The sequence below is a fragment of the Gordonia insulae genome (assembly GCF_003855095.1).
Taxonomy (GTDB): Bacteria; Actinomycetota; Actinomycetes; order Mycobacteriales; family Mycobacteriaceae; genus Gordonia; species Gordonia insulae.
Window position 1 is genome coordinate 3101177 of sequence record NZ_CP033972.1, and the last position, 230686, is coordinate 3331862.

The 230686-nt window shown below is 68.6% G+C and carries 185 protein-coding genes and 4 pseudogenes (2 of these 189 cut by a window edge); 86 read left to right on the forward strand and 103 right to left on the reverse strand.

Translation table 11 applies throughout. From position 1 onward, the window contains the following. The 4 genes in view from D7316_RS27455 to D7316_RS14190 are tightly spaced (each overlapping or abutting the next) and all read right to left on the reverse strand, a layout consistent with a single transcriptional unit that may run on beyond the window. A protein-coding gene (locus D7316_RS27455; RefSeq protein WP_232017185.1) for a beta-ketoacyl reductase crosses the window boundary here: on the reverse strand, positions 1 to 354 show its 5' portion. Its footprint begins 1125 nt before the window's first position; the window shows 354 of its 1479 coding nt (coding positions 1-354); its start codon is at positions 352 to 354; its stop codon lies off the left edge, out of view. Then, entirely contained in the window at positions 240 to 2057 is a 1818-nt protein-coding gene (locus tag D7316_RS27460; RefSeq protein WP_232016914.1) for an acyltransferase domain-containing protein, read from the reverse strand. Before D7316_RS27460 ends, D7316_RS27455 begins: the two co-directional genes overlap by 115 nt. Beyond that, positions 2050 to 3417 carry a beta-ketoacyl [acyl carrier protein] synthase domain-containing protein gene (locus D7316_RS14185; RefSeq protein ID WP_124708816.1) on the reverse strand — a complete coding sequence of 456 codons (1368 nt, stop codon included), beginning with the start codon at positions 3415 to 3417 and terminating at the stop codon, positions 2050 to 2052. Before D7316_RS14185 ends, D7316_RS27460 begins: the two co-directional genes overlap by 8 nt. Further along, positions 3414 to 4208, reverse strand: coding sequence for a thioesterase II family protein (locus tag D7316_RS14190; protein WP_124708817.1), 795 nt, complete (start codon positions 4206 to 4208; stop codon positions 3414 to 3416). Before D7316_RS14190 ends, D7316_RS14185 begins: the two co-directional genes overlap by 4 nt. Positions 4209 to 4317: 109 nt before the next feature. Between D7316_RS14190 and D7316_RS14195 the strand changes: the two genes are divergently transcribed. Beyond that, on the forward strand, positions 4318 to 4956 hold the full coding sequence (locus tag D7316_RS14195; RefSeq protein WP_124711343.1) for a GNAT family N-acetyltransferase: 639 nt from the start codon (positions 4318 to 4320) through the stop codon (positions 4954 to 4956). A 7-nt stretch (positions 4957 to 4963) separates the two neighbouring features. Here D7316_RS14195 and D7316_RS14200 read toward each other — a convergent pair whose 3' ends face one another. The 3 genes from D7316_RS14200 to D7316_RS14210 are packed head-to-tail and all read right to left on the reverse strand — an operon-like array spanning position 4964 to position 11369. Further along, complete coding sequence (locus D7316_RS14200) at positions 4964 to 6337, reverse strand: SidA/IucD/PvdA family monooxygenase (RefSeq protein WP_124708818.1); 1374 nt, start codon at positions 6335 to 6337, stop codon at positions 4964 to 4966. Next, complete coding sequence (locus tag D7316_RS14205; protein WP_124708819.1) at positions 6334 to 9954, reverse strand: non-ribosomal peptide synthetase; 3621 nt, start codon at positions 9952 to 9954, stop codon at positions 6334 to 6336. Before D7316_RS14205 ends, D7316_RS14200 begins: the two co-directional genes overlap by 4 nt. After that, a complete protein-coding gene (locus tag D7316_RS14210; RefSeq protein WP_124708820.1) occupies positions 9951 to 11369 on the reverse strand; it encodes a salicylate synthase in 1419 nt (472 codons plus the stop codon). The genes D7316_RS14205 and D7316_RS14210 overlap by 4 nt, the downstream gene beginning before the upstream one ends. 99 nt (positions 11370 to 11468) lie before the next feature. Between D7316_RS14210 and D7316_RS14215 the strand changes: the two genes are divergently transcribed. Next, on the forward strand, positions 11469 to 13142 hold the full coding sequence (locus D7316_RS14215) for a (2,3-dihydroxybenzoyl)adenylate synthase (RefSeq protein WP_232016915.1): 1674 nt from the start codon (positions 11469 to 11471) through the stop codon (positions 13140 to 13142). A 48-nt stretch (positions 13143 to 13190) separates the two neighbouring features. On the opposite strand, the gene D7316_RS14220 is transcribed toward D7316_RS14215, so the two are convergent. Continuing rightward, complete coding sequence (locus D7316_RS14220; protein ID WP_124708821.1) at positions 13191 to 14126, reverse strand: methionyl-tRNA formyltransferase; 936 nt, start codon at positions 14124 to 14126, stop codon at positions 13191 to 13193. 175 nt (positions 14127 to 14301) lie between these two features. Between D7316_RS14220 and D7316_RS14225 the strand changes: the two are divergent. From D7316_RS14225 to D7316_RS14250, 6 genes and pseudogenes are all read left to right on the forward strand, one after another. Next, positions 14302 to 16761 (forward strand): annotated as a pseudogene (locus tag D7316_RS14225) (AMP-binding protein); the annotation flags it as partial. Positions 16762 to 16907: 146 nt separating this feature from the next. Continuing rightward, positions 16908 to 23012 carry an amino acid adenylation domain-containing protein gene (locus D7316_RS27465; RefSeq protein WP_124708823.1) on the forward strand — a complete coding sequence of 2035 codons (6105 nt, stop codon included), beginning with the start codon at positions 16908 to 16910 and terminating at the stop codon, positions 23010 to 23012. Next, complete coding sequence (locus tag D7316_RS14235; protein WP_124708824.1) at positions 23009 to 24598, forward strand: ABC transporter transmembrane domain-containing protein; 1590 nt, start codon at positions 23009 to 23011, stop codon at positions 24596 to 24598. Before D7316_RS27465 ends, D7316_RS14235 begins: the two co-directional genes overlap by 4 nt. Beyond that, positions 24595 to 26397 carry an ABC transporter ATP-binding protein gene (locus D7316_RS14240; protein WP_124708825.1) on the forward strand — a complete coding sequence of 601 codons (1803 nt, stop codon included), beginning with the start codon at positions 24595 to 24597 and terminating at the stop codon, positions 26395 to 26397. The genes D7316_RS14235 and D7316_RS14240 overlap by 4 nt, the downstream gene beginning before the upstream one ends. After that, on the forward strand, positions 26394 to 27692 hold the full coding sequence (locus D7316_RS14245) for a lysine N(6)-hydroxylase/L-ornithine N(5)-oxygenase family protein (RefSeq protein ID WP_124708826.1): 1299 nt from the start codon (positions 26394 to 26396) through the stop codon (positions 27690 to 27692). Before D7316_RS14240 ends, D7316_RS14245 begins: the two co-directional genes overlap by 4 nt. A 144-nt stretch (positions 27693 to 27836) precedes the next feature. Next, on the forward strand, positions 27837 to 28520 hold the full coding sequence (locus D7316_RS14250) for a metal-dependent transcriptional regulator (RefSeq protein ID WP_124708827.1): 684 nt from the start codon (positions 27837 to 27839) through the stop codon (positions 28518 to 28520). Between the two features lie 47 nt (positions 28521 to 28567). On the opposite strand, the gene D7316_RS14255 is transcribed toward D7316_RS14250, so the two are convergent. Both D7316_RS14255 and D7316_RS14260 read right to left on the reverse strand, forming a co-directional pair. Beyond that, positions 28568 to 29329, reverse strand: coding sequence for a siderophore-interacting protein (locus D7316_RS14255; RefSeq protein WP_124708828.1), 762 nt, complete (start codon positions 29327 to 29329; stop codon positions 28568 to 28570). Positions 29330 to 29409: 80 nt separating this feature from the next. Continuing rightward, the gene (locus D7316_RS14260) at positions 29410 to 29757 is read right to left on the reverse strand and encodes a GNAT family N-acetyltransferase (RefSeq protein ID WP_124711345.1); all 348 of its coding nucleotides are present in this window, start codon (positions 29755 to 29757) and stop codon (positions 29410 to 29412) included. 327 nt (positions 29758 to 30084) lie between these two features. On the opposite strand from D7316_RS14260, the gene thiC reads away from it, so the two are divergent. The 3 genes from thiC (at position 30085) to D7316_RS14275 (ending at position 33509) form a co-directional block, all read left to right on the forward strand. Next, a complete protein-coding gene (gene thiC / locus D7316_RS14265; protein ID WP_124708829.1) occupies positions 30085 to 31755 on the forward strand; it encodes a phosphomethylpyrimidine synthase ThiC in 1671 nt (556 codons plus the stop codon). Next, a complete protein-coding gene (thiD, locus tag D7316_RS14270; RefSeq protein WP_124708830.1) occupies positions 31752 to 32603 on the forward strand; it encodes a bifunctional hydroxymethylpyrimidine kinase/phosphomethylpyrimidine kinase in 852 nt (283 codons plus the stop codon). Before thiC ends, thiD begins: the two co-directional genes overlap by 4 nt. A 246-nt stretch (positions 32604 to 32849) precedes the next feature. Continuing rightward, positions 32850 to 33509: a hypothetical protein gene (locus D7316_RS14275; protein ID WP_232016916.1), complete on the forward strand. Its 660-nt coding sequence runs from the start codon at positions 32850 to 32852 to the stop codon at positions 33507 to 33509. A gap of 19 nt (positions 33510 to 33528) precedes the next feature. Here D7316_RS14275 and D7316_RS14280 read toward each other — a convergent pair whose 3' ends face one another. Genes D7316_RS14280 through D7316_RS14295 form a run of 4 tightly spaced genes read right to left on the reverse strand, consistent with a single transcriptional unit; the run spans position 33529 to position 39276 of the window. Continuing rightward, a complete protein-coding gene (locus tag D7316_RS14280; protein ID WP_124708831.1) occupies positions 33529 to 35178 on the reverse strand; it encodes an ABC transporter family substrate-binding protein in 1650 nt (549 codons plus the stop codon). Then, a complete protein-coding gene (locus D7316_RS14285; RefSeq protein WP_124708832.1) occupies positions 35175 to 37274 on the reverse strand; it encodes an ABC transporter ATP-binding protein in 2100 nt (699 codons plus the stop codon). Before D7316_RS14285 ends, D7316_RS14280 begins: the two co-directional genes overlap by 4 nt. Next, on the reverse strand, positions 37271 to 38278 hold the full coding sequence (locus D7316_RS14290; RefSeq protein WP_124708833.1) for an ABC transporter permease: 1008 nt from the start codon (positions 38276 to 38278) through the stop codon (positions 37271 to 37273). The genes D7316_RS14285 and D7316_RS14290 overlap by 4 nt, the downstream gene beginning before the upstream one ends. 20 nt (positions 38279 to 38298) lie before the next feature. Further along, positions 38299 to 39276 carry an ABC transporter permease gene (locus D7316_RS14295; protein ID WP_124708834.1) on the reverse strand — a complete coding sequence of 326 codons (978 nt, stop codon included), beginning with the start codon at positions 39274 to 39276 and terminating at the stop codon, positions 38299 to 38301. A 145-nt stretch (positions 39277 to 39421) separates the two neighbouring features. Between D7316_RS14295 and D7316_RS14300 the strand changes: the two genes are divergently transcribed. After that, the gene (locus D7316_RS14300; RefSeq protein WP_124708835.1) at positions 39422 to 40225 is read left to right on the forward strand and encodes an HAD-IIA family hydrolase; all 804 of its coding nucleotides are present in this window, start codon (positions 39422 to 39424) and stop codon (positions 40223 to 40225) included. Positions 40226 to 40319: 94 nt separating this feature from the next. On the opposite strand, the gene D7316_RS14305 is transcribed toward D7316_RS14300, so the two are convergent. After that, positions 40320 to 40700 (reverse strand): SHOCT domain-containing protein, encoded by a 381-nt coding sequence (locus D7316_RS14305; RefSeq protein WP_124708836.1) that lies wholly within the window; start codon positions 40698 to 40700, stop codon positions 40320 to 40322. Between the two features lie 105 nt (positions 40701 to 40805). Between D7316_RS14305 and D7316_RS14310 the strand changes: the two genes are divergently transcribed. Continuing rightward, positions 40806 to 41834 (forward strand): LLM class flavin-dependent oxidoreductase, encoded by a 1029-nt coding sequence (locus tag D7316_RS14310; protein WP_124708837.1) that lies wholly within the window; start codon positions 40806 to 40808, stop codon positions 41832 to 41834. 3 nt (positions 41835 to 41837) lie between these two features. Here D7316_RS14310 and egtD read toward each other — a convergent pair whose 3' ends face one another. Further along, positions 41838 to 42806 (reverse strand): L-histidine N(alpha)-methyltransferase, encoded by a 969-nt coding sequence (egtD, locus tag D7316_RS14315; protein ID WP_124708838.1) that lies wholly within the window; start codon positions 42804 to 42806, stop codon positions 41838 to 41840. Next, the gene (gene egtB, locus D7316_RS14320; protein ID WP_124708839.1) at positions 42803 to 44092 is read right to left on the reverse strand and encodes an ergothioneine biosynthesis protein EgtB; all 1290 of its coding nucleotides are present in this window, start codon (positions 44090 to 44092) and stop codon (positions 42803 to 42805) included. The genes egtD and egtB overlap by 4 nt, the downstream gene beginning before the upstream one ends. Before the next feature lie 230 nt (positions 44093 to 44322). On the opposite strand from egtB, the gene D7316_RS14325 reads away from it, so the two are divergent. Beyond that, complete coding sequence (locus D7316_RS14325; RefSeq protein ID WP_124708840.1) at positions 44323 to 45057, forward strand: Clp protease N-terminal domain-containing protein; 735 nt, start codon at positions 44323 to 44325, stop codon at positions 45055 to 45057. 40 nt (positions 45058 to 45097) lie between these two features. Here the strand turns inward: D7316_RS14325 and D7316_RS14330 are convergent, their stop codons facing one another. Beyond that, complete coding sequence (locus tag D7316_RS14330; RefSeq protein WP_124708841.1) at positions 45098 to 45616, reverse strand: DUF5709 domain-containing protein; 519 nt, start codon at positions 45614 to 45616, stop codon at positions 45098 to 45100. A 147-nt stretch (positions 45617 to 45763) separates the two neighbouring features. Here D7316_RS14330 and D7316_RS14335 point away from each other — a divergent pair, with 147 nt between their 5' ends. Beyond that, positions 45764 to 46810, forward strand: a complete 1047-nt coding sequence (locus tag D7316_RS14335) for a DUF2189 domain-containing protein (RefSeq protein WP_124708842.1) — start codon at positions 45764 to 45766, stop codon at positions 46808 to 46810. 118 nt (positions 46811 to 46928) lie between these two features. Then, positions 46929 to 47507, forward strand: coding sequence for a hypothetical protein (locus D7316_RS14340; protein WP_124708843.1), 579 nt, complete (start codon positions 46929 to 46931; stop codon positions 47505 to 47507). 31 nt (positions 47508 to 47538) lie between these two features. Here the strand turns inward: D7316_RS14340 and D7316_RS14345 are convergent, their stop codons facing one another. Further along, positions 47539 to 48111, reverse strand: a complete 573-nt coding sequence (locus D7316_RS14345) for an HdeD family acid-resistance protein (protein ID WP_124708844.1) — start codon at positions 48109 to 48111, stop codon at positions 47539 to 47541. Positions 48112 to 48177: 66 nt separating this feature from the next. Here D7316_RS14345 and D7316_RS14350 point away from each other — a divergent pair, with 66 nt between their 5' ends. Continuing rightward, a complete protein-coding gene (locus D7316_RS14350) occupies positions 48178 to 49062 on the forward strand; it encodes an acyl-CoA thioesterase domain-containing protein (protein WP_124708845.1) in 885 nt (294 codons plus the stop codon). Positions 49063 to 49113: 51 nt separating this feature from the next. Then, entirely contained in the window at positions 49114 to 50187 is a 1074-nt protein-coding gene (locus D7316_RS14355) for a DUF4185 domain-containing protein (protein WP_124708846.1), read from the forward strand. 99 nt (positions 50188 to 50286) lie between these two features. Here the strand turns inward: D7316_RS14355 and D7316_RS14360 are convergent, their stop codons facing one another. The 3 genes from D7316_RS14360 to D7316_RS14370 form a co-directional block, all read right to left on the reverse strand. After that, positions 50287 to 50907, reverse strand: coding sequence for a DUF305 domain-containing protein (locus D7316_RS14360; protein ID WP_124708847.1), 621 nt, complete (start codon positions 50905 to 50907; stop codon positions 50287 to 50289). Between the two features lie 111 nt (positions 50908 to 51018). Then, positions 51019 to 51453 (reverse strand): hypothetical protein, encoded by a 435-nt coding sequence (locus tag D7316_RS14365; RefSeq protein ID WP_124708848.1) that lies wholly within the window; start codon positions 51451 to 51453, stop codon positions 51019 to 51021. A gap of 9 nt (positions 51454 to 51462) precedes the next feature. Continuing rightward, positions 51463 to 52752: a phosphatase PAP2 family protein gene (locus D7316_RS14370; protein ID WP_124708849.1), complete on the reverse strand. Its 1290-nt coding sequence runs from the start codon at positions 52750 to 52752 to the stop codon at positions 51463 to 51465. Between the two features lie 196 nt (positions 52753 to 52948). Here D7316_RS14370 and D7316_RS14375 point away from each other — a divergent pair, with 196 nt between their 5' ends. From D7316_RS14375 to D7316_RS14385, 3 genes are all read left to right on the forward strand, one after another. After that, on the forward strand, positions 52949 to 53164 hold the full coding sequence (locus tag D7316_RS14375; protein ID WP_124708850.1) for a hypothetical protein: 216 nt from the start codon (positions 52949 to 52951) through the stop codon (positions 53162 to 53164). A gap of 22 nt (positions 53165 to 53186) precedes the next feature. Next, a complete protein-coding gene (locus D7316_RS14380; protein WP_124708851.1) occupies positions 53187 to 53957 on the forward strand; it encodes a deoxyribonuclease IV in 771 nt (256 codons plus the stop codon). A 223-nt stretch (positions 53958 to 54180) separates the two neighbouring features. Continuing rightward, positions 54181 to 56016, forward strand: coding sequence for an acyl-CoA dehydrogenase (locus D7316_RS14385; RefSeq protein WP_124708852.1), 1836 nt, complete (start codon positions 54181 to 54183; stop codon positions 56014 to 56016). 78 nt (positions 56017 to 56094) lie between these two features. On the opposite strand, the gene D7316_RS14390 is transcribed toward D7316_RS14385, so the two are convergent. Together D7316_RS14390 and D7316_RS14395 are read right to left on the reverse strand one after the other, a co-directional pair. Beyond that, positions 56095 to 56490 carry a type II toxin-antitoxin system VapC family toxin gene (locus D7316_RS14390; RefSeq protein WP_197718241.1) on the reverse strand — a complete coding sequence of 132 codons (396 nt, stop codon included), beginning with the start codon at positions 56488 to 56490 and terminating at the stop codon, positions 56095 to 56097. Between the two features lie 25 nt (positions 56491 to 56515). Then, a complete protein-coding gene (locus D7316_RS14395) occupies positions 56516 to 56749 on the reverse strand; it encodes an AbrB/MazE/SpoVT family DNA-binding domain-containing protein (RefSeq protein WP_124708854.1) in 234 nt (77 codons plus the stop codon). A 61-nt stretch (positions 56750 to 56810) separates the two neighbouring features. On the opposite strand from D7316_RS14395, the gene D7316_RS14400 reads away from it, so the two are divergent. Further along, a complete protein-coding gene (locus tag D7316_RS14400; RefSeq protein ID WP_124708855.1) occupies positions 56811 to 57491 on the forward strand; it encodes a GAF and ANTAR domain-containing protein in 681 nt (226 codons plus the stop codon). Positions 57492 to 57601: 110 nt separating this feature from the next. On the opposite strand, the gene D7316_RS14405 is transcribed toward D7316_RS14400, so the two are convergent. The 3 genes from D7316_RS14405 to D7316_RS14415 all read right to left on the reverse strand — a co-directional run bounded on the left by D7316_RS14405 (position 57602) and on the right by D7316_RS14415 (position 61704). Further along, on the reverse strand, positions 57602 to 58378 hold the full coding sequence (locus tag D7316_RS14405) for an SDR family NAD(P)-dependent oxidoreductase (RefSeq protein ID WP_124708856.1): 777 nt from the start codon (positions 58376 to 58378) through the stop codon (positions 57602 to 57604). Between the two features lie 50 nt (positions 58379 to 58428). Further along, a complete protein-coding gene (locus D7316_RS14410) occupies positions 58429 to 60129 on the reverse strand; it encodes a VanW family protein (protein ID WP_197718242.1) in 1701 nt (566 codons plus the stop codon). 279 nt (positions 60130 to 60408) lie between these two features. After that, positions 60409 to 61704: an acetyl-CoA C-acetyltransferase gene (locus D7316_RS14415; protein ID WP_124711347.1), complete on the reverse strand. Its 1296-nt coding sequence runs from the start codon at positions 61702 to 61704 to the stop codon at positions 60409 to 60411. A gap of 145 nt (positions 61705 to 61849) precedes the next feature. Between D7316_RS14415 and D7316_RS14420 the strand changes: the two genes are divergently transcribed. After that, positions 61850 to 63205, forward strand: a complete 1356-nt coding sequence (locus tag D7316_RS14420) for a 3-oxoacyl-ACP reductase (RefSeq protein WP_124708857.1) — start codon at positions 61850 to 61852, stop codon at positions 63203 to 63205. Next, a complete protein-coding gene (locus D7316_RS14425; RefSeq protein WP_124708858.1) occupies positions 63205 to 64092 on the forward strand; it encodes a MaoC/PaaZ C-terminal domain-containing protein in 888 nt (295 codons plus the stop codon). The genes D7316_RS14420 and D7316_RS14425 overlap by 1 nt, the downstream gene beginning before the upstream one ends. Before the next feature lie 3 nt (positions 64093 to 64095). Here D7316_RS14425 and D7316_RS14430 read toward each other — a convergent pair whose 3' ends face one another. The 7 genes from D7316_RS14430 to D7316_RS14455 all read right to left on the reverse strand — a co-directional run bounded on the left by D7316_RS14430 (position 64096) and on the right by D7316_RS14455 (position 72667). Continuing rightward, positions 64096 to 64710, reverse strand: coding sequence for a DedA family protein (locus tag D7316_RS14430; RefSeq protein ID WP_124708859.1), 615 nt, complete (start codon positions 64708 to 64710; stop codon positions 64096 to 64098). A gap of 67 nt (positions 64711 to 64777) precedes the next feature. Beyond that, positions 64778 to 65422, reverse strand: coding sequence for an HNH endonuclease (locus tag D7316_RS27675; RefSeq protein ID WP_331852571.1), 645 nt, complete (start codon positions 65420 to 65422; stop codon positions 64778 to 64780). Between the two features lie 5 nt (positions 65423 to 65427). Then, the gene (locus D7316_RS27680; RefSeq protein WP_331852572.1) at positions 65428 to 66123 is read right to left on the reverse strand and encodes a DUF222 domain-containing protein; all 696 of its coding nucleotides are present in this window, start codon (positions 66121 to 66123) and stop codon (positions 65428 to 65430) included. Between the two features lie 117 nt (positions 66124 to 66240). After that, positions 66241 to 66855 carry a TetR/AcrR family transcriptional regulator gene (locus tag D7316_RS14440; protein ID WP_124708860.1) on the reverse strand — a complete coding sequence of 205 codons (615 nt, stop codon included), beginning with the start codon at positions 66853 to 66855 and terminating at the stop codon, positions 66241 to 66243. A gap of 120 nt (positions 66856 to 66975) precedes the next feature. After that, on the reverse strand, positions 66976 to 68706 hold the full coding sequence (locus D7316_RS14445) for an Hsp70 family protein (protein ID WP_124708861.1): 1731 nt from the start codon (positions 68704 to 68706) through the stop codon (positions 66976 to 66978). Between the two features lie 92 nt (positions 68707 to 68798). Further along, positions 68799 to 70946, reverse strand: coding sequence for a helix-turn-helix transcriptional regulator (locus tag D7316_RS14450; RefSeq protein ID WP_124708862.1), 2148 nt, complete (start codon positions 70944 to 70946; stop codon positions 68799 to 68801). Beyond that, positions 70943 to 72667 (reverse strand): Hsp70 family protein, encoded by a 1725-nt coding sequence (locus tag D7316_RS14455; RefSeq protein WP_124708863.1) that lies wholly within the window; start codon positions 72665 to 72667, stop codon positions 70943 to 70945. Before D7316_RS14455 ends, D7316_RS14450 begins: the two co-directional genes overlap by 4 nt. 302 nt (positions 72668 to 72969) lie before the next feature. Between D7316_RS14455 and D7316_RS14460 the strand changes: the two genes are divergently transcribed. Genes D7316_RS14460 through D7316_RS14470 form a run of 3 tightly spaced genes read left to right on the forward strand, consistent with a single transcriptional unit; the run spans position 72970 to position 79165 of the window. After that, a complete protein-coding gene (locus D7316_RS14460; RefSeq protein WP_124708864.1) occupies positions 72970 to 75786 on the forward strand; it encodes an IniB N-terminal domain-containing protein in 2817 nt (938 codons plus the stop codon). A gap of 53 nt (positions 75787 to 75839) precedes the next feature. After that, positions 75840 to 77699: a dynamin family protein gene (locus D7316_RS14465; protein ID WP_124708865.1), complete on the forward strand. Its 1860-nt coding sequence runs from the start codon at positions 75840 to 75842 to the stop codon at positions 77697 to 77699. After that, complete coding sequence (locus D7316_RS14470) at positions 77699 to 79165, forward strand: dynamin family protein (RefSeq protein WP_124708866.1); 1467 nt, start codon at positions 77699 to 77701, stop codon at positions 79163 to 79165. The genes D7316_RS14465 and D7316_RS14470 overlap by 1 nt, the downstream gene beginning before the upstream one ends. 27 nt (positions 79166 to 79192) lie before the next feature. On the opposite strand, the gene D7316_RS14475 is transcribed toward D7316_RS14470, so the two are convergent. After that, complete coding sequence (locus D7316_RS14475) at positions 79193 to 79726, reverse strand: hypothetical protein (protein ID WP_124708867.1); 534 nt, start codon at positions 79724 to 79726, stop codon at positions 79193 to 79195. Further along, on the reverse strand, positions 79720 to 80874 hold the full coding sequence (locus tag D7316_RS14480; protein ID WP_197718365.1) for a glycoside hydrolase family 3 N-terminal domain-containing protein: 1155 nt from the start codon (positions 80872 to 80874) through the stop codon (positions 79720 to 79722). Before D7316_RS14480 ends, D7316_RS14475 begins: the two co-directional genes overlap by 7 nt. A gap of 89 nt (positions 80875 to 80963) precedes the next feature. Between D7316_RS14480 and D7316_RS14485 the strand changes: the two are divergent. From D7316_RS14485 to D7316_RS27770, 3 genes and pseudogenes are all read left to right on the forward strand, one after another. Beyond that, positions 80964 to 81544 (forward strand): annotated as a pseudogene (locus D7316_RS14485) (universal stress protein). Between the two features lie 36 nt (positions 81545 to 81580). Continuing rightward, the gene (locus tag D7316_RS14490) at positions 81581 to 81781 is read left to right on the forward strand and encodes a DUF2613 family protein (protein ID WP_124708869.1); all 201 of its coding nucleotides are present in this window, start codon (positions 81581 to 81583) and stop codon (positions 81779 to 81781) included. 19 nt (positions 81782 to 81800) lie between these two features. Next, positions 81801 to 85244, forward strand: a pseudogene (locus tag D7316_RS27770) (alpha-(1->3)-arabinofuranosyltransferase); the annotation flags it as partial. Positions 85245 to 86110: 866 nt separating this feature from the next. Here the strand turns inward: D7316_RS27770 and D7316_RS14500 are convergent. Next, positions 86111 to 87373, reverse strand: a complete 1263-nt coding sequence (locus tag D7316_RS14500; RefSeq protein ID WP_124708870.1) for an acyltransferase family protein — start codon at positions 87371 to 87373, stop codon at positions 86111 to 86113. 58 nt (positions 87374 to 87431) lie between these two features. Between D7316_RS14500 and D7316_RS14505 the strand changes: the two genes are divergently transcribed. Further along, complete coding sequence (locus D7316_RS14505) at positions 87432 to 88622, forward strand: DUF3068 domain-containing protein (protein WP_124708871.1); 1191 nt, start codon at positions 87432 to 87434, stop codon at positions 88620 to 88622. On the opposite strand, the gene D7316_RS14510 is transcribed toward D7316_RS14505, so the two are convergent. Beyond that, complete coding sequence (locus tag D7316_RS14510) at positions 88549 to 89721, reverse strand: polysaccharide biosynthesis protein (protein WP_124711348.1); 1173 nt, start codon at positions 89719 to 89721, stop codon at positions 88549 to 88551. The two genes, D7316_RS14505 and D7316_RS14510, sit on opposite strands and share 74 nt — an antisense overlap. Positions 89722 to 89956: 235 nt before the next feature. On the opposite strand from D7316_RS14510, the gene D7316_RS14515 reads away from it, so the two are divergent. After that, the gene (locus tag D7316_RS14515) at positions 89957 to 90874 is read left to right on the forward strand and encodes an HpcH/HpaI aldolase/citrate lyase family protein (RefSeq protein ID WP_124708872.1); all 918 of its coding nucleotides are present in this window, start codon (positions 89957 to 89959) and stop codon (positions 90872 to 90874) included. An 11-nt stretch (positions 90875 to 90885) separates the two neighbouring features. Continuing rightward, positions 90886 to 92577, forward strand: a complete 1692-nt coding sequence (locus D7316_RS14520) for a hypothetical protein (RefSeq protein WP_232016917.1) — start codon at positions 90886 to 90888, stop codon at positions 92575 to 92577. Here the strand turns inward: D7316_RS14520 and D7316_RS14525 are convergent. Next, positions 92492 to 93688, reverse strand: coding sequence for a glycosyltransferase family 4 protein (locus D7316_RS14525; protein ID WP_124708874.1), 1197 nt, complete (start codon positions 93686 to 93688; stop codon positions 92492 to 92494). The two genes, D7316_RS14520 and D7316_RS14525, sit on opposite strands and share 86 nt — an antisense overlap. Before the next feature lie 174 nt (positions 93689 to 93862). Between D7316_RS14525 and D7316_RS14530 the strand changes: the two genes are divergently transcribed. From D7316_RS14530 to D7316_RS14540, 3 genes are all read left to right on the forward strand, one after another. Further along, positions 93863 to 94624, forward strand: coding sequence for a TetR/AcrR family transcriptional regulator (locus D7316_RS14530; RefSeq protein WP_124708875.1), 762 nt, complete (start codon positions 93863 to 93865; stop codon positions 94622 to 94624). A 55-nt stretch (positions 94625 to 94679) separates the two neighbouring features. Then, positions 94680 to 95435 (forward strand): class I SAM-dependent methyltransferase, encoded by a 756-nt coding sequence (locus D7316_RS14535; RefSeq protein ID WP_124708876.1) that lies wholly within the window; start codon positions 94680 to 94682, stop codon positions 95433 to 95435. An 85-nt stretch (positions 95436 to 95520) separates the two neighbouring features. Next, entirely contained in the window at positions 95521 to 97176 is a 1656-nt protein-coding gene (locus D7316_RS14540) for an acyl-CoA synthetase (RefSeq protein ID WP_124708877.1), read from the forward strand. A gap of 33 nt (positions 97177 to 97209) precedes the next feature. On the opposite strand, the gene D7316_RS14545 is transcribed toward D7316_RS14540, so the two are convergent. Together D7316_RS14545 and D7316_RS14550 are read right to left on the reverse strand one after the other, a co-directional pair. Then, positions 97210 to 97971 carry a hypothetical protein gene (locus D7316_RS14545; protein ID WP_124708878.1) on the reverse strand — a complete coding sequence of 254 codons (762 nt, stop codon included), beginning with the start codon at positions 97969 to 97971 and terminating at the stop codon, positions 97210 to 97212. Next, on the reverse strand, positions 97968 to 98633 hold the full coding sequence (locus D7316_RS14550; protein ID WP_124708879.1) for a TetR/AcrR family transcriptional regulator: 666 nt from the start codon (positions 98631 to 98633) through the stop codon (positions 97968 to 97970). Before D7316_RS14550 ends, D7316_RS14545 begins: the two co-directional genes overlap by 4 nt. Positions 98634 to 98691: 58 nt before the next feature. On the opposite strand from D7316_RS14550, the gene D7316_RS14555 reads away from it, so the two are divergent. Then, the gene (locus D7316_RS14555) at positions 98692 to 100308 is read left to right on the forward strand and encodes an MFS transporter (RefSeq protein WP_124708880.1); all 1617 of its coding nucleotides are present in this window, start codon (positions 98692 to 98694) and stop codon (positions 100306 to 100308) included. Positions 100309 to 100332: 24 nt separating this feature from the next. Here the strand turns inward: D7316_RS14555 and D7316_RS14560 are convergent, their stop codons facing one another. From D7316_RS14560 to D7316_RS14590, 7 genes are all read right to left on the reverse strand, one after another. Beyond that, entirely contained in the window at positions 100333 to 102891 is a 2559-nt protein-coding gene (locus D7316_RS14560) for an ABC transporter permease (protein ID WP_124708881.1), read from the reverse strand. Between the two features lie 4 nt (positions 102892 to 102895). After that, on the reverse strand, positions 102896 to 103792 hold the full coding sequence (locus D7316_RS14565) for an ABC transporter ATP-binding protein (protein WP_124708882.1): 897 nt from the start codon (positions 103790 to 103792) through the stop codon (positions 102896 to 102898). A gap of 74 nt (positions 103793 to 103866) precedes the next feature. Next, complete coding sequence (locus tag D7316_RS14570) at positions 103867 to 104874, reverse strand: esterase-like activity of phytase family protein (protein ID WP_124708883.1); 1008 nt, start codon at positions 104872 to 104874, stop codon at positions 103867 to 103869. Between the two features lie 63 nt (positions 104875 to 104937). Beyond that, positions 104938 to 106767 carry a phosphoenolpyruvate carboxykinase (GTP) gene (locus D7316_RS14575; protein ID WP_124708884.1) on the reverse strand — a complete coding sequence of 610 codons (1830 nt, stop codon included), beginning with the start codon at positions 106765 to 106767 and terminating at the stop codon, positions 104938 to 104940. A 179-nt stretch (positions 106768 to 106946) separates the two neighbouring features. After that, on the reverse strand, positions 106947 to 107351 hold the full coding sequence (locus tag D7316_RS14580; RefSeq protein WP_124708885.1) for a DUF6802 family protein: 405 nt from the start codon (positions 107349 to 107351) through the stop codon (positions 106947 to 106949). Positions 107352 to 107482: 131 nt separating this feature from the next. After that, positions 107483 to 108994, reverse strand: coding sequence for a hypothetical protein (locus D7316_RS14585; RefSeq protein WP_124708886.1), 1512 nt, complete (start codon positions 108992 to 108994; stop codon positions 107483 to 107485). Beyond that, positions 108994 to 109884 (reverse strand): hypothetical protein, encoded by an 891-nt coding sequence (locus tag D7316_RS14590; protein WP_124708887.1) that lies wholly within the window; start codon positions 109882 to 109884, stop codon positions 108994 to 108996. Before D7316_RS14590 ends, D7316_RS14585 begins: the two co-directional genes overlap by 1 nt. An 82-nt stretch (positions 109885 to 109966) precedes the next feature. Between D7316_RS14590 and trmB the strand changes: the two genes are divergently transcribed. The 3 genes from trmB (at position 109967) to D7316_RS14605 (ending at position 114843) form a co-directional block, all read left to right on the forward strand. Beyond that, a complete protein-coding gene (gene trmB / locus D7316_RS14595) occupies positions 109967 to 110773 on the forward strand; it encodes a tRNA (guanosine(46)-N7)-methyltransferase TrmB (protein ID WP_124711349.1) in 807 nt (268 codons plus the stop codon). Beyond that, the gene (locus D7316_RS14600; RefSeq protein ID WP_232016918.1) at positions 110770 to 111480 is read left to right on the forward strand and encodes an NYN domain-containing protein; all 711 of its coding nucleotides are present in this window, start codon (positions 110770 to 110772) and stop codon (positions 111478 to 111480) included. Before trmB ends, D7316_RS14600 begins: the two co-directional genes overlap by 4 nt. Before the next feature lie 150 nt (positions 111481 to 111630). Then, positions 111631 to 114843 carry an MMPL family transporter gene (locus D7316_RS14605; protein WP_124708888.1) on the forward strand — a complete coding sequence of 1071 codons (3213 nt, stop codon included), beginning with the start codon at positions 111631 to 111633 and terminating at the stop codon, positions 114841 to 114843. A gap of 105 nt (positions 114844 to 114948) precedes the next feature. Here D7316_RS14605 and D7316_RS14610 read toward each other — a convergent pair whose 3' ends face one another. Genes D7316_RS14610 through D7316_RS14620 form a run of 3 tightly spaced genes read right to left on the reverse strand, consistent with a single transcriptional unit; the run spans position 114949 to position 118140 of the window. Next, entirely contained in the window at positions 114949 to 115638 is a 690-nt protein-coding gene (locus tag D7316_RS14610) for a response regulator (RefSeq protein ID WP_124711351.1), read from the reverse strand. Next, positions 115638 to 116828, reverse strand: a complete 1191-nt coding sequence (gene macS, locus D7316_RS14615) for a MacS family sensor histidine kinase (protein ID WP_124708889.1) — start codon at positions 116826 to 116828, stop codon at positions 115638 to 115640. The genes D7316_RS14610 and macS overlap by 1 nt, the downstream gene beginning before the upstream one ends. Then, positions 116821 to 118140, reverse strand: coding sequence for an AI-2E family transporter (locus D7316_RS14620; RefSeq protein ID WP_124708890.1), 1320 nt, complete (start codon positions 118138 to 118140; stop codon positions 116821 to 116823). The genes macS and D7316_RS14620 overlap by 8 nt, the downstream gene beginning before the upstream one ends. 34 nt (positions 118141 to 118174) lie before the next feature. Between D7316_RS14620 and D7316_RS14625 the strand changes: the two genes are divergently transcribed. Further along, entirely contained in the window at positions 118175 to 119344 is a 1170-nt protein-coding gene (locus tag D7316_RS14625) for a lysylphosphatidylglycerol synthase transmembrane domain-containing protein (protein WP_124708891.1), read from the forward strand. A gap of 5 nt (positions 119345 to 119349) precedes the next feature. Then, positions 119350 to 119805, forward strand: coding sequence for a DUF3054 domain-containing protein (locus D7316_RS14630; protein ID WP_124708892.1), 456 nt, complete (start codon positions 119350 to 119352; stop codon positions 119803 to 119805). Positions 119806 to 119809: 4 nt separating this feature from the next. Here the strand turns inward: D7316_RS14630 and D7316_RS14635 are convergent, their stop codons facing one another. Then, positions 119810 to 121447 carry an NTF2-like N-terminal transpeptidase domain-containing protein gene (locus D7316_RS14635; protein WP_124708893.1) on the reverse strand — a complete coding sequence of 546 codons (1638 nt, stop codon included), beginning with the start codon at positions 121445 to 121447 and terminating at the stop codon, positions 119810 to 119812. A 147-nt stretch (positions 121448 to 121594) separates the two neighbouring features. On the opposite strand from D7316_RS14635, the gene D7316_RS14640 reads away from it, so the two are divergent. Next, positions 121595 to 122341: a pirin family protein gene (locus D7316_RS14640; RefSeq protein ID WP_124708894.1), complete on the forward strand. Its 747-nt coding sequence runs from the start codon at positions 121595 to 121597 to the stop codon at positions 122339 to 122341. A gap of 14 nt (positions 122342 to 122355) precedes the next feature. Here D7316_RS14640 and D7316_RS27150 read toward each other — a convergent pair whose 3' ends face one another. The 3 genes from D7316_RS27150 to D7316_RS14650 all read right to left on the reverse strand — a co-directional run bounded on the left by D7316_RS27150 (position 122356) and on the right by D7316_RS14650 (position 125537). Beyond that, positions 122356 to 123039 (reverse strand): sterol desaturase family protein, encoded by a 684-nt coding sequence (locus D7316_RS27150; RefSeq protein WP_164473797.1) that lies wholly within the window; start codon positions 123037 to 123039, stop codon positions 122356 to 122358. 12 nt (positions 123040 to 123051) lie between these two features. Beyond that, positions 123052 to 123792 carry a FadR/GntR family transcriptional regulator gene (locus D7316_RS27155; RefSeq protein WP_164473798.1) on the reverse strand — a complete coding sequence of 247 codons (741 nt, stop codon included), beginning with the start codon at positions 123790 to 123792 and terminating at the stop codon, positions 123052 to 123054. Positions 123793 to 124040: 248 nt separating this feature from the next. Further along, positions 124041 to 125537, reverse strand: a complete 1497-nt coding sequence (locus tag D7316_RS14650; RefSeq protein WP_124708895.1) for a dihydrolipoyl dehydrogenase family protein — start codon at positions 125535 to 125537, stop codon at positions 124041 to 124043. A 54-nt stretch (positions 125538 to 125591) separates the two neighbouring features. Here D7316_RS14650 and D7316_RS14655 point away from each other — a divergent pair, with 54 nt between their 5' ends. The 3 genes from D7316_RS14655 to D7316_RS14665 are packed head-to-tail and all read left to right on the forward strand — an operon-like array spanning position 125592 to position 129203. Beyond that, complete coding sequence (locus D7316_RS14655) at positions 125592 to 127601, forward strand: M13 family metallopeptidase (RefSeq protein ID WP_124708896.1); 2010 nt, start codon at positions 125592 to 125594, stop codon at positions 127599 to 127601. Beyond that, positions 127598 to 128155 carry a potassium channel family protein gene (locus D7316_RS14660; RefSeq protein ID WP_124708897.1) on the forward strand — a complete coding sequence of 186 codons (558 nt, stop codon included), beginning with the start codon at positions 127598 to 127600 and terminating at the stop codon, positions 128153 to 128155. Before D7316_RS14655 ends, D7316_RS14660 begins: the two co-directional genes overlap by 4 nt. Positions 128156 to 128210: 55 nt before the next feature. Continuing rightward, entirely contained in the window at positions 128211 to 129203 is a 993-nt protein-coding gene (locus tag D7316_RS14665; RefSeq protein ID WP_124711352.1) for a cytochrome c oxidase assembly protein, read from the forward strand. A gap of 34 nt (positions 129204 to 129237) precedes the next feature. On the opposite strand, the gene D7316_RS14670 is transcribed toward D7316_RS14665, so the two are convergent. Then, on the reverse strand, positions 129238 to 130365 hold the full coding sequence (locus D7316_RS14670; protein ID WP_124708898.1) for an NDMA-dependent alcohol dehydrogenase: 1128 nt from the start codon (positions 130363 to 130365) through the stop codon (positions 129238 to 129240). A 186-nt stretch (positions 130366 to 130551) separates the two neighbouring features. Here D7316_RS14670 and D7316_RS14675 point away from each other — a divergent pair, with 186 nt between their 5' ends. The 4 genes from D7316_RS14675 to D7316_RS14690 all read left to right on the forward strand — a co-directional run bounded on the left by D7316_RS14675 (position 130552) and on the right by D7316_RS14690 (position 135751). Continuing rightward, positions 130552 to 132606, forward strand: coding sequence for an MMPL family transporter (locus D7316_RS14675; protein ID WP_124708899.1), 2055 nt, complete (start codon positions 130552 to 130554; stop codon positions 132604 to 132606). A gap of 164 nt (positions 132607 to 132770) precedes the next feature. Further along, a complete protein-coding gene (locus D7316_RS14680; RefSeq protein ID WP_124708900.1) occupies positions 132771 to 133727 on the forward strand; it encodes a R2-like ligand-binding oxidase in 957 nt (318 codons plus the stop codon). A gap of 69 nt (positions 133728 to 133796) precedes the next feature. Beyond that, positions 133797 to 134654, forward strand: coding sequence for an alpha/beta fold hydrolase (locus D7316_RS14685; protein WP_124708901.1), 858 nt, complete (start codon positions 133797 to 133799; stop codon positions 134652 to 134654). Between the two features lie 143 nt (positions 134655 to 134797). After that, positions 134798 to 135751, forward strand: a complete 954-nt coding sequence (locus D7316_RS14690) for a hypothetical protein (protein ID WP_124708902.1) — start codon at positions 134798 to 134800, stop codon at positions 135749 to 135751. Between the two features lie 149 nt (positions 135752 to 135900). Here D7316_RS14690 and D7316_RS14695 read toward each other — a convergent pair whose 3' ends face one another. Further along, on the reverse strand, positions 135901 to 138072 hold the full coding sequence (locus tag D7316_RS14695; RefSeq protein ID WP_124708903.1) for a 3-hydroxyacyl-CoA dehydrogenase NAD-binding domain-containing protein: 2172 nt from the start codon (positions 138070 to 138072) through the stop codon (positions 135901 to 135903). Positions 138073 to 138106: 34 nt separating this feature from the next. Continuing rightward, a complete protein-coding gene (locus D7316_RS14700; protein WP_124708904.1) occupies positions 138107 to 139318 on the reverse strand; it encodes an acetyl-CoA C-acetyltransferase in 1212 nt (403 codons plus the stop codon). Positions 139319 to 139447: 129 nt separating this feature from the next. On the opposite strand from D7316_RS14700, the gene D7316_RS14705 reads away from it, so the two are divergent. After that, positions 139448 to 140620, forward strand: a complete 1173-nt coding sequence (locus D7316_RS14705; protein WP_124708905.1) for a TetR/AcrR family transcriptional regulator — start codon at positions 139448 to 139450, stop codon at positions 140618 to 140620. A gap of 117 nt (positions 140621 to 140737) precedes the next feature. After that, on the forward strand, positions 140738 to 141703 hold the full coding sequence (locus tag D7316_RS14710; RefSeq protein ID WP_124708906.1) for an adenylate/guanylate cyclase domain-containing protein: 966 nt from the start codon (positions 140738 to 140740) through the stop codon (positions 141701 to 141703). Here the strand turns inward: D7316_RS14710 and D7316_RS14715 are convergent. From D7316_RS14715 to D7316_RS14730, 4 genes are read right to left on the reverse strand one after another with little or no spacing between them, the layout of a single operon-like run. Beyond that, the gene (locus tag D7316_RS14715; protein ID WP_124711353.1) at positions 141697 to 142755 is read right to left on the reverse strand and encodes a sulfate/molybdate ABC transporter ATP-binding protein; all 1059 of its coding nucleotides are present in this window, start codon (positions 142753 to 142755) and stop codon (positions 141697 to 141699) included. The genes D7316_RS14710 and D7316_RS14715 overlap by 7 nt on opposite strands. Before the next feature lie 8 nt (positions 142756 to 142763). Then, positions 142764 to 143573 (reverse strand): ABC transporter permease, encoded by an 810-nt coding sequence (locus D7316_RS14720; RefSeq protein ID WP_124708907.1) that lies wholly within the window; start codon positions 143571 to 143573, stop codon positions 142764 to 142766. Further along, positions 143570 to 144319, reverse strand: coding sequence for a molybdate ABC transporter substrate-binding protein (gene modA, locus D7316_RS14725; RefSeq protein WP_124711354.1), 750 nt, complete (start codon positions 144317 to 144319; stop codon positions 143570 to 143572). Before modA ends, D7316_RS14720 begins: the two co-directional genes overlap by 4 nt. 38 nt (positions 144320 to 144357) lie before the next feature. Then, positions 144358 to 144762 (reverse strand): TOBE domain-containing protein, encoded by a 405-nt coding sequence (locus tag D7316_RS14730; RefSeq protein WP_124708908.1) that lies wholly within the window; start codon positions 144760 to 144762, stop codon positions 144358 to 144360. A 260-nt stretch (positions 144763 to 145022) separates the two neighbouring features. On the opposite strand from D7316_RS14730, the gene D7316_RS14735 reads away from it, so the two are divergent. Both D7316_RS14735 and D7316_RS14740 read left to right on the forward strand, forming a co-directional pair. Continuing rightward, positions 145023 to 146042 (forward strand): ATP-binding cassette domain-containing protein, encoded by a 1020-nt coding sequence (locus D7316_RS14735; RefSeq protein ID WP_124708909.1) that lies wholly within the window; start codon positions 145023 to 145025, stop codon positions 146040 to 146042. Beyond that, entirely contained in the window at positions 146039 to 146887 is an 849-nt protein-coding gene (locus D7316_RS14740) for an ABC transporter permease (protein WP_124708910.1), read from the forward strand. The genes D7316_RS14735 and D7316_RS14740 overlap by 4 nt, the downstream gene beginning before the upstream one ends. Before the next feature lie 69 nt (positions 146888 to 146956). Here the strand turns inward: D7316_RS14740 and D7316_RS14745 are convergent, their stop codons facing one another. Beyond that, on the reverse strand, positions 146957 to 148255 hold the full coding sequence (locus D7316_RS14745; protein ID WP_124708911.1) for an ROK family transcriptional regulator: 1299 nt from the start codon (positions 148253 to 148255) through the stop codon (positions 146957 to 146959). A 462-nt stretch (positions 148256 to 148717) separates the two neighbouring features. Between D7316_RS14745 and D7316_RS14750 the strand changes: the two genes are divergently transcribed. After that, positions 148718 to 149764 carry a sigma-70 family RNA polymerase sigma factor gene (locus D7316_RS14750; RefSeq protein ID WP_124708912.1) on the forward strand — a complete coding sequence of 349 codons (1047 nt, stop codon included), beginning with the start codon at positions 148718 to 148720 and terminating at the stop codon, positions 149762 to 149764. 32 nt (positions 149765 to 149796) lie between these two features. On the opposite strand, the gene D7316_RS14755 is transcribed toward D7316_RS14750, so the two are convergent. Next, positions 149797 to 150222, reverse strand: a complete 426-nt coding sequence (locus D7316_RS14755) for a VOC family protein (protein ID WP_124711355.1) — start codon at positions 150220 to 150222, stop codon at positions 149797 to 149799. A 108-nt stretch (positions 150223 to 150330) separates the two neighbouring features. Here D7316_RS14755 and D7316_RS14760 point away from each other — a divergent pair, with 108 nt between their 5' ends. After that, the gene (locus tag D7316_RS14760; RefSeq protein ID WP_124708913.1) at positions 150331 to 151020 is read left to right on the forward strand and encodes a histidine phosphatase family protein; all 690 of its coding nucleotides are present in this window, start codon (positions 150331 to 150333) and stop codon (positions 151018 to 151020) included. A gap of 247 nt (positions 151021 to 151267) precedes the next feature. Here the strand turns inward: D7316_RS14760 and D7316_RS14765 are convergent, their stop codons facing one another. From D7316_RS14765 to D7316_RS14785, 5 genes are all read right to left on the reverse strand, one after another. Beyond that, positions 151268 to 152005 (reverse strand): SDR family NAD(P)-dependent oxidoreductase, encoded by a 738-nt coding sequence (locus D7316_RS14765; RefSeq protein ID WP_124708914.1) that lies wholly within the window; start codon positions 152003 to 152005, stop codon positions 151268 to 151270. Further along, the gene (locus tag D7316_RS14770; protein ID WP_124708915.1) at positions 151995 to 153023 is read right to left on the reverse strand and encodes a phosphotransferase family protein; all 1029 of its coding nucleotides are present in this window, start codon (positions 153021 to 153023) and stop codon (positions 151995 to 151997) included. Before D7316_RS14770 ends, D7316_RS14765 begins: the two co-directional genes overlap by 11 nt. Next, positions 153020 to 154240, reverse strand: coding sequence for an acyl-CoA dehydrogenase family protein (locus D7316_RS14775; RefSeq protein WP_124708916.1), 1221 nt, complete (start codon positions 154238 to 154240; stop codon positions 153020 to 153022). The genes D7316_RS14770 and D7316_RS14775 overlap by 4 nt, the downstream gene beginning before the upstream one ends. Positions 154241 to 154341: 101 nt before the next feature. Further along, positions 154342 to 155010, reverse strand: a complete 669-nt coding sequence (locus D7316_RS14780; protein ID WP_124708917.1) for a TetR/AcrR family transcriptional regulator — start codon at positions 155008 to 155010, stop codon at positions 154342 to 154344. Positions 155011 to 155068: 58 nt separating this feature from the next. Next, entirely contained in the window at positions 155069 to 155737 is a 669-nt protein-coding gene (locus D7316_RS14785) for a TetR/AcrR family transcriptional regulator (protein WP_124708918.1), read from the reverse strand. A 185-nt stretch (positions 155738 to 155922) separates the two neighbouring features. On the opposite strand from D7316_RS14785, the gene D7316_RS14790 reads away from it, so the two are divergent. Further along, positions 155923 to 156744 (forward strand): oxygenase MpaB family protein, encoded by an 822-nt coding sequence (locus D7316_RS14790; protein WP_124711356.1) that lies wholly within the window; start codon positions 155923 to 155925, stop codon positions 156742 to 156744. 183 nt (positions 156745 to 156927) lie between these two features. Here the strand turns inward: D7316_RS14790 and D7316_RS14795 are convergent, their stop codons facing one another. Beyond that, the gene (locus tag D7316_RS14795) at positions 156928 to 158247 is read right to left on the reverse strand and encodes an alpha-hydroxy-acid oxidizing protein (RefSeq protein WP_124708919.1); all 1320 of its coding nucleotides are present in this window, start codon (positions 158245 to 158247) and stop codon (positions 156928 to 156930) included. A 133-nt stretch (positions 158248 to 158380) separates the two neighbouring features. Between D7316_RS14795 and D7316_RS14800 the strand changes: the two genes are divergently transcribed. After that, entirely contained in the window at positions 158381 to 160621 is a 2241-nt protein-coding gene (locus tag D7316_RS14800) for an MMPL family transporter (protein ID WP_124708920.1), read from the forward strand. On the opposite strand, the gene D7316_RS14805 is transcribed toward D7316_RS14800, so the two are convergent. Beyond that, positions 160622 to 161242, reverse strand: coding sequence for a LysE/ArgO family amino acid transporter (locus D7316_RS14805; RefSeq protein WP_124708921.1), 621 nt, complete (start codon positions 161240 to 161242; stop codon positions 160622 to 160624). It abuts the gene before it with no gap. Positions 161243 to 161322: 80 nt separating this feature from the next. Here D7316_RS14805 and D7316_RS14810 point away from each other — a divergent pair, with 80 nt between their 5' ends. Continuing rightward, on the forward strand, positions 161323 to 162273 hold the full coding sequence (locus tag D7316_RS14810; RefSeq protein WP_124708922.1) for a LysR family transcriptional regulator ArgP: 951 nt from the start codon (positions 161323 to 161325) through the stop codon (positions 162271 to 162273). Here the strand turns inward: D7316_RS14810 and D7316_RS14815 are convergent. Next, positions 162257 to 163576, reverse strand: a complete 1320-nt coding sequence (locus D7316_RS14815; RefSeq protein WP_124708923.1) for an MFS transporter — start codon at positions 163574 to 163576, stop codon at positions 162257 to 162259. The genes D7316_RS14810 and D7316_RS14815 overlap by 17 nt on opposite strands. A 58-nt stretch (positions 163577 to 163634) precedes the next feature. Beyond that, entirely contained in the window at positions 163635 to 164567 is a 933-nt protein-coding gene (gene ku / locus D7316_RS14820) for a non-homologous end joining protein Ku (protein WP_456298021.1), read from the reverse strand. Positions 164568 to 164627: 60 nt separating this feature from the next. Between ku and D7316_RS14825 the strand changes: the two genes are divergently transcribed. From D7316_RS14825 to D7316_RS14835, 3 genes are all read left to right on the forward strand, one after another. Next, positions 164628 to 167024 carry an ATP-dependent DNA ligase gene (locus D7316_RS14825; protein WP_124708925.1) on the forward strand — a complete coding sequence of 799 codons (2397 nt, stop codon included), beginning with the start codon at positions 164628 to 164630 and terminating at the stop codon, positions 167022 to 167024. Positions 167025 to 167066: 42 nt separating this feature from the next. Then, the gene (locus D7316_RS14830) at positions 167067 to 167819 is read left to right on the forward strand and encodes a dienelactone hydrolase family protein (protein ID WP_232016919.1); all 753 of its coding nucleotides are present in this window, start codon (positions 167067 to 167069) and stop codon (positions 167817 to 167819) included. Between the two features lie 91 nt (positions 167820 to 167910). Then, the gene (locus D7316_RS14835; protein ID WP_124708926.1) at positions 167911 to 168429 is read left to right on the forward strand and encodes a hypothetical protein; all 519 of its coding nucleotides are present in this window, start codon (positions 167911 to 167913) and stop codon (positions 168427 to 168429) included. A 43-nt stretch (positions 168430 to 168472) separates the two neighbouring features. Here D7316_RS14835 and D7316_RS14840 read toward each other — a convergent pair whose 3' ends face one another. Then, the gene (locus D7316_RS14840; protein ID WP_124708927.1) at positions 168473 to 169330 is read right to left on the reverse strand and encodes an SDR family NAD(P)-dependent oxidoreductase; all 858 of its coding nucleotides are present in this window, start codon (positions 169328 to 169330) and stop codon (positions 168473 to 168475) included. Positions 169331 to 169474: 144 nt separating this feature from the next. On the opposite strand from D7316_RS14840, the gene D7316_RS14845 reads away from it, so the two are divergent. Continuing rightward, complete coding sequence (locus tag D7316_RS14845) at positions 169475 to 170233, forward strand: metallophosphoesterase (protein ID WP_124708928.1); 759 nt, start codon at positions 169475 to 169477, stop codon at positions 170231 to 170233. Between the two features lie 33 nt (positions 170234 to 170266). On the opposite strand, the gene D7316_RS14850 is transcribed toward D7316_RS14845, so the two are convergent. From D7316_RS14850 to D7316_RS14870, 5 genes are read right to left on the reverse strand one after another with little or no spacing between them, the layout of a single operon-like run. Beyond that, entirely contained in the window at positions 170267 to 171247 is a 981-nt protein-coding gene (locus D7316_RS14850; protein WP_124708929.1) for an ornithine cyclodeaminase family protein, read from the reverse strand. A gap of 24 nt (positions 171248 to 171271) precedes the next feature. Further along, positions 171272 to 172198: an ABC transporter permease gene (locus D7316_RS14855; protein WP_124708930.1), complete on the reverse strand. Its 927-nt coding sequence runs from the start codon at positions 172196 to 172198 to the stop codon at positions 171272 to 171274. Continuing rightward, complete coding sequence (locus D7316_RS14860) at positions 172195 to 173352, reverse strand: ABC transporter permease (RefSeq protein ID WP_124708931.1); 1158 nt, start codon at positions 173350 to 173352, stop codon at positions 172195 to 172197. The genes D7316_RS14855 and D7316_RS14860 overlap by 4 nt, the downstream gene beginning before the upstream one ends. Further along, the gene (locus tag D7316_RS14865; RefSeq protein ID WP_232016920.1) at positions 173349 to 174908 is read right to left on the reverse strand and encodes an ABC transporter ATP-binding protein; all 1560 of its coding nucleotides are present in this window, start codon (positions 174906 to 174908) and stop codon (positions 173349 to 173351) included. The genes D7316_RS14860 and D7316_RS14865 overlap by 4 nt, the downstream gene beginning before the upstream one ends. Before the next feature lie 12 nt (positions 174909 to 174920). Next, a complete protein-coding gene (locus tag D7316_RS14870) occupies positions 174921 to 175904 on the reverse strand; it encodes a BMP family protein (RefSeq protein ID WP_124708932.1) in 984 nt (327 codons plus the stop codon). A gap of 171 nt (positions 175905 to 176075) precedes the next feature. Between D7316_RS14870 and D7316_RS14875 the strand changes: the two genes are divergently transcribed. Then, the gene (locus D7316_RS14875) at positions 176076 to 176783 is read left to right on the forward strand and encodes a GntR family transcriptional regulator (RefSeq protein ID WP_232016921.1); all 708 of its coding nucleotides are present in this window, start codon (positions 176076 to 176078) and stop codon (positions 176781 to 176783) included. 33 nt (positions 176784 to 176816) lie between these two features. Here the strand turns inward: D7316_RS14875 and D7316_RS14880 are convergent, their stop codons facing one another. The 18 genes and pseudogenes from D7316_RS14880 to D7316_RS14960 form a co-directional block, all read right to left on the reverse strand. Next, positions 176817 to 179051, reverse strand: a complete 2235-nt coding sequence (locus tag D7316_RS14880) for a SulP family inorganic anion transporter (protein WP_164473799.1) — start codon at positions 179049 to 179051, stop codon at positions 176817 to 176819. Between the two features lie 167 nt (positions 179052 to 179218). Next, positions 179219 to 180205, reverse strand: a complete 987-nt coding sequence (locus tag D7316_RS14885; protein WP_124711360.1) for a YdcF family protein — start codon at positions 180203 to 180205, stop codon at positions 179219 to 179221. Positions 180206 to 180399: 194 nt separating this feature from the next. After that, entirely contained in the window at positions 180400 to 180825 is a 426-nt protein-coding gene (locus tag D7316_RS14890; RefSeq protein WP_124708934.1) for a DoxX family protein, read from the reverse strand. A gap of 89 nt (positions 180826 to 180914) precedes the next feature. Continuing rightward, positions 180915 to 182411 (reverse strand): NAD(P)(+) transhydrogenase (Re/Si-specific) subunit beta, encoded by a 1497-nt coding sequence (locus D7316_RS14895; protein WP_124711361.1) that lies wholly within the window; start codon positions 182409 to 182411, stop codon positions 180915 to 180917. 26 nt (positions 182412 to 182437) lie between these two features. Then, positions 182438 to 182743, reverse strand: a complete 306-nt coding sequence (locus D7316_RS14900) for an NAD(P) transhydrogenase subunit alpha (RefSeq protein WP_124708935.1) — start codon at positions 182741 to 182743, stop codon at positions 182438 to 182440. Continuing rightward, a complete protein-coding gene (locus D7316_RS14905) occupies positions 182743 to 183825 on the reverse strand; it encodes a Re/Si-specific NAD(P)(+) transhydrogenase subunit alpha (protein WP_124708936.1) in 1083 nt (360 codons plus the stop codon). The genes D7316_RS14900 and D7316_RS14905 overlap by 1 nt, the downstream gene beginning before the upstream one ends. Before the next feature lie 240 nt (positions 183826 to 184065). After that, a complete protein-coding gene (locus D7316_RS14910) occupies positions 184066 to 185484 on the reverse strand; it encodes a cutinase family protein (RefSeq protein WP_124708937.1) in 1419 nt (472 codons plus the stop codon). 149 nt (positions 185485 to 185633) lie between these two features. Beyond that, the gene (locus D7316_RS14915; RefSeq protein ID WP_232016922.1) at positions 185634 to 187226 is read right to left on the reverse strand and encodes a molybdopterin-dependent oxidoreductase; all 1593 of its coding nucleotides are present in this window, start codon (positions 187224 to 187226) and stop codon (positions 185634 to 185636) included. Positions 187227 to 187326: 100 nt separating this feature from the next. Next, the gene (locus D7316_RS14920) at positions 187327 to 188802 is read right to left on the reverse strand and encodes an FAD-binding protein (RefSeq protein WP_124708938.1); all 1476 of its coding nucleotides are present in this window, start codon (positions 188800 to 188802) and stop codon (positions 187327 to 187329) included. A gap of 46 nt (positions 188803 to 188848) precedes the next feature. Next, entirely contained in the window at positions 188849 to 191104 is a 2256-nt protein-coding gene (locus D7316_RS14925; RefSeq protein ID WP_124708939.1) for a heavy metal translocating P-type ATPase, read from the reverse strand. A 7-nt stretch (positions 191105 to 191111) separates the two neighbouring features. Next, positions 191112 to 191270, reverse strand: coding sequence for a hypothetical protein (locus tag D7316_RS27160; RefSeq protein ID WP_164473800.1), 159 nt, complete (start codon positions 191268 to 191270; stop codon positions 191112 to 191114). Further along, complete coding sequence (locus D7316_RS14930) at positions 191267 to 191470, reverse strand: heavy-metal-associated domain-containing protein (RefSeq protein WP_124708940.1); 204 nt, start codon at positions 191468 to 191470, stop codon at positions 191267 to 191269. The genes D7316_RS27160 and D7316_RS14930 overlap by 4 nt, the downstream gene beginning before the upstream one ends. 60 nt (positions 191471 to 191530) lie before the next feature. Further along, positions 191531 to 191824 (reverse strand): metal-sensitive transcriptional regulator, encoded by a 294-nt coding sequence (locus D7316_RS14935; RefSeq protein WP_124708941.1) that lies wholly within the window; start codon positions 191822 to 191824, stop codon positions 191531 to 191533. Between the two features lie 129 nt (positions 191825 to 191953). Then, positions 191954 to 192922 carry a hypothetical protein gene (locus D7316_RS14940; protein WP_124708942.1) on the reverse strand — a complete coding sequence of 323 codons (969 nt, stop codon included), beginning with the start codon at positions 192920 to 192922 and terminating at the stop codon, positions 191954 to 191956. Between the two features lie 207 nt (positions 192923 to 193129). Continuing rightward, positions 193130 to 193999 carry an alpha/beta fold hydrolase gene (locus D7316_RS14945; RefSeq protein ID WP_124711363.1) on the reverse strand — a complete coding sequence of 290 codons (870 nt, stop codon included), beginning with the start codon at positions 193997 to 193999 and terminating at the stop codon, positions 193130 to 193132. Positions 194000 to 194101: 102 nt separating this feature from the next. Then, positions 194102 to 194953, reverse strand: a pseudogene (locus D7316_RS14950) (alpha/beta fold hydrolase); the annotation flags it as partial. A 57-nt stretch (positions 194954 to 195010) separates the two neighbouring features. Then, positions 195011 to 196666, reverse strand: a complete 1656-nt coding sequence (gene nadB, locus D7316_RS14955) for an L-aspartate oxidase (RefSeq protein WP_124708943.1) — start codon at positions 196664 to 196666, stop codon at positions 195011 to 195013. A 136-nt stretch (positions 196667 to 196802) separates the two neighbouring features. After that, on the reverse strand, positions 196803 to 198893 hold the full coding sequence (locus D7316_RS14960; RefSeq protein ID WP_124708944.1) for a copper-translocating P-type ATPase: 2091 nt from the start codon (positions 198891 to 198893) through the stop codon (positions 196803 to 196805). An 89-nt stretch (positions 198894 to 198982) separates the two neighbouring features. Here D7316_RS14960 and D7316_RS14965 point away from each other — a divergent pair, with 89 nt between their 5' ends. Further along, positions 198983 to 199519 (forward strand): hypothetical protein, encoded by a 537-nt coding sequence (locus tag D7316_RS14965; RefSeq protein ID WP_124708945.1) that lies wholly within the window; start codon positions 198983 to 198985, stop codon positions 199517 to 199519. On the opposite strand, the gene D7316_RS14970 is transcribed toward D7316_RS14965, so the two are convergent. Both D7316_RS14970 and D7316_RS14975 read right to left on the reverse strand, forming a co-directional pair. Next, a complete protein-coding gene (locus D7316_RS14970; protein ID WP_124708946.1) occupies positions 199500 to 200300 on the reverse strand; it encodes an alpha/beta fold hydrolase in 801 nt (266 codons plus the stop codon). The genes D7316_RS14965 and D7316_RS14970 overlap by 20 nt on opposite strands. A 32-nt stretch (positions 200301 to 200332) precedes the next feature. Continuing rightward, complete coding sequence (locus D7316_RS14975) at positions 200333 to 201376, reverse strand: NAD(P)-dependent alcohol dehydrogenase (protein WP_124708947.1); 1044 nt, start codon at positions 201374 to 201376, stop codon at positions 200333 to 200335. Positions 201377 to 201570: 194 nt separating this feature from the next. On the opposite strand from D7316_RS14975, the gene D7316_RS14980 reads away from it, so the two are divergent. Both D7316_RS14980 and D7316_RS14985 read left to right on the forward strand, forming a co-directional pair. Beyond that, on the forward strand, positions 201571 to 202842 hold the full coding sequence (locus D7316_RS14980) for an MFS transporter (protein WP_232016923.1): 1272 nt from the start codon (positions 201571 to 201573) through the stop codon (positions 202840 to 202842). Positions 202843 to 202886: 44 nt separating this feature from the next. Further along, complete coding sequence (locus tag D7316_RS14985; protein ID WP_124708949.1) at positions 202887 to 203252, forward strand: ArsR/SmtB family transcription factor; 366 nt, start codon at positions 202887 to 202889, stop codon at positions 203250 to 203252. A 145-nt stretch (positions 203253 to 203397) separates the two neighbouring features. On the opposite strand, the gene D7316_RS14990 is transcribed toward D7316_RS14985, so the two are convergent. Continuing rightward, on the reverse strand, positions 203398 to 204393 hold the full coding sequence (locus D7316_RS14990; protein ID WP_124708950.1) for a hypothetical protein: 996 nt from the start codon (positions 204391 to 204393) through the stop codon (positions 203398 to 203400). A gap of 121 nt (positions 204394 to 204514) precedes the next feature. Between D7316_RS14990 and D7316_RS14995 the strand changes: the two genes are divergently transcribed. The 5 genes from D7316_RS14995 to D7316_RS15015 all read left to right on the forward strand — a co-directional run bounded on the left by D7316_RS14995 (position 204515) and on the right by D7316_RS15015 (position 210172). Beyond that, positions 204515 to 205456, forward strand: a complete 942-nt coding sequence (locus D7316_RS14995; RefSeq protein ID WP_124708951.1) for a metal ABC transporter substrate-binding protein — start codon at positions 204515 to 204517, stop codon at positions 205454 to 205456. Beyond that, complete coding sequence (locus tag D7316_RS15000; protein WP_124708952.1) at positions 205443 to 206291, forward strand: metal ABC transporter ATP-binding protein; 849 nt, start codon at positions 205443 to 205445, stop codon at positions 206289 to 206291. Before D7316_RS14995 ends, D7316_RS15000 begins: the two co-directional genes overlap by 14 nt. Beyond that, positions 206291 to 207151: a metal ABC transporter permease gene (locus tag D7316_RS15005; protein ID WP_124711364.1), complete on the forward strand. Its 861-nt coding sequence runs from the start codon at positions 206291 to 206293 to the stop codon at positions 207149 to 207151. The genes D7316_RS15000 and D7316_RS15005 overlap by 1 nt, the downstream gene beginning before the upstream one ends. A gap of 50 nt (positions 207152 to 207201) precedes the next feature. After that, positions 207202 to 208593 (forward strand): ABC1 kinase family protein, encoded by a 1392-nt coding sequence (locus D7316_RS15010; protein WP_408610011.1) that lies wholly within the window; start codon positions 207202 to 207204, stop codon positions 208591 to 208593. A gap of 136 nt (positions 208594 to 208729) precedes the next feature. Next, entirely contained in the window at positions 208730 to 210172 is a 1443-nt protein-coding gene (locus tag D7316_RS15015) for a DUF3068 domain-containing protein (RefSeq protein WP_124708954.1), read from the forward strand. Positions 210173 to 210401: 229 nt separating this feature from the next. Here the strand turns inward: D7316_RS15015 and D7316_RS15020 are convergent, their stop codons facing one another. Beyond that, positions 210402 to 211358 carry an alpha/beta hydrolase gene (locus tag D7316_RS15020; protein ID WP_124708955.1) on the reverse strand — a complete coding sequence of 319 codons (957 nt, stop codon included), beginning with the start codon at positions 211356 to 211358 and terminating at the stop codon, positions 210402 to 210404. 393 nt (positions 211359 to 211751) lie between these two features. On the opposite strand from D7316_RS15020, the gene pnuC reads away from it, so the two are divergent. The 13 genes from pnuC (at position 211752) to D7316_RS15085 (ending at position 228573) form a co-directional block, all read left to right on the forward strand. After that, the gene (gene pnuC, locus D7316_RS15025; protein ID WP_124708956.1) at positions 211752 to 212366 is read left to right on the forward strand and encodes a nicotinamide riboside transporter PnuC; all 615 of its coding nucleotides are present in this window, start codon (positions 211752 to 211754) and stop codon (positions 212364 to 212366) included. Further along, positions 212359 to 213456 (forward strand): AAA family ATPase, encoded by a 1098-nt coding sequence (locus D7316_RS15030; RefSeq protein WP_124708957.1) that lies wholly within the window; start codon positions 212359 to 212361, stop codon positions 213454 to 213456. The genes pnuC and D7316_RS15030 overlap by 8 nt, the downstream gene beginning before the upstream one ends. Further along, positions 213443 to 215026, forward strand: a complete 1584-nt coding sequence (locus D7316_RS15035; protein WP_124708958.1) for a MoxR family ATPase — start codon at positions 213443 to 213445, stop codon at positions 215024 to 215026. Before D7316_RS15030 ends, D7316_RS15035 begins: the two co-directional genes overlap by 14 nt. Further along, entirely contained in the window at positions 215023 to 215700 is a 678-nt protein-coding gene (locus tag D7316_RS15040; RefSeq protein WP_124708959.1) for a hypothetical protein, read from the forward strand. Before D7316_RS15035 ends, D7316_RS15040 begins: the two co-directional genes overlap by 4 nt. Beyond that, positions 215697 to 217541 carry a VWA domain-containing protein gene (locus D7316_RS15045; RefSeq protein WP_124708960.1) on the forward strand — a complete coding sequence of 615 codons (1845 nt, stop codon included), beginning with the start codon at positions 215697 to 215699 and terminating at the stop codon, positions 217539 to 217541. Before D7316_RS15040 ends, D7316_RS15045 begins: the two co-directional genes overlap by 4 nt. Then, on the forward strand, positions 217531 to 218202 hold the full coding sequence (locus D7316_RS15050; RefSeq protein ID WP_124708961.1) for a phosphohydrolase: 672 nt from the start codon (positions 217531 to 217533) through the stop codon (positions 218200 to 218202). Before D7316_RS15045 ends, D7316_RS15050 begins: the two co-directional genes overlap by 11 nt. Before the next feature lie 16 nt (positions 218203 to 218218). Then, positions 218219 to 219625 carry a phenylacetate--CoA ligase family protein gene (locus D7316_RS15055; protein ID WP_197718243.1) on the forward strand — a complete coding sequence of 469 codons (1407 nt, stop codon included), beginning with the start codon at positions 218219 to 218221 and terminating at the stop codon, positions 219623 to 219625. A 26-nt stretch (positions 219626 to 219651) separates the two neighbouring features. Continuing rightward, the gene (locus D7316_RS15060; protein ID WP_124708962.1) at positions 219652 to 221139 is read left to right on the forward strand and encodes an amidase; all 1488 of its coding nucleotides are present in this window, start codon (positions 219652 to 219654) and stop codon (positions 221137 to 221139) included. A gap of 50 nt (positions 221140 to 221189) precedes the next feature. Then, positions 221190 to 222851 carry an FAD-binding dehydrogenase gene (locus D7316_RS15065; protein WP_124708963.1) on the forward strand — a complete coding sequence of 554 codons (1662 nt, stop codon included), beginning with the start codon at positions 221190 to 221192 and terminating at the stop codon, positions 222849 to 222851. Between the two features lie 98 nt (positions 222852 to 222949). Next, complete coding sequence (locus D7316_RS15070; RefSeq protein ID WP_124708964.1) at positions 222950 to 223972, forward strand: Dyp-type peroxidase; 1023 nt, start codon at positions 222950 to 222952, stop codon at positions 223970 to 223972. A 42-nt stretch (positions 223973 to 224014) separates the two neighbouring features. Further along, a complete protein-coding gene (locus D7316_RS15075; RefSeq protein ID WP_124708965.1) occupies positions 224015 to 224824 on the forward strand; it encodes a family 1 encapsulin nanocompartment shell protein in 810 nt (269 codons plus the stop codon). Between the two features lie 72 nt (positions 224825 to 224896). Then, positions 224897 to 226630, forward strand: a complete 1734-nt coding sequence (locus D7316_RS15080; protein WP_124708966.1) for an ABC transporter ATP-binding protein — start codon at positions 224897 to 224899, stop codon at positions 226628 to 226630. Further along, positions 226627 to 228573 (forward strand): ABC transporter ATP-binding protein, encoded by a 1947-nt coding sequence (locus D7316_RS15085; RefSeq protein WP_124708967.1) that lies wholly within the window; start codon positions 226627 to 226629, stop codon positions 228571 to 228573. The genes D7316_RS15080 and D7316_RS15085 overlap by 4 nt, the downstream gene beginning before the upstream one ends. Positions 228574 to 229189: 616 nt before the next feature. Here D7316_RS15085 and D7316_RS15090 read toward each other — a convergent pair. Then, positions 229190 to 229858, reverse strand: a complete 669-nt coding sequence (locus D7316_RS15090; RefSeq protein WP_408610013.1) for a hypothetical protein — start codon at positions 229856 to 229858, stop codon at positions 229190 to 229192. A 45-nt stretch (positions 229859 to 229903) separates the two neighbouring features. Between D7316_RS15090 and D7316_RS15095 the strand changes: the two genes are divergently transcribed. Next, positions 229904 to 230473: a YdeI/OmpD-associated family protein gene (locus tag D7316_RS15095; protein ID WP_124708968.1), complete on the forward strand. Its 570-nt coding sequence runs from the start codon at positions 229904 to 229906 to the stop codon at positions 230471 to 230473. A 14-nt stretch (positions 230474 to 230487) separates the two neighbouring features. On the opposite strand, the gene D7316_RS15100 is transcribed toward D7316_RS15095, so the two are convergent. Continuing rightward, positions 230488 to 230686, reverse strand: partial view of an SDR family oxidoreductase gene (locus tag D7316_RS15100; RefSeq protein ID WP_124708969.1) — the end only. 593 nt of this gene lie beyond the right edge of the window; the window shows 199 of its 792 coding nt (coding positions 594-792); its start codon lies off the right edge, out of view — the gene reads right to left on this strand; it ends in the stop codon at positions 230488 to 230490.

A 230686-nucleotide genomic window follows, 5' to 3' on the forward strand; every position in this document is an offset into this window, starting at 1 on the left:
CTGCTCGAGTCGCTTGACGTACAGCGAGCCGTCGCGCACCGCGAGCTCGGCCTCGTCGGCGACGTGTACGGCGGCGACCACATCGGCGCCGGGGTCGCCCTCGGACACGGGGTCCAGGTCGAGGTGCCGGAACCGCACGGACGGGTGATCGGCGGCCGCACAGCGCAGCGCCGAGGTGAGCGCGGCGTGCACGAGGTCGGGCGTCGGGTCGGCATCGACGACGCGCTCGCCGCCGACGGTCACCCACCAGAACTGCTCGGGCACCGGATCGAGTCCGCCACGCCACCGACCGTCGACCAGGATGTCGGCCAGATGATCCAGCGCACCATCGGGTTTCGTCCCCGCAGGCCCCACCAGCAGAACCGCGGCGTCGGCCTCCACGGGCTCACCGCCCGCGCCGACGACGACTGCCGAGGCCCCCTGCTGCTGTGCGGCGGCCTCGATCGCACGCGCGAGGTCGGCACACTGTCCGGACGGGTCGAGGACCGCGATCCGTCTCGGCGGCAACAGACTCCGGCGCTTGCACAGTCGCCACGTCTCGACCAGCCGATGCACCGCATTGCCGGCCTGCCGCGCGGCCCAGCCCGGGCTGTTGACCTCGTCGTCGCGACCCGCCTCACGATCGGCCCACAGGTGGACCCGACGCATGACGGTGTTCGGGAACCCGCCCAGCGGCGGTTCGGGGTGCTGATCGCGGTGTCGGCGGGTTGTAGTGCTTCCCAACGGAATCCGCTGTCGGTGACGGCCACGGCGGCGACGTTGCGGGTGAACTCCTCGAGCCCCACGGCGTCGCGTCGGGACGTGCCGATCACCGGGCGCGCGGCGAGGCCTGCCTCGTCGACGTCGGAGAGGGTCTCCCCCATGGCCAGCAGCAGCGTCGGATGTTCCGACATCTCGATGAAGAAGTCGGCGCGGTGGCCGACGGCGGCGTCGGTCATCGCCTTGTCGAAGCGCACCCGGTTGCGCAGATTCCAGAACCAGTAGTCGCCCAACGACATCGTCTCGTCGACGGCGCCGCCCAGGGTGGCGCCGATGCACGGCATCGTCCCGGCGAGCATCGACTCGTTCTCCAGGTAGGTGCCCAGCGCGTCGAGGAACGCCGGCTGGTACTCGCTGACGATACTGGTGTGGGCCGGGTACTCGACGCGGATCTCCTTGGCGAACTTGCCCTGTGCACTCAGCGTGTCCACCATGCCGAGGACGGCCTCGCGCTTGCCGGAGATGCACAGGATGTGGGCCGAGTTCACCACCGACAGCTGCGCCCATCCCGAGTTCCGCGCGAGCATGTCCTCGCACTCGTCGACGTCGATCCCGACGACGGCCATCGTGTGCCCGCGCGGCGACAACTCGTGGACGAGGCGCGCGCGGATGGTCACGATGGTCAGCGCGTCGGACAGGGTCATCGCGCCGCTGCGGTAGGCGGCCGCGATCTCGCCCTGCGAATGGCCCACGGTCAGTGCGGGAGTGGCACCCGCCGCGTCCCACATCGCGGTGAGACCCGCCATCTGCATGAACAGTGCCGGCTGGATGGTCCGGACGTCGGTCGCGGACGGGTCGTCGGCATCGAGTTCGCCGAGGACGTAGTCGCGGGGGGACGAGCCGAACAGCCGCATGGACTGCTCGTGACACGTGTCGACCTCGCGCCGATAGTGTTCGGACAACCGGTAATACGAGGTTCCCATCCCGGGACGCTGACTGCCCTGGCCCGGATAAGTGTACGCGATCCGGCGGGGTGCGGCCGCGCCGGCCCCCCGCACGACGTCGGGGTGGACGCGACCCGCAGCGAGGGCGTCGAGCGCGTCGACGAGCCGGCTGTGGTCGACCGCGATGACGAGCGCGCGGTGGCGCCGGGCCGGGCGGGTCCGCAGCAGGTGCGCACCGACACGCGCCGGGTCGACGTCGGGGTGCGCGCGCACCCAGTCCCGGATCGCGGCCGCTTCCTCGACGACGAGTTCGGCGGTGTCCGAGGAGATCAGGATCGGGACACGTCCGTCGGGAAGACGGGGCCCGGACGTCGCAGCGGCGGCGTCGGTGATGGTGCCGGCGTGGTCAGACATGAGCGACCTCACTCCCTGAGCTACTGTCGCTGTCTACCGCGCTGTCACTGCCCGCTACGCCGTCGACGGGCATGCCGATGATGGCGTGGGCGTTGGTCCCCGACACCCCGAAACTCGACACCGCCGCGTACCGGTGCGTTCCCCGCGGAGTCCACTCGCGACGCTCGGTGGACAGGCGCAGCGCACCACGGTCCCAGTCGAGTCGGTCGGTCGGGTCGTCGGCGAACAGGCTCGGCACCGTCACCCCGTTCGCCCCGCAGAGCAGGACCTTGATCAGGCCCATGATCCCGGCGGCCGCCTGGGCATGTCCCGCATTGGATTTCACCGATCCGAGCAGAACCGGGTCATCGGCGGGCCGCGACGCCCCGTAGGTGTTCTGCAGTGCCTCGAGCTCCATCGGGTCGCCGAGCGGGGTGCCGGTCCCGTGTCCCTCGACGACATCGACATCCGCCGGGCAGATCCCGGCGGCGGCGATGGTGCGTTCCACGAGTCGCTGCTGGGCCGCCGCGCTGGGCACGACGATCGGAGCGCCCCGCCCGTTGTGGTTGACGCGGCTGGCGAGCACGGTTCCGAGGATGCGGTGGCCGAGTCGCCGGGCCCGACCCTCGGGTTCGACGACGACCACGCCCGCGCCCTCACCCCAGAGGGTGCCCGTCGCCGACGCGCTGTAGGACCGCAGGTGGCCGTCGGTGGCGAGTCCGTTGTTCTTGGCGAACTCGACGAAGGCGGCCGGCGATCCCATCACGCAGACCCCACCGGCCAGCGCCCATTCGCAGTCGCCGGACCGGATGGCGGCCGCGGCGAGATGCAGTGCGGTCAGCGATGATGCGCATGCGGTGTCCACGGTCATCGACGGCCCGATCAGACCCAGTGAGTGCGAGATCCGTCCGGCGACAGCCCCCAGGGCGGTACCGGCGATCCGATGCCCGGAGTACTCGTTGACGGCGGCCGCGCGCGGACCGTATTCGGCGATCGATGCGCCCATGTACACGCCGACCTCCTCGTCGCCGAGGGACGCGGGATTGATGCCCGCGTTCTCCAGCGCACGCCAGGCCACCCGCATCGCGACCCGCTGCTGCGGATCCATCGCGACCGCCTCGCGCGGACTGATCCCGAAGAACAACGGGTCGAATTCGGCGGCACCGCGCAGGAATCCGCCCGCATCCGGAACCGACCCCCAGCCCTCGAGGGCACCGAGCGCGAGCACCTGGTCGACCGCCCAATCACGGTCGCGGGGAAAGGGTTCGATCAGTTCCACGCCGTCGGCGAGGGCGGCGAAGTAGTCCTCCGGGGTCTCGATGCCGCCGGGTGCCTCCACGGCCATCCCGGCGATCACCACGGGCTCGACACCGGGAGTCATCGGCGCACCTGATCCGAGCGCCCGGCATCGCGTGCCTCGGTGAGCACCTCGAGGATCTCCGGTCCGCTCTCGTGCAGGTAGAAGTGTCCGCCGTCGAACACGCTCACCGTGACGTCGTCGGCGTGTGCCGACCAGGTGTGCAGATCGTGCGGTTTGATGACCGGGTCGTCGGCGCCGCCGATGACCGTGATGGGCGTGGCGATCCGCACGTCCGGCGCACAGCGGTAGCCGTCGAACGCCTGGTAGTCGGCACGCAACACCGGCAGCGCCATCCGCATCACCGCCTCACTGCCCATCACACCCGTACCGGTCCCGTCGAGGACCGAGAGGTGGGCCATCAAGCCTTCGTCGTCGGTCGGATGCGGTGGTAGATCGGCGACGCGGCTCGGTGCGGTCGCGGCGGAGACGACGAGCCCGGTGAGGGGCACCGACCGGTCCTCGGCCCGTCGGACGAACTCGAAGCCGACGAGTGCGCCGAGGCTGTGGCCGAACACCGTGAGCGGTGCGGTCATGGCGTCCGGTCGGGTCACGTAGTGGCGCACGGCCTCGTCGGCGAGGTCCCCCAGGTTGTCGGCGGCCGCCTCACGCATCCGGTCCTGGCGTCCCGGGTACTGCATGATCAGCACGGTGAACTGCCTGCTGAACACCTCCGACAGTGCGCGGTAGGCCGAGGCACCGCTGCCCGCATGCGGGAAGATCAGCAGCGGAGGAAGGTCCGGTCGCAACGGCTGGTGGAACTGTCGGAGCGCACCGAGTGCGGGCCGGGTCGGGGTGTTCTGCGTGTCTGTCATCTCGTCATTTCCGGTAGTGGGCTGAACGTGGGCTAGCCTGAGGTGGACCGCACCTCCAGACCGAACGGAGTCGCCGCAGATGAAGTCGCCGCAGCAGGAATCTGCCCAGATGGGTTCCGCCGACACCGAATCCGGCGCGCCGTATTCGATCGGGCGCGAGATCACCGATGTCACTGCGGAAGTCATCGCCGCAGGTCCTCCGGTGGTGCCCGCACCGACCGGCCGATTCAGCCTTCGCCCGGTCGACCCGGACGCCGACCCGGCTCTCCTGGTGACGTGGTTCGCACGGCCGCATCTCGTCGCCACCTGGGAGCAGGAATGGTCGGCCGAGCGCTGGCACGCCGATTCCGCCCACCGCCTCGCCGGCGACTACTCGCGGCCGATGATCGTGGCGCTCGACGGCACCGAGATCGGCTACATCGAGCTGTATCGGCCGGCCCGCGACGAGATCGCGCGACTCTACCCGGCCGACCCTCACGACATGGGCCTGCACATCGCCACCGCCGACCCCGATCTGACCGGCCGCGGCGTGATGTCGGCGTGGATGGCCGAACTCGCGCAATCCCTGTTCGACGCCGATCCCCGTTGCCGCCGAGTAGTTCTCGAACCCGACGCACGCAACACGCGGATGCGTCGCGCGCTGACCAAGAACGGCTGGGTGGATCTCGGCGAGTTCGACGTCCGCCCGGACCGCAGGATCGCGTTGCACGTCCTCGGCCGTACGGCCGACGACGTCCCGCAACTCTGACGTCATCTCAACGAACCTCGTCGGTCATTTTTCCCGTCGCTTCGCTCGCCCCGGTCCGCGCGGCGCGCGCGCCCCGCCCCGGACGTGTGGCGACCCGCAGAATGCGATTCGACAGCTCGCCGAGGCAGCTGAGGTTCGGGAACCCGGGTCCCTGAGCGAACCCGGCGAGGTTGGGCAGGAACAGTTTCGGTGACAGTCCGGCGATCGCGAGATCATGGCCCACTGCCGATTCGATCCGCTCCAACGTCGGCGTCCGGCCGAGCGTCAGCTCTAGCAGATCAGCGGCATCGTCGGTGAAGAGGTCGAGGAACCACAGCGGCTGGCCCCCGGTCGCATCCACCACGAGATCGAACGAATGCGTCTGGGCCGGGCGCCCCGGATTGTGCAGGGTGAGAGCGATCAGGTCGTCACTGCGTCGCGCCGTGACCACGCGGCCCTGGAGATGATGGATTCTGTTGTCCCCGAGCAGGTTCTCCTGCACACTCACGGAGAAGACCCCACGGTCGGTGCGGCGGATGACATCTCGCCGCTCCTCGACCGAGAGGTTCGGCCAGCTCGTGGGATCGCTGAACATGGCGTTCTCGAAGTAACTTTCGCCACGGGTGTAGATGGTCGCCCCGGGCGAGATGACCGAGACGGTCATCACCTCGTGCCGGACGAGTTCGTCGAGCGCGGATCCAGCCGTCTCACCCCCGCCGATCACCGCCGCCCGAGAGGCGACCGGCAGTCCACGACGACCCACCAGATCCCAGAACGCGGAGACCGACAGCACCCGTTCGTCGTCGAGCATCGCGCTGTCACTCGATCCGGGCCCGGTGATCATGAGCGCATCGCCCACGACCTCGGCCGATCTCCCGTCGGCGTCCACGACGTCGAGCGCCCACCGTTCCTCGTCGGCGGAGATCGCACGCACGGTGCCGATCGTGACGTCGAGTTCGATCCGCGTCGCCACCCACTGCAGGTACCGCGCCCACACGTGGTGATGGGGGTTCGGTCGCCCCCGATCCACCCACTCGGCATAGGTCTGGTGTTCGACCAGGAACGACATCCAGCTGTAATCGAGCATCCGCCTGCTGATCTCGGCGTTGAGTGCGCCGGCACCACGGGCGGCGACCGCCGAACGGTACGGAAAGCCGATGTCCTTCTCCGGGCTGGTGCCGAGCCGGTGCCGGCCATCCGTCCATCCGCCGATCGACTGCCAGTTGGCACCGACGGCATGGGCCTCCACGACCCGCACATCCGGCGCGGGCAGGTCCAGATCGCGCATGACCTTCGCCTTGGCCGCGACGGCGAGCGCCTTCGGACCCGCACCGATGATCAGCAGCGTCTCGGGTGGCGCCGGGGGCGAATCCGGCGACGGGGATGGGGACCGGGCATTCATCGACGGACCTCGCTCAGCGCGTCGTCGAGACCGGCCTCACCGACCGATGCGTCGCCCATCGCGGCCTCGTCCATTGCGGCCACCTCCAGGTAGAGGGCCGCGACCTGCTCGAGCCGGCCCGGCCGCTCATCGGACGCATCGATACGACCCGCGAGCTCACGCGCGGTCCGGGCGGCGAAGATGTCGATGACCCCGACATGCGGGGCATCGAGCCATTCCCGCACCCTGGCGACGACGGTGGTGGCGAGCACCGAGTCCCCGCCGATGGCGAAGAAGTCGTCGGTGGCGCCGATCCGGTCGACGTCGACCGCGAGCACCTCCGCGGTGATGGCGAGCAAAGCACGCTCCAGATCTGTTGCGGGCGAAACCCTCTCGACGGACATCTGACCGCCCGCCAGGAGGGCGTCGATCGCCGCGCGATCGAGTTTGCCGTTCCCGGTGAGCGGGAACGCGTCGAGGATCTCGATGGTCGACGGGATCATGTAGCCCGGCAGCAGATCTCGCAACGCGTCCCTGATCGATTCCGCGGTCGGGGTGGCGTCGTCGGCGACCACCGCAGCGGCCAGCCCCCGGGTACCGGACGAGGCGGTCGCCACCGTCGCCACCGCGTGCCGGACTCCCTCGACGGCCCGCAGCGCGCCCTCGACCTCACCGAGTTCCACCCGGAAACCGCGGATCTTGACCTGATGATCGGCGCGCCCGAGGAATTCGATGGTGCCATCCGGCCAGTAGCGGGCCAGGTCTCCGGTGCGGTACCACCGCTGCCCCTCGCGCTCGATGAAGCGCTCGGCCGTCCGCGCGGGATCGTTGCGGTACCCCCGCGCGACGCCCGCGCCGCCGACCCACAGCTCGCCGGTGACCCAGTCCGGGCAATCGCGGTCCGAGGAGTCGACCACCCGGCATTCGACGTTGGACAACGGGGTGCCGAACGGCACCGACGTCCAGTGTTCCGGCGGGTCGGTCACCTCACAGACCGTGCCGTGCACGGCGATCTCGGTGGCACCGCCGAGACCGGCGAACCGGGCCGCGGGTGCCAGCGCGTGCAGGCGGCGTGGCAGGTCCACGCCCACCCAGTCGCCACCGAGCAGCGCGGCCCGCAGCGAGTCACCGAGTCCCGACGCATCGGACTCGGCAGCGGTCAACAGCATGTCGAGTGCGCTGGGCACGCAGGTGAGGATCGACGCCCGATGTGTCCGGATGAGATCGAGCCAGGCCGCGGGGTCCTTCGCCGAGGCGGCATCGACGACGACCACCGCGCCGCCGCCGCTGAAGAGCCCGAAGATGTCGTACACCGAGATGTCGAACTCCAGCGCCGCGATCGTCACGGACCTGTCGTCCGGCCCGACCTCGAATCGGCCGTTGATGTCGTCGATGGTGTTCATCGCCGCACGATGCGGCACCTCGACACCCTTCGGCGTCCCGGTCGATCCCGACGTGAACAAGATGTAGGCCACCGACTCGCGGTCGGGCAGGATGGCCTCGGCGAACGGGGTGCGATGGTTGCGGGCGGCATCCAGATCGAGCGTGACGACGTCGTCGGGCACGTCCTCGAGCGACGAGTCGCTGCCCACCAGGACGCCGATCCCGCCGGTCTCCAGGATCACCGCGCGCCTCGCCGCCGGCTGGTCGTGACCGATCGGCACCCAGATGGCGCCGGCGGCAAGGACACCCAGCGTCGCGATGACCTGCCCCGGGCCTTTCGGCAGCGCCACACCGACGGCGTCCCCGGGCAGCACGCCTGCTCCCCGGAGGGCACCGGCGACCGCCAACGCCTCCCGGGCGAGTTCCCCATACGACAGAGTGCCCTCGCGCCAGACCAGCGCGGTGTGATCGGGCCGGTGGACCGCCCTGCGGAAGAACTCCTCGTGCAGCACCCGACCGCTGGTCGGTGCCGCGGTCCGGTTGACCCGCTCCCGGACCGCGCGTTGTGCGGCGGGAAGCGGCGGCGCCGACGTCGCGAGCCAGCCCGCATCGCCGTCACCGAGTCTGTCGATCGCGGCCGTGTAGTGCGCGAACATCGCGTCGATCACGCCCGGCGGGAACGCCGATTCGCGCACATCCCAGTTGAGGAGCAGTCCGCCGCGCAACTCGGTCACCTGTGCGTCCAGCATCACCTGAGGCCCCTGGGACACGATCCACGACGGTTCGCCCAACCGTTCCAGGACATCGTCGGAGAACAGTTCGCCGAGCCCGAGCGCGCTCGTGTAGACGACCGGCGCGAGCACCTGCTCGCCACGCGCCCGACCGAGATCCCGCAAGACGTCGAGCGCACCGTATGCGGCGTGGGCTCCGTTGGCGTGCATGGTCTTCTGCATGGCGCGGGTGAGGTCGAGGATGGACCGGGTGTGTCGCACATCCACGTCGAGCAGGATGGACGAACTGAAGTCACCGGACACCCGGTCGATGTCGGGATGTGTCGACTCCCGATGGAACAGCGGGACGTTCAGCAGGAAGCGATCGTCGCTCGACCACGCGCCGATCGTCGCGGCGAACACCGCGGCCAGGGCGACCGCAGGCGTCACCCCCCGCTCGTGGGCTGCGGCGAGGAGTGTCTCCTTCGCTGCCGCGTCGACCCAATGATGGTGCCGCACAACGCGTCGGTCGTCCCGGTGGTCGCCCGTACCGTCGACGCGGGTCGGGAGCGCCGGTCCGGCGGGCAGATCGTCGAGCCGGTCGGCCCACCAGTCCCGGTCGGCCGACCGCGCCGGATCGGGATGATCCGCCCGGTGCTGGAGATAGTCGCGGTACGTGGTGGTCGGCGCCGCAGGTGTACCGCCGTCGTACAGGGCGACCAGGTCGGCGAGCAGGACGCGATAACTCATGGCGTCGGCGGCCAGCATGTCGATGTCGACGTGGACGCGATGGCGGCCGTCGGGCAGCAGAGTCAACGTGAGGTCGATGACCTGACCGGCGGCGACGTCCAGCATCTGATGGCTCTTGGTGTCGCGGGTCATGGCCAGCCCGACCTCGACCGCCGCGTCACTCGCGGATCGGAGGTCGATGACCCGCACCGGCTCATGCGACAGTTCCGGCACGATCTGCTGCGTCCCGTCCGGCAGGAACCGGGCGCGGAGCATCGGGTGGACCGCGACGAGTGCGTGCATCGCCGTCCGCAGCCGATCTGGATCGAGACCGGCCCCGTCGAACTCGACATACAGGTGGGCCGCCACGCCGCCGAGCTCGGCGGCCTCGGTCCGGCCGATCCAGTAGGCGTGCTGCATCGGCGCCAGCGCGAACTGTTCACCCTGTGCAGCAATGACTTCCGCGTCATCCTCGACGGTCGCGCCGGCGACTGTTCCCGGCTCGGCTGCCTCTGCCGGCAGTACTGCGGTCGACTTCCCGGCGGTCGACTTGCCGCCGGTCGACCTGCCGGCGGTCGGATCCTCGGTGGCCGGCGCGGACGCCGCAAGGATCGCCGCCCACGCATCGACGGTCGGCTCCGCCGCCAGCTGGGCGAAGTTCAGTCGGTGACCTCGCTTGCGCCAGCCGCCCGCGATCTTCATCATCCGGATCGAGTCCAGGCCCAGCCCGATCAGATCCGTGTCGTGGTCGATCTCGTCCGGCGCGATCCCCAAGGCCGCGGCGATGGCGCCGCGCACCTCGTCGTGGGTACTCATCTCGCGCGGCTCCTCTCTGCATTCTCACGCTCGGCATCCTCACGTGCGGCACCGTCCCGCTCGGCATCGTCACGGCGGTCGGCATCCTCGCTGCGGACCACGAACGGGGCGACGCTGGCGAGCTTCTCGCACGTCTCCTCGAACTCACGGTCGGGGTTGGACTGTCCGACGATGCCGGCGCCCGCCCTCAGCCACGCTCGGCCGTCGACGGCGAAGATACTCCGCAGGGTCAAGGTCGCTTCCAGGTCTCCGGCCGACGACGCCGTGATCACGGCGCCCGAGTAGAGGCCACGGCCTTCCGGCTCCAGGCGATAGATGGCGTCGAGGGCCTGTGTCTTGGGGATGCCGGAGGCGGTGATGGACGGGAACAGGACCGCGAGTGCGCGCCATGGCCCCGCCTCGGGCGAAAGCTCCCCGCGGACCGTGGAGGCCAGGTGCTGCACGCTGCCGCGCTCCCGCACCACCATGAACTCGCTGACGACGGTGGTACCGGGCAGCGAGACGGACGCGATCTCCTCGAAGCAGGCCTGCACCGACATCGCGTGCTCGGCGATCTCCTTCACGTCCGCGCGGAGGTCGGCGCGCGCGGCGGCGTCGAGTTCGGCGGAACGGCCGAACGCTCGGGTCCCGGCCAGCGGTTCGGTGATGACGTGGCCGTCCGTGTCGGTCGCCACCACCAACTCCGGGCTGAAGCCCGCCGCGGACATCGACCCCAGGCGCAGGAGATACGAGCGCGCGGGATTGTTGCCGGCGCGACCGAGTGCGTAGGTCGCGGGGATGTCCACGGCGAACGGGACGTCGACCCGACGCGACAGGATGACCTTCTGATACTTGCCCTGGTCGATCTCGTCGACCGCCCGTGCCACCCGTGTCCGATAACCGTCGGTGTCGGCCCCGACCTCGATCGGGGTCGCCTGTGGGAGGGCCCCGACCGAATCTGCGAGTTCCCGCAGGCGCGCGGCGGTGGCCACGTCCGCACCTGCGGTGTCGATCCCGGTCGCGTCGATGACCGCCTCGAAGACCGGGACCATCAGGTGCGCCAGCACGGCTCCGTCGGACACCCGATCGGCCAGATCGTGGTGTGGTGCGCAGAAGTCGAATCCGACCCAGCCGTAGACCCGCCAATCGGGGGTCGCCAGCGACGCCAGCGCCGCGGCGAGTGCCTCCGACGGGTCGCCGCGCCACGGCGCGCTCACCCGGTGCGATCCCTCGGTGACGACGACGTCGTCCTTCGTGAGGACGATCCGAACCGCCACCCCCGCCGCGAAGACCCACCGGCCATCCCGCTCGTAGACGACGTGCTCGCCGAACTCTCCCGAGGCCGCCCATGCTGCGCACACACGTGCGGCGAGTTCCGGGGACACCCATGCGTCACCCGATGCGGTCGCGGTGTGCGAGTCGACGGTCAGCGACATGCGACTTCCTAACGATTCGAATGAAGGACAAATGCGCTTAGGTCAGCCTAAACTATGCGCCCCACACCCCGACTTCGGATAAGGGTAACCTAAATCACCGTGCATCGATCCATTCCTGACGCAGACGGTTCCGACCTCACCGACGGATTCGCGCCGCACCCGCCGGACGCCGCCGAACGGTATCGGGAGTCCCGGATCTTCACCGAACGGCCGCTGTGGCATCTGCTCGAACGTGCCGCCGCCGACCGTGCCGGTGCGGACGCCGTCACCGATGCGTCGCTCGACGGACCGCGCACCTTCACCTACGCCGAACTGCACACCGCGGCCCTTCGCCGGGCCGCGGGTTTCGCCGAAGCGGGATTGCGCCCCGGTGACCGGGTGATCCTGCAGCAGCACAACTCGGCCGCGTTCGTGGTCACCCTTTTCGGCCTGTTGCGCGCCGGTGTGGTCCCGGTGATGACGTTGCCGGCGCACCGCAGCGCGGAGATCGTCCACCTCGCGGCCGGGTCGGGCGCCGTCGCCTATGCCACCGAGGACGGTCGCCGCGGTTACGACCACCGAGAACTGGCAGCCGAACTGTGCGCGCGGGTCGACACGGTGCACACGGTTTTCGTCGACGGCGACCCCGGCCCGTTCACGGCACTCCCCGACGCCGATCCCGCGGAGGTGGCACTCCCGGACCCGTCCGAGATCGACCCCGACGGTCCGGCCCTGTTCCTCATCTCCGGCGGGACGACCGGACTGCCCAAACTCATCGCACGCACTCACAACGACTACGCCTACAACGCGCGGCGATCGGCCGAGGTGGCCGAACTCTCCGCGGCCGACACCTATCTCGTCGCACTGCCGGGCGCACACAACTTTCCGCTCTGCTGTCCCGGGATCCTCGGGATGATGACGGTCGGCGGACACGTCGTGTTCACCGACGATCCCAGTCCGGACAACACCTTTGATCTCATCGAGCGATACGGGGTCACCGTCACCGCGTTGGTGCCGGCCCTCGCCCAGGTCTGGTGTGCGGCCACCGAGTGGGAGCCTGCCGACATCAGTTCGCTGCGACTCCTGCAGGTCGGTGGCGCCAAGTTGGCCGAACCGGATGCGGTGGCCCTCGACGCCGCACTCGGCGACGTCGTGCAACAGGTGTTCGGGATGGCCGAGGGACTGATCTGCTACACCCGCCTCGACGACCCGCGCGAGCTGGTCCACACCGTGCAGGGCGCCCCGATGTCCCGGTATGACGAGATCCGGGTCGTCGACGAGGACGGCCACGACGTCCCCGATGGCACCGAGGGCGAACTGCTGGTGCGCGGCCCGTACACGATCCGCGGCTACTACCGGGCCGACGAGCACAACCTCCGGTCCTTCACCGACGACGGCTACTACCGATCCGGAGACAAGGTCCGCCGTCTGCCGTCGGGCCATCTGGCCGTGACCGGGCGGATCAAGGACACCGTGGTACGCGCGGGTGAGAACGTGGCGGCCGACGACGTGGAAGAGAATCTGCTGGCGCACAGATCGATTCGGCAGGCGGCGGTGATCGGGTTGCCCGACGAATCGCTCGGCGAAAAGATCTGCGCCGTCGTGGTGTTGAGCCACGAGCACCCGTGCGGGCAGACGCTGGACCTGCGCGCGGTCCGCGACTTCCTCACCGACCGCGGTCTCGCGTCGTTCAAGCTGCCGGACATGATCACCGTCGCGAGCAGTCTGCCGGTCACCGCGGTCGGCAAGATCGACAAGGCGGCACTGAGGGAGTCCCTGACAAAGAGCTCCTGACGCCACGTCGAGCTCGATCAGCGCCCACGCCGGCGTGGGCGGCCACCCTCACCCGAGGTAGCCGCCACCCTGCGGGAAGAACTCCTTGCCCGCGTGCTCGACGCCGTCGTCGGTGCGGAGCCGTTCGATCACGACGCCGCGATTGCGCCCCAGATGAGCGTCCGCCCCGGCGACGATCACCATTCCGTCGCCCTCGTGGATGAACACCCGGCCCGGCGTGCCGCCGTAGACACACTCCGACACCGAGGCCTTGGTGATCCTCAATCGCCGACCCCGAAAGTGGGTGTACGCGTTGGGGTACGGATCGGACTGGGCGCGTACCAGCCGCTCGATCTGGTCGGCGGGCCAGTTCCAGTCGATCTGCGAGTCGATCTCGGACCGTTTGTGGAAGAAGGTCCGATCCTCCAGCCGCTGCGGCGTCCACACCGCTGTACCCGCCTCGATCTGGTCGAGCGCGTCGATCAGCACACCCGGGATCAGGTCGATCGTCGCCTGGACGAGTTCGGTCGCGGTCGACGTCGGCGTGATCGGGACCGAGCGCTGCAGCACGATGTCCCCGGTGTCGAGACCGTCGTCCATGCGGTGTGCGGTGAGCCCGACCTCGGACTGCCCGCTGATGACGGCCCAGATGACCGGCGAGAAGCCGGTGAACTTCGGCAGCAGCGAATCGTGCAGGTTCAGCGTGCCGTGCCGCGGCAGGTCGAACAGTTCGCGCGGCAGCCAGGTGCGCCAGTTGTTCGCCACGATGATGTCGGGCTCGAGTTGTTTGACCCGATCGATCAGCTCGTTGTCGGGCCGCTGGGCGAGATGAACCGGGATACCGTGCTCCCGGGCCAGCTCTTCGACGGAGTCCGACCAGATCATCTCGTAGGCGTGTTCGCTCGGCGGGTGGGTCACCGCGAGCACGACGTCGTGGCTCGAGTCGATCAATGACCGCAGGGTGCGATGACCCCACGTCTGATAGCCGAACGTCACGATCCGCATGTCGAACCTCCTCGGGCACCGCCGGGTGTCACCGCATCCATCTGAGTCACCGCATCCATTCGTGTCGTCGAGCCCACCGACGTGGCCAGAGTTTGACAGCGTGCGGACGGTTCATTTCAATAACTGAGGCAAGCGTAACCTCATGACCCAGGGTTCGTTCAAGCGACCAATTGACATGTCCGTGAGGTTCTCCTTGAACAGTCGAACAACCGATGATCCGCTCCACATCGGACACCAGCCGTCCGACGGGGCGGGCGCCGCCACCGTCCCGCCCGGCACCACCCTGCCGCTCACCACCGCGCAGCGCGGCCTCTGGTTCGCGCAGCAACTCATCCCGGACACCCCGATCGTCATCGCCACGTTCGTGGAACTCCACGGCGACCTCGACATCGACCTCCTCGACCGCGTCTGCCGCCGCGGACTCACCGAGGTCGAATGCCTGGTCCGCATCATCGAGATCGATGGTGTCCCGCACCAGGTGGTGGACCGTTCCGCCGATGACGTCTTCCCGGTCGTCGACGTGAGCGATCGCGAGGATCCCGCCGCGGCCGCACTCGACTGGATGACGGCCGACTACACCGCCGGCTTCGACCTGCTGTCGGATCGACTCATTCGCGGCGCCGTGCTCCGCCTCGGCGAGCGGCACTACTACTGGTACTCCTGCATTCACCACCTCGTCGTCGACGGATACGGTGCGATCCGCTTCATGAATCGCGCCGCCGAGCTGTACAGCGCGGAGCTCGCCGGCAGTGCCGGCGCCGACAGCTACGTGGCGTCGCGTCTCGACGAACTCGTCACCGCCGAGAACGACTACCGGGACTCCAAACGCTTCCGCACCGACCGTGAGTACTGGATGGGCAAGGCTGCCGACCTGCCGGCACCACTGTCTCCGGCCGGCGTGGCGGGCCCGCCCGACGTGACCCCGCTGCGTGGGGGCGGGTCCCTGCCGCGCGAGCTGTCCCGCAGGCTCACCGCCGCGGCCGAAAGCTACGGCAGCATCGACGCCGCCGTGACCATCGCCGCGGTGGCCGCATATTTCGCCATCGCGACCGACACCTCCGACGTGGTGTTGAGCCTGCCGGTGACCGGCCGGACCAACGCGGTGCTCCGCAAGGCCGCGGGCATGGTGTCCAACGTGGTGCCCATCCGGATGCAGGTCGGGCCCGACACCACGATCGGCGAGCTGGTGACGGCAACCGGGCTCGAGCTGACCGGCGCCCTCCGTCACCAGCGCTACCGCAGCGAGGACCTCCGGGCCGACCTCGCCGCCGCGGACCCGACCCACGCGACCACCGGCGTCGAGCTCGGCGGCCTCTACGGTCCGACCATCAACGTGATGAACTTTCCCACCGATCTCGAGTTGGGCTCCGTTGCAGGACATTTCAATGTGCTGACCTCCGGACCGATCGCCGACATGATGGTCAACCTGTACCCCGGCGCCGACGGCACCCGCATCGACATCCTGGCGAACCACCATCTCTACGACGCCGACACGCTCGGCCGGCATCACGATCGGCTGATCCGCGTCCTCGAGGCCTTCGCCGACGCCGACCCGGCACGTCGCGTGCTCTCGGTCGACACACTCACCGCCGTCGAGCACGCCACCCTCGTCCCCGCTCGCGGACCGGCCGCGCCGTCGCCCCGCACCCTCGCCGAGATCATCGACGACGCGATCGATCGGGCACCCGACCAGATCGCCATCACCTTTCACGACCGGGACGCCGAACGCGGTGCCGTCACGTACCGAGACGCGAGCCGATGGGCCTCGGGCGTCGGCCGCCTGTTGGCCGAACGCGGTGCCGGGCCAGGCCGATTCGTCGCGATCGCGGTCGAACGGTCGCTCGATTCGGTCCGATCGGTGTGGGCGGTCGCGCGGTCCGGCGCCGCGTTCGTCCCGGTGGACCCGGAGTATCCGGCCGAACGGATCCGTCACCTCCTGTCCGACAGCGGGGCTGCGATCGGGATCACCACCCGCGCGCTGCGTGACCGTCTGCCCGACGACGTCGACTGGGTGATCCTCGATGACGTCGCGCACCCGGCCGACGACTCGGACTCCGACGGCGACCACGATGGAACACGGGGGCGGACAGCACATCTCGATGATGCCGCGTACATGATCTACACCTCCGGTTCCACGGGTACCCCCAAGGGCGTCGTGGTGACGCACCGCGGGTTGACCGCACTCGCCGCCGAACGTCGTCGCAACTACCACGTCGGTACCGATTCACGGTTCCTGCACAACACCTCGCCCAGCTTCGACATGGCCGTGGGAGAACAGATCTCCGCGCTGTCGGCGTCGGCGACCCTCGTCGTGTCGGCACCCGGACTGGCCGCGGACGAGCTCACCGACGTCATGGTGCGCGCCGGGGTGACGCATGCTCTGCTCACACCGACCGTCCTCTCGACGATGGACCCCGAACGGTTCACCGCGCTGGAACTGCTGGGCGTCGGCGGCGAGGCGGTCACCGCCGAACTCGTCCGCCGGTGGGCACCCGGCCGCGCCATGCGTAACGGGTACGGCCCCACCGAGGCCACCGACATCGCCACCGTGTCCGCGCTGACCACCGACGGACCGATCACGATCGGCGGCCCTGTCCACGATTTCGCGGTCGTCGTGCTCGACTCCCGCCTCCGTCCCGTTCCCTGCGGCGTGCGCGGCGAGCTCTACCTCGCCGGACCCGGACTCGCGCGGGGTACCACGGACTGCGCGGCCTCACCGCGGCGCGCTTCGTCGCCGACCCGTTCCGGCCCGGCGGCCGGATGTACCGCACGGGTGACGTGGTGTCCTGGCGGCCCGGCGAGCCCGACGCACCAGTGCTCGAGTACCACGGCCGCTCGGACAACCAGGTCAAGATCCGCGGCCGCCGTATCGAACTCGGCGAGGTCGAAGCCGTCGTCGTGTCCGGCCCGGACGTGCGGCATGTCGTCGCCGCCGTGCGTGACACCCCGGCCGGCCCGCGGTTGGTCGCCTACCTCGTCGCCGACCCGGGGACCGCGATCGACACCGAGGCCGTGCGCACCTGGTGCGACCAACGCCTGCCCGCCGGACTCGTACCGGACGCCTTCGTCGTCCTGGAGGATCTGCCGGTGACACCCAACGGCAAGCTCGACGCATCGCGGCTTCCGGAGCCCGTGTTCGCCGCCGAGAAGCCCTACCGCGCACCCATCACATCCGAGGAGCGCACTCTCGCAGCAGTTTTCGAGGAGGTTCTGGGCGCCGGCCGGGTGGGCGCCGACGACTCGTTCTTCATGCTCGGCGGCGACAGCATCGGTGCGATCGGACTCGTGTCGCGAGCCCGATCGCGTGGCCTGCACCTCACACCGCGCGACGTGTTCGAGCGGAAGACGGTCGCGGCGCTCGCCCGCGTCGCGGTGTCGCACGACGCGGTCCCGACGCTGGACGAACTGCCGGGCGGCGGAACCGGGCGGATGCCGTTGACCCCGATCATGCGCTGGCTCGTCGAGCGACCGGGCCGGATCGACCGCTATGCGCAGCATCTCGTCCTTCGCCTGCCCGCCGGGATCGACCATGACGGCATCGTCGCGACACTCGCGGCGGTCGTCGGACACCACGATGCGCTCCGCGCCCGACTCGTCGATCGTGACTCGATGCTCAGTGTCGAGCCCGAGACCGCGGTTCCGGTCGATTCGCTGATCAGTCGGGTCGACGTCACGCCGGGCGCCGACCTCGGCGAGGTCGCTCGCACGTCGCTCGACGACGCACTGGGCCGCCTGGATCCCCGTGCCGGGATCATGGCCCGATTCGTCTGGCTCCATCGGGAATCCGACGCAGACCTGCTGATCATGGTCGTCCATCACCTGGCCGTCGACGGTGTCTCGTGGCGCATCCTGATCCCCGATCTGATCACCGCCTGGACCGCCGTCGGCGCGGGCACGTCCCCGGCCCTGGAGCCCGTGGGCACCTCGCTGCGCCGCTGGGCACACGGACTCGCCGAGCACGCCACCGATCTCGCCCGGACCGACATCGAGTACTGGACGACGACACTCGGTGACGTCGAGCCGGATCCGGCGTGGCAGATCGATCCCTTGCTGGACACCGCCCGGGGCCTCGTCCGGCGCGACTTCCGGCTGGAGCCCGAACTCACCCGGGCAGTGGTCGATTCGATTCCCAACGCTTTCCGCGCCAACGCCGAGGATGTCCTCGCCGCGACGCTCGCGATGGCCCTGGCGGCCACGCCGCGCGCCACCCCGGATGCCATGGTGATCCAGCTCGAGGGCCACGGACGCGAGGAGTCGCTGGTACCCGGCGCCGACCTCGCGCGCACGGTCGGGTGGTTCACCACCGCCTTCCCGGTTCCCGTCGACCGGCACCGACTCGGGGTGGAGCCGGGCACCGTCCCGGATGGCGCCACGGTGGCCGACGCGGTCAAGTACGTGAAGGAGCTGATCCGCGGGTTACCCTCGCGTGGAGCGGGTTACGGGATCATCCGATACCTCACCAACGATCCGGGGGCCAACGATCCGGGGGCCAACGATCGCGCCGAAGGCGTAGGCATCGGTGACGTCGCGCCGACGGTGAGCCTCAACTACCTCGGCCGGATCTCCGCGGACGCCGTGCCCGCCGAGTTCGCCGGCCTCGGGTGGCTGCCCACCGATGAGGTCGGTCGGGTCCCGGTGACGCCGGACGTCGACATGCCGGCCGGCTCGCCGCTGGACATCAACGCCATCGTGACCGGTTCGGTCCCGGCCGATCTCCGACTCACTGCCACCGTCGACCACGTCGCGCGCATCATCGACGAGCCGACTGTCACAGCGGTGCTCGCACGTTGGGAGCAGATCCTGACCGTGCTCGCCGACGCGGTTCGTCAGGGCGCCCACGGCTGGACACCGTCGGATGTCGCGCCCGCCGTCGTCAGCCAGCAGGATCTGGATCGATGGGCGGTGCATTACCCGAACCTGACCGACGTCTGGCCCAGTGCCCCGCTGCAGCAGGGCTTCGCCTTCCACGCCGCCCTGTCCACCGGACCAGACGCGGGACTGGCCGCGTCGGACGTCTACGTCTCGCAGGCGACCATCACCCTCGACGGGCCGCTCGACACCGTGCGCCTGCACACCGCGGCGCGCGCCGTCGTCGCCCGGCACCCGGCGCTTCGCAGCGCTTTCACGACCACGGAGAGCGGCGACCTGGTCGCGCTGCTGACCGGCGGCGCCGATCCGGGCTGGTATACGGAGGACCTCACCGGCGCCGATCCGGACCGACGCGCCGAGTTGCTCGACGAGATCCGGAAACGTCAACGCGCCCAGCCCTTCACCCTGGATCGCGCACCGCTCCTGCGATTCGGGCTGGTGCGGACGGAGTCCGAATCGTTCGCGTTGATCGTCACGGTGCATCACATCGTCGTCGACGGCTGGTCCATGCCGCTGCTGCTCCGAGACCTCCTCACCCTCTACGCCACGCACGGCCTGGACGCGGTGCTACCCGCCGCCCCGAGTTACCGCGACTTCTTGGTCTGGCTCGCCGACCGTGACCGCGACGCCGCGCGATCGGCATGGGCTGACGAGTTCGCCGACCGGACCCAACCGACGCTGATCGCGCCGGACGCGGCGGGCGCCGGGACCCCCGAACGCGTCGGACTCGACCTCGGCACCGAGCGCTGGGAGCAGGTGACGCGGCTCGCCACCGAGCACGGTGTCACCGCGAACATCGTCGTCCAGGCACTGTGGGCGATGCTCGTCGGCCGCCTGACACCGGCCGACGAGGCGCAGCACGGCGGCATCGACGTCACATTCGGCGCGACCGTGTCCGGCCGACCCGCCGACCTCGATGATGCGGGCGAGACGGTGGGACTGTTCATCAACACCGTGCCGATCCGGGTGCGGGCACAGGCAGGCGACCCGGTTTCCGCTGTCTGGCAACGGCTCCAGGACCGGCAGGCGTCCCTCCTCGACCACCACCACCTCGGTCTCGCGGAGATCACCGACGCCGCCGGACCGGGCGCCGGGTTCGACACCCTGGTCGTCTTCGAGTCCTATCCCGTCGACACCGAGGCCCTGGCCGCAGCCAATGACGTCGACGGCGTCCGGGTCACCGACGTGACAATCACGGAGGCGACCCACTATCCGCTCACGCTGACCGTCGAGATGCAGCCTCATCCGCGGCTCGTCGTCACCTCGCAACCGCGCGCGGTGGATGCCGCAAACCTCGCCGCCGTCACCGAACGCCTCGATGCGATGCTCCGCACGGTATGCGCCGATCCGTCCGTCACGGTCGGGGCGCTGCCGATCCTGACCGCCTCCGAGCGGGCGCGGACGGTGCCGCTGCGCGGGCTGCCCGCCGAACCCGAACTGACCCTGCGACAGATCATCCGGCAGGCCGTCGACGCTCGCCCGGACGGTGTCGCCCTGCGCTGGTCGGGTCGCTCGATCACCTACGCCGAGGCCGACCGGTGGTCGGACCGGGTGGCCACGGCATTGTCGGCAGTCGGCGCCCGGGCCGAGGAGTTCGTGGCCATCGCGCTGTCCCGCTCGGCCGACTCCGTCCGATCGGTGTGGGCGGTGGCCAAGACCGGTGCCGCCTTCGTCCCCGTCGACCCCGCCTATCCGGATGACCGGATCACCCTGTTGCTCGATGACTCCGGAGCACGTGTGGGAATCACCGACCGGGCAACGCGTCCGCACCTACCCGACACGGTCGACTGGCTGGTGCTCGACGAGATCGTCGGCGAGGAGGCCGCGGCGCCTTCGGACGGCACGCGACCCACCGAGGTCGCCGAGAACCTCGATCATCCGGCGTACATGATCTACACCTCGGGCTCCACCGGGCGCCCGAAGGGCGTCGTGGTGACCCATCGTGGCCTCGCCAACCTCGTCGGCGAACGGCGGAACACCTATCTCGTCGACCATGATTCGCGGTTCCTGCACAACACCTCGCCGAGCTTCGACATGTCGGTGGGTGAGCAGCTCGCCGCGCTGTCGGCCTCCGCGACGTTGGTCATCAGTGACCCGGCCGCCGGGCCAACGCAACTCGCCGAACTGGCCCGGCAGGAGGATGTTTCGCATGCCCTCCTCACGCCGACTGCCTTGTCCGCCGTCGACCCCGACGGCCTGCCGGGACTTCGAGTACTCGGTGTCGGCGGCGAGGCCATCGGACGAGAGCTGGTGTCCCGCTGGGCAACCGGGCGCACCATGCGCAACGGTTACGGACCCACCGAGGCCACCGACATCGCGACCGTCGCGGCGCTCGACCCGCAGATGCTGCAGCCGGGCGCCCCTGTGCCGATCGGTCGGCCCGTTCGGGGTTTCGACGCAATCGTCCTCGACTCCGCGCTGCGACCGGTCGCGCGCGGGGTGGCCGGCGAGCTCTACCTGGGTGGACCCGGGCTGGCGCGCGGCTATCACGGACAGCCCGGGCTGACCGCGGACCGGTTCCTCGCGAACCCGTTCGGGCGGGCGGGCGACCGCATGTACCGGACCGGTGACCTCGTCGCCCTCGCCGACGACGACTCCCTGTTGTACCTGGGCCGCTCGGACCGTCAGGTCAAGATCCGGGGCCATCGCATCGAACTGGGCGAGATCGATGCCGTCCTGCTCCGCCAGCCCGGGGTGCGCCAGGCCGTCACCGCCGGACGGCCGGGCCCGCGGAACCAGACCGTGCTGGTCGGATACGTCGTGGCCGAGGCCACGGCTGATCCGCTGCCGGCAGAGATTCTCGGGTCCGTACGCAGATCCCTTCCCCGGCACATGGTCCCGACCACGATCGTCGTGCTGGACGCGATCCCCACCACGCCGTCGGGGAAGGTCGACGAACGCGCCCTACCGGTCCCCGATCTCACCTCGACGAATGCGTATGAGCCACCGTCGAACCCGACCGAAGAGATCGTCGCCGACGAGTTCGCCCACCAACTGGGTGTCGAGCGCGTGGGCGTCCTCGACGACTTCTTCCTGCTGGGCGGTGACTCGTTGTCTGCGTTCGCGATGGTCGCTCGGCTCCGCGACCGCACAGGTGCCACCGTGCCGATCTCCGCCGTGCTCGACGAGGCCACGCCCCGCGCGCTCGCCCGCCGACTCGACGACCCGGATCCGGTGGCCGACGAAGCCGTGCTCGGTGTGCTGCTGCCGATCCGGCCGTCGGGCACGGGCACGCCGCTGTTCTGTGTCCATCCGGCCATCGGATTGTCCTGGGGCTACGCCGGTCTGCTCCGTCACCTCGATTCCGACCGCCCCCTCTACGGACTGCAGATCCCCGGGATCGCCGATGACGACCCGTTGATCGCCTACTCCACCATCGACGATCTGGCCGACCGCTACCTCCGTGAGATCCGCTCCGTGGTGCCGCACGGTCCCGTACACCTGCTCGGGTGGTCACTGGGCGGGGTCATCGCCCACTCGATCGCGGCGAAGATCGCCGCCGCGGGTGAGACCGTGGCGTCGCTGACCTTGCTCGACAGCGTGACACCGGACGCGCGGGGGGACCGTGACAACGGGCTGCGGTTCACCGATCTGGTCAGTGCACTGGGCCTGGAGGACCATCCGATCGCCGCGCTCGGTGACGGACGGACCGAGGTCACCCGCGCATCCGTCGAGGACCTCCTCGCACATGTCGAGGACATGCCCCCCGGACTGCAACCGGAGACGATCCATCATCTGATCGACGCGGCCACGCACACGGATCATCTCCTGCGCCGGCATGTTCCGCCCGTCTACCACGGGGATGCGCTCTTCGTGACCGCGGACCCGGACGGGACCGCGGGATCGGCGGCCAGATCGAGTTGGACAGCTCATGTCGACGGACGGATCGACGAACTGCGGGTCGCGTGCACGCACTGGGAGATGTGCTCCTACGCGGCGATGACCACCATCGGCCCCGCCGTCGACGCATACCTGCGGTCGCCGGTGGACGCCCCGCGTGGCGGGCAGCCGTCGTGAGCCCAGAAGACCCGACCCCACCGACCCACCCGGGCCGCAGATCAGGCGGCGCGCGGGTCCTGCGGGGCACCATCCGGGACAACCGTCGTGCCCTCACCGCGGCGACCGGTTTGCTCTCCGTGCACCAGCTGTGCGAGGTGGCGGTCCCGGTCCTCATCGGCGTCACCGTGGATCGCGCACTCGCACATGCCGACGGCGCATCGTTGCTGCGCTGGCTGTCGGTGCTGGCGCTGGTCTTCCTCACCTTGACCATCGCCTACCGCTACGGCGCCCGGAAGGCCATGGCCGCGGCACAGGGCGAGGCCCACCGCCTGCGCATGCGGTGCGCACGGGTCATCATCGACGCGACACCGCTCACCCGACCCGGTCTGCGCGACGGCGAGATGCTGAGCATCGCCAACTCGGACGCGGACGAGACCGGCAACCTGCTTCGCTATGTGCCGCAAGCCGGTTCGGCGGTGGTCGCGCTGATCGCCTGCGCGGCCGTGCTGATCGGCATCGACGTCACCCTCGGTGTCATCGTGTTGGTCGCGGTGCCGCTGGTCCTCTCGGTGGTACAGCTGCTCGGACCGTTCACGACTCGCCTCATCGGCGCCCAGCAACATCACATCGGCCGATCGACGGCACTGGCAACCGATCTCGTCGCCGGGATGCGCCCGTTGCGCGGCATCGGCGCCCTCCAGGTCGCGTCCCAACGCTATCGCGAGGTCAATGACCAGACGCGCCTGGCGATGCGCCGTTCCGCCATCGGGCACGGCGCCTTCTTCGGGGCCGCGACCGGCGTCACCGGTCTGATCGCGGTCGGCGTCGCGTCCGTGGCCGGCTGGTTCGCGCTCTCCGATCGGATCGGCGTCGGCGCCCTGATCACGATCCTCGGAGTGGCCCAGTTCCTCACCGAGCCACTCGCGATCACCGCAATGCTGCCGGGTCGCGTCGCGACGGCCCGCGCCTCGGCCGAGCGCATCGCTGCCCTCACCGAGGGGGCGGCGCCGGTCGGCACGGCCTCGGATCCCACCCACGACCACCTGTCGTTCACCCCGCGACCCGGAGAGTGTGTGGCAGTCGTCGCACCGGATTCGTCTGCCGCCCGCGCATTCGCCGCCGGCATGCGCGCCGGACCCGACGTGCTCGTCGAACCCCACGCTGCCGATCTGTTCACCGGCACGATCTGGTCCAACCTGGTCGTCGACCCCGACGGCGCACCACCTCGGGACGACCTCGTCACGCTGCTGGAATCCTTGGGCAGCCTCGACATCCTGGATGGCCTCGGGGCCGGCGGCGATGCACTCGACGCCCCGGTCTCCGACCGTGGGCTGTCCCTCTCGGGCGGTCAACGCCAGCGACTCGCGCTCGCCCGCGCGCTCGTCCGGGATCCGGGTTCGCTTGTCCTGCATGACCCGACGACCGCCGTGGACGCGATGACCGAAAGCGTCATCGCGGAAGCCGTCTACCGCCATCGGCACCACCGCGACACCGGCGCACGCATAGGGCGGTCCACGACGATCATCACCACCAGCCCGGCATGGCTGGCGGTGGCCGATCGGGTCATCGTGCTGCCGACCACATCCGCGGAGGCCGCATCATGAGCGCCCTGCCCGTCGCCGATCGCCGAGAGACCACACGCTGGTTGCGTGCCGCGCTGCGTGCACGGATCGCCACGGTCGTCGCGGTGAGTGCCCTCTGTGTCGTGACAGCGGTGTGCGCGGTGATCCCGGTACTCGCTCTGGGCATCCTGGTGGACCGGGTGACCGACCATGCCACCGCCTCGTCGCTGATCCCGGTCGCCATCGTCGCCGCAGGCGCCGCGGCGATCGGCGGCCTGGCGGCAGGCGCGACGATGTACAGCGTGGCGCGGCTCGGGGCCGACGTGATCGCCGAACTCCGGGCCGACGCCGTGGACACGGCGCTACACCTACCGCGGGCCGTCTTCGAGGCATCCGGGCGCGGCGACCTGCTGTCGCGGGTGAACAACGATGTCACGGTGATCAATCGGGCGGTGACCACGGTGGTCCCGACGGTCGTCACCGCCGCCGCGCTGACCGTGGTCAGCGTGATCGCCATGGCCGGCCTCGACTGGCGTCTGGGCCTGGCCGGCGCCACCGCCATTCCCTTCTACATCCTGGCCCTGCGGTGGTACGTGCCCCGCTCGTCGCCGGTCTACGCTGCCGAGCGCGCGGCCGCCGCCGAACGCGCCCAGGCGATCGTCGAGTCGGTCAGCAGCCGCGACACGGTCGCGGCGTACGGACTGCGCGACCGTGAACTGGCACGCATCGAGTCGACCTCCGCGGGTACCCGCGACCTCGCGGTCTCGGTCTTCACGCTCTTCACCCGGCTGGTGGGACGGGTCAACCGGGCCGAGTTCATCGGCCTCGCGGCCATCCTGTCGGTCGGCTTCCTCCTCGTCTCCGCGGATGCGGTCACGGTCGGCGCGACCACCGCTGCCGCGCTGCTGTTCCATCGTCTGTTCAACCCGATCGGCATGATCCTCTACAGCTCGGCCGAATTGCAGTTGGCGGGCGCGGGATTCACCCGGCTCGTCGGGGTGATCCGCTCCCCGAGGCACGGCCCGGCGGACGCTCCGGGACACCGCGAGCCGGCCGCGCCGATGCACGACACCCTCGGCGTCTCCCTCCGGGACGTGCACTTCGGATACACCCCGGAACGTCCTGTCCTGCGCGGCCTCGACCTCGACATCGTTCGTGGCACACGACTCGCGCTCGTCGGAGCGAGCGGCGCAGGCAAATCCACCGTCGCGGGACTCGTCGACGGGTCGTTGAGGGCCGATCGGGGCTCGATACGGACGCCCGCGGGCGCGCGTGTGTTCACCGTGAGCCAGGAAGTCCATCTCTTCGCGGGCCCCCTCCTCGAAGACCTCCGGCTCGCCGCACCTGACGCCACTCGCGCCCAGGCATTCGAGGCATTGCGCGTGGTCGGTGCGGACGACTGGGTGCGGGCGCTGCCATCGGGCATCGACACCGTCGTCGGCGAAGGCGGCCACCGGCTGGGCGACGCCCGTGCCCAACAGGTGGCTTTGGCGCGCCTGGTCCTCGCCGACCCGGACATCGCGGTCCTCGACGAGGCGACCGCGGAGGCGGACAGCGACCAGGCAGCCGGCCTCGACAGCGCCGCGGAGGCCGCCACCGATGGCCGCACCACCCTCGTCATCGCGCACCGCCTGACGCAGGCGCTCGCCGCGGACACCGTCGCGGTGCTCTCCGCCGGTGTCGTCACCGAATACGGACCTCCGGATGAACTCATCACCGCCGGAGGTGAGTTGGCCCGGCTCTGGCATGCGTCGCGTGCCGAACCGCCAGCACAGAGCGTTCCCCGTTCCCGCCATCAGCCCGAACATCAATTCACGTCCAGCAAGAGGATCCCACGATGACCCAGTCGGCACCGTCCACCGCAGCCACCCCAGATGACATCGTCGACATCGGGGGCATCGGCTTCGGGCCATCCAACCTCGGACTGGCCATCGCGCTCGAGGAACTCAACGAAGGCCTGGCCGAACCACTCACGGCGCGATTCGTCGAGCGTCAAGACCAGTTCGCCTGGCATCCGGGAATGCTGTTGCCGCGCACCACGATGCAGATCTCGTTCCTCAAAGATCTTGCCACTCAGCGCAACGTGCACAGCCGGTTCACCTTCCTCGGCTATCTGGCTCACCGGGGCCGGCTGATCGACTTCATCAACCACCAGACCTTCTTCCCGAGCCGCCACGAGTTCCACGACTATCTGACCTGGGCGGCGCACTCCGTGGAGGCCGACGTCCTGTACGGCACCTCCGCGGTCGACGTCGAGACCGCGCACGATCATTTCGTCGTCCACCTCGACGGCGAGCACACCGGGGTGCTCCGGGCCCGCAACCTGGTGATCTCCACCGGCCTCTCGGCGCGCCTACCCGACGGTGTGGCCGCCTCACGGCGGGTGTTCCACAATCACCGTCTCCTCGATCATCTCGCCGACGCGCCACCGGTCACGCACAACCGCTTCGTGGTGCTGGGCGCCGGACAGAGCGCTGCGGAGACGGTCGAATACCTCCACTCGACGTATCCGGGCGCCGAGGTCCATGCGGTGTTCGCCAAGTACGGCTACAGCCCCGCCGACGACAGTCCGTACGCCAACCGCATCTTCGACCCGAGCGCTGTGGACGACTTCCACACATCGACCCCGGAGTTCCGGCGCCGCCTGTTGGGGTACCACCGCGCGACGAACTATTCCGCCGTCGATCTGCCGCTGATCCAGGAGCTCTACACCCGCGAGTACGAGGAACGAGTCGCCGGGCACCGCAGGCTCTTCATGCACGGGGCATCCGAGGCCACGGAGATCACCGAGGGCACGACCGGTGTCGATGTCACCGTGGCCCACGGTCCGACCGGGCTCACGGAATCACTGACGTGCGATGCGGTCGTCTGCGCCACCGGTTTTCACCAGATGGGTCTGGCGTCGTCGCTCGGTGGCCTCGCCGACAGCGTGATCAGTGACGCGGACGGACCGCGGGTCAGGCGAGACTACCGCGTCGAGACCGATCGCCCGATGCCCGGCGGAATCTACCTGCAGGGTGGGACCGAACACACGCACGGCATCTCGTCGTCGCTGCTCTCCAATGTCGCCGTCCGGACGGGTGAGATCGTGCGCACGGTGTCGCGGGATCGTGCGGCCGCGCTGGCCCGTGACTAGCTGACCTGCACAACGGCTTTCGCCCTGAACAGCGGATTCGCCAGGCTCGTCGGCGCGATCCGGCCCCTGGTCGCCGCCGTTCGGATGAGGCCATCCTGCCCTAAGTAAGGTTGGCAGACACCGGATTTCGCGATACGGTGCGGCGTGAACCGATTGATCGACACTGCGGAGACCTACGTCCGCACGATCTACAACCTCGGCGAAGACGGCGTCATCCCGCGTCGCGCCCGTCTCAGTGAACGACTCGGTCAGGCCGGACCCACGGTCACGCAGACCGTCGCGCGCCTGGAACGCGATGGGCTGATCGACGTCACTGCAGACCACCATCTCGCACTGACCGAACACGGGCGACAGATCGCGGTCGCCGTCACGCGCAAGCACCGCATCGCCGAGCGGATGCTCGCCGACGTCATCGGCCTCCCGACTCGCGAGGTGCACGCGGAGGCGTCGCGGTGGGAGCACGTGATCAGCGACGAAGCCGAGCGAGGAATCGTGGAACTGCTCGACGACCCGTCGACGTCGCCATGGGGCAATCCGATCCCCGGGCTGGACCAACTCGGGGTCGAGGTCGCGCACAGACCGCCGGCCGTCCGACTGGCCGAGCTCGGCCGTCCGCGGTCGCCGCTGCCCGCCACCGTGCGATCGATCTCCGAGGATGCACAGTCGGATGACGCGCTCATGGCGCACCTCGTCGACGCAGGGATCATTCCCGGTGCCCGGATCCGGGTCGAGTACCGCCCCGGGACGTATCTGCTGCGGGGGCTGGACGCGTTCGAGCTGTCCGCAAAACGGGCGCACATCATCCAGTTGGATCCGATCGCGTCCTGATCATCACTCGCCGCGGCCACCGACCCGGCGCCGTCCCGGTTACCAAGTCAGGATTCGGGAGCGTTCGCGCGCCAGTACGCCTGCGCCTTCACCCCGGTCTTGCCGAGCTTGTAGTCGTTCTTGAACGAGCCCGACACCGCGCGGGTCGCCTTCATGTCGAGCGCGACCCAACCGAAGTGACCGGTCGCATCGAACGCCGCGCCCTGCACGGCCTCGATGAGGGCATCGCCGTCGCGGTCCCGCTTCACCCAGTTGATGGTGTCCTGGTCACGCAGCCGCAGCGGTAGGGCCTTGTCGGATTCGTGGGCGTACTCGAACCACACCGTGGCCGGCACGGACGGGTCCGTCGACGCCGAGATCGCGTCGAGCAACGAATTGAGGGCCGGCAGGGCCGCGGCGTCACCGGCGATCAACCAGCCCTTGGGAGCCGGTTCCGGAATCGCGAACTTGGAGCCCATGAACGTCGAAGAGATGGTGTCGCCCGGCTCGGCGGACAGCGCCCATCGGGTCGCCGCGCCGTCGTGGATGGCGAACTCGAGGTAGAACGAATCGTCCGACGGGTCCGGATCGACCAGGGTGTACGCGCGCTGATGCAGCTTGCCGTGCTTGTTCTCGAACCAGATCCGCACCCACATCGTCGGATGAACCGGACGATCCGTGAGCAGACCTCCGCCGGTGAATCCGAGGCGGATGTACTCGTCGGTGACCTTCTCGTTGCTGGTGACGGTCAGCTCGTAATCGTCCGCACCGAGCAGTTTGAGGACGGCGCCCTGCCATCCACGCGACTTGGTCTTCGTCGACTCCACCATGAGAACGGCCTTCCCCTCGAGCGATGATCAACCCCAGGCTAGCCTACGCTAACTACGATGTCGGTCCTGCGGACAGACGATCATGCCGGCGCGAGCGGCACGATGCCCGGATGCGCGTCCAGATAGCTCTTGGTGAACGAACACACCGGACGCAGTCGGGCTCCCTGATTGCGCACATACGCGATGGCGCCCACCATCAGGCGCGTTCCGAGCCCGTGACCGGTGTACTCGTCGTAGATGACCGTGTGCAGGATGGTGATGGTCGGGGCGCCGTCCCGGAACTCGGTGTCGTAGCCGAGCACCCCCACGAGGTCGCCGGCCACCCACAGTTCGAACCGGTCGCGGTCCGGATTGTGGACGACCTGAGAGATCTGCTGCAGGATCGCCTGCGCCGACTGTGGTGGCCGATGTCGATTCTTGCGCTGCACGATCCCCTCCTGTACCTGCACTGATGCCACTGCCGGGACTCCCCTCCGCGGTGTTGGCGTGGACCTTGTGATCCCGGTCACAGGGTACCTTACGATTCCGTAACCACGCGCGGATCGGCGAGAAGTTGTTCGCACGGCGAATGAGAAACGCGCCGCGGGCTCGCGTGGTCCTCGACGGCGGCGGCACGTACGATGCTGGGTGGCCCTTCTGGGTCGTACAACTCCACACACGCGGGGGCTCCCACGATCACCGGGGGCTGAGATGGCGACAGGCGGTCGTCGACCGCCCGAACCTGTCCGGGTAATGCCGGCGTAGGGAGCCACATCATGGGAACACCTGTATCCGAATCCGTGCCGAGCGCTGCCGTCACCACGGGACCGATCGAGGGCAGCCACAAGCACTACCTCGAACTCGATCATCTGCGGATCCCCCAGCGGCGTATCGAACTGACCAATGGCGAACACCTCGACGTCTACGACACCTCCGGGCCGTACACCGATGCGACCGCGGCGGTCGACGTCGAGGGCGGGCTCGCGCCGACGCGCGATAGCTGGCAGCGGCCGGACCCGATAGACGGTGCGGCCACCCAACTGGCGTGGGCCCGGGCCGGCCAGGTCACCGACGAGATGCGATTCATCGCCGCACGCGAGGGCGTCGACGTCGAGCTGGTGCGCAGCGAGGTCGCGATCGGCCGGGCCGTCATCCCGGCGAATCATCGGCACCCCGAGTGCGAACCGATGATCATCGGCAAGAGGTTCGCGGTGAAGGTCAACGCCAACATCGGCAATTCGGCGGTCAGCAGCTCGATCGCCGAGGAGGTGGAGAAGATGGTGTGGGCGACCCGGTGGGGCGCCGACACCATCATGGACCTGTCCACCGGCAAGGACATCCACACGACCCGCGAGTGGATCATGCGGAACTCGCCGGTGCCGGTGGGTACCGTCCCGATCTATCAGGCGCTCGAGAAGGTCAAGGGCGATCCGACCGCGCTCACGTGGGAGATCTACCGCGACACCGTGATCGAGCAGGCCGAGCAGGGCGTCGACTACATGACGGTGCATGCCGGTGTGCTGCTTCGGTATGTCCCGCTGACCGCACGCCGGGTGACCGGCATCGTGTCGCGGGGCGGGTCGATCATGGCCGCGTGGTGCCTGGCGCATCACGAGGAGTCGTTCCTCTACACGCACTTCGCCGAGCTGTGTGAGATCTTCCGGCGTTACGACATCACATTCTCCCTCGGCGACGGATTGCGACCGGGTTCGATCGCCGACGCCAACGACGAGGCGCAGTTCGCGGAGTTGCGGACGCTTGGCGAGCTGACCGGGATCGCGAAGTCCTTTGGCGTGCAGGTGATGATCGAGGGTCCGGGACACGTGCCGATGCACAAGATCGCGGAGAATGTTCGGCTCGAGGAGGAACTGTGCGAGGAGGCGCCCTTCTACACCCTCGGGCCGCTGGCCACCGACATCGCACCCGCCTACGACCACATCACCTCGGCGATCGGCGCCGCCATGATCGCGCAGGCCGGCACCGCGATGCTGTGTTACGTCACCCCGAAAGAGCATCTGGGTCTGCCCAACCGCGACGACGTCAAGGTCGGTGTCATCACCTACAAGATCGCCGCCCATTCGGCCGACCTGGCGAAGGGACACCCCGGCGCGCAGCAGCGTGACGACGCATTGTCGAAGGCCCGCTTCGAATTCCGGTGGACCGACCAGTTCAATCTGGCGCTGGATCCCGACACCGCGCGGGAGTATCACGACGAGACGATGCCCGCCGAACCGGCCAAGACCGCGCATTTCTGCTCGATGTGTGGACCGAAGTTCTGCTCGATGCGTATCTCCGCCGACGTGCGTACGTATGCCGAGGAGAACGGGCTGGTGACCGCCGAGGACATCGACCGCAAGATCGCGCAGGAGATGGCGGCGAAGTCGGCCGAGTTCGCCGAGTCGGGCAACCGCGTCTACCTGCCACTCGAGGCGACCGCCGGTTCATGACAGATCTCGGATTGCCCACCGCCGCACCGGGTGTCACGCCTGTTCGGGTGATGACCATCGCCGGTTCGGACTCGGGCGGCGGTGCGGGAATCCAGGCCGACATGCGCACCTTCGCCCTTCTCGGTCTGCACGCGTGCGTGGCGGTCACTGCGGTGACGGTGCAGAACTCGCTGGGCGTACAGGGTTTTCAGGAGATCGCGCCGGAGACCGTGGCGGCGCAGATGCACAGCGTGGTCTCCGACATCGGGATCGGGGCCGCCAAGACCGGCATGCTCGCCTCGGCGCCGATCATCGAAGCGGTCGGACAGGCGTGCGTCGAGCTCGGGATCGGGCGCGACGGTGCGGTGCCACTCGTCGTCGATCCGGTCTGCGCGTCGATGCACGGCGACCCGCTCCTGGCAACCGAGGCTCTGGAGACGTTGCGGTCCACGCTGATCCCCCTGGCCACGGTGGTGACGCCGAACCTCGACGAGGTTCGGCTCATCACCGGCATCGACGTCGTGGATGGCCAGACCCAACGGGCGGCGGCGTATGCGTTGCACGAGTTGGGCGCGCGCTGGGCGCTGGTGAAGGGCGGACACCTCAGGTCCAGTGACCGTAGTCCCGATCTGTTGTTCGACGGTACCGACTTCCACGAGTTCGATCATCCGCGGATCGACACCCCGCACGACCACGGTGCCGGCGACACCCTTGCCGCCGCCACGGCCGGCGCACTCGCCCACGGGTACACGGTGCCCGACGCAGTCGATTTCGCCAAGCGTTGGGTCACGCGCGGACTGGAGGCCGCATATCCGCTCGGCGCAGGTCACGGTCCGGTCAATCCGCTGTGGCGGGTCTCGGAGAGCTGACTTGGGTCCGGTCTCGTGCCGCATCGACCGCCGACCTCATGAGCGTCACCGCTGACGTAGGGATATCTGGATTATCCAGTTGTCCGGTGCTGGGCGGTGACGCTCATGTCGTGAGTCCCGCAGACCTCCGACGCCGGCACCGGCACCGCGCACTTCACCCGAAACGTATGACACCGGGCCCGCGGTGACCGACGAACCTTCGACTCCGCGGACGCCCCGGAACGCCACGACCTCCAGTACTTCGAGATGGCCGGCAACCGCGGCATCTACTTCAAGGGCTGGAGCGCCGTCACTCGGCACAGCACGCCGTGGCTGCCACACGAGGAACTCCCCGCCCTCGACGACGACGTTTGGGAGCTCTATGACGGCAGCAACGACTGGGCCCAGTCCCGCGACCTCGCCGCCGAGCATCCCGATCGGCTCGCTGCACTGCAGCGCCTGTGGCTGATCGAGGCGGTCAAGTACAACGTCCTACCCATCGACGACCGACGGTTCGAACGCCTCAACGCGACCATCGCCGGTCGGCCGCAACTGATCCGCGGCACGAGTCAGGTCCTGTTCCCCGGCATGAAGCGCCTGTCCGAGCACAGCGTCATCGACGTGAAGAACCGATCCTTCACGGTGACCGCCGCACTCCAGATCCCCGACGACCGTCCCGTCAACGGCGTGATCATTGCGCAGGGCGGCAGATTCGGCGGGTGGGCGGTCTACGTCGTCGACGGGTGTTCGCGGTTCGTCTACAACCTGCTGCATATGCAGGAGTTCACCACCTCGTCGGACGAGCCACTGGCGAGCGGCGCCCACCAGGTGCGCATCGAGGTCGTCCAGATCGACGTCGGAGCCCACGACCACACCCACCTGATCGATCCGGCAGACGTCGCCCGGGTGGCCATCTCCCGGCAGTGAGGCCGGCCGCCGCATCCGGTCACTTCTGCCAGCCGATGTCCTCGACCGGACCGACGTTGAACTGTCCCGCACCGTAGTTGGCGAGGTCTTCTTTCACCGCCACCATCGACGGGCCGTTGAACAGCGGCAGGTCGGAGTACTGGGCGAAGGCCTGCCGCTCGACCTTGTTCCCCGCCGCGATCTGCTGCATCGGATCGGGAATGGCGGCGACGCGGGCGATCTCGGCATCGAGTTCCGGGTAGCCTGCACCCGCCTTGTTCAACTGGGAGCCCTCGCACCACGTCTGACAGAGGTAGGCCATGCCGAACGGATCACTGGACGCGAAGCCCATCAGGAAGAGATCGAACTCCTTGTTGACGACGACCTTCGAGAAGTCCGACGACGGTCGCTGCGCGATGACGACATCGACGCCGATCTTCTTCAGGATCGCCTGGAACGCCCGTGCGAGATTCTGTATCGCCGGGGCGTCGGACAGAATGGGGAGCGTCAGCGCCAGCCGGCGTCCGTCCTTGACCCGGACCCCGTCGTCACCGACCACCCAACCGGCCTCGTCGAGAAGCGCTGCGGCGCGTCCCGCGTCATAGTCGATGACGCCCTTGACGTTGTCCTCGTAGCCCGGCTGGAAGGAGTACATCTGCAGTGACCCCGGCAACGGCTCGGTGTAGTTCAGGCCGGTGAATCGGATGCGCGCCAGGGTTTCCCGATCGACGCCCCGCAGGACGGCCTCGCGGACCCGCCGGTCGGCGAGGATCGGGGTATCGAGATTCACCACGAGAAGCGACTGCTGCGGTGCGGCCGCGGTTCGGATGTCGACACCGCCCATCGTGATCACCTGGGCGCGGGAATCCTTGCTGGCCACTCCGATCGCGTCGATCTCGCCGTTGCGGAACGCATTGATGGCCGCCTGGTCCTCCATCTGCCGGAAGACACGACGGTCCAGTTTGCCGCGATTACCCCACCATTGCGGATTGCGCTTGAACACCACCACGCCCGTGTTCTGGTCGTACGAATCGATGGTGTACGGGCCTGCACCCCATTCGGGGTGAGGATTCTGCAGGTATGCGGTGTTGTAGACATCCGCGGAATTCACCTTCGGGTGCAGGAGGATGTTGAACAACCCGTCGGGCCAGGCCCAGACCCCCTTGAACCGGACGACGGCCTGCCGATCGTCGACGCCGCGGGTGACCGATTCGATCTGGTCGTAGCCGTCGGTGGCACTGACGATGTAATTCGGATCGGTTCCGCTGCTGGTGCGCCAGGTGTTGACGAACGCCCGGTAGTCGATCGGCGTGCCGTCGTTGTAGTGGGCCTTCGGATTCACGGTGTAGGTCACGACGGTCTTGCCGTCCACCAACTCCTTTCGGACGTCGGTCAGGAAGTCGCGATTGAACGAGTAGGTGCCGTCCGGGGCGAAGTAGGCCAATGTCGGGTTGTACCACCGCCACATCAGCAGCGTGTAGGCCGTTCCGTCGGCGTGGAAGGTGTTCCACTGCGGACTCACCTCGGTGATCGCGGTGGTGAGGCTTCCACCGTCACGAAGATTCTCGCGTGACTGCGGATTCAGGTCGGCGCCGGTGGTGGAGATCGCCGAGTCATCGAGTGCCACACCGCACCCCGACAGTCCCAGCAACGCCACCACCACGGCGAGGATCGCCGTCAGTCGCTTCACGACACCTCCCTCGACACCGGCATCCGCTCGCTGAAATGACAGGCGGCCTGCTGGTCCGTGGCCGACGTCCGGAGGTCGGGGACCTCGCCACGACAGCGGCCCTGCTCCGATTCTCCGAGTGTCAGATACAGCGGGCACCGCCCGGCGAACGCGCAACCACTGATCTCGGCGCTGGGGCTCGGCTGCTCGCCGCGCAGCACGATCGGGGTCCGCGCCCGCTCCACCCGCGGATCCGGCACCGGCACCGCCGACAACAGTGCCTGCGTGTACGGATGCGCGGGATCGTCGAACACCGCGGCCGTCGGTCCGGTCTCGACGAATCGGCCCAGATACATCACCGCGACCCGATCCGCCATGTGCCGGACCACCGAGAGATCATGAGCCACCACCAGATACGACACATTGCCGTCGGCCTGCAACCGTCGGATCAGGTTGACGATGTCGGCCTGCACCGAGACGTCGAGTGCCGACAGCGGTTCGTCGAGGATGATGAGCTTCGGATCGGTGGCCAGGGCCCGGGCGATGGCCAGTCGCTGTCGCTGCCCACCGGAGAAGGCGGATGGATAGCGGTCGGCATGTGCCGGATCGAGGCCCACCCGCCGGAGCAGCCCGGTCACCCGCTCCGCCGTGTCGCCCCGGGACAGACCCAATGCACGCAGCGGTTCGGCGACGATGTCGAAGGCGGTGAACCGCGGGTCCAACGCTTCTGACGGATCCTGGAAGACGATCGACAGATCACGACGCAACACCCTGGCCCCGCGACGGGACAACTCGGCCGGGTCGGTGCCCGCGATACGGACGACCCCAGACGGCTGCGCGAAATCCATCACCTCCAGCAGCGTCGTCGACTTCCCGCTGCCGGACTCCCCGACGATTGCCAGCGTCTCCCCCTGCCGGATGTCGAAGGACACGCCGTCGACTGCCCGCACCGTCCCGACGCGGCGCCTGAGAAGTCCGGTGGTGAGAGCGAACTCCTTGCGCAACCCGGTCACCGACAGCACGACGGGCCGCGCCCCCGACCCGACCTCGCCGCGGTCATCCTCCTGTATATCGGGAACACCGAACACCGGTGAGCCGTCGATGGTTCCCTCGACCGAGATCTCCGCCGAACGGATGCAGGCGGCCAGGTGCTCGGGCGTCCCGGGGCGTCCCGGGGGATCGACCGGCTCCAATGCCGGTTCCCCGCTGCGACATCCGTCGACGGCGATGGGGCACCGCGGGGCGAACTGGCAGGCGTCGGCCGGATCGATGAGCATCGGCGGCGTGCCCGGAATCGGCGTCAGCGCGTGCGACACCCGGTCCACCCGCGGCATGGCACCGAGGAGCCCGATCGTGTACGGCATACGTGGGGCCGCGAACAGTGGGTCGACGGCGGCTCGCTCGACGGCCCGGCCGCCGTACATGACCACCACATCGTCGGCGGTGCCGGCCACCACACCGAGGTCATGGGTGATGAGCACCATCGCCGCACCGGTCTCGTCGCGCGCCGTGCGCAGCAGCGAGAGGATCTGCGCCTGGATCGTCACGTCGAGCGCGGTGGTCGGCTCGTCGGCGATGATCACCGCCGGATCGTTGGCGATCGCCATCGCGATCATCACCCGCTGACGCATCCCGCCGGAGAGTTCATGGGGGAACGCGCTCACCCGACGGGCGGGATCGGGGATACCGACGAGGTCGAGCAGTTCCACGGCGCGGGCCGTCGCCGCCTTGCGCGTGATGTCCTGATGCGCCTGCAGCGCCTCGACGATCTGCGCGCCGACGCTGAACACCGGAGTGAGCGACGACAGCGGGTCCTGGAAGATCATCGAGATCTCCCGGCCGCGCACGTCGGACATCGCCTTGTCGCCCAGACCGATGAGTTCTCGGCCGCTCAGCGACACCGACCCCCGCACCACGGCCGTCTCCGGCAACAGCCCGAGCACCGCCAACGCCGACACCGACTTCCCCGAACCGGACTCCCCCACCACCGCCAGCGTGGCGGACGGCGTGACGTCGAAGGACAGTCCCCGTACCGCTTCCACCCGCCCGGCCTCGGACCCGAACGACACGTGCAGGTCCCGCACCGAGAGGACCGGGGACACACCGCCTTCGCTCATGCCCGGGCCCCCGATCCCGACGTGGGGTCGAGCGCGTCGCGCAGTCCGTCGGCGATGAGTGCCATCGACACCGTCAGCAAGGTCAGGACGGCGGCCGGGAAGTAGAACAACCACGGCGACGCGAACAGCGCGCCGGCACCGGACTGCAGCAGGGCGCCGAGCGTGACGTCGGGGACCTTGACGCCGAGCCCGAGGAACGAGAGCCCGGTCTCGGCGAGCACGGTCGCGACCACGCCGAGGGCGAAGTTGATCACCAGCAGCGAGGCGAGGTTCGGCAGGATGTGCCGTGCCACGATGGTCAACGGCGGCTCACCCAGATACTTTGCGGCAGAGACATAGTCACGCTCCCGAATGGACTGGGCCATCGAATGGATGATGCGCGCCAACATCATCCAGCCGGTCAGCGTGAGCACCACGATCAGCCACCGCCAGTCGCCGCCGGTCTTGTTCGAGATCAGCGCGAGGATGAGGAAGGTCGGCACCACGAGCAGCAGGTAGATGATCCCCAGGATCACCCGCTGCACCCAGCCGCCGAAGTAGGCGGCCAGCGCACCGACGAATGCGGCGATCACCGTGGTGCCCAACGAGACCGACAATGCGATGATCAGCGACCGCTGCAGCCCGTGCACCACCTGGGCGTACAGGTCGTTGCCGGCATCGTTGGTGCCTAACCAGTGTCCCGACGACGGCGGGAAACCGATCGCCAGGAAGTCGGTGTCGGTGTAGGACCACGACGTGAACAGCCCACCGAAGAGTGCGAACGCGACCAACAGCACGAAGATGACCAGACCGACCAGCGCGGAACGATTGCGGGCGAACCGCTTCGCGATCAGCGCCACCCGGCCGGTCCTGCGTCGGGCGATCGGCGTCTCGAGGCTGTCCTCGATCGGGCCGACACCGTCGGCGAGCAGTCCGCCCGTCTCGCTCATGATGGGGGCGGTGGCGGTGGGATCGTGACCGCTCGCGCGGTCGGGCCGATTGGGCTCCGGGGGCAATGTCGTCATCGCGGCACCTGCATGTCAGTTCACCCGCACCCGGGATCGAGATAGACCACGGCGAGGTCGGCGAGGATCGCGCCGACCGCGGTGGCCAGGGCACCGAAGGCGGCGACGGCCACCGCGCCGTACACGTCGTTGGTGTTGATGGACGTCACGAAGTACCGCCCCATCCCCTCCCAGCCGAAGATCGTCTCGGTGATCACCGCGCCGGTGAACACGGCGGGGATGGCGAACGCGACGCCGACGGCGACCGGGATGATGGCCGTCCGCAATGCGTGTCGCCGAACCGCGACGCCTCGGGTGAGGCCTTTGGCGCGGGCGGTGCGCACATAGTCGGCGTTGATCGTGTCGAGGAGCAACGAGCGCTGCAGCAGATGCAGACCGGCGTACTGGACGACGACCAGGGTGATCGTCGGCAGTATTAGGTGTTTGAGTCGGTCGAACAACACCGGGAAGAAGCCGTGCACGTCGACGCTCGACGACCCGGCCACACAGACGACGGTGTGCCCGACCTGTTGATTGACCGCGATGCCGAGGAGCACCACGGCGAGACCGGCGACCGCGACCGGGATGTTGATCATCACGATGGAGACGAGTTGCCAAGCGCGGTCGGCCAATCGGTAGTGGCGCAGCGCGGTGTAGACGCCCAGTGCGATCCCGAGCAACGTCGCGAGCACGGTGGCGCCCGCGAGCAACTGCACCGATGACCACAGCCGGAACCCGACCTGGGCGTTCACGCTGGTCCCGACCGGCGTCGAGCCCCAATCCCAGTGCAACAGAATATCGGTCAGCCAGGTCCACCAGCGTTCGAGGATCGGCGTCTTGTCGTTGAGGTTGTAACTCGTCAACGTGTTGTCGACGATCGCCGGTGGCAGTGGGGGCTTGCGCTCGGCGTAGTTGGACCGCGGGTTGAGGAACCAGGACGCCAGGAAGAAGGTCAGGTTGGTGGCCACGAAGACAAGGACCGCCCAGGCGGCGATGCGCTTGCACAGGTAACCGATCACCTATGACCTCTGACTCGTGGCTGGACAACGACTCCGACCATCGCGGGGGCGGTCCGCCGGCCGTGGTCGACTCATTGTGTCAGCGAGAGGGCGGATTCGCCGGGTTCTGCGCGACGCCGGATCAACGCGACGATAATCGGTGGACATGGCCTGGAATTATCTGATGGACATGGACGGTGTACTCGTCAGCGAGGAGCACCTGATACCCGGTGCCGATGCGTTTCTCGCCGAGCTACGCGCCGACGAGACGCCCTTCATCGTGCTGACGAACAACTCGATCCGCACCGCGCGCGATCTACGGGCCCGACTCCGCATCGGTCTCGACGTCCCGGAGGCGTCGATCTGGACGTCGGCGCTGGCCACCGCACGATTCCTGGAATCACAGCGACCGGGCGGATCGGCGTACGTCGTCGGCGAATCCGGCCTCACCACTGCGCTGCACGAGATCGGCTACGTGATCACCGACTCCGATCCCGACTACGTGGTGCTCGGCGAGACGCGTACGTACTCGTTCGAGGCGATCACCACCGCGATCCGCCTCGTGGAACGGGGCGCCCGGTTCATCGCGACCAATCCGGACGCGACCGGGCCGTCGGCGGGCGGGTCGTTGCCCGCGACCGGAGCGGTCGCCGCCCTGATCACCCGGGCCACCGGCCGCGAACCCTACTACGTGGGCAAACCGAATCCGCTCATGATGCGCTCGGCGTTGCGCCAGATCGGCGCGCACTCGGAGAACACGCTGATGATCGGCGACCGCATGGACACCGACGTCATCTCCGGACTCGAAGCCGGGCTCCAGACCATCCTGGTCCTGACGGGGATCTCCACGCCGGCGTCGGTCGAGCTGTATCCCTACCGCCCCACCCGCGTGCTCGATTCCGTCGCCGACCTCGTCGGACACACCCAGGATCCCTTCGGAACCCAGCTCGACCGTGCCCAACAGCTCTGACGGTGCCAACAGAACGCCGACCGCGTCCAGAGCAGAACTCTGAACACGGTCGGCGTGAAGCTGCGCCTGCTCGGCGCGGAAAGGGACGGGCGTACTACCCGAGCGCCTTGGCCTTCAGCGCGTCGAACTCCTGCTGGGTGATGGCACCCGAGTCGAGCAGCGACTTGGCGTCCGAGATCTGCTGCGCGGGCGTCGAACCGGCAACCGACTTGATGTACTGGTCGGAGGCCTGCTTGGCCTCGGAGTAGGCCTCACGCTGACGCTCGGCCATACCGCGACCCTTGGCGAGCAGGTACACGATCGCCGTGATGTACGGAAGGATGACCAGGAAGATCACCCAGATGGCCTTCACCCATCCGGATGCACCCTTGTCACGGAACAGATCAGCGATGATGTGCCACAGGACGATCAGGTACGCGACGAACGCGAAAATGACGACGGTGTACCAGATGAAGTCCCAGAACGAGTCCCACATGGGAATGCTCCTTGCATGTTCGGATAGGCCGACGGTGATCGTCGGCGCGTGAAAAGCTTCTCACAGCACCTACCCCGGGGCATCCGTTGACTACGATTCGCTCTCATGGAACTGGGCCTTGACACCTTCGGCGACATCACGGTGGACGACACCGGGACTCCGCTGACCGCGGCACACACGCTGCGCAATCTTCTCGACCAGGCGGTACTCGCCGACGAGGTGGGCGTGGATTTCCTCGGTGTCGGCGAACACCATCGCGACGACTATTCGGTCTCGGCCCCGGAGGTGGTCCTCGGCGCGATCGCCGCCCGCACCTCCCGGATCCGGCTCGGGTCTGCGGTGACCGTGCTCAGCTCCGACGACCCGATCCGCGTGTTCGAGCGGTTCTCGACGGTGGACGCACTGTCGGCCGGCCGGGCGGAGGTGATCCTCGGCCGCGGGTCGTTCACCGAGTCGTTCCCGCTCTTCGGTTACGACCTCGCCGACTACGAGGACCTGTTCACCGACAAACTGTCGCTGTTCGCGGCGCTCCGCACCGGCGAACCGGTCACCTGGTCCGGCTCGACGCGGACCCCGCTGTCCGGTCAGACCGTGTATCCGCAACTGGCCGGACCGCCGCTGCCGACGTGGATCGCCGTCGGCGGCAGCCCGGAATCGGTGGTTCGCGCAGCCTCCTACGGCCTACCGCTGATGCTCGCGATCATCGGCGGTGAGCCGCTCCGGTTCGCCCCGTACGTCGACCTGTACCGGCGCGCCCTCGCCGAACTCGAGCAGCCCACCGACCTGCCGGTGGGCGTCCACTCGCCCGGACATGTCGCGGAGACCGACGAGCAGGCCCGCGACGAACTGTGGCCGCACTACCGGGTCTACGTCGAGCGCATCGGACGCGAACGCGGATGGCCGCCGCCGACGCGGATCGAGTTCGAACGATCCGCTGGACCGGCGGGCTCGCTCTACGTCGGGTCGCCGGAGACCGTCGCGGCGAAGATCGCGGCGACGTCGAAGGCGTTGGGATTGAGCCGGTTCGATCTCAAGTACTCGCACGGCACGCTGCCCCACGAGAAGCTCATGCGCAGTGTCGAGCTCTACGGCACACAGGTGATTCCTCGGGTCCGAGACCTGCTCGGCGCCTGAACGTCAGCGCCTACTGAGCGTCAGCGAGAAGTCCCCGGCATCGTCGGTCCAGGTCTGCACGACGTCGAGGCCCGCCTCGGCGAGTTCGGCCGCGAGATCGTCGCGGTCGAACTTGGTACTGATCTCCGTCAGTATCTCGGTGCCCGGCGCCAACCGCCAGTGCCGGTCGACCGCCGCGAAGTACACGTCGATCTCGCGGCGGGCCCGCAGCCACATCTCGATGCGGTGCAACGCCGGATTCCAGCGCGCGATGTGGTCGAAATCGTCGACGTAGAGCCCCTGCGCGTCGAGACCCGTACGCAGGACCTCGATCATGTTGCGGTTGAAATCGGCCGTGACCCCGGCCTTGTCGTTGTACGCGGCGACGAGGCGCCCGGTGTCCTTGATGAGGTCGGCGCCGAGCAGGAAGAAATCGCCCGGGTCGAGGGCAGCCGCGAGCCGCCGCAGGAAATCGGCTCGCTCGGCGGGGTCGAAGTTACCGATGGTCCCACCGAGGAACACCGCGACGCGCGGACCGGCCGCCGGTGGTAGTGCGAGGTCCGGGCTGGTGAAGTCGGCGACCACCGGCGCCACCTCGATGCCCGGATAGTCCTGGGCCAGCACCGCAGCCGACGACTCGAGGATCTCGGTGCTCACGTCGAGCGGCACATAGGTGAACGGGCGGCCCGCCCGCTGTGGTCCCGGCGCCGCCCGGTCCGCGAACGCCGTCAACAGCAGCCGGGTCTTCGTCGAGGTACCCGAACCGAATTCGACCATCATCGTCGCGTCCGTGGCGGCGGCGATCTCGGCGCCGCGCGACCGCAGGATCGCCGTCTCCCGGCGGGTCGGGTAGTACTCCGGCAGGCGGGTGATCTCGTCGAACAGCCGGCTGCCACGTTCGTCGTACAGCCACTTCGTGGGCAGTGTCGGCGGGTCCGCCCACAATCCGGCCACGGCGTCCGCGGCGAGCCGATCATCGATGCTGACGGTCATCGCGCCAACCGTAGTCCGGCGAAGGCCCACCGGGCGCTCGCCGGGAAGAAGTTCCGATAGGTGGCCCGCTCGTGCCCGCGTGGCGTCACCGCGCTGGCACCCCGCAGGACATGCTGGTCGCACATGAACTTGCCGTTGTACTCACCGACCGCGCCGTTGGCCGGGACGAAACCCGGGTACGGCAGATAGGCGCTGGCCGTCCACTCCCACACGTCCCCGATCATCGTGGTGCCGGCCCGGCCGGGGTGACAGCGGGTGGGATCGAGCAGCTGACCGCGGGCGACGTCGCCGGTCACCGCCGCCGCCTCCCACTCGAACTCCGTGGGCAGGCGGGCTCCCGCCCAGCGCGCATAGGCGTCGGCCTCGTAGAAGGAGACATGTACGACGGGTTCGTCGAGGACCAGCCTGCGGCGGCCCGACAGCGTGAATGTGGTCCACTCGCCGTCGGTGAACTGCCAGTAACCCGGTGCCTCCCAGCCGGTCTCACGGATGTGTGCCCAACCGTCGGAGAGCCAGAGCTCCGGCCGCCGGTACCCGTCGTCGGCGATGAACGCCAGCCATTCCGCGTTGGTGACCGCACGCTCGGCGATCTCGAAGTCCTCCAGGAACACCCGATGACGCGGACCCTCGTTGTCATAGGCGAAGCCAGTCCCGCTCCCGGCGCCGTTCGATTTCGGCCCGCTCGCTTCGCTCCCGGCGCCGACCTCCGTGATCCCACCCTGGACCGACCGCCAGGTGAGCGGCTCACGTTCACCGGTCTCGTCGGCCTCGCGGTCGACGTAGACCGGCGCGAACGCATGAGTAGAGAACAGGTGTTTGAGATCCATCAGGATCAGTTCCTGGTGCTGCTGCTCGTGATTGCAGCCGAGTTCGACGAGACCGAGCGCGGCGTCATCGAGTGCGCCACGTTCCAGCGCATCGACCATCGCACTGTCCACGTACTCGCGGTAATGGGTGATGTCCGCGACGCCCGGGCGCGTCACCAACCCCCGATCCGGCCGCGGGTGCCGTGCGCCGACCGCCTCGTAGTAGCTGTTGAAGTGATAGCGGTAGGTCTCGTCGTAGACCGTGTACGACGGATCGGTCCGCAGGATGAACTCTTCGAAGAACCAGGTGACATGCGCCCGATGCCATTTCACCGGACTGGCGTCGGTCATCGACTGCGGGGTCTGGTCCTCGGCCGACAGATTCGCCGTCAGGGTGTCCGTCAACTCCCGGACCTCGAGGAATCTGTCGGCATGTGTCGACCCCGACGATGTCGGTGCCACACGATTGGTGATGCTCACTGGTACCTCCCGCGATTCTGTGCGACCCGGCGCGAGGCCGGTACGGACGGGCAACCCTGGCCTCCATCGTTGCGACGGCGGGAACCGCTGTCAACGACGATGCCGGGGTGCACGTCATCGCATCACACGGCACCGACAAGTTCGCCGCACGCGGTCGCGCACGGTCCACCGCCATCGCATCCCGTCAACCAAAGGTTGACGATCGTGTCGCGTCAACCTACAGTTGACGCATGACGAATCCCGTCCCGATGACCACCGTTCGCCTCGACGACCTGATCACCGCGATCCGGAAGGTGCACGACGACCCACTCGACCAACTGTCGGACGCCGTCATCGCCGCCGATCACCTGGGCGAGGTCGCCGACCATCTCATCGGCCACTTCGTCGATCAGGCGCGGCGGGCCGGCGCGTCCTGGACCGAGATCGGGACCAGCATGGGCGTCAGCAAGCAGGCCGCGCAGAAGCGCTTCGTCCCACGCGCCCCGCGGGCCGAGACGTCGCTGAGCGACGAATCGAACCCGTTCGCGAGGTTCACGCCACGCGCCCGAAACGTGGTGGCCGAGGCCAACAACCTCGCCATCGCCGAGTACAGCGCGACCGTCACCCCCGAACATCTCGCACGCGGCTTCGCCGTGGCCCCGGAGTCGGTGGCCGACCTGACCCTGCGCGCGCAGGGCGTGGAACTCGGCGCACTGGTCGCCGCGTGTACGCCTGAGGCCCGCGCCGTCGACGAGACCGACGGCGAGCAGAAATCGCTTGTGCCCTTCGACGATCGATCCAAGTCGGTACTCGAGACCACGGTGACGACGGCACTCGAGATGGGCCACAACTACGTCGGCACCGAGCACATCCTGCTCGCCCTCTACACCGACCCGACCATGGCCGCGACCCTGGAATCACTCGGAGTCCACGCCGAACCCGCGCGGGCATTCATCGTCGAGACACTGGAGCAGCTGTCCCACTGACGCCGGGCCCCGCAGTGGCGCAAGGGCTCTGGGGCCCCGATCAGTCCCGGTTCCCCTCCGCCTCTTCGGATTCCTCGACGGTGTCGACGTCGATGTAGTGCACGGCGGCCTCCTCGGCCGAGGCGCCTGCACCGTCGATGCCGGCGTCGGTGGCGACGGATTCCTGCTCGTCGTCGACGCCCGTGCCCTCGTCGGGTGCGATCAGCCTGCCGGCCCGTCCCCCGCCCGCCTGATCGACGTCGTCGTAGTCGTCGTTGCGATCGGATTCGTGTGAACGCCAGTCCTTTACGATGTCGTCGAGTGGATCCGTCGCGCCGACGTCGGGTTCTTCCTCGGACAGCTTCTCATCGAGGGTCTCGCCTTCGCGTTGCTCCTGAGCGGTGAGCCCGCGACGCGCGCCACTCGGCCGATGGTCGGGCGGCGAGTATCCCTCGTCGAGGACGTCGTCGAGCCCCCGGTCGTCGAGCGTGTCCTCCGGTTGGAGTTGGTCGTCGTCGTCGAGGCTGTACTCGCCGTCGGAGCCTTCTGGGGTGCTGCCGATGTCACTCACACGGTTCACGATGCCAGTCCTGGTGTGATGAGGCCACCCGTCGATGTGACGCGCTTCACCTGAAATGCCGTTCAGGCGGAGAATTCGTCGATCATTGGCGCGACGCGTGCCGAGAAACACTGTTGACCATGGTCGGTGTTCCGTATCCTCCCTGCCATGACCACACCGCCCGATCCTCACAATCCCGGCACGCCGGGCCCCGACCAGGGACCCGGTGCAGACCCCGGGCAGACCCCGGACCCGAACGCCGGCGGCACCCCGCCGCCGTCGTATCCGCCGCCGGGTTCGTATCCGCCGCCGGGCTCCACTCCTCCGCCGCCTCCGCCGCCGGGGGCCGGTTACCCGCCGCCCGGCTCCTATCCGCCTCCGGGCTCGAACCCGCCGCCGGGGGGCTCCTATCCCCCACCACCCCCGCCGCCGGGATACGGCGCTCCGCAGGACGGTGGCTACGGCCAGCAGCCTCCGGGTGGATACGGCCAGCCCGCACCGGGTTACGGCGCTCCGGGTGCCTACGGCACCGCCGCGTTCGGGGCACCGCCGGCCGCACAGTTCTCCGTCGGTGACGCCATCAGCTACGGGTGGAATCGCTACAAGGAGAACGCGCTGACGTGGATCCTGATGGTCCTCATCGCCGGTGTCATCACCGGTGTCCTCAGCGGAATCGGCAACTACAGCGGCAGTCTGTGGGTGTCGATCGTCTTCAGCATCATCTCCGCGATCGTCGGATACGTCTTCCAGGGCGCGTTCGTGCGCGGCGCGCTGGACGAGATCAGCGGCACCAAACCCGATGTCGGCGCCTTCTTCCGACTCAGCTTCGGCCCGGTGATCGTCACCGCCCTGCTGGTGACCATCGGTACCTACATCGGCCTGATCCTGCTGATCATCCCGGGCATCATCTTCGCGTTCCTCAGTTACTGGTCGCTGACCTTCGTCGTCGATCGGGATGTCGATCCGATCACCGGCATCAAGGAGAGCTTCTCGGTCATCAGCAAGAACGTCGGACCGCTGTTCCTGCTCGCCCTGGCCAGCATCGGCCTGAACATCGTCGGCGCCATCCTGTGCCTCGTCGGACTGTTGGTGACCATCCCGGTCACCATCATCGCGAGCACCTACGCGTACCGGTTCTTCACCGGTGGGCAGATCGCCCCGGTCGGCTTCGCCGCACCGACGGCACCGCCGCCCTACCCGCCCCAGCAGTACTGATCTCGGCGCCGACACCGGCGATCGACGGCATCGACTCGGCCGCCACCCATTCGGGTGGCGGCCGAGTCGTTTCGGTCGAAACTGCCCGCATGACCCCGGCGGCGACGACAATCGAGACATGATCGAGGAGATGCAGGACGAGGCCGAGGCACTCCTCTCGGCGGGCGAGTTCACCCACGCGCTGGCCGAGTTCTCGGTGCTGCGCGAGATCCGGTCGCGCCGCGAGGGTCCCTACTCGATCATGTACCTGTCGAACCTGCACGACTGCGTCCGCTGCATGTCCCACCTGCAGCTGTGGGCGGACTCCACCCCGTTGTGCCGTGAGTTGCACGGCAAGTACCTGCGCACCCACGGACCGGCCCAGTCGGACACCGTCGACGTGGCCAAGCACTGGGCCTGGGCACTGCTTCATCTGCACGACTACCCGCCGGCCGTCCGCCTGTACCTCACGACCGCCGACGCCTTGTGGGACGAGGACCCCGACCAGGCCCGTCGCCTGCTCGCGGCGGCCGTCGCGCATCGTGCCGACGCCGACCCCCTGACGATGATCGGGCCGGACGCCACGGTCGTCGAGAGCCGTCGACTGGCCCACGGTCAGGATGTGCTGATCGCGCTGAACGGATTGATCGCCGACTTCGGTGACGACGCCACGAGGGCCAGGGCGTCGATCACCATCGACGGCCTGGCCCTCGCCTGACTCCTCGTCCGCGTCGCGCGGGGCGCGCGTGTCAGAAGGTGGCGGTGTCGTCGACCTTCTTCGGCAGCGTGAACAGCGTGACGACGCTGACCACGATGAGCATGATCGCGGCGACCCAGATGAATGTCGCGAGCGCGAGGCCGGGGATCAGGATCATCACGATGCCGGCGATGATCGCGATGACCCCGGAGAGGACCAGCAGCCACCGCGGTGTGTGCAGTGAACCGGCGACGGCGTGCGAGAGGTCGGCGACGCCCTGGAAGATCCAGCCGACACCGATGAAGATCGCCAGGAAGACGAGTGATTCCTCGGGATTGAACAGCGCGATGATGCCGGCGGCCAGAATCAGCACGCCGATCAATCCGAGCACGAAACGCCAGCCGCCCGACAACAGCGACGACGCAAAGGCCGTGTAGATCCGGAAGAGTCCGGCGACGATCAGGGAGATACCGAAGAGAATGGCGATCACGACGAGGGTGGCTCCCGGCCACACGAGCGCGATGATGCCCAAAACGATTCCGACGATGGAGGTCACGATCATCGTCGAACGAACCATGCCCACCAGTTCATTCGGGATCTGCTTTGCGTAATCTGCAATTGTCATGGACGAAGATTAGTACGTCCCGGAGGGTTCGACACCGGATTGTCCCTCCGAACAGAAGGGAAATTCGTGTCGCAATTCGCTTTCTTCGAACACGAATCCGCAGCACCTGATTCGTCCGCCCCGACGTCCGGGCATCGTTTTGTGCCGACGGTCTTCGCGCAGAGCCTGTGGGCGGAGGGCACGCTGAACGGCCCCGCGGTGTGCGCACTCGCCGCCAGGTCCGCGGAATCGGATTTCCTGATCAGCGGATTCCGCCCTGCCCGATTCACCATCGACCTGTTCAAGGTGGCCCGCGACGTCCCGACCGCCACCCGTGGCCGCCTCGTCCGCGACGGCGGACGGATCAAGGTCGCCGAGGTCGACGTCGTGCAGGGCGACGGCGACGCGGAGGTGCTGGTGGCACGCAGCACGACCGTTTTCGTCAAGGAGAGCGCAAACCCGCCGGGCGAGCGATGGACCCGGACCGACGAGGAGATCGAGTTCCGCCCACCGGTGTCCGACGTCGACCCGGAGAACCATTTCCCCTGGTACGGCGCACCGGACGGGGACGGCGGCATCGCCTGGTCGCAGGACATGAAGAGCCATCAGGACGGACGTCGCAAGTGGCTCTGGACGCGGGCGGTGTCCACGGTCGTCGGCGAGGTGCCGACCCCGTTCCAGCGGGCGGCGATCAGCGGTGAATCGACCAGCCTGGTGTGCAATTGGGGCAGCGCAGGGATCGCGTTCATCAACTGCGATCTCACCGTCGCGCTGACCCGTCTGCCTGTCGGACAGCGCATCGGCGTGGAGGCGGCATCTCACCTCGAGGTCGACGGGATCTCGACGAGCACCACGAATCTCTATGACAGCAACGGCCAGTTCGGGGTCGGAATCGTCACCGGTGTCGACAACTCGGCCGCCACCATCGACTTCACCACCATCGACACCACGCAGAAATACACCGAGGCGTGAGTGGACCACGTCACACCTCGACGACCCTCAGGTCTTGATAAGGTCTCGCCCATGACGCGGCGCACAGCACGGTGGCGAACGGCCCTGGCAGTCTCAGCACTCGCCACGACACTCACCGCCGGGTTGGCGGCAACCCCACATGCCGACGCCTATCCGGTGGCCGCCGCCAACGGATCCATCGTGGCACGTCTCACCGGGCCGGGCTCGATCAACGACACCATCGGCAGATACAACATCGTCGGCACCGACCTCGGGGTCATGTGGGACAACGGCCGCGGCGAGATCATGACCGCCTTCGGCGACACCCAGTCCTTCAACGGATGGTCGTTGCTCTACGGCCAGCTCTGGTACTGGCGCTCCAACGTGCTGCTCCGCAGCACCGACCGCTACCTGGCCGACGGCATGACGTTCACCGGCCACGCGGGCCGGCCCGGACATGCCAAACGCCTCCTCAAGCCGGATCTGCGACGCGAGATCACGATCATCCCGACCGCCGGTGTCGCCGCCAACGGCAAGCAGTACATGAACGTGATGTCGGTGAAGCACTGGGGACAGCCCGGCATCTGGTACACCAACTGGTCCGGGCTGGTCAGCTCCACCGACAACGGGCAGAACTGGAAGGCGCTCAACGCGTTCCGACCCAACGGTGGCGGCAACCACAAGTTCCAGATGAGCGCCTATCTCAAGGTGGGCGACACCGTCTACACCTACGGCACCCCGGACGGGCGTTGGGGCGCTGTCTATCTCGCGCGCGTGAATGCCAAGGACATCGAGCACCTCGGCAAATACGAGTACTTCTCCTGGGGTCGCTGGGCCCGCAACAATCCGGACGCGGCCACCCCGATCATGTCTGCACCGTCGGGTGAGTTGTCGGTCGCCTGGAACGACTACCTCGGCAAATACATCTCGTTGGCGCAGAAGGACACCGGTGTGGTGCTGCGCACCGCCGACAATCCGTGGGGTCCGTGGACCTCCGGGGAGCTCGTCGTCCCGGCCAACAACCCGTACTCCGGCTACGCGCCGTACATCCACCCGTGGTCGAAGGGCAACACGCTCTACTTCACCTATTCCATCTCGGCGGGCTATCAGGTCTACCTGATGCGGCTGCCGCTGCGGCGTTCCTGAGCGCAGCGATACCGAGAACCCGCCCGCCCGGGCCGGGCACCCGGCGGGCGGAGGATTCCGTCGCGCCGAGCACCCGACCACTGATCTACCGGATGGACATCACTTCGCGAGCAGCGCGTTCATCTCGTCGATCTCGGCCTGCTGAGCGGCCTTGATCCGCGCGGCGAGTTCCCGTGACCGGGCGTCGATACCGCGGTCCAGTTCGTCGTCGGCCATCGCCACCGCGCCCTCGTGGTGGCGGATCATCCCCTCGAGCCACAGCGTGTCGAAAGCCGTTCCGCGGGCAGCGGTCAACGCCGACATCTCGTCCTCGGTCATCATGCCCGCCATCGCGTGCCCGCCATGCGGCCCACCGTCGTCCGCCGGCACACCCCACGCGGTGAGACGCGCGGCCATCTCGTCGATCTCGGGTTGCTGGGCGTTCTCGATGCGATCGGCGAGTTCGCGGACCGCCGGTGTGTCGGTCCGTTCGCCGACGAGAGCGGCCATCGCGAGCGCCTGCTCATGATGCGGGATCATCATCTGGTTGAACTTGATGTCGGCGTCATTGTGCGACGCCGACTGCGCTGCCGGTGAACTCGCCGTGGACGCCTGGATGGTCGATGACGAGGCGCTCGCCGAATCGGTCGCCGGCTCATCGCTCGTGGAGCACCCGGTGATCACGGCCGCCGCCACGATCGCCGAACACACGAGGGTCGGACGTTTGATTGCTGGTGTCATTGCTGGAAATTCCTCTGCAGGAGTGCTGAATCCGCCCGGCACCGGATCATGGGTGCGGGCAGGCGGAACTGACGGCGGTCCGGACCCGGGGGGGGGATCCGGTATCGCCCATCAGCAGCGGATCACCTGCAATTGCAGATGCGACGGCATCGCCCAGGGAGGTGGACGGCCTGCGCGGAGGTTCAGGCGGGCGCGCACCGACTGCAACAGTGGTGGAACGGGGAATCCCCACCAGAGAAGCAGGAGCACCGGCACGAAGACGTCGGGCTCGCCGGCCCGGACGAACACGCACGCGTGCTGGTGCGCCCCGCAGTCGCCCGCCGCACCCATCGTCTCGTCGGCGAGCGACTGCGCCGACGAGATCGTCGTTGAATACCCGTGTGATGCCCCAGAATCGTAGTGACCGAGCGCCGCATCGTCGGAGACACAGTGCGCGACCACCGAATGCATCAGCAGGATCGCGAACGCGATGCCCAGCAACAGTCCGGTTCGGGCGGGCCCGCGGGTCAGCCGCTGCGGCGGCAGACGACGGCGGGCATACGACACGATGCGAGCCTACCGGCCGACCTCGACCGCCCCGTCGGCGTCTTCGGTCCGGCCGGTCGCCTCGGAGGACTCCTGTGCCTCCTGCTCCCGGCGTTCGCGACGCGGGATCACCCAGCGCCGGTCGATGACATTCGCGACCACGATGACAAAGGCCGCGAGCGCCCACCCGAGCAGGATGTCGAAGACGTAGTGCTCGGCGGTGTAGACCAGGGTGAAGGCCATCGCGATGGCATAGCCCATGAACAGAGTTCGACCCAGCGCTTTCACCCGTGGCCACATGAACAGCGCGAGCAACATGGTCAGCCCGGCGTGCAGGGAGGGGATGGCGGCGACCAGATTGGCCTTACCCTGCCCGACCTCCACCAGCGTCGACGCGGCATGGATGTTGAGGAAGTTCCAGCCACGGGCGGAGATCCGCTCGACGTACGGAGCGGCGTCGGGGTTGGTGGGCGTGACCTCGCCGAGGATTCCGCCGCCCGGGACCGCACCCTCGTTCTCCATGCACTGCGGTTCGCGGGGGTGGTCGACGACCTGCTCGGCGGTGCACCGGGCGGCCGCCCACGGCGGCGCCGCCGGCACCAGGGTGTAGCCGATCAGGGCGAGGAACGTGGTCGCGACGAAGCACGCCGCGTAGCGCCGCCAGGCGGATCGGTCGCGCAGCCACAGGACCGCCGCCGCAGCATACGGAACGATGAAGTACGACATGTAGATGACGCTGGTGACGACCTCCCACCAGGGCGGCGACGCCTCCTTCAGGTGCTCCTGCAGCCACACCGTCGGATTGACACCGAACATCCAGTCATCGACGTCGACCGCCAGATGCCACTGGGTGGGCATGTCGACGATGCGTGCGACGTCGCGGGTCCAGTCATAGAGCAACAGGATCAACGCGAACGGCAGCCAGTCGATTATCACGCTGATCGCGCGACGACGGCCGATGGTCGCGGCCAACATACCCAGACACAGCAGGACGATCAGTCGGGTGCGGTCGAAGGCGAGGCCGTAGACCACGATCTCGTACACCACGAAGGCCGCCCATGCGGCGATCGCGATGCGCCGGACCATGGTCAGGTCGCGGCGGTTCTCCGGTTCGGGCTCCATCTCGGCGGCGGCGCCGATGTCGTCCAGAAAGGGTTCGACCCCGGCGGGTTCGGTGCCGGCGGGTTCGGTGCCGGTTGAATCGCTGTCCGAGGTCTGTGCGCTCGCGGCGTCGTCGGGAGAGCGCTTCGACTCGGATCTCGCGCGGGAACCGGCAGGTTCGTCCGGCAGTGGCACCTCGACCGCGTCGTCAACGCTCACCCGTGAATCCTGCCAACCCACACCCGCGACGGGGCACCCAGCACGTTTACCTTCCGTCAGCCTAGTGATCATCCGGCGTTCGGGGATCGGTAAACCCCGGCGCGCCCCGTGCCCACACCGATTTCCACCTAGGATGGTGATCGGTATCACAGCGCGTGACGCCCCGGGCGAGCGCGACGAACGTCAGAGGAGTGCCGTGCCCGACCGTTATCTCCGCTACGGCGACCAGCGCTACATCATCACGAAGGAAGCCGAGGCGCGGCTGAACCGCGCACTCGACTCGGTGTACGCCGCGGGTAGCCGGGGCCATGAGTGGCTGAGTCTCTACGGGAGCACCGAGGCGCCGTGCCGCCTGCTCATCGCGACCGGGGTGCCGATCACCATCGAGACGGTGCCGGGCGTCGATGACTGAGTCCGGCCACTATCGTTGACCCATGCGCATCGGAGCACATCTGCGTGAGGACACCGATCCTCTGGCCACCGCGAACGAACTCGGCATCGACGTCTTCCAGATGTTCGTCACCGATCCGCAGGGCTGGAAGAAGCCGGCTCCCCGGCCGGATGCCGAGGCCATCCGCGATTCGCAGTTCGACGTGGTCGTGCACTCGAGCTACCAGATCAATGTCGCGAGCCTGAACAACCGGCTGCGCATGCCGTCGCGCAAAGCCGTCGAACAACAGGCGACCGCGGCCGCCGAGCTCGGCGCCTTCGGCCTGGTCGTGCATGGTGGTCATCTCCGCGACGGCGAGGACGCGAAAGAGGGATTCGCCAACTGGCGCAAGCTCTTCGATCGCCAGGTCGACAAGGGCGGGTTCGGGGTGCCGATCCTGATCGAGAACACCGCGGGCGGTGACCACGCGATGGCCCGCACGCTGGAGGCGATCGACCGGCTCTGGGAATCGGTCGGCGACTTCGAGCAAGCCGGTTTCTGTCTGGACACGTGCCACGCCTGGGCCGGCGGCGAGGATCTCGTCGGCCTGGTCGAACGGGTCAAGGGCATCACCGGGCGCATCGACCTGGTGCACCTCAACAACTCCCGCGACGAGTTCGACTCCGGCCGCGACCGCCACGCGAACCTGGCCGACGGCCACATCGACCCCGCGGTCCTCGCCGAGGTGGCGAAGGCGGCCGACGCCCCGGTGATCCTCGAGACGCCCGCCGACGGGATTCCCGCGGACCTGTCGTATCTCCGCGACGCCCTGTAGTCGGCGGCGCCCTGCAGTGGGGCCGGCACGCTGCTATCGCTCTTGTCCGATTTGCCGGGATCACGCCGGCCGCCACCCTGCTTGCAAGAGTTAGCGCAGATCACAGCACCGTTGAGTTGATGGGCGCGCGGCTTCGGGGTAATCTGGAGGTTACCGGCGAGTAACTTATGCTTCGTGCCGAACGACTCGTAGCCCACACAGACCAGTCAGAGAAGGAACTCCCATGGGCCATTACAAGAGCAACATCCGTGACCTGCACTTCAACCTCTTCGAGATGTACAACCTCGACAAGGTTCTCGAAGAGGGCGACTTCGGCGATCTCGACCACGAGACCGCCGTCGACATGCTCCGCGAGGTCAAGGCCCTTGCCGAGGGACCGATCGCCGAGTCGTTCGCCGACGCCGATCGCAATCCCCCGGTCTTCGATCCGGAGACGCACAGCGTCACCATCCCCGAGGGCTTCACGAAGTCCTACAACGCGCTCGTCGAGGGCGGCTGGGACAAGATCGGCGTGGACGAGGCACTGGGCGGCCTGCCGGCTCCGCGTTCGCTCTACTGGGCGATCGGCGAGATGATCCTGGGCGCCAACCCGCCGGTGTTCATGTACGCCGCGGGCTCGGGCTTCGCCAACATCTTCTTCGACAACGGCACCGACGAGCAGAAGAAGTGGGCCGCCATCTGCTCCGAACGTGGCTGGGGCGCAACGATGGTGCTGACCGAGCCGGACGCCGGCTCCGACGTCGGCGCCGCACGCACCAAGGCCGTCAAGCAGGAGGACGGCACCTGGCACATCGACGGTGTGAAGCGATTCATCACCTCCGCCGACCAGGACATGACCGAGAACATCTTCCACCTGGTGCTCGCCCGCCCCGAGGGCGCGAAGCCGGGCACCAAGGGTCTGTCGCTGTTCTTCGTACCGAAGTTCCACTTCGACCACGAGACCGGCGAATTGGGCGAGCGCAACGGCGTTTTCGTGACCAACGTCGAGCACAAGATGGGCATCAAGGCGTCGGCCACCTGTGAGCTGTCCTTCGGCCAGCACGGCACCCCGGCCGTCGGCTGGCTCGTCGGCGAGGTGCACGACGGCATCGCGCAGATGTTCGACGTCATCGAGCACGCGCGGATGATGGTGGGCACCAAGGCCATCTCGACGTTGTCGACCGGCTACCTCAATGCTCTCGAGTACGCCAAGGAGCGTGTCCAGGGCGCCGATCTGACCCAGATGACCGACAAGGCCGCTCCGCGCGTGACCATCACGCATCACCCGGATGTGCGTCGTTCGCTGATGACCCAGAAGGCCTACGCCGAGGGTCTGCGTGCCATCTACCTCTACACCGCGTCGCACCAGGACGAGGTCGCCGCGAAGATCGTCTCCGGCGCAGATGCCGAACTGGCCCACAAGGTCAACGATCTCCTGCTGCCGATCGTCAAGGGTGTCGGTTCCGAGCGCGCCTACGGCGTCCTCGGCCACGAGTCGCTGCAGACGCTCGGCGGATCCGGCTTCCTGCAGGACTACCCGCTCGAGCAGTACATCCGTGACTCGAAGATCGACTCGCTCTACGAGGGCACCACGGCCATCCAGGCGCAGGACTTCTTCTTCCGCAAGATCATCCGCGACAAGGGACAGGCGCTCGCGCACGTCTCGGGGCAGATCCAGAGCTTCCTCGACTCCGAGGCCGGCAACGGACGCCTCAAGGCCGAACGTCAGCTGCTCAAGACCGCCCTCGAGGACGTGCAGGGCATGGCGGCCACCCTCACCGGCTACCTGATGAACGCCCAGGAGAACCCGTCCGAGCTCTACAAGGTGGGCCTCGGGTCGGTGCGCTTCCTGCTCTCGGTGGGCGACCTGCTCATCGGCTGGCTGCTGCTGCGTCAGGCCGAAGTCGCCCTGGCCGCCCTGGACGCCGGCGCGAGCGCCGACGACAAGGCGTTCTACGAGGGGAAGGTCGCGGTCGCGAGCTTCTTCGCGAAGAACATGCTGCCGCTGCTGACCGCCGTCCGCGGCACCGTCGACAACGTCGACAACGACCTCATGGAGGTCGACGAAGCGGCCTTCTGAGCCACCTTCGCTCAACCAAGAATCACCGCGAACTCCCACTTACACACCATGATTCGGGTGTAAGTGGGAGTTTTCGTGTCAGAGCATCTCCAGCCGCACACCGAGCGCGCGATAGATCGATTCGGCACGACGATCGAGACTGAGCAGTACGAGCCCGGCATCGGCTGCGGCAGCACCGACCAGGCCGTCATAGACGGCACCGCCGGAGATACCCAGGGCTGCGAAGCGCTCGATCGCCCGCCTGCTGCCCTCGGGAGTCAGATGACACTCATGCGGGAAGTTCGCAGAAATGAGTCGAGCGGCGGCGGCAGCCGTCAACCGCTGCGGCGGCGGCAACCGGGTGAGGACCGAGTACATCTCGTATTTCGCGTGTCCGCTGAGCCCCAGACGACGACCCCTCGTCGCTGCGCGCACTTTGTCGTGGCCTTCGTGACCGGGGCGCACGAGGCCGATGGCTGCGCTGGTGTCGAGCACGAGCGCCTCTACGCGGCCAACTGATTCAGCGCTGGTCACCGAGGCGTAGTTCCCGGATGTCGTCGGTGGAGAATTCCGGACCGCCCGCCGGAAGCAGCAGCAGGCCGTCGACCTCATCGAGTTCGTGGCCCGCGATCGGCTCGAGAACCAGCGCGCTCCCCGATACGGTGACCTCCACCTCGCCCGGCACCAAACCGACGCGATCGCGCAATTCCTTGGGCACGACCAGTCGGCCGGAACGATCGATGGTGGTTCGCATGGCACCTAAGATACCATTCTGATGGCACTTCCGTACCCCTGCTGCTGATCGGAGCGGATCCATGGATGTACATCGCGAGATCGCCGAGCTCGCGCGCAAGATGCACGCCATCCCAGAGCGGGACGACAGCGGCATCGACCGGGTGATGGAGACGATCACCTTCGGGTCCGTGGAGCACGTACCGGGCGCGCGCTGGGCCAGTGTGTTGCTGATCGACAAGAAGAAGTCCTTCGACACCGTCGCGCCCACGGACCCGGTTATGGTCACCCTCGATCAACTGCAGAAGCAGACGGGACAGGGGCCGTGTGTGGATGCGGCCTGGGATCAGTCGGTGGTGCACGTCGACGACATCGCCGCCGACCCGCGATGGCCCGAGCTGTCCGCACGCACCATCGCGGAGACGCCGGCACGATCGAGCCTGTCCTTCCAACTGTTCAACCATCGGGGCGCCATGGGCGCCCTCAACCTGTTCTCCGATGAGATCGGCGCGTTCGACTCGGAGTCCGTGGAGATCGGCCTCGTCTTCGCGACACATGCCGCCATCGCGGTGTTCCGGACCCGACAGCAGAGCGACTTCCAGAGCGCTCTGGCGACCCGCGATGTCATCGGTCAGGCCAAGGGCATGATCATGGAGCGCTTCAAGGTCGACGCGGTGCAGTCCTTCGAGATGCTCCGACAGCTGTCGCAGGAGAGCAACACACCGCTCGCCGACGTCGCTCGTCGGATCATCGAGGCGGGGTGAACCCGGGACCCCGCTGACCGCCCGACACAACAGTAACTCCCACAACAGAACTCCCACGCGTCCCCGGTGTACGGGTACGCGTGGGAGTTCGGTGGTCGTCGGGTCGGGTGCTACTTCGGTGGCATCCGGATGCCGCCGTCGACGCGGATGACCTCCGCGTTCATGTACGAGTTGGTGATCAGCTCGACGACCATCGAGGCGAGTTCGTCCGGTGCGCCGAGGCGCTTCGGGAACAGCACGGACTCGCCGAGCTTCGCCTTGAACGCCTCCGAGGCCTCACCTTCGCCGTAGATCGGCGTATCGATGAGGCCGGGCGCGATGGTGTTGACGCGCACGCCGACGGCGGCGAGGTCGCGGGCGACCGGCAGGGTCATGCCGACGACACCACCCTTCGACGACGAGTACGACGCCTGGCCGATCTGGCCGTCGAACGCGGCCACGCTGGCCATGTTCACGATGGCGCCGCGCTCACCCGATGCGAGCGGCTCGTTGCGGCCCATCGCGGTGGCGGCCAGACGCACCGCGTCGAAGGTGCCGATCAGGTTGATCGCGATGACCTTCTTGTACGCGTCGAGATCGTGGGCGGAGGCGAACTCCCCGTCCTTGCCGATGGTGCGCTGCGCCCAGCCGATGCCGGCCGAGTTCACCAGCGCACGCAGCGGGCCGAGTTCGGTCGCCGCGTTGACGGCCGCCTCGATCTGCGCGGTGTCGGTGACGTCGACCGGCACGAAGATGCCGCCGACCTCCTTGGCCAGCTCCTCACCCTTGTCGGCCTGCAGGTCGGCGACGACGACCTTGGCCCCCTTGGCCGCCAGCTGGCGAACCGACGCCGCACCGATACCGGATGCACCGCCCGTGACAATTGCACTTGCTCCATTGATATCCACGTTGCGGAGCCTATCGAGCGTTCTATCGCCCGGTCCAGTACCCCCATGCCTCAGACACAGCTCACCTTGGGCTCCGGGTCGTACTTCACCGTGCGCGTGTGCCGGCGCAGTTCGGCGCCGGTGCGTGAGTCGGTGATCACCCTGGTGTTCGACGTCGTGAAGCCGCGACTGCCGCTCGACGCGATGCAGTTGTCGCCCTTCGGCAACTTCAGCGACGGGGGGTCGGTGTACGCGCTGCGCTCACCGGTGATCGACTCCACCTCGACGGTCTTGGTGCTCCACATCCGCACGGTCACATCCGACGGCGACCAACTCGTCTCGATGTAGACGCCGTGCGAGGTGTTGTTGCGGAACACCAGATCGATGGCGCCCTCGAACACGGTCGCCTCACGCGCCTCCGGATAGCGGGAGATGTAGTAGCTGTGCTCGGTGTGGTCGACGTCCTCGAGGCCGGCGAAGTAGGCGGCGTTGTAGAGGGTCGTCGCGAACTGTGAGATGCCGCCGCCGACCGCCTTGTCGGCGTGACCGTGATCGATGATCGTCGACGTCACGTAACCCTGTGCACTACCGCGCGGGCCGGTGTGGGTGTTGAGCGAGAACGTCTTACCCGGCAGCACCAGCGCGCCGTCGACCTCGGCGGCGGCCAGTCGGATGTTCTCCCCCGATGCGCTGCTGAATCCCGACGTGGTGAACTCGCTGACCACCTCGCGGACGCCGAGTTTGCGCGCGGCCGCCGTGTCGAGCCGCGGCTTGACGGGTGCGTAGGCCACCTCGACGACCCGGGTATCGGACGTGTCGGCCCCGGTGGCGACGGCCGTCGTGGTGGCGAACGTCTTCTCCCAGTCGACGCGGGAGCCCTCGCGGGACGGCACCACCTGCGGGCTGCCGCTGCGCAGCGAGAACGTGGCGTCGACGGGTTTGGTCTCGGTGCGGACCAGGCGCGGACCGAGCACCGCGACGCCGCGCTTGGGATCGATCACGGGCTGCAGCCCGCCGTGCCCGTCCGGGCCGAAGGTGAGCATCGAGCCGAGCTGCGCGGGCTCGACGCGAATCGTGGTGTTGCGCGCGCCGCGCACGGTCAGCGGTCCGGCCACCGCGCGGGTCGCGGCGCCGGACACGGTATGGCGCACAACGTCTTCGGAGACACTCGGCGAGAAGTCCTCGAGCGGGAGGTCGACGGGTTTGGCGTACAGCCATTGTCGGGAGAGGGTGACGGCCGCGTCGTCGCGGGCCACGCGTTCCCCCGCTGCGGGCAGGTCGGCCACCGGCGTCGCCCCGTCGTAGTGGACACCGCCCTCGACGGCGGCCTTCTCCAGGGTCTTGCGCTGTTCGTCGAGCGTGGCGTCGAGGGCCGCGCGGTCGACGCTCACCGCGGGGTCGACCGTGCGGGAGACACCGAGCAGGCCGAGCACGCGGGCAAGGGGATTGCGAGGCTGTTCCATCAGGCGGTCGAGTGTCGCCTCGGCGTCGAAACTCACCCCGGCCGCATCCGGGGGCACGGTCACGGTCCCCGTCTCGGTCCGCAGCGCGACACGTCGGGTCGCGCGGTCGGAGAGTTCGTCGATCACCGCCTGCGCCTCGGCGCGGTCGAGATGCCCGGCAGGGATGCCGGCCACCACGGCGCCGCGGGCCGTCGTGCCCTCGGTGACGATCAGATCGGCCGCGAGCGCGATACCGGCGAGGGCGAACAGTCCGACCAGGACGCGCGCCACCGCACGTGCGGCCGGGAAAGAGTTCACGAGGACAACCATAGGTAAACGGTGGTGGGGATGCGCTGCGGGAGACCGCAGATGAGAGGCGCCCCATAAAAGTAGGCGCCCCGACCGAGCTGCCGGGTCGGGGGTCTGGCAGCTCAGTCGGAGCTACCCATATATCTACGCTATCCGGGCCCGCGTTACATCTTTCCCCGAATATATTTCCGGCGAGTGTGACCCGATCGTTGCGCAACGGGCCCGACCCGAGCAGCGAAAATTGCTCCGCCGCTGCAGGTCAGGCCCGTATTCTGCAGATTTGAGATGCCTAAACGAGGTTTAACCCTCGATGATGGCGGTGACGCCCTGTCCACCGGCCGCGCAGATGGAGATCAGTGCTCGACCCCCACCGTTCTCCCGGATCGTCTTCGCGGCCTGGGCGACGATCCGCCCGCCGGTGGCCGCGAACGGGTGGCCCGCGGCCAACGACGAGCCGTGCACGTTCAGCTTGGCCCGGTCGATGGGCCCGAGTGCGTTGTCGAGGCCGAGACGCTCCTTGCAGTACTCCTCGGACTCCCACGCCGTCAGGGTGGCGAGGACCACCGAGGCGAACGCCTCGTGGATCTCGTAGAAGTCGAAGTCCTGCAGCGTGAGGCCGTTACGTGCGAGCAGGCGCGGCACCGCGTAGGTCGGGGCCATCAGCAGACCGTCGGGGCCGTTCACGTAGTCCACGGCCGCGGTCTCGCTGTCGACGAGGTACGCCTGCACCGGCAGGCCCTTCGCGTCGGCCCACTCGTCGCTGGACAACAGCACCGTGGACGCACCGTCGGTGAGCGGGGTCGAGTTGCCCGCGGTCATGGTGGCGTCGCCGAGCGACACCCCGAAGACCGGCTTGAGCTTGGCCAGCTTCTCCGCCGAGGAGTCGGGGCGCAGGTTCTCGTCGCGGGTCAGTCCGAGGAACGGGGTGATCAGGTCGTCGAAGAAGCCCTCGTCGTAGGCCAATGCCATGTTCTGGTGGCTGGCCGCGGCCAGCGCATCCTGGTCGGCCCGCTTGATGCCGAACTCCTTGGCGGTGATCGCCGCGTGCTCACCCATCGACATGCCGGTGCGTGGCTCACCGTTGCGCGGGATCTCGATGCCGAGTTTCGGGAGCAGCTTGAGGGCCGCGAGAGCCTGGTCTTTGGTGCTGCGGGCCCGGTTGACCTCGAGCATCTGCCTGCGCATCGACTCCGAGACCCCGATCGGGGCGTCGGAGGTGGTGTCCACACCGCCGCCCACCGCGACGTCATAGCGGCCGGACGCGATGCCATCGCTCACGGCGACGATTGCCTGCAGGCCGGTGCCGCAGGCCTGCTGGATGTCGAAGGCCGGGGTGTACGGCGACAGCGCCGATCCGAGCACGCATTCGCGGATGAGATTGAAATCACGCGAATGCTTGAGGACCGCACCGCCCGCGACCATGCCGAGCTGCTCGCCCTGCAGGTTGAAGCGACTCACCAGCCCGTCGAGGGCCGAGGTGAACATCTCTTGGTTGCTGACCTTGGCGTAGGCCTTGTCCTGGCGGGCGAACGGAATTCGGTTGCCGCCGAGGATCGCGACCGGACGCAGACTGCGGGTCTTGGGTGTGTGAGCCACTTCGATCTCCCAGGGGGTGTAGTTCGGTGTCTGTACGCTATTCTTACTCATGAGTAAGTTCGTTGTCGAACGCCGCTCGCGTGAGCGTCGTCGCACAGCACCGCACGTCTGACCGACCTGCCGAAGAAACCTGAGGAGATCTCCCGTGGCAGCCACTGGCCTGTACTCGAATTTCGTCCACTCCGCCCCCGGTTCGTTCATCGCCAAGCAGGCCGGCCTGCCGGTCCCGCCTCCGCTGCGGCGCTTCAAGGCCTCCGAACCCGCGCTGCCCGGCCCCGTTCTGCTCGGCGGCACGGGGAGGGTCGTGGAGCCGCTGCGTGAGATCCTCTCGACGCCCGACTACGACGTCATCCAGAACGCCACCACCGGCCGCAGCGCCGACAAGTACGGCGCCCTGGTCTTCGACGCCACCGGGATCACCTCGCCGGCCGAGCTCAACGGGCTGTTCGAGTTCTTCGGACCCAACATGCGGTCCCTCGCGCCGTGCGCGCGCCTGGTCGTCATCGGCACCACACCCGAGCAGGTGAGCGATCCGAACGAGCACGTCGCGCAGCGCGCCCTGGAAGGCTTCACCCGGTCGGTCGGCAAGGAGTTGCAGAAGGGCGCGACAGTCCAGCTGGTCTACGTCGCACCGGATGCCAAGACCGGCCTCACCGGGCTCGAGTCGACCATCCGCTTCGTCCTGTCCGCGAAGTCGGCGTTCGTCGACGCACAGGTCATCCGGGTCGGCGCCGCCGACGCCGCGGCCCCCGCCGACTGGGACAAGCCGCTGGCCGGCAAGGTCGCCGTGGTGACCGGCGCGGCCCGCGGCATCGGCGCGACCATCGCCGAGGTCCTGGCCCGCGACGGCGCGCACGTGATCGCCGCCGACGTCCCGCAGGCCGGAGAGGCGTTGTCGGAGACCGCAAACAAGATCAAGGGCACCGCGTTCCCCCTCGACGTCACCGCGGCCGATGCCGGCACCAAGCTCGCCGACCACGTCCTCGAACGGCACGGCGGCCTCGACATCATCGTGAACAATGCCGGCATCACCCGCGACAAGTTGCTCGCCAACATGGATGCCGCCCGGTGGGACGCCGTCATCGGGGTCAATCTCCTCGCCCCGCAGCGGCTGGTGAACGACCTGCTCGAGAAGGGCGCGCTGCGCGAGGGCGGGGCCGTCGTCGACGTCTCGTCGATCGCGGGCATCGCCGGTAACCGCGGACAGACCAATTACGGCGCGTCCAAGGCGGGCGTGATCGGCCTGGTCGATGCGTACGCGCCGATCCTCGCGGAGAAGGGCATCACCATCAACGCGGTCGCGCCGGGCTTCATCGAGACCAAGATGACCGCGGCGATCCCGCTGGCCACTCGCGAGGCGGGCCGTCTGATGAGCTCGCTGCAGCAGGGTGGCGAGACGGTCGACGTCGCCGAGACGGTCGCCTACTTCGCCAACCCGGCGTCGAGTGCCATCACCGGCAACGTGGTCCGCGTGTGCGGCCAGGGATTCCTGGGTGCGTGATGGGTAAGACGATCACTCTTCCGGGAGCACCGAGCACCACCGAGGTGTACTCCAAGGCCGTCGGCGCGATGCTGCCGGTCATCGGTAAACCGGCCACCGTACGGGCCGACGCCGTGATCCCCGAGCGGAGCTACCGCCTGGAGAACGTCCGGGTGGATGCCGAGCGGCTGCATGCCTACACCCGGGTCACCGGGCAGCGCTTCGGCTCCACGCTGCCGATCACCTACCCGTTCGTGCTGCAGTTCCCGCTGGCGATGAAGGTCATGACCGACAACGACTTTCCGTTCGGTGCCGTCGGCTCGGTGCATGTGGAGAACAGCATCCACCGACTGCGACCGATCGGCGTCGGCGAGCCGCTGACCATCGACACGCATGCGGAGAACCTGCGCGAGCACCGCAAAGGCCTGCTGGTCGACATGATCTCGCAGATCAGCGTCGGCGCGGAGTTGGTGACCACCCAGGTGGCGACGTTCCTCAAGCAGCAGCGGACCAGCCTGTCCGACGAGCCGCGCGGTCCGGAACCGAAGCAGACCACGCCGCCCCCGCCGGACTCGATTCTGGCCGTCGACCTCGGCCGGATCCGCAGCTACGCCGACGCCTCCGGTGACCGCAATCCGATCCACATGGGCAACCTGCCCGCCAAGGCGTTCGGGTTCCCGAAGGCCATCGCGCACGGGATGTGGAGTGCGGCAGCCGCAGTCGCCAACGTCGAGGCCCAGCTCCCCGACGACGTCACCTACACGGTGCGGTTCGGCAAACCGATCCTGTTGCCCGCCAAGGTGAACCTGTATACCCGGCGGATCGACGGTGCCGGCAATTTCGACATCTCGATCCTCAACCGGCGCAAGGGGTATCCGCACCTGACCGCGACCACCCGGGGCGCCTGAGCCTCACCCGCGCAGCCGCCGCGCCCGCCACCACCGCCACAGGTACCAACCGCCGGCGACCACCACGACCGCGACGCCCGCGTACAGCAGCAACGTCGCGCCCAGCGCTGCGCCGGCGAAGTAGCCGACCAGCAGCACGGTGGTCGCCCAGGTGGTGGCGCCGATGGCATCGGCGATGCCGAACCTCAGTGGCCGCATCCGCGTCATGCCCGCGACCGGCGGCACGAGGGTGCGCACGTAGCCGATCCACCGGCCGGTTGCCACGGCGACCATCCCCTCGCGGTCGATCCGTGCTTCGGCGTGCTGCCAGCGCTGCTCGCCGAAGCGTCGGCCCGCGCGCGATGCCTTCACCCGGTGTCCCGAGCTGCGTCCGATCCAGTACCCCGTGACGTCTCCGGCGACCGCGGACACACAGACCGCGACGACGAGGGCACCGATCGAGGTCGGGCCGACGGCCGCGGCGACACCCGCGGCCAGCAGCACGGCTTCGCTGGGCAGAATGAGCCCCAGGATCAGCGTCGACGTCTCGGCGTAGACGACGGCGCACGCGACGAGGTACACGGCCCAGGACGGCACGGCTTCGACGAGCTCGACGAGCCAGTCAGCGAATGCGTGCACCAGTTGAGGTTACTGGGGTGCCTGCGCGGATCTGTCAGGGCGCCGTTCTCACGTTCTGCGGAACGCGCTACGCCGCCACCGGCTCGGCGTGCTCCGCTTCTTCCTGCGCCTTCCACGTCCACACCGCGTGCAGCACTTCGGTGGTGTAGCCGAGGTCGAGTCGACGGCCTGGGTTGATCGGCAGCACAGCATCGTTGTCGATCCGAATGTCTGGCTGCCAGTCATCGGGCGCACGCATCGGTGGCGCGTCATCGATGATGGATCCATCGGATCGGTGGAAGCTGAATTGCTGATCGCCCATGGCCCGGATCGAGAACTCGCCCCGATGCAGAGCCCGGTGATGGGTGGAGCACAACAAGATCAGATTGTCCGGGTCGGTGGTGCCGCCGTGTGACACGAATCGGACGTGATGCGCGTGCAGATGCCGGGTACGGCCGCACCCGGGAACCCGGCAGGACCGGTCGCGTTCGAAGATTATCCGCATCAGCGCGCGCGTCGGCAACCGACGTTTGCGCCCCCATTTCAGCACCACGCCACGCTTGCCGCGCCGAACCTTGCGTTCGACACCCCCGCAGCGTGCTTCGTCGACGTCGGCGGATTCGAGCGCGGGACCGCCGTCGAGATGCGGCACGTCCGAATCGTCGTGGACGACGACCTCGGCCCCGGGCACGAACTCGGGGACCTCGATCACCGCCTGCACAGTGTCGGCCATGGCGATCACCGCGGGAGCGATGTCGGACGGGACATTTCGCCACAGATCCGGCCCACCGGATTGCGTTGACTCCGCCGCGGATTCGGTACCGGTGGGAGGGGGACGTCGGGGTCGCCGTCAATGCGGGTCCGCTCGTACTCGGCACGCACGGCTCCGGCCAGGAAACGGGCACCGTCCAGCGGGGCCAGACGAAGATTCACAGACAGGCTGCCGTCGTCATTCCAGCGCCAGCTGCCCCGCGAATCGATCTGTCCCCGTTCCTCTTCCTCGGCATGACGGTCGATGTGGCGAAGCTTGCGCACCAGACGTTCGACCTGCGCCGCGGTCGACGACGATGCCACATTGAGCAGTTCCTGTTCACGTTCGGGAGTCGCCACCCGTGTCAGTGCACGGACCTTCGAATATGAGAGACGTCCATGCGAGAACGCCTCGCCGATGAGCGGCAATTCTGGCAGTGCGTGCGCCACCCGCAGGTGATCCTGGGCGGTGCGCATCGACAGCCCAGTCCGCCACGACAACCAGTGCGCGCACGAGAGGATGCCGTCCCCGCCCCATGCGCTGCGATCGTCGAACTCGGCCAACAGATCCAAGAAGCGGGCGGTCATCGCCGCCACTTGGCTCGCGTACCCCACGAGCCGATCGGCGATCTCGTCATCGGAGAGATCCTCTGGACGTGCATCATCGAAAATGCTCGATGACACCGCATTTGCGGGAGCCAACTGAGTAACCGCCACAACGAAACCCCCTGTGCACGATGTAAACCGGTCACCATTGAATCTACCGGCGGCCACCGACAGGATCGGCGTTCCGCGGAACGTCTACTCCGCGACGACGTCGGCCGTGCCCACACCCTTGAGGCCGCGCCAGGTGATGCCCACCAACAGGTCGGTCGCGGTGTCCAGATCGACGTCACCCTCGGTGATGCGGTCGGCGACCGCCTCGCCCGCGCCGACCAGCGCGACGGCGGTGAGTTCGAAGTCGATGTCGCGGGCACCCTCGACGGTGGTGCCCGCGCGGATCAGCTCGGTGACCATCTCGGTGACGCGTTTGCGGCTGTCCGAGACGAAGTGGGAGAAGGTCTGGGTACCGACGGCGACCCGGTAGAGCACCTTCCACGACTGCCGGTGCTCGTCGACGAACCGCAGGAACTCCTTGACGACGGTGCGGGCCTGCTCCCGTTGACGCAGCGACGGGTCGAAGCCGACGCTCATCGCGTCGATGAACCGTCCGGACTCGCGGGCGATGCACGCGCTGAACAATTCGTCCTTGGAGCCGTAATAGAGGTACAGCATCGGCTTGCTGATCTCGGCTTCGGCGGCGATCGCATCCATCGACGCCTCACGAAAGCCGTTTTCCGAGAAGACCTTGACCGCGGCGTCGAGCATCTGCTGTTCCCGCACTGCGCGGGGCAGCCGTTTGGTACCGCCGGCCATTACCACTCCTCCACCGCTCGACAAGACGATCAGATTCCGATCATCTTACCGTGGGGTAAGTTCCTGGGGGCGGATGGTGCGAAAAAGGGCCGTGCCCTCACAGTGCCGAGAGACCGTGCCTCAACGGCACACGAGATCGTCGACCGCGCACGTCGTGCTGGTGTCGATGGTGCCCGATGGCGCCACGGTGCCGCCACCCGAACCGGGCTGACCGGTGTCGACGGGTTCCTCGGGAGTCGTCGTCGCGGGTGGGGTGGGTGCCGGTTCCTCGGCGGGCGGTTCCTCGACGGTGGGTTCACCGCTCGACGGGTTTCCGGTGCTCGGCCCCCCGGTGGTCGGACGTCCCGGTCCCGGATTCTGCGTCGCCCCGGGTGTCGTCGGGCCCGGCGCCGGAGCGGCGGCAGGCCTGGTGGGCACGACCGGGCCGACTCGCGGCGCCCCCGTGCCCGGCGGGCGCGGCCCGGGTGCGGTCTCGGTGCGCTCATCCACCGGGACGGGCAGCGGCGACGGCCCCATCCGGACGAGTGGCCGATCCACGGTGCCGGCCCCGGTGGGTCGAGACGGACCGGGCATCTGGTCGAACTCGGTGGTCGGCGAGGTCGCCGACCGTTGCGCACCCGTCTCGCGGGCCGCCGACTGCGTTCCCCAGTCGGCCGGCCCCATGATGGCGGTCAACAGTCCGGCCGCGCTGATCGCCACGGCGGCCGCCGCGACGATCGCGATCGCGGTTCGGGTGCCGCGGGACAGACGTCGTGTGGTCACGAGTTCTGTGGTCTCGAACTCTGTGGTCTCGAGATCTGCGCGCTCGAGATCTGCGGCGGCGATGGGCTCGGTGGGCGCGCCGCTGCCGAGGGTTCGTGGTGACCGCATCGCCAGCAACGCGGCGCCGGCCGCCGCCGCCGACAACGGCTCCGGATCGACGAGGACCGGCAGTTCCAGCGTCGCGGCCAGCAACTCGGCGAGACCCGGTATCGCGGAGCCACCGCCGGTGGCGACGACACCGATCACCCCGTCTGATCCGATGTCGGCCGCCGCCAACGCCTCTCGGACCATCGCCGCCGCCTCGAGGACGGGGGCGTGCAACAGGCCCGCGAGGTCGTCCCGGTCGAGGCGGGCGTCGGCCTGCTGCGCGCCGATCGTCACGTCGACCACCACATGATCGGCGATTCCCAAGGTTTCCTTGGCATCCCGGCATCGGTCGTGCAGGCGTTCGAGATCGTCGATCACCGCGGGATCGGCCTGGGCGAGCGAGCCGAATGTCTCCGTCACCCCGGACGTTCGCAACACCTCGGCGACGAGCAGCCGGTCGAGTTCCTGACCGCTGATCGCCGACGATGTCAGCGGGTGCGCGACGACCTCGTGGATCTCCCCGACGCGGACAACCGAGACGGACAGCGCCGACGCCCCGAGATCGAAGGCCACCACCGCCGACCCGTCCGGAAACCCGCCGTCGCTGTGTTCGGCCGCGGCCATCGACGCGGCCGCGGTCGGCAGCCACAGCGCATCGGCTGCGGCGATGACGCCGCGCGCGGCCAGCGCATCACGCGCGTCGTCGACCATCGCGGGCGTCCAGGTGTCGGGGTGAGCGATACCGATCAGCGCGCCCGCGATGTCCCCGACCTCGGTCTCGACGGCGTTCAGCAACCGCTCGACGACCAGGGCGAAGAGGTCGGCGGCCGGCTCGGGCGCGCCGTGGTGGGACAGCGCCGCACCGAACAGGACGTCGACGATGTCCTCGCGCCCGGCGATCTCGGCCGTCGGCACCACGATGGTCGATTCCCACGCCGCCTCCGACGCCGCGACCACGACACTGTTCTCGACGCCGATCTTCACACCGATGCTCAGGGTCATCGCCCACACTCCATTCCGACGCACCGGACCCGAACGGTGCGTGTACTGGTTGTGTCGCGGATGACGCCGAGAGTGTTAGCCGGTCGGCAGGTTCATCGGTATCCGGCGGCGCGGATCGCGGCCAGGAGTTCTGATCGTGAGCCGGCGTCCAGTCGGCGCCGGATGCGCGCGACATGGTGCTCGACGGTCTTCGCCGAGATGTAGAGCCGTTCACCGATCTCGCGGTAGGTGTATCCCGCCAGCAGTTCGCGTGCCACTTCGGCCTCGCGATCGGTCAGCGGACCATCGGAATCCGTCACCGTCTCGGTGGTGGTCTGCCCGGTCGTGAGCTGTGTGTAGCGCTGCCAGAGGGGCCGCCAGATCTCCCGATCTCCGACGGCGTCGAGCAGGGCATCGGCGGTCGTGATGTGCCGCTCGATCCGGGCAGTATCGCCGAGGCGAACCGCGGCGAGCCAGAGTTCGCCGACGACGAACAGGTCGAAGAGGGTGACCTCCAGCGTCGCGATCAGGGGCACGGCCTGGTGCCACGCTCGCGCCAACGCCTCCGCGTCATCCGTTCGCCGCGCGATGCCCACCTGCAGGGCGAGTGTGCGCAGCCGATCGGTCGGCGTCGCGGCAGTGGGCAACGACCCCTGCCGCGCGGCCTGGAGGTCGTCGCCGATCAGCGCCACCCACGCCGCACCGGCGCCACCGAGGAAGCAACTCGCCGCGTCGGCGATCGCCCGCGCCGCCACGAGATCGCCGGCGTGCACGGCCAGCGCGAGGGCCGGCCACGCCGCCGCACGCAGGGTGTCGCGGTCACCCCCGGCCGACCACGCGCGCAGCACGGCGTCGACCGCGATCCGGCGGTCAGAGGTCTCCAGAAGGCCCTCGATGACCAGGTCCGCGGCGCGGTGCGCGATCGACGGGGGCCCATCCCCCGCACCGAGATACGACGTCGCGGACGTCCGCTCACCGACCGCGACCAGGGCAGCGACAGCTGAGACACGTTGCTCTCCACAGTGTTCCGGGCCGAGCCAGCAGAACAGTTCGGCCGCGTGGTGATGGCGGCCGCCGGCGGTGGCGATCTCGGCTGCGACCGCCACGGCCTCGGCGGCATCCGCCGACGGGGTCACCCACAGGCCGATCGTGTCGTCGATCAACGCCTCCGCGCCGGCGAGATCACCTGCCGCCCACAATGATCGCGCCCGCAACGGACGGAGCTCCGCCAGCCTGCCGCCGGCGGCCTCGGCTGCGGCGAGCAGCGCGACCGCCCGCGACGGGTCGGTGCGCCCGGCCGCGACGGCCTCAGTGCACAGCGTGTCGACGACGAGCGGTTCGAGGATCCCGGCGTCGACGGCACGCAACGCGTCATCGACCGACAGCGCACCCGAACCCACCAGGACCCCGGCGGCCCGCCGGCGCAGTTCCGTCATTCGCAGCGCACCGATCACCTCGGTGAGAGAGGAAATCGCGGTGGAGTAGAAGACATCCGATCCACCGAGGAACCCGGTGCCACGTGCGCGATCGAGCGCGTCGACGACATCGTCGAGGGGGCAGTCGAGCGTGGCGGCCAACGCGTCCGGGTCCAGCGCGGCACGATCGGCCGCCAGCGCCAGGACGCCGAGTGTCGTCTCGTCCAGCCCGCGCAGCACGCGGTGATGCCGATCTGCGGCCACCCTGGTGGCGATCGCTTCCGGATCCGGATCGTCGTCATCGACGACCGCCGCGAGCACGACATCGACCAGCGCGGACGCACCGATGCACCGCCGGCGGATGTGCGAGGCATCCGTCGCTGTCAGCGTGAGACCTTGTGCTGCAGCACGATCCACGACATCTCCGGTCGACATCGGCCGACACCGCCACTCCGCACCACCGCGTCGGGCGAGACCGATGAGGCCTGCTATGCCGCGATCGCGTTCCCGCGCCTCGGTGCTGCCGACCAGCGCCACCCGGCCCTCGTCGAGCTGCGCGACGAGCCCGTCGATCAGTTCGCGCGGCCACGTATGCAGGTCGTCGGCGACGACGATCGCGCGGCGGGTGTCGTCGGGCGGCACCTCGATCGGTGTGGACGGAAGGCCGAACACGATGCGGGAGCCGTTGTCGCGCAATCGGGCTGTCAGCTCCCCGAGCATGCGGGAGCGACCGCTGCCGGGCGGTCCGACGATGAGCGCGCACTCGAGGGCCGATCCGCGGACCCCGACGTCGCCGACGACACGCGTCGCCCAGTCGGCGTCGAACGCGTGTGGCACGACCGTCATCGGCAGAGGATGCCGGCGACTCCGCACACCGCGTCACCGGTCCCTTCGAGGACGGCTCCCGGCAATTGGCGGACACCGCCGCCGCTGGGGCCGCCACCCCCGGTGGAGCCTCCGCCGGTTCCGCCACCGTTGTTCCCGCCCGACGACTCGTCGGGGAATTCGGGCGGCGGGTTGTTGGTGGTCGGGGCTTCGGGGGCAGGATTCTGGGTGTTCGGGGCGGCCGGACCCGGATTCGTGGCGCCGGGCCGGGTGGGCGCCGTGGTGGTGCCGGTGGGCGCTGCGCCGGTGCGCGTCGTCGGTGCGGAGGTATCGACCTCCTCGGTGGCCGGCGCCCCGTCGCGGGAGGGACCCGGTGCGGGCTGGACCGCAGGGGTCCCCTCTCCGCCCGTCGCGGTGCTGGTGCCGGTCGCCGTCGAGGTGCCGCGCGTGGGGCTCATCGCCGGCTCGGACGTCGCGGCACCCGCCGGCGCGGGCCTGACCGGGTCGGACGACCCGATCAGTCCGGTCCCGACGGACAGTCCGGTCGCGGTGATCACCGCGAGCGTCGCGGTGCCGACCGCGACGAGAAGCCCGCGACGACGCGGCGTCAGCCGCGGAGTGGATTCGGCTACCGGAATGCTCGGGGCCGGGATGATGTCACGGACCGGGGGTTGGGACGGTTCGAGCGCCTGCGTGCGCTCGATCAGGTCATCCGCGACGACGAGCCCGGTCGGCCGTGTGGTCAGCACGCGATGCACCACCAGCGCGGCACCCGCCGCGGCCGCCGAGAGCGGTTCCGGGTCGAGCATCACGGGCGCGCGCAATGTGGTCGACAACAACTCGGTGACCAGCGGGATCGCCGACCCACCACCGGTGGCGATGATGGCGGAGACATCGTCGGGCGCGACATCGGCCGCCAGGACCGCCTCGCGCACCACGGCCGCCGACTCCAGGATCGGGGCCCGCAGCAGGTTCTCGACGTCTTCCCGCACGAGGCGCGCCTCGGTCTGCCGATTCGCGACGACGACATCGACCACGGTGTCGGTGTCGGTCGAGAGTGTTTCCTTGGCCGTGCGACAGGAGGCGCGGAGTCGGACGAGGTCGTCGAGGACCGACGGATCGTCGTGGGCCGGCGCACCGAGTACGTGTGCGGTGTCGGTGACGTCGAGCACCTCGGCGAGCATCAGGCGGTCGAACTCGCGGCCGCAGATCGCCGACGACGTGAGCGGACGTCCGATCACCTCGGGGACGTCGCCGACGCGCACGACGGAGACGGTCAACGCGGACGCGCCCAGGTCGTATACGACGACCGTCGAACCGTCCGACAGCGCACCGTGGGAGTGTTCCACTGCGGCGGCCGCCGCGGCGGCCGCGGGGACCCAGGTGACATCCAGGCCGGTCAGGGCGCTGCGTGCGGCCACGGCCGACCGCACGTCGTCGAGGGCTTCGGCGGACCAGGTGTCGGGATGGACGATCCCGACGTGTGTCGCCGAGTCCTCGGGCAGGTCGTCGATGACCGCGCCGACCATGCGTTCGACCGCGTCCGCATAGAGGTCCGCCGCGCCGATCGCTTCGCCTCCCCCGTCGAGCAGACCGACGGGGTCACCGACACGGTCGATGAAGTCGTCACGGCCGACCAGGTCCACCGTCGCGGAGGTGATGGTGCTCGCCCAGGCATCGTCGGACGCCGCGGTGGCGACGCAGGTATCCGCGCCGATCTTCACACCGATTCCGTAGGTCATCGCCCACTCCTTTGTCTGGCACCGGGACGGTGACGGCGATGGGCTGCATCACTCGTCGCCGGTGATGGCCCCGGTCCCGAACGGTGCGCTCGATGAGTGTGTCGTGTCCCGGTGGTCCGTCGTTAGCCCTTGACTCGAAGACGAGGGTGAATCCCCTATGCGGGACAGAGCTGGACAAGGGGCCCACCGCCCAGGGGGTCGTGGAACCAGGTTTTTCCCCGATGTCGCGACGGCCGATGCTGTCTAGCGTCAGATGTCGACACGGGATCACCACGATCTCGACTGACGAGGAGACGATCCGCATGGCCACGAACGCCGTACTCGACTTCATCCTGGGCCTCCTGCGCGACGAGGAATCCATCACCGCCTACTGCCGTAATCCGCAGGCCACGCTCACCGCCGCAGGACTGCACGGTGTGACGCCCGCGGACATCTCCGCGGCGGCGCCGCTGATCGCCGACGCCGGACTGGTCGCCGCGAGCGCCGGCCTCGGCTCCATCGCGGGTGCCGCGGGCGGCCTCGGCGGTGGTGGTGGCGCCGTCGGCGGTGGCGGTCTCGGCATCGGTGGCGGGGCAATCGGTGGCGGGGCAATCGGTGGCGGGGCCGGCGGGGTCGGTGACGGTCTCGGTGGCGGAGCCGTGGGCGGCGACCTGGGCGGTGCTGTCGGGACCACGACGATCGGCGCCTTCGACTTCGGCGGGATCTCCGTCGGCGACGTCGATTTCGGCAATGCTCTCGGAGGCATCGCGCTCGGCGACGTCGATCTCTCGGGCTTCCGACTGGCCGACCTCGATCTCGGGGGTATCGCCTTCGGCGACCTCGATCTGGCCGGCCAGCTCGCCGTCGCGCTCGGCGCGACACTCGCTGCCGGCATGTCCGCCGGTGGTGACATCGCCGCCGACTTCGGCGCCGCGTTCGGCGCCGCGCTCGACACCCTCGTCGGCGGCGGCTTCGACCTGGGTGCCGGGGCCGGGGCTCAGGTGGCCGCGTCACTGGCCGCGGCCATCGGTGCCGAGGGCGCGCTGGTCGGCCAGTTCGGCGCGGCCCTCGACGCCGCTCTCGCCGCCGGTGGTGACCTGGCCGCCGGTGCGGGCGCCACCCTCTCCGCGGCCCTGTCGGCGGGCCTCGCCGCGGGCGGTGCCGTCGCCGGAACATTCGGCGCGACGTTGGGTGGCGTGCTCGGGGCCGGAATCGGCGCAGGCGCCGGACTCGGCGCGGACCTCGCCACCGCGCTGTCCGCGGGGCTCGGCGCGGGCAGTGCCGTCTCCACGGTGCTCTCCGGTGCGCTGCACATCGACGCCGCCCTCGCCACGGACCTCGCCGCCGCGTTCGACGGAACCCTCGGCGCCGCGGGCGGTGTCGAGGCCGCGCTGTCCGGGCTGCTCGACGCGCAGGCGATCAGCGCCCTGGCCGGGGAGCTGGGCGCCACCTTGTCCGGCGGTCTGAGCACCGGGCTCGGGGCCGGCGGCGCCGTGGCGGCGGAACTCGGTACCGCGATCACCGCGGTGGTCTCCGGCGGGGCGGCCGCAATCGGTGGCATCGCACTGACCGGGGGAGCCGGGCTGGGTGCTGTCATGGGCGGCGCCATCGCGGCGGCCCTCGGCGTGGGAGGAGGCGCGCAGGCCGGGCTCTCCGCGGCGCTCGACGCCGCCCTGGGCACCGGACTCGATGCCGCACTCGCCGCCACCGGGGATCTGCAGACCGCGATCGGTACGACACTCTCCTCCGCCCTCGGCGCAGGCGGCGAGATCGCCGCGAACCTCGGCGGGGCCCTCGGCGGTGCGCTCTCGGTCGCGCTCGGCGGCGACGGCGGTCTCGGGCTCGACCTGGACGGACTCACGGCCGGCGCCACCCTCGATGGCTTGCTCAATGCCGGTGCAGGACTGGATACATCGCTCTCGACGGTGCTCGACAGTGCACTCGGCGGCGGTGTCGGAGCCGATCTCGGCGGCGCCCTCGCCGGTGTACTCGGTGCCGGCGGTGTGATCGGGACCGACCTGTCCGCGCTGCTCGACGGCGGACTCGCGGGCGATCTCGCGGCGTCGTTGGGCGCCGTGGGCGGAGTCGGCGGCGACGTCGCCGCGGCCCTGGGCGGCAGCCTGGGCGGGATGCTGACCGGGGCGGCCGGGGTCGACGGCCTGCTGGGCGCGGCATCCGGGATCAGCGTCGGGCAGTTACTCGCCGCCGATCTGGGCACGGCGCTCGGCGTGGACGGCGCCCTGGTCACCAATTTGGGCGGCGCCCTCGACGGTGCCCTGGGCGGGGATCTTTCCGGTGACGTGTTCACCGGCGCGACAACCGATCTCGGTGGCGCACTCTCGACGGCCCTCGGTGGCGGCGGTGACGTCGGCGCACAGCTCGGCGGGTCGCTCGGCGCCGTGCTCGGGGCCGCCGTATCGGGCGACCTCGGTGGCGACCTCGCCGGCCGGGTGGCCGGCGGCACCGACGTCGGGACCGCCCTGACCTCCACGCTGGGCACCGCGCTCGACCTCGACGCGTCAACTGCCGACGGCATCACCACGACGCTCGATTCGAGCCTGCATTCGGTGGGCGGCCTCGGTTCGATCGTGACCGGCGATCTCGACACCGCCATCGATCCGACGCTGGGTCTCGGCGGCGGTTCCGACCTCACCTCACCCGATCACGGACTCACCCTCGACACCGGCCTCGGCGGCGAGGTCACCGGGGACTCGGGTCTCACCGGCGGGCTCGGGCTCACCGACGGGCTCGGCCTCGCCACGGATCAGACGGCAGCCCTGACCGGGGATCTCACCGGGGATGCGACCGGTACGGGCCACGCGAGCGGCGACCTGCACGGTTCCGCGACCGCGGCCGGGGACGCGACCGCCGGTGCAGGCGTCGATGCCTCGGCGGCCGGCGGCGTCGCCGGGGCCGTCGACAGCACCCTCGACACGACGACCCATGCGGCAGGTGATGTGGCGTCGGACCTGACCGGTGACGTCACCGGCGGCCTGACCAGCGGACTCGACGGCGGACTCACCAGCGGACTCGACGGCGGGCTGAGCGGCGGACTCGGTCTCGGCGGTGACGCGGACACGCACACCGATGCGACGACGACCGACTCGGCCGACCATCACGGTGGTGTGTTCGGCGGCTGAGTCCGCAGGATCTCGACCGGCGATAATCTGAGCACCGTGACAACGAGAGCACCATGACGACGAACAGTTCCGCACCGGCCGCACGACGAGCGGCGGCACCAGGCCAGGCGGCGTCGGACGCCGTTCCGGCATTCCCCGATCTGCTCGACCGGATGAGCATCATCGCCGCGGACGCCGGCCGCGGCGATCTCGTGACCCGACTGTCGGGCGCTCGTGTCCGGATCACCGACCCGCGATTGCGAATCGTCGTGGTCGGCGGGCTGAAGCAGGGCAAGAGCCAGTTCGTCAACGCGCTGCTCGATGCCGAGGTCTGTTCGGTCGGTGACGATGAGACGACGGCGGTACCCACGGTCATCTCGCATTCCGCGGAGCCCACCGCACACCTGGTCGTCGGCGGCCCGGGCGAGGACCGCATCGCGATCCCGCTGTCGGAGATCACCTCGGTGACCCCGACGTCGACCCACGCGCAGGGCCGTGAGGTCGCGCGACTGGAGGTTGCCGCTGCAGGCCCGTTGCTCGCCGACGGTCTCGTGGTGGTCGACACACCGGGCGTCGGCGGGCACGGACACCCTTACGCGGCAGCGACATTGGGCATGGTCGCGACGGCCGACGCAGTGTTGTTCGTGTCGGATGCGAGCCAGGAGTTCACCGCCCCCGAGATGGGTTTTCTCGAGCAGGTCGTCGGACTCTGCCCCACCGTCGCGTGCCTGCTCACCAAGACCGACCTCTACCCACACTGGCGATCGATCGCCGATGCGGATCGGAATCATCTGCGCACCAAGAACATCGACATCCCAATCCTGCCGGTGTCGTCGATGTTGCGCATCCACGCATTGCGACTGCAGGACGAGCAACTCAACGCCGAGGCCGGGTTCGTCGATCTCTACGGCTATCTCCGCGAACAAGTCGTCACCACCGCGCGACAGGCCGCCCGCGCCGCGGTCGCGACGGACCTGCGGGTGGTGTCCGAACATCTGGCCCTCACGCTCGGCAGTGAACTCGCCGCGTTGCGCGATCCGGAGACCGCGGAGCGGGCCGTCGAGGGTCTGCAGCAGGCAAAGATCACGGCGGAGGCCATGCGGCGCCGGTCCGCGCAATGGCAGCAGACCCTTTCCGACGGCATCGGCGATCTCGCCGCCGACATCGATCACGATCTACGCGACCGGTTGCGCGCGGTCACACGCGAGGCCGAACGTGCCATCGACGACGGCGATCCCGGCGCGGATTGGGACCAGTTCGGCGAGTGGCTCGCCGAACAGACGGCCACGGTCGTCGGCGACAACTTCGTTTGGGCGCACGAACGATCCATCTGGCTGGCGCAGCGCGTCGCCGAGCACTTCGCCGAGGCCGGCACCGACGCCCTTCCCGACATCGACATCGCCGATCTCGATGGCGTCTTCGACACGGTCGCCGACCTCGCCGCCCTCGAGGCCCGGAAATCCGGGATCAGCCAGAAGCTGCTGGTCGGTATGCGTGGCTCGTACGGCGGAGTGCTGATGTTCGGCCTCATCTCGACGATGATGGGCATGGCGCTGATCAATCCGGTGTCGGTGGGCGCCGGAATCCTGCTGGGCAGCAAGGCCTACCGCGACGACAAGGAAGCGCGCGTGCTGGAGCGGCGCGGCAAGGCGAAGGTCGCGGTGCGCTCGTTCACCGACGACGTGAGTTTTCAGGTCGGCAAGGAGTCTCGTGACCGTCTGCGGGTGATCCAGCGGGTCCTCCGCGACCATTTCACGTCGGTCGCCGAGGAGACGTCGCGATCGATCGCCGAGTCGCTGACCGCAGCGCAATCGGCTGCCGCCATCGCCGATTCGCAACGGTCGTCGCGCGTCAGCGAGGTTCAGGAGCGGCTCGGTGCGGTCGCCGCGTTGCGGCGGGCCGCCGACCGACTCGACGTCGCGGCCGGGGCGTGATGGCCGATCTCGTCCAGGCCAGGACGCTCCTGGGTGCCGCTCGCAACGCGCTGGCCGACGATCGCCGAGCGGTCGACGCGGTGGACCGATGCGCTCGGCGACTCGACGGACCGATCCGGATCGCGCTGGCCGGCTCGTTGAAGGCGGGCAAGTCGACGCTCCTCAATGCGCTTGTCGGACAAGACATCGCCCCCACCGACGCCACCGAATGCACCCGAGTCGTCACCTGGTACCGCCGTGGACAGACCGCATCGGTGACCGCGCACGTCGATGACGGATCGGCGGCTCCGATCCCCGTCACCCGTACCGACGGCCGTCTGGGCTTCGACTTCGGCGCGCTGACCGCCGACCGCGTCGACCACCTCGACGTCGAATGGCCATCGCGCGCACTGCAGTCGCGCACCATCGTGGACACCCCGGGTACCGCATCGCTGTCGACCGGGCTCTCCGCATCGACCACGCGCCTGCTGACTCCCGACGACGGCGAGTCGGGAGTCGACGCCGTCGTCTATCTGATGCGGGCGCTCACCGCGGCCGACACGTCGATGTTGCGGCGCATATCGTCGGCCATCGGCGGCGGATCCGGTCCCCTCGGTGTGATCGGAGTCGTGTCCCGCGCAGACGAGATCGGCGCCGGCCGGATGGACGCGATGCTCTCCGCACAGCAGGTCGCCGGCAGGTTCGCCGCCGAGCTCGCCCGCACCGGACTGTGCCAGGCGGTGGTGCCGGTGGCCGGCCTCCTCGCACTGGGTGCGCGCACGATGCGTGAGGTGGAGTTCCGGGCACTGGTCGATCTCGCCGCGCTGCCCGGCCCGGAACTCGAGGCGGCCATCCTGACCGTCGACCGCTTTGTCCGTCCTGACGTACTGCCGCACATCGAACCCGCGACGCGCATCGCGCTGGCGAACCGGTTCGGCGTGTTCGGTATCCGACTGGCCGTCACCCTGGTCCGGTTCGGCGTCGACACCTCGGTGAAACTGGCGGCCGAACTCGTCGCACGCAGCGGACTCGACGAACTGATCGGGATCATCGACACGCAATTCGCACAGCGGGCCGATCAGCTGAAGGCGCACACCGCGCTGGTCGCGCTCGACCACGTGTTGTCCGCCACCGAGGCACCCGCGGCCGGCCGGGTGCGTGCGTCGGTGCGACATGCCCTCGCCGACGTCCACGGATTCCGTGAACTCAGACTGCTGAACGTGCTGCGGGCCGGCGGACTGGACCTGCCGGCCGATCAGGTCGCCGAGCTCACCCGGCTCATCGGCGGCCGGGGCGTCGATCCCATCACACGGCTTGATCTCGACCCCGGATCATCGGACCCGACGATCCGGTCGGCCGCGGTGGAGGCCGCGGCGCGCTGGAGGGCGCGCTCGGGTCATCCGCTGGTGGCCGCGTCCGAGGCCGACGCCTGCCGGGTGGCGGCGCGGAGCGCCGAAGGCGTCGTGGCACAGCTGCCGACCGTGTGATTCATTACCCGGGGACGAAGTCCGGAGTCACGTTCTCCGCGACATGCTGCGGTACGCCAACACCGTTGCGATCGCGCCCAGCACACAGGCCACCGCGGGAACGATCCAGTGGAACAGGGGCGGCAGCCCGGCATCGGTGACCGCCGACGCCGACGGACCGATGACGACCGCTCCGCCGACGGTGAGCACGACCGCCGCGAGGACCGCGACGACGAGCCACCCCCGACCCGACCGCCGGCCGTGCCACACACCCAGACATCCGTAGACCGCCGCCACGATCGCGACCGCGGCCAGCACGGCCCCCGCCACCAGCGCGATGTTCACCGCGCGCACCACCTCGTCCGCGCCGGCGGACGGTTCGTCGCGGGCGACGTCGAGCGCCAGCGCCGTCCGGATCTCGGCGAGGTGGACCGCGACCAGGAACACGGTCATCACGAGCAGGATCACCGCCGCCGACCACAACCCCACCACGACCCCGGACAACCGACCGCGGCCCGGGCGCTCGGGCCGCATCGGTGTGATCGACACCCGCGGCCGGGGTGGCGGGGTCGCACTCAGCACTGCAGCACACCCTTCGACCGCAGGATGCGCACCACCGACCGATCGACCCGCGCCACGGTCAGACGCTTCGCCGCGACCTCACGCTCGAGCGAGTCGAGGACCGACGACACGCGGTCGGTGGCCAGCCACAGCGCGATGTCGGCTCCGGCCCGGATCGCCATCGGCGCGGCCTGCTCGATGGGGTACCTCGCGCTGATGGCGGCCATGCCGGACAGATCGTCGGAGAAGACCACGCCGTTGAACGGCGGACCGCCGTAGCCGCGCCCGGTGCGCAGCATCCCGATCGCCCGCGGGCTGATGCTGGCGGGGGTCTCCGGACCGGTCAGGCCCGGCACGATCAGGTGGCCGACCATGACGGCGGCACCTGCCGGATCTCGAAGGAGCGTCCGGTACGGCACGAGATCGCTGTTCTGCAGCGACGACAGCGGCGGGGTCACCACCACTCCCAGATGCGAGTCGCCGGACCCGTGACCGTGTCCCGGAAAGTGTTTGAACACCGGCGTGATCCCGGCTGACTCGAGTCCCGCGGCGTACGCCGACGCGTACTCGGTGACCACCGCCGGGTCGTTGCTGAACGAGCGGTCGCCGATCACCTCGTCATCGGACTCGTTGCTCACGTCGACCACCGGCGCGAAGTCCACGGTGACCCCCAGCTCACGCAGCTGACGCCCGGTCGTCGCGGCGATCGCACGAACCTGCTGCGGCGTCTTGGTCTGCGCGAGTTCCCGCGCCGACGGGCTGTCGATGCCGAGCGCCGACAGCCGCGACACGCGGCCACCCTCCTGGTCGACGGTGACCATCAGCGGGATGCGGCTGCCCTTCGAGATGCGTGTCGCCGCACCACTGGTGAGGATCGATTTGTCGGTCCAACTGCCGACGAAGATGCCGCCGATCTGTTCGCGTTCGACGATGGCCTGCGCATCCGCGGCACCGGTGACACCCACGACGACCAGTTGGGCCAACTTCTGCCGCAGTGTCATCGACTCGAGTTGCCTTGTGCCACAAGCAGTTACCGCAGGAGTGGCCACGAACGACGACGAGGGTGCACTCGATGTCGTGCTGTACAGAGACGTCGAACCGCCCGCACCGTCGGACGTTTCGCTGCCCGCGCACCCCACCCCGACGATCGCCACGGCCGCGACCGTCATCATCACCAGCACGCCCCGGAGCCGACGTCGTTGCGTTTGTCCTCGCCGAGTTGAGCCCATATGACGAGTCTGGCATGTAACCTGGGGCAATGGACGTGGGGTCCAGCCCGGCACCATCTGCTGCAGAGTCCACCACCGCGGCGTCCACCACAGGATCCGGTGGTCGGGTCCAGGGTGTCTCCCACACGCTGATGATCGCCTACGACGGTTCCCCCAACGCCGATCGCGCGATTCGCTACGCCGGACAATTCCTTCGCGCCGAGACCGCCTATGTGGTGACCGCATGGCAACCGGGCGGCATGTCACCGGCGCGTCTGTCCACTCTTTCCGGGGGATGCAGCCGTACGTCGACACCCGACTCGAGGCGGGGGTGGACCGGGCGCTGGAGGAAGAGGCCGAGTCGCTGAACCGCACCGGCGTCGAGCTCGCCAACTCGGTCGGTCTGCGGGCCCGCGGTTCCCTGGTCGAGGTGGAGTCGACGGTCTGGGGCGCCCTGGTCGCCGCCGCCGACGCCCTCGACGTCGATCTGTTGGTCACCGGTACGCGGGGCGCCTCCGGCCTGAAGGCGCTGCTGCATTCGAGTGTCGCCGAACGCGTGCTCAAGCATTGCCACCGGCCGGTCTTCATCGTCCCCGCGAAATGTGAGAAGCAGCCACCGGTCACGTTGTGATCAACCCGGTTGGGACGCGATGGTAGTTTCGTCGCCATGACCAACAACCGCCTCGTCGCCGGAGCCGTGGCCGGGGTCGCCGGAATCGTGGTGGGGCTCGGCGCCGTGTTCCTCGGTGGCTTCCTGTCCACCGAGACGAGCCCGTCGACGGACGTCAACAGCGTCAACCCCAACAGTGGCTTCGTGCAGGGTTCCGTGGACTACGGGACGCGCGGCGATTCCGGGGCCGACAACTGATCGTCGGGCGACACGTGCCGTGACCGTCGAGCGACGCCTGTCGCGACGCGGCGTCACTGTCGCCGTCATCTGTGCGCTGGTCGTCTCGTTCCTGCAGTCACCGGGCCGGATCGCGGCCGACACCAAGCTCGACCTGACCGCGAACCCGATCGGTTTCCTGGCCCGCGCCGCGCACCTGTGGACCCCGAACGCGCCGATGGGTCAGGTGCAGAACCAGGCGTACGGCTACTTCTTCCCGCACGGCGCCTTCTTCGCGCTCGGCGATGTCCTGCACCTGCCCCCGTGGGTGGTCCAGCGATGCTGGTGGGCACTGCTGCTGGTGGTCGGGTTCGTCGGCATCGTGCGGTTGGCCGAGGCGATGCGGATCGGGTCCCCGGCATCCCGCGTCATCGGCGGAGTGATCTTCGTGCTGAGCCCTCGGGTGCTCACGACGATCGGCTCGATCTCGTCGGAGACGCTGCCGATGGTGCTCGCGCCGTGGGTGCTGGTGCCACTCGTGCGCGTGCTGGACCGCACCGATGACGCCGCCCCGATCTGGCGTCCCGCCCTGCAGTCGGCGGCCGCGGTCGCGTTGATGGGTGCGGTCAACGCCGTCGCGACGATGGCTGCGCTCGGCGTCGCGGTGGTGTGGTGGCTGCTGCACGCACCGTTCCTGAGTTCGGTCCCGTCGGCGCGGTGGTGGCGCTTCGGCGCGTGGTGGGCACTGGGTCTGGCGATGGCCTGCGCATGGTGGGTGGTGCCGCTGCTGATCCTGTCCCGGGTCAGTCCCCCGTTCCTCGACTTCATCGAGTCGTCGCGGGTCACCACCGAGTGGACGTCGCTGACCGAGGTGTTGCGCGGCACCAGTTCGTGGACGCCGTTCGTGTCGCCGGAACGGGTTGCGGGTGCCGTGCTGGTGACCCAACCCGCCGCGGTGCTGGCCACCGGCGTGCTCGCCGCGGCCGGCCTGGCCGGGTTGTGCATGCGCCACATGCCGTCCCGCGGTCGACTCGTCACCGTCCTGGTCGTCGGGTTGCTGTTGATGTGCCTCGGTTTCGCCGGGCAGCTTGGTTCGCCGATCGCGGAGTCGGTGCGGATCTTCCTGGATGGAACGGGCGCGCCGCTGCGCAACATCCACAAGTTCGAGCCGTTCATCCGGATTCCGTTGGTGCTCGGCGTCGCACACCTACTGGCCCGGGTTCCGCTGCCGGGGGGTGCCGGGGCGAGCGGAGCGACGGGGGATGCCGGGGCGAGCGGGGATACAACCGTGTCGTTCCGGGAGACGGCGTCCGCGTTCGCACACCCGCAGCGGTCGCGTCCGGTCGCCGCGGCGATCGTGGTCCTGGTCGCCGTGATCGGTGCGGGGTCGCTGATGTGGACAGGTCAGCTCGCACCGACGGGAACCTATCGCGCGATCCCGGACTATTGGCCGACCGCGGCGAAATGGCTGTCTACACATGGCAATTCACCGGACGAGGCACCGAACCGCGCTCTGGTGGTGCCGGGCGCCCCGTTCGCCGATCAGCTGTGGGGGCTCACCCGCGACGAACCGCTGCAACCCCTGGCCGACGATCCGTGGGCGGTGCGCGACGCGATCCCGCTCACCCCACCGGGCGCGATCCGGGCACTCGATTCGGTGCAGCGAGCGATCGCCGACGGCCGAGGATCGCCCGGCCTGGCGCCGACGCTGGCCCAGCAGGGCATCGGATTCGTGGTGCTGCGTGCCGATCTCGATCCGGACACCTCCCGGTCGGCTCGACCCCTGGTCGCGCAGCAGGCCCTCGATTCGTCGCCCGGCCTGACCCGGGTCGCGACGTTCGGCCCCGACGTCGGGCCCGCCAGTGTGCCCGGGGTGGTGCGCGACAACGGACTTCGCCCGGAGCTCCCGGCGATCGCGATCTACGCGGTCCGCAGCGGGAACGGATTCCCCGGCACGGGACCGGTTCTGGTCGACGCCGACTCGGCACCCCGGGTCGCCGGTGGACCGGAGGCTCTCGCCGCGATCCAGGAACAACGCGCACGGGCCGGTCTGTCCCCCATGGGACCGGCGATCCTCGACGCGGACGCCCGCCGCGCCGGCCTGGCTGCCCCGGGTGGGGTGCTGATCACCGACTCCCCCACCGACCGGGAGACCGATTTCGGCCGCGTGGACGACCACAGCTCGGCGATCCGGGCTCCCGGCGACCCTCGTCGCACGCAGAACGCGGTGCCCGACTATCCGGTCGACGGGCAACCCCTCGTCCACGGTGAATGGCTGCTCGACAACCGGCCGGGTCAGGTGCGGGTGTCCGCGTCCGGATCCGCCTCGGATGCCACCCAATTGGGCCAGACGTCGCCGGCCAACTCACCCGCCGCGGCATTCGACGGTGATCCCGACACGGCGTGGGTCAGCAGCGGGCTCGATTCGGCGGTCGGCCAGTGGCTCCGACTCGACTTCACCGAGCCACGCTCGGATCTGGCGTTGTCCGTCACCACGAACAAGGCGCTCGGTTCCGACGTCTCGGGCATCCTGGTGTCCACCGAGGCCGGCAGTTCGGTCACCCAGGGCGTGCGACCGGGGCGGCCGGTCACCGTCACCGCGCCGAGCGGCCCCACCCGCTGGGTGCAGATCCGCGCGATCAGCACCGCGGATGGGCTGCCCGGCAACCAGTTCGCGGTCGGCGAGGTGGCGGTGGCCGATCTCGCGGCGGGCGCACCGTTGACCATCCGGCACCGCGTCACGCTCCCGCGGCCACCCGCCGGGACGCCGGTGTCCGGTTGGCTGCTGACCCAGGAGCTCGGTGGGCGCTCGGCCTGCGTCGCCGACGGCGACGCGGTGCGCTGCGCACCCGGCCTCGGCCTCACACCGGAGACACCCGGGATCTTCACCCGCGCCCTGCAGGTCCCGTCGCCGGTCGTCCTCGCCCCGACGGTCGTGCTGCGGCCGCGGTCCGGGGATGGATTGCGCGCCTTGATCTCCGCACCGGGACAGGTGACCGCCGACGGCCCGACCGGCGTCGACGATCCGCGCGGCAATGCCGGCGCCGCGGTCGACGGTGACGTCGGGACCACCTGGGTGGCCCCTGAGACAGGGGCGAGCGAAGCGACGGGAGATGAAACAGGGGCGAGCGAAGCGACGGGAGATGAAACAGGGGCGAGCGAAGCAACGGGGAGCGCCGGCCCGTCGGAGGACAAGAAGCGCGCCGCGAGACCCGAGCTCGTCATCCGCCTGCCGAAAGCCCAACGGGTGGAACGTCTTCGACTGGTCGCACCGGATCGCTACCCGGCCGCACCCCGCCGGGTGACGGTCGACCTCGGCACCGGAACCCAGGTGCGGAACGTCGGGCGGGACGGGGTGATCGACCTCGATCCCGCGGTCACCGACCGCATCGGCATCACCGTGACCAAGACCGCCGACCTCATCGACGTCAACAGCCTCGGGTTCGCGCGCCCGGCACCGGCGGGGATCAGCGAGGTCGAGATCAGCCCGAAACCTTCCGCACCCACAGCGGCGGCCGACGACGACCGCGTGGTCGAGATCGGTTGCGACGCCGGGATCGGGCTGACGGTCTCGGGGCAGGTGATCGGCCTCTCGGCGCGGACGACGGCGGGGGCGTTGCGCGACGGGCAGCCCGTCGTCGCACACCCGTGCGCACCGGCGCCTGCGGTGCGGCTCGGCGCGGGCGAGCAGGAGTTGTCGGTGAACCCGGGTTCGGCGTTCACCGTCGATCAGGTGTCGCTGCCGGTCATCGGTACCACCGGGCCCGGCACAACCGGCGCGACCGGCCCGCCGCCGAGCGCCCCGAGGATCGGCGACTGGTCGGCGACGCACCGCACCATGTCTCTGAAGAGTTCGGCGCGCGAACAGATCCTGGTGGTTCCGGAGAGCACCAACACCGGCTGGGAGGCGAACGTCGACGGCAGGTCGCTGACACCGGTGGTGGTCAACGGCTGGCAGCAGGGCTGGGTGGTCCCGGCAGGCACCGCCGGCACCGTCACCCTCACCTACCGATTCGACTCGCTCTACCGGTGGTCTCTCGGTCTCGGCCTCGGACTGGTCGCGCTACTGCTGCTCGCCGCCTTCGGTCCCCGACGTCGCGCGGCTGCCGCGCAACCGCAGGAGGCCCGGGCGGAAGACCCGACGCGACCGTGGGTCACTGCGGCCGCCGGGGTCTCGTGGCTCGGCGCATCGTGGCTGTTGACCGGTTGGTGGGGACTGGCCGTGTCGATGATCGTGGGCGGCGTCGCGCTGTGGCTGCGTCCGCGGACCGGGGTCGTCGCGGTCTTCGTCGCGATGCTGCTCGCCACCCTCGGGCTGGCGAGCGGCCCGTGGCATGCGTCCACCGGCTACACCGGATTCGACTGGTGGGTTCAGCTGCCCGCGTTGATAGCGGTGTCGCTGACGGTCTGGCTGGTCACCGTCTCCGACGGCGCCTCGGCGCGTGCACGCCTGCGCTCGTGGCTGCGCTTCTCCCGGGAACGCAACCACCGCCGGGCCGGATCCTCGATGAAGGCGTAACTCGCGGCCGACACTCCGATCGTCAGCGCCAGCGTGATGACCCACACCAGCAGGAAGTCGCCGCCGAACGGCACGATGCCGAACAACGGGAAGACCACCGCCAGGACGGCGAGATGCCAGATGAAGATCCCGTACGACCATCTGCCGAGCGCGAGCATCACCCGCGACGTCAGGAACCGGAACGGGCCGTCGCCGCAGACCAGCGGCGCCAGCAGCGCGTACCCGCAGATCGCGCCGAGCACCATCTTGGTCGCGAATTGGATCGGTGACAGCGCCCCCAGACCGGTCGGGCCGGCGATCGGCGTGCAGGCCAGGACATAGGCGATCAGCAGGACCGCCGCCATCAGCCATCGTCGGGAGCCGATCCGCGTGACGATCCGCAGCCACCGTGCGACGGGCCGATGCTCGTCCAGTTCGATGGCGCCGGCGACCTCGGCGAGGATCAGGCCGGCGATGAACCAGGGCAGATGCCCGAACACCCAGTTCTTGGGTTCGACCCCCGCCGGCACGGGCAGGGCGAGCGCGACCCAGGCCCAGCCGAGACTGAGCGCGCCGAGTGCGATCAGCGCGGGCACCCGCCGGCCAACGCGCACACGGACGAGGGCGAAGCCGATCAGCGGGAGCAGGGCGTAGAACGCGACCTCCACCGACAGACTCCACATCTGGGTCAATCCGGCGGTGAGCGAGAGCGGCACGAAGACCTGGGTGAGGGTGAGATTCGCCAGCCACACGGTGAGGTCGGCGTTCTTGGCGTCCGGCAGCAGCGTCAGGACCAGCACCACGACCACCACATAGGCGGGCCAGATGCGTACGACGCGGTGCGCGAGATAGCGGCGCACCGACGGATGCCGTACCGAGGCGTGTGCGGCCGCCACCCACGGTCGCCACAACAGGAATCCCGACAGCGCGAAGAACAGGGCGACGGCGAGGTCGAGACGCCCGAGGACCGGCCCCACGACGGGGAGTCCGACCGCACGCGTCTGGAACGCGACGTGCGTGGTGAGCACCCCGATGGCGGCCAGCGCCCGCATGCCCTCGAGTTGCGGGAAGAAGCGTCGTGCCTCGTGGACGGCTGCGGCGCTGTGATCGTCGGACGTGCGGGCGGTGGTGGTCATGCTGGTCAACCAGGGTAGCCGTGTGGCGGGGCGATGCCGGGCCAGTACCCTCGCCGATATGTCGACACCCGGGCCGAGTCGTCTCTCGACCACCGATCTCATCGGGCCGGTTCTGATCTTCGTCGGAGGTTTCCTGGTGGCGGCAGCGATCGCACTGCCGACCCTGTTCGTGGACAACCTGCGCACCATCCCGCTGAGCACCGACGTCACCACCACCGCGGTGACCGGGGAGCCGGCCACGATCCTCGACCGGTGTTCACTGGCGACGCCTGCGGCCCGCACGGTCGAGGCCGATCTGACCCGGCAGCAACGGTTCGTCGCGGTCCGGCCCGCCGATGCCGACCGGGTGACGTTGCAGGCCGGGACGTCGGTGCGGGCCGATCATCTGCGGGTCGACGGCCGCGAGGTGGACCCGGAGGCGCCCCGTCCGGGCAGCGACGTCGCCGTCCGGGCCGGCGCCTCGGCGTGCACGGATCCGACGATCACCGCATTCCGCGATCGCGTCACCCTCGACCGCGTCACCGCGCTGCCCGATCTCACCTCCGACGGCACCGGACAACCCGGCAGTTCCGAGATCCAATACGACAACAACGCCGCCCCGATCCGGGTGCCCGATCGGCGCGGCTACACCTATCTACTGCCGTTCGACGTCTCCACGACCGACCACACCTTCTTCGACGTCACCACCCGACGCTCGGTTCCGCTGCGGTTCACCGGCGACACCACTGTCCACGGACGCGACGCCGCGCGGTTCGTCGCCGACGTCCCCGACACCGACCTGCACCAGATCGGCAACGGCAGCGCCCAGAGCACCCCGCCGACGATCATCACGCGTCCGGCCGCCTGGTTCGGCGTCGGCGGCGTCGACCCCGCGCGTCCGCTGACCGCGACGCTGCACCACAGCGGTCGTTGGGACCTCGCCGTGGACACCGCGACCGGCACCATCCTCGACGCCGACATGGTCGTCGAGCAGACCTACCGATTCATCGACACGAGCCTGCCCGACCACCGCGTCACCAATCTGTCGGCGACCTTCGGCTACGACGAGCGGACCCAACGCGACCAGAGCCGTCGCGCGACCGCACTCGCCGCACCCGTTACGGTGTGGGGCCGGGTGATCCCGTTGTTCGCGGCGATCGGCGGCGTCGCCGCGATCCTGGCGGGGCTGGCGATCATCAATCCGGCGTGGCGGCCACGCCGATGGCGTCGTGCATCCGATCCCGGCGCAGACCCACCAGCGTCGTCGTGAGTGCGGCGACGGTCGCGGCGATCGCCGCGGTCGCCGCCAACGCCACGATGCTGTGCACCACCGTCAGGATCACCGCCACCTCCACCCCGACGACCAGCCACGTCACCACCGACACCGCGGTGGCCTGCCGCGCGATCGCCGACAGCAACGCGACCTGCAGGACGGCCAGCGTCGCCCCGGTATAGGCGAACAGCCACAGCATTCCGACGAGCGGTTGGTACTCCGGGCGCACGACGACGGGGACCAGCGGCCCGGCGATGGCGGCACCGACGGTGAGGACGGCACCGATCGCCGCGACCACGGCGATGGCGTGGGTCAAGGCCCGTCGGGAGATCGCGGGGTCGGCCAGCCGGGGGTAGAACACGACACCGACGGCCTGCGGCAGCCAGAACGCCACCTTCGTCGCGATCGCCCCCAGTGCATAGATGCCCGCGTCGTCGGGCGTCAGTACCGTCCGCGACAGCAGCAGGTCGACCGATGCCGCGACGATCAGCACCAGTTGCACCCCGGATGCCCGCACGACGTCGAGCAGTTGCAACGCCGGACCGTCGGCGAGGAAGACCGCGGACCGGGCCCCGCCCGAGGACCGCACCGCCCACGCGACGACCACCGCCGCGGCAGCCGAACCGACCGCACCGGCCGTCAGCGCACCGGCCGGACCTGCGCCGAGGGCGAGCACCCCGATCACCGGCACGGTGCGCAGCAGGCCGACCGCGGCCAGCACCCAGGCGAGGAGACGGAACTGCCCGCGCCCCTGCAGGACCCCCTGCCCGGAGCCGATCGCCGTCAGCATCGGCGCCGCGATCAGCGCCGCGGCGGCGGTGCCCACGCCCATCGACGCCCACCACGCCATCAGCGGCGCCACCACGACCACCAGGGCGGCGACGATGACCACCGACATCACCGTGACCCGCCGGATGCGGCCGGGATCGGTGTGCTGCACCACCGCGCGCGCCACCACCGCCTGCAGTGCGAGGGCGGCGACCCCGAGCACGAGCATCGCCGACAGGCCGACGGCGAACTCGCCGTACTCGGCGGTGTCGAGCCACCAGCGGCTCGCGGTGAGGTGGATCAGGTACGCGCAGACGTTGGCGACCATGGACCCCGCGGCCACCCAGCCGAGGGCGCCGGCGATGCCGCCGCGCCCGGGCCGCCCCCCGGACTCCTGACCCCCAGACTCCTGACCTGTGGTCTGCTGCCCCATGTGGTCAAGTGTGCATGTCGCGGACACCGGAATGCGGGACGGGCCGCTTTGCACGGTGCACCGGCGATAGGCGACGATGGTGAGGATCGATCTGCCTGCGACATCCCTTCCGAGCCGCGAGAAAGCACCGATGTACGACCAGAACACGACTGAGGATGATCCCGACATGCCCGTCGGATTCCGTATCGATCCCGTGCTGGCACGGAGTTGGCTGCTGGTCAACGGGGCCCAGGCCGGACGTTTCGAGGCGGCCTCCCATTCGCGTGCCGACATCGTGGTCTTCGACATCGAGGATGCGGTCGCGCCGAAGGACAAGATCGACGCACGCAATCACGTCGTCGACTGGCTGGCCGCCGGGCACACGGACTGGGTGCGGGTCAACGGGTTCGGGACGCCGTGGTGGGCCGACGATCTCGAGGCACTCGCATCGTCGTCGATCGGCGGGGTCATGCTCGCGATGGTGGAGTCGGTCGATCATGTCACCGAGACCGCCAAGCGACTGCCCGACATCCCGATCGTGGCGCTGGTGGAGACCGCTCGTGGACTCGAACGCATCAGTGAGATCGCCTCGGCGAAAGGTACTTTCCGGCTGGCTTTCGGTATCGGCGATTTCCGCCGTGACACCGGCTTCGGCGACAACCCGGCGACCCTCGCCTACGCGCGGTCCCGGTTCACCATCGCCGCCAAGGCCGCTCACCTGCCGAGTGCGATCGACGGCCCGACGGTCGGTTCCAGCGCCCTCAAGCTGTCGGAGGCCACCGCGGTCAGCGCCGAGTTCGGCATGACCGGCAAGATCTGTCTCACCCCCGATCAGTGCCATCCGGTCAACGAGGGGCTCTCGCCGTCGCAGGACGAGATCAGTTGGGCCAAGGAGTTCTTCGCCGAGTTCGAGCGTGACGGCGGGGAGATCCGCAACGGCTCGGACCTGCCGCGGATCGCGCGGGCCACCAAGATCCTCGATCTGGCACGTGCGTACGGGATCGAGTCGACCCACTACGACGACGACCCGGTGCACGCCCAGGCGCCGTCGGACACGTACCACTATTGAGCCGACTGCCGATGCTCTATGCGGTCGCGGCCGGACTGTCGGCCGCGATCCTCGCTCCCCTGCTCGGCTCCGGTCATCTGCTGTACCGGGATGCGGTGTCGACGCCGCGATCGTTCGTGACCGACGGGGCGCTGGGCCTCGGCGGTGTGGCACCGCGTGCGGTGCCGCAGGACTGGGTCGTCGCGAATCTGTCCCGGGTGCTCGACGGCGGTGTGGTGGTCACCGTGATCACGTTCGCCGCGCTCACCCTCGCCGGTGTGGGCTACGGGCGCATGGCGTCGCGTCTCGTCCCCGCGGCGGGTCGCACCGGGGCGGTGGCCGCGACGCTCGTCTCGATCTGGAATCCGTATGTCGCCGAGCGTCTCCTGCAGGGCCACTGGAGTCTGCTGGTCGCCTACGCGAGCCTGGGCTGGATCGTGGTGGCCGCCGTCGAGATCCTCGATCGCGACCGCACGCCCGGACCGGAGTGGGGGTCCTGGGCGCGGCTCGTCGCGGCCGTCGCGATCGCCGGCCTCACCCCCACCGGCTCGGTCCTCACGGCGATCCTCGTCCTCGCCGTCCTCGGTCTGCCGCTCGCCGTCGCGCGGCAGCGGGCGAGGTTCGGGATCGTCTGGGGCATCCTGATTCTCGGCGCACTGCCGTGGCTGACCGCGAGCATCGCCGGTCAGGCCACGACGACCGGCGGATCGGACGGGTTCACCGTGTTCGGCGCGCGGGCGGAACCCGGCCTGGGCACGCTGGGTACGGTGGCCGGACTGGGCGGGATCTGGAACGCGGACGCCGTCCCGGCGAGTCGGACGATCTGGTGGGCGGCCGCCGCGACCGTCGCGCTGTTGATCGTCGTCGGCGTCGGCGCGGGATGGCTGTGGCGCCACCGGGATGGTGGATCGCGCACGATCGGTGTCCTCGCCGCGGTGGCCGCACTGACGATCGCGGCCGTGACGATCGCGGCGCTCGGGCCCGTCGCCGCGGGGCTGTCGTCGCTCGCCGCCGATGTCGGCGGTCTCGGGCTGTTGCGGGACACCCAGAAGTACGTGGCCCTGGTGGTGCCGTTCTTCGCGCTCGCCGCGGCGGCCGCGGTGGACTGCGTCCGACGTTGGGTTCCGGCGGGTTTCGCGCTCGCCGCCGTCGCGCTGCTCGTCGTCGCACCCCTGCCGGACCTCGCCTGGGGGGTGGGCGGCCAGATCCGGCCGATCACCTATCCGGCCGACTGGACCGCCGTCGCCCGGATCGTCCCGGCGGAACAGGGCGCCGTCGCGGTGTGGCCGGTCGGCGCGGTGCGCCGGTACTCGTTCACCGGTGAGCCGTCACTGAATCCGTTGCCGCGCATGGTGCGTGCGACGGTCACCGACTCCGGGGAACTCACCGTCGACGGGGTGGTGGTCGATCCGGCGGGGGGTCGCGGTGCCGAAGTGGACCGGGTCCTCACGGCCGGCGGGTCGCCGGCGGCGCTCGCGGCGCTCGGTGTCGGCTGGGTGGTGGTCGAGAATGATTCGCCGCCATCACTTCTCGCGCAGGATGCCGCGGTCGTGTTCCGCGGCGCCGACCTCACGCTCTATCGGGTGGAGGGACCGGTCGCCGATCGCGACGCCTCGACGTGGTCCCGCGTCGCGGTGATCACCGCGCATCTGATCTGGTCGGCGTCGATCCTGTTCGCCCTCGCAGTGGTCGCGGTCGCCGCACGTCGTCGAAGACCTCGATGAAACCGTCCGCGGTCGCCGACCACGAGTAGTGGTGCGCCTTGCGTTCGGCGTTGTCGCCGAGGCGCGCGACCTCGTCCGGGTTGTCGATGAGTTTCCTCGTCGCACTGATGAGTTCGTCGACACCGTCGACCAGCAGTCCGGTCTCGTCGTCCTCGATGGACTCGACCAACCCGACCGAGCTGCGATAGCCGATCGTGGGGACGCGGTGCTGCGCGGCCTCCATCACCGCCAGTCCCCAGCCCTCCTTGCGGGACGGCATCAGGTGCACGTGCGCCCGGGCCAGTAGCTCGTGTTTGCGGACCTCCGCCACGTGACCGTGGAACGTCACATGCCGCTCGACGCCCAATTCGGTTGCACACCTGCGCAACTCGTCGGACCACCAGCCACCGCCGATCACGTCGAGGTGGATCTCCGGTCGGATGTGCCGCAGTTCGGCCACCACCGCGAGCGCGTCCTCGACCTGTTTGTGCGGGACGAGCCGGGACAGTACGCACAACCGGATGGCCCGGTCGTCTCGCCGCGGCATGTCGGCCACCGACAGGCCGCCCGGCAACGGGTCGACGCCGTTGCGGATCACGGTGATGCGAGCCCGGTCGACGCCGAGCTCGGCGAGCTCCACCGCCGACGGGCCGGACACGGTGACATACCGATTGCGCCGATGGACACGTGGCGACACACGCGATTCGAGGAACCACCCGAACCGGCCGAGCCCCCGGCCGGCCACCGGCCACTGTTCGCGGTGACAGTGATGCACCAGCACCACGGTCGGGGCGCGGGAGACCAGTGCCGCAAAGAACGGGATGCCGTTCTGGGTGTCCACGATGACGTCGGGGTCGGTCCGGCCGAGACGTCCCCGGCCCAGTCGCGCCGCGAGGATCGTGCCGAGCGCGCGCGGATATACCGACAGTCGGCCGCCGGCACGGAGGATGCGGATACCGTCGCGGGTCTCGTCGGCCGCGGCACCGTCGTGCGCCGCCGTGAGCAGGGTGACGCGCATTCCCCGGTCGACCAACTCGGCGCCGACGCGCTCGAGGTAGCGCTCACTGCCCCCGCCCTGCGGGTGGTCGGTGTCGCGCCAGCAGAGCAGCAGGACGTGGGTGGACTCGGTCATCGCAGATCAGCGTACCGACCGTCACCGGGGTGAAAACGGAGAGAGGCTCCCGAGGCCGTACGTGGCATCCCCTCCACACCGCGTCCGATCTTGGGAACCTCGTCCCGCATAACGGGCAGACATCCGTTGCGGCTACACTGTAGCCGAAAGCCCGCGATACGTCTACAACAGTAGTTGAGATGGTTCCGATGCTCTACCCACTCGGCACCGCCGACCGCCACCCACCTGCAAGGACGATCGCGAGCCGATGACCCGACCACCCCCCGCTCAGGATCCAGCCGATCCCCCGCGCGCGGTCGACCCCCGCTTCCCCCCGAGGAGATCTTCGCCGAGGCGCTCGCCCTGCTGGCCGAAGGCGGCGTGGACGGGCTCGGGATGCGGGCGCTGGCCCGTCGGCTGGGGTCCTCGACGTCGACGCTCTACCGCCAGTTCCCCGGCGGCAAGGACGAACTCTGCGACCGGCTCGCCGAACAGGTGATGGCCCGGATCGTGACCGCGCTCGGTACCCCGGACGACGCCGCGGAGTGGAGCGCGGTGGTCGAGCAGTCTGCCGTCGTCGCCTTCGATGTGCTGCGGGGGCTTCCGCATTCGGCGGAGCTGTTCGCCGGACAGGTGGAGTTCGGGCCGATGGGCTTGGTCCGCTATGAGGCGTCGTTGTCCCTGCTGCTGGCGTGCGGGCTGTCGCCGACCGCCGCGGCGGCCGCCGATCACGCACTGGCCCGGCTCATCGTCGGCTATGCCCTGCAGTCAGCGCGGGACGAGGCCCCCGGCCGGGAGTCGGTCGCCGCGTACTATCGTCGGCTCGACCCCACCCGGTTCCCGTCCGTGGCGTCCGTGCGGGCGGCCCTGCCCGAGGATCTGCGGGCCGAGTTCGTCTTCGCGTTGCAGACCTTCATGGTCGGGCTGCGACAACTCGTCGCCGACGCCCGCGCCTGACACCGGGGCCGGGCGAACGGGGACCGAGCGACACACGAGAGGCTGGATCGCGACGATGCCCCGTCCGACGACCGGATTCGCCCGCCGCGCGACGCTGTCCCGGGCGGCCCGTCTGCTCAACGACTTCCGGTTCGAGCAGACCGACCCCGCCCGGTTCTACGGCGCCATCGCGACCGACACCGCACAGCTCGTCGCGGACTGGCACCCGGGCCGTCTCGACGGTGCGGTGGTGCTCGACGTCGGCGGCGGCCCCGGGTATTTCGCCGAGGCGTTCGACGCCCGGGGCGCCCACTACATCGCCATCGAGCCGGACCCCGCCGAGATGCACTCCGGTGGTCTCGATCATCGCGCCACCGTCCGCGGCGACGGCAGGCAGTTGCCGTTCGCCGATGACTCGATGGACGTCACGATCTCGTCGAATGTCGTCGAGCACACCTCGGCGCCCTGGCAGATGGCCGACGAGATGCTGCGGGTCACCCGGCCCGGCGGCACGGTGATCGTCAGTTACACGCTCTGGTGGGGTCCGTTCGGCGGTCACGAGATGGGCCTCACCCATTACGCGGGAGGGCATCGCGCCGCCCGCTGGTACACCCGACGTCACGGGCATCCGCCGAAGAATCTCTTCGGCACCTCGTTGTTCCCGGTCACGGCCACCGACGGTCTGCGCTGGGCCGACCGCGTGGCCGACCGGGCGCATCGCGTCGCGGCGTTCCCCCGCTACCTGCCGCACTGGCTGTGGTGGGTGATGCGGGTGCCCGGTCTCCGTGAGGTGCTCGGCACCAATCTCGTTCTGGTGCTGCGCAAGCTCTGATCGCGGCACAATGACGTGACGGCGCGGGACGTGACGGGGACCACATCCGTGGATCCGCCCCAACGCCGGGGAAAGGACGGGCCGCATGTCAGGTGCGCTCGACGCAATCAAGGACCGACTCGACGACATCGCCCGCAACATCAAGAGTGCGGCGGTCCTCCAACGGACCGGTGTCCTCGACTTCACCGACCCGAAGGCGATGCTTCGCGGGATCAAGTGGGCCAACACCATGGGGGCGCAGGCGTCACTGATCCTGCGCAACGCGCAGGAGTATCCGGATGCGCCGGCTCTCGCCGACGAGCGCGGGGAGATGACCTACCGCGAGTTGAGCGATGGCGCCAACGCCCTCGCGAACGCCATGCTCACCAGCGGCATCGAACCCGGATCGGTCGTCGGTGTGCTCGCCCGCGATCACCGCGGCCTGTTGTTGTCGATCACCGCCGCCGGACGTGCCGGCTACAAGTTGGCACTGATGAACACGGGTTTCGCCAAACCCCAGTTCGCTGAGGTGGCAGCGCGCGAGAACCTGCGGGCGGTACTGCACGACAGCGAGTTCATCGACCTCCTCGGTGCGCTGCCCGCCGATATCCCGCGCTACCTGACCTGGTCGGACGGCGAACACGGGGATTACGCCGCGCCGATCGTCGACGACGTGATCGCATCCGGCGACACGACCCTGCCGCCCCTGCCCGCGAGCCCGGGCGGTTTCATCATCCTGACGAGTGGCACCACCGGTCTGCCGAAGGGTGCACCGCGCGGAAAGATGAATCCGTTCGCCTCGGCGATGTTCGTCGACCGCATCCCGTTCCCGGAGCGCGGCAGCGTCGTCATCGTGTCCCCGATCTTCCACTCCACCGGGTTCGGCATGTGGGGCGTGTCCACCGCCAAGGCGAACAAAGCCGTGCTGCTGCGCCGCTTCGACGCCGAGAAGACCCTGGCCGCACTCGCCGACCACCGGGCCGAGATGCTGGTCGCGGTACCGACCATGCTGCACCGGATGATCGCCCTGGGACCGGAGACCTTCGGCAACTACGACCTGAGTGCATTGCGGGCCATCGTCATCGCCGGCTCGCCGTTGACGCCCGCGCTCAGCGAGGCGGTACAGGACGCGTTCGGCGATGTCCTCTACAACATGTACGGCTCCACCGAGGTCGCCGTCGCGTCGGTCGCCCAACCGCAGGAACTGCGCCTCGCACCCGGCACGGTCGGACGGTCGACGGTCGCGGGCCGGCTGCGCCTCTACGACGAGGACGACCGGCAGCTCACCGACAACCATCAGAGCGGCCGGCTGTTCGTGCGGAGCTCTGCGCCGTTCGAGGGATACACCGACGGGCGTCACAAGCAGATCATCGACGGCTACATGTCGACCGGCGACATGGCCCACTTCGACGATCACGGTCTGCTGCACATCGACGGGCGCGACGACGACATGATCGTGTCCGGCGGCGAGAACGTCTACCCCGGTGAGGTGGAGAACCTGCTGGCCGAGCACGCAGACATCGACGACGTCGCGGTCGTCGGCGTCGAGGACGACGAGTTCGGCACCCGCCTACGGGCATTCGTCGTCCCGACGCCGGGCGCAGCGCCGACGGAGCAGGACATCCGCGACCACGTCCGGTCGCAACTCGCCCGCTACAAGGTGCCGCGCGACGTCATCTTCCTCGACGAGCTGCCCCGCAATCCCACGGGCAAACTGCTGCGCCGCGAACTCATCGCCCGCGGGGACGACCTCGCGACGTAGCGGGTCGCCGCGACTTTCGTCAGCGGGTGGCGGTCACGACGACGGCACGGTGGCCGCGCAGCGCAGCGGGCCGCCGTTGCTCGTCGACGACGCCAGCAGTTTGTCGCCGTGCAGGATGGTGCACGTCACCGGTCCCCGGATGACGATGGCGGTGATCTCCGCCGACGATCCGCCGACCGTGGTGGCCTGTGACCACGGTGCACCCGCAGCCGCCACCACCGTGGAGCTGTTGCCGCTGACGAAGCGGATGCCGATCACGTCGCCGTTGCCGGTGAGCTGATAGACGACGGCGCCCGGCGCGACGGTCGGCGTCGTCGTGGTGGTCGTGTCCTCGGTGGTCGTGGTGGTCGTCGAGGTGGTGCGGCTCGACTCGGTGCGCACGGCCGACGACGAGCTCGCGCCGGCGGTGGTACCGCCGTCATCGCTGCCGGAGCCACGGGCGATCAGCACCACGACGAGCACGATGACGACCAGCGCGACGAGGACGGCCAACGCCAGCCCGACCGTCCGGCCGGTGTGCTTCTGCGGCGGTGGTGGGGGTGCCCCCGCACCGGCCGCCGGGCCATATCCGGGGCCGTAGCCCGCGCCGGGCTGCTGATAGCCCGCCTCCGTGTAGGCCTGCGGCGACCCGTACGGGTCGTCCTGTGGGCGATACGCGGCGGTCGCGTCCGCGGGTCCGTACGCCGCCGTCTCGTCGGCGGGCCCGTACGCGGACGTCTCGTCGGATGGCTCGAACCGTCGCGTCTCCGGAGATTCGCGATTCGGGTCCCAGCGGTCGTCGGGCGGTTGGGTCATGGCACCGATTGTGGCATTGTCATCGCCGTCGGCGGCGCGCCCGCGCCGCCGACACGGTGACCGGCCGCCTCGATCGACGGCCGCATCCAGACGGACAGGTAGGCCCGCAGCGCGTCCGGTGCCGGGATCTCGTCGTCGGGACGATGGATGTAGGCACCGATCACCAGCAGGCACCACTCGATCAGACCGTCGAACGTGGTGTCGTCGAATCCGAGCTTGCGCCAATCGAACTCGAGCTCATCGAGGATCGATCTGGCCTGGTCGCGGGCGGGGACGCCGGTCATCGAACCCCCCAGCAGCCCGGTGCTGGCACCCGGACCGAGCAGGAACACGAGGACCTTGTCGGTGGTGAGGATCTCGATCGCCGACGCGACCAGTTCCACCACGATCGCGGCCGGATCGGTCATCGCGCGCACCCGGTCGATGATCGTCGGGGCGGCCGTGCGCCCGGAGTCGAGGGCCACGGCCTGGAGCAACTCCTGCACGCCGGCGAAGTACCGGTACACGGTCTGCCGCGTCACCTGGAGTTCCTGCGCGACCAGCGTCACGCTGACGCCGGCGCCCTCGGACTCGATGACCGTCCGCGCCGCGGCCAGGATGCGCGCGACCGCGTCGGCGTCGTCGATCGGGAGTACGCCACCCCAACCCGTGCGTCGTGCCATGACGTCACCCTAACCTCGCCACTGAACATACAACGTTCCACACATGTATGGTCAGAGCATGATCTCGGATGAGAGCGTGGATCAACCCGGCTCGACGACCTCGGGCGACCGGATCGGTGCGCGCGGGATCTGGCTGATGTGCGTCGCCTGCGGAGCCCTGTCGGTGGTGGCGGGCGCGATGACCGCACTCAACGTCGCGCTTCCCGAGATCGGGCCCTCGATCGGCGCGAGTTCCACGCAGATGACGTGGCTCGTCGACGCCTACACCGTCGCGCTGGCCGCGTTGCTGCTGCCGTGCGGGGCGCTGGGCGACCGGTATGGGCGGCGCGGACTGCTCGTCGTCGGACTCGCCGTCTTCGCGGTCGCGTCGCTCCCGCCGCTGTGGGTCGACGATCCGACCGTCGTCATCGCGAGCCGGGCGCTGGCCGGGGTCGCCGCCGCGATGATCATGCCGTCCACGCTGTCCTTGCTGACCTCGGAACTGCCCGAATCCCGCCGCCCGCTCGCCGTGGCGATCTGGGCCGGCGTGGCGGGCGCGGGCAGTATCGGCGGCTTCTTCGTGAGCGGGTTCCTCCTGGAATGGTTCACGTGGCGCTCGATCTTCATCACGTTCGCGGTCGTCACGGCGGTCCTGGCCGTGGCGTCGTGCACCATCGCGACGTCCCGCGACGACGAGCCGAAGCGCTTCGACGTCCCCGGCGCCCTGCTGTCGACGGCGGCCGTGTTCCTGTTCGTGCTCGGCCTGCTCGAATCGCCGAGCCGCGGCTGGGACGACGCACTCGTCATCGGCGCACTGATCGCCGGTGTGGCGCTCGCCGTGCTGTTCGGATTCGTCGAATACCGGCGTGACACACCACTTCTGGACGTTCGCCTGTTCTCGAACCGGGCGTTCTCGGCGGGCGCGTTCACCATCCTGGTGCAGTTCTTCGCGTCGTTGGGACTCTTCTTCGTGGTGCTGCAACGCCTGCAACTCGACTTCGGCATGTCGCCGCTGATGGCCGCCACCGCGATGCTGCCGCTGATCGCGGTCATCATGGTCCTGTCACCGGTCGGCGGATGGCTCGCCGTGCGGTACTCGCTGCGCACCATCCTCGTACTGGGCGTCGGGCTCACCGGGGTCGCGCTGATCCTGATGGGCGTGCTCGACTACTCGAGCTATCTCAGCCTGCTGCCCCTCCTGCTCCTCGGCTCGGCGGGCCAGGGCTTCGCGACGGCACCCCCGACCACGGCGATCATGGCCAACACGCCGTCGGCGAATCAGGGTGTCGGCTCCGCGGTCAACGACACCTTCCGCGAGGTCGGCGCCGCCATCGGCATCGCCCTCGCGGGCAGCATCGTGGCCGCCGGCTACACCCGCAACATCGCACCCATCGCCGACCAGGTGACCGCGACGACCGGATCGGCCGAGTTCGGCGAGCGCATCTCGCGGTCGCTCGCCGAGGCACTCCATGCCCTCGATGCGCTGGTCACCCGGTACCCGGAACAGGCGGGCGCGCTCGGGCACGTCGCCGACCAGGCCAAGGACGCCTTCGTCGCACCGCTGAACACCGCGTGCATCGTGATGGGCGTCGTCATCCTGGTCGGCGCGGTCGTGCTGGTCTTCCTCAGTCCCGACGCGATGACCCCCGCCGGCTCGCCGGCCGCCGAGCCGGAACACGAACCGGCCGCCGGCTGATCGCGGATCGGTCGGCGGCGGGGCTCACGCCTCGGCGATCGCCTCCAACGGCCGGGTCCGCGCGGCACGGACCGCGGGCCACAGTGCGGCGAGGACTCCCACCACCGCGGACGCGACCAGCGTGACAGCGATCAGGCTCCACGGCAGCACGGGCGTGCCCAACCCCCACTTGGCCAGCGTCCGCACCAGCGCCCAGCCGATGACGCTGCCCAGGATGACGCCGAGGATCGCACCGAAGATGGCGATGAGCACCGACTCCAGGTAGATGCTGCGACGCACCTGCGACCGCAGCATGCCGACCGCCCGGAGCATGCCGATCTCCCGTTTGCGCTCCACCACCGACAGCGCCAGGGTGTTCACGATGCCGAGCACGGCGATCAGCAGGGCCAGGCCGAGCATCGCGTACAGCGTGGCGAGCATCTGGTCGATCTGCGTGGAGATCGAGCTCTTGAACTGATCCCGATCCTGCACCTGCACCGTGAGGTACGAGTCGGTGGCGTTCTCCAGGTTCTGCCGGAGCGTGTCCGCGGAGACGCCCGGCTCGGGCGTGACCATCACCATCGCGCTGACCTGTGCGGCCGGTGGCACCAGCTTCGCGTAGACGTCCGGGCCGGCCAGCCACGGCTGCAGCGCCTCGTTGTCGGCGTAGACGCCGGACACCGTCACCGGCACCTCCTCGCCGGTCGGGCCGGTGAAGGTGACCACGTCGCCGCGGTTCCAGCCCTTGTCCTTGCTGGTCCGTTCGCTGACGATCATCCCGTCGGCCGGGAGCTGATCGGGGGCGCCGCCCTGCATGTCCAGGATGGCGACGTCGGCGGGCTGACCGCCGACCGCGGCGTAACCGGCCACGGTGTCGTCGCCGACCTTCGCCTGGATGATGCCGAAGCTCACCGACGAGGCCACCCCGTCGACCTGCTGTACGGCCGTGGCGACAGCACCGGGGATCGGCAGCTGGTTGGCGCCGGCCACGATGAACTCGGCCTTCAGTCCGGTGTCCACGGCGTCGTCGACGGTGCCCTTGAACGAGGTACCGAGCGTGCCGATCACCGCAACGAGCATCAGCCCCAGGGTCAGCGCGAACGCGGTGGCCGCGGTCCGCCGCGGATTGCGGACCGCGTTGGTGCGCGCGAGCCGGCCGATCTTGCCGAACGGCGCACCGATCACGGTGCCGAGACCCCCGACGATCGGCCGCGAGAGGGCGGGACCGGCCAGCACGACGGCGGCGATGGCGCCGGCCGCCCCGGCGCCGACGGCGATCGCGGGCCCGAGTCCGACGCCCATCGCACCGATGACGATAGCGGCCAGGGCCGCCACCCCCACCACGGCGCCGATGATCGTGCGCATGGTGAGCGGGGCCGAGCCCTCGGCCATCCCCGCACGCATCGCCTCCACCGGCGGCACCCGCGACGCACGCGCGGCGGGCACCCAGGCGCTGATCATCGTCACCACCACGCCGACGAAGATCGCCGCCGCGATCGCCGGCACACCGATCTGCAGTGGCGCGTCGGGCAGTCCCGACGCCGATCGGGTCAGCGCCTTCAGCCCCGCGGCGAGCGCGATACCGATACCCAATCCGACTGCGCCACCGATCAATCCGACGATGAACGCCTCGAACAGCACCGACCGCGACACCTGCTTCTGGCTCGCCCCGACCGCGCGTAGCAACGCCAGCTCACGATTTCGCTGGGCGACGATCATCGAGAAGGTGTTGTAGATGATGAAGGTGCCGACGATCAGACCGATCCCGGCGAATGCCAGCAGGATCGCGGTGAAGATGGTCAGGAACTGGTTGACGTCGTCCTTCTGGTCCTGACGAACCTGGTCGCCGGTCCGCACCTTGTAGATGTCCGGGGGCAGCGCGCCGGTGACGCGTTCCTGGAGTTGTTCCGGGCTCACCCCGGCCACGGCCGACATGTCGACCTGCGCGGCATGGGAGCCGTCGGAGAACAGGGCGCGCGCGGTCGCCTGATCGAACTGGACGTTGACGAACCCGCTGGTCGAACCGGGCAGATCGATCAACCCGACGACGGTGACGTCGCGCGGTTCCGCGGACCCCTGACCGAGCACCACCTTGGTCTTCGAGCCGACCTTCAGGTTCGCCTTGTCGGCCGCCGACGAATTCAGCGCGACCTCACCGGCATTCGTCGGCCCCCGGCCGCCGGGCAGGATCTTGCTCGAGTCCGGCGAGAGCGCGACGTCGGCGGGCAGGTAGGCGGTGCCGATACTCGGTGCGCCGCCGGTCTGCAGTGCCTTGCCGTCGGAGTTGGCGATGGTGACCAGGCCCGAGTAGTTCGGCACGATCCGATCGATGCCGAGTTCCTGCTTGCGGGAATCGAGATCGTCGATCACCGACTGCGGCACACCGGGCGATTGATTGTTCTCGGGGGTGATCTCGACGGAGACGCCGGGGGCCGCCGAGTCGAAGATGTCGTTGAACGCCTTCGAGATGGTGGAGGTGAACACGATCGACCCGGCCACGAACGAGGTGCCAAGGACGATGGAGAAAACCGTGAGGAAGAGACGGAGCTTGTGCGCGCGCAGGTTTCGCAACGAGACCCGGCGCATCACCGAGGACGACGCCATGGTCTCAGCGCACCTCGGGGGTGTTGTCGTCGGTGGGGTCGCTGTGGGCGGGGTTGCTGTCGGGTGCCTCGTGCCGGCCGCCCGTGGCGGCGGGCGTGGGCGCCGCGGTGGGCTCGGCCCGCTCGGCCTCGACGGCCGGCTCGTCGAGATTCTTCATCACCTCGAAGACGTCGTCGGCGGACGGCCGCGCGAGTTCCCGCACGATCTGACCGTCGGCGAGGAACACGACCCGGTCGGCGTACGACGCCGCGCGCGGGTCGTGCGTCACGATCACCACCGTCTGACCGAACTCGTCGGTGGCCGCGCGCAGGATGGACAGGACCTCGCCGGACGATCGTGAGTCCAGGTTGCCGGTCGGCTCGTCGCCGAAGATGATGTCCGGCTTGCCCACCAGCGCCCGGGCGCACGCGACGCGCTGCTGCTGACCGCCGGAGAGCTCGCTGGGCAGATGGCTGAGCCGGTCGGTGATGCCGAGCCGGTCCACCACCGCGTCGAACCATTCCTTGTCGACCTCACGGCCGGCGATGTCGACCGGCAAGGTGATGTTCTCCGCCGCGGTGAGCGTCGGGACGAGGTTGAACGACTGGAACACGAAGCCGATGCGGTCCCGCCGCAGCATCGTCATCGCCTTGTCGGACAGACCCGTCAGGTCGACGTCGCCGATGTGCACCCGACCACCCGACGCGACGTCGAGCCCGGCGAGGCAGTGCATCAGCGTGGACTTGCCGGAACCGGAGGGTCCCATGATCGCGGTGAACTCGCCGCTGGCGAACTCCATGGTGACGCCGCGCAACGCCTCCACGACGGTGTCACCCGTACCGTAAACCTTGGTCAGATCCGCCGCTCCGGCGGCGATTGCTCGTGTTCGGTGGTGTGGGCTGTCCGTCTGAGCCGTTGTCATGGCCTCAACGGTGCCAAATCTCGGGCCACTTGGCCATCAGGAATATCCCTGAGACCATCTCGGGGTGCGCGTCGTCACCGCTTGGGCAGGTGGACCTCGAGCGCATGCACTCTGGTCGGCCCGGCGAAAGCGTTGTTGGACACGATGAACAGGGTCCGGGCCCGATACGTCAGCCACGGCCGGTCCGGAATCCAATTGCCCCACCCCAGGCCGGACATGTTCCCGGTGTCCAGACGCGGTAGCGGTGCGGTCGAGAAGATGAGCTTCTTCGGCATCGCCTTCTCCCGCCCGGTCAGCCGTTGCGCCCCGGTCACCGACTGCGCGCCGCGCGTGGTGGTCCAGTAGACGCGGCCGATCCGGCCCTTGCCACGTTCGAGTACCAGGAAGTCGGTGTTGTTGACCGACAACACGTCCGCGGCGACCTTGTCGCCGTCGGTGCGGTACACGTGCTCCGACGTCCCGCGACCGGCCCAGGTGAGCAGGCGCGCCGACGTCGCCGGGTCCTGCTTGAGGCCACCGGCGGTGATCGCGCTGATGCGGCCGCCCGGGCCGACGGCCACGCCGGTGAACCCGCGCTGTCCGTTGAGACCCGTCTTCGCGGTGGGCCGGTAGGCGGACGGCAGACCGAGGTCGCGGATGTAGTTGCCGAACTTGCCGATCTGGCGCACGAACTGGTTCGCCCCGCCACTCGCGACGACGTAGTCGGCCCCGATGCGGCGGATGCCCTCGAACTGTGCCTGCCCGGGCAGCGGCGGCAGGTTGTACGGCCCCAGGATCGGGCCGCCGCCGTTGACCGAACCCGCGCCGAGGAAACCGGTCGTCGACATGAACGGGATCTTCGCGGTGTAGACCCGTGCGGGCCCCTGCCGGCCGACGTCGGTCGAGATCAGTGCGTAGTCACCGTTGTCGGTGCGGTCGATCCCCGAGATGGCACCGAACGTCGGCACCCCGTTGATCACGCTGGAGTCCCGGTACACCGCGTCGGCCCCGGACGGAGCCGCCACGGCCCCACCGGCCGACACGACGGAAAGACCTACGGCACAGACGGACACGAGCGCCGCCCCCCACAAGCGAAGTCTCATAGGGGCAGACCTTACCGCACCGAAACCGATGAGGCCGATGGTGCTCCTGTGCACCCGGGTCGATCAGCCCAGGCGCTGCTTGAGCTGATCGAGCTCGTCCTGGAGCGACGTGGGGAGCTTGTCGCCGACGAACTCGAAGAGTTCCTCGATGAGCGGGATCTCCTGGCGCCATTCGTCGGCGTTGACCGCGAGAGCGGCCTCGATGTCCTCGGCCGGGACGTCCCCGAGGCCGTCGACGTCGATCTCCGCCGGCTTGGCGACGATGCCGATCGGCGTCGAGATGCCCTCGTGCTGCCCCTCGATGCGGCCGACGATCCACTCCAGCACGCGGCTGTTCTCGCCGAATCCGGGCCACAGGAAGCGGCCGTCGTCGCCGCGACGGAACCAGTTGACGTAGAAGATCTTCGGCAGCTTGGTGGCGTCGGCGTTCTTGCCGAGGTCGATCCAGTGCGCGAAGTAGTCGCCGATGTGGTAGCCGAGGAACGGCAGCATCGCCATCGGGTCGCGGCGGACGGTGCCGACCTTGCCCTCGGCGGCCGCGGTCTGCTCGGAGCCGACGGTGGCGCCCATGAAGACGCCGTGCTGCCAGTCGCGGGCCTCGGTGACCAACGGGACGGTGGTCTTGCGGCGTCCGCCGAACAGGATCGCGGAGATCGGGACACCCTTCGGGTCATCCCACTCGGCGGCCAGCGACGGGCACTGGTCCAGCGGGGTGCAGTAGCGCGAGTTCGGGTGCGCGGCCTTGTGGTCGGAGTCCGGCGTCCAGTCGTTGCCCAGCCAGTCGGTGAGGTGCGCCGGCTTCTCGCCGCCGATGCCCTCCCACCAGATGTCGCCGTCGTCGGTGCGCGCGACGTTGGTGTAGAGCGTGTTGCCCGCCTCGATGGTGCGCATCGCGTTCGGGTTGGAGTCGTCGCTGGTCCCGGGGGCCACACCGAAGAATCCGAACTCGGGGTTGATCGCGTAGAGGCGGCCGTCGTCGCCGAACCGCATCCAGGCGATGTCGTCGCCGACGGTCTCGGCGGTCCACCCCGGAATGGTCGGCTGGATCATCGCGAGGTTGGTCTTGCCACACGCGCTCGGGAAGGCGGCCGCGACGTAGTAGACCTTCTTCTCCGGGCTGGTCAGCTTGAGGATCAGCATGTGCTCGGCCAGCCAGCCCTCGTCGTGGGCCAGCACCGAGGCGATACGCAGCGCGTAGCACTTCTTGCCGAGCAGGGCGTTGCCGCCGTAACCCGAACCGAACGACCAGATCTCGCGGTCCTCCGGGAAGTGGGTGATGTACTTCTCCGAGTTGCACGGCCACGGCACGTCGGCCTGGCCCGGCTCCAGCGGTGCGCCCACCGAGTGCAGCGCCTTGACGAAGAAGCCGTCGTCGCCGAGCAACTCGAGGACCTGCGGTCCCACCCGGGTCATGATCTTCATGGACAGGACGACGTATTCGGAGTCGGTGATCTCGACGCCCAGCTTCGGGTCGTCGGAGCCGAGGGGGCCCATGCAGAAGGGGATGACGAACATCGTGCGACCGCGCATGCACCCGCGGTAGAGGCCGGTCATCGTGGCGCGCATCTCCGCCGGATCGACCCAGTTGTTCGTCGGGCCGGCATCGGCCTCGGTCTTGGCACAGATGTAGGTGCGGGACTCCACGCGGGCGACATCGGCGGGGTCGGAGTTGGCGAGGAACGAGTTCGGTTTCTTCTCCTCGTTGAGCTTGACCAGGGTGCCCGCCTCGACGAGCTGCCCGGTCAGCCGATCCCACTCGGCGTCACTGCCGTCCGACCACACGACCCGGTCGGGCTGTGTCAGTTCGGCGACCTCGGCGACCCACGCCAGCAGTCCGGCGTGTTTCGTCGGGGCGGTGTTCGGGTCCAGTCCAGGGATCGTGGCTGAGGTCATGATTGGGTCTCCTCCGAGGTGACGGCCCGATGCACAGCCGTCGGCGATGTCGTCGTCACCACAGGATACGTTCACCGAGCGCCCGCTAGGTACCGGGGTGATGGAGATGCGGTATATCCCACAGTCCGACCGTGCGCAACCCACCCGCGCCGGCGATCGGCGGTGCCCTCGTCGGGGCGTCAGCCCAGGCGTCCCGAATCGGTCGGCGCCCAGGTTCCGCTGGCCGGGTCGAGGGTCCGCGACGAGAACATCCCCTCCGGATCGATCTCGGTGATCTTGTCGACCTGGCCGTCGTGATCGGAGTCGGTGTAGACGGTCATGCCGCCGGCGCCACTGCGCGTGAGTGAGTCACGGATGCCGTCGGCGTCGGTGTCCACGTCGGCCGGCCCGAGGTCCCACACCCGGCCGTCGGTGTGCATGAACAGATGGTCCTCGGGTGACGTCGCGACCTCGAAATCGTCCGTCGGCGCCGTGTACGCGACGTGGTGAGCTGCCGCGGCGCCGTCGGCGTCGACCGACACCCGATCGGCGTCACCGAACGCGTCGTCGCCGAACGGGTCACCGCCGAGAAATGACATGTCCATCCACGTTCTCCCTCCTCAGAGCGGCCTGCCGTGCCTTCGGTCGGCTCGACCTGCCGCACACCACCGTGATGGTTGGACGCACCGCGCCGTCGAACGGTTCCATCCGGCGTCCATGGACTCCCGTGACGGGGTCAGCCCGCCCCATCTTCCTCCCCCACCAGCGCATCGGCGAGCGCGGCGAGTTCGGCATGCACCGCGCGGACCCGGCCGAGCCGGTCCCGACCGTCCTGTGTGGCGGCCCCCGACCGCAGGGCGCGTAGTCGTTCGTCGAGGTCGGCGACCTCGGCGGCCGCCTGGCGGGCCCGCCGCTCGTAGAAGCGGTTCACCTGACTCGCCAGGTGAGGCTCGGCCGCCGCGATCCGCAGACCGACGCGGTGATCGAGCCGGCCACGGGTCTCGCCGAGGGCGTCGTTGGTCCAACCGCGCAGATCGGCGCGCAGGGCCGCGGTCCGTCGGATCCGGATCACCAGGGCGGCCACCACGACGCCCAGCAACAGCGTCAGTGGCATGCTCACCCACTGCAGGGTCTGGACCGACGCCATCGGCGCGACGATCAGCCGTCCGATACCCAGTCCCGTCGACGCCCCGATCAGCACGAGCAGCGCGTCCTCTCCGCCGCCGCGCCGGGCCGGCAGGGCACGGCCGAACGGCGGGTCGACGGCAGCCTCATCGGCGCCATGCACAACAAGGTCGGGATCCGCGGGCGGCGGGGTGTCGGTCGCGGCGACGTCGATACCCGACAGTGTCGCGGCCCGGACCTCCTCGATGCGTTCGTCGGTGGAGGCATCGACACGGCCGCGCAGGGCGACCGTCTCGCCGGTGAGCCACCGCGCATAGTCCTCGACAGAACCCGCGGTCACCGACGACGAACGCGCGGTGGCCGCCGCCGCGATACCGCGCATACCCGCCGCGACCTCTGCCAGCGACTCGCCGCGCGTGCGGGCGAAACCCGCCCGGGCCGCCGCGAGCCGGTCGGCGCGACCGCGGTCACGCGTCTCGAGCAGCGTCCGGCGCCGGCGCGTGAGCTGTTCGATCAGGTCGTTCCCGGCGTCGGGATCGGTCGCCCGGATCAGTCCGTGCTCGGTGTGCTCCAGCGCGCCGAGCGCCGCAGCGACTCGGGCCCGTTCCCGGCGGACATCCGCCGGCGCGGCGAGGTGCTCGCGTACCCAGTCCAGGACGGCAGGCACCCCGGACTCGTCGGCGGCACCGGAGAGCGCCGCGATCGACGAGACCGCGAACACCGGCAGCTCCTCGCGGGGATCGAGCAGCCCGCGGTGGGCCCGCAGGATGCGCGGCCATTCCCAGAAAGCGTCGATCTTGCTGCCGACCAGTGCGACGATGCCGAACCGCGACCGCAATTCGTCGACGCAACGCCTCTCCTCGTCGTCGATCGACGATGTCGGGTCGAGGACCATCAGCGCTATCCCGACCGTCGCGTCGTCGGCTCGACGTCCCCAACGGCCCTCGACGACGGGCGCCGCCGGGTCCACGACGTGGCAGGCCTCGACCAGGCTCGACACCCCGGTGCCGCCGATCCCGAACACCGCGACGAGGGTTCCGGTGCCGGCGACCACCGACGCGTCGAAGCCGGTGAGCCCGTGCGCGCGGGTCACCAGCACCCCTTCCGACGACGTCCCGGTCATCAGAGGTGGTCGTCCTGCAGCAGATGCTCGATGGCGTCGCGGTCGTGACCGCGGGCCGCGGCAACTTCGAGCCGCGACCGCAGTTCGACGAGACGCCAGTGCCGGACGAGCCCGATCCGTTCCCGGATCGGGCCGACGAGACGGTCGACGCCGCTGCGCGCTCGCAGTGCCGCATTCAGTGCGGTGACGTCGGCGCCCGCGGGATCCCCGTCGACGATCAGCCCCAGCGCGAGGTCGATGCCGTGCTGATCGATGCGTCGCAGCAGGCCGGCCCGCAGGGATCGCTCGTTGCCGAGGAACGGCTCGGCGCCCGGCGGCGTGGGCCGCCCCGCCAGCGAACCGGTGAGGAAGTGACCGGCCATCGACGGCATCGTCTCGCCCGCGACGACCAGTCTGTGGAGGAAGTCGAACTCCTCGTCGGACAGATCGGCGCACGCGAGCAGCTGCGACACCGGGACCACGGGTGCACCGATCCGGTCGGCGCACCCGGCCGCGACGGCCTCGGAGATCTCCCGGTCGCCGTGCGTGTCGGCCTTGCCCAGGACGACGATCGTCCGGTCCCGGGGCAGCGTGGACAGCGTCTCGTGATCGCCGCGCCTCGGCGGTCCGGTCAGCACGTGAATCCACAGGTCGGCGTCGTCGACGCCTTCCTCGACCTCCCCCGGACCGATCGCGGTGACCGCGAGCCGCTCGCGCAGCGCGCGGGCGACGGTGTCCCGACCGGTGCCGGGACGGCCGCACACCTGGACCTGCAGCGGACGCGAATAGCGGCGCGCCGCCGATCCGAGTTCGCCGTGCGCCGGCGACGAGGGGGCGACGAGGTCGACCAGCTGACCCGATTCGACCGCCCGGGCCAGCACACCGGTCCCGTCGATCGTCGGGTGTGCCATGGGAGGAAATCTAGCCGCCGGGCGATCCCGGCGCGCCGCTGACCGGCGCAGAAGCCGTGTCGACTGTCCTCGACGGCACCCGATACGCAACGATGGGCAGGTGAACGAGAGTGTCGATCAGTCACGTCGGTATCCGCGGGTGACCAGTTTCCGGTTCCGTCGGGGCTCGTTGACGACGGGCCAGCAGCGCAATTGGGAGACACTGTGGCCGCAGTTGGGCATCGACCTCCTGACCGGGGCCGACCAGGCGCCGCCCGCACCCGGGGAGACGCGCACGGCCCATCCGCCGCTGGATCTGCCCGCATTGTTCGGCCGCGATGCGCCGACCGTGCTGGAGATCGGTAGCGGCACCGGCATCTCCACCGCCGCGATGGCCGAGGCCGAACCGGACGTCGACGTGCTGGCGGTGGAGGTCTACAAACCCGGGTTGGCGCAGCTCGTCGGCCTGGTCGATCGCGGCGGCCTCACCAACATCCGGATGATCCGCGGCGATGCGGTGATGGTGCTGACCGAACTGCTTGGTCCGGAGAGCCTGACCGGAATCCGGGTCTTCTTCCCGGACCCGTGGCCGAAATCACGCCACCACAAACGCCGCCTGGTGCAGAGCGGCACCATCGAACTCATGGCCGACCGCCTCAAGCCCGGCGGTGTCCTGCACATCGCGACCGATCATGCGGACTACGCGGAGTGGATCGCCGAGCATCTCGCGACGCAGCATCGGGACCGCCCGCACGTCGTCTCGCTGACGACGGACCCACCGATCCTGCTGGACCGGCCGACCACGAAATTCGAGGGACGTGCCGAACGCGAGGGCCGCGGGGTCAACGAGTTCGTCTACACCCGGCCGCACCCCGCGACATCCCGACCCACCGAAGGCGGAACGCCATGACCGACAGCGCTGCGACGTCGGAGACTTCCACTGTCCCAACGTCTTCCACCACGGACGTGCCGTTCGCCGAGACCATCTCCGGCCACGGTGGGTCACCACGGGTCCTGCTGGTGTGGGACGCACCGAACATGGACATGGGTCTCGGCGCGATCCTCGGCGGCCGACCCACCGCCGCGTTCCGGCCGCGGTTCGATGCGCTGGGCCGGTGGCTGCTGCAGCGCACCGCCGACGTCTCGCGCGGCCCATCGGGCGCGGGGGTCGAGCCCGAGGCGACCGTGTTCACCAACATCGTGCCGGGCAGCGCCGACGTCGTACGCCCGTGGGTGGACGCCCTGCGCAATGTCGGATATGCGGTCTTCGCGAAGCCCAAACTGTCCGATGACAGCGATGTGGACGCCGACATGCTCGACCACATCGAACTTCGCAGGCACACTGTGGGTCTAGCTGGCCTCATCGTCGCCTCGGCCGACGGACAGGCGTTCCGCGAGCCGTTGCTCGAGGTGGCGGCGGAGGGGATCCCGGTCACCGTGATCGGTTTCCGGGAACACGCCAGCTGGGCATTGACCACCGAAGAGTTGGAGTTCGTCGACCTGGAGGACATTCCGGCCGTGTTCCGGGAGCCGTTGCCGCGTATCGGCCTCGACTCGCTGCCCGACGACGGGGCGTGGCTCACACCGTTCCGCCCCCTGCAGGCCCTGTTGCACTGACATCCTGGTGCTGACACGAGGTCCGCGCGGCCGACGACCAGCACCGCCGACTCAGCGATCACTCAGGACCGGCTGACAGAATCAACCGTCATCCTGACCGACCAACCAGTATCGACCGCATCACCACCGTGACCCAGGAAGGAACCAGGCGTGTTCGGAGCCATCGGCACTTTCGTTTATCGAATGCGCTTCGCCGTCATCGCCGTACTCATCGCGATGATGGCCGGCCTGGGACTCTACGGGCTGGACCTCGGCAAGTACCTCAGCCAGAGCGGCTGGTTCGACCCGACATCGCAGTCGGTCAAGGGTTCGGAGGTCGCCGACACCGCACTCGGCCGCGACCACCGGTCCGACATCATCCTGCTGATCACCCCGCCCGAGGGCACCACCGTCGACGATCCCGAGTTCGGCGCCAAGGTGGAGAACTTCGTCGATGACCTGATCGCCCAGCACGGCGACATCGTCAACCGTGAGGACCCGGGTCTCATCGACCCCTTCTACCTCCGCGATCAGTCGGCGACGTCGAAGGCCGCGCAGGAGACGATCCGCGCCCGCACCTTCACGCAGGACAAGGCGCACGCGTTCATCAGCATCGGCGTCAAGGGCGACGACGACACCACGATCCTGAAGAACTATCAGACGATCGAGCCGTTCTTCGACGACATACCGGAGAGATTCAACCTCGAGGGCACCACCTTCGAGATGGCCGGACTCCAACCCGTCGCGGGCAGTATGGCCGACGGGATGGACAAGGACATCCATCGAGCCGAGGTGATCGCGCTGCCCTTGGTGGCGATCATGCTCTTCTTCATCTTCGGCGGCGTCGTGGCCGCCTGTCTCCCGGTGCTCATCGGTGGTCTGACGATCGCCGGCTCGCTGGGCATCATGAAGATCCTCGCGCAGGTCACCGAGCTGAACATCTTCGCGCAGTCGGTCGTCACCCTGATCGGCCTGGGTATCGCGATCGACTACGGCCTGTTCATCGTCAGCCGGTTCCGAGAAGAACTCGCCGAGGGCTATTCCACCAGGGCCGCGGTCCGAAGAACCGTGATGACCTCCGGTCAGACGGTCGTGTTCTCCGCGACCATCATCGTCGCGGCACTCGCCTGCCTGCTGATCATGCCGCAGGGCTTCCTCAAGTCCGTGGCCTACGGCGCGATCGCCTCGGTGTCGCTGGCCGCGATCCTGTCGATCACCGTGCTCCCCGCGATCCTGGCCATCCTCGGACCCCGGATCGACGCCCTCGGCCTGCCGTTCCTGCGTCGCACCAAGACCAAGGAAGAGATCGAGAACGGCTTTTGGGGCCGGCTGGCCGGCTGGGTGATGCAGCACCCGGTCGCCACCGCCATCCCGACCGTCCTGATCCTGCTCGTGCTGACCATCCCGTTCGGCGGCATCAAGTTCGGCGGCATCAGTGAGGCCTACCTACCGCCGGACAACCCGAATCGTGTCGCGCAGGAGAACTTCGACAAGTTCTTCCCCACCGAGCGCACCGAAGAGATCAAGCTGGTCATCGCCTACGACCCGAACGACAACGACAGTGGCGAGAAGATCAACACGATCGCCACCGAGGCCAACAAGATCCCGGGATTCACCAAGCAGTTCAGCCCGAGTTCCGACGGCGGCGCCCTCACCGGCCAATACGGCGACAACGGGCCACAGATCCTGCAGATGTCGGCCGGCCTGGTGGACCGCAACACCGCCGCCGCGGCGATCAAGGACCTCAGATCCATCGACACGCAGGGGCTCACCATGTGGGTCGCCGGCACGCCGACGCTGACCCAGGACTCGATCGACGCGCTGATGTCGCGACTACCGATCATGGCGATCATGTTGGTCCTGGTGACCGGATTCCTGATGTTCCTGGCCTTCGGCTCGATCGTGCTGCCGATCAAGGCCGCGTTGATGACCGCGCTGGGCCTCGGTGCGACGTTGGGCATCCTCACCTGGATCTTCGTCGACGGCCACGGCGCCGAACTCGCCAACTTCACCCCGGGTCCGCTGTTCGCGGCCATCCTGGTGCTGATCATCGCGATCATCTTCGGCCTGTCCACCGACTACGAGATATTCCTGTTGTCCCGCATGGTCGAGGCCAGACAGAAGGGCGCCTCCACCACCGAGGCGGTCCGCGTCGGCACCGCGTACACGGGACGCATCATCACCGCCGCGGCGGCCATCCTGGTGGTGGTCACCGGCGCGTTCGGACTCTCCGAGATCGTGATGATGAAGTACATCGCGTACGGCATGATCGCGGCGCTGATCCTGGACGCGACGATCATCCGCATGCTGCTGGTGCCGTCGGTGATGAAGCTCCTCGGCGACGACTGCTGGTGGGCGCCGCGCTGGATGCAGACGATGCAGCGCAAGATCGGGCTCGGCGAGACCGTCCTCGACGACGAGCCCGACGAGCTCCGTGATGATGCCCACGCCCGCGCCCGGTCGGCGGGAACCATCGTCGCGGAGGCACCGACCTCCCAGATGGTCGCCGCCCCGCGTGCCGCCACGGCGCGCCCGGCCACGAGTGCCCGCACCTCGGTTCGCACGGCACCCAACCGTGGCGGGCCGGCGCGGCCCGCCGAACGACTGAACCCGGGCGCCCCCGAACGTCCGGCGCCGACGCCGTCCGGACCTCCCGCACCCGCGGGCGCAGCACCGGCCAACGGACCCGCGTCGCGCACCGGAAGGACTGCACCGCAACAGGATTCGAGCCAGCCCGAGCCGACCGACGCACGCCGGGGACCCTCCGCTCCCCCGTCTGGTGGCCAGCCCCGACCGGGCGCCGCACCGACGCCGCGCGGCCGGATCGGCCGTTCCCGTTCCCGCTCCGACGGCCCCGACACCGGCAGTTGGCGCCTCGGCGCGAGCGGTATCCGGCTGGGCGACGAGCCGGCCCGCCCGGCACCGCCCCGGCCGCCGTCGGGTCCGACGCCGCGGCAGTCCGGCCCGCAGCCGGCGGTTCCGCAGCGACCGCAGCCCCGGACTCCGCGCCCCGCGCCGCAGCAGGCCGCACCCGCGCAGCCGCAGCCGCCGCAGCCTGTCCAGCAGCCGACGCGGCGTGACGACTCCCCGCTCGTCCGGCGCCCGTCGTTGGACTCCACGGGCAAGCGCCCGCTGGCGGCATCCCTCGCACCCGAGGGGCAACGTCCCACGCCGCCGACGACACCTCGCCCGGACGGGTCACCGATGGATCGCGGCCTGAGCGAGACCCGGCCGCCGGCCGGTGACCGTCCGGCCGACGAGGACCGTCGCGACACCGACGCCAGGCGACGCGGCACGGACCGGCATGCGCGGTCGGAGGCCGATGGCGACGGTGCGCAGATCAGCGTGCAGGAACTGCTCCGGCGTAGCCGTTCGGACAGCTGACCTCTTTATCAATCAGGGCCCGCGCGGTATCAAACGTGCCCTTGGCATTGCAGAACTCCCGGAAACACCCGAACCATGGTGTGTTTCCGGGAGTTTCGCGTGTCATCAATCATCGAGGCCGTGCTCGATCGCGTACCGCGTCAGCTCCACCCGATTGCCGAGCTGCAACTTGCGCAGGGTCGCCTGGACGTGGTTCTCCACGGTGCGGTGGCTCAGCGACAGCCGACTCGCGATCTGCTTGGCGCTCAGCCCCTTCGCGACGTACCGCAACACCTCGGTCTCGCGGTCGGTCAGGGTCGGACGACTGTGGTCGGGGTCGGGCTGCGCCGACATCCGGCGGTACTCGCCGAGGATCAGCCCGGCGAGGCCGGGCGTGAACACCGCCTGCCCGTCTGCGGTCGCCCGGACCGCGGCGATCAACTCGGTCTTCGACGAGCTCTTCACCAGATATCCACTGGCGCCGGCCTTCACGGCCTCCAGCACGTCATCGCGCTCGTCGGAGGCCGACAGCACCAGGACGCGCGTCGACGGCGACACGTCGAGCACGGCCGCGGTCGCATCGGCGCCGCTGCCGTCGGGCAACTGCATGTCCATCAACACCACGTCGGGGGCCACCGCCGCGGCCCGACGACCCGCGCTGCCGACGCCGTCGGCGGTCGCGACCACCTCGAATCCCTCCTCCTCGAGGTCGCGGGCGACCCCGTCGCGCCACATCGGGTGGTCGTCGACCACCATCACCCGCAGTCGCGTCGTCGCGGTTTCCGCCGCAGCGGTTTCCGCCTTGTGATCCGCCATCATGCCTCCCGTTCCACCGGAATGGTCAGTTCCCATTCTGTGCCCGCGCCGGGTGCGGAATCGAGTGTGGCCGTCCCACCGAGCGATTCGACACGTCCGACGATCGACGTCGAGATACCCATCCGCCCCTGCCGCCGCGCCTCCTCGAGTCGCCCGGGCGCGATGCCCACCCCGTCGTCGCGGACGCTGACGACGACCCGGTCACCGAGATCCTCCAGCAGCACATACGCGCGGGCCCCGCCCCCGGCGTGATGCCCGACGTTGTCGAGCGCGTTGGTCACCACCGCGCGGATCTGCGCCGCGATCGCCGCATCGACCGGCACAGCCGACGCCGGCGCACTCACCGAGACGCGCTCGGCGGCGAAGGCACGCAGGATCGCGCCGAGGTCGGTGGTGGTCCGGTCCACGCCGATGTCGTCGGCAGCGTCGGAGATGAGCCGCCGCAGCGCTCGCTCCTGCTCGCCCGCGAGCTGCGCGAGTTCGGTGGTGGCACCGCCGATCTCGCGCCCCCGCTTGGCGATCAACGTGAGGACCTGCAACACGCCGTCGTGCACCTCACGGGACAGCCGCTCCCGCTCCTCCGTCGCGGCGGCGATCCCGGCCGCCTGCACGAGCACGGCGTGCGCGCGACGGGCGATCACCGCGGCCAGGCCGACGGCCATGCCGGTCGCGACGATGATGATGATCGTCGCGTTGCGGCCGAAGTTGAGGTCGAACGCGCCCTTCACGAAAGCGCTTGTGCCACCGACCAGCAGGCCACCGGCGATGCCCCAGATCGGTCCGGCGAGGAGCGCGACCGCGATGACCGCGTTGACCGCCCACAGCGTGGTGGGCCAGGTCTGGTTGTTGAACGCCCACGACTCGGTGGCCACATACGACGTCGACAGCATCATGCCGCAGGCCACCAGCACGTCGGCGGCGACCCACCAGCGGTTGCGGCCGAAGCCCACGTAGTAGGCGATCCCGCTCGCCAGGGTCCATGCGGTCAGGACGCCGAACAGCGCCCAGGCGAGGTCGTCGCGGAGCAGATCGTCGTTGATGGCGATCTGGAATCCGAGGGCGTAGAGGTAGGAGAGGAAACGGAACAGCTGCGCGGCGCGCCACAGCGGCCCCACCGGATCGGTGTCGGCCGCCTTCGCGAGCTGCGCGGCCCGGCTCGGGATGGTCCGGGCGGGTGCCCCGTCAGCCATCGTCGCGACGGTGCGCGGTCGGCCCATCGCCCGCGGGCCCGTCACCGCCGGACCCGGCGGCGTCGCCACCGTCCGGCGCCGGCGACCCGGTGTCCGCCGCGTCGGCGACGGCCTCGCGTCTGTCCCACCGCGGTTCGTCCGGCTCGGCCACGTACATCCGGCCGTCGGCCTCGGCCTGCCGGCGTCGCGCACTGGCCGCACTGCCGGACAGATGCCGGACCGCGGTGTTGCCGAACGCGATGATCGGGACGGCGAGCAGGCCCCCGACGATGCCCGCCGAGACGATGCCCGCCGCGATGCCCAGCACCACCGCCACCGGATGCAGGCGGACCGAGCGTCCCAGCAAGAATGGTTGCAGCACATGACTTTCCAGCTGCATCACGCCGACGACGATGGCCAGCGCGATGACCGCGGCGATCCAGCCCTGGGTGACCAGCGCGACCATCACCGCGAGCGTTCCGGTCGCCAGCGCGCCGACGATGGGGATGAACGCACCGAGGAACACCAGGGACGCGAGCGGAAGCGCCAAGGGCACACCGAGAATCGCCAGGCCGACACCGATGCCGAGGGCGTCTACGAAGGCCACCGCCACGGTGGCGCGGACATACCCGACGAGCGTGCCGAATCCGGCGGTGCCCGCCGCCCGGACGCGGCCACGGGTGCCGTGCGGCACCACCTTGGTGACGAACGTCCAGATCTGCCCACCGCCGTACAGGAAGAAGATGAGCAGGAACACGGCCAGCAGTGCACCGGTGATGATCTCGGTGGCGGTGGTCGCCGTTGCCAGCGCGCCGCTGGTCAGCTTGTCCTGGTTGTGCTGCAGGAAGTCGGTGAAGTCGTTGCCGAGATTGCGCACCTGCTCGTCGTCGACGTTGAACGGACCGTCGACGAGCCATTCGCGGGTGCGGTCGATGGTCACCGTGATCTGCTTGGTGAGGTCCGGGAAGCCGCGGATGGTCTCCTGCACCACGAACGTCAGGATCGACGCCAGCAGCGCCAGCGCGACGACCATGGTGACCACCACCGCCAGGGACCGCGGCACCCCTTTGCGGTCCAGGAAGTCGACGACGGGCACCAGCATCGCGGCCCCGAGAATGGCCAGCGCGACGGGTACCAGCACTTCCTCGAACTCGTGGAACACCCGGAGCAGGACATAGGCCGACGCCACGATGACCAGCAACCGCCAGCCCCATTCAGCGGTGGCGCGGACCAGCGGAGGGACTTTCGCGCGGTCCACGGCGGCCAGATCGACGGAATCGCTGTCGAAGGCACTCTCACGCCGCGAACGGCCGGTGGTGTCGGCGTCGCTCACGGTTGCCAGCCTAGCTGTGGATATGGTGTGGGCTATGTCGTCGGAGGGCCCGCGTGGCGGAGGTGTGACCACGCGGCCACGCTTCTGGTGGCTGCGGTGGGTGCTTCTCGCGATCGTACTGGTCGTCCTCGCCGTCGAGATCGTGCTCATCTCGCCGAGTCTCGAGGAGGCGTGGAAGCGGATCGGCGACCTCGATTGGGTCTGGGTCGCGGCCGCGATCGGCGCCGCACTCCTCTCGATGGACAGCTTTGCGCAGGTCCAGCGGGCGCTGTTGCGTTCGGGTGGGGTGCGGGTCACCCAATGGCAGTCCCTGTCGGTGATCCTGGCGTCCAACGCGGTCAGCCAGACCATGCCGGGCGGCCCGGTACTGGCCCCGGCCTTCGTCTACCGCGAGACACGCAAATGGGGTGCGACGCCGGTCGTCGCCTCATGGCAGGTGGTGATGTCCGGCCTGCTCGCCGGTGTCGGGCTCGCCGTCCTCGGATTCGGCGGCGCACTGTTGGCCGGCGCGAAGACGAGCCCGTTCTCCGTGGTGTTCTCCGTCGTCGGCTTCATCGCCGTCGCCGTGGTCTTCCAGTACCTGGCGAGCCACCCCGAGTCGCTGCAGAGCACCCTGCTGCGCATCCTGTCCTGGTTCAACCACGCCCGGAACAAGCCGCAGGACCACGGTCGTGACCGCGTCCTGGAGACCCTCGAACAACTGCGGGCCGTCCAGCTGACCCAGCGCGACCTGTCGATCTCGTTCGCCTGGAGCCTGTTCAACTGGATCGCCGACGTCGCCTGCCTGGCCTTCGCCTGCTGGGCCGTCGGGGCCCATCCCAGCATCGCCGGACTGATGGTCGCGTACGCGGCGGGCAAGGCGGTCGGCACCGCGGTTCCGCTGCTACCCGGTGGCATCGGGGTGGTCGACGCCGTGCTGGTCCCCGCGCTCACCAGCGCCGGGATGCCCGCGGCCGACGCGATCACCGCGGTCCTCGTGTACCGCCTGATCAGCTACGTGCTGATCGCGGCCATCGGCTGGATCGTCGTGGTGGTGAGGTTCCGGCACAACTTCCGCAAGGGCGACACCCTCGAGGAGGAGATGGGTCTCGATGACGCCGTCTCCGGGTCCGGGGACACCGGCTCAGGTCCCGATACCGCCGCCGACACCGACGACGCCCCGACGGACGAGAGTTCCCGCAGACCCGACGACCCGCTACCGTGAAAACCATGTCGAGGTCTCCCGGTGTCGCCGCGGTCGACGCCCCGACGTCGGGACGGCTGCCCATCCCGCTCACCGCACTGTTCGATCTCGTCGCCGTGACCGTGTTCGTGCTGATCGGGCGGGCCAGCCATGAAGAGGGTCTGGCGATCGTCGGGGTACTCCAGACACTGTGGCCGTTCGTGGTCGCCGCGGCGGCCGGATGGTCCATCGTCTACGTGTTGTCCCACGTCCGATCGAGCGACGACGGTTTCGGCCACGACTTCCGGCCTGAGCGGCCGTCCGCGGGCGTGACCGTGTGGTTCTGCACCGTCGTGGTCGCGATGATCCTGCGCTACCTGCTGCACCAGGGTGTCGCGGTGAGCTTCGTCATCGTCGCCACCATCGTGCTCGGCCTGTTCCTGATCGGCTGGCGCGTCGCGGTGAGCACGATCGCCCGCCGGCGCGGCCGCGTCACCGCCTGACCGGCTACCTGATCCGGAAGTACTTCTGCGCGACCTGCAGTGCGGCCGTCCCCGACTTGTCGCCCTCGCAATAGATCACGATCACCTTGCCGTCCTGCATCCCCAGGAACCAGCCCGGACCCTGCGGCCCGTTGGTGCCGACCAGCGCCTTCAGCCCCGGCGCGCGGGTGAGATCACTGGCATCGCCGGTCTTCGCGGTCTCCGTCATCGCCTTGATCACCGGGGCGGTGGTGGCGGCATCGAGTTCACCGAGCGCGCCGCCGACCACATTGGTCGGTACACCCTTGATGACGAACGGCGCGACCGAGGTCATCTGGCCCACCGAACTCCGGGCCAACGCGACGCCCAGCGCACCCATGTTCATCATCGATGCCTTGAGGTCGCCGGGCCGGAAGTCGACGGTCGTCACACCCGGCTGATCGGCGGTCGGCGCACTCGCCCCCGGGACGGTGAACTGGACGCCGAGGCCCAGCCGGTCCAGCACCGCGTCGGTCGACTCCTGGTTGGCGTTGGCCGTCCGATCCACTTCGGTGAGAACCGGATTCAGCGTGCTGCCGACGGGATAGACGCTGTCGACGTTGGTGCCGCGGTCGATCGCATAGCTGTTCTGCGCCATGCCGAGAATCGCGCCGGACATCGCGTCGAGCGCCATGATGGTCGCCGGTTGCCCGACCTCCACGGCAGCATCACCCAGGGTGAGCTGCAGGTTCTGGTCGACCGTGGTGTTCACGGACGGTCCGGGCGGCCCCTGTTCACCGGCGAGCTTGCGCGGTTTGATACCCGGGCCGACCATCTGGACCTGCCAACCCGCGGTGGCGTCACGAATCGCCTGCCAGTAGTTGGTGAGACCTGACTCCAGCGGCGAGGCGAGGCGGCGATCGGCCATCACGAGCATGCCGGCCTTGCGCACCACCACGCCGGGCACCGCATTCGGATCCGATTGCAGCACCTGCATGTCCGGATCGCGGAGGGTGACCGCGGTGATCGGCTTGCCCGGTGTCTCGGCCAGTTTCTCGGCGATCACCTGGTTCGTGATCAGCGGCGCGATCGGCGCCAGGGTGCGCGCGAGCGCCCGGGCGGACCGGTCGACGTCCTTGGTCCTCGTCGGATCGAGAATGATCTCGTTGACCGGCTGCAGGTACATGAACGTCTTGCCGGAGCGGCTGCGGACAGTCGGCGAGGGGGTGGCGTCGGTGCGGATCTCACGGAGCTGACCACCGTAGGGCAGCCCCGGATAGATGACCGACGGTTCCCAGGTGATCTTCCAGCCGGTCGACAGATGTCGCGCGGTCCCCGAACTCGTCGTCTCGAACGTGCGGTTCTTGGCCCAGCGATATGTCGTCTTCAGGGAGAAGGACGCGGTCCCGTCGCTGTACTCGACCGGCTTCTCGACGGTCATGTCGACGTGCTCGGCGTTCATCCCCTGCAACGTCTGCGTCAGCGCCTCGCCCGCCTGGCCGGGGGCCGTGGTGAACTTCGCCGCGCCGCCCGCATCCTGACGTTCCATGGCCGCCGCGAACTCGTTCACGGCTCCGGCGGCATCGTCCGACGAGCTCGACGCACCACATGCACTCAGCGCGACGACGCTGCTGGTGGCCACAGCGCAGACCAGCATCGGCGCGCGCTTCACCCAGATCTTCATAGTCTCAATTTTCACTCTTGTCACACTGGATTTCGATGCCGCCAGCTTCCATTCGGGGATCAGAGGGGTCACGATCCTGTCTCGGGGTGGCTGTTCGGTGGGCGGCGCCACATGCGGGGGCCCGGACGCGTCGGCCCATAATGGGGCATGGGCTTTCGAGTGATTCCTGCCGAAGACCGTGAGGTGACGACGATCGACTGGCTCACGTCCCGCCATAGCTTCTCCTTCGGCGACTACTACGACCCATCAAACACCCATCACGGTGTTTTGTCGGTTAATAACGATGACGTTGTCGCACCGTTACACGGCTTCGACACCCATTCGCACCGCGAGTCCGAAATCGTCACGTGGGTCACGTCCGGCTCACTGGTTCACCAGGATTCCGAAGGGCACTCGGGGATCGTCTATCCCGGTTTGGCACAACGGATGAGCGCGGGAACGGGTGTCCTGCACTCGGAGCGGAACGACACCTGGGCGGAGCGCCCCGACGCCGGGGTGACACCCGCCCGATTCGTGCAGATGTGGGTGATGCCCGACGAGTCCGGCCTCACTCCCTCCTATGCGCAGAGTGAGGTCGACTCCGAGTTGACCGACGGCCGGCTGGTCGCGATCGCATCGGGTGACCCGACCTGCGATTCGGCCATCCGGATCGCCAACCGATCCGCCACCCTGTTCGCCGCCCGCCTCGCCGTCGGCTCGTCGGTCGCGATGCCGGCGGCACGATACGTCCACCTGTTCGTGACGCGCGGGTCGCTCCACCTGGCCGGCACGCCGTTGGGTACCGGCGACGCGGTGCGCGGCACCGATCTCGGCGGCGAATCGCTGACCGCTGCGGCCGATGCCGAGATCCTCATCTGGGCGATGGACCGCGATCTAGGTGATCTCATGACCTGACCCGCGGGCGGCGCCTATCGCGCGTCGTCGAGGGCGTGCAGATTCTTGGCGGTCGGTGACTTCGCCACCGACTCCGGGTCCGGGTACGTGCGCAGCAACCGATCAGCCGTGCCCGAGGTGGTGACGGTGAACCAGTAGTGCTCGTTGCGGTAGTGGTGGAAACGGTGGTTGCGCCAGGTCGCACGATAGAGCCGCGACCGCGGCTTGTAGTCGGTGTGGATCAGGTAGTGCGTCCACTCGTAGACGATGCCGAGCAGACCGAGCACCACCAGGAACGTCAGGCCGCGTTCGATGCTGTCGAACACCACCAACCCGACGAACAGTGCGGCGATCAGCACCGGGATCAGGGCTCGCCAGGGGATGAAGATCAGCGGGATGTCGCGGGGATCGTTGTGGTGTTCGCGGTGTTTACGCGCCAGCAAGGTGTCGAGGGTGATCGGACCGACCCGCTTGGGCCGCCAATGCAGGATGAACACGTGGATCAGCCATTCGGCGACCGGGAACACCGCGGCCATGACGACCGGCACCAGTAGGTCCGCGAGTCCCCATCCGCCGATCCACACGCGGGCGACGACGGCCGCCACCAGGAACACCGAGATCATCCACGGCGACGGATGCCTGACGAACTCGGCGAACGCCGAACGCAATGTCACCTTCCGGCGGGACGTCCGCGCCGTCGTGTTGACCGATTCCGACATCTGTTGCCTCCGTTACCGATTCACACCGTCTGAGGTATCGGCCGCCAGCGCCTCGCACAGTGCCAGCAGCGCCTCGGTCGCCGGCGCGAGCAGGGCGCGCGCCGCATCCTCGGCCTCGGTGGGACGGCGATCCTCGATCGCGTCGACCACCCTGCCGTACCCGGCGACATTGCCCACCTCGGGTTCGAGTACCGCGGCGAGCGCGGGCAGAGCGGGCTCGTAGGCGGCGCGCAACGAGTTGTACATCAGCCGGAACGCGATCGAATCGGCCGCGTCGATCACCCGGCTCCAGAACTCGAGCGCGATCACCTGCTGCGCGATCGGATCGGACTCGGCGGCCAGGTGCGCCACACAGTCCCGCATCGGCGCGACCGCGTCGTGGTCGGCGCGGCGCGCCGCCAGCTCGGCGACCTTGGGCCCCACCAGCGCCCGCGCCTCGACGATGGACCGCGCGACCGCGGGGTCCAGCTCTCCGTTGCGGACCAGCAGTCGCGGCAGGAGGTCGAGCCCGCCGGAGGACGCCGGGTCGAGCACCCGAGTGCCTTGCCCCTGCCGGATCGACACGAGGCCGGCACCCGCGACCCGACGCAGCGCCTCCCGCACCGCGGGCCTCGACACCCCGAGCATCCGCGCGAGTTCCCGCTCGCTCGGCAGGGTGTCGCCCGCGGGGAGGTCCCCGGACAGCACCCCCTCGACGATCTGCTCGTAGACATCCTCGGGGACGCTGCGGGGTGCGATCGGCTCGAACGGCATGCCGGTCACGCTACGACTCGGCGGTCAGGTGGTCAAGTGGTCAGACCAGTAGGTGGCAGACCGTCGGTGGCGCTGCCGCTGTCGCCCACCACAGCCTTCGGGGATCGCGGCGGCTGCTGGCATCGGCGAAGTTCGGCCCCGTGAGCGTCCGCCGAGGGGATATCCCCTCGGCCGGCCCTGAGGGAGCAGATCTCAGCAGCCGGAAACCCGCCGACACCTCGGAAGCACCGACCATGACCCCGGTCGGGTCAGCGCAAGGACTCCAGCAGCCGCAGCCAGACCTCACTGACCGTCGGATACGACGGGACCGCGTGCCACAGGCGATCGACGGTCACCTCGCCGACCACCGCGACCGTCGCCGAATGAACGAGCTCGGCGGTTTCGGCGCCGACGAACGTGGCACCGACCAGGACGTCACGCGATCGGTCGATGACGAGCTTCGCGTGACCCGCGTAGTCGGGCGAGACGAGATAGGAGCCGGCGACCGCGATGTCCGTTTCCGCGATCACCACGTCGATACCGTCGTCGCGGGCCTGCGCCTCCGTCCGCCCGACCGAGGCCATCTCCGGCCGGGTGAACACCACCTGCGGGATGGCGTCACGATCGGCCGACGCGGTGAATCGTGCGCCGTCGAGCGGATGCCCCTCGGCGCGCGCGGCGATCACGTCGCCGGCCACGCGGCCCTGGTACTTGCCCATGTGGGTCAGTGCGACCCGCCCGTTGACGTCACCGACGGCATAGAGCCACGGGTGACCGGGGACGCCCATGTGGTCATCCACGCGCAGCGGACCTGTGCTCTCGATGCCCAGCACGTCGAGACCGAGATCGGTTGTCGCCGGCGACCTTCCGGCGGCCACCAGGATCTCGTCGACGTCGAGCACCGAGCTGCCGGCGCCCTCGTCCACCGTCACCCGCGCCGGACCGCCGTGGATGTGCCCGTAACCGGTGTCCGCGACGTCGGGCCGCTCGACGGCCGAGATCTGCGCACCGAACCGGATGTCGACGCCGCGCCGGGCCAGTCCCGTGGCGACCTGCTCGCCCACGAACGGTTCCGCCTTGGGCAGCAGACGGTCACCCCGGATCACCATCGTCAGGTCCCGGACCCCGAGGTCGAGCAGCCAGGTGACCGCCTCGCACGCGACGACCCCGCCGCCGAGCACCACCATCCGTTCCGGGACCTCGACCATGTTGGTCGCATCCCGCGACGTCCAGGGCCGCGCCTCCCGCAGTCCCGGGATCGGCGGCACCGACGCCGTGCTGCCGGTCGCCACCACCACCGCCTCGCGCGCGACGATCCGGCGGTCGAATCCCCCGTCACTTCGCTCGCCCCGGCCACTCTCCCCGCCATCCCCCACCGCGACCTCCCGCTCACCGACGATCCGGCCGTGTCCCCGGATGACCTCGATGCCCGCGCCGGACGCCCAGTCGACCTGCGAGCTGTCGTCGCGCCGGTGGGTGATGGTGTCGCGCCACCCGAGGACCGCGGTGACGTCGGGGGTCGGGTTGCTCAACTGCTCGCGCGCCCCCGGCAATCCGGCCGCGGCGGCGAGGGCGGCGCCCGGACCGAGCAGCCCCTTGCTCGGCATGCACGCCCAATAGGAACACTCACCCCCGACGAGTTCGTGTTCGATGATCGCCGCGGTGCGATCGCTGCCCCTGATGGCGTAGTCGGCGGCGTTCTCGCCGACCGGTCCGCCGCCGATCACGACGACGTCATATGTGCTGATGTCGGTTGCTCCGGTCATGCCACCACCGTAGAGCGATTCAGCTACGCGCAGAGCGGGCTGACGAATCCCCGGATGCAGTGCCAAGATGGGCGGGTGACCGCTTCACAGACTGACACCACGCCCGAATCCGGTATCGATCTCAGCTGGGTCGACGCCGGCACCCGCGTCCAGGACGACCTGTTCGCCCACGTGAACGGCAAGTGGCTGGAGAGCCACGTGATCCCCGACGACCGGTCGGTGGACGGCGCCTTCCACGTGCTGCGCGACCGCGCCGAGGAGAACGTGCGCGACATCATCACCGCCTGTGCCGGTTCCGATCCGGAGAGCGGGACCGACGCCCAGAAGATCGGCGACCTGTACGCGTCCTTCATGGACACCGACCACATCGACGCCCTCGGCATCGGACCGATCAGCGGCGAGCTGGACAAGATCGCGGCCATCACGTCGACCGACGAGTTGAGCACCCGCATCGGTCGGCTCCAGCGACATGGCGTCGGGGGACTCTTCGGCCTCTACGTCGACACCGATGCCAAACAGTCCGACCGCTACCTCGTGCATCTCGTGCAGTCCGGCCTCGGGCTGCCCGACGAGTCCTACTACCGAGAGGACAAGCACGCCGAGACCCGGGATGCCTACGTCGCGCACGTCGGCCGGATGTTCACGCTGGCCGGGTTCGACGACGCGCCGGCCCGCGCACAGACCATTCTCGATCTGGAGACGGCGCTGGCCGCCCATCATTGGGACGTCGTGCGCCGCCGCGACGCCGACCTCACCTACAACCTGATGTCCCTCGCCGACTTCACCGAGGCGGCAGGCACATTCGGTGTCGATGCATGGCTCGGCGGACTCGGCACCACCGGCGACGCCACCTTCGCCCAGATCGTCGTCGGACAGCCGTCCTTCGTCAGCGGCGCGGCCGAGTTGATCGCATCGCGTCCGCTCGAGGACTGGAAGACCTGGCTGACCTGGCGCCTGCTGCGGTCGGCCGCCGGCTACCTGTCGTCGGAGTTCGTCGACGAGAATTTCGACTTCTACGGTCGTACGCTCACCGGCGCCGAATCGATCCGCGATCGCTGGAAGCGCGGCGTCGGCTTCGTCGAGGACGCGATGGGGTTCGCCGTCGGAAAGCTGTACGTCGACAAGCACTTCGGGCCCGACGCGAAGGCTCGGATGGACGAACTGATCGACAACCTGGTCGCCGCCTACCGCCGCAACATCTCCGATCTAGACTGGATGACCCCGGCCACCCGGGAGAAGGCGCTCGCCAAGCTGGGCAAGTTCACCCCCAAGATCGGTTTCCCGGCCCACTGGCGCGACTACGGCGCCCTGACCGTCGACCGCGGAGACCTGATCGGGAACGTCGCGCGCGCTTCGTCGTTCGAGCAGGATCGGGAGTTCGCCAAGATCGGCCGCCCGGTCGATCACGACGAGTGGTTCATGACGCCGCAGACCGTCAACGCCTATTACAACCCGGGCATGAACGAGATCGTGTTCCCGGCCGCGATCCTGCAGCCGCCGTTCTTCGACCCCGACGCCGACGACGCCGCCAACTACGGCGGGATCGGCGCGGTCATCGGGCACGAGATCGGCCACGGGTTCGACGACCAGGGTGCCAAGTACGACGGTGACGGCAATCTCGTCGACTGGTGGACCGACGACGATCGAACCGAATTCTCCGCGCGCACACGCAAATTGATCGACCAGTACAGCGAGTTCACGCCGGACGGCCTGGCCGACGAGTACAAGGTCAACGGCGAGTTCACCATCGGCGAGAACATCGGCGACCTGGGCGGCCTATCGATCGCGCTAGTCGCCTACCGGCTCGCGACGGAGGGCACCACACCCCCGGATATCGACGGCCTGTCCGGTGTCCAGCGGGTCTTCTACAGCTGGGCCCAGATCTGGCGGACCAAGACCCGCGACGCCGAGGCGATCCGACGGCTGTCGATCGACCCGCACTCCCCGCCCGAGTTCCGGTGCAACGGAGTGGTCCGCAACATCGACGCGTTCTACGACGCGTTCGACGTGACCCCCGGGGACCAGCTCTTCCTCGACAGAGCTGATCGCGTGCACATCTGGTGAACGCCGACGACCTCTCGCGCGGCCCGCAGGACTCGGCCGCACCGGTACCCGGGCTGCGCGAGGGGGTCGGGCGTCGCCAGGTCACCCTGGCGATCGTGCGGCCGATCATCGCGGCCACGATCCTGCTGACCGGCTACTTCCTCTTGCCGATCGCCAAGGAGAGCTCGGCGAACCTGATCGGACTCACCATCGGCGCCGCGTTACTGATCGCCTTCTGTGGCTGGGAGATCCGACATTTCGTGCATTCGGAGTTCCCGGTCGCCACGGCCATCGAGATGCTCGTGGCGATCGCCGCCCTCTACATCGTCGCGTTCGCGACGACGTACTACCTCTTCTCGGAGTACGGGCACGGCAGCTTCAACGAACACCTGACCCGGATCGATGCGCTGTATTTCTGCCTGACCGTCTTCACCACAACGGGTTTCGGCGACATCGCGGCCGATTCCCAATCGGCCCGGGTGGCCGTGTCGATTCAGATGGCCAGCACGCTGGTCCTGCTCGGTCTGGGTCTCCGGTTCCTCAACCTGCTGGTGAACGCGCGCGTGCGGCGCTGACCGGAGCACCCCGGCCGTCGCGGCAACCAGAGGTCCTACGCTGGCCGACGTGACCATGCACCACAACACGGTGCCCGACGTCTGGTCGTCGTGGACGGCGACCCCGCTCGTCTGGGCACTCCTGGCAATCGCGACGCTCTGCTATCTCCTCGCCGTTCGCCGCGCCGACCACTGGCCGCAGGTGCGCACCGTGTGCTGGTTCGTCGCGATCGCCGGATTCGTCGTCGCACTCAACTCCGGCCTCGCGACATTCGCCCACCATCTGTTCTGGGCGCACATGGTGGTGCACCTGGTGATGATCACCGTGATCCCGGTGTTCCTGGTGTTCGCACAACCGATCCGGTTGGCCACGGTCGCCCTCGACCGGCGCGGCGCGCGTCGCGTCGAACGATTCATGGACAGCCGCGCCATACGGTTCGTGACGGCGCCCTACCTCACGGTCCCCCTGTACACCGCCGTGCTGGTGCTCACGCACCTCACCGGTTTCCAACAGCGGATGGCCGAGCACATGTGGATCCACGACGCCGAACTCGTGCTCTACCTGGTGAGCGGCTACCTGATGCTGCTACCACTCATCGGCGACGAGCTCACCGGCCACGACTACACGTACCTGGTCAGGTTCGCCACCTTGTTGCTGTCGATGGGTGCGGACACGTTTGTCGGCGTCATCCTCATGCTGACCGGCTACGACCTGGCCCCGGGTTTCGCGCAGTCCCGGATGGGCTGGCCCGCACACGCGATCCTCAACCCGTCCGCGATGAACGACCAGAGCGCCGCCGGTGCCATCATGTGGTGGGCCGGCGACGGACTGATGATGGTGCTGCTGGTTGTGCTCGCGTGGCAGTGGATCCGGGCCGAGGGACTCGGCCGGGGACGCCAGGTCTCCGCTGCCGAGCATCTCGGCACCCGGCGCCCGTCGTTCCTCGAATCCGCCCGGCAGGATGCGCTGGGCGCGGAATCCATCCGCGTCGACGACGATGATGCCGCGCTGGCCGCCTACAACGCGCGGCTGGCCGCCCTGAACGGACACAGCGCCCGCGAGAGGTGACCCCTCGCGGGCGCTGTCCACAGAGTGACGACTCTCAGTAGTCCTCGTCCTCGTACACCACCATGCCGCGGATGTTGTTGCCCGCCAGCATGTCGTCGTAGGCCTCGTTGATCTGATCCAGACGGTAGGTCTGGGTGACGAGGTCGCTGAGGTTGAGCTTCCCGGCGCGGTATTCGTTGAGCAGCGTCGGGACCTGCGTCCGCGGGCTCGCGCCACCGAAGATGGCACCCTGCACCCGCTTCTGCAGCAATGTGAGCTCGAAGAGGTTCATCTGCGCGTCGCTGTCCGCGAAGTTGCCCATACCGGTCACGATCACCTGACCGCCCTTGCCGGTGAGGCTGAGCGCGGGCTGGATCATCGAGCCGTCGATCTCGCCGACGGTGAGGATGGTCGTGTTGGCCATCTTGCCCCAGCTGATCTCGCCGATGACGGGCAGCGCCTCCTCCATCGAGGAGAACGTGTGCGTGGCACCCAACTTCTCGGCCATCTGCAGCTTGAACGGCACCGGGTCCACGGCCGCGACGATGCGCGCGCCGGCAGCCGCGGCGCCCTGGATCGAGTTGATCCCGACGCCACCGATACCGACCACCACCACGACGTCACCGGCGTGCGTGGCACCGATCTCCACCGCCGAACCCCATCCGGTGGCGACACCACAGCCGAGCAACGCGGCTTCCTTCAGGGGGATGTCGTCCTCGATCTTGACCAGGGACGCCTGGTTCACGGTGATGTAGGGCGCGAATGTGCCGAGCAGACACATCTGCGTGAGTCCCTCACCCGCCGAGGTCTGGGCACGGTGGGTGTTGTCGGAGATGGACAGACCGCTCAGCAACCGCGCGCCCTCGTCGCAGAAGTTCTGGTCACCACGCGAACACGGCTCACACACACCACACGCCGGGATGAAGGCGGTGACGACGTGGTCGCCCTCCTTCAGGTTCGTCACGCCCGGTCCGACCTTGTGCACGATGCCGGCGCCCTCGTGGCCGCCGAGTACCGGGAACGGGACCGGACTGTCGCCGGTCCGGAGGTGATGATCGGAATGGCACAGGCCCGAGCTGACCAGTTTGACCTGGACCTCACCGGCCACCGGATCTCCGAGCTCGAATTCCTCGATGACCCACGGGCCACCTGTTTCGCGGAGAATTGCCCCCTTGGTTTTCATCGCGCTCCCCTTTCTCGTGACAGCACTGTGCGATCTGACTCACATCGTTGCCCCATATGCACCAGTGCGCATACGAAATGGTTAGTCACGTTGCCGCGGTGTACTTTTCGGCACGAGACGGTCGCACCCCGATGACACGGCCACCGCCACCGATGTCAGACAAGCCGGACATGCGAGTATGGCCACATGGCTTCGACGCCCCGGCTCCGCTGGCTCATCCCCGCCCTGTTGTTGCTCGCCTGGATCGTCATCGGCGGAATCACCGGCCCATACGCCGGCAAGCTGTCCGGGGTCGCGACCAACGACAACAGTGCGTTCCTGCCCGCATCGGCGGAGTCGACCGAGGTCAACAACCTGCTCGGCGGTTTCTCCGACACCGACGCCGTGCCCGCCATCGTCATCGCGGAACGGCCGTCCGGCCTCACGCCACAGGACTCGGCCTTCCTCGCCGAGGCCACCGCACCGCTCGCGGGCACCGAGGGTTTCGCCGAGCGGTTCTCACCGCCGATCCCGTCCGAGGACGGTCAGGCCGCCCAGATGATCGTGCCCATCTCGACGGCCGGTGAACCGGCGGACACCGTCGAGAAGTTGCGGGATGCGCTGTCCTCACCGCCGGACGGCCTCACCGTGCTGGTCACCGGTCCCGCCGGACAGATCGCCGACCTCGGCGAGGCGTTCGGCGGCATCGACGGCCTGCTCCTGCTCGTCGCGGGATCGGTGGTCATCCTGATCCTGATCGTCGTCTATCGCAGTCCGATCCTGCCGTTCGTGGTGATCATCTCCGCGATCTTCGCCCTGGGCCTCGCGTCCGGCATGGTCTATCTGCTGGCCAAGAACGACGTGCTGGAACTCAACGGGCAGAGCCAGGGCATCCTGTTCATCCTCGTCTTCGGCGCCGCCACCGACTACGCATTGCTCCTCGTCGCGCGGTTCCGCGAGGAACTCATGACGCTCGACGACAAGTACGCCGCCCTCAAGGCCGCGTGGCGGGCCACCATCGAACCGGTCGCCGCGTCGGCCGGGACCGTCATCCTCGGCGTGCTCTGCCTGCTGTTCTCCGACCTCAACTCCAACCGCAGCCTCGGTCCGGTCGCGGCGATCGGCATCGCCGCGTCCTTCCTGGCCTCGATGACCTTCCTGCCCGCGGCTCTCGCGCTGCTCGGCCGCACCGCCTTCTGGCCGCTGCGGCCCAAGCACACTGACAGTTCGGAGCCGGGCAGCACTCACCGCTTCTGGGCAGGCATCGCCGAGCGCGTCGCCGCCCGACCGCGCGTGATCTGGATCGTCACACTCGTGGTGCTGCTGATCGGCGCGGCCTTCGCCCCGAGCTTCAAGTCCGACGGCATCGCGCAGACCGACTATTTCCTCGGCTCGGTGGACTCCGTCGACGGTGCCGAGATCCAGGCACGCCATTTCGATGCCGGCAGCGGCTCCCCCACCTGGGTGATCTCCCAGCAGGCGCAGGGCGAGCAGGTGCTCGACGCCGTGCGCGGCGTGGACGGCGTGGCGAACGCGGCCCTCGTCGAACAGGCGGGGCAGCCTGTCGTCGTCGACGGCGAGGTGGCCGTGCAGGCGACCCTGGTCGACAACGCGGACTCCCTGGCCGCGCAGGACACGGTCGAACGCATCCGGGACGCCGTCCATTCGATCGACGGCGCAGACGCGCTGGTCGGCGGCACCACTGCCATCGATCTCGACACCCGGACCACGTCCATCCACGACCGCAACCTGATCATCCCGATCGTCCTGCTCGTGGTGCTGGCGATCCTGATGTTGCTGCTGCGGAGCATCGTCGCGCCGCTGCTGCTCCTCGCGACGACGGTGCTCTCGTTCGCGACCACCCTGGGCGTGTCGGCACTGCTGTTCAACGGTCCGTTCGGTTTCGCCGGCGCCGATCCGGTGGTGCCGCTGTTCGCGTTCGTGTTCCTCGTGGCGCTCGGCATCGACTACAACATCTTCCTCATGACCCGGGTCCGGGAGGAGGCCAAGACGCACGGCACCCGCGACGGCATGATCCGGGGCCTCACCGCGACCGGCGGTGTCATCACATCGGCGGGTGTCGTCCTCGCGGCGACGTTCGCCGCGCTGGCGGTGATCCCCCTGTTGTTCCTCGCGCAGATCGCCTTCCTCGTGGCGTTCGGTGTCCTCATCGACACGCTCATCGTCCGCACTCTGCTCGTTCCCGCCCTCACGCTCGACATCGGCAAGCGGGTGTGGTGGCCTAACTCGTTGTCTCGCTGAGGTTTTGACTCTCTCCGACGAAGGGGTTACCGGCGCGTACGGACTGATGCGACAAACCCGACACCAAATCGCGATCCTGAGAGTTCGGTGAATCCAACACGTTTCGGTACCTCGCGGACTAGCGTCGATTCATCGCACCCCATGATCGTTAGCTGGTGATCTCGATGACTCTTGCCGAACACAAGGCGCCCGGACGTGAAGACTTCGCGTCACTACGCAGCGGTGGCCTCAATTGGGACTCGTTTCCGTTGCGGCTCTTCATCAAAGGCAATGCGCGGTTCTGGGATCCGGTCGCCATCGACTTCAGCCGGGACGCCGCCGACTGGACCGACATCACCGACGAGCAACGTCGCAGCACGACCTTTCTGGTGAGTCAGTTCATCGCGGGCGAGGAAGCGGTCACCCAGGACATCCAGCCGTTCATGAACGCGATGGCGGCCGAGGGACGCTTCGGCGACGAGATGTACCTTTCGCAGTTCTGCTTCGAGGAGGCCAAGCACACCCAGGTCTTCCGCATGTGGATGGACGCCGTCGGGCTGAACGGCGACCTCCAGTCCTTCGTCGCGGACAACCCGTACTACCGACAGCTGTTCTACGAGGAACTCCCGACGGCCCTGCACTCGCTGGACAGCGATCCATCGCCGCGCAACCAGGTGCGCGCCAGCGTCACCTACAACCACGTCATCGAGGGCAGCCTCGCACTCACCGGCTACTACGCGTGGCAGACGGTCTGTTCGCGGCACGGCATCTTCCCCGGAATGCAGAAGCTCATCAAGTTCATCGGCAACGACGAGCGGCGCCACATGGCGTGGGGCACCTTCACCTGCCGCCGCCACGTGGCCGCCGACGACTCGCTCTGGCAGGTGGTCACCGATCGGATGGGTGAGCTCATGCCGCTTGCCCTCGGCATGATCAACTGGGTCAACGAGCAGTTCGACGAGCAGCCGTTCGGCCTGGACAACAACGAATTCATCGCCTACGCCGCCGACCGCGGCCAGCGGCGGCTCAGTGCGATCGAGTCCGCGCGCGGACGCCCGGTCGCCGACATCGACCTCGACTACTCACCCGAGACGCTCGAGGAGCAGTTCGGCGAAGAGGACGTCGTCGCACTGGGCGGGTGAGGCAGGCCGCCGGAGGATCGGGGCCACCCACCCGTGACAACCAACTAGAACACGTTCTAATCTGACATCGTGGATGTCACCTACGACGCGACCAAACGGGAACTGGCCACCGATCAGGGCACCCTGCGCTATCACGAGGCGGGCGACCCGGACGCACCGCCGCTGGTGCTGCTGCACGGCTCCGGACCGGGGGTCACCGGCTGGCGCAACTACCGCGGCAACCTCGGCCACTTCGCGCAGACCCATCACTGCTTCGTGCTCGAGTTCCCCGGCTTCGGCGTCAGCGACGCCGTCGAGGGTCACCCGGTGCTGACCGCCGGGTCGTCGGTGATCCGGTTCATGGACGCCCTCGGCATCGAGAAGGCGCCGATGATCGGCAACTCGATGGGCGGGGTCGTCGGCGTGAACCTCGCCATCAAGAAGCCCGATCGTGTCGAGAAGCTGGTGACGATCGGCGGCGTCGGACCCAATGTGTTCAGCCCGAGCCCCAGCGAGGGGTTGCGACTGCTGCAGGAGTTCACCGACGACCCGAGCCGCGACAAACTGGTGCGCTGGCTGTCGGCGATGGTCTACGACCGCAAGCTCGTCACCGAGGAGCTCATCGAGGAACGATGGGAGGCGGCGATCAATCCGGACGCCCAGAAGACGGCGCAGATGATGTACGGCTCGGCCGCGTTCGAGATGCAGCAGCAGTTCATGGCCGCCTCGGACACCCCGCCGTACTGGTCGATGATGCACAAGGTCGCCTGCCCGACACTGCTCACCTGGGGTCGCGACGACCGGGTCAGCCCGCCGGACATGGCGATGGTGCCGATGCGGCTGATCCCCGACGCCGAACTGCACATCTTCCCGAAGTGCGGTCACTGGGTGATGATCGAGGCCAAGGCAGCGTTCGAGTCCGCGGTGACGGCCTTCCTCGCCCGCTGAGCCACCGCCGGCTTCCCGCCCACGCTGACAACTCCCGCTCACCGCTTTCGTTCCCGCGTACCCGACCGGGTGAGCGGGAACCAACACCGTGAGCGGGAGTGTCGACCTGGAACCGTCCGCGATGTGTCTGCGTCCAACAATGCGTGGCCATCTACCCCACCGATCGATTCGGCATCGTCCGCCGCGAGGCCGCCCTGACTCGTGACATCTCCGACGACGACCTCGCGGCAGCGATCCGACGCAAGGACCTGCTGCGTCTGACACCCGGCGCATTCGTGGTGAACAGCGACTCGTTCACGGGTCCGAGCGGGGCCGACGAGTTGTACCGCCTGCGCTCGGTGGCGACCGCGACGTCGGGGTTCGTCGGGGAGGTCACCCTTCCGCTCAGCCACGAATCCGCTGCAGCAATGCACAAGCTGCCGCTACTCAAGCCGAACCGAGACCTCGTGCACGTCACCAACGGGCGCGCGTCTGGCGGTTCGAAGCGAACACTTCGCCACATCCACGCGGGCGTCCTGCTACCCACCGAGATCGTCGACATCGACGGCATCCGGGCGACGAGCATCGAGCGGGCCGCCGTGGACATCGCGTGCGGCGGCACCTTTGCACAGGCACTGACGGTGTTCGACAGCGCGAAACGTCTCGGCGCGGACGCCGAGCAGATGGCCGAGATCCTCGCAAGGCGACGTCGTCGCGGTATCGCCGCCGCCCGGCGGGCACTGCCCCTGTCAGATGCGCTGGCCGAATCCGTCGGCGAATCGTGGAGTCGCGCGCAGATGATCGACGCCGGCGTCGCCTCCCCGCGCCTGCAGCACAGATTCCGTTGCGGGACAACGACATACCGAAGCGACTTCGACTGGCAAGCCGACGGCGAGCGGGCGGGGGTCGTCGGCGAGTTCGACGGACTGGAGAAGTACGGCCGACTGCGTCGCCCCGGGGAGAGCGTGGCCGATGCTGTCATCCGCGAGAAGGTGCGTGAGGATGCTCTCCGTGCGCACGGGCTCATCGTTGTGCGCTGGACATGGTCCGTCCTCGAACGTGGTGGACTGATCGCGCTGCTGCGTCCGTGGCTCTCTCCCGACGCGCTCGCATCGTGAGCCGGCCGGTCACTCCGCGCACCTTTCTCGTTCCCGCTCACCCGACCGGGTGAGCGGGAACGAAGAGCGTGAGCTGAAGCACACATCGTGAGCGGAATACAAGGAGCCCCGACCGGAACGAATCCGGCCGGGGCTTTCTCAGCTCAGCCCTAGAACTTTTCTCCACGGGCGGCCTTGTCGACGAGCGACTGCGGCGGCTCGAAGTGCTTGCCGTACTTGCTCGCCAGATCACGGGCACGATCGACGAAGCCTTGCAGGCCACCCTCGTACTGGTTGATGTACTGGATGACACCACCGGTCCACGCCGGGAAGCCGATACCGAAGATGGAACCGATGTTGGCGTCCGGCACGGAGGTGAGCACACCCTCGTCGAAGCACTTGACGGTCTCGAGGGCCTCGGCGAAGAGCATGCGCTCCTGCATGTCCTCGAACGGGATCTGCGTGCTACCCGACTTGAAGTGCTCGCGCAGGCCCGGCCACAGACCGGCGCGCTTGCCGTTCTCGTCGTACTCGTAGAAGCCCTTGCCGTCCTTCTTGGCGGTGCGACCGTTCTCGACCATCCAGTCGACGACGGCGTTGCTGCCGTGCTGCGGGACGTCCTTGCCCTCGGCCTTGAGCGCAGCCTCGGTCTCCTTGCGGATCTTCTGCGGCAGGGTCAGGGTCAGCTCGTCCATCAGCTGCAGCGGCGCCGCCGGGTAACCGGCCTGCGTGCCCGCGTGCTCGATGAACGCCGGCTCCACACCCTCGCCGACGGCCGCGATGGCCTCGTTGACGAAGGTGCCGATGACGCGGCTGGTGAAGAACCCACGGCTGTCGTTGACGACGATCGGGGTCTTGCGGATCGCGAGGGTGTAGTCGATGACCTTGGCGAGCACCTCATCGGAGGTCTTCTCACCGCGGATGATCTCCACCAGCGGCATCTTGTCGACCGGCGAGAAGAAGTGGATGCCGATGAAGTCCTCTTGGCGCTTCACACCCTGCGCGAGGCTGGTGATCGGCAGGGTCGAGGTGTTGGAACCCAGGATGGCGTCCGGCTCGACGACGTCCTCGATCTCCTGGAACACCTTGTGCTTCACCTCGACCGACTCGAATGCGGCCTCGATGACGAGGTCGACACCCTTGAAGTCGGCCGGATCGATCGTCGGCGTGATCCGCGCGAGCAGAGCGTCACTCTTCTCCTGCGTGGTCTTGCCACGCGAGAGCGCCTTCTCCTCGAGCTTCTCCGAGTAGCCCTTGCCCCGCTTGGCGGCGTCGAGGTCGATGTCCTTGAGCACGACCTCCATGCCGGCCTTGGCCGACACGTAGGCGATCGCCGCGCCCATCATGCCGGCGCCGATCACACCGACCTTGCGGGCCTGGTACTTCGGAATCCCCTCGGGGCGCGAGCCGCCACCGTTGATGTGCTGCAGATCGAAGAAGAATGCCTTGATCATGTTCTGCGCGACCTGGCCGGTGACCAGCGAGACGAAGTACCGGGTCTCGATGATGTCGGCGGTGTCGACGTCGACGTAGGCACCCTCGACCGCGGCGGCCAGGATGGCACGCGGCGCAGGCATGTTCGCACCCTTGATCTGCTTGCGCAGCAACGCCGGCAGCGCAGGCAGGTTCGCGGCGAAGGACGGGTTGGTGACCGCCCCGCCGGGCATCTTGTAGCCCTTCTTGTCCCACGGCTGCTGTGCCTCGGGGTTCTCCTTGATCCACGCCTTGGCGGCGGGCAGGAGCTCCTCGACGGAGCCGACGACCTCGTCGACCAGGCCGGTCTCCTTGGCCTTGGTCGGGTTGAAGCGCTGACCCTGCAGCAGCACACCCATGAGGGCGTTCTGGATGCCGAGCAGTCGGACCGTACGGACCACGCCGCCACCGCCGGGCAGCAGGCCGAGCGTCGCCTCGGGCAGACCGATCTGGACACCCTTGACGTCGGCCGCAACGCGGTAGTGCGTGTGCAGGGCGATCTCGAGGCCACCGCCGAGGGCGGCGCCGTTGATGGCGGCGACGACCGGCTTGCCCAGCGTCTCCAGACGGCGCATGACCTTCTTCATGGCGTTGGTGCGCTCGGTGATCGCGGTCGCGACCTCCTCCTTGGACTGGGTCCGCTCCGCGGTCATGTCCTTGAGGTCGCCACCGGCGAAGAAGGTCTTCTTGGCCGAGGTGATGACGACACCGGTGATGTCGTCCTTCTCGGCCTCGAGGCGATCGACGATGGTGGGCAGCGAGGTCATGAACAGTTCGTTCATGGTGTTGGCGCCCTGGTTGGGGTCGTCCATGGTCAGGATGACGACGCCGTCGGCGTCCTTCTCCCAGTTGAACATGTTGTCACTCATGTGTTTCGACGATTCTTTCTGTGAAGTGGACGGGTCAGAGACGCTCGATGATGGTCGCGACGCCCATACCGCCGCCGATGCACAGGGTGACCAGGCCGTAGCGGCCGCCGGTGCGCTCGAGCTCGTCGAGGCAGGTGCCGAAGATCATCGCGCCGGTCGCGCCGAGCGGGTGACCCATGGCGATCGCGCCGCCGTTGACGTTGACCTTCTCGTGCGGGATCTTCAGATCCTTCATCCACTTCATGACGACCGACGCGAACGCCTCGTTGAGCTCGAAGACGTCGATGTCGTCGACGGTCAGTCCGGCCTTCTTCAGGGCCAGCTCGGTGGCCGGGGTGGGGCCGGTGAGCATGATGGTCGGCTCGCTGCCGATCTCGGCGAAGGTGACGATGCGGCCGCGCGGGGTGAGCCCGTTGCGCTTGCCGGCCTCTTCGCTGCCGAGCAGCACCAGGCCGGAGCCGTCGACGATGCCGGAGCTGTTGCCGCCGGTGTGCACGTGGTTGATCTTCTCGACCGAGTGGTACTTCTGCAGCGCCACGTCGTCGAAACCGGCCATGTCGGCCAGCGCCTGGAAGGCGGGCTTGAGCTTGCCGAGACTCTCGACGGTGCTGCCCGGACGACGATGCTCGTCATGGTCGAGCACGATGACGCCGTTGATGTCGCGGACCGGGACCACGGACTTCGCGAAATAGCCTGCGGACCAAGCCTTCTCGGCGCGCTCCTGCGACTCGGCGGCGAATGCGTCGACGTCCTCGCGGCTGAAGCCCTCGATGGTGGCGATCAGGTCGGCACCGATGCCCTGCGGAACGATGTAGTTGTCGTACGCCGTGGCCGGGTCGGTGAACAGTGCGCCACCGTCGGAGCCCATGGGCACGCGGGACATCGATTCGACGCCACCGGCGAGCACCAGGTCGTCGAAGCCGGAGGCGACCTTGGCCGCGGCCAGGTTGGTGGCCTCCAGGCCCGAGGCGCAGAAGCGGTTGATCTGGGTGCCCGGAACACTCTCCGGCAGACCGCTCACGAGTGCGGCGGTACGGGCGATGACGGCGCCCTGCTCGCCGACCGGCGACACGACACCGAGCACGACGTCGTTGACGTCGGCGGGATCGAGGCCGCCGTGCCGGGCCAGGACCTCGTTGATCAGGCCGGAGACCAGGTCGACCGGCTTGACGCTGTGGAGCGAGCCCCCACGCTGCTTGCCACGGGGCGTACGGATCGCCTCGTAGATGAACGCTTGATCAGCCACGTTGATGTTCCTTTCGCATGAACCATGTGTGGTTACCTCCCCCAGGCTAACGCGGAATAACTTGTTTGGCCATACCGGGTGGTCAGGTGGTCGCTAGCGACGCAAAACATGCGCTATGGTCGATTCACCATGTCTACCCCGAAACCCAGCAGGCGCACGCGGCCCGCCGACCGCAAGGGACAGCTCGTCGAGCACGCTGCGACGCTGTTCCTCGAGCGCGGCTACCCGCAGGTGTCGCTCGCCGACATCGCGCGGGCGGCCGGGGTGACCGCGCCGTCGGTGTATCGGCATTTCGCCGACAAGCAGTCGCTGCTGGCGGCCGCCGTGCTGGCCGGCGTCGACGATCTCGAAGCCTGCACCGACCGCGCGTTGCGCACCGACCCGACGCCGACCGCCGATCTGATCGCGGCCGTGTGCGCCCTCGGCGTGCGGCGGCCGGAGGCGACGTCGCTGTGGCGGTGGGCCAGCGCGCACCTGACCGACGAGCAGAACCGCGAGGTCGTCCTGCGCACGCGGGAGATCCTGCACCGGTGGGCCGCCGCGCTGTCCGAGGGCACCGACCTCACCGACAGGGAAGCCGTCACCCTCGCGTGGGCGGTCCTCAGCGTCGCGGGCAGCCTGTCGGTGCACAACACCCGCCTGTCGAGCGCACGCGCTCTGGACGAGATCGACACACTGGTCCGCCGGGTCATCGCGCTGCGCCCCGCCGGTGCGCCCCCGCTACCGCCGATGCCCCCGCCGAGCGCGGGGCCACCCACACGCCGCGACGAGATCCTCGACGCCGCGGCCGCCCTGTTCGCGGTGCGCGGCTATGCCGGTGTGGGAGTCGACGACATCGGTGCCGCGGTGGGGATCACCGGACCGAGTGTGTACAAACACTTCAGTTCCAAGCTGGCGATCCTGCTCGGCATCGGCCAGCGCAGTGCGACCCGGCTGGAGGCGGGCGTCATGGCAGCCTGGGCCACCACCGCCGATCCGGCCAAGCTACTTGCGTTGCTGGTGGATTCGTACGTCAACGTGATCACCTCCACTCCGGATCTGTCGGTCGCGTTCAACAATTCATTCGCCCTGGCCGGACAGCCGACGGCGACCGATCTCGTCGACGTCCAACGCCGCTACGTGGCGCGGTGGACCGACCTGCTCCTCGAGGCCGACCCGGACCTCACCCGAGAGCGAGCCGCGGTCGACGTGCACGCCTCGCTGAGCATCGTCAACGACGCGATCCGCATGCGCCGCGGCACCCGGCGGCCCGAATTCGGTGCACAGATGGCGTATCTGATGAAGGGCGTGCTGGCGATCTGACGCGTGGTCTCGATCAGAATCAACCACCCCACCCCATCCGCCGGTCGAGTAGGCACCGAGCGCAGCGAGGCTGCCGTATCGAGACCGCGTACCGCCCCCGTTCTCTATGCTGAACCCGTGACCGCACCCGACGGCGACAGATCCGCCCGTTACACCCGCGACGAACTGATCGCCGAGCTGGGCCTCTCTCCCGAGTACGCGGAAAAGGTCTGGAACGCTTTCGGTTTCGCGCGACGGTCGACGCCGGACAAGATCTTCACCGACGACGACCTCACCGCCCTGCGACTGTTCGCCGACTCCGAGTCCACCATGCCGCAGGACGCCCAGGTGGCGACCGCCCGCGCGATCGGGCAGACGATGGCCCGACTGGCGGACTGGCAGGCCGATCAGCTCCGCGAACTCGACCGCAACCCCGACGTCCCGTGGACCATCGGCCAGATGAGCGCGGCGCTCGGCCAGATCCAGCAGCTCATCTGGCGTCGGCATCTCGCGCTCGCGCTCGAGCACGGCGTCGAGCACGACTCCGACGAGCGACTCGATCTGGTGGTGGGATTCGCCGACATCGTCGGCTACACGAGCCTGTCTCGACGGATCGCACTCGACGAGCTCGAGGCCCTGCTCGAGTCGTTCGAGGAGGACACCTTCGACATCGTCACCGCCAACGGCGGTCACGTCGTCAAGACCCTGGGCGACGCGGTGATGTTCACCTGCCATGATCCCGCGGCCGCGGCCGCCATCGCGGTCGCGCTGCATGCACTGTCCGAGAGTGAGCGGATTCCGCCGCTCCGGGTGGGCCTGGCCCGCGGCCGTGTGCTGAGCCGTCTGGGCGACGTGTTCGGCGAGCCGGTGAACATCGCAGCACGACTCGCCGGATCCGCCCGTCCCGGAACGACACTGGTCGACGAGGCGATGAGCGACGGTGTCACCGATGAGCGGTACTACCTGAAGTCGGTGCCCACCCTGAGCGTGCGTGGCTACAAGCGACTGAAGGCCCGCGCGCTCGAGCTCAACCGGCACTTCGACGACGGCCAGATCGGTGGCCCGGTCGACGGCGAGCCCTCGATCGACGTGGGCCCTCAGTAGACGCGTACCGCGCTCGCCTTCACCGCGAAGAACACCTCGGCACCGGCGACGAGCGCCAGTTCGCTGACCGCGGCGCGCGTCACCTCGGCGCTGATCGTCTGTCCGTCGACGTTGCCCCGCACCATGATCCGGTCACCGTGCGGGATCACCTGACCTACCTCCACCGCGAAGACGTTCCGGAAGCTCGCGTCCTCGGGCGGCGACCGGAACACCGCGACCGCCTCCGGCGCGAACACCGCCGTGACATGGCCACCCTCGACGACGGGCTCGGCAACCATGCCCACCACCGTCATCCCACCTCCGGCGACGACCCGCGACCCGTCCCATGTACCCGACACCAGATTCAACCCGGCGAGCCGGGCCACGAAAGCGTTGGCCGGATTCGCCAGGAGCGCTGCGACGGGTCCGCTATCGACGGCGCGGCCGTCGTCGATCACCACGAGCGAGTCGGCGAGGGTCACCACGTCGACGACATCGTGGGTGACCATGATCGTCGTGCGCGACCGGTCGTCGAGCAGGTCACGCAGCAGCGCCCGGAGTCGTCCGGCGACATCGACATCGAGGGCGCGAAACGGTTCGTCCAGCAGCAGGATTCGCGGTTGCGCGGCCAGGGCCCGCGCGATGGCCACCCGCTGCGCCTGCCCCCCGGACAGCTCACCCGGCTTGCGATCGGCGAGGTCGGAGACCTCCACGGCGGCGAGCCAGCGTGTCACCCGTGCGGCGACCTCGGCACGCGGAAGTCTTTGCGCGGCAGGCGCGAACGCGACGTTGGCGTGCACGCTCAGGTGCGGGAACAGCCGCGCATCCTGCGACAGCAGCGCCACCCCCCGACGATGCGCGGGGACGAACGCCCCCGCGCCGCTCAATACCACTCCGTCGACCGCGATCTGCGCACCGGAACCTCGAAGGAGGCCCGCGATCACCCGCAGCAGCGTCGTCTTCCCGGCGCCGTTGGGCCCCACCACGGCAGTGGTGCCGCCGGAGGCGAAGGTGTGCTCGATCCGCAACGGCGGCAACACATTGTCGATGCTCACCCGCAGTCCGTCGCGCATGCCGGCGGTCACGATGCCACCTGCCCGGTACCTCGACGGCGCGTGTGCACTCCGACGACGACGATCAGGGACACGATCACCAGCACGAGTGACAGCGGTATCGCCGCCTGCGGATCGTCGATCTCCGCGACATAGATGGCCAGCGGCGCGGTCTGGGTGATGCCGGGCGCATTGCCGGCGAAGGTGATGGTGGCGCCGAACTCGCCCATGGCGCGGGCGAAGGCGAGGACCACACCGGCCAGCAGCGACGGCACGATCAGGGGGATCGTGACCCGCCAGAGGGTTCGAGTGGGGCCGGCACCGAGCGTCGCGGCGACCTCTTCATACCGGGTGCCCGCCACCCGCAGTGCACCTTCCACGCTGATCACCAGAAACGGCAGCGCCACGAAGGTCTGGGCCAGCACCACCGCCGTCGAGGTGAACGCGATGTCGATCCCGATGGCGCGCAGGTGTTCGCCGACCAGACCGAGCCGGCCGAAGGTGTAGAGCAATGCGATACCCCCGACGACTGGCGGGAGCACCAGCGGCAGCAGGACAAGGGACCGCAGTACTCGACTGAGCATGCCGTCGTGTCGCGCGAACACCACGGCCATCGGTACCCCGAGCAGGATGCACAGGACGGTGCTGACCGCCGCGGTCTGCAGCGACAGGACCAACGCCTGACGCGACGACTCCGACGCGACCTGCTCGAGGAACGTCGACCAGGGCGTCTTGGTGAGCAACGCGACCGGCGGCAACACGATCAGCGTGATGCCGAGCGCCGCGGGAAGGTAGAGCCAGGCCGGGAGCCCCGCGGGGCCGGACGGTCTGCGTATCAAGGCTTCCCGAAGCCCGCGCCGGCCAGGATCTGCTGGCCGGACGGGCTCAACACCGCGTCGACGAACTCCTTGGCCATCGCGTCGTTCGCCGCGCCCTGCACGGTGGCGATCGGATACGAGTTGACCACCGCCGCGAATGCGGGGTCGACGACGGTGGCGACCTTGTCGCCGGCGCCCTTGGCATCCGTCACGTACACCACGCCCGCGTCCGCCTGCCCCGACGTCACCTTGGTGAGCACCGCCGTCACCGACTGTTCCTCGGACGCCGCGGCGACGGTGATGCCGGTGTTGCGCTCCACGGTGTCGGTGGCGTTGCCGCACGGCTGCGCAGACTGGCACACCACGGTGGTGACGCCGGGCTTGTTGAGATCGGCGAACGACGTGATGCCCTTGGGATTTCCCGGTGCGGTGACGATCACGAGGGTGTTGGTGGCGAAGATCTCGGGGTCGACAGCCTGCTCCCCGAGCTTGTCCATGTTCTTCTCGTCGGCGCTCGCGAACACGTCGGCCGGGGCACCCTGCTTGATCTGATTCACCAGGGTCGAGGAGCCGTCGAAGGAGAGCGTGACCTTCACGCCCTGGTGCTGCTGCTCGAACTCATCGGCGATCGCGGTGAACGTCTTCTTCAGCGACGCCGCGGCGAACACGTTGAGGGTCGACGACCGACTCGCCGACGACGAGCCGGCCGGCGTGGACTCCTCCGACGACGAACATCCGCCGACCACCACCGTCGCCGACAGTGCCATCGCCGCGCAGGCGAGCACCTTCTTCGGGAGCACCTTCGTCACAGTCCATCTCGTTTCGTCTCGACGATCACGGTGGTGGCCTTCACCACCGCGGTGGCGACCGATCCCGGCGCCAGCTGCAGTTCTCGCGCCGCATCGGCGCTCATAAGCGACGTCACCTCGAACGGCCCGCACTGCATCGTCACCTGCGCCATCACGCCGTCGACGGTGACCGCGGTGACCAGGCCGGCGAACCGATTGCGCGCCGACCGGAGGACGCCGTCGGTGTCCGGCGGGGCGCTGGCGCGCTCCCGGGCGAGGGCGGCGAGTTCGGCCCCGTCCACGGTGGTCACCTCGCCCTCGCCGCCGGATGCGGTGAGGCTTCCTGCCGCGATCCAGCGGCGCACGGTGTCGTCGCTGACCCCGAGCAGCCGGGCGGCGTCCCGGACCCTGATGACAGCCATCCGGTCACTCTATCCGCATCTGCGGAGATATCGGCGTCTCAGGCCCATGAATGCGGCCGTTCACTCGAGCGTTGACTTCAAGTCGACCTGAAGTCCTACCGTGACAACCGACCACCGATGACTTCTGACCGCCGGGCTGGTCTGCCCTTCTGCCCATCCGACAAACGCCCGCCGACCCTCCGACCGAACCGATCAGGGTCATCCGACGGCCGAATAATTAGGTCGCTGGATGTCCGAATTGCACCGTAATGTGGAGAAACATGAGCTCACCCACCGTTCCCGCCGTTGCGCAGCGAGGTCACCAGGCGACCCGCGACGTCGCCATCGAGGCCGTCGATCTGGTCAAGAGATTCGGTGATTTCACCGCTGTCGACGGTGTCAGTTTCACTGTCCCCCAAGGCTCGGTCCTCGGTCTCCTCGGGCCGAACGGAGCCGGCAAGACCACCATCGTCCGGATGATGACCACCCTGTCCCCACCCACCAGTGGCTCGGCGACCATCGCCGGCTACGACGTGGCTACCCAGCCCGAGATGGTCCGGCGCAGCATGGGCCTGACCGGTCAGGCCGCCACCGTCGACGAGATCCTCACCGGCCGCGAGAACATCCGCATGATCGGTGGGCTCTACGGCATCGGCCGCAAGGAACTCGCGCGGCGGGCCGATCAGCTGCTCGAGCAGTTCTCCCTCACCGAGGCGGGCAACAAGCAGGTCAAGTCCTACTCCGGTGGCATGCGCCGCCGACTGGACCTCGCGGTCAGCCTGCTGGCCGCACCGCCCGTGCTGTTCCTCGACGAGCCGACCACCGGTCTCGATCCGCGGAGCCGGCAGGAACTCTGGGACGTGCTGCGCAGCCTGGTCTCCGACGGCACCACCCTGCTGCTGACCACGCAGTACCTCGAAGAGGCCGACCAGCTCGCCGACGACATCGTGGTCATCGACAAGGGCAAAATCATCGCGCACGGCACCCCGCTGCAACTCAAGCAGCAGGCCGGCGCGGCGAGCCTGGTCCTTACCGTCTCCGATCCCGAGGACATCCCCGAGGCGGAGGCATTGCTACGCAAGACCGGCGCCGAGGTCTTCATCGACCACGGCGCCCGCCGCCTGACCGCCCCGGCCGAGAACCTCGGCGACCTCACCCGGGTCGTCGCCTGGTTCGACGAGAGCGGCATCGCCGTCGACGACCTCGGGCTCGCACGACCCAGCCTGGACGACGTCTTCCTGTCACTCACCGGCCACCGCGCCGAGGACGACACGGACTCCGAGGAGGAGCAGACCGCATGACCACCACCGTCACCACCGACACCTCGGTGACCCAGCGCCCCGAGATCCACCAGACGTCCATCTGGCAGCAGTCCTGGATCATGGTGAAACGCAACATGATCCACACGAAACGGATGCCGGAGATGCTCTCCGACGTCACGATCCAGCCGATCATGTTCGTGTTGCTGTTCGCGTATGTGTTCGGCGCGTCGATCACCAACACCGGCGACGTGTCCTACAAGGAGTTCCTGCTCCCCGGCATCATGGGGCAGACGATCGTGTTCACCGCCTTCATCGTGTCGACGGGTATCACCGCCGACCTGGAGAAGGGCATCATCGATCGGTTCCGCTCGTTGCCGATCCGCAGGTCGTCGGTGCTGATCGGGCGCAGCATCGCGAGCCTGCTGCACTCGTCGATCGGCATCGTCGTCATGGCGATCACCGGACTCGCGATCGGATGGCGCATCCACGGGACGTTCGGCGAGGCCGTCCTGGCCTTCGCCCTGCTCATCCTGTTCGGCTTCGCGATGATCTGGTTCGGCATCCTCGTCGGGTCGTGGCTCACGTCGGTCGAGGCGGTGAACGGCTTCATGTTCACCACGCTGTTCCCGCTGACGTTCCTCTCGAACGCGTTCGTGCCGACCGCACCAATGCCGACCTGGCTGCGCACCATCGCCGAGTGGAACCCGATCTCCGCGCTCATCCAGTCGATGCGCGTGTTGTGGGGCAACGGACCGGTGGCCCCTCCCGGGTCGCCCTGGCCGCTGGTGCATCCGGAGCTCGCGACGCTCATCTGGTCGGTGGCACTCACCGTCCTGATCGCGCCGTTCGCGTTGCGCGCCTACAACAAGCGGACGTCGGACTGACGACGTCCGGCCACCACAGGATCTGCGGATCACACGATCAGCGGGCGCCTTCGGGCGCCCGCTGATCTGTCACGCGGTGACGGCGAGCGCCTCCAGCGGATCGGTGTAGATCGCGTCGAGTGAGACCGCTCCGGCCGCCTGCTGCTGCACCGTGGTGCCCGAATGCGACACCCGCACATCCCGGTTGGGGACCACCGAGGTGGTCTTGACGGCTTTCGCCACGGTCGGCAGCGTCGCCGGGAAGTCGGTGAACGCCTGACCGCCGAGCACGATGTGGTCCGGGTTGAAGATGTCCGCGATCAGGGCGACGGTGCGGCCGAGGACCTCGGCGCGCTCCTCGAGCAGCGCGCGTGCGGTGGCGTCGCCGCCGCGGGCGAGGTCGTGCACACCCTCGATGTCGGCGACGGGCAGCCCCAGCGCCAGCGCCGCCTCGACCACCCCGGTGTCGCTCGCGGTCGGCTCGAGGCGCCCGGTGTTCTCCGGGTCGAGCAGAGTCGTCGGCCCCGTCGGGAAGTGACCGATCACCGGCGGGCCCGACGTGGGGGTGTGGACCATCCCGTCGACGCAGAAGGCGGTACCCACCATCTCGCGGGCATAGAAGTACAGGAAGCTCGACTTCTTCTGTTCGGGATTGACCACGAGTTCGGCGGCCGCCATCGCCTCGACGTGCGAGGCCACCGACACCGGCAGTCCCACCGTCTCGGCGATGATCCGGCCGACCGGCGCGGCGGTCCAGCCCAGGCGCGGATGGTCGACATGCCCCCCGGCGGTGACCCGGCCACCGAGCGCGACCCCGGCCCAGAGGACCCGGCGACCGGCCCACCGGCCGACGAACCGGCGGGCGCTGACGCCGATGGCGGCGAGCGTCTGCTCAGGTGTGTCGGCGACCGGGGTCGGGATCTGGATCGCGCCGACGACCCGGTGCAACAGGTCGTGCGTGGTGATCGACGTGACCTTGTAGCCGATGTGGATGCCGATGGTCAGGAAGTCGGCGACGTTGAGTTCGAACGGCAACCGCGGACGGCCGATGGCCCCGGCGGGCGCGAGGTCGGCACGCTCGCGGATCAGCCCGGCCTTCAGGAGTGCGCCCACCTGCCGATTGACGGTGGAGATGCTCAGGCCGGTGTGCTCCGCGGCGTCGTCGCGGAAGACGGGGCCGGAGAGTCGTGCGGTGCGCAGCACGAGCGCCGCCGGCTTCGACGACAGCTGGAGCTGCGGGGTCACGATGTGGATCTTGGAGGCTCCCTTCCGCGGCGACCCATAGGCGAGGGGCCGAGGCGCGCGGTTTCCGAGCGGCCCACGAGCCTGCGGTCGGATGGGTGCAGAAGTGGTCGTCGTGGTACTGGGATGGTCGAGCGTTGCGGTCATGTGTGTCTGTCCTCATCGAATGTGCCACATCCGGGTCACGTCTGCGCCTCGGAAACGGGCGCAGGTCCGCTCGGATGAGCGAGAAAGCGAATGGGCCATCGTCGGCCCGAGGGATGAATGCTGGATTCAGCGCATTCGGCGACAACACAGGACACGTGCGAACGGCAGCCGACAGCCCAGAGCGGTCGTCACATAGGTGACCTCTGGGACGTGGGACTGGCTCGTCATGTGGATCAAGCTAGCAACGCATCGACGACGGTGGCAACCCCGGCGGGGCCGCCGACGCCGCGCCTGCCGGCGGGTGAATATGGGCGTTCACCGGCGAATATAGGTCGCCGGCGAGCTTCTCGCGCCTATTGCGCGCAGCCTGATTCAAACCCCGTCTGACGTCGTCGGTCGTTCGGTGTCGTCGGCAATTTTCGGGGGCTGAACCTGTCGGTGGGTTCCCGTAACCTTGATCACATGTCCACCACGGCCACCCGCCCCACGTCAGACGCCGAATTCCTCGAGGTCTCCGAGCCGTATCGGCGGGAGATCCTGGCGCACTGCTACCGCATGATGGGTTCGCATCACGATGCCGAGGACCTCATGCAGGAGACGTACCTCCGTGCGTGGCGCGGGTATGCCAAGTTCGATCGGCGCGCGTCGGTGCGGACCTGGCTGCACAAGATCGCCACCAACACGTGCCTCACCGCCTTGCAGAGCCGGCAGCGCCGGCCCCTGCCGTCCGGGCTCGGTGGGGATGCCTTCGATCCGGCCGACGATCTGCTGCAGGATCACGAGGTGCCGTGGCTCGAGCCGTTCGGCGGCACCGTCGACGAGATCGCGCCCGGCGACGACGCCGACCCCGCCTACGTGGTCGGGGCGCGCGAGTCGATCCGCCTCGCGTTCATCGCGGCGCTGCAACACCTGCCCGAGCGTCAGCGTGCGGTGCTGATCCTGCGCGACGTACTGCAGTGGAAGGCCGCGGAGGTGGCCGACACCATCGGCGTCACCACCGCGACGGTGAACAGCCTGCTGCAGCGGGCCCGCGAGCAGCTCAAGAACGCCTCACCTCAGGAGGATGCACCGCGGACGTTGGACGACGACGCCAAGCGTGAACTGCTCGCGAAGTATGTCTCGGCGTTCGAACGCTACGACGTCGAGGCGATCGTGGAACTGTTCACCGACAAGGCCATCTGGGAGATGCCGCCGTTCACCGGCTGGTATCAGGGACCAGAGGCGATCGGGACGCTCATCCGCAAGAACTGCCCGGCCGAAGGTCCCGGCGACCAGATCCTGCTGCCGACCGTCGCCAACGGTCAGCCCGCCTACGGGCTGTACATGAAGGAGCCGGACGGCATCCACCGTCCGTTCCAACTGCAAGTCCTCGATTTCGGGGCCGACGGCAAGGTCTCGTATGTGGTGGCGTTCTTCAGCGATGACCTCGAGGCCGACTTCGCCCGCTTCGGTCTGCCCGCGACGCCCTACGACGCACCCGAGCGCACCGCGCCGAGCCCGTATCACTGACCTTCGACATCACTGACCTTCGACGATCCGCCTCAGGCGGCGGAGTCGTCGGTGTCCTGCGGGATCTGCGACGGATCCATCCACAGCACCTCCCACGCGTGACCGTCGAGATCGCAGAAGCTGCGGCAGTACATGAAGCCGAGGTCCTCGGGATCGCGCAGGTGTGATCCGCCGTGCTCGAGGGCGGCGTCCGCGTAGCGATCGACCTCGGCCCGCGACGACGCCGACACCGCCACGAGCGCTTCGCGCGCCGTGTGGGGGTCGGCTACCGCGCTCGCCGCATAACCGGCGAACCGCTGGGTGCGGTGCAGCACCACACGGCACCCCTCGTTGACCTCCATGCACAGCGTCCCCTGATCACAGAACATCGGATCGAAGCGAAAGCCGAGAGACGTGTAGAACGCTCGGGACCTCGCCACATCCGCCACAGGCAGGTTGACGAACAACATCGTCGACAAGTCGGACACTCCTCTATCGCACCGTCGGTCCACGGCTCCTCTCGAGTACTGACCCACGCGACGGCCCGAAATCATCGGCACGCCGCGCCAGGCCATAAGGTGTGGTTCATGGGAGTGATCTATCTGGTCCGCCACGGACAGGCCGACCCGCATGCATACGGCATCGCCGGGACCGAGCAGCCGGCAACCGGGCCGGGCGGTCTCACCGATGTGGGCGTGCTGCAGGCCCGGCTGACCGGCGCCCTGCTGGCCGGACTCACCGACAAGATCACCGCGGCCGTCAGTGGCGACCTTCCGCGACAGTCACAGACTCTGGCGGGAGTGCTCGCGCAGTTCGACGCCGCCCCCGCACCCGACGTCGATCCCGGCTGGAACGAGTACGCGTTGCCCGCTCTGGTCGGCTCGGCAACCGCCGAGGAGTACGCCGACGGCCGCAACTACCAGCAGCGCCTCGACGCCGGTATCGGGGAATGGATCGCCGACACCGCCGAGCACCATCAGGCCGGCGGCGAGACGTACCGGGGATTCGCCGACCGGATCTCGTCGGCGGCCGAGCGGGCCACCGCGTTGGCCGGCTCGGGGCAGACCGTGTTGGTGGTCTCCTCCGCCGGATCGATCACCCAGTGGCTCGGTCAGTTGTGGGGCATCCCCGCGGAGCGATGGCCGGCCCTGTCCCGCACGATGGTCAACGCATCGGTGTCGAAGCTGATCGTCGGGCGCAGCGGCGTCTCCGTGGTGTCGTTCAACGAACACGCCCATCTCGCCGACCGTGACGGCGGGCTCGCGACGTACCGGTGAGGTGCGTGATCTCGATCAGCAGCCGGCAACGCCATCCGCTGGTCGAATACCGATCAGCAACCGGCAACGTCATCCGCTGGTCGAGTAGCGATCAGCAGCCGGCAACGCCATCCGCTGGTCGAATACCGATCAGCAACCGGCAACGTCATCCGCTGGTCGAGTAGCGATCAGCAGCCGGCAACGCCATCCGCTGGTCGAGTAGCGAGCCCTGCGACGAAGGAGCCGGGATCGCGTATCGAGACCGGACTCACGCCCGATGCAGATTGCTCCCCGGTCGCGTCAGGATCACGTTGGGCAGCACCGCATATCGCGACAGCTGGGTCACCGAGTGCGCGATGGTCGCGACGTCACCCACGCTGATCATCTCGTCGGCCGGGATCAGCCCCTTGGTCCACTCGGACATGTCGGTGTCGACGTAGCCGGGCGCGATCGTCGTCGCGCTCACCCCGTTGCCCGACTCCTCGAGGTTGAACGTCTCGCACAGCGAGATCAGCGCAGCCTTGGTGGCACCGTAGGCCGACAGCTCGGGCTCCGGATAAACGCCGGTGATCGACGCGATCGCAATGACTTTCGCCGCACCGGCTGCCTCGGCCGTCGACCGCAATGCCGGCAACAGCGACTGCAGCAGGATGTACGGCGCGCGGACGTTCACCTGATAGAGCCGGTCGAAGCGGCGCACCGGCAGATCCGCGATGGGACCCTTCTGCCCCATCCCGGCATTGATGACGAGCGCATCGCACCGACCGAACGCCTCGGCATGCCCGACGGCGAGCGCCTCGACGGCATCGGGGTCGGTCATGTCCGCTGGGATCACCTCGACGCGGCCGGCTCCGAGTTCACCGAGCCGTCCCGCCTTCTCCTGCAGAGCTTCTAGACCACGCGAGCTGATGGTGAGATCCCATCCCTCCGCGGCGAACCGCTCGGCGATGGCGGCGCCGATGCCCCGCGATGCTCCCGTCACCAGTGCCACCCGGTTATCCGACACGTCGTGCCCCCTTCAGTTGTGCCAGGCCTGCCGCGATGAACTCGGCGGTCGCCTCCGCCGCGGAGTCCGCACCGTCGGAGGCCGCGCCGGCGCGAGCCCGGTGGGTGATGCCCTCGGCGATGACGCCGAGTTTGAGATTGGCCAGCGCGAGATAGAAGTCCCAGTCCCCCAGGTCACGTCCGGTCCGCGCGGCATAGCGCTGGGCGATGTCGTCGGCCGCCGGGTAGCGATCGCTGGTCCACGCCGCCTCGAAGCCGACCACCTGATCGAAACCGGGACGGCGGTAGACACACATCAATGCGACATCGGTGATCGGGTCGCCGAGGGTGGACAGTTCCCAATCCACCACGGCCTTCACGATTCCCGGGTCATCGGTGTCGGTGATGGTGTTGTCCACCCGGTAGTCACCGTGCACGATGGTGTTCCGTGTCTGGCCGGGCAGCCGATCCGTCAGCGCGGCGACCAGTCGCTCGACGTCGTCGAGTTCGCGGGTCTTCACGTGGCCCCACTGACGCGCCCACAGTTTGACCTGCCGGGCCGCGAAGCCGTCGGGTCGGCCGAAATCGCCCAGTCCGACGGCCTGGTAGTCGACCTCGTGCAGCCGGGCCAGGGTCTCCACCAACCCGTCGAGATTGCGCTCGACATCGCTGTCCGACAACGCAGTCAGATCATCGGAGGTGCGGATGACCTGACCGTCGACGAAGCCGACCACGGTGAACGGCGCCCCGAGCACGTCGCCGTCGGAATCGATCGCGACGGTCGGCGCCACCGGCACGTCGGTCGACTGCAGTGCGCTGGTGACCGCCCACTCGCGGTTCATGTCGTGGGCCGACGGGGTGAGACCGCTGGTCGGCGGCCGTCGCACCACCCACCGCGACTCGTCGTCGCGGACGCTGAACGTCAGATTGGATTTGCCGCCGCTGATCAGGTCGATCCGTAGATCGCCGACGACGGGGACGCCCTGACTCACCAGGAAGTCGTGCAGAAGAGCAGAATTCAGTGCCGGATGCTCGGTCACCGGTTCGCCTCCTGCACCGCGCGGGCGGCCTTGCGTGCCCGTCCGATCGCCCGGCGGGCGATCGCCCAGCGGTGCACCTCGGACGGACCGTCGTAGATCCGGAACGGACGCAGCTCGCGCTGCAGCCGGGCGAGCGGCAGGTCGTCGGAGACACCCATGCCGCCGCACATCTGCATGCTGCGATCGGCGATGCGCGTATAGGCCTCGGCGGCAAAGGTCTTGGCGATCGACGTCTCGTCCGACGCGTGACTGCCCCGGTCCAGCTCGTGACATGCCTTGACCAGCAACGCCATGCTCGCGGCGAGATCGATCTCGTTGTCCGCGACCATCTGCTGGATCATGCCGAGATCACCGAGCTTGCCACCGAAACCTTCCCGCTGCGAGACGTAGTCGACGGCGACGTCGTGGCAGCGTTGCGCCGATCCGAACCAGCGCATCACATGCGTCATACGCGCCGGGCCGAGTCGCACCTGCGCGTAGCGATAGCCCTCGTCGACCTCGCCGAGGATGTCCTCGTCGGGTACGAACACGTCGGTGAACGTCACCTCACAGTGGCCGCCGATCATCGACTTGTCGGTGGTCACGATGTGCCGTCCGACCGAGATGCCCGGCGTGTCATGCGGGGCAAGGAACATCGTCGCCCCGCCCCGGTCGCCGGGCGAACCGGCGGTGCGCGCCATGATGATGAAGAACCCGGCACCCTCGGCACCGGTGATGAATCGCTTCTCGCCGTTGATCTTCCACCCACCGTCGACCTTGACAGCGTTGGTGCGCAACGCATTCGGATCGGAACCGGCTCCCGGTGACGGTTCGGTCATCGCGAATGCCGACCGCACGTCACCGGCCGCCAGCGGTGCGAGGTATTTGTGCTTCTGATCGTCGCTGGCGATGTGGGCGAGCATATGGACGTTGCCCTCGTCGGGGGCACCGATGTGCAGGGCCACCGGCCCGAACGTGGAGTAGCCCGCCGCCGCGAACACCGGCACCCGGTCGGACATGTCCAGACCCAGACCACCGAACTCGATCGGCGCATGGGGGGCGAAGATCCCCTCGGCCTTCGCCTTGGCGTTCAACTCGCGACGCAGGTCGTCGCCACCGGCCGCGGTGATGTCCCCGCCGTAGGAGTTCTCGATCGGCAGCACTTGGTCGCGGACAAAACGGCTCGTCTTGTCGACGATCTCCGAGACATCGGGGGCATATCGCAGATCAACGGACATCGTGTCTCCTCATCGGTATGCCGACCGAGCGATCGTTCGGCGTCCGCAACCTTGCCAGTTCGGAGCACGACGGTCAAGTCATACGACCGGACCGGACCCGATCACGCCAAGGGGTCGACGTTGCCGTGATAGCCGACGATGTCGCGGGCGAGTTGCTTGTTCCGCGCGATGAGTTCATCGGGGGCGAGTTCGCCGTCGAGTTTGAACCAGGTCGACACACCGACGCACATCGTCGCCACCGCACGACTGGCGTCCTTCGGATAGCGGGTGGTGAAGTCCCCCGCCTCCACACCGGCGAAGACGATCTCGTCGACCATGTGCTGCTGACGGTCGCGGTGCCCGATGTAGGTCTGCTTGTAGGTGTCGTCGAGGCTGCGGATCTCGGTGGACCCGACGAACGCCTGTTCGCGGCGATACATGTGGAACCGCAGCAGGGACTCGACGACGGCGTCGAATTGGTCGACCGGCTGCTCGCCCGCTTCGCGGACGGCCATCTCGGACCGATTGAGCAGGTCGGTCATCGTGCGTTCGAGCAGACCCTGCAGCAACGACTGCTTGGACGGGTAGTGGTGATACAGACCCGGCACCGACAGGTTCGCGCGCGCGGCGATCTCGCGCACCGACGTGCCGTGATAGCCCTGCTCGGCGAACGCCGCGAGCGCGGCGGCCAGGGGCACGGGCAGTTCCGGCTCGCCGTAGTCGCGCCACTGACCGACAGAACTCGGACGTACATCCGTCTCGTCGGTCCCGCTGCTCATGGTTACCAACATAGCCGCAACGACTTCCGCGCAGAGTGTCACCCGCCGCGCATCGGCCTCCCGCGAGGGTTCAGGAGCCGAATCTGTCCGCGCCGTCGGCAAGCGCCATCATCAGTCCGACACTCACCTCGACAACGCCCTCACGGTCGAGGTCGAGATGTCCGTCGAGCCACGCAGCGAGGAGCCGTGCGAGCCCGCCGACCTGGAAGTTCGCCGCCGCGAGCGCCTTCGGATGAGATCGGAGCTCGAGTACACCGGCCGCCGAACGCAGGGTCAGACCGGCGAACAGTGCGGTCGACTCCATCCGCTTCGCCGCGATCGTCGGACTCAGCAGCGACTGGGAGAACAGCAGGCGTCCCTTGCGGCGATCCTCGTCGATGATGCGCACGATCGCCGCGATCGCGCCGGTGACCTTGCTCTCGACGTCCTCGCCGTCCGCGAACGCCGTCAGTGCGTCATCCGAGATCTCGGCGATGACCTCGTCGAAGGTCGCGCCCACGAGCGTCTCGATCGAGTCGAAACTCTCGTAGAAATACCGGGTCGTCAGACCGGCCTCCCGGCAGACCCCACGCACCGTCACCGACCCGCCGTCGGAGGCGCCGAGGAGTTCGAGGACCGCGTCGATCAGCGTCGCGCGACGACGCGCCACCCTGATGTCGCCCTCCTCGCCGCCGTAGGCACGCAGGCTGTCGCCGCCCGATGGGCTGCTGGTCTGGGTCTCGCCGGTTGTGCTGGCCACGTGTCCATCTTGACACCGATAACCTTGCCATCGTTCAATGAAAGCGAAAACGCACGTTGTCAGATTTACGCCGCTACTTGGGGGTCTTGGTGACTACAGAACCGATCATCGACGACGAGGTCGATCTGCCGATCGCATACGCGTCGACCACGCCGGACACCGAGTACCTGCCGCCGGTGGCACGGATGACCCGCGGCGAGCTGGACGCACTGCCCACCCGGATGAACGAGATGAAGGGCATCTCGACACTCGCCGGACCCGCCAACGTGATCATGCAGCTGGCCATGCCGGCCGTCGGCTACGGCGTCTACGAGAGTCGCGTGGACAGCGGCAACCTGTTCAAGCACCCGATCAAACGCACCCGCACGACGTTGAGCTACCTCGCCGTCGCGGTGATGGGGACGCCCAAGGACCGCAAGGCCTACCGCAAAGCGGTCGGATCGGCCCACGCCAAGGTGCGCTCCAACGCGGACAGCCCCGTGAAATACAACGCCTTCGACCCCAAGCTGCAACTCTGGGTGGCCGCCTGCCTCTACAAGGGGTGGGAGGACATGCAGCGGATCTACGGGGACCCCGCCGACATCACCGAGGAGGCCTATCAGAACGGCGCCGTCCTCGGCACCACGCTGCAGGTACCGCGCGAGCTGTGGCCGGCCACCCGCGCCGATTTCGAGACGTACTGGAACGACACCGTCGCGACGTTCGAGATCGACCCGGTGATTCGCGAACATCTGATGGCCATCACCCGGGCCGAGTTCATGCCGCCGGCGGTCAGCTTCCTGATCGGCTGGTGGTTCGAGCTGCTGACCATCGGATTCCTGCCGGAGAACTTCCGCGACAAGATGGGCCTCGAGTTCAAGCCGTGGCAGCGCGTGGTGTTCGACGCCCACAACAAGGTCGCCCGCGCGATCTCCAACCGCCTGCCGAAGCTCCTGCGCGAGTTCCCGTTCAACTTCCTGCTCTGGGACGTGCGCTGGCGGATCCGGACCGGACGTCCGCTGGTGTGAGTGGTCTCGATACGCCCTCGGCTGGCGCCTCGGGCTACTCGACCAGCGGTTTGGAAACCCGCGAGCGGGGCGTCCCCACCACCGCTGTCGCCACCCCGCTGATCGAGTGCCCGCGCGAGCGGGGTGTCGCCACCACCGCTGATCGAGTGGCCGCGCGAGCGGAGCGAGCCGGGTGTATCGAGATCACACCCGCTGCAACGCATCCCGATCCACGTCGGCGATCGACGTATATCCGGCGAGTCCGAGCGTGAGGTCGAGCTCGGCGATGATGTTGGCGACGACGTCACGCGCACCATCGGCGCCCGCGAGCGCGAGTCCGTACATGTGCGGCCGCCCGATGCACGCCGCGTCGGCACCGAGCGCTATCGCCTTGAAAACATCTGCGCCCGTGTGGATTCCGGAATCGACCAGCACCTTGATCCGACCGTCGACGGCGGGCGCGATGGCCGCGAGTGCATCGATCGACCCGATCGCACCGTCGACCTGACGACCGCCGTGGTTGGACACGATGATGCCGTCCACCCCGACGTCGACCGCGCGTCGCGCGTCGTCGGGGTGCAGCACCCCCTTCAACACGATCGGCAACGTCGTCCGGTCGCGCAGACCGGCGATGTCATCCCAGTTCAGGGACGGTCGCGAGTAGATGTCGAGGAAGGTCTGCACCGCCACGCGGGGTTCGGGGGCCGTCAGATTCTTCATCAGCGAACCCGGCGCATTGCGGGCGATCGAGAACAGGGTCTTGATGGCGCCCACCGATATCTCGGGTTTCTCCCCGCCCACGGCGGCGCGCACCCGCTGCGCCACGATCTCGGTGAACCGCGGATCCGACGTGTACTGATCGATGCCCTCACCGCGGGCGAAGGGCAGTGACCCGAGATTCAGGTCCTGCGGCCGCCAGCCGAGCATGGTCGTGTCGAGGGTGACCGCCACGGCGTTCGCGCCCATCCCCTCCGCGCGCGCCAACAAACTGTCCACGAGGTCGTCATCGGTGGACCAGTAGAGCTGGAACCACCGCGGCGCACCGGACCGGACCCGGTCCATCTCGGCGGCGACGGTCTCCATCGGCGCGCTGCCCTGATTGGAGAAGATATAGGGCACACCGAGTTCGGCGGCGGCATGCCCGATGTGCACGTCGGCGGCATGCGCGGCCAACGCACCCGCACCGACCGGGGAGAACAGCACCGGAGCCGGCAACTGCTGCCCGAACAACTCGATGCCGGTCGACCGCGACGACACGTCCCGCAGCACCCGCGGGACGATCGCCCAGCGATCGAGCGCCGCGCGGTTGGCGGCCATCGTCGAGCCCTCGCCCGCACCGCCGGCGATGTAGGCCCACGCCCGATCCGACATGACCCGACGCGCCCGGCGTTCCAGCTCGGCGTGATCGGTGGGTACCCGCGGACGCCGTCCGTGGATGCCCTGGGTGTAGATCTCGTTCTGCCGGAGGCGACCCGCGCCGGCGGGCAGAGCGGTCGGATCGGTCGGAACGGTGGGATCGGTCATGGTCTGCACTCCACGCTCATCGGGGCGATCATGGGCACATCATAGGGATCTCTGTGGATACCTGTGCCGCCTGTCACACCGCCTCGCCCGACGGGCCGATACGCTGGCGGTCACATCGAAGGGGAGGTCCGCCGTGGCGTTGTGGTTGTACCGGCTCGGTCGTTTCACGTTCCGGCACAAGTGGTGGTTCGTCAGTGCGTGGCTTGTCGTCCTGATCGCACTCGGGGCGATCGTCGGCGCGGTCGCACCGAAGTTCTCCACCAACTTCGAATTGCCCGGCACCGACTCCGATCGGGCGATGTCGGTCATGAAAACCGACTTCACGGCGATCAACGATCAGCAACTCAACGCGTCGACCAGCATCCTCGTGGCCGCCGACGACGGGCTGGCCAACCACACCGCACAGATCGATGCGCTCGTGGCGAAGGCCCGCACACTACCGAAGGTCATCGAGCCGCAGACCGTCGTCAATCCCGTGACCGCCGCCCAGCAGAACCCGGCGATGGCCTCGGCGGTGCTCGGCGACGACGGCAAGGTCGGGCTGATCCAGATCCGCCAGGACATCCCGATGCAGGATCTCACCGGCGCAGAGATGGACCAGTTCAAGGAACTGTTGTCGGAGTATCGCGGCGACGGCCTCGAGGTCGAGGGCACCGGCTCCCTGATGCAGGTGTTCGAGCAGGGCGGCGTGTCCGAACTCCTGGGCTTCGCAGTCGCGTTCGTCATCATGATCGTCGCCTTCGGCGCGCTGATCGCCGCGTTCATCCCGATCGTCACCGGCATCCTGGGCGTCGGCATCACCATCCTGCTGGTCACGTTGAGCGCCAAGATCATCGATGTCCAGCAGAGCGCGACCACCATCATCACCATGCTCGGTATCGCCGTGTCGATCGACTACGCGCTGTTCATCGTCTCCCGGTATCGATCCGAACTGAACCTCGGCGGCAGTCGTGAGGCCGCGGTCGGACGTGCGGTCGGCACGGCCGGGTCCGCGGTCGTGTTCGCCGGCCTGACGGTGATGATCGCGGTCGCCGCGCTCGCGGTGGTCGGCATCCCGTTCATCACCCAGATGGGTGTGGCGGCGGCCATCGCCGTCCTGGTCGCGGTGCTCGGTGCCATCACGCTGATCCCCGCACTGCTCGGCGCCTTCGGACGCTTCGCGTTCTCACCGCAGATCCCCGGCATCCGACACGGCGACGAGCCCGACACGCAGCCGTCCAACGGCCTCCGTTTCGCCCGGTTCCTCACCCGGTTCCCGCTACCCGCGGCTCTCGCCGGCCTCATCCTCCTCGTCGTCGCGGCCATCCCGATGACCCAGATGGAACTCGGGATGGAATCCACCACGGACAGCGAGTACGCGGCCACCCAGTTGCTGCAGCGCGGCTTCGGCGAGGGCGTCAACGGTCCGCTGCTGGTGGTCGTCAGCGACGCGCAGAACGGTGACATCGCGCCGGCCGCCGATGATGTCGTCGCGCATGTGAAGACCCTCGACAACGTCGCCAACCCGGCCCAGATCACCTGGATCGGCAACGGCTCGGACCCGGCGAACCCGCAGGCCGGAGCCAAGGCGGCGCTGATCTCGGTCACGCCGGAACGGTCGCCGAGCGGTCCGCAGACCCATGAGCTGATGGAGCAGATCCGCGAGTACGGGGCCACCTCACCCGGGGGTGCGACCGTCAACGTGGGCGGTCAGACGGCGATCATGTCCGACATCTCGTCGAAGTTGAGTTCGGCGCTGATCCCGTTCCTGATCGTGGTCGTCGGACTGGCGTTCATCATCCTGACCATCGTGTTCCGGTCGCTGCTGGTGCCGTTGATCGCGACGCTCGGCTTCCTGTTCTCGGTCTGTGCCACCTTCGGTGCGACGGTGGCGATCTTCCAGCGCGGCGACTTCGGCCTGATCGATCACACCAAGCCGATCATCTCGTTCCTGCCGATCTTCCTGGTCGGCGTCGTGTTCGGGTTGGCGATGGACTATCAGGTGTTCCTGGTGACCCGAATGCGCGAGGAGTACGTGCACGGTGTCTCCGCAAAGGATTCCGTGATCATCGGCTATCAACACGGCGCGCGGGTCGTCGCGTCGGCCGCGATCATCATGATCTCGGTGTTCGCCGCGTTCATGCTGGCCCCGGACACCATCGCCAAGATGATGGGCTTCGCGCTCGCGGCTGCGGTGTTCTTCGACGCCTTCATCATCCGGATGATCGTCGTGCCCGCGGTGATCACACTGCTCGGCGACACCGCGTGGAAGCTGCCGCGCTGGCTCGACAAGATCGTGCCCAACGTCGACGTCGAGGGCACGGCCATCCGGGAGATCCCGATCGAGAAGAACATCGACCCGAGTCTCTGGGAGCCCGAGCCGGCGAAGGTCTGATCACACCGACGCGATCAGCATCGCGCCCATCGCGAGCATGACGACCGCGACGACGGCGTCGAGGATCCGCCAGGAGCGCGGTGACTCGAAGAAGTGCGCGAGCCTGCTGGCACCACCACCGAGTGCGGCGAACCAGATGAGGCTCGCGACGCAGGCGCCGATGGCGAATGCCCACTTGCCGTTGCCGTGACTGTTCGCGATCGCCCCCATGGTCAGCACGGTGTCGAGGTAAACGTGCGGGTTGAGCCAGGTCAGCGCCAGCGTCATACCGACCGCCGCCCAGCGGCTCACCGTGTTGGCCTCACCCGCGTTGGTGACGATGGCCTCACTGCTGCGCAGGCACCGGCGCGCGGCCATCAGACCCAGGACGATGACGTAGATCCCGCCGACGACTTTCGCGATCGTCACCACGGCGGGGTGCGCGGAGACGAGGGCGCCGAGGCCCGCCACCCCCGCGACGATCAGCACCACGTCGGACACCGCGCACACCAGGACGACCGGGACCACATGTGCTCGCGCGACTCCTTGGCGGAGGACGAAGACATTCTGTGGACCGATCGCGATGATCAGCCCGGCGCCGGTGAGGAGGCCGGCGACGGCGGCGAGGACATAGGTGGTCATGCCACCGACGCTAGGGCCGCGCTTCTCGACAATCCAGCGAATGTTTTTCACGAATCATCAGCAGAGCTTAAGATCGGGCGGTGGAGATCAGCCAGGAAGGACTGCAGACGCTGGCCGCCGTGCTGCGCGAAGGCACGTTCGACGCCGCGGCGTCGGCGCTGCACATCACCCCGTCGGCGGTCAGTCAGCGCATCAAGGGTCTCGAGACGTCGGTCGGGCGGGTGGTGCTGCGCCGGACCAAACCCGCCACCGCGACCCCCGACGGCGAGGTCCTCGTCCGGCTCGCCAAGCAATGGGAACTGCTGCTCGACGAGGCCCGCATCGAACTGCTCGGCAGCACCACCACCGACGCCGACGAATCGCGCATCCACCTCCCGATCGCGGCCAACGCGGACTCGCTGGCGACCTGGTTCCTCCCGGTGATCGCCAGGATGCATCGTGACCATCCGGTGGCCATCGAGGTGCTCCGCGACGACGAGAGCCAGAACAGCCGATTCCTTCGATCGGGAGAAGTGTTGGGGGCCATTACCTCCGACCCACTCGGCATTCGCGGTTGCACGATCCGTCCTCTCGGATCGATGCGCTATCTCCCGGTCGCGACGCCGGATTTCGTCGACCGTTGGCTCCCCGACGGCCCGTCCGCCGCGACCTTGTCGTACGCGCCGATGGTGCTGTTCGACCGCAACGACTACATCCAGCGCAACGTCCTCGCCGCTCTCGCCGAACAACCGGTGACTCCGCCGATCACCTACATCCCGTCGTCCACCGAGTTCTATCGGGCGGTGGAACTCGGCATCGGGTGGGGCGCGGTGCCGGAAGCACAGATCGCACCGGCCCTCGACGCCGGGCGCGTCATCCCGATCGTCGACCACCACGTCGACGTCCCGCTGTTCTGGCAGTACTGGAAGCTCAGTTCACCGATCCTCGACGCCCTCACCGAGCTGACCGTCGCGGCCGCGGCGGAGCACCTCGTGCCGCCCCGGACCGGACCTGCCCCGATCAGCCCGGACCCGATCAGCCACCGGCCGTGACGTTCTCGGTGAGCGTGACCGTCAACGGGTTCTCGATCTCGTCGCGCCACAGCCTCGCGGCGAGGTAGAAACCCACCGCGACCGGCACCGGCAGCACGCCGGCCAACACGAACGTCCACGTCAGTCCGATCGCATGGCTCACCGGTGCGGCCAGCGCCATCGACACCGGCATCAGCGCCACCGACACGAAGAAGTCCAGGCTTGCCACCCGCCCCAACAGTGCCGGCGGCACCCGGCGCTGTAAGAGCGTGCCCCACAACACCATCGGTCCGTCGAACAGGATGCCCATCAGGAATCCCGCGACGACGAACATCCACGTCGCGTCAGCGAATCCCATGATCACCAACGGCACACTCGAGACGCTCCAGATCCCGAACATCACCGACAGATACCGTCGCGGCATGGGGATGGACGCGAACACCAGCGACGTCACCGCCGCGCCGATACCGAACGCCGCCAACACGAGTGAATGATCGCCGGCGCCGCCGTGCACCCGTTCCCGCAGGGCGAACGGCACCAACACCTCGATGGGACCCATCGTCGCGAGGACGAGGATGCAGGCGAAGAACAGCGTCGCCCACAACCACGGTGTCCGCCACATGTAGGCGAATCCCTCGGCGATGTCGGTGATGACGGCCCGCACCGGATGTCCGGACACCGCGGTCACCTCACGCCGCACCGAAATCGGGGTCATCGCCACGTAGAACAGCGCCGACGACGCACTCGCCACGCCGGCCAGCACGATGGCCAGGCCCGGCGACGCGATCGAGATGACGCCCCCGGCCGCCATCGGACCCACGGCCTGGAACACCACCGGACGCAGGAAACCCTCGATCCCGTTGGCCGCCTGCAGTTGTGCCGCCTCCACCACGCTCGGCAGCAGCGCCGAATAGGCCGGGTAGTACATACCCATCGTGATGCCACCGATCAACGACGCTGCGACCAGGACCGGCATCGACAACACCCCGAGCATGCCCGCCACGCCGACGATCGCGAACGCCAGCAGTTTCACCATCTCCAGGCCGATCATGATGAGGCGTTGCGAAACCCGGTCGGCCAGCACGCCACCGGCCAGCGTCGAGATCACCATGCCCAGCGCGGCGACGCCGGTGACCGCGGAGAGCTGCCCCGGTCCCCCACCCATGTCGATGACCTGCCACACGACGCCGATCGTCCAGACCCCGTCGGCGAACATGGCCAGCACCAGGCCGAGTGCGAGCAGCCGGTATTGCCGCAGCGCGAACGGTTTCAGCGCTGTGGGGAGGCGGGTGTCCACCCTGCCGGGGTCGACCGGGGTGCTCATCTGTCCAGCTTGCCGGAATCCCAGGTCGGGCGGCCAGCGATTTTCTCGAAGCGAGCGCCTACGCCGACTTCTTCGCTGCGGCCTTCTTCGCCGGCGCCTTCTTGGCCGCGGCTTTCTTCGCGGGGGCCTTCTTGGCCGCCGCCTTCTTTGCGGGAGCCTTCTTCGCCGGCTCCTTCTCGTCGTCGTCGCTCTTCGACGACGACCCACCCGACGACGGTTTGTCCTTCACCGACGCCCGCAGCGCGGCGAGCAGATCGGCCACCTCGGAGTCCTCGTCGGCTTCCGGTTCCTCGTCGCTCTCCGGGAATGCCTCGGCGCCATCGGCTTTGGCCTCGACGAGTTTGGACAGCTCGTTCTGATAGGTGTCCTCGAACTCGGTCGGATCGAAGTCCTTGGCCATCGTCTCGATCAGGGACGACGCCATGTCGAGTTCCTGCTTGCGGATCTCCGGGGCATCGTCGAGGAAGTCGAAGTCGGCCTTGCGGACCTCGTCGGGCCACAACAGCGTCTGCAAGGTCATGACACCGTCGACGACCCGCAATGCGGCCAGCCGCGTCCGGTTGCGCAGGGTGAAGTTGGCGATCGCCAGACGGTCCGTCTCCTCGAGCGCCTTGGCCAACAGTGCATACGCCTTGGGCGACTTCGACGCGGGCTCGAGGTAGTAGGGCTTGTCGAAGTAGATCGGGTCGACCTGCTCGGTGGGCACGAACTCCAGGATCGAGATCTCCGGGCTCTTCTGCACCGGCAGCGTCGCGAGGTCCTCCTTGGTGAGGATCACCGTCTCGCCCGCATCCGTCTCGTACGCGTTGGCGATGTCCGAGTAGTCGACCTCGGTGTCGGTTCCCTCACGGACCCGGCGGTAGCGGATGCGCGTGCCGTCCTTGGAGTCGACCTGATACGACTTGCGGTCGTGACTTTCCGTCGCCGAGTACACCTTGACGGGCACGTTCACCAGGCCAAAGCTCAGATCGCCCTTCCAAATCGAGCGCATGGAGTTCATTGTGCCATCGGATGCCCGAATCCTCGGGCCGGAACGTGGACAATGGTCGTCATGGCGGGTGGTGACGGTCTCGAGGTCGACGGTCGTCGCATACCGATCACCAACCTCGAGAAGGTGCTCTACCCGGAGACGGGAACCCGGAAGTTCGAGGTCGTCGACTACTACTCGCGTATCGCCGACGTCATGCTCCCGCATCTCGCCGGACGCCCGATCACCCGCAAGCGCTGGCCCAACGGCGTCGAGTCGATGCCGTTCTTCGAGAAGGACCTCCCCGCGTCGGCACCGGATTGGCTCGAACGGTTCGGTGAACAACACAGCAAACGGGTGATCACCTATCCGCTCGCGTCGTCGCAGGCCGACCTGGTGTGGTTCGGCCAGATGGCGGCGCTCGAACTGCACACGCCGCAGTGGCGTGTCCCGGCAACCGAGGGGTCCGCACCGAAGGCCGACCGCCTCGTCCTCGACCTCGACCCCGGCCCCGACGTCCCGCTCTCGCAGTGTGCCGAGGTCGCTCTGATGATCCGCGACATGCTGTCCGCGGCCGGACTCACCGCCTTTCCGGTGACCAGCGGCGGCAAGGGACTGCACCTGTATGCGCGGTTCGACCGTCCCGTCTCACCGGACGCCGCGCGGACCGTCGCCAAACAGATCGCCACCAGCCTGGCCGCGTCGCATCCCGCCGAGATCACCGCGACGATGTCCAAGTCGATCCGGACCGGAAAGGTCTTCATCGACTGGAGCCAGAACAGCGGCTCCAAGACGACGCTGGCGCCGTATTCGATGCGCGGTCGCGATCAGCCCTGGGTGGCCGCGCCCCGCACCTGGGACGAACTCACCGATCCCGACATCGGGCAGCTGCTCTTCCACGAGGTCCTCGAACGCGTTGCCGCGGAGGGCGATCTGCTGCGTGATCTCGACGACGCGCACGGACCCGACGACACCGCCGGCGCGGACGACACCGAGGAACTCGACCCCGACGCGGTCGCCGCGGCGGCTGCCACCGCTGCCCCCGTCGCGAATCCTGTTGTCAGCCTTGGTGAGTACCGACGCAAGCGGGATGCGGACAAGACGCCCGAGCCGTTCGGCGACGAGGCCCACCGCGAGCGCGGCGACGACACCGACATCGGTGCCGGACCGATCTTCGTCATCCAGGAGCACCACGCGCGCCGACTGCATTACGACTTCCGGCTGGAACGCGACGGCGTGCTGGTGTCCTGGGCGGTCCCGAAGAACCTGCCCGACGACCCCGGTCAGAACCGGCTCGCGGTGCACACCGAGGACCACCCCATGGATTACGCCGACTTCGAGGGCGACATCCCCGCCGGCGAGTACGGCGGCGGGCATGTGGAGATCTGGGACCGCGGCACGTACGAGACCGAGAAGTGGCGCGAGAACGAGGTGATCGTGCGTCTGCACGGCGAGCGCGTGCAGGGGCGCTACGCGCTCATCAAAACCGGCGACAAGAACTGGCTCGCCCACCTGATGAGCGACGAGCCGCGGCCCATCCTGCCGGACAGTCTCAAGGATCCGCGGCCCATGCTGGCGACCGACGAATCCATCGAGAACCTCGACGGGCGGGACTGGGCCTTCGAGGGCAAATGGGACGGCTACCGCATCCTGGTGCGCTACATCGACGGCGACTTCCGGCTGACGTCGCGCTCCGGGATCGACATGACCGCCGACTTCCCGCAACTGCGTTCCATCGCGGACGATCTCGGGCTCATCGACGTGGTCCTCGACGGCGAGGTGGTGGCACTCGACGCGAGCGGGCGCACCAACTTCACCCTGCTTGCCGCGCGCAACACCACCGATGACGACCTGACACTGAAGCTCTACATCTTCGACATCCTGTTCCTGAACGGGACGTCGCTGCTGCGCCGGCCGTGGTCACAACGTCGCGAACTCCTCGAGGAACTCGCCCCGGCGTTCGCGCGGTCGACCCACGCCGAGGTGCCACCGCTGCTGGACGGGCCGGGCCGGGCGGCCGTGGCGCACAGCAGGGAACAGGGCTATGAGGGTGTGGTCGCCAAGCGTCGGACGTCGACGTACCAGCAGGGCAGGCGCACCACGCAGTGGTTGAAACAGAAGAACTGGAGCGACATCGAGGTGGTCATCGGCGGCTACCGCCCCGGCCGCGGCAACCGCTCGGACACCATCGGATCATTGCTGCTCGGACTGCCGGAGGAGACCGGCCTGCGGTATGTCGGGCGCGTCGGCACCGGCTTCACCGACGCCCAACTCCGTTCCCTCGCCGCCGAACTCGAGCCACTGCGCATCAAGACCTGCCCGTTCGTCGACAAGCTGGACCGCCCGGTGGCGTCGAGTGCGGTCTGGGTACTGCCCAAGATCGTCGGCGAGGTCCGGTTCATGGACTGGACCACCACCGGCCACCTGCGCCATCCCAGTTGGCGTGGCATCCGGCGGGACAAACTGCCCGGAGACCTCTGACCCGAGAATCCATCCGAACGAACCGTGGAAAGGACTGCTGCCGTGCCCTCCGAGATGATCACCGTCGACACCCCCGACGGCACCGCCGACGCCTATCTCACCCGACCCGACGACGACGGACCCCACCCGGGTGTGCTCTTCATCATCGACGCCATCGGCCTGCGACCGCAGACCAAGGCGATGGCCGACCGCATCGCGTCGTGGGGCCATGTGGTGTTGGCGCCCAACGTCTTCTACCGTTCCGGCAGCGCGAGCGAGCTCGAGCCCACCGTCGACCTCACCGATCCATCGAGTCGAGACGAGTTCTTCACGGACGTGATGCCGCGGGTCCGAGGCCTGACCGACGACCTGGCGACCCCGGACCTGGCCGCCTACATCGACGCGCTTCGTGGCCTCGAGGGCGTCACCGACGGTCCCATCGGCGCCACCGGGTACTGCATGGGCGGCCGGCTCGCACTGCTCGCCGCCGCGACCCGCCCGGACGATGTCGGGGCCATCGGCATGTTCCACACCGGCGGACTGGTGACCGATGACCCCGCGAGCCCACATCGTCGGCTGCCCGACGTGCGTGCCGACATCTTGGCGATCCACGCCGACCAGGACCGCTCGCTGCCGCCGGAGGCGGTCGCCACGTTCGAACACGCGCTGACGTCGACCGGCGTCACACATTCGGCGTCGGTGTATCCCGGTGCGATGCACGGGTACACGATGGCCGACACCGCGGTCTTCCACCCCGAGGCGACCGAGCAGCACTTCACGGAGTTGCGGGCGCTGTACGCCCGGACGCTGCACTGAGCGAATCCACCGCGTTCGCCGACAGGAATCGCTGCGATCTGATTCATTTGGCTATCGACGGACACGGTGGACGAACGGAAGCAGGTACAGCGTGAACCGACACCTCGGCATGGGACTGCTGACCGCAGTCCTGCTCGTCGCCACGCCGGCGTTCGCCGCGTGCGGGACGGAGAACGAAGCGGGTGGCCCGTCTGCGAACGGATCGTCGGGGACCACCTCGCATGCCCGGCACTCGGCCGAGGCGGCGCGGGTGGCGCCCGGACCTCGTGCGGTCCCGCAGAAGGGCACCCCGACCACACCTGAACAGGCCGGCGGGCCGGGTGCCGTCCGCGCGCAATTGGCCTACCTGTGTTCCGTCGGGGACGCCGATGCGTCCTTCTGTACCGAATCAGGCCTGGCCGTCCCACCCGACCCCGAATCGTCGACGCCCGACCCGGCACAGCTGCGAGACCTGTGCTCCCGCGGCCAGGCGGCCGATGCGCTCTGTGGCGCAGCCGGATTCAGCATGCCTGTCGCCTCGATCGGCAGCGGCCCGGCCGACAGTGAGTTCACCCGGCTGTGCTCAGACGGAACCATCGACACGTCGACGTGTCGCGGCGCCGGATACTGACCAGGCGTCCAGGCCGCACGTCCGGGTGGTGTCGAGAGAGCTGTCAGAGTCCCTGACGCTGTCGCTGCTGGGCGACGAATCTGGCTGTCATCCGCTGCATCGTGGTCGGTGCGATCCGGGAGAAGCGCCACGCCGCCCGAGCCTGCGCCGGTACGACGAGCAGCGCCTTGTCACGTTCGACGGCGACCAATGCTTCCGCGGCGAGCCGGTCGGCGCCGTAGGCGGTGCGCACCCCCTGCCCGGACAGATAGAAGGTCCGGCCGTCGAATCCGCCGACCCCCTCGCCGTCGAGCAGTGGGGTCTCGACCGCGGCCGGGCACAGCGCTGTGACGCCCACGCCGTGCGCGGCCGCCTCCGAACGCAACGCCAGCGTCAGTCCGACGACCGCATGCTTGGTCATCACGTAACTGGTCATCAGTCCGGCGGCGGTGAGACCGGCCATCGACGCGGTGTTCACGATGTGACCGGAGTGCTGACGGATCATGTGCGGGTACGCGGCCGTGACCCCATGGACCACGCCGCGGATGTTCACGTCGATGATGGCGTCCCATTGGTCCGCGGTGAGGAGTTCGGTGTTGCCACCGAGGGCCATGCCCGCGTTGTTGAACATGAGGTCGAGGCGACCCGATGTCGAGACCACGTCGTCGACGAGGTGGCGGACGGCCTCACCGTCGGTGACGTCGAGGCGCACGGCCCGCGCCGACCCCGGTGCGGAACCCAGACCCTCGACGACGTGTCGCGCGGCGTCGAGATCCCGGTCTGTGCAGGCGACATCGGCGCCGGCCGCGACGAGTGCCCGGGTGAGCGCCGCCCCGATCCCCGAGCCGCCACCGGTCACCACCGCGGTCGCCCCGTCGAATCGCGTTGTTTCCTGGCCGCTCCTGCGCGCTCGTCGCCTCATCCGCCGACCATGATGTGTGGGCTGCGCTGTGTCAACCACCGACGTGTGGGCGGCGACACGGGACGTCGACGGATCGAGGGCCTCGTCGTGCCATCTGCGGACGGTGTGACTAGCCTCAGGTGAGTCCGTCACCTAGGAGCTTGTGTGTTCGTCGTCGCCCACATCAGCGACCTGCATTTCAACGGCACGCGGTACAACCGCCGCCGGATCGAATCGACGCTGGGATACATCAACGCCCGCGCCGACGGCATCGATGCGCTCCTGGTGACCGGCGACATCACCGACGAGGGCAGCGAGTCCGAGTACCGCGAGGCGCACGGTGTCCTCTACAGTCCGCTGCCGATGCTGATCACCGCCGGCAATCACGACCATCGCGAACGGTTCAACGCCGGCCTGCTCGGCCGGGAGACCAGCGAACCGGTCAACCAGGCCGAGGTGATCGGCGGCGTTCTGTTCGTCGTCTGCGACAGTTCCATCCCGGGCGAGAACGACGGCTATCTGACCGACGAGACACTCGCGTGGATCTCCGCGACGATCACGGCCGAGGGGGCGGCGACACCGGTGCTGATCGCCTTCCATCACCCACCCACGACGCTGGGTATGCCGTTCATGGACTCGATTCGGCAGACCGGCGAAGCCCGGCTGGCGGCGCTGGTCGACCGGCACCCGAACATCGTCGCGTTCCTCTGCGGGCACGCCCACACCCCATCGGTCACGACCTTCGCCGGACGTCCGCTGGCAGTCGCACCGGGCGCGGCGTCCACCCTCAATCTCCCGTTCGAGGGCACCGAGATCGTCAATCGCGGTCAGCCGCCGGGCATCGCGTTCCACTTCCTCGACGGCGTCGGTGGCCCACCCGACGGTTGGCGCCTGGTCACCCATTTCCGTTCGGTGATGTTCTAGGGACCGGCCGGAGGCGTGCCGTTGCGGGCACGCTCAGCGCGACATCTCCACCACGGTGCCCACACCCCGCTCGGCAGCGGAGTCCACGAGCAGTCGTGCGGTGACCAGGTCCTGGAGCCCGATGCCGACCGAGTTGAACAGGGTGATGTCCTGATCGGTGCGACGCCCCAGACCGCGATCGACGATGACGTCGCCGAGTTCGAGATCCACGGCGGCCGCACCGAGGTGGCCCTCGCCGATCGCCATCAGCACATCGCCCGATTTGGCCAACGCGGTCGCGCGGCTGTCCACCACGAGTCGAGCCGACCCCATTCCGGCACCGTCGATCTCGCGGTGATCGGCGCGAGGTGGAGCCCCGACGGCGTTGAGGTGCAACCCCGGCCGGAACCACGCACCCTGCACGATCGGATCGAGGGAGGGAGTCAGCGTGCAGACGATGTCCGCCGTCGACACGACATCCCGGGGCGACTCCGCGTACACGACCTCCACGTCGAGGTCGTCGATGAGTTGCCCGAACCGGTCCACGGTTGCCGCACTGCGCGACCACACGAACACCTTCCCGATCGGCCGGATCCGCGCGATCGCCCGCGTGTGCTCCACCGCCAGCGCGCCGGCGCCGATCAGCCCGAGCGAGGTACTCGAGTCGCGGGCGAGGTGCGCGGTCGCCACGGCGCTGGTCGCCGCGGTCCGGATCGCGGTGATCAGCCTGCCGTCGAGCAACGCCTCGCATTCACCGGTCTCCGCCGAGGCCAGCAGGATCGTCGACCGCTGCGCGGGCAGACCGATCTCGCGGTTCGCCGGCATGTCGGACAACAACTTCACCGCGCTGCTGCGGGCGCGGACCGAGGTGGCCGCCATCGGCAGAACCGTACCGGCTCCGATCGGCAGGACCGCCGGGGCCGGATTGGCGGCCGCGCCGGTCGACAGGTCGGCGTGGGCCTGCTCGACGGCGTCGTAGACGGCACGGCGATCGATCAGGTCGGCGACATCGGAATGGGTGAGGACGATGGCCATCACGGCCCCTTTCTGAGGTGGTCGTCAGACTCGTCCGACGTAGGGAACGGTCAGGCAGGACGGCGCCCGGCGACCGCCCACGAAGCCGGCGACCGCGACGATCGCGACGATGTACGGGAGCATCACCAGGACGGCGTACGGAATGTCGACGCCGACGGCGGGCAACGCGAACTGCAGCGCCCGGGCGATCCCGAAGAAGACTGTCGCCACGAGGATTCCGGTGATCCGCCAGCGGCCGGCGATGACCGCGACCACCGCCAGGTAGCCCATGCCGGCAGTCATGTTCTCGCTGAAGGAGCGAACCTCGGACAGCGCGAGCTGGGCGCCGGCCAGTCCGCCTGCGCCGGCCGCGATCAGCACGCCGAGCACACGGATGCGATTGACCGCCAGCCCGGTCCACCCGGCGGAGGTGGCGTCCTCGCCGACGGCGTCGATGCGGATGCCCGGCATCGTGTGTGCCGAGAACACCACGGCGAGAACGATGATGACACCGATGCACAGATAGCCGAGCAGCGTCTGGCCGAACAGGGCGGGCCCTACGATGGGCAGGTCGTGCAGGACGGGGATGTCGAGATCGGCGAATGCCGGTACCCCGGTGCCCTTTCCGTCGGCGAGCAGGATGCGCGCACCAAACGTCGTGAGGCCGAGCGCCAGCGCATTCGCGGCGATGCCGATGACGATCTGGTCGGCCCGGAAGCGCACGCTGAGCAATGCGTTGCCGACACCGAACACCAGGCCCGCCGCGATCCCGGCGATGACGCCGACACCGGCCGATCCGGTGGTGACCGCGGCGAGAACACTGGCGAACGCACCGCACAGCATCATGCCCTCCATGCTCAGGTTCAGGACCCCGGCGCGCTCACTGATCGACTCCCCTGCCGCCGCGAGCATCAGCGGGATGGCGAAGGCGACTCCGCTGGAGAGGATCTCGGTGATCATGTCGACGCTCATGCGGGCACCTCCACGTCGGTCGAACGGGTCGTGGACGGATCGTCGGCGTCCGGTTCATCTGGTGTGCGGGATCGGCGAGCGGTGGTGGTCCACCACGCGGTTCCGGCGATCAGGAGGATCAGCACGCTCTGCACGACGGTGATGGTCGACGACGGGACACCCGCGGCGAGTTGCAGATTGATCCCGCCGGACACCAGGAACCCGAAGAGCAGCGAGACGCCGGCCACCGCGGTCATCGAGCCGCGGGCCAGCAGCCCGACGACCAGCCCGCTGAACCCGAACCCCGACGAGAAGCCCTCGGCGAGGACGAACGGTGCGGTCGTGACGAGCAGGCCGCCGGCCAACCCGGAGAACCCACCCGCGGCGGTCAGTCCGAGGAAAGAAGTACGGTCGACCGGGATCCCGAGCCGGGCCGACGCGGTGGGTGACAGCCCCACGGAGCGGAGGCGGAGCCCGATCGCACTGTTCCGCAGCATGATCCCGACGATGACGGCCAGGACCACGGCCGCGATCAGGGCGATGGTCGCCGGGTTCTTGGACAGACCGAGAAGGGGCAGATGAGCTGCCGGCGAGAGTGATTCGGACTGGGGCAGGGTCTCCGAAGAGGTCATCGGCTGCCGCAGCAACGAGGGCTCGTGCACCATCAGGACGACCAGCGCGAGCCCCACGAAGTTGAGCAGCAGCGTGGTGATGATCTCACTGGTCCCGCGACGCACCCGCAGCCACGCGGCGATCGACGCCCAGGTGGCGCCGGCCAGGATAGCCGCGGCCAACGCGAGTGGCAGTCCGAGCGACACCGGAGTCGACGCCGGTAGCGACACACCGACTGCGGTGGCACCGATCCCGCCGAGGCAGATCTGACCCTCGCCACCGACGTTGACCAGACCGGCACGGTAGGCGATCGTGAAGCCGACGGCCACCAGCATGAGCACGGCGGCGCTGTTCATCGAGGTGCCGACGGCGAACGGGGAACCGACGGTGCCCTCGATCAGGGCGTCGATCACCTCTGCCGGACCGGCGCCGGCAGCCGCCGCGAGAGCGAATCCGACGGCGGCGGCGATGACGAGCGCGCCGACGGCGACCACCAGCGGGTGGCGCGGATTCAGCGCCGGGGTCGCCGAGCGGAGCTGTATCCGTGGCCGTGGCAGTGTCATTCGCCCACTCCTGTCAACAGTCGGCCGATGGTCTGGGCGGCGCGTGGATCACCGGTGTCGACCGATCCGCGCAGACCGCCCCGGTAGGCGACCGTCACCCGGTCGCAGACCGCGATGAGTTCGTCGATCTCGCTGGAGGTCACCAGAACTGCTGCGCCGGCGTCGGCGGCGTCGCGGAGCCGGTCCAGCACGAAGGCGACCGCCCCGACGTCGAGTCCGCGAGTCGGTTGGGCCGCGACGACGACCCGCAGTCGGTCGGTCGCGAGTTCGCGCGCCAGCACCACCTTCTGCTGGTTGCCGCCGGACAGTTCTCCCATCGTGGTGTCCGGGCCGGGTGCACGCACGCCGTAGGCGGTGATCGCGTCCGCCGCATCGACACGCATCCGTCGGCGATCCAACAGTCCCCAGCGCCGGTAGTTCGCCAGACGAGGCATCGCGATGTTCTCCGCGATGGACAGCGCCGCGACCATCCCCTCGGCGTGCCGGTCCTCCGGGATCACGGCGACACCCGCACGGGTACGCCGCGCCGGCGATGTGTCGGTGAGGTCCTCGCCGTCGACGCTGACCGTCCCCGCGTCGGGGGTCGACGCGCCGGACAGCACCGCGGTGAGTTCCGACTGCCCGTTGCCCTCGACGCCGGCGATGCCGACGATCTCGCCGGCCCGTACGGTCAGGTCGACGTCGGACAGCGCGGTTCGACCGTCGGCCCCCTTGACGGTGATCCCATTGACCTGCAAACAGATCGGCGCATTCGTCGGAGTGTCGCGGCGCGGCGCGCGTTCGGCGGTCACCGGTGGCGCGTCGCCCAGCATGAGTTCGGTCAGCGTCGACAGCGAGACGTCGGCGAGGCGCCCGCCGCCCACGACCGTGCCGCCGCGCAGCACGGTGGCCTCGTCGGCGGCGCGGGCCACCTCGGCGAGCTTGTGGGTGATCAGCACCACCGACTTTCCGTCATCGGTCAACGCGGCACACGTGGCCATCAGGGCGTCGATCTCGGCGGGGTCGAGGACGGCGGTCGGCTCGTCGAGCAGGATCAGCCGCGGATTCCGCAGGAGCGCCTTCACGATCTCCACCCGTTGGCGCGCACCGACACTCAGGTCGCGGACCGTCGACTTCGCGTCGACGCTCAGTCCGTAGGTGTCGGCGATGCGGTCGAGGTCGCCGGCCAACTCCCGCCGGGCGGGGCGGAAACCGTCGCCGCCCAGCAGGAGGTTGTCGCCGACCGTCATCGTCGGGATCAGCGAGAAATGCTGATGCACCATCGCCACCCCGGCTCGCAGTGCCTCCACCGGACCCTGCGGCCGGTAGTCGGCGCCGGCGAGCGTCATCCGGCCCGCGTCCGGGGACACCGTGCCATAGATCGCGTTGCACAGGGTGGACTTGCCCGCCCCGTTCTCGCCGAGGATGCAATGCACCGAGCGTGGTTGCACCGCAAGGTGAACGCCGTCGAGGGCGCGGACGCTGCCGAAGGATTTGCCCACTCCGTCGAGCGTGAGCAGCGCGGTCGTGTCGGGTGTCACCGTGTCGGGTGTCATGGTGTCGGGGGTGATGGTCATCGTCGGTCCCGGTCAGTACGGGGTGACCGAGCCGTCGGCGATGGCCGTCTTGGCGCGGTCGACGGCCTGCTTCACGGCGGGATCGGACGAGCAGATGATGTAGTCGGTGCCCCCCTTGTCGCTGGTCAGCCCGAACGGGACCTGCTCGGCCCGCCAGGTGCCGTCGAGGGTGGAGTTGACCGCGTACTCGACCTCCGTGCCGATGTCGGTCCGCACGTATCCGCTGTAGACGGCGTTGGTGCAGTCTCCGGGGATGGGTCCGCCGCTCATGCGGTTTCCGGTCTCCTGTGCCGCCTGTTCCATACCCTGCTTGCCCAGGTTCACGATCTGACTCAGCACGTCGGCGCCGCCCGCATATGCGGTGGACGCGGCCTGCTTGGCCTTGGCCGGGTCGTTGAAGTCACCGACATACTGCGGTGGGAGCACCTTGATGTCCGGCCGGACGAAGGTGGCTCCGTTCTGGAAGGCCTTTGCGGAGTTGACGATCGCGGGCAGCTCCACGCCACCGACGAATCCGACGGTACCCGACTTGGAAGCCGCCCCGGCTGCCGCGCCCGCGACGAACTCCGCCTGGGCCTGCTGCGGGTCGTAGTACGCGAGATTGGGCATCGGCTCGGCGTCGGCGGGTCCACCGATCTCCACGAACTTCACGTCCGGGAACTGGGGCGCAACCTTGCGGAGGTCCGCGTCGGTCTGCCCGCCCACCGAGATCACCAGGTCGTTCTCGGAGGCGAAGCGCTGCAATGCCTGCTGGTAGTCCGCCGCGGCGACCTGCTCGACGTAGCTGGCGTCGACCTTGTCCCCGAGCTGTTCCTGAATGCGGGTGTAACCGGCATAGGCGGACTGCATGAATCCGGTGTCGTTGACCGAGCCGGGCAGGAAGACCCCGACCGACAACACGTCCGAGTCACCGTTCTCCCCGGACGATCCGCATGCCGTGAGGCCGAATGCGAGTACACCCGCCGCGACGAGTGCGATGGGACGAAAGCGTTTCATGGGAGCTCCCCTGGATTCCGGTGGTCACCACTTAGCGGTATACCGTTACTAGAAGAGTCCACTCGGGTCATTTCCGTTGCATTACGCGGCAGTAAGAGTGCGGTTACCGGTATACCGCTAACTTCCCCACGGCTATGCTGGCTCTCGACGCCCACAGAGATGAGGACCATCGTGACCACCGCCGCGTCCGATTCGACGAAGAAGTCGTTGCGCGAGCACGCCTATGACGAACTGCGCACGCGGATCGTCGGACTGGACCTCCCGCCGGGAACGCGACTCGTCGAGCGCGACCTGGCCGCCGAACTCGAGGTGTCACGCATCCCGCTACGGGAGGCGATGCAGCGGTTGCAGCAGGACGGGCTCGTCGTCATGGTCCCGCGTCAGGGCGCGATCGTCGCACCCTTCACCGTCGACGATGTGCGCGACCTGTTCGACGTGCGAGAGGGCCTGGAGGTACTGGCCGCCCGTCTGGCCGCCGAACGGGCGACGCCCGAAGGCCTCGATTCCCTTGCCACCCAACTGGACATCGCCCGTACTGCGACCGCGCGCGACGACAAACCCGCCATCGCGGCGGCGAATGCGGGATTCCACACGATCATCGTGGACCTGGCCGCGAACCCGCTGCTGGAAGGCATCCTGCGACCGCTGGAGGCGCGCACGCAGTGGCTCTTCCACCTGACCAAGGACCGGGACCCGGGCGTCCAGTGCCGCGAGCACGAGGAACTGCTCGCCGCGATCGCCGCGCACGATCCCGATCGCGCGGCGGAATCCGCCTTCCACCACGTGCATTCCGGACGCGCGACCAGCCTTGCGATGGCTGCCGAATGGTCGGCATCCGACCTCGACCCGATCCAGCTCACCAAGACCCGTCGACGCTAGACATCGTCTGCGTCGACGGGTCCCGGACGAGCGCTACGGCAACAACGACTCCGCACGTGCGTCGGTACCCGCGAGCCGGACACCGGTGGCGGTGACCTCGAAGACCTGCGCGGTCGGGATGTCGAAGAACAGTCCCACCACACGCAACCGGCCGTCGGTGGCCGCGGGCCCGACCACCGGATCCCGCATCAGGTTCTCCATCTGCTTCGCGACGTTGACCACGGCGAGCTGATCGACCTCCGGGAACCCGGCCTCTGCTGCGGCCCGACCGGCCGGATGGTCGAGCCGGAAGGCAGCCAGGCTGGGAATCGCGTGACCGAGCCACGAGCCGATCTTGCCGTCACTCGTGTCGGCGCCGGCGAGCATCGCCTTCATCGCACCGCACGACGAATGACCGCAGACCACAACCGAACTCACCCCGATCTCACCGATGGCGAACTCGAGCGCGGCGGCCACCGACGTGTCCGTGGATCCCTCACCGGGAACCAGGTTGCCGACGTTGCGGACGGTGAACAGGTCGCCGGGACCGCTCGCGGTGATGATGTTGGGCATCAGTCGCGAATCGGCGCACGTGAGGAACAACGAGTCCGGGTCCTGACTGTGGGTGACGTCGGAGGTGGCCGCGCGCAGGACGTCGGCGTGGTCGCGGTGGTACTCCGACACCCCGCCCATGATCGATTGCAGCGATGGCGGAGTCGCGGCGCAGGGCGCGTCGCCGTTGTTCCGCCGGCTGCGCCACGGGGTGAGTCCGATGATGCCGGTGGTGTGCCGGCGCGGCGGCGCCTCGCGCGCATGATCGAGGCGCGCCTTGCCGCGTTCGAGCACCAGCACCGAGCCGCCGGTCGCCTCGTGCGCCCACTTCCAGTCCTCGATCGCCTCGGTGGCGGCGTGATCGAGGAAGTCGACGTCGAGTTCCAGCGTGACGTGGGCGGCCTCGGGCACCGCGGTGAGCGCCTTGTTCAGCTTCGGCAACGAGAGGAAACTGAGCGAGCCGCGGGCCCGGATCAGCCACTGCCGCGAACCCTCGGTCCCGAACGGCTCCGAGGTGATCTCCGCGCGGACGACGCGCCACACCACCAGTGCGATCGCCAGCGCCAGTCCGATGGCCACGCCCTCGAGAAGATTGAGGAACACCACCGAGGTCACCGTGACCGCGTAGACCCACAGGTCACCGGTCTTGAGCGCGGTCTTCATGTGGGCGAGCTTGACCAGCTGGATGCCGATGACCACCAGCAGGCCGGCCAGCGCCGCGGTCGGGATCTGTTCGACGAGACCGGTGAGCAATGCGGCGAACACCAGGACCCAGACGCCGTGCAGGACGGCGGATGCGCGGGTCTTCGCGCCGGTGGCGACGTTGGTGGTACTGCGCACGATGACGCCGGTGACCGGCAGACCACCGAGCAGCCCCGAGGTGATGTTCGCGCTGCCCTGACCCAGCATCTCGCGATTGAAATCGCTGCGGGGACCGGTGTGCATCTTGTCGACCGCAACCGCGGACAGGAGCGATTCAACGCTGGCGATCAGTGCGACGGTGATGATGCCCATGACCACCGCACCCCAGTTGCCGGTCGGCAGTTCGGGCAGGGCGATGGCCTCGAAGAAGTTGCCGTCCAGTGAGATCCGTTCGATGTTCAGACCCAGGATGACGGTCAGTGCGGTCGCCACGACGATCGCAACGAGCGGTCCGGGCACCTTGCGCACCGACACCGGGAGCATCGTCCAGGTCAGCATCATGACGATCACCAGACCACCGATGACCGCACTGGGCCAGTCGATGTCCATCAGATTCGCGGGCAACTGGGTGACGTTCTCCCACGCGGTACTACCCGATTCGCCACCGAGCAGCACGTGGATCTGCTGCAACGCGATGGTGATACCGATCCCGGCCAGCATGGCATGCACCACCACCGGCGCGATCGCCAGGGCCGCGCCCGCCTTCTTGCTGAGTCCGAACAGGATCTGCAACAGGCCCGCGGCCACCGTGATGAAACATGTGATCTTCCACCCGAAGTTGGCCACCAGTTCCGCGACGACGACCGTCAGACCGGCCGCGGGTCCGGATACCTGAAGCGGGCTACCGCCGATCAGGCCCGCGACCACACCGCCGACGACCGCGGCGATCAGGCCGGCCATCACCGGGGCATCGGACGCTATCGCGATACCCAGCGACAGCGGAAGGGCGACAAGGAAGACCACCAATGACGCAGGGAGGTCGTACCTGAGGTTGGCGCGGATCCCGCGCAAAGAGGACATCTCCGACATCTGCATGAACTCGACCGTACCGACGGGATGTTAAGCCGAGCTTTCATCGCGGCTGTGAATCCTGTGAGAACAGCCAAAGGCAGCACCGCGATGTGGGTCACTTCACCCGATCGCCCTACCCGACGTGAATCATGCGTATCTGCTTATGTTTTCGTGGTGGAGCGGACGGTCGCTCAGTTGGCTTCCGACGATCCCGTCCCGAGCAACGTCTCGAGCAGCTTCCCGCCGAACTCCGTGATCAATCCGGGTCCGGTGTCCGGAAGGTTCTCCGGCAATGGCAGACCGAGCTGTCGGGTCGCCGGGATCTTCGCGGTGCGAGTGGCTTCGAGCCGGATTCCCTTCTGCTGGTCGCGCGTCAGCGGTGTCGCATACTTGGCGATATCGGTCGCGGTGGTCACCGTCGCGACGGTCCGCAGCCCGACGGCAGCGAAATCTGCTGCGCCACGGCGGATATGGTTGGGTGACGTGACCAGGATGATGTTGCTGACACCCTGCGCGCGAAGGATCTCGGCGGTGTTCTGCGCGTTGGCCACGGTGGAACCGGACCTGCCCTCCTCGGTGATGCGGGCGGCGTCGACCCCGTTGGCCACCAGCCACTTCTTCATCGCCGCCGCCTCGGTGATGCCCGCCTTCGGTACCCCACCGGTGACGACGATCGGTGCGGTGGTGGTGGTTTCGGCCTGCGATTTGCCGGCGGTGACCCGTCGGACGAGTTCGGGAGCCATCTTTCCGTCGCGGTTCAACCCGAACCCGAGCACGACGATCGCGGCCCGCCCGGCAACGGTCTTCGGCGTGGTGTCCGGGACGATCTGTGCGGCCGCGGCCACGCCCTCGATGATGTTGCGGGCCGCGGTCGCCAGAGCCGGGTTGATCCCGCCCAGGCGCGCCAGCGCAGCCTGCCGGGTGGCGGCATCGTCGGCCTGGTCAGACCAGATGGCTTGCAGAGCAAGCGCATCCGGGTCCACCGGCACGATGGAGAGCGCCTGCTTGATGGCGTCGAGGCCGCCGGGGACATCGCCCGCGGCGAACTTCTGCTGCGCCGAGTTGTAGAGCTGGGCCGGATCGACAGTGGTGGCCACGGTGGCCACGGATCGCTCCGACACGACGGGCATCGTCCCGACGGCGACACCGCCGATACCGGCGACGGCGATCACCGCCATCGCAGCAGCCCGACGTCGAGTCACTCTGGTCACATTTGTCACTCACGTAACAGTAGGACGTCCGTGCAACACCGGGGCACCCGTCCGATCCCAAGTCGATAACACCCACCGCCGAGATGGCGATCTCCCGCTCACGCAGTTCGTTCCCGCTCATCCGGAGCGGATGAGCGGGAACGAGCCGGGTGAGCGGGAGGTCACCGGTGCAGGCCGACGACCTTCAGCAGTTCCGGGCGACGCAGGACCAGGCCGACCCACATCAGCACACCCAGGTAGACGGCGAACAGGGTGGTGCTGACGAGCGGCGACTCGACCCGCATGTTGGCGGTGACCGCACCACCGAGATAGGCGGTGATGCCGAGCGCACCGAGCACCGCCGTGCGCGGGATCACGTACACGACAAGGCAGATCAACAGGACGGTGCCCATCACGTAGGCCTGCTCGATCGGGAAGCCGAGCTTGGCGGTGCCCTCGACGACCGCCTCGGGCTGAGTCAGCTTGCCGACGACGTCGAAGGCGAGGAAGGCGCCGACGACGACGCTGATGACGACGCCCACGATCTGCCGCACGCTGCGGGTGCCGGTGGTGCCGACGGTGGACGGGGTGGTGGTTGCGGTGGCCATGACGAGCTCCTCGGTGGGTGGTGTGTGGTGTTGTGCTGAGATAGACACCACCCACCCGGAAAACTCATCGTCGCCGAGAACGACGGCGGTTACAGCGCCTTGAGCTCCTCGATGACGCTGTCGACGCTCTTCTTCGCGTCGCCGAAGAGCATGCTGGTGCCGTCGCCGTAGAACAACGGGTTCTCGATGCCGGCGTAGCCGGAACTCATCGACCGTTTGAGCACGATGACCGAGCGGGCCTCGTCGACGTTGAGGATCGGCATGCCATGGATCGGGCTGCTCGGGTCGTTGCGCGCCGCCGGGTTGGTGACGTCGTTGGCGCCGATGACGATGGCGACGTCGGTGCGGTTGAACTCACCGTTGATGTCGTCCATCTCCTTCATCGCGTCGTAGGCGACGTCGGCCTCGGCCAGCAGCACGTTCATGTGCCCGGGCATACGGCCGGCGACCGGGTGGATCGCGTACTTGACCTCGACACCCTTGCCCTCCAGCAGCCCTGCCATCTCCTTGACGGCGTGCTGGGCCTGGGCGACGGCGAGTCCGTAACCGGGCACCACGATGACCTGGTTGGCGTAGGCCATCTGGATCGCGGCGTCCGCGGCCGAGGTCGCCTTCACCGTGCCACCGGCATCTCCGGCGGCACCGGCAGGTCCGGCATCGCCGCCACCGAACGAACCGAAGATGATCGCCGGGATGGACCGGTTCATCGCCTTGGCCATGAGGTTGGTGAGGATCGAACCCGATGCGCCGACGATCATGCCGGCCACGATCATCGCCTGGTTGTTGAGCGCCAGACCCGCTGCCGCGGCCGACAGACCGGTCAGCGCGTTCAGCAGGGAGATGACCACCGGCATGTCGGCGCCGCCGATCGGGAACACCACGAACAGGCCCATCAGGCCGGCGATCACCAACAGCAGCACGATCCAGAACCACGGCGTCGCCGACGTCGAATCCGCGCTGATGCCGATGTAGACGGCGATCGCAACCGCCGCGATGGCCAGCACGATGTTGGCGAACTGGAAACCCTTGGCCGCCTTGACCAGAGACTTCTCCAGGTTCTTGTTCAGCAGTTCCTGGAGCTTGGCGAACGCCACCAGCGAACCCCAGAACGACACCGAACCGATGATCGCGGCGAACAGCGATCCGACGATCACATGCACATCCGGGGTCTCGCCGACCGCGGTGAACCCGTCGGTCTCGATGTACTCCGCCCATGCGATCAGCGCGACGGTGCCACCACCGACACCGTTGAACAGCGCGACCAGCTGAGGCATCGCGGTCATCTTGGTCTTGAGCGCCGGCGGGATGCCGAGCACCACACCCACAGCCAGGCCGACAACGATGAGCACCCAGTTGATCGTCGGGACCCCGACGTCGCCGGCGTTGTTGTAGACGCCCAGCAGGGTCGCGACGATCGCGATGCCCATTCCGGTGGCGGCGATCCAGTTGCCCCGCACGGCGGTCTTGGGTCCGGTCAGACCCATCAGGCCGTAGATGAACAGCGAGAACGCGATGATGTAGAGGACGGTGACCCCGTAGCCGAGGCCCGCCGACACCTGCCCCGACGATTCCACGGCGAGGTTCAGGCTCGTTGACTGCAGGACGGGCGCGCTCACTTGGCGGTCTCCTTCTTACCCTTGAACATGCCGAGCATGCGGTCGGTGACCGCGAAGCCGCCGACCACGTTCAGCGTTCCGAACACGAGAGCGACGAACGCGATGATGCGCACACCCCAGTTGGCGTCGGCGGGCAGGGAGCCCAGCACCACCAGGGCGCCCAGCACGACGATGCCGTGGATGGCGTTGGTGCCCGACATCAGCGGCGTGTGCAGCGTGTTGGGGACCTTGGAGATCACGGCGAAACCCACGAATCCGGCCAGCACCAGGATCGCGATGTTCGCGAGCAGTTCATTGTACATCAGGCCACCGCCTCTTCGCGTGTCACGCACGACGCGGCGAGCACCTCGTCGTCGAAATCCGGTGCGATCGCCCCGTTGTCGTCGAGCATCAGCTCGATCAGTGCCAGCAGGTTCTTCGAGTAGAGCTCGCTGGCGTGCTCGGGCATCGTCGCAGGGAGATTCAGCGGCGAGGTGATGGTCACGTCGTGCTTGACGACGGTCTCGCCCGGTTCGGTCAGCTCGCAGTTGCCGCCGGTCTCGCCGGCCAGGTCGACCACCACGCTGCCGGCCTTCATACCCTCGACCGCGGCGGCGGTGACCAGGCGCGGCGCGGGGCGGCCCGGCACCAACGCGGTCGTGATGACCACGTCGAAGCTCTTGATCGCGTCCTCGAGCGCCTGCTGCTGCTTGGCGCGCTCGTCGTCGGTGAGCTCGCGGGCGTACCCGCCCTCGCCGGCGGCGTCGATCCCGAGGTCGAGCCATTGCGCACCGACCGAACGGACCTGCTCGGCCACCTCCGGACGCACGTCGTATCCGGTGGTGCGACCACCCAGACGCTTGGCGGTGGCCAGCGCCTGCAGGCCGGCGACGCCCACACCCAGGACGAGTACCGTTGCCGGTTTCACCGTTCCGGCCGCGGTCGTCATCATCGGGAAGTAGCGCGTCGACAGATCCGCGGCCACCACGACCGCCTTGTAGCCGGACACGTTGGCCTGCGAGCTGAGCGCGTCCATCACCTGGGCGCGGGAGATACGCGGGATCGCCTCCACCGCGTAAGCCTCGACACCCGCCGACTTCAGCGCACCGATCTGGTTGTCGGCGTTGCGCGGCGCGAGGAAGCCGATCAGCTTCTGACCACTGCGCAGCCTGCCGATCTCCTCGTCCGACGGCGGTGCGACCCGCACCACCACATCGGCCGAATACGGGTCACCGATGGTGGCGCCCGCCTCGACATAATGCTCATCGGGGATCAACGCCCCCAGACCGGCTCCCGATTCGACGATCACCGGGACACCCTTACCGACAAGCGAGCCGACGACCTTGGGAACCAACGCCACTCGGCGTTCGCCCGCGGCAGACTCGCGCACGACACCCACACTCATGATTCTCACCTTGTCTGGTTTCACACCGGGCAGACCGGACCCCGCGGTCGATGCCGACATCACGGCCGCGACGGGCCGCGATGCACCGGGAGCGATGCACTGTCACCCGGCTCACAAAAACGTGCGACGAACATAGCATGACCTCACCTGATGGGGGCGTCCCAGTCGGATTGGTCACTTCCCTCTTGACTGAACATGTTCCACCATGGGTGGACAGTTGTCCAGCCTAGTGTCCAGTTGTCACTCGCCCGAGGTCGAGGTGTTTCCGCCGTCGGACGACTCCGACGACGAGCCGTCCGCGTCGGAGGCGTCGGAGGTCTCGGTGTCGGCGGCGGCGGTCTCGGACGTGTCGCTCCCGGTGTCCGGGGCATCGGTGTCCGGAGTCTCGGTGTTCGGGGTCTCGGTGTCTGGGGTCTCGGCGGGACTCTCGTCTGCACTCGCGGTCTCGGCGACGGGGCTCGACGGCGTCACATCCGCCGGGTCGGTCGACGTTCTGGCGGGCGTCGTGGGAGGTGCCGCCGGGGGTGCCGTGGTCGAGTCGTCGGCGGTCGTGTCGTCCCTCAGCCGGTCCTCGACGTCGGGGTTCCGGTCGGGGTCGGTGACCGGGACGGTCAGTCCGAGCTTGTCGGCGACGATGTCCTGCAGTTCGCGCGGGGTCGGGATCACATGTCCGGCGATCGTCGCCTGCTCGCCCGGCATCGGTACGGGGACGACCGCGCTGACGAAATCGTCGAACTCCTTCGGGACCGGCACACCGAGGTCGCGCAGCACCATGCCCCACGGATTGCCGCCGTCGTAGACGGTGTACGTGGTGTTGTTCTCGGTCCAGGTCTTGGCGACGTCGTATTCGTTGATCCGATAGGTGAGGAAGGCGTGCACGTAGAAGCCGGGGATCAGATAGAAGAAGGTCGACACCGGGTTGGCGAAGGGATTGCCCACGCCGCAGGTCGCGTCGCCCCGCACGCAGTACGAGTGGACCTCGACGTCCCCGGTGTCGGCGGTGTCGCGATCGCCGTTGGTGTACATGCCGGGGATGAAGCTGGGGACGACGTTCTCGACACCGGTGTTCGGGAATCGGGAATCCGCACCGAGGACGACGATGATCTTCTCGTCGGGGATGGTGCCGCGCTGCCGGAGCATGTACGCGACGTCCATCGCCACGGGGGCGCTCTGCGAATAGCCGTTGATGACGATCTTCTGATCCGGGTTGGCGGCGTAGGCGGCCTCGGCGGCGGCCACCCCCTTGGCGGTGCCGATCTCCACCGATTCGTTGAACGTGCCGGTGCCCGCGAGGTAGATGGGGAAGTCGCCGATGGTGAACCCGAACGCGGCCGGATAGTTGACCACCTGCACGGTCGGCTGATGCGCGGGATCGACCCCGAACATCCCGATGTCACGGGTCCGGTTGAGCTGATCGGCCCCGTCGTAGTCGGTGGTGCCGGGGATCAGGATGACGGTGTCGTCCTCGGTGAGCTCGGGCATCCAGGTCGGCTTCGCGATGACGGTCGGCTTGGATTGGTCGATGGTGACCGGCGGGTCGATGTCCGGGAAAGTGATCGGGCCGATCGTCAGCGCCTGCGCGCCGCCCGAATGGAAACCCGGCTGAAGAAATAGCCCGACCGTCAGGAAAACAGTCAGCGACAACAGAATTCGACGCACGATCCCTCGACCCACTCCGGCGACATGAAAGTGAGCAGAGTGTACCGACGCGCGCTGGCGAGCGGAGGGTGAACACCGGAATTGTGAGAACTCCCCGTACCAGACGATGCAGAGCCCTTTTGCACGCCCGCTCCCGGGCACCGATCGGGTCAGGACACCTGGTAGGTCCGGGAGTCGAGTCCGGTCGCCCCGTCCGGGATCGGTGACGCATACGTCTCGACCTGCGCGCGGCCTCGCCGATCGATGGCACGGCAGTACACGGTGTGATCGCCCGGCGTCGCGACCCAGGTGAACCGCCACTGACGCCACGTGTCCAGCGAGTACTCGGTGGCGAGTTCCGCACGCTCCCACACGCCGTCGTCGATGCGCACCTCGACGGCCCCGACACCGGTGTGCTGCGCCCATGCGGTACCGGCGACGATCACCTCACCCCGCTCGACATCCGCCCCGGATGCGGGGCGGTCGATCCGCGAGGCGAGTTTGATGGGCCCGAGCGCAGACCATCCGCGGGTCGTCCAGTACGCCTGGACATCCGAGAATGTGGTGAGCTCCCAGTCGGTCACCCACTTCGTCGCCGAGACGTACCCGTACAGGCCGGGCACGACCTGCCGGACGGGGTAACCGTGCTCGACCGGCAGCGGCTCGCCGTTCATGCCGACCACCAGCAGCGCGTCGCGGCCGTCGGTGACCGCGGACACCGGTGTGCCGCAGGTCCAGCCGTCCGCGCTCGTGGACAGCAACATGTCGGCGCCCGGCCGCACCCCGGCGCGGTCCAAGAGGGTTTTCATCGGCACGCCGAGCCACCGTGCGTTCCCGATCAGGTCGCCGCCGATCTCGTTGGAGACACACGTCAGGGTGACCAGCCGCTCGGTCATCGGCATGGCGAGCAACTCGTCCCAGCCGATCCGGATCTCGTCGTCGACCATGCCGTGAATCCGCAGCGACCACTCCTGCGTCGTCAGACTCGGCACCTGCAGCGCGGTGTCGATCCGATAGAAGTCGTTGTTGGAGGTGACGAACGGCGTGGCGTCGGGAACCTGCAGTTCGGCCCCGGCGGGTATCGGCGGGGCGGCGGACCGTGGCGTCGGCAGCAGAACGCGGGTCCGGTCGGCGACGGTGTGTGCGGCGTCGGCGAGCACCCGCCGGCTCATCACCCCGACCACCGCGGCCAGCGCGGCGATTCCGCCCGCGGTCAGGACGAACCGTCGGCCGACCGCACGGGATGCCGGTTGGCCCGCATCGTCTTCGGCCCCGCTGCCGTCGGCCCCGTCGGACGCGGTCGGCGCTGTCTCGGCCGGCCGCAGCATGCCGACCAGAATCCGCAGGACGAGGATCGCGACCAGTCCGGCGAGGATGGACGGGATCGCGTATGTCCACCGCGAACCCGGACGGTCGAGGGCTGCGATGGCGCCGACGACACCGAACAGTCCGACGATGACCGCGCCCGCCGGCGGTCGGTGCCGCTCGGCGAGACCGCACCCCGCGGCGATGGCGGCGATGATCCAGCCCATACCGATGAACAGCGCGAGCTTGTCCGAGGTGCCGAAGGTGTTGATGGCCCATTCCCGGACCGCGGTCGGCGTGTGGTCGACGACCGCGGAACCGACCGCGAAGTACGGCGATGCATTGAGGTCGACCATGACCGCGGCGACCTCGCCGACGGCGAGACCCGCACCCACCGCGACGATGCCCGACAGCGCAGCCGGCCAGAGTCGGCCGGACGAACGCGCGGTGGAGGTCACACTCCTTGATACCTCAGTTGTGGGTGCAGAGGGTGGGTGCGCAGAGGGTGGGAGCGCAGCAGGTGGGTGCGCAGAGGGGGGGGTGCGCAGAAGGGGGGCCTCAGTCGGCCGCGACCGTCGTCGCCTGCTTCGCCGCGTGCCGCCCGGCCCGCCGGCCGAAGTACGACCCCTCGCCGAGCTGGGTACCACTCGCGTAGCCCTTGCCGTCCTGCGCGATGTTCGCCGCGCACGCGCCGGCCGCGTAGAGCCCCGCGATCGGGCTGCCGGCACCGTCGAGGACCTCGGCATCGATCGAGGTGGCCATGCCGCCCATGGTGAAGCATGAGTACATCGCCTTGCCGAGGCTGAGGTCGAACGCGCCCCACGGGCCGCGGTCCTGGGGTGCGAGGAACTCGGCGGCCTTGTGGAACTCGGGGTCCTCTCCGCGGGCGGCGTGCTCGTTGTAGTCGGCGAGCGTCTTCTGCAGCCGCCCTTCGGGAATCCCGAGATCGGATTCCATCTCGGCGACCGTCTCCCAGCCGTCGATGAGATTGATCAGTGGCACCTCGGGTCGCCGCATGTGCGCCTCGTCGACGATGAGGAACGCGGCCGAATCCGGTTGATCCATCACGAATCCCGAGGTGCGGGAGTGGTAGGAATCCTCCGCGACGAACCGGTCGCCGTTCTTGTTCACCACGATCCCGGTCAGCAGGATGCTCGGCGGGTAGATCGGTGCGGTCACGAATGCCTGATCCATGTGTTTGAGTGCGGCACCGACGGATTCGCCGAGTCGGATGCCGAGCCCGTCGTCGTAGGTGCTGCCGAGGGTGAACGGCTTCTCCGCGACGTGCGGGACGTAGCGTGCCACCATCTCCTCGTTCATCACGAAACCACCGGCGGCGATGATCACCGAGCGCGCGCGGATGACACCCTCCTCGCCGGGACGTTTCCACGAGGCGCCGACCACGGCTCCGGCCTCGTCGACGACGAGTTGTCGGGCGCCGGTCTCGTAGCGGATCTCGGCGCCGAGCTCGGTGAGTCGTTTGACGAGCAGATCGACGACCATCGACGCACCACCGGTATCGCCGGGCACCGGCACCTTGTGACCACGCGGAGCGGGCGTGGCGATGTTCTTGAACGGCCATACCTTCTCGTTGCCGGTGAACATCAGGCCCTGGGTCTGCGGCTGGATGACCGCCTTCTCCGGGTAGAAGCTGCGTTCGAAACTGAAGCCGAGGGCCTCGAGCCAGGTGAAGTGGTCGACGCTGTCGACGCAATAGGCGTGGATCTTGTCGGGTTCGGGGTCACGCGACACCGCGGTGATGTACTTCTCCATCTCCTCGGCACTGTCGTCGTGTCCGGTGGCCTGCTGCACCGCGGTCCCGCCACCGAGGTAGAAATGCCCTCCGGCCATACAACTGGTGCCGCCCGCGGCCGCCGCGCGTTCGAGGACGAGCACCCTCGCACCCGACGCCGCGGCCTCCACCGCCGCACTGCCACCGGCCACACCACACCCGATGACCAGCACATCCACCTCGTCGGAGAAGGTCTCCACCGAGTCGAGAGCGATGGTGTCCGGGATCTCAGAACCTGCCATGTCCACAGGGTAGACGATGGACTAGAACATGTTCTAGTTCCGGGGGCTATCCTCGCGGATGCGGCCGGAATCGCCGCAGCCGGAGGCTGTTGGCGACGACGAACACCGAGGACAAAGCCATCGCTGCACCCGCGAGCATCGGATTGAGCAGTCCGGCGGCGGCCACCGGGATCGCGGCGACGTTGTAGGCGAACGCCCAGAACAGATTGACCTTGATGGTGCCGAGGGTGCGTCGGGCGAGCCGGATGGCGTCCACCACCGCCCACAGGTCACCACTCACCACGGTCAGGTCACTGGCCTGGATCGCGACGTCGGTGCCGGTGCCCATCGCGAGGCCGAGGTCGGCCTGGGCCAACGCTCCGGCGTCGTTGATGCCGTCGCCGACCATCGCGACCGAGTGCCCGTCCGCCTGAAGCTCGGTGATCGAGGCCACCTTGTCCGCGGGGGTGACCTCGGCGATCACGGTGTCGATGCCGACAGCGGCGGCGACGTGGTGCGCCGCGCCGGCGTTGTCACCGGTCAGGAGTACCGGTGTCAGACCCATCCGGCGGAGTTCGGCGATCGCCGCGGCGGAGGACGGTTTGATCCGGTCGGCGACGACGATCACGCCCGCAGGCCGATCGTCGAACAGCACGACCACCGCAGTGGCACCGCGGGCATGCGCGTCGTCGATCGCCACGGAAAGACGTTCCGGCAGAGGATGTTCGATGCGTGACGGACTCATCACCGCCACGCGGGCATCATCGACGACGCCGGTCACGCCGCTCCCCTCGACCGCGCGGAAGCCGGTGACGTCCTGGCGTGATCGGGGATACCGATGCTCCGCACCGGCCACGATCGCGGCGCCGATCGGGTGCTCCGAGCCGGCCTCGACGGCGGCGGCGGCACGCAGCAGGCGTTCGTCGTCGACGTTCCCCGCGACGACCACCGATTCCAGCGTCATCTCGCCGGTGGTGACCGTGCCCGTCTTGTCGAGCACTATCGTGTCGACGCGGCGGGTCGACTCGAGGACCTCCGGCCCCTTCAGCAGAACACCGAGTTGCGCGCCGCGGCCCGTTCCGACCATCAGCGCGGTGGGGGTGGCGAGCCCGAGGGCACACGGGCAGGCGATGATGAGCACCGCGACGGCGGCGGTGAACGCGAACGTCACCCCGCCCGTTCCCCCGGCGCCGAGCCAGAACCCCAGCGTCGCAACGGCGATCGTGATCACCGCGGGGACGAAGTACGCCGAGATCCGGTCTGCCAGTCGCTGTGCATCGGCCTTGCCCGCCTGCGCGTCGGCGACCATCTTCGCCATCTGCGCCAGCGCGGTGTCGGCGCCGATCCGGCTCGCGCGCACCACCAACCGGCCACTGGTGTTGACGGTGGCGCCGATGACATCGTCGCCCACGGTGACCTCGGCGGGTACCGATTCCCCGGTGATCATCGATGCGTCGACCGCCGACGCCCCCTGCACCACGACCCCGTCGGTGGCGATCTTCTCGCCGGGCCGGACGACGAACTCGTCGCCGACGGTCAGCTCCGTCACCGGGATGCGACGTTCGGCCCCGTCGATCATGACCACGACGTCTTTCGCGCCCAGGTCGAGCAGCGCCCGGAGGGCGTCGCCGGCGCGACGCTTGGCACGTTTCTCGAAGTACCGACCGGCCAGCAGGAAGGTGGTGACGCCGGCAGCCGCCTCGAGATAGATGTTCGCGGCGCCATCGCCACGAGAGGCGATGAGGTCGAACCCGTGCCGCATCCCCGGCTCCCCCGCCGTCCCGAAGAACAAGGCGTACACCGACCAGGAGAACGCGGCGAGGGTCCCCATCGACACCAGGGTGTCCATCGTGGTGGCGCCGTGGCGCAGGTTGATCCAGGCAGCACGGTGGAAGGGATAGGCCCCCCACACGACGACGGGCGCGGCCAGGGTGAGGGACAACCACTGCCAGTAGGTGAACTGCCAGGCGGGCACCATCGCGAGCGCGATCACCGGCGCGGTGAGTGCGGCGGAGACGATGAGCCGCCGGCGCAGTCCGTCGAGCTCCCGGTCGCCCCCACTGTCGGCGCGATCGTCGTCGGCGTCGGTCGACGCGTCCCGCGGGTGTACCGGTGTCGCGTGGTAGCCGGCATCACGGACGGCGGTGATCAGGTCACCGGAGTCCAGTTTCGTCGGGTACTCGACGTGCGCCTGCTCGGTCGCATAGTTGACAGATGCGCTGACGCCGTCGAGCCTGTTGAGCTTGCGTTCGATGCGATTGGCACACGATGCGCAGGTCATGCCGTCGATGTCGAGGTCGATCTGCGCGAGGTCGGTGGTCATCTCGGTCCTACTCCATGTACTGGTGAACACCCGGATCGTGCGTCGGGGTGTCACCGTCGATCGGCCCCACTGCCCGTCCGACCCCGAAGGCGATGCCGAACACGGCGACCATCGCGATCACGAAGCCGGCGACCCGGGTCGTGGCACTCGGTTGGGGAACGTTCATGTCAGTTGGTAGCCCGCTTCGGCCACCGCGGCCTCGACCTCCGCGCGGTCGAGCGTGCGCGTGCTGGTGATCTCGACGGCTCCGGTGTCGAGGGTGACGTCGACCCGGTCGACGCCGTTGATCTCACCGATCTCCTCGCGAACCGACGCGACGCAGTGGGCGCAGGTCATCCCGGTGACCATGTACGTGGTGGTCATCATCAACCTCCCGGTGGTGGGTTTGTTGGCGTAATGGTTTGCGGTACTGGGCTTTTCGTCCGCTCAGGACTTGACCAGGCGCGCGATCGCCTGCATCGCCTCGTCGACCTTGGCCTGCCCCGCGGCATCGGATTCCTGCGCGGCGTTCACCACGCAGTGATTCATGTGCTCTTCGAGGAGTCCGAGGCTGACCGCCTGCAGCGCCTTGGTCATGGCCGAGACCTGGGTGAGGATGTCGATGCAGTAGGCCTCCTCCTCGACCATGCGCTGCAGACCGCGGGCCTGGCCCTCGATCCGGCGGAGCCGGCGCAGGTAGTCGTCCTTGTTGCCGATATAGCCGTGCTGCGCGTGCTCCATTGATCCGTCCTCCGTCGAGCGTCTGATACCCCCTACAGGTATACCAGGGTGCAGCGCATACCGGTACCCCCATGGGGTATCTGGTCAATATGACTGAACCCGACCCGCCGGAGGTCGGTTCGGATTCGGTCAGGGATTGCGCGGACGATTCATCGCCGCAGCCAGCTTCTCCAGCGCCGCCGCGACCTCACGCAGCGCCGAGGCGACGTCGGCGCCGAGGCGCTCCCCCTCGTGTGGGGTCGCCGGACCCGGGGTCTGCGGCACGGTGGACGGTGGCACGGTGGATGGCTGCACGGTGGACGGCGGCACCGTCGCCCGCGATGGTGGCGTGGGTGCCGAGGGTGGTGTCGGTGCCGGAGGCGCAGCGGCGTCGTCGGCATCCGGAAGCCGATGACGGCTGCCCGGTCGAGCGGCGTCGTCCGCCGGCGGCGGCGCCCCGGTGGAACGGCGTCCGGGCCAGTAGCCGTCGTGTCGACCTGCCCCGGCCTGCGCTCCGGCCGGCTGTGCTGCCCGTCGCGACGCCGATTGCGGATCACTCTGGGGAGCCTCCGGCGACGACTCACGCGTCGCCGTCGTCGAGGTCGGCCGGATGACCGGGATGTTCGTGTCGGTGGTCATCCGCATCTGCTCGGGGCGGGCGTCGGCGCGGTGGCCGGGCGGCACGGGCTGTCGGGGTCCCACGGGGGGCGTGGGCCGCGACGTCGGTCGCGGCGTGGGCCCGGACTGACCGGCCGGCGGCGGATTCTGACCCGGGCCGGGCTGCGGGCCGCGGGACGCGACCGGCGCATGCCCGTTGGAGGCCGCGAAGAAATGCGGTCCGCCGTGACCTTCGAAATACAGGCAACCGGCGCCGTGCGGCGACCGGAACGAACACGGATTCCGCTCGATCAGCGATTGCGCGTGATCGTCGAAGTCGTTCCACTCCAACCAGAGTCGGCGATCGGTACGCGGACGCGAACTCGCATCGGTCGCATGGTTGCCGCGGTGCCCGGCGGCCAGCCGGCAATGCAGCAACCATTCCGACTGCCCGGTCAACCCCAGCGCGGACCGCTCCGCAGGTGTGCAGACGACCGTCGACCAGCAGCCCTCGCCGTTCATCCGGCCTCTCCTTCACGCTTCACGCGCACGTGCGATCGTTCACACTGTTCGCTCCCTGCACTCGTGACCGTGACGCGCGACGTGATGAACCCATGCCCCGCGGAATCGTCGATCTCGATGCCTGCCCCGGCGGACAGTCTACGAAGGAATCGGCCGTCCCCGCCAGAGACGCGGCCCAAATATGTACTTCCGGTGATTCGCACCCGGCTACCGGTGTGCGCCGATGAAGTCCAGGACCACCTGGGTGAAGGCGTCGTTGTCGTCGGCGGCCGCGGTGTGGGCGGCGTCGGCGAGCTCGACGACCTCGGCAGCCGGGACGACCGCGCGGAAGCCCTCGACGGCGTCGGCCGGCACGACGTCGGACAGCTTGCCGCGGATCAGCAGGATCGGTGCGGCCAGCGACGCCAGTTGCTCCTCGAGATGTTCTGCCCGGACGAACCGGTCGTCGCCGGGTTTGGAGCGCACGAAGGCCGGGTCCCAGTGCCAGTACCAGCGGCCGTCGTCCCCCTGACGCAGATTGCGTTTGAGCCCTTCGGGATTGAAGGTCTTGTCGCGGTGCGGGAGGTAGGCGGAGATGGCGTCCGCGGCGTCGTGCAGCGTGTCGAATCCGTCGACGTTGCCGGTCATGAAGTCGCGGATCCGCGCGCTGCCCTGCTGATCGAACCGCGGTACGACGTCGACGAGGACGAGTGCCTCGACGACGTCCGGGCCGAGCGTCGCGGCCGCGCCGATGCCGCTGAGGCCACCCATGCTGGCGCCGACGAGCGTCACCGGCCGGCCCATCTGTCGGACGACCTCGACGACGTCCCCGGTGAACAGCTCGAGGCTGTAGCGACCGTCGGGCGACCAATCGCTGTCGCCGTGACCACGGGTGTCGAGCGAGACGACGTGGGCGCCGGCGCCCGCCAGACGCTCGCCCGTCTTCTTCCACGAATGCCGGGTCTGTCCCCCTCCGTGCAGCAGCAGGATGGTCGAACCACCCTGTTCCGTGCGGGGCCGCCATTCGTCGGCGCGCAACGTGACACCGCCGACGCCGGTGAACGAGACCTGCTGGACCGCGGCGGTGGATGTCGACATGGCATCGAGTGTGCGCCCGGCACCGGACGCCGGACCGGTCGGGGCCTGCATGTCCGGCGGTGATCCCAGGAAGTCGATGATGTGCCGGTGCGTCACGTCGGGCTGGTCGAGGTGCACGAAGTGTCCGGCATCGGCGACGCGCACGACCGTGCTGCCGGCGGGCAACAACTCATCGAGACCGTCGACGAACCCCACCTGCATGCATCCGTCGTCGACGCCGTGCAGGTAGAGCATCGCGGTGGACGGCGGCTGCAGCCAGGTCGTGGCGAGGTCGGCGTAGCGGCGGTCGACACGTGGCCGGGTCATCGCCCGGTAGTAGCCGAGCACCGCGGAGCCGTGTGCCGTGGTGGGGACGGTCGCGAGCGCGTTGGTGATGTCGGCGGGATCCGGGTGGGGACCGCGGCGCGGACCCCACCGCCGCCAGAGCAACGGGATGAGCCGGTCGAGACTCCGCTCGGGCAGGAACGGCAGTTGGTTGTACGCGATGTACCAGCTCATCAGCGACTGTCGGGCGAGCAGACGCAGCTGGGAACGGGCCGACGTCCCGGCCTCACGGATGGCGGCGATCGGCGGCACCGCCAGCGCGACGACCCTGCGGAACGGATGCTCGGCGGCGGCGATGCCGTGTACGGTCAGCGCACCCCAGTCATGCCCGATGAGCACGGCACGGTCGTCGCCGTCGAGGGCCCGGTGCAGCGCGAGGGCGTCGTGGGCGAGCGCGGCGACGTGGTAGTCGCCGTCGGCGGGGATCTCCGCGGGCGCATAGCCGCGGGTGAAGGGGGCGACCACGCGGTACCCGGCGTCGGCGAGAACCGGCCCGAGATGCCGCCAGGTCCACGCGGAATCCGGGAAGCCGTGCAGGCAGATGGCGAGCGGCGCGGTCGCATCGCCCCAGGTGAGGGCATGCAGCCGGACGTGCTCGAGGTCGACGACGATCCGATCGGGCGCGGTCATGATCGCCGACGTTACCGTCTGTCCGAGTCTTCTCGTCCCGGCTCGGCCGGCGTCTGGTCAGCGCACGAGGGCGTCGACCCGGGTGATCGCATCGCTGCCGTCGCACTCGGCGATCTCGCCGTCCATGTACCCGAAGCACCGCGTCCGAGCGGTCGGATCGGTGTGCGGGTGGTCGGTGCGCGCGTGGCACCCGCGTGACTCGGTGCGTGCCTGTGCCGCGGCGACGACGACCTGCGCGGTCAGCGTCAGCGCCGCGTCCTCGACGTCGGCGTCGGCTCGGACGACGCGCTTGGGCGCGCCGTGCAGTGCGGCCGCCACCGCCCCGAGCCCGGCTGCATCACGCCGGAGCGCCACTGCCCTGGACATGTTGTCCTGCAACTCTTCTCGGTTCATAGCCGGGATCTCCCGCGCCGCCGTCGGTGCGGCGTCGACGACACGTTTGTCCCGCCGGCCCACCGCGACCGCTGCGGCCCGACGACCCATCACCAGACCCTCGAGCAAGCTGTTGGAGGCCAGGCGATTGCCCCCGTGCAGGCCGGTCCGGGCGACCTCACCTGCAGCGAGCAGGCCGGGCACCACGGTCTGACCGTCGACGTCGGTGAGCACGCCGCCGCAGAGATAGTGGGCGCCGGGTACCACGGGGATGAGGCCACGCGCGACGTCGAGCCCGGCGGCGGCAACACCGGCGGTGACCGTCGGGAACCGGGCGGCGAAATCCGGGATCGACGTGACGTCGAGGTAGACGCAGGACTCCCCGGTGTCGGTCAGTCTCGCCTCGACGGCGTTCGCGACCACGTCGCGCGGTGCGAGGTCGCCCATCGGATGCACACCCGCGGTCACCGAGGTGCCGTCGGCGGCGACCAGGCGCCCGCCCTCGCCGCGCACCGCCTCGCTGATCAGGGTGCGCCGACCGCGGGCGCCCGGCACGTAGAGCATCGTCGGGTGGAACTGGATGAACTCCATGTCGGCGACCACCGCGCCCGCCCGCAGGGCGAGCGCGACGCCGTCCGCGGTGGCCCCCAACGGATTGGTGGTCGCGGCGTAGAGGTGGCCGGCGCCGCCGGTGGCCAGCAGCACGGTCGGCGTGTACACCACGCGGTCGCGGCCACGTGTCCGGTAGCCGACGCCAGCGGTCTGGCCGTGGGCGCGCAGGATCTCCGTCGCGTTCGCGTCGTCGAGGCAGATGACCGAGCCCGCCTCGGCGGCGAGCCGCACGCGCCGGCCCAACGCCTGCTGCACCTGCGCGCCGGTGGCGTCGCCACCTGCGTGGATGATGCGGCGCACCGAATGTCCGCCTTCGCGGGTACGGGCCAGTCCCCCGTCGGTGCGGCGATCGAACTCGGCGCCCCATCCGATGAGGCCGGAGACCGCCGACCATCCGTCGGCCAGGATCGGTCGGGTGGTCTGCGGGTCGGTGAGGCCGGCGCCGGCCGCGAGCGTGTCGGCGAGATGCAGATCGACGGAATCCTCGACGTTGTCGGGCTCGACGACGGCGATACCGCCCTGCGCGTAGAAGGTGGAGGTCGACTGCTCGGCACGATCCGCCCGCCAGGCCGGCCCCTTGTTGAGCACCGCCACCCGCAGGCCTGCTTCGGCGGCGGACACCGCGGCGGTCAGTCCGGCGACCCCCGCACCGACCACCACGAGATCGGCTCGGATCTCGTCACGGTCGGCCGCTCGGCGCGCGCGCCGCTGCCATGTCGTCTGTGCCATGTCGCACCTCCCGGGAGGGATCACCGTCGTTGGAGATCAACCACCCCGACCTGTTTTCGATTCCCAGTCGAAAACCATACCCTGCCGGCGGCGCGGTCGACAGACCCGAACCGGCACCGCTCTCACCGCACCGCTCTCACCGCACCGACAGGTTCGCCCGGCGCAGCATCTGGGCATTGAGCGCGACGATCACGGTGGACAGTGACATCAGGATCGCGCCCACCGCCATCGGCAGCACGAATCCGACAGGTGCCAGCACTCCTGCCGCGAGCGGGACGGCGGCCAGGTTGTACCCGGCCGCCCACCAGAGGTTCTGCCGCATCTTGCGGTATGCCTCCCGCGACAGATTCATCGCGGAGACCACCGTGCGCGGGTCGTCGCCGGCGAGCACCACGCCGGCGGATCCGATTGCGACGTCGGTGCCGGCACCGATCGCCACACCGACGTCGGCGCGGGCCAGGGCCGGTGCGTCGTTGACGCCGTCGCCCACCATCACCACGGTGTTTCCCTCGGCCTGAAGGTCGGCGACGATCGACTCCTTGTCCTCGGGCCGGACGCCGGCGTAGACACGCTCGATGCCGAGGTCGGCGGCCACCCGCTCGGCGACGTCGCGTGCGTCGCCGGTCGCCATCACGGCTTCGACACCACGGTCGGCGAGCGCTCGCACCGCCTCGGCGGACTCCGGTCGCACCTCGTCGGCGAGCGCGATCGCGGCCTCCACCACCCCGTCGACGACGACGTACAGGACCGTGTTGCCCCGGCCGACGAGTTCGTCGGCACCATCGAGCGCGGTGAGCCCACGTTCCGCGAGCAACCGTGGCCCGCCGACCGCGACCTCGCGGCCGTCCACGTCGGCGCGGACGCCGACCGCGGCACTCGACGAGAAGTTCCGTGCCGCAGGCACCGTCACGCCTCGATCGGCCGCCGCGCGCAGCACTGCCTTCGCGAGAGGGTGCTCGCTGTCCGACTCTGCGGCCGCAGCGAGCGCGACCACCTCGTCGCCTGTGAGCGCCGATCCGGTCACCACACCCACGACCGCGGGCTCACCGCGGGTCAGGGTTCCGGTTTTGTCGAAGAGCACGACGTCGGCGAGGCGCAAGGTCTCCAGCGCCACCCGGTCGGTCACCAGCACGCCCATCTTCGCCGCCCGTTCGGTCGCGATGGCCACGACCAGCGGGATGGCCAGTCCGAGGGCGTGCGGGCACGCAATGACCAACACTGTGATGGTGCGGATGACCGCGTTGTCCGGCTGACCGACAGCGGTCCAGGCGATCGCGGTGATCAGGGCCGACCCCAGCGCGAACCAGAACAGCCAGCCCGCGGCACGATCGGCGAGACGTTGGGCACGGCTCGACGAGTTCTGGGCATCGGACACCAGGCGCTGGATACCGGCGAGGGCGGTGTCGTCACCGACCGCGGTGACCCGAACGCGGATCGCGGTGTCGGCACTCACGGTTCCCGCGACGACTCGGTCACCCACCGTCCGGGTCACCAATGCCGATTCCCCGGTGATCATCGACTCGTCGACTTCCGCAGTGCCCGAGACGATCTCACCGTCGGCGGGCACCCGACCGCCAGGCCGCACGATGACCAGGTCCCCGAGTTGCAGATCGGCGGGCGACACGGTCTGCACCACGTCGTCGACGACCCGCTCGGCTTCGTCGGGCAACAGTTCCGCGAGGGACTGCAGCGCGGACGTGGTCTGCGCGATCGACCGCATCTCGATCCAGTGACCGAGCAGCATGATGACTATCAGCAGTGCGAGTTCCCACCAGAAGTCGAGTTCGTGGTGGAGCAGACCCAGTGCAGCACCCCAGGACGCCACGAACGCGACGGTGATCGCCAACGCGATCAAGGTCATCATCCCCGGTGTCCGCGAGCGCAATTCGCTGACCGCGCCGGTCAGGAACGGCCGACCTCCCCACACGAACATCACCGTGCCGAGCGCCGGCGACACCCACTCGAGCCATCCCCATGAGGGCAGGCCGTAGCCGATCAGGTCGGCGAACATCGGGCTCGCGAACACCACCGGGACCGCGAGCACCAGCATGACCAGGAACAGCCGACGGAACATCGCGACGTGGTCGCCGTGAGATCCATGACCGCTGTGAGATCCATGACCGGCGTGCGGGTCGTGGTGGCCGTCACCTTCGGCGTGGCCTTCGTGATGCATGTCGAGGTCACCGCCGGCGACTCCGACCGGACTGTGGTCGACGTTGTGGTTCATACCTCCGTTGTATACCCCCTGGGGGTATCAGTCAACCGCGTCAAGTGCACCTCAAGCGGACCCCAAGCCCGCGCAGAGACGATGTGCGCATGACCACGCCGACATCCACGATTCTGCGACACCCTGCCCACCTCGCGGCGCTCGCCGGCTGTGCCTGGCTGCTTCTGGGTGTCGAGTCCATCGTCCGACCCGAGCCGATGAGCTACCGGGACGTCGCTTTCGTGATCCCGTGGCTGCTCACCCTGGCGACCGTGGTGGCCCTACACCGTGGTCAGCGCGCCCGCGGTGACGCCGCCGAGCGACTCGGCTACCTGGGCGTGGCCGCCACGATGGTCGTCATCGCCGTCGGCGGCCCCGCCCTCGTGTCGGACTCGACGCTCGTCACGCGGATGGTCGCGGCCGCCACGGTGTTGTGGATGCTCTCCATGGTGGCGTTCGGCATCGGAACCGTCCGGGCGCGAGTCCATCCGGCCCGTGTCGGAGTGGGCCTCGTGGTGGCCGAACCCCTCACCATCGCCACGGGCGCGGCGTTGTCAGTGTGGGTCCCGGTGAGCGGCCACGGCTCGTACACGGGTGCCATCGCCAACGGGGCGTTGTTTCTGATGATCAGCGGGATGAACTGTTGAGGAACCCTGCCACCATCCCCGGCCACCGGCGCAGCCCCTCCGGCGTCGCCGCGACCTCCAGCCGTGCGGTCGGCAGAGTGGCAGCCAGGCGTTCGCCACTGCTCACCGGATGGGCCTCGTCCGCGGTCCAGCTGAGGATCAGCGTCGGAAGGTCCAACGCAGCAAGCTCTTCCGGTGGCGGAAGGTCGGAGATCGCCGAACCGCGGAGCACCCACGGATAAATAGCCGACGGCACGTCGACCGGGCTGACGTGGCGTGCGGCTTCTGCGAGCGCGGGCGATGCCGGTGTATTCGGCGCGGCCCGCATGTACGCGGCCAGCCCGTCACGTTCGATCTCGACGGCGTCGGCAATCCGCTGCGTCGCCATCGCAGCCCGGGTATCCCAGATGGTCGGCGGCGTGGTCAACACCAGCCGATCGAACCGATCCGGTTGTGCCCGAGCGGCATACAGTATCGTCGCGGTGCCCATCGACGAGCCGATCGCGGCGACCGGCTCGCCGGGGGCGACCACGTCCAGCAGCGCGAGCAGGTCCCGTCCCAGCTCAGGCCAGGTGTACTCGTCCGGGGTACGCCCACCCGAGGACCGTCCGTGACCGCGGGCGTCATAGCGGATGAGACGGTGCGCCGAAGAGACCGGGCGCCAATCGAATTGCCCCGCCGACTCTTCGGCGTAGCTGCTCGAACTCATCCCGTGCGCCCAGATCACCGCCGGACCGCGACCGGTCTGGTTCCAGGCGATCCGCGCGCCGCGGATGTCGGCGAACCGGAATGCCGGCGTCATCGTCGGTTCCGTCGGGACTCAGGCCGCGGAGGTCACAGCGTCGCCGTGTCGATCACGAACCGGTACCGCACGTCACTCGCGACCACACGGTCATACGCCTCGTTGATCTTGTCCGCGCCGATGACCTCGATCTCGGATCCGATGCCGTGCTCGGCGCAGAACTCGAGCATCTCCTGGGTCTCGGCGATGCCGCCGATCATCGAGCCGGCGAAGCTGCGCCGGTTGGCCGTGACCGCGAAGGCCGGCACCTCGATGGGATGCTCGGGCAGCCCGAGCTCGACGAGCGTGCCGTTGATGGCCAGCAGGCTGAGGTACTGCTTGATGTCCAGGTTCGCCGACACGGTGTTGATGATCAGGTCGAACTCGTTGCGCAGCGCCGTGAAGGTGTCGGGATCGCTGGTGGCGTAGTAGTGGTCGGCGCCGAGACGGTGTCCGTCCTCCATCTTCTTGAGCGACTGCGAGAGCACGGTGACCTCGGCACCCATCGCGTGTGCGATCTTGACGCCGACGTGGCCAAGCCCGCCGAGACCGATGATCGCGACCTTCTTGCCCGGCCCGGCCTGCCAGTGGCGCAAGGGCGAGTACAGGGTGATGCCGGCGCACAGCAGCGGCGCGGCGACGTCGAGGTCGATGCCTTCCGGAATCCCGCACACATAGTTCTCATCGACGACGATCGCGGTGCTGTACCCGCCGTGGGTGGGCTCGCCGTCGCGATCGACCGCGTTGTAGGTGCCGGTCATCCCGCGTTCGCAGTACTGCTCCTCGCCCTGTTTGCAGGCGTCGCACTCACGGCATGAGTCGACGAAACAGCCGACGCCGACTCGATCGCCGACCTGATAACGCGTCACCTCGGAGCCGACGGCCGACACCAACCCGGCGATCTCGTGGCCGGGAACCACCGGGAACGCGGTACGTCCCCACTCCGAACGCGCGGTGTGGATGTCGGAATGACAGATGCCGGCATAGGCGATGTCGATGACGACGTCGTGCGGCTTGGGGTCCCGGCGTTGGATGGTGGTCGCCTCGAGCGGCTGGTCAGCAGCGGTGGCGATGTAGGCGTTGACGGTGGTGGGCATTGGTGTCTCCCTCGATTCGACGTCAGATGTGCGGGCCGGACTCGTGATCCGCGGCTCCACAGCGGTCATCCCCCGATTGACCACACCGTCTCCAGTGTTCCGGAGAAGCGCCGAGGCATGGGGTGCCGAGCGAATAGATCACATTCAGGAATATTTATGTGCGCATATGCGCACATGTGACCTACTCTCGGGTCGTGGCCGCGCTCCCCGACATCCCGACGTTCCGGCGCCTCTTCACCGCCCAGGTCGTCTCCCTGCTCGGCACCGGACTGATGACCGTCGCCCTGGGATTGCTGGCTTTCGACCTCGCGGGGCGCGACGCCGGCACCGTGCTGGGAAGTGCGCTCGCCGTCAAGATGATCGCCTACGTCGTGATGGCACCGGTGATGCGTGCCGTCTGCGCGAGACTTCCGGCGCGCACGGTCATGGTGGGCGCCGATGCCGTGCGGGTCCTGATGGCCGCGGCACTGCCGTGGGTCGGCGAGGTGTGGCAGATCTACCTGCTGGTGTTCGCCCTGCAGTCGGCGTCGGCGACGTTCACCCCGACGTTCCAGTCGGTGATCGCGACCGTGGTGCCCGATCGTGACGACTACACGCGCGCGGTGTCGGCGTCGCGGATCGCCTATGACCTGGAGTCGGTCGCCAGCCCGATGATCGCTGCGGTTCTGCTCGGCATGATGGGCTACTCGTGTCTCTTCGTCGGCACCGCGGTCGGGTTCACGGCATCGGCTGTCCTGGTGGTGACATCGGGCCTGCCGACGGTCCGCCGAGCTGCCGACGTCGGCTCCGCGACGGTGCGCGGCTTCTGGGGCCGCGCCACCGTCGGACTGCAGATCATGTGGTCGCGAACCGCGCTCCGCGGCCTGCTGTGCGCGAATGTCGCTGCCGCCGCGACCACCGCGGTCGTCGTCGTCGGCTCCGTCGTCTACATCCGGTCGACGCTCCGGTTCGGCGACTCGATGCTCGCCGTTGCCCTCGCCGTCTTCGGCGCCGGCTCGGTCGCCGCAGCGCTCGCGTCGCCCCGTCTGCTGCGGACGGTGACCGCCGGTCGGATCGTCGTCGGCGGCTCGATGGTGTGCGCATCCGGGTTGACCGGGCTCGCGATCATGCTGGCGTTCGGCCCGGAACTCGTTGCGCTGCTGGCTCTCTGGCTTGTCCTCGGCGCGGGTACCTCGTTGATCACCACCGCGTCGATGCGGTTGTTACGCGATCACACCGACGACCGAGATCGGGATGCGGTGTTCACCGCCCAGTTCTCGGCGTCTCATGCCGCCTTCCTGGTCACCTACCCGGTCGCCGGGTGGGGACCGGGCGTCGTCGGACCATCGGTCACCCCGCTGCTGCTCGCCGCGTTCGCGGCGGTGGCCGGACTGGCCGCCCTGCGCATCTGGCGTCGCGTCGAGCCGTCGGGCCACGACCGCGCGGCCCGGTCACCTACGATGGCGGGCGAGGCGCTGACCGGCTGAGATCTCGGACCCGCGGCCGGCTGCCATCGAGGAGGTTCGGCGACATGGTGGACGAGACGACGTCACCACGTGACATCCGAAGCCTGCATCACTCCGTCGAACCCGATCCCGCGCTGCTGAGCACCGCGACGTCGGTGTTCGCGATGCTCGCCGACCCCACCCGGCTGCACATCGTGTGGCTGCTCTCCGACGGCGAGGCCGACGTGAGTGCACTGACCGAGGCCACGGGTGCATCGCGCACCGCGGTCAGCCAGCATCTCGCGAAGCTGCGATTCACCGGCCTGGTCGACACTCGCCGTGACGGCCGTCGGATGATCTATCGATTGCGCGACGGGCATCTCAGCCGACTGATCGAGGAAGCGCTCAATCACGCCGATCATCGACTGACCGGGGAACCGGCGCACGACTGACGACCCGCCGACAGCTCGAACCGAACAGAGCCCGGAGAGTGTCGGGACCCACCGACACAGACGTTCCGCGGAACGCGCTCGTTTGACTGCCGAGGCGCGTCCCGCGGACCGTTGGCCGCATACCGCCGGCCAATCCAGCTCAGGCTCAGCTGAAACCGTTCCAGCCGGTCAGGGTGAGCGGCGTCTGACCTGTGGGGCCCTGTACGTAGCGGCTCATGTAGGCCTTCTGCCAACGGTTGTTCCACTCCGGCAGCGGAAGTGGGAACCAATACCCGCTGTCGAGCCACATCTGCCCCAGCAGCGGAACGGGCTGACGCGAGATGTCGGTCCAGGTGCCGATCGGCGGATTGTCGAAGGTGCCGTAGTGCGAACCGGGACCACCCCGCTTCTTGCCGTCGACGTAGAAGGGAGCGATGTCGGTTCCCGCCTCCTTGCCGTCGATGTAGAACCTGACGTCCTTGCCGCCGAGGACCACCGAGTAGTCGTGTTCCTTCTTGAGGATGTTCAACGGCAGCAAGCGGATCTGCGGGACGATCTCGCCCGCACGCTTGGTCATCAGGAAGAACCCGCGGGGGAAGTCCATGCCGAGGGCGTTGATGATCGGCTTGGCCAGCGTGCTGGCGTCACCGACCGGCTTGTTCGCACCGTTGTACATGAACCAGGCGAGCTCGAGACCCAGTGGATCGATGGATCGGTTGGACGCGCCCCAGCCCGTCGTACCGGCCCAGGTCGGGATCTGTTCGGTCCCGCCGACCCGCATCGTCATCGTCCACCCCGGCTTGAACACCGGTTTGGCGAGCAGCTCGGCATTGTTGTACGGGAACAACGCATGCGGCGTATCCGGGATGCCGAACGTCGCGCCCTTCGGCTTTCCGAACCAGAGTCGGCTGTAGCCCACGGAGGTGTTGCACCAGTCCTTCGGTGGCGAGGTGAAGGATTCGTCCATCTTTCGCGCCGGCTTGGGATCGTTGGTGCCGATATAACCGGCGAACGCCCGTGGCTGGAGGACCGCACAGTTGGGCACACCGTCATCGACGCCCGGTACCTGAATGTTCGGGTCCGCGGCGGCCGAGCCCGCGCCACCCCAGACCATCGCCGCCGCGAGAACCGCGACCAACGCCCGACTTCTCCACCCCGCCATGTGATTCGCCCCTTCTCGAGTTGCTGAAGGTCTACCACATACCAGATATATGTTCTCAGCCGGTGCTCATATTTGGGTCTGCTAACTTGCGAGTTCGGATAGCCGAAAATAGGGTGGGCGCATGTCAGCGGCCCGGCGGTACGCATTCGCGGTTCTCGCGGTGCTCGCCGTCGCCCTGTCCAGCGCCTGCTCGGTCACGACGACGACGGACCGCCCCACCGTGCTGACCACCTTCACCGTGCTCGCCGACATCGCCCGCAACGTCGCCGGCGAGCATGCGGACGTCAACTCGCTGACGAAGTTCGGGGCCGAGATCCACGGCTACGAGCCGACGCCAGGTGATCTGCACAAGGCCGTCGACGCCTCCCTCGTCGTGGTCAACGGACTGCACCTCGACGACTGGTTCGAGCGGTTCCTCGACGACATCCACGTGCCCAGGATCGTCGCGTCCGACGGCATCGCGCCGATCCCGATCAGTTCGACCCCTGGCGACGTGACCACGTCCGGTGCCAAACCCAATCCACACGCCTGGATGTCCCCGGTCGCGGTGAAGACCTACGCCGACAACATCGCCGCGGGCCTGGCCCGGATCGATCCCGGACACGCCGACGACTACCGGAGCAACGCCGCGGACTACGGCGCGCGCCTCGACGCCGAGCAGCGACGGTTGGCGTCCGCCGTCGCCGCGCTGCCCGCCAACGAACGCGCCCTGGTGTCATGCGAGGGGGCATTCAGCTACCTCGCCCGCGACACCGGCCTCACCGAGCACTACATCTGGCCGGTCAACTCGGAGCAGGAGGCCACGCCTCAACAGATGCGCCGCACCGTCGACTTCGTCCGGGATCGTCAGGTGCCGGCGGTCTTCTGCGAGTCGACCGTCAACGATGCCCCGATGCGTCAGGTGCAGAACTCCACCGGGGCGCGGTTCGGCGGCATCCTGTACGTGGATTCGCTCTCCGAACCGGACGGGCCGGTACCGACCTACCTCGACCTGCTCCGCCACGACATCAACACCATCGTCGACGGACTGACCGGAAAGGACGCAGCGCATGTGGAACCGTGACTCTCCTGCGCCGCAACAAGGTTCGGCGACGCAGCGGGACGAGCCCCGGCCCGCGATCGAGATCGCCGACCTCACCGTGCGGTACGGATCGGTCCTCGCCCTCGACGACGTGTCACTGACGCTGCAGCCCGGGCGCATCTGCGGCCTCATCGGCATGAACGGGTCCGGCAAATCCACGTTGTTCAAGTCGATCATGGGACTGGTGCGACCGTCGTCCGGCCGGGTGTCGATCGCCGGCCACAGCCCGAATCACGCACGTACGCGTGGACTGGTGTCCTATGTCCCCCAGGCCGAGGACGTCGACTGGGACTTCCCCATCTCGGTGCGCGAAGTCGCGATGACCGGGCGTTACGGCCGCCAGAATCGCTTCCGGCGCATCACCGCCCGGGATCGGGATGCCGTCGACGACGCCCTCGCCCGCGTCGGGCTGACCGACCTCGCCGACCGGCAGATCGGCAAACTGTCCGGCGGACAACGTAAACGGGCCTTCGTGGCCCGGGGGATCGCACAGGAGGCGGAGATCCTCCTGCTCGACGAACCGTTCGCCGGGGTCGACAAGCGTTCGGAGAGAACCATCATCGACCTCCTGGTGGACCTTTCCGCCGATGGGGCGACGATCCTCATCTCGACACACGACCTGTCCACGCTGCCGTCGTTCGCCACCGAGGCGGTGTTGCTGATGCAACGCGTCCTGGTGCACGGCACGCCCGCCGACGCGTTGCGTCCGGAGAACCTGGCGCTCGCCTTCGGGGTGGACGTGCTCGGCGACGGTCGCGCGGAAGGCCAAGAACCACAGCGTGATCGCCGGCCTTCACCGGAGAACGGGGCGGCGTGATGATCGATTTCCTCGTCGAACCCTGGTCCCTGTCCTTCATGCGCGACGCCTTTCTCGCCAGCGGTGTGGCGGCCGCCGTGTGCGCCCTGATCAGCTGCTGGATCGTGCTGATCGGCTGGTCGCTGATGGGAGATGCGGTGTCGCACGCCGTTCTACCCGGAGTGGTGCTCTCCTACATCATCGGGATTCCGTTCGCGATCGGCGCGGTCGTCTTCGGGTTCCTGGCGGTCACTCTGATCGGTACGGTCCGCGACACCAGCCGCGTCAAGGAGGACGCCGCCATCGGCATCGTGTTCACCACCCTGTTCGCGCTCGGACTGGTCCTCGTGTCGGTGACCCCGAGCCAGACCGACCTCAATCACATCCTGTTCGGCAACGTGCTGGGGGTCTCGGGTGCCGACCTGTGGCAGTTGGTGATCCTGGCCGCGGTGGTCGCGGCCGTGCTGATCGCCAAGCGTCGGGACCTCACACTGTTCGCCTTCGATCCGGTCCACGCGCATGCCATCGGGTTGTCCCGACGATGGTTGGGCGCACTCCTTCTCGGGCTGCTCGCGCTCACCTGCGTGGTGGCCCTGCAGGTCGTCGGCGTCATCCTGGTGGTCGCGATGCTGATCATCCCGGGCGCCGCCGCACATCTGTTGACCGATCGGTTCGGCCACATGCTGGTCATCGCACCGACGCTGGCCGTCGGCGCGACCGTCGTCGGCATCTACATCAGCTACGGCGCCGACGTCTCGCCCGGCGGAATGGTTGTCGTGACTCAAGGTGTGATGTTCGCCCTGATCTATCTTTTCGCACCCCGGAACGGGCTGCTGACCCGGTGGTTCACCCAGAGACGGACGTCGTTCGCACCCGCCTGACACCCGAGTGGGCTGGGATGCGTCCACCGCGATCGTTACACTTGCCGATGGTGACAAAGCAGAGCTCCGCACACGACGGCTCCCACGCCGACCTCCACACCCAGCTGCCACGGGTGTCGCCGCTTGTCGAGATCACCCGATTCGGGACGGCGACCGCACACGCGGCGGCAGGTGTCGGGCGCTTCGTGCTCCACACCGTCGGCGACGCCCTCCACGGCAAACCACCCACCGCACAGCGCGTCGCGCACGAGGTCCGGACCACCTTCGAACACCTCGGACCCACCTACGTGAAGCTCGGCCAGCTCATCGCGTCGAGCCCCGGCGTGTTCACCGAGACGTTGTCGACCGAATTCGAGTCGCTGCTCGATCGCGTGCCGTCGGCGGATCCCGCCGAGATCCGCGCGCTGTTCATCGAGGAACTCGGTCGGCCGCCGGAGCAGGTGTTCGCCGCCTTCGACACCGAACCCATCGCGTCGGCCTCGATCGCCCAGGTGCACACCGCGACACTGCACAGCGGTGAAGAGGTCGTGGTGAAGATCCAGCGCCCCGGGATCACCGACCGCCTCGCCCCCGACGTCGCGCTCCTCGAGCGGTTCGCCGGCCTCGCCGAGATCTCCGAGTACGGGCGGATGTTGAGCGCCCGGCATGTCGTCGAGGACTTCGCCGAGGGGCTGTCCGCCGAACTCGACTTCCGCCACGAAGCCGCCACCATGCGGGAGTGGTACGAGTGCCTGCGGCCGGGTCCGTTCGGTGATCGCGTGCGGGTGCCGCTGGTCTACGACGACCTGACGACGTCGCGCGTGCTCACCATGGAACGGATCTACGCCATCCGGATCGACGATGCGACCGCCGTGCGCGCCGCCGGCCACGACGGTGTCGCGCTGTGCCGCAACCTGCTCCTCTCCCTTCTCGAGTCCGCGTTCCACGGTGGCCTGTTCCACGGCGACCTGCATGCGGGCAACGTCCTCGTCGACGCCGACGGCACCCTGGTGCTGCTCGACTTCGGGATTGTGGGCCGGTTCACCCCACGCACCCGGCGCATCCTGCGTCAGCTGGTCGTCGACCTCATCGTCCGTGGCGACTACGAGTCCGCCGGTCGGGCGATCTTCCTGCTCGGTGCGGTGCACAACCCGACGTCATCGACGGCCAAGGGCGCCGAGGACATCAGGAAGGTCACGTCCCCGCTGTCGACCACCGACCTCGGATCGATGTCCTACACCGACCTCGGGCGCCAGCTGGCCGCGGTGGCCAAGGCACACGACGCACGGCTGCCGCGTGAACTGGTGCTCGTCGGCAAGCAATTGCTCTACGTCGAGAAGTACATGAAACTGCTCGCACCCCGCTGGAAGGCGATGTCGGACAAGGAGATCTACGGCTACATGGCCGGGATCACCAAGGAGGCCGAGCGGGAGCGACGTGCCGACGACACCCGGTCCGGTTGAGGCCCCCGGCGAGCCGTCCGTCGGCGACCGGAAGATATATGGCACCGTCGGTGTCAGGAATGTCCGAGACCTGCGACGGCTCGCGACGGGGCGCCGCTACTGTTGTGGCGTTGAGTCCGGATAACGGGAGTGGAGAATGAGACGATTTTGGCTGGCGCTGCCGGCGTTCCTCGGCGCCGCGTGTATTGCCGCTGCCATCGCCATACCGCTGTTTCTGGTACCGCAGCTGCGGGTGGTCCCGCTCGACCTCGACATCACGTCGGTCGCGACGACGGTGCCCGAGGACGGCTCGACGGGTGACCGCTACCCCGCGCGGATCTTCGACCGCTGCTCGGTGAGCGAGCGCAAGGCGGAGGTCTTCGACGCGAACCTCACCCAGCAGCGTCGTTCGGTGATCGTCGATCCGTCGGATCGTCGACAGGCGACGCTGCAGTCGGCGCAGACCGTGGAGATCGATCGCTATCGGACGGCCGATGGCACCGAGACCGATCCGACCATGGCGCCGGTCGACGCCGACCGCAAGTGCAGTGACGGTCTGCTCACCGCGAACATCGACCGGGTGTCGGTGAACCGCAAGTCGTCGGTGCCCAACGGCACCGTCAGCTCGCTGCAACTCGAGGCGGCCCCGGAGGGTGTCGACCCCAAGGACGTCTCGGTCGATCTGCCCGACCGCAAGGGATTCCAGTACAAGTTCGGCTTCGACGTCCAGAAGCGGTCGTACCTCTACTACGACACCAACACGCGCCAGGACATCCCGGTCAACTTCGTCGGCGAGAAGACCATCAACGGACTCAAGACCTACGAGTTCGTCGGCGAGGTACCCGAGACCGATGTCTCCGGTCTGCCGAACGCGCAGGGTGAGGCGGCGCTCGGCACCATGCTGACCATGCCGGCCAGTTGGTGGGGCATCTCCGGTCGCGGTGTGCGACCGAACGACAAGATCACCATGCACCGCTACGCCACCGCCACACGGCACGTGTTCGTGGAGCCGCAGACCGGCACCATCGTCGACGGCCTCGAGGATCAGCATCAGTACTTCCGGTCACCCGACCAGAGCTCGGACACCCCGGCGCCGGTCCGCGACTTCCGGATGGATGTCCTCAAGGCACGGTTCAAGTGGTCCGACGAGACCGTCAGCTACCAGACATCGCGTGCCGACGACTATGTCGGCCAGCTGCGTCTCGGCAGCTTCTGGCTGCCGCTGATCCTCGGCATCGTCGGCGTGCTGCTGCTGGCGCTCTGGGGCTTCCTGTTCTGGCGCAACCGGCGCAAGGGCGACGGCGACCCGGACGGGGATCAGACCCCGCCGAACGCCGACGACCCCGGTACCGGCTCGTGGCTCGACGGGGCGCCGCACGGCGACCAGACCGCGCCCACGGCGGCAGCCGGTACCGCGGCAGCGGCCGGTGCGGGTGCTGGTGCGCCCTCGGGCGGCGTCGATCCCTGGGATCGACCGACCGAGCAGATCCCGGTGGTCCAGCCGGACAACCCGGCAGCCGACAACACCACCACGCAGTCGTTCACGCCGCCTCCCGGCGACGATGACACCAAGCAGTTCCGCCACCGCTCGACCGAGTAACACCAACAGCCGAACCCCGGCACCGCACACACTCAGGCTCCCACCTCTCGCCCGGATTGCATGACGGGCGGACGGTGGGAGCCTGAGTCTTTGGTGCGGGTGCGGGTGCGGGTGGGAATGCGGGTGCGGGTGCTTGTCTTGGTGCAGGTGCAGGCAGACCCACAGACAGCAACGCGGCCGGTGACCCGAAGGTCACCGGCCGCGTGAGAAGCCGATCAGTCCGTGGCGATCAGAAGAACGCCGGACGGAACGTGGTGTTCCACGACTGCTTGAAGTCGTTCTGCCAGTAGTCCCACCAGTGGACGCCGTCCGGGGTCACGTGGGTGGTCAGCTTGACGCCGGGGACCAGGGCCACGCGCGGGATGTACAGCTGGGTGCTGACCGACGCTGCGGTCTCCAGCGGAACCATCTGCGAGAACTTGACCGGGTCGAAGTTGCCGCTGGTCGGGTTGACCGAACTGTCGTACTTGCTGCCCAGGCCGCTGCCGGAGGAGAGGTAGACGTGCTTGCCCGCCAGGTTGTTGGCGCTCAGGAACGGGTCGTTCGCGAACCACTCGCCGGCCGGGAAGAAGCCCCACATGTTGGTCGGGTTGCCACCGGTCTGCGCGACGGCGACCTGGATGCCCTGGGTGAAGCCCGGGGCGGTGACGGTCGGGTAACCGCTGTAGGACGCGACGGCGTCGTAGAAGCCGGGATGGCGCGACGCGAGGTTCAGTGCCGAGGTGCCCGACATCGACAGACCCGCGATGCCGTTGCGACGGTTGTCACTGTTGTGGCGGGCCTTCATGTACGCGGGCAGTTCGCGGGTCAGGAAGGTCTCCCACTTGTTCACGCCCAGCTTGGGATCGGAGCGCTCCCAGTCGGTGTAGAAGCTGCCGGCCCCGCCGAACGGGATCGCGACGTTGGTGCCCTTGCCGACCATGTACCGGTCGACGTCGGTGTTGATCAGCCAGCCGCTGCTGTTGTTCGGTGCACGCAGGCCGTCGAGGACATACAGAGTGGGCTTCGGCCCGCCCCCGCCGCCGTCGATGATGCGAACCGGCACGTTGCGGTGCATCGCGGCCGAGTACACGTACTCGGTGGTTCCGGCTGCCTGGGCGGTGGGCGCAACCACCAAGGTCACGCCCGACAGGGCCACCAGGGCCACCAGTCCGGCGACCAAGCGCTTACGGGCGCGAGTCAGCATTCAGTAATCCTTATCAATCTTGACCACGAGGCGGGCCACAGCAATTCTTCGGGCAACTCTCACGGGATTCTATGGCGCGAAGGCCCGGACGATACCCGTCCTGAGGCAGTGTAACGGCTCGATAACACTCCGGCAAAGGCAAGGACGGGCCCCCTGACCGGCGACAACGCTCCCAACCCAGCGCGCGGACCACGCGACCTGCATAAACATCCGGTGGATCGCAAGTCCGCGACCGCCCGTTAATGGGACGGACGTCCAACGCTATCGGGCCGTTATCGGATTGCTCGATCAACGGTGATCATTTCCTGAGGCCCTCGGGCACCCGGTCGCACACGTCCATCCGAACAGACGACGGAGACGCCTCCGAACGTTGCGCGACCCTAGACTCACGATGTGCTGAGTTGGCTGACCGGACATTGGTCCGAGGTCCTCGGATTCGTCACCGGGGCCGGATGCGTGATTCTCGCGGCACGCCGCAACATCCTGACCTTTCCGCTCGGCATCGCCAACAACCTCGTGTTCATCGTGCTGTTCAGCGCGAATGGTCTGTACGCCAACGTGGGTCTGCAGGCGCTCTTCCTCGTCCTCGGGATTCACGGGTGGTCGAACTGGCACCGGTCGCGCACCCGACCGGCCTTCGCATCGCACACACCGCGTTCCGCGATCGGCGTGCTCGTCATCGCGGCAGTCGCCATGACCGGTCTGCTCTACCTCGTGCTCCGGGTCCGGGGAGAGTCGACCCTGCCCATCGCCGACGCCGCCACGACAGCGGTGAGCCTGACGGCCCAGTACATGCTGAACCGGCGCTGGTTGGAGAACTGGCTGGTATGGATCGCCGTCGACGTCGCCTACGTGGTGCTCTTCTGGTCCACCGGTCTACCGATCACTGCGCTGCTCTATCTCCTCTTCATCGGACTGTGCATCCACGGCTACGTCGGCTGGCGACCGACTCTCCTGACCAGCGCCCCCACAACCGTCATCGACACACCCGCGGCGCGAGATGCCTGACCCGACGACGGACTCGCGCGCCGACGTGAGATTCCGCCATGCGCTCGTGCTCGGCAAGTTCTATCCCCTGCACATCGGCCACGACCATCTGATCCGCTCCGCGATCCGCTCGGCCGACTCGGTGACGGTGCAGGTGATCGGGTCCGTCGTCGAATCCATCCCGGTCGCGACCCGCGAGACCTGGGTCCGCGAGGTCCACCCGACGGTGCGCGTGGTGTCGGCGGTCGACGAGACTCCGATCGACTTCGACTCACCCGAACTGTGGGACGCACACGTGCGCGTGATCAGCGGCCTGCTCGACGAACCGGTCGACGCGGTGTTCACCGGCGACGGATACGGCGCCGAACTCGCACGTCGACTCGACGCCACCTGGGTTCCGGTGGACCGGATGCTCAATCCCGTCTCCGGGACCGCCGTCCGCGACGACCTCGTCGGGCGTTGGCACGACCTGTCGGCCACCGTGCGCGGCGATCTGGCACGTCGAATCGTCATCCTCGGCGCCGAGTCGACCGGCACCACCACCCTTGCCCGAGCACTCGCGGACGCGATGTCGACCGCATGGGTTCCCGAATACGGACGCGAGTACAGCGTCACCCGGCCCGGCGGGCCGCGGGCACCGTGGCGCTCGGACGAGTTCGATCTGATCGTCGAACGACAACTGCGAGCCGAACGGGCGGCTGCGCGCCGGTCGCCGACACCGGTCGTGATCTGCGATACCGACGTACTCGCCACCGGTGTGTGGCACGAGCGGTACCTGGGCTTCACCTCGCCGAGCGTGACCGCGGCAGCGGCCGATCACCGCCCCCTGCACTACATCCTCACCGGCGATGAGATCCCGTTCGTCGACGACGGCACCCGAGACGGCGAACTGTTGCGCCACAGCATGCAACGACGCTTCCGTCAGGTACTCGGCGCGCAGACGACGCCGTGGATCGAGGTGACCGGGTCGGTGACACAACGTCTCGCGGCCCTCACCCCGGTCATCGACGCAGCGCTCCGGGAGGCGCTGACCTTCAGCGAACCGCTGGAGAAACAGATCGCCGGCCGACTCCACTTCACAGACGGGGGAATCATCGATGACGCAAGGTGATCGTTGGCAGGAGATCTCGGCTTCGCCGACCGTGCCCCACCGCGCCACACCGGCGGACGAACTGACCGCGGCCGATCTCTTCGCCGAACCCGCGGACCAACCGGCGGGACTCGACGAGAAGCTGCGCCGCACGTACTTCTGGCTGGTCAACCGCGCCGTCATCTCCCCGTACTACGATCTGGAGTTCGACGACGACGCCCCGGTCACCTACCCGATCGGCGATGCCGGCGCCCGACTGTCGCTGCCGACGTCGCAGTCCTATTCTTCGGCGGTCCTGCTGCCTCTGCTGACATTTGCGGTCGGCGGCAGATGCCTGCTCGTCGGCGGACCGGGGCGCGGCAAGACCACGCTCGCCGTCTTGATGGGGGTACTCGCCGGCAGCGCACCGGATCTGGTGCGCCGAGGGGTCCAGCAGGGACAACCGCAGCTCACCATCAGCGACCTCGTGGGCCTCCCGCTGCCGCGCGACCTGGTGAACGCCACCAGTCTCTCGGAGATCACGATCGCGTGGCGCCAGTGGCTGACCCAGCCGGTGAAGATCGTCGACGAGTACAACCGCATCCCGACCAAGACCCAGTCGGCACTACTGACCATGGTGGCCGAGGGCTACGTCGAATCGCACGATCAGATGCTGCGCACCGCACCGGAATCCGGCGTCGAGAGCTGGTTCTTCACCGCGAACGACGATGCCGGCGGCGGCACCTTCGCGGTCATCGCCGCTCTCCGCGACCGGATGGACGTGACCGTCAGCGCACCCGGTTTCAACAACCGCTTCTTCGCCGAGCTCATCACCCGCGTCGAGGCGGACGAGGCCCCCGAGACCCACGTACCGTCGGCGCTGGTGTTCAGCCCCGGCGAGCAGGAGCGCCTCCGAGCAGCGATACTCGCCATCCCGCTACCGGACGACGTCCGACGACGCCTCGAATTCTTCATCGGGCATTTCGAATTCGTGCAGCACGGGGGCCGCCGCTTCGAATACCGCACCAAGGACACCGTCACCACCGGCGGGGGCAGCGTCGCCGAGATCATCGATGCCAACACGGGCGCGGATGTGGAGAGCGACATCGGCAGCCAGACGCTCAACGGGGTGTCGGTCCGCTCGCTGAAATCGTTGATCACCTTCGCCAAGGCGATGGCCTACTTCCGGGGCGGCGCGGCGGTCGAACTCGCCGACGTCACCGCGATCCTGCCATTCGTCCTGCGCGGCAAGCTGTCACCCAACCATCGGCACCCACGATTCGACCGGGCAGAGGACACCGAGCTGACGACCGATCAGCTCAGTTGGCTGTCCGACCTGTTCGCCGAATCCAACCGCGAATACGCCGTCCTGGGGCTGGACGAGAACGACGCCGTCGGCGAGTTGATGACCGAGTTCGGCGCGGGCCTCGACGGCCTGGGCGCCCTCGACGTCACCCGGCGGATCACCCGGGTGCAGATCGAGATCGACCGGATCTCGGCCACCGGGAAGGCCTACGGTCGCAACTTCGACGATCTGCTCGCGTTGAAGTACCTCCATCAGCGCTACTCCAACTACCTGCACTGGCTGTCCGACACCGGAACATCGACATGAGCCGCAGGACACGTTTCCCCGTCGACGAGGTCACCGCCTTTCCCGAACCCGATCCCCGAATCCTGCCCGGTTCTGCCGACTTCGAGATCTCTGTCCGCAACGTCGGGGCCTGGGGCGCCGACGTCCCGCGCTACCGCGCGGCGGTCGCCGCCGGTCTCGGAGCCGCCACCACACGCCGGATTCCGGTCACCCTCGCCGACGTCGCCACCGTTGCCGCCTGGCGCGCCGGAGTACCTCAGATCCGGTCCGATGCGCTCGCGCGGATCATCCGGTCCGTCGAGATGAATGCGCACAGCTCGCTGATCTTCGCGGCGACACTGGGTTTCGCCCCGGAAATGATGTCCGCCTTCCTGTCCGCCCAACGCGTCGACCCGTTCGGCTGGCCACAGCCACTACCAGTGCTGGCCGCGTTCGGCGGCTACCGCGGGATCGGCGGGCGATTCCGCACCGCTCCCGTCGGCATCTCCGCCGAGGCCGGTTCGGCATCGTGGTACGTCGCCGGCGACGGCGAGTGCTGGCGCGTGCAGGCCGACATCTTCGGAGCCGCCCTGACCCCATGCGAGCGCCCGGCAGACCAGGAATGGTCCTCGCGTATCCCCCTGTCGGGCAACGCTGTTGCGACCGTCTTCCCGACCTCGTACCTCGTGTGGGTGTTGCCGAGGTCCGCACCGTGACCACCGCACACGACACACGAGACGTCGATGTCGATGGCGCGTGGCGAGAAGCCCTGCGTCTCTGGAACATCAGCCTGCACGCGCCGGCCGTCCGGGACGGGGACGGGGCACGCATCGGCAGCTTCGCGTGGTTCTCGTTTCCACCGGCGGTCCACATCGACCTCACCCGCGCATCCGAGGTCGGCGCCGCCGATCATCTCGAGTCGGTCTTCGCGCACGAGATCGGGCATCACGTCCTGGCGCCGAGTACACGGATCAACCAGCTCAAGATCACGCACCAGATGGCCCGGAGTCTGACCGCCGGCGGAGTGGCCGCGGCCGATGTCGGGGATCGCGCACGGCTGCTCGCCAATCTGTGGTGCGACATCGTCATCAACGACCGGGTCGTGGCGATGCAGCGGAGATGCGGGCGGCACGGGATGATCGAACTGTGGCGAACACTCACGGCCACAACGCGATCCGGTCCGTCCGGCCCGTCGGCGATGATCGACGTCATGTGGTGGGTGATCCACCGCGGCTACGAACTGCTCTGGTCGCTGCCGGCCGGCGAGCTCTGCCCGCCGGCGCCGCCGCCGGTCGAACCGCCACGCGGCGAGACCGATGGGACGTCCGGCGGCGGCCTGCGGCCGGGATCGCCCGGCAACAGGTCGGCGGCCGACCTGCGTGCCGAGCTCGCACGCATCACCCAGGTGTTCCCGATCGCCGATGCGCAGATGCTCGCCGACCTCGCACGGTCCTACGCCACCGATCCGATCGGCGGCGCCCTCCCCTGCTCGATGCTGCTCGCGCCCTACCTGATCGACGAGCGCGATCTCGACCCGGGCAGATCGTGCGGCGGGGTGTCGATGACCGCGGCCACGGCGGCCGAGCTCGAGGAGGTGCTGGGCGACGCGCGGATGTCCGAGGAACCCTGGCACCCCGGCATCGGCCGGGTTCCCTCCGCCGCCGGGCTCACCGGCAGATCGTCGGGCAGGACGGCGACCGGTGCCGGGCAGGGCTACGGGCTGGCCGAGACGCTGGCCCTCTATGCGGGCTCTCCGCCCGACGCGGTCGTGTCCGCCTGGTATCAGACCCGCGCCCGGGTGGCTGTTCGCCCGCTGCGCCAACGCCTTCGGAAACCCGAGCAGGTGGACACGATCCCCGGGCCCGACGAACTGTGGGAGATCGGCGACGACCTGACCGACATCGACTGGCCCACGACCCTGGCACGCGGCACCGACGTGATCGCCGGTGTCACCACCCGCAGACGGTCCCTGCTCGCCGACGAGCCGGATCGCACCGAGCAACCGGTGGAGCTCGACCTCTACATCGATTCCTCCGGGTCGATGCCACAGCCGGCCACCGAGTCACCGGCCGTCCTGGCGGGCACGATCGTGGCGCTGTCCGTGCTGTCCGCGGGCGGGCACGTGCGGGTCACCTCGTTCTCCGGTCGCGCATTGGTCTCCGGCACGCACGGCTACACCCGGAACACGGTGTCGGTGATGGCGGCACTCACCACCTACCACGGGCACGGCACCGTCTTTCCCCTCGACCTGCTCGCCCGCCGACATCCGCCGCGCGCCGAGAACATTTCCACCACACATCTTCTGGTGCTCTCCGACGACGGTCTCGAATCCATGTTCGGCCGCGGCCAGGAACAGTACGCCGAGGTGGCGGCCGAGACGAGGACCCGACTGGCAACCGGAACCCTGGTCATCATCGGTGCGGGCCGCTCCGTCGACGAGAAGGCCGACGCCGCCGGATACCGCGTCGTGCATGTCGATTCGATCGATCAGACCCCCGCGGTGTGCGCCCGCATCGCCGCCGGGATCGCCGGATGGGAGGCCGACGATGACCGATGATCACGCGGCGACGGACCCCGAGAATCTGCTGAGGCTCTGGGCCGAATGCGGCTACGACGCGGAGCAGGTGTGGGCGGAGATCGGCCGGGGCGACGATCGGGTGCGCGGACCGGAGGTGAATGAGCTGACCGCCCGACTGTCCACCGTCCCCGGGTGGTTCCTCACCGATCCCATCCGGGTCCGCGCCCTCGCCGGTGACGTCCTGGGCGACGGGGACAACCGACGTGACGTCGGCGAGATCGCCAGGCTCACAGATGAACTGGATGATCCCGCGGCACGCACGATGGCCGGTCTCTGCCTCTGGCTGTGGGCCAGCGAGGAGGTCATCGGACCGTACAGTCGCGCACTACGCCGGGACCTCTGCGGCCGCGCACTCGCCGCCTTCGCGTTCCGGCTGGCCGCGGTCGTACCGGCCCGCGACCTCATCGGGCTGGCGGAGCGGCGCGAGGAGGCGGCCCGCACCTTCTTGCTATGGTCGGGACAGCGCCCGGGCTCAGAGGACATGGTCACCGCACACTCGCTGCTCGACGCCCGCGATTCGTTGACCCGCAACGCCTATCTGGCCGAAGCGCTCGTCCAGCAGGAACATCGCCTGGCCGTGGCCCGACGCCTCGCCGAGGCGCGGGCTCGTGAGGCCACCGCCCGTTACGGCGCCGAATGACCGACGGGCGCAGACCATGAGACCGAGACCGGCACCGGAGCCGGCGTCGGGGTCCCAGCCGGACGACGAACGTCCCGACGTACTCGCCATCGCGGAGTACTCGCCCGGGTCGGCGGAGGCACTCACCGATGCGCAACGATGGCCGACCCTCGACGACGCGAGCGGTCGGCGTCTGGAGACGATCCGTCGCCACCCGCACGCACCCGCCTGGTCCCACAGTGCCGGTGACCGGCTCGACGCCGACGCGGTCCGGCGTGTGCAGACCGGCTCGGGCCCACCACGATCCGACTGGCTCACCACACATCTCGACGTCGCCCGCGCGCTGCCCGCCTATCGCCTCATCCGTGACCGTCTGCGGACACTCGACGACTTCCCCGTCATCGGTCGGGATGATCTGCTGCGTGACGTGTCCGCATTCGTGCCCTACGACTGCGATCTCGACCAGATGATGCACGGCACCAGTTCCGGATCGACCGGGCACGCGCTGGTCATCCCCGACGACATCGAGGACACCGCTCGGACGTTGTGGTTCATGGTCGATCTCGTCCGCCGGCTCGGCGTGGACTGGCGACCCGAACCCGGTCGGATGGCGCTGGCACACGTGGTGCGGCAACGGCAGGCATTCACCTACGCCTCGATGATCAGCACCTTCGAGATGGCACCGATGGCCCGCCTGAACCTCGATCCGGCCGCATGGCCGGACCGCGACGCCTTCCTGCTCGACATGGCACCGCAGGTGTTCAGCGGGACCCCGGCCGGCCTCGAGGTCCTGCTGGCCCCGCGACTGGTGGCGGGGTTGCGTCCGCTCGCGCTGTTCAGCTCCGCGACCGAACTCACCGCGGGTCTGCGGGCCGAACTCGAGAATGCCTATCGGGTCCCGGTGATCGACGTCTACTCACTGCACGAGACCCGGCCGATCGGGGTCAGTACCGACGGCGGACCGTTCGTGATCGTCGACCGGAAGGTGCACGTCGAGATCCTCGTGGACGAGGTCCTCTCGACGACACCGGGCACCTACGGCGAGATCGTGGTGACCGCGGGCGAGAACCCGCTGCTGCCCCTGGTGCGCTACCGGACCGGCGATCACGGACGGATCGTCGAGGTCGGCGGGCGCCGGGCGATCGCCGACCTCGAGGCCCGCGCGGACACCCGGTTCGTCACGTCGACCGGACAGCAGGTGCCGTGCGTGGACCTCACCCAGCAACTGCAGCGGTGCGGTGCCCGCGGATGGACGGTCCATCAGCGTCGCGACGGCACCGTCGACGTCGTGGTCGTCGGCGCCGAGCGCGCACGGGTGGAGTCGATCCTGCACGCGTTGCTGAACCAGCCGGTCACCGTCTCGACGGTCGACTCCGTCCGGGACCTCGGGCCGGGGAAGCCCCGCAGATACCGATGCGACGTCACGTCGGGAACGCACCGCTGACACCCGGACATGTCTAGGCTGTGCCCGTGAACCTCGATGAGTATCGCCGTCACGACGCCACCGCCCTCGCCGAACTCGTCGCGACCGGCGAGGTCACCCCACCCGAGCTGCTCGCGCTCGCACGGCGACGCGCCGACGCGGTCAATCCCCGGCTCAACGCGATCGTCCGCAGGATGGACGACACCGCCGACGCCCGCGCCGCCGACGGCGGTCTGTCGGGTCCGTTCGCCGGTGTCCCGTTCCTCATCAAGGACCTCGCGCAGGAGTACAAGGGATACCCGACGTCGAGCGGCTCGCGATCCCTGTCACGCCATGTCGCGCCGGAGCACTCGACCGTCGTGCGCCGGTTCCTCGACGCCGGGCTGGTGATCTTCGGCAAGACCAACACACCGGAGTTCGGCGCCAAGGGCGTCACCGAACCCGACCTGTGGGGTCCGGCCCGCAATCCCTGGAACACCGACCACACACCGGGCGGCTCGTCGGGCGGCTCGGCCGCGGCGGTCGCCGCGGGCATCGTGCCGGCCGCGGGCGCCAACGACGGCGGCGGCTCCATCCGCATCCCGGCCGCGTGCAACGGGTTGGTGGGACTGAAACCGACGCGCGGACTGGCCCCCTTCGGCCCGGCCACCGGGGAGTCGATGTTCGGCATGGCCGTACAGGGTGTGGTGTCCCGGACGGTCCGCGACGCCGCCGCACTCTACGACGCCATCGTCGGTCCCACCGACAGCTCCGTCTATCCCACCCCGACCCCGACGACGCCGTTCGCGCAGCAGATCGCGACCCCGCCGTCGGGACTGCGGATCGGGTACTCGACGTCGTCGGCGATCACCTCGAACCCCGATCCGGAGGCGATCGCCGCGGTCGACCACGCGGCGAAACTCCTCGACGGTCTCGGCCACCACGTGGAGGAGGTCGCGCCGCCCTACGACGACGCCGCCCTCGCCCGCGACTTCCTGACCATCTGGTTCGCCGTGCTCGCCACCGAGGTCGACGAGGCCCGCGCGCTGACCGGCGCATCGGACCGTGATTTCGAGGCCGACACCCTGGCCATCGCCGAGCTCGGGCGGTCGGCCGGGGTGATCGCCGCGATGAGCGCACTGAACAAGGTGAACGACTACGCCACGTCCCTGCAGCGGTTCCATCGCTCCTACGACTACTTCCTCACGCCGACACTCGCGACCCCGCCGCTGCGGGTCGGCGCGACGTCGACGCCGCCACCCCTACAGGCGGCGTCCCGCGTGATCTCGAAGATCCATGGGGGGAACCTGTTGGCGCGCACCGGCATCCTCGACGACCTCATCGAGCAGAGCCTCGGCTGGGTGCCCTACACCCAGCTCGCGAACCTCACCGGGCGGCCGGCGATCAGCGTCCCGCTGCACTGGACGTCGGACGGACTCCCACTCGGTGTGCAGTTCGTCGGGCGGCTCGGCGCCGACGGCGATCTCCTCGCCCTGGCCGCGCAACTCGAGCAGGCCGCACCCTGGGCGCACCGATACGCCGACATCTCGCTCTGAGCGGGCGGACCTGGCACTAGAGTCGAGCTCAACAGATTCGAGGAGGGTGCGTGAGCGAGCAGCAAGCCGATGCGGTGGTCGTCGGATCGGGTTTGGCCGGATTGGTGGCCACCTACGAGCTCACCCGCGCCGGCCGCAAGGTCGTCGTCGTGGATCAGGAGAACCGCAACAACCTCGGTGGACAGGCCTTCTGGTCGCTGGGCGGACTGTTCCTGGTGGACACCCCCGAGCAACGTCGCCTCGGCATCAAGGACTCCGCCGAGCTCGCATTGCAGGACTGGATGGGCTCGGCCGGTTTCGACCGTGACGACGAGGACTTCTGGCCGCGCCAGTGGGCGCGGGCCTACGTCGACTTCGCCTCCACCGTCAAGCGCCAATACCTGCACGACCTCGGGTTGCGGATCACCCCCATCGTCGGATGGGCCGAACGCGGCGGCGGCTTCGCCGACGGCCACGGCAACTCGGTCCCCCGATTCCATCTCACCTGGGGCACCGGCCCCGAGGTCGTGCGGGTGTTCGCCGAACCCGTCCTCGAGGCGGAGAAACAGGGCCTCGTCGAGTTCCGCTTCCGCCATCAGGTCGACGAGATCGTCGTCGAGGGCGACGCCGCGGTCGGTGTCCGCGGTTCCGTGCTCGCCCCCACCGACCTCGACCGCGGGATTGCCTCCTCCCGAGACATGGTCGGCGACTTCGAGATCCGTGCCGACGCGGTCATCGTCACCACCGGCGGCATCGGGCACAACCACGAGCTGATCCGTAAGAACTGGCCGGTCGAGCGTCTCGGACCCGCGCCGGAGACGATGATCTCCGGCGTGCCCGCCTACGTCGACGGCCGGATGCTCGGCATCGCCGAGACGGCGGGTGCCAGCCTGGTCAACCGGGATCGCATGTGGCACTACACCGAAGGCATCCACAACTGGGATCCGATCTGGCCCGACCACGCGATCCGCATCATCCCCGGACCGTCGTCGCTGTGGCTCGATGCCGAGGGAAATCGGTTGGCGCCACCCAATTTTCCCGGTTTCGACACCAACTCGACGATGAAGGCGATCCTGTCCACCGGGCACGACTACTCGTGGTTCATCCTGACCCAGAGCATCATCGAGAAGGAGTTCGCGCTCTCCGGCTCCGAGCAGAACCCCGACATCACCAGCAAGGATCTGCGGTTCGCCGCCAAGAGCCGACTCGCCAAGGGCGCACCCGGGCCTGTCGACGCGTTCACCAAGCACGGCGTCGATTTCGTGGTGCGTGACAACCTGCCCGAACTGGTGGCCGGGATGAACGCGATAAGCCGGGGCCCCAAGCTCGACCTGCAACACGTCGAGCGACTGGTGTCCGCCCGCGACGCCGAGATCGACAACAAGTTCTCCAAGGACGCCCAGCTGATGGCGATCACGAATGCCCGTCAGTACCTGGGTGACAAGCTCGTGCGGGTCGCGAAACCGCACCGGCTGCTCGACCCCGCGCACGGACCGCTGATCGCGGTGCGGCTCAACATCCTGTCGCGCAAGACACTCGGCGGGCTCGAGACCAACCTCGATTCGCAGGTCATGCGGCCCGACGGCACCGCCTTCGACGGCCTGTTCGCGGCCGGTGAGGTCGCCGGCTTCGGCGGCGGCGGGGTCCACGGCTACAACGCCCTCGAGGGCACGTTCCTCGGCGGCTGCATCTTCTCCGGACGGGCGGCCGGACTGGCGATCGCGCGCGGCTGATCTCCTGCTGCCGGGAGGCCTAAAAGGTTTGCCTCGCCTACGCATTCGACGCTGACCACACGGGCGTCCGACACCGCGGGGTCGGCTACAGTGGGCTGGTGCCGGTCCCGCAGACGATCCTGACGCGCAAGACGCGCTCGGCCCTCTTCCTCGTGCTGACCATCGACGACGGTGGGGAGGACGCGGTGCGCGACCTCTTGTCCGACCTCCCGGGCCTCACCCGCGCGGTGTCGTCGCGGGCGCCCGAGGCGGCGCTGGCCGCGATCGCGTCCGTCGGTTCGCAGGCCTGGGACCGGCTGTTCGACGGTCCGCGCCCCCGTGCGCTCCGGCCGTTCGTCACCTACGAGGGGGACGTGCACACCGCGCCGGCGACGCCCGCGGATCTGTTGCTGCACATCAAGGCCGATCAACTCGACCTCTGCTTCGAGGTCGGCCGGTTGGCCATGGCGGCCCTCGGCGATGCGGTCACGGTGGTCGACGAGGTCCACGGCTTCCGCTATTTCGACCTGCGCGACCTCATCGGCTTCGTCGACGGCACCGAGAACCCGGTCGGGCAGGCGGCGATCCGCGCCATCACCGTCGGCGACGAGGACCCGGCCTTCGCCGGCGGCAGCTACGTCGCGATCCAGCGCTACGTGACCGACCTGGAGGCGTGGAACGCGTTGAGCGTCGCCGACCAGGAGGACGCGATCGGCCGCACCAAACTCGACAACGTCGAGATGGACGACGACGTCAAACCCACCAACTCGCACATCGCGCTGAACGTCGTCGAGGACGCCGACGGCGAGGAGATCGACGTCGTCCGGGACAACATGCCCTACGGCGATGCGTCGTCGACCGGTGAACGCGGCACCTTCTACATCGCCTACTCGGCCGGCCCGGACGTCACCGAGGAGATGTTGCGGAAGATGTTCATCGGTGACCCGCCGGGCAACTACGACCGGCTCCTCGACTTCACCACCGCGGTCAGCGGTGCACAGTTCTTCACCCCGACGGTCGACTTCCTCGAAGACCTCCCCGATGCGCCGCCCCCTGACGGTCGAGAAGCGACGAGCGAGCCCGACGCACAGCGAAACCCCCGACCCGCCGACGGTTCACTCGGCATCGGCTCCCTGCACTGACCGACCACCCCTACCCGCCCGACCCCACCTCCAGGAGGCACCATGAGCAATCTGCATCGCGAACTCGCACCCATTTCCGAGGCCGCATGGGCCGAGATCGAGGAGGAGGCGACCCGCTCGTTCAAGCGCAACAGCGCGGCGCGACGGCTCGTCGACGTGAAGGGTCCGCTCGGCAACGACGTCGCGTCGGTCACGCTCGGCCACCGCGCCAAGATCGATTCCCCGGCGGACGGCATCCTGGCCTTCGCCCGGCAGTCCCAATCGCTGGTGGAGCTGAAGGTGCCGTTCACGGTGACCCGCGAGGCCATCGACGACGTCGACCGCGGCTCCAAGGACTCCGACTGGGATCCCGTCCGTGACGCCGCCGCCGAACTGGCCCGCGCCGAGGACCGCGCGATCTTCGAGGGCTACCCGGCCGCCGGGATCAGCGGCATCCGGGCCACGGCGTCGGCGACGCCGATCGCGCTGCCCGAGGATGTGCGCGACTACCCGGAGGCACTCGCCCAGGCCACCAGCGCCCTGCGCCTCGCCTCGGTCGAGGGGCCGTACTCGCTGGCCCTGTCCGCGGATGTCTACACGCTGGTCAACGAGACGTCGAACCACGGCGTACCGATCCGCGACCACCTCCAGCGCCTGCTCGTCGCCGGCGGCGACATCGTCTGGGCCCCGGCGATCTCCGGCGCGTTCCTGCTCAGCACCCGCGGCGGCGACTTCGAGCTGACCATCGGTCAGGACGTCTCCATCGGCTACGACTCCCACGACGGGGACACGGTCACGCTCTACTTCAAGGAGTCGTTCACCTTCCTGACCTACACGCCGGAAGCGGCGGTGCCGTTCACGGTCGCCGGATGACAAGTCGGCGTGTGTTGCTAGCGTCATCGGAGTGACCACGAGCGAGCGAAGCACCGAGGAATCCGGCGCGTCATGCTGACCCGTCTGATACGTACGTACCTGTCGCGCTATCGCTCGTACATGGCGGCCGTCATCGCCCTGCAACTCGTGGCGACCGGCGCGATGCTCTACCTCCCGACGCTCAACGCCGACATCATCGACAACGGCGTCGCGCGCGGCGACACGGACTACATCCTGCGCGTCGGCGGCTGGATGCTGGTGGTCAGCATCGTCCAGGTCGTCTGCGCTGTCGGCGCCGGCTATTTCGGCGCCCGCACCGCGCTGGGGGCGGGCCGCGACATCCGGCACGATCTCGTGCATCGCGTGAACAACTTCTCCGCGCGCGAGGTCGGCACCTTCGGCGCCCCGTCGCTGATCACCCGCACCACCAACGACGTCCAGCAGGTGCAGCTCCTCATCGTGATGAGCACTGCGATCCTGGTGATGGCGCCCATCATGTGTGTCGGCGGCATCATCATGGGCATCCATGTGGCACCCGGTCTGGCGTGGGTGCTGGCCGTGGCCGTGCCCGTCCTGGCGGTCACCATCTCGATCCTGATCAGCCGCATGATCCCGGGTTTCCGGGCCATGCAGGAGCGCATCGACCTGGTCAACCGCATCCTGCGCGAACAGATCACCGGCATCCGCGTCGTACGCGCCTTCGTCCGCGAGCGCCATGAGGTCCAGCGCTTCTCGGTGGCCAACGACAGCCTGTCCGACGCCACCTATCGGGTCGGCCGGATCATGGCGCTCGCGCTGCCGCTGGTCATGCTGATCACCAACCTGACCATCGTCGCGATCATCTGGTTCGGTGGGCACGGCGTCGCCGACGGCTCGGTCGAGATCGGCGCGCTGACCGCGATGATGAGCTACGTCATGCAGATCATGATGTCGGTGATGATGGCGTCGTTCCTGGCCATGATGGCCCCGCGCGCCACCGTGTGCGCCGAACGCATCTGCGACGTCCTCGACACCGAGACGTCGGTGCAGCCGCCGAGCCGGCCGGTGGGCTTCGCGGGTGATCCCGCGACGGTCGAGTTCGATCACGCCGAGTTCCGCTACCCCGGCGCCGACGACCCGGTGCTGCGCGACGTCGGGTTCCGGGTGGAACCCGGCACCACGACGGCCATCGTCGGGTCCACCGGCTCCGGCAAGACCACGCTCGTCGGTCTCATCCCCCGGCTCATCGACACCACCGACGGCTCGGTGTCCGTCGGCGGCACCGACGTCCGGCGACTCGACCCGGACGTCCTGCGCTCGGCGATCGGGCTCGTACCCCAGCGGCCGTACCTGTTCTCCGGCACCATCGCCTCCAACATCCGGCACGGCAAACCCGACGCCACCGACGACGAGATCTGGGCGGCCCTGCGGATCGCGCAGGCCGAGGACTTCGTGTCCCGGATGCCCGAGGGTCTCGACACCGCGGTCGCACAGGGTGGCACCACCGTGTCCGGCGGTCAGCGCCAACGGCTCGCGATCGCCCGCGCAGTCATCCGGCGGCCCTCGATCTACCTGTTCGACGACTCGTTCTCCGCCCTCGACCTAGCCACCGACGCCCGGTTGCGGGCCGCGCTCCGACCGGTCACCCGGGAATCGGCGGTCATCGTCGTCGCCCAACGCGTCTCGACCATCGTCGACGCCGACCAGATCGTGGTCCTCGACCGCGGGCGGGTCGTCGGGATCGGTCGCCACGACGACCTCGTGGCCGACTGCGAGACATACGCCGAGATCGTCCGCTCCCAGCTCGCGATCGCGGACGCATCATGACGCGGCCCGGAGGCGGCCCCCCGATGATGGGCGCACCGGCCGAGAAGGCGCGGTCGTTCGGGCCGTCGGTGAAGCGTCTACTCCGCCTGCTGCTGAGTCACCCGCTGTCCGTCGGGACCGTGGTCGGCTCGACCGTGGCGTCGGTGATCCTGATGGCGGTGGCCCCACGGGTGCTGGGCCATGCCACCGACCTGGTCTTCAACGGTGTCATCGGCTCGATGCTGCCCGCCGGCCTCACCAAGGATCAGGCCATCGCCGGTATGCGCGCGAGCGGCGACAACACGTTCGCCGACATGGTCAGCTCGATGGACGTGACTCCCGGTGTGGGCGTGGATTTCTCCGCGGTCGGGCAGGTCCTGCTCATCGTCGCTCTGCTCTACATCTGTTCGTCGTTCCTCGGTTGGCTGGCCGGCTACCTGCTCAACGTCGTCGTGGTCCGGACCATCCGGGGACTGCGCGCCGAGGTCGAGGAGAAGGTCCACCGCCTGCCCCTGCGGTACTACGACGCATCGGCGCGCGGTGATCTGCTCAGCCGCGTCACCAACGACCTCGACAACCTCTCGCAGAGCCTGCAGCAGACCGTCGCCCAGTTCCTCAACTCGGTACTGATGGTCATCGCGCTGCTGGTGATGATGATCTGGATCTCGCCACTGCTCGCGCTGATCGCGATCCTCACCGTGCCGTTGGCGTTCGTCGCGACCGCGCAGATCGCCAAGCGGTCCAAACCGCATTTCATGGCGCAATGGGCGTCGACCGGCGCGTTGAACGCACAGGTCGAGGAGGCCTTCACCGGCCACGAACTGGTCAAGGCGTTCGGTCGGCAAGGCGAACTCGAGGAGACCTTCGACGAGCGCAACGACAAGCTCTACGAATCGAGCTGGCGCGCACAGTTCATCAGCGGCATCATCATGCCGACGATCATGTTCCTGGGGAACCTGAACTACGTGGCGGTCGCGGTGGTCGGCGGTCTGCGGGTGGCGTCGGGATCGCTGAGTCTCGGCGAGGTACAGGCCTTCATCCAGTACTCGCGCCAGTTCACCCAGCCGCTGACGCAGATCGGGTCGATGTTCAACCTGATGCAGAGCGGGGTGGCGTCGGCCGAGCGGATCTTCGACGTCCTCGACGCCGAGGAGGAGACGCCCGACCCGGCCGACCCCGAGACGCCCGCCGACGACCACGGGCTCATCGCCTTCGAGAACGTTTCCTTCCGGTACCACCCGGACAAGCCGCTCATCGAGGACCTGTCGCTGGTGGCGCAACCCGGACACATGGTCGCGATCGTCGGGCCCACCGGCGCAGGCAAGACCACGCTGGTCAACCTCATCATGCGGTTCTACGACGTCGATCAGGGCACCATCCGCGTCGACGGCGTCGACTCGCGCCGGATGACCCGCGATGATCTCCGGGAACGCACCGGCATGGTGTTGCAGGACTCCTGGCTGTTCGGCGGCACGATCTACGACAACATCGCTTACGGTGACCCGACCGCATCGAGGGCCGAGGTCATGGAGGCGGCGCAACTCAGCCACGTCGACCACTTCGTTCGCACCCTGCCCGACGGGTACGACACCGTCCTGGACGAAGAGGGCGGCGGCGTGAGTGCCGGCGAGCGTCAGTTGATCACGATCGCGCGTGCGTTCCTCGCCAAGCCGACCATCCTGATCCTCGACGAGGCGACCAGTTCGGTGGACACCCGCACGGAGCTGCTGATCCAGCAGGCGATGGCGAACCTGCGCACCGATCGGACGAGTTTCGTGATCGCGCACCGACTCTCGACGGTCCGCGACGCCGACGTCATCGTCGTGATGGAGGACGGGCACATCGTCGAGCAGGGCACCCACGACGAACTGCTCGCCGCAGGCGGCGCCTACTGCCGGCTCTACAACAGCCAGTTCGCCGGGCCGGCCGAGATCGACGAGGACGAGTCCGTCCAGGCCACCTGAGCGACCGCGCGGTCTCGGGGTGCAGGCCCCGTTGGTCACGCGCCGATCCCCTCACGCTCGAGCCATTCCCGCACCATCGGCACGACGCGGCCATGGCGAAGGTCGGCACCGCGAGGCCGTCGATCACGGTCACGTCTGCCGGATCCAGCAGTCCAGAATGGAGGTGCCGCTGCTTCTCGATACGGCCGCCGGTCCGGAATCCGGTGACGAAGTGAACGCGATCCAGTCGCGGATTCAGCAGTGACAGCGTGTGCCGAAGCGCGGCCGACTCGTGGCTGAGGGCGAAATCGCCACCACACAACTCCGCTGCCGCGGCCGACCGCAAGCGATGGAGGTCCTCAGGTACCGATGGGAGTGCGCCCACCGGAACGAACGCGCCCGGCCAGATCCGTGCCAGCTCCTTGTCACTCACCGCGCGTGCGAGCTGGTTGTCGGTGAAGCCACGTGTCACCGCGTCGCGACGGAATGTGATCCCGTGAGAGCCGATGGGGAAATCGTGCATGGAGATTGGACGCGCAAGCGGCATGATCGGGTCCATCGAAGATCACGTACAACGAGATCTCCCACATTCACGCAATGCATTCCGTGATTGTGGGAGTTCTGCGTGTCTGAGCGATCAGAGCTCCCGACCGGGCTCCAATGCGGCCGCGATGCGGCCCTCGAGTTGTTGGGAGGCGGCCGGCGGGACCGCGATGAGACCGTCGAGTTCGGCGCGCGCCTTGCGGTAGGCGGCCTGCCGTTCGGCCGGGGTGGCAGCGTCGTCGGCGGCGACCGCCACCAGCCGTCGGGCCCGTTCGAGCCGTTCCCGCTCCACCGGCGAGAAGTCGCCCTGCTTGCGTCGACGCGCCTCCCGCTCGGCGGCATCGAACGACGTGGCGTACTCGCCGACGGCATCGCGGTATTCGGCGAAGACGGCGGGATCGAGCAGCTCATCGGTGTCGGTCGGCCGCAGGTCGTCGGCGCGCACCTTGGCCCGGTGGAATGCGAGCGTCAACGGTTCACGCAGGTCGGTCATCATCGGGTATTGGATCAGGGTCGCCAGGTCGAGTTCGTAGCCGAACCAGCGCGCGTTCACGTCTTCGTGCCGGGCGAGCACCTTGGTGATGGCCGCCTTGCTGGTCTGGGTGATCCGCAACTGCTCCGTCTGCGCCGACGCCTTGATCCGCGCGAGCTCGATCTTGTCCTTGCGGCGCTTCTCGTTGTAGCTCGCGACCCGCGCCGCCCAGCCCCCGACGACACCACCGATCGGGAAGATCAGCCACCAGTACGAGAGCACGTCGTTCACACAAGCAATGCTACCGACGCGTCGTCGAGGACCTAGGCTCTTCCCATGGCCGACCCCGACGCCGAACACCTCCACCCCACCTCCCTCGACGAGTGGCACGGGTGGCTGCAGGAGAACCACGACAAATCCGGCGGCGTCTGGTTTGTGTTCTGGCGCAAGGAGTCCGGAAATCAGCCTCTCGACTACGACGAGGTCGTGCGAGAGGCGTTGTGCTGGGGGTGGGTCGACGGGCACACCCGCACCATCGACGACGATCGTCGGGGCATGTGGTTCACCCGCCGCGGCCGCAACAGCGCCTGGGCCGCATCCAACAAGGCGCGGGTCGCCGATCTGCTCGAAGCGGACCGGATGCAACCCGCCGGTCAAGCGGTGATCGACGATGCGAAGGCACGCGGCCTGTGGACGCTGCTCGACGACGCCGAGGCCCTCATCGAGTCACCGGAGCTGACCGCCGCACTCGACGCCGACCCACAGGCCCGCGCCAACTGGGACGCCTTCCCACCGAGCGCACGGAAGTTCGCCCTGAGCCAGATCGCGTTCGCCAAGCAGCCCGCGACCAAGACCAAACGGATCACGACGATCGTCGAGAAGGCCGCACGCAACGAGCGGCTGTGAGTGCGCGGTGACCCCTACAGATCCGGGATCGGCAGGTCCAGATTCGGTGCGATGATCCCGCCGTCGACCTCGAGCACCTTACCGGTGACGTACGAGCCGGCCGCCGAGGCGAGATAGAGCGCTGCGGCGGCGATGTCGTCCGGATCGCCGAGTCGGTGCAGCGGTGTCGCATCCTCCACCGCCGACCGCATGCCGTCGTCGCCCGCGACGATC

Coding starts and splice junctions, on each gene's coding strand:
- D7316_RS27460 (WP_232016914.1), bottom strand. CDS start 2,057: ATGTCTGACCACGCCGGCACCATCACCGACGCCGCCGCTGCGACGTCC.
- D7316_RS14185 (WP_124708816.1), bottom strand. CDS start 3,417: ATGACTCCCGGTGTCGAGCCCGTGGTGATCGCCGGGATGGCCGTGGAG.
- D7316_RS14190 (WP_124708817.1), bottom strand. CDS start 4,208: ATGACAGACACGCAGAACACCCCGACCCGGCCCGCACTCGGTGCGCTC.
- D7316_RS14195 (WP_124711343.1), top strand. CDS start 4,318: ATGGGTTCCGCCGACACCGAATCCGGCGCGCCGTATTCGATCGGGCGC.
- D7316_RS14200 (WP_124708818.1), bottom strand. CDS start 6,337: ATGAATGCCCGGTCCCCATCCCCGTCGCCGGATTCGCCCCCGGCGCCA.
- D7316_RS14205 (WP_124708819.1), bottom strand. CDS start 9,954: ATGAGTACCCACGACGAGGTGCGCGGCGCCATCGCCGCGGCCTTGGGG.
- D7316_RS14210 (WP_124708820.1), bottom strand. CDS start 11,369: ATGTCGCTGACCGTCGACTCGCACACCGCGACCGCATCGGGTGACGCA.
- D7316_RS14220 (WP_124708821.1), bottom strand. CDS start 14,126: ATGCGGATCGTGACGTTCGGCTATCAGACGTGGGGTCATCGCACCCTG.
- D7316_RS14240 (WP_124708825.1), top strand. CDS start 24,595: ATGAGCGCCCTGCCCGTCGCCGATCGCCGAGAGACCACACGCTGGTTG.
- D7316_RS14245 (WP_124708826.1), top strand. CDS start 26,394: ATGACCCAGTCGGCACCGTCCACCGCAGCCACCCCAGATGACATCGTC.
- D7316_RS14255 (WP_124708828.1), bottom strand. CDS start 29,329: ATGGTGGAGTCGACGAAGACCAAGTCGCGTGGATGGCAGGGCGCCGTC.
- thiC (WP_124708829.1), top strand. CDS start 30,085: ATGGGAACACCTGTATCCGAATCCGTGCCGAGCGCTGCCGTCACCACG.
- thiD (WP_124708830.1), top strand. CDS start 31,752: ATGACAGATCTCGGATTGCCCACCGCCGCACCGGGTGTCACGCCTGTT.
- D7316_RS14275 (WP_232016916.1), top strand. CDS start 32,850: ATGGCCGGCAACCGCGGCATCTACTTCAAGGGCTGGAGCGCCGTCACT.
- D7316_RS14285 (WP_124708832.1), bottom strand. CDS start 37,274: ATGAGCGAAGGCGGTGTGTCCCCGGTCCTCTCGGTGCGGGACCTGCAC.
- D7316_RS14290 (WP_124708833.1), bottom strand. CDS start 38,278: ATGACGACATTGCCCCCGGAGCCCAATCGGCCCGACCGCGCGAGCGGT.
- D7316_RS14300 (WP_124708835.1), top strand. CDS start 39,422: ATGGCCTGGAATTATCTGATGGACATGGACGGTGTACTCGTCAGCGAG.
- D7316_RS14305 (WP_124708836.1), bottom strand. CDS start 40,700: ATGTGGGACTCGTTCTGGGACTTCATCTGGTACACCGTCGTCATTTTC.
- D7316_RS14310 (WP_124708837.1), top strand. CDS start 40,806: ATGGAACTGGGCCTTGACACCTTCGGCGACATCACGGTGGACGACACC.
- egtD (WP_124708838.1), bottom strand. CDS start 42,806: ATGACCGTCAGCATCGATGATCGGCTCGCCGCGGACGCCGTGGCCGGA.
- D7316_RS14325 (WP_124708840.1), top strand. CDS start 44,323: ATGACGAATCCCGTCCCGATGACCACCGTTCGCCTCGACGACCTGATC.
- D7316_RS14335 (WP_124708842.1), top strand. CDS start 45,764: ATGACCACACCGCCCGATCCTCACAATCCCGGCACGCCGGGCCCCGAC.
- D7316_RS14340 (WP_124708843.1), top strand. CDS start 46,929: ATGATCGAGGAGATGCAGGACGAGGCCGAGGCACTCCTCTCGGCGGGC.
- D7316_RS14345 (WP_124708844.1), bottom strand. CDS start 48,111: ATGACAATTGCAGATTACGCAAAGCAGATCCCGAATGAACTGGTGGGC.
- D7316_RS14355 (WP_124708846.1), top strand. CDS start 49,114: ATGACGCGGCGCACAGCACGGTGGCGAACGGCCCTGGCAGTCTCAGCA.
- D7316_RS14360 (WP_124708847.1), bottom strand. CDS start 50,907: ATGACACCAGCAATCAAACGTCCGACCCTCGTGTGTTCGGCGATCGTG.
- D7316_RS14380 (WP_124708851.1), top strand. CDS start 53,187: ATGCGCATCGGAGCACATCTGCGTGAGGACACCGATCCTCTGGCCACC.
- D7316_RS14385 (WP_124708852.1), top strand. CDS start 54,181: ATGGGCCATTACAAGAGCAACATCCGTGACCTGCACTTCAACCTCTTC.
- D7316_RS14395 (WP_124708854.1), bottom strand. CDS start 56,749: ATGCGAACCACCATCGATCGTTCCGGCCGACTGGTCGTGCCCAAGGAA.
- D7316_RS14400 (WP_124708855.1), top strand. CDS start 56,811: ATGGATGTACATCGCGAGATCGCCGAGCTCGCGCGCAAGATGCACGCC.
- D7316_RS14410 (WP_197718242.1), bottom strand. CDS start 60,129: ATGGTTGTCCTCGTGAACTCTTTCCCGGCCGCACGTGCGGTGGCGCGC.
- D7316_RS14425 (WP_124708858.1), top strand. CDS start 63,205: ATGGGTAAGACGATCACTCTTCCGGGAGCACCGAGCACCACCGAGGTG.
- D7316_RS27675 (WP_331852571.1), bottom strand. CDS start 65,422: ATGGCCGACACTGTGCAGGCGGTGATCGAGGTCCCCGAGTTCGTGCCC.
- D7316_RS14440 (WP_124708860.1), bottom strand. CDS start 66,855: ATGGCCGGCGGTACCAAACGGCTGCCCCGCGCAGTGCGGGAACAGCAG.
- D7316_RS14445 (WP_124708861.1), bottom strand. CDS start 68,706: ATGACCCTGAGCATCGGTGTGAAGATCGGCGTCGAGAACAGTGTCGTG.
- D7316_RS14450 (WP_124708862.1), bottom strand. CDS start 70,946: ATGACGGTCGTGCCACACGCGTTCGACGCCGACTGGGCGACGCGTGTC.
- D7316_RS14455 (WP_124708863.1), bottom strand. CDS start 72,667: ATGACCTACGGAATCGGTGTGAAGATCGGCGCGGATACCTGCGTCGCC.
- D7316_RS14460 (WP_124708864.1), top strand. CDS start 72,970: ATGGCCACGAACGCCGTACTCGACTTCATCCTGGGCCTCCTGCGCGAC.
- D7316_RS14465 (WP_124708865.1), top strand. CDS start 75,840: ATGACGACGAACAGTTCCGCACCGGCCGCACGACGAGCGGCGGCACCA.
- D7316_RS14470 (WP_124708866.1), top strand. CDS start 77,699: ATGGCCGATCTCGTCCAGGCCAGGACGCTCCTGGGTGCCGCTCGCAAC.
- D7316_RS14480 (WP_197718365.1), bottom strand. CDS start 80,874: ATGACGGTCGCGGCCGTGGCGATCGTCGGGGTGGGGTGCGCGGGCAGC.
- D7316_RS14490 (WP_124708869.1), top strand. CDS start 81,581: ATGACCAACAACCGCCTCGTCGCCGGAGCCGTGGCCGGGGTCGCCGGA.
- D7316_RS14500 (WP_124708870.1), bottom strand. CDS start 87,373: ATGACCACCACCGCCCGCACGTCCGACGATCACAGCGCCGCAGCCGTC.
- D7316_RS14505 (WP_124708871.1), top strand. CDS start 87,432: ATGTCGACACCCGGGCCGAGTCGTCTCTCGACCACCGATCTCATCGGG.
- D7316_RS14510 (WP_124711348.1), bottom strand. CDS start 89,721: ATGGTCGCCAACGTCTGCGCGTACCTGATCCACCTCACCGCGAGCCGC.
- D7316_RS14515 (WP_124708872.1), top strand. CDS start 89,957: ATGTACGACCAGAACACGACTGAGGATGATCCCGACATGCCCGTCGGA.
- D7316_RS14520 (WP_232016917.1), top strand. CDS start 90,886: ATGCTCTATGCGGTCGCGGCCGGACTGTCGGCCGCGATCCTCGCTCCC.
- D7316_RS14525 (WP_124708874.1), bottom strand. CDS start 93,688: ATGACCGAGTCCACCCACGTCCTGCTGCTCTGCTGGCGCGACACCGAC.
- D7316_RS14535 (WP_124708876.1), top strand. CDS start 94,680: ATGCCCCGTCCGACGACCGGATTCGCCCGCCGCGCGACGCTGTCCCGG.
- D7316_RS14540 (WP_124708877.1), top strand. CDS start 95,521: ATGTCAGGTGCGCTCGACGCAATCAAGGACCGACTCGACGACATCGCC.
- D7316_RS14545 (WP_124708878.1), bottom strand. CDS start 97,971: ATGACCCAACCGCCCGACGACCGCTGGGACCCGAATCGCGAATCTCCG.
- D7316_RS14550 (WP_124708879.1), bottom strand. CDS start 98,633: ATGGCACGACGCACGGGTTGGGGTGGCGTACTCCCGATCGACGACGCC.
- D7316_RS14555 (WP_124708880.1), top strand. CDS start 98,692: ATGATCTCGGATGAGAGCGTGGATCAACCCGGCTCGACGACCTCGGGC.
- D7316_RS14560 (WP_124708881.1), bottom strand. CDS start 102,891: ATGGCGTCGTCCTCGGTGATGCGCCGGGTCTCGTTGCGAAACCTGCGC.
- D7316_RS14565 (WP_124708882.1), bottom strand. CDS start 103,792: ATGACAACGGCTCAGACGGACAGCCCACACCACCGAACACGAGCAATC.
- D7316_RS14570 (WP_124708883.1), bottom strand. CDS start 104,874: ATGAGACTTCGCTTGTGGGGGGCGGCGCTCGTGTCCGTCTGTGCCGTA.
- D7316_RS14575 (WP_124708884.1), bottom strand. CDS start 106,767: ATGACCTCAGCCACGATCCCTGGACTGGACCCGAACACCGCCCCGACG.
- D7316_RS14580 (WP_124708885.1), bottom strand. CDS start 107,351: ATGGACATGTCATTTCTCGGCGGTGACCCGTTCGGCGACGACGCGTTC.
- D7316_RS14585 (WP_124708886.1), bottom strand. CDS start 108,994: ATGACCGGGACGTCGTCGGAAGGGGTGCTGGTGACCCGCGCGCACGGG.
- D7316_RS14590 (WP_124708887.1), bottom strand. CDS start 109,884: ATGGCACACCCGACGATCGACGGGACCGGTGTGCTGGCCCGGGCGGTC.
- D7316_RS14600 (WP_232016918.1), top strand. CDS start 110,770: ATGACCGACAGCGCTGCGACGTCGGAGACTTCCACTGTCCCAACGTCT.
- D7316_RS14610 (WP_124711351.1), bottom strand. CDS start 115,638: ATGGCGGATCACAAGGCGGAAACCGCTGCGGCGGAAACCGCGACGACG.
- macS (WP_124708889.1), bottom strand. CDS start 116,828: ATGGCTGACGGGGCACCCGCCCGGACCATCCCGAGCCGGGCCGCGCAG.
- D7316_RS14625 (WP_124708891.1), top strand. CDS start 118,175: ATGTCGTCGGAGGGCCCGCGTGGCGGAGGTGTGACCACGCGGCCACGC.
- D7316_RS14630 (WP_124708892.1), top strand. CDS start 119,350: ATGTCGAGGTCTCCCGGTGTCGCCGCGGTCGACGCCCCGACGTCGGGA.
- D7316_RS14635 (WP_124708893.1), bottom strand. CDS start 121,447: ATGAAGATCTGGGTGAAGCGCGCGCCGATGCTGGTCTGCGCTGTGGCC.
- D7316_RS14640 (WP_124708894.1), top strand. CDS start 121,595: ATGGGCTTTCGAGTGATTCCTGCCGAAGACCGTGAGGTGACGACGATC.
- D7316_RS27150 (WP_164473797.1), bottom strand. CDS start 123,039: ATGTCGGAATCGGTCAACACGACGGCGCGGACGTCCCGCCGGAAGGTG.
- D7316_RS27155 (WP_164473798.1), bottom strand. CDS start 123,792: ATGCCGTTCGAGCCGATCGCACCCCGCAGCGTCCCCGAGGATGTCTAC.
- D7316_RS14650 (WP_124708895.1), bottom strand. CDS start 125,537: ATGACCGGAGCAACCGACATCAGCACATATGACGTCGTCGTGATCGGC.
- D7316_RS14655 (WP_124708896.1), top strand. CDS start 125,592: ATGCAGTGCCAAGATGGGCGGGTGACCGCTTCACAGACTGACACCACG.
- D7316_RS14665 (WP_124711352.1), top strand. CDS start 128,211: ATGCACCACAACACGGTGCCCGACGTCTGGTCGTCGTGGACGGCGACC.
- D7316_RS14670 (WP_124708898.1), bottom strand. CDS start 130,365: ATGAAAACCAAGGGGGCAATTCTCCGCGAAACAGGTGGCCCGTGGGTC.
- D7316_RS14675 (WP_124708899.1), top strand. CDS start 130,552: ATGGCTTCGACGCCCCGGCTCCGCTGGCTCATCCCCGCCCTGTTGTTG.
- D7316_RS14680 (WP_124708900.1), top strand. CDS start 132,771: ATGACTCTTGCCGAACACAAGGCGCCCGGACGTGAAGACTTCGCGTCA.
- D7316_RS14695 (WP_124708903.1), bottom strand. CDS start 138,072: ATGAGTGACAACATGTTCAACTGGGAGAAGGACGCCGACGGCGTCGTC.
- D7316_RS14705 (WP_124708905.1), top strand. CDS start 139,448: ATGTCTACCCCGAAACCCAGCAGGCGCACGCGGCCCGCCGACCGCAAG.
- D7316_RS14715 (WP_124711353.1), bottom strand. CDS start 142,755: ATGCGCGACGGACTGCGGGTGAGCATCGACAATGTGTTGCCGCCGTTG.
- modA (WP_124711354.1), bottom strand. CDS start 144,319: ATGGCACTGTCGGCGACGGTGGTGGTCGGCGGATGTTCGTCGTCGGAG.
- D7316_RS14730 (WP_124708908.1), bottom strand. CDS start 144,762: ATGGCTGTCATCAGGGTCCGGGACGCCGCCCGGCTGCTCGGGGTCAGC.
- D7316_RS14735 (WP_124708909.1), top strand. CDS start 145,023: ATGAGCTCACCCACCGTTCCCGCCGTTGCGCAGCGAGGTCACCAGGCG.
- D7316_RS14740 (WP_124708910.1), top strand. CDS start 146,039: ATGACCACCACCGTCACCACCGACACCTCGGTGACCCAGCGCCCCGAG.
- D7316_RS14745 (WP_124708911.1), bottom strand. CDS start 148,255: ATGACCGCAACGCTCGACCATCCCAGTACCACGACGACCACTTCTGCA.
- D7316_RS14750 (WP_124708912.1), top strand. CDS start 148,718: ATGTCCACCACGGCCACCCGCCCCACGTCAGACGCCGAATTCCTCGAG.
- D7316_RS14760 (WP_124708913.1), top strand. CDS start 150,331: ATGGGAGTGATCTATCTGGTCCGCCACGGACAGGCCGACCCGCATGCA.
- D7316_RS14775 (WP_124708916.1), bottom strand. CDS start 154,240: ATGTCCGTTGATCTGCGATATGCCCCCGATGTCTCGGAGATCGTCGAC.
- D7316_RS14780 (WP_124708917.1), bottom strand. CDS start 155,010: ATGTTGGTAACCATGAGCAGCGGGACCGACGAGACGGATGTACGTCCG.
- D7316_RS14790 (WP_124711356.1), top strand. CDS start 155,923: ATGACCCGCGGCGAGCTGGACGCACTGCCCACCCGGATGAACGAGATG.
- D7316_RS14795 (WP_124708919.1), bottom strand. CDS start 158,247: ATGACCGATCCCACCGTTCCGACCGATCCGACCGCTCTGCCCGCCGGC.
- D7316_RS14805 (WP_124708921.1), bottom strand. CDS start 161,242: ATGACCACCTATGTCCTCGCCGCCGTCGCCGGCCTCCTCACCGGCGCC.
- D7316_RS14815 (WP_124708923.1), bottom strand. CDS start 163,576: ATGAGCACCCCGGTCGACCCCGGCAGGGTGGACACCCGCCTCCCCACA.
- ku (WP_456298021.1), bottom strand. CDS start 164,567: ATGCGCTCGATTTGGAAGGGCGATCTGAGCTTTGGCCTGGTGAACGTG.
- D7316_RS14825 (WP_124708925.1), top strand. CDS start 164,628: ATGGCGGGTGGTGACGGTCTCGAGGTCGACGGTCGTCGCATACCGATC.
- D7316_RS14840 (WP_124708927.1), bottom strand. CDS start 169,330: ATGAGGCGACGAGCGCGCAGGAGCGGCCAGGAAACAACGCGATTCGAC.
- D7316_RS14850 (WP_124708929.1), bottom strand. CDS start 171,247: ATGGCCATCGTCCTCACCCATTCCGATGTCGCCGACCTGATCGATCGC.
- D7316_RS14855 (WP_124708930.1), bottom strand. CDS start 172,198: ATGAGCGTCGACATGATCACCGAGATCCTCTCCAGCGGAGTCGCCTTC.
- D7316_RS14860 (WP_124708931.1), bottom strand. CDS start 173,352: ATGACACTGCCACGGCCACGGATACAGCTCCGCTCGGCGACCCCGGCG.
- D7316_RS14865 (WP_232016920.1), bottom strand. CDS start 174,908: ATGACCATCACCCCCGACACCATGACACCCGACACGGTGACACCCGAC.
- D7316_RS14870 (WP_124708932.1), bottom strand. CDS start 175,904: ATGAAACGCTTTCGTCCCATCGCACTCGTCGCGGCGGGTGTACTCGCA.
- D7316_RS14880 (WP_164473799.1), bottom strand. CDS start 179,051: ATGCAGATGTCGGAGATGTCCTCTTTGCGCGGGATCCGCGCCAACCTC.
- D7316_RS14885 (WP_124711360.1), bottom strand. CDS start 180,205: ATGGCGGTGATCGCCGTCGCCGGTATCGGCGGTGTCGCCGTCGGGACG.
- D7316_RS14890 (WP_124708934.1), bottom strand. CDS start 180,825: ATGGCCACCGCAACCACCACCCCGTCCACCGTCGGCACCACCGGCACC.
- D7316_RS14900 (WP_124708935.1), bottom strand. CDS start 182,743: ATGTACAATGAACTGCTCGCGAACATCGCGATCCTGGTGCTGGCCGGA.
- D7316_RS14905 (WP_124708936.1), bottom strand. CDS start 183,825: ATGAGTGTGGGTGTCGTGCGCGAGTCTGCCGCGGGCGAACGCCGAGTG.
- D7316_RS14920 (WP_124708938.1), bottom strand. CDS start 188,802: ATGGCAGGTTCTGAGATCCCGGACACCATCGCTCTCGACTCGGTGGAG.
- D7316_RS14925 (WP_124708939.1), bottom strand. CDS start 191,104: ATGACCACCGACCTCGCGCAGATCGACCTCGACATCGACGGCATGACC.
- D7316_RS27160 (WP_164473800.1), bottom strand. CDS start 191,270: ATGAACGTTCCCCAACCGAGTGCCACGACCCGGGTCGCCGGCTTCGTG.
- D7316_RS14930 (WP_124708940.1), bottom strand. CDS start 191,470: ATGATGACCACCACGTACATGGTCACCGGGATGACCTGCGCCCACTGC.
- D7316_RS14935 (WP_124708941.1), bottom strand. CDS start 191,824: ATGGAGCACGCGCAGCACGGCTATATCGGCAACAAGGACGACTACCTG.
- D7316_RS14940 (WP_124708942.1), bottom strand. CDS start 192,922: ATGAACGGCGAGGGCTGCTGGTCGACGGTCGTCTGCACACCTGCGGAG.
- D7316_RS14945 (WP_124711363.1), bottom strand. CDS start 193,999: ATGTCGACATCCACCGCCGCGGTCCAGCAGGTCTCGTTCACCGGCGTC.
- nadB (WP_124708943.1), bottom strand. CDS start 196,666: ATGGCACAGACGACATGGCAGCGGCGCGCGCGCCGAGCGGCCGACCGT.
- D7316_RS14960 (WP_124708944.1), bottom strand. CDS start 198,893: ATGAACCACAACGTCGACCACAGTCCGGTCGGAGTCGCCGGCGGTGAC.
- D7316_RS14965 (WP_124708945.1), top strand. CDS start 198,983: ATGACCACGCCGACATCCACGATTCTGCGACACCCTGCCCACCTCGCG.
- D7316_RS14970 (WP_124708946.1), bottom strand. CDS start 200,300: ATGACGCCGGCATTCCGGTTCGCCGACATCCGCGGCGCGCGGATCGCC.
- D7316_RS14975 (WP_124708947.1), bottom strand. CDS start 201,376: ATGCCCACCACCGTCAACGCCTACATCGCCACCGCTGCTGACCAGCCG.
- D7316_RS14985 (WP_124708949.1), top strand. CDS start 202,887: ATGGTGGACGAGACGACGTCACCACGTGACATCCGAAGCCTGCATCAC.
- D7316_RS14990 (WP_124708950.1), bottom strand. CDS start 204,393: ATGGCGGGGTGGAGAAGTCGGGCGTTGGTCGCGGTTCTCGCGGCGGCG.
- D7316_RS14995 (WP_124708951.1), top strand. CDS start 204,515: ATGTCAGCGGCCCGGCGGTACGCATTCGCGGTTCTCGCGGTGCTCGCC.
- D7316_RS15000 (WP_124708952.1), top strand. CDS start 205,443: ATGTGGAACCGTGACTCTCCTGCGCCGCAACAAGGTTCGGCGACGCAG.
- D7316_RS15005 (WP_124711364.1), top strand. CDS start 206,291: ATGATCGATTTCCTCGTCGAACCCTGGTCCCTGTCCTTCATGCGCGAC.
- D7316_RS15015 (WP_124708954.1), top strand. CDS start 208,730: ATGAGACGATTTTGGCTGGCGCTGCCGGCGTTCCTCGGCGCCGCGTGT.
- D7316_RS15020 (WP_124708955.1), bottom strand. CDS start 211,358: ATGCTGACTCGCGCCCGTAAGCGCTTGGTCGCCGGACTGGTGGCCCTG.
- D7316_RS15030 (WP_124708957.1), top strand. CDS start 212,359: ATGCCTGACCCGACGACGGACTCGCGCGCCGACGTGAGATTCCGCCAT.
- D7316_RS15035 (WP_124708958.1), top strand. CDS start 213,443: ATGACGCAAGGTGATCGTTGGCAGGAGATCTCGGCTTCGCCGACCGTG.
- D7316_RS15040 (WP_124708959.1), top strand. CDS start 215,023: ATGAGCCGCAGGACACGTTTCCCCGTCGACGAGGTCACCGCCTTTCCC.
- D7316_RS15050 (WP_124708961.1), top strand. CDS start 217,531: ATGACCGATGATCACGCGGCGACGGACCCCGAGAATCTGCTGAGGCTC.
- D7316_RS15055 (WP_197718243.1), top strand. CDS start 218,219: ATGAGACCGAGACCGGCACCGGAGCCGGCGTCGGGGTCCCAGCCGGAC.
- D7316_RS15075 (WP_124708965.1), top strand. CDS start 224,015: ATGAGCAATCTGCATCGCGAACTCGCACCCATTTCCGAGGCCGCATGG.
- D7316_RS15080 (WP_124708966.1), top strand. CDS start 224,897: ATGCTGACCCGTCTGATACGTACGTACCTGTCGCGCTATCGCTCGTAC.
- D7316_RS15085 (WP_124708967.1), top strand. CDS start 226,627: ATGACGCGGCCCGGAGGCGGCCCCCCGATGATGGGCGCACCGGCCGAG.
- D7316_RS15095 (WP_124708968.1), top strand. CDS start 229,904: ATGGCCGACCCCGACGCCGAACACCTCCACCCCACCTCCCTCGACGAG.